The sequence below is a fragment of the Microbacterium sp. GXS0129 genome (assembly GCF_044769785.1).
Taxonomy (GTDB): Bacteria; Actinomycetota; Actinomycetes; order Actinomycetales; family Microbacteriaceae; genus Microbacterium; species Microbacterium nymphoidis.
This window is the reverse complement of sequence record NZ_JBIZVZ010000001.1, coordinates 229265-456678: the sequence shown is the minus strand read 5'-3', so window position 1 is coordinate 456678 and position 227414 is coordinate 229265. Positions and strand designations below refer to the sequence as shown.

201 protein-coding genes, 1 pseudogene and 1 riboswitch (2 of these 203 running past the window's edge) are annotated in these 227414 nt (G+C 68.9%); of the genes and pseudogenes, 78 read left to right on the top strand and 124 right to left on the bottom strand.

Going from position 1 to position 227414, the window contains the following annotated elements; translation table 11 throughout:
• Positions 1 to 1556, top strand: the 3' portion of a protein-coding gene (locus ACIQJ5_RS02015) for a Tat pathway signal sequence domain protein (RefSeq protein ID WP_402840373.1). It extends 1072 nt beyond the left edge of the window; only the last 1556 of its 2628 coding nucleotides appear in the window; its start codon lies off the left edge, out of view; its stop codon occupies positions 1554 to 1556.
• A 52-nt stretch (positions 1557 to 1608) separates the two neighbouring features.
• Positions 1609 to 2286 (top strand): rhamnogalacturonan acetylesterase, encoded by a 678-nt coding sequence (locus ACIQJ5_RS02010; protein WP_402840370.1) that lies wholly within the window; start codon positions 1609 to 1611, stop codon positions 2284 to 2286.
• A 232-nt stretch (positions 2287 to 2518) separates the two neighbouring features.
• On the opposite strand, the gene ACIQJ5_RS02005 is transcribed toward ACIQJ5_RS02010, so the two are convergent.
• Entirely contained in the window at positions 2519 to 3244 is a 726-nt protein-coding gene (locus tag ACIQJ5_RS02005; protein ID WP_402840367.1) for a hypothetical protein, read from the bottom strand.
• A gap of 24 nt (positions 3245 to 3268) precedes the next feature.
• Positions 3269 to 3583 (bottom strand): hypothetical protein, encoded by a 315-nt coding sequence (locus ACIQJ5_RS02000; RefSeq protein ID WP_402840364.1) that lies wholly within the window; start codon positions 3581 to 3583, stop codon positions 3269 to 3271.
• Positions 3584 to 3706: 123 nt separating this feature from the next.
• Between ACIQJ5_RS02000 and ACIQJ5_RS01995 the strand changes: the two genes are divergently transcribed.
• Positions 3707 to 3982 (top strand): hypothetical protein, encoded by a 276-nt coding sequence (locus tag ACIQJ5_RS01995; RefSeq protein WP_402840361.1) that lies wholly within the window; start codon positions 3707 to 3709, stop codon positions 3980 to 3982.
• A 65-nt stretch (positions 3983 to 4047) separates the two neighbouring features.
• On the opposite strand, the gene ACIQJ5_RS01990 is transcribed toward ACIQJ5_RS01995, so the two are convergent.
• The 7 genes from ACIQJ5_RS01990 to ACIQJ5_RS01960 form a co-directional block, all read right to left on the bottom strand.
• The gene (locus ACIQJ5_RS01990; RefSeq protein WP_231090702.1) at positions 4048 to 4716 is read right to left on the bottom strand and encodes a hypothetical protein; all 669 of its coding nucleotides are present in this window, start codon (positions 4714 to 4716) and stop codon (positions 4048 to 4050) included.
• Positions 4713 to 5621, bottom strand: a complete 909-nt coding sequence (locus tag ACIQJ5_RS01985) for a carbohydrate ABC transporter permease (protein ID WP_231090703.1) — start codon at positions 5619 to 5621, stop codon at positions 4713 to 4715. Before ACIQJ5_RS01985 ends, ACIQJ5_RS01990 begins: the two co-directional genes overlap by 4 nt.
• The gene (locus ACIQJ5_RS01980) at positions 5618 to 6616 is read right to left on the bottom strand and encodes a carbohydrate ABC transporter permease (RefSeq protein ID WP_231090704.1); all 999 of its coding nucleotides are present in this window, start codon (positions 6614 to 6616) and stop codon (positions 5618 to 5620) included. The genes ACIQJ5_RS01985 and ACIQJ5_RS01980 overlap by 4 nt, the downstream gene beginning before the upstream one ends.
• A gap of 14 nt (positions 6617 to 6630) precedes the next feature.
• Positions 6631 to 7923: an ABC transporter substrate-binding protein gene (locus tag ACIQJ5_RS01975; protein ID WP_402840356.1), complete on the bottom strand. Its 1293-nt coding sequence runs from the start codon at positions 7921 to 7923 to the stop codon at positions 6631 to 6633.
• A 220-nt stretch (positions 7924 to 8143) separates the two neighbouring features.
• On the bottom strand, positions 8144 to 9094 hold the full coding sequence (locus tag ACIQJ5_RS01970; RefSeq protein ID WP_231090706.1) for a hypothetical protein: 951 nt from the start codon (positions 9092 to 9094) through the stop codon (positions 8144 to 8146).
• 142 nt (positions 9095 to 9236) lie between these two features.
• Entirely contained in the window at positions 9237 to 10343 is a 1107-nt protein-coding gene (locus ACIQJ5_RS01965; RefSeq protein WP_402840352.1) for a Gfo/Idh/MocA family protein, read from the bottom strand.
• Between the two features lie 44 nt (positions 10344 to 10387).
• Positions 10388 to 11287, bottom strand: coding sequence for a PmoA family protein (locus tag ACIQJ5_RS01960; RefSeq protein WP_231090708.1), 900 nt, complete (start codon positions 11285 to 11287; stop codon positions 10388 to 10390).
• 146 nt (positions 11288 to 11433) lie between these two features.
• On the opposite strand from ACIQJ5_RS01960, the gene ACIQJ5_RS01955 reads away from it, so the two are divergent.
• From ACIQJ5_RS01955 to ACIQJ5_RS01945, 3 genes are read left to right on the top strand one after another with little or no spacing between them, the layout of a single operon-like run.
• Complete coding sequence (locus ACIQJ5_RS01955; protein WP_402840348.1) at positions 11434 to 12810, top strand: Gfo/Idh/MocA family protein; 1377 nt, start codon at positions 11434 to 11436, stop codon at positions 12808 to 12810.
• The gene (locus ACIQJ5_RS01950; protein WP_231091390.1) at positions 12810 to 13754 is read left to right on the top strand and encodes a serine hydrolase; all 945 of its coding nucleotides are present in this window, start codon (positions 12810 to 12812) and stop codon (positions 13752 to 13754) included. Before ACIQJ5_RS01955 ends, ACIQJ5_RS01950 begins: the two co-directional genes overlap by 1 nt.
• Positions 13751 to 16105: a beta-galactosidase gene (locus tag ACIQJ5_RS01945; RefSeq protein WP_402840345.1), complete on the top strand. Its 2355-nt coding sequence runs from the start codon at positions 13751 to 13753 to the stop codon at positions 16103 to 16105. Before ACIQJ5_RS01950 ends, ACIQJ5_RS01945 begins: the two co-directional genes overlap by 4 nt.
• Before the next feature lie 37 nt (positions 16106 to 16142).
• Here the strand turns inward: ACIQJ5_RS01945 and ACIQJ5_RS01940 are convergent, their stop codons facing one another.
• On the bottom strand, positions 16143 to 17117 hold the full coding sequence (locus ACIQJ5_RS01940; RefSeq protein ID WP_231090711.1) for a LacI family DNA-binding transcriptional regulator: 975 nt from the start codon (positions 17115 to 17117) through the stop codon (positions 16143 to 16145).
• Between the two features lie 100 nt (positions 17118 to 17217).
• On the opposite strand from ACIQJ5_RS01940, the gene galT reads away from it, so the two are divergent.
• Together galT and galK are read left to right on the top strand one after the other, a co-directional pair.
• Complete coding sequence (galT, locus tag ACIQJ5_RS01935) at positions 17218 to 18381, top strand: galactose-1-phosphate uridylyltransferase (protein ID WP_402840341.1); 1164 nt, start codon at positions 17218 to 17220, stop codon at positions 18379 to 18381.
• A 60-nt stretch (positions 18382 to 18441) separates the two neighbouring features.
• Entirely contained in the window at positions 18442 to 19614 is a 1173-nt protein-coding gene (galK, locus tag ACIQJ5_RS01930) for a galactokinase (protein WP_402840339.1), read from the top strand.
• A 66-nt stretch (positions 19615 to 19680) separates the two neighbouring features.
• On the opposite strand, the gene ACIQJ5_RS01925 is transcribed toward galK, so the two are convergent.
• A complete protein-coding gene (locus tag ACIQJ5_RS01925; RefSeq protein WP_402840336.1) occupies positions 19681 to 21921 on the bottom strand; it encodes a beta-glucosidase in 2241 nt (746 codons plus the stop codon).
• 97 nt (positions 21922 to 22018) lie between these two features.
• Between ACIQJ5_RS01925 and ACIQJ5_RS01920 the strand changes: the two genes are divergently transcribed.
• Together ACIQJ5_RS01920 and ACIQJ5_RS01915 are read left to right on the top strand one after the other, a co-directional pair.
• A complete protein-coding gene (locus ACIQJ5_RS01920; protein ID WP_402840333.1) occupies positions 22019 to 22690 on the top strand; it encodes a TetR/AcrR family transcriptional regulator in 672 nt (223 codons plus the stop codon).
• A 13-nt stretch (positions 22691 to 22703) separates the two neighbouring features.
• Entirely contained in the window at positions 22704 to 23225 is a 522-nt protein-coding gene (locus ACIQJ5_RS01915) for a tetratricopeptide repeat protein (protein WP_402840330.1), read from the top strand.
• A 102-nt stretch (positions 23226 to 23327) separates the two neighbouring features.
• On the opposite strand, the gene ACIQJ5_RS01910 is transcribed toward ACIQJ5_RS01915, so the two are convergent.
• Entirely contained in the window at positions 23328 to 23654 is a 327-nt protein-coding gene (locus ACIQJ5_RS01910) for a hypothetical protein (RefSeq protein ID WP_231090717.1), read from the bottom strand.
• A 48-nt stretch (positions 23655 to 23702) separates the two neighbouring features.
• Positions 23703 to 24467 carry a sugar phosphate isomerase/epimerase family protein gene (locus tag ACIQJ5_RS01905; RefSeq protein WP_402840326.1) on the bottom strand — a complete coding sequence of 255 codons (765 nt, stop codon included), beginning with the start codon at positions 24465 to 24467 and terminating at the stop codon, positions 23703 to 23705.
• Positions 24468 to 24664: 197 nt separating this feature from the next.
• On the opposite strand from ACIQJ5_RS01905, the pseudogene ACIQJ5_RS01900 reads away from it, so the two are divergent.
• A pseudogene (locus ACIQJ5_RS01900) lies at positions 24665 to 25078 on the top strand (recombinase family protein); the annotation flags it as partial.
• Between the two features lie 100 nt (positions 25079 to 25178).
• Here ACIQJ5_RS01900 and ACIQJ5_RS01895 read toward each other — a convergent pair.
• Positions 25179 to 25532, bottom strand: a complete 354-nt coding sequence (locus ACIQJ5_RS01895) for a hypothetical protein (protein ID WP_402840323.1) — start codon at positions 25530 to 25532, stop codon at positions 25179 to 25181.
• Positions 25529 to 26443 (bottom strand): protein kinase family protein, encoded by a 915-nt coding sequence (locus ACIQJ5_RS01890; RefSeq protein ID WP_402840320.1) that lies wholly within the window; start codon positions 26441 to 26443, stop codon positions 25529 to 25531. Before ACIQJ5_RS01890 ends, ACIQJ5_RS01895 begins: the two co-directional genes overlap by 4 nt.
• Positions 26444 to 27069: 626 nt before the next feature.
• On the opposite strand from ACIQJ5_RS01890, the gene ACIQJ5_RS01885 reads away from it, so the two are divergent.
• The gene (locus tag ACIQJ5_RS01885; protein WP_402840317.1) at positions 27070 to 27903 is read left to right on the top strand and encodes a DUF6602 domain-containing protein; all 834 of its coding nucleotides are present in this window, start codon (positions 27070 to 27072) and stop codon (positions 27901 to 27903) included.
• On the opposite strand, the gene ACIQJ5_RS01880 is transcribed toward ACIQJ5_RS01885, so the two are convergent.
• The 3 genes from ACIQJ5_RS01880 to ACIQJ5_RS01870 form a co-directional block, all read right to left on the bottom strand.
• Positions 27900 to 28394 carry a hypothetical protein gene (locus tag ACIQJ5_RS01880; RefSeq protein ID WP_402840314.1) on the bottom strand — a complete coding sequence of 165 codons (495 nt, stop codon included), beginning with the start codon at positions 28392 to 28394 and terminating at the stop codon, positions 27900 to 27902. The two genes, ACIQJ5_RS01885 and ACIQJ5_RS01880, sit on opposite strands and share 4 nt — an antisense overlap.
• Positions 28394 to 29557, bottom strand: coding sequence for an ImmA/IrrE family metallo-endopeptidase (locus ACIQJ5_RS01875; protein ID WP_402840311.1), 1164 nt, complete (start codon positions 29555 to 29557; stop codon positions 28394 to 28396). Before ACIQJ5_RS01875 ends, ACIQJ5_RS01880 begins: the two co-directional genes overlap by 1 nt.
• Positions 29558 to 29645: 88 nt before the next feature.
• Positions 29646 to 29855 carry a hypothetical protein gene (locus ACIQJ5_RS01870; protein WP_402840308.1) on the bottom strand — a complete coding sequence of 70 codons (210 nt, stop codon included), beginning with the start codon at positions 29853 to 29855 and terminating at the stop codon, positions 29646 to 29648.
• 121 nt (positions 29856 to 29976) lie between these two features.
• Between ACIQJ5_RS01870 and ACIQJ5_RS01865 the strand changes: the two genes are divergently transcribed.
• On the top strand, positions 29977 to 31176 hold the full coding sequence (locus ACIQJ5_RS01865) for an ROK family protein (RefSeq protein WP_402840305.1): 1200 nt from the start codon (positions 29977 to 29979) through the stop codon (positions 31174 to 31176).
• 171 nt (positions 31177 to 31347) lie between these two features.
• A complete protein-coding gene (locus ACIQJ5_RS01860; protein WP_402840302.1) occupies positions 31348 to 32829 on the top strand; it encodes a carboxylesterase/lipase family protein in 1482 nt (493 codons plus the stop codon).
• A 165-nt stretch (positions 32830 to 32994) separates the two neighbouring features.
• Here ACIQJ5_RS01860 and ACIQJ5_RS01855 read toward each other — a convergent pair whose 3' ends face one another.
• The 8 genes from ACIQJ5_RS01855 to ACIQJ5_RS01820 all read right to left on the bottom strand — a co-directional run bounded on the left by ACIQJ5_RS01855 (position 32995) and on the right by ACIQJ5_RS01820 (position 41716).
• Positions 32995 to 33981: an LLM class F420-dependent oxidoreductase gene (locus ACIQJ5_RS01855; RefSeq protein WP_402840299.1), complete on the bottom strand. Its 987-nt coding sequence runs from the start codon at positions 33979 to 33981 to the stop codon at positions 32995 to 32997.
• A gap of 110 nt (positions 33982 to 34091) precedes the next feature.
• Positions 34092 to 34988 carry a carbohydrate ABC transporter permease gene (locus ACIQJ5_RS01850; protein ID WP_402840296.1) on the bottom strand — a complete coding sequence of 299 codons (897 nt, stop codon included), beginning with the start codon at positions 34986 to 34988 and terminating at the stop codon, positions 34092 to 34094.
• Complete coding sequence (locus ACIQJ5_RS01845) at positions 34985 to 35971, bottom strand: carbohydrate ABC transporter permease (protein WP_402840293.1); 987 nt, start codon at positions 35969 to 35971, stop codon at positions 34985 to 34987. The genes ACIQJ5_RS01850 and ACIQJ5_RS01845 overlap by 4 nt, the downstream gene beginning before the upstream one ends.
• 1 nt (position 35972) lies before the next feature.
• Complete coding sequence (locus ACIQJ5_RS01840) at positions 35973 to 37301, bottom strand: ABC transporter substrate-binding protein (protein ID WP_402840291.1); 1329 nt, start codon at positions 37299 to 37301, stop codon at positions 35973 to 35975.
• 52 nt (positions 37302 to 37353) lie between these two features.
• Positions 37354 to 38535 (bottom strand): ROK family transcriptional regulator, encoded by a 1182-nt coding sequence (locus ACIQJ5_RS01835; RefSeq protein ID WP_231090725.1) that lies wholly within the window; start codon positions 38533 to 38535, stop codon positions 37354 to 37356.
• A gap of 279 nt (positions 38536 to 38814) precedes the next feature.
• Positions 38815 to 39771, bottom strand: coding sequence for a site-specific DNA-methyltransferase (locus tag ACIQJ5_RS01830; protein WP_231090726.1), 957 nt, complete (start codon positions 39769 to 39771; stop codon positions 38815 to 38817).
• Positions 39750 to 40799 (bottom strand): biotin/lipoate A/B protein ligase family protein, encoded by a 1050-nt coding sequence (locus ACIQJ5_RS01825; protein WP_231090727.1) that lies wholly within the window; start codon positions 40797 to 40799, stop codon positions 39750 to 39752. The genes ACIQJ5_RS01830 and ACIQJ5_RS01825 overlap by 22 nt, the downstream gene beginning before the upstream one ends.
• 71 nt (positions 40800 to 40870) lie before the next feature.
• Positions 40871 to 41716 carry an alpha/beta fold hydrolase gene (locus ACIQJ5_RS01820; RefSeq protein WP_231090728.1) on the bottom strand — a complete coding sequence of 282 codons (846 nt, stop codon included), beginning with the start codon at positions 41714 to 41716 and terminating at the stop codon, positions 40871 to 40873.
• A gap of 132 nt (positions 41717 to 41848) precedes the next feature.
• On the opposite strand from ACIQJ5_RS01820, the gene ACIQJ5_RS01815 reads away from it, so the two are divergent.
• Positions 41849 to 42292: a MarR family winged helix-turn-helix transcriptional regulator gene (locus ACIQJ5_RS01815; RefSeq protein ID WP_231090729.1), complete on the top strand. Its 444-nt coding sequence runs from the start codon at positions 41849 to 41851 to the stop codon at positions 42290 to 42292.
• Complete coding sequence (locus tag ACIQJ5_RS01810) at positions 42289 to 43650, top strand: MFS transporter (RefSeq protein WP_402840284.1); 1362 nt, start codon at positions 42289 to 42291, stop codon at positions 43648 to 43650. The genes ACIQJ5_RS01815 and ACIQJ5_RS01810 overlap by 4 nt, the downstream gene beginning before the upstream one ends.
• A 1-nt stretch (position 43651) precedes the next feature.
• Here ACIQJ5_RS01810 and ACIQJ5_RS01805 read toward each other — a convergent pair whose 3' ends face one another.
• The 3 genes from ACIQJ5_RS01805 to ACIQJ5_RS01795 all read right to left on the bottom strand — a co-directional run bounded on the left by ACIQJ5_RS01805 (position 43652) and on the right by ACIQJ5_RS01795 (position 46651).
• Positions 43652 to 44887 carry a D-arabinono-1,4-lactone oxidase gene (locus tag ACIQJ5_RS01805; RefSeq protein WP_402840281.1) on the bottom strand — a complete coding sequence of 412 codons (1236 nt, stop codon included), beginning with the start codon at positions 44885 to 44887 and terminating at the stop codon, positions 43652 to 43654.
• A 158-nt stretch (positions 44888 to 45045) separates the two neighbouring features.
• A complete protein-coding gene (locus ACIQJ5_RS01800; RefSeq protein ID WP_402840278.1) occupies positions 45046 to 45447 on the bottom strand; it encodes a hypothetical protein in 402 nt (133 codons plus the stop codon).
• A gap of 199 nt (positions 45448 to 45646) precedes the next feature.
• Positions 45647 to 46651 carry a LacI family DNA-binding transcriptional regulator gene (locus ACIQJ5_RS01795; protein WP_402840275.1) on the bottom strand — a complete coding sequence of 335 codons (1005 nt, stop codon included), beginning with the start codon at positions 46649 to 46651 and terminating at the stop codon, positions 45647 to 45649.
• Between the two features lie 113 nt (positions 46652 to 46764).
• Between ACIQJ5_RS01795 and ACIQJ5_RS01790 the strand changes: the two genes are divergently transcribed.
• Positions 46765 to 47121, top strand: a complete 357-nt coding sequence (locus tag ACIQJ5_RS01790) for an L-rhamnose mutarotase (RefSeq protein ID WP_231090734.1) — start codon at positions 46765 to 46767, stop codon at positions 47119 to 47121.
• Positions 47121 to 48287 (top strand): L-rhamnose isomerase, encoded by a 1167-nt coding sequence (gene rhaI / locus ACIQJ5_RS01785; RefSeq protein WP_231090735.1) that lies wholly within the window; start codon positions 47121 to 47123, stop codon positions 48285 to 48287. Before ACIQJ5_RS01790 ends, rhaI begins: the two co-directional genes overlap by 1 nt.
• 457 nt (positions 48288 to 48744) lie before the next feature.
• Here the strand turns inward: rhaI and ACIQJ5_RS01780 are convergent, their stop codons facing one another.
• From ACIQJ5_RS01780 to ACIQJ5_RS01755, 6 genes are all read right to left on the bottom strand, one after another.
• Positions 48745 to 50169, bottom strand: coding sequence for an FGGY-family carbohydrate kinase (locus ACIQJ5_RS01780; protein ID WP_231090736.1), 1425 nt, complete (start codon positions 50167 to 50169; stop codon positions 48745 to 48747).
• A gap of 1 nt (position 50170) precedes the next feature.
• Positions 50171 to 51214: an NAD(P)-dependent oxidoreductase gene (locus ACIQJ5_RS01775; protein ID WP_231090737.1), complete on the bottom strand. Its 1044-nt coding sequence runs from the start codon at positions 51212 to 51214 to the stop codon at positions 50171 to 50173.
• A gap of 123 nt (positions 51215 to 51337) precedes the next feature.
• The gene (locus ACIQJ5_RS01770) at positions 51338 to 52351 is read right to left on the bottom strand and encodes a sugar ABC transporter substrate-binding protein (RefSeq protein WP_402840270.1); all 1014 of its coding nucleotides are present in this window, start codon (positions 52349 to 52351) and stop codon (positions 51338 to 51340) included.
• Positions 52352 to 52429: 78 nt separating this feature from the next.
• Positions 52430 to 53431 (bottom strand): ABC transporter permease, encoded by a 1002-nt coding sequence (locus ACIQJ5_RS01765; protein ID WP_231090739.1) that lies wholly within the window; start codon positions 53429 to 53431, stop codon positions 52430 to 52432.
• Complete coding sequence (locus ACIQJ5_RS01760) at positions 53428 to 54927, bottom strand: sugar ABC transporter ATP-binding protein (protein WP_231090740.1); 1500 nt, start codon at positions 54925 to 54927, stop codon at positions 53428 to 53430. The genes ACIQJ5_RS01765 and ACIQJ5_RS01760 overlap by 4 nt, the downstream gene beginning before the upstream one ends.
• Before the next feature lie 315 nt (positions 54928 to 55242).
• Positions 55243 to 55992 carry a DeoR/GlpR family DNA-binding transcription regulator gene (locus tag ACIQJ5_RS01755; RefSeq protein WP_402840265.1) on the bottom strand — a complete coding sequence of 250 codons (750 nt, stop codon included), beginning with the start codon at positions 55990 to 55992 and terminating at the stop codon, positions 55243 to 55245.
• 126 nt (positions 55993 to 56118) lie between these two features.
• Between ACIQJ5_RS01755 and ACIQJ5_RS01750 the strand changes: the two genes are divergently transcribed.
• Positions 56119 to 57555, top strand: coding sequence for a rhamnulokinase family protein (locus ACIQJ5_RS01750; RefSeq protein ID WP_402840263.1), 1437 nt, complete (start codon positions 56119 to 56121; stop codon positions 57553 to 57555).
• A gap of 69 nt (positions 57556 to 57624) precedes the next feature.
• Here ACIQJ5_RS01750 and ACIQJ5_RS01745 read toward each other — a convergent pair whose 3' ends face one another.
• The 5 genes from ACIQJ5_RS01745 to ACIQJ5_RS01725 all read right to left on the bottom strand — a co-directional run bounded on the left by ACIQJ5_RS01745 (position 57625) and on the right by ACIQJ5_RS01725 (position 73512).
• The gene (locus tag ACIQJ5_RS01745; RefSeq protein ID WP_231090743.1) at positions 57625 to 58416 is read right to left on the bottom strand and encodes a GDSL-type esterase/lipase family protein; all 792 of its coding nucleotides are present in this window, start codon (positions 58414 to 58416) and stop codon (positions 57625 to 57627) included.
• A gap of 161 nt (positions 58417 to 58577) precedes the next feature.
• On the bottom strand, positions 58578 to 59789 hold the full coding sequence (rocD, locus tag ACIQJ5_RS01740; protein WP_402840258.1) for an ornithine--oxo-acid transaminase: 1212 nt from the start codon (positions 59787 to 59789) through the stop codon (positions 58578 to 58580).
• Complete coding sequence (ddaH, locus tag ACIQJ5_RS01735) at positions 59786 to 60667, bottom strand: dimethylargininase (RefSeq protein WP_231090745.1); 882 nt, start codon at positions 60665 to 60667, stop codon at positions 59786 to 59788. Before ddaH ends, rocD begins: the two co-directional genes overlap by 4 nt.
• A 180-nt stretch (positions 60668 to 60847) precedes the next feature.
• Positions 60848 to 69436: a VWA domain-containing protein gene (locus ACIQJ5_RS01730; RefSeq protein WP_402840253.1), complete on the bottom strand. Its 8589-nt coding sequence runs from the start codon at positions 69434 to 69436 to the stop codon at positions 60848 to 60850.
• Positions 69437 to 69843: 407 nt separating this feature from the next.
• Positions 69844 to 73512 carry a proline dehydrogenase family protein gene (locus tag ACIQJ5_RS01725; RefSeq protein WP_402840250.1) on the bottom strand — a complete coding sequence of 1223 codons (3669 nt, stop codon included), beginning with the start codon at positions 73510 to 73512 and terminating at the stop codon, positions 69844 to 69846.
• Between the two features lie 327 nt (positions 73513 to 73839).
• Between ACIQJ5_RS01725 and ACIQJ5_RS01720 the strand changes: the two genes are divergently transcribed.
• The 4 genes from ACIQJ5_RS01720 to ACIQJ5_RS01705 all read left to right on the top strand — a co-directional run bounded on the left by ACIQJ5_RS01720 (position 73840) and on the right by ACIQJ5_RS01705 (position 78356).
• Positions 73840 to 76395: a LuxR C-terminal-related transcriptional regulator gene (locus tag ACIQJ5_RS01720; RefSeq protein WP_402840247.1), complete on the top strand. Its 2556-nt coding sequence runs from the start codon at positions 73840 to 73842 to the stop codon at positions 76393 to 76395.
• Positions 76396 to 76456: 61 nt separating this feature from the next.
• Complete coding sequence (locus tag ACIQJ5_RS01715; protein WP_402840244.1) at positions 76457 to 77224, top strand: hypothetical protein; 768 nt, start codon at positions 76457 to 76459, stop codon at positions 77222 to 77224.
• Positions 77221 to 77793: a hypothetical protein gene (locus ACIQJ5_RS01710; protein ID WP_402840241.1), complete on the top strand. Its 573-nt coding sequence runs from the start codon at positions 77221 to 77223 to the stop codon at positions 77791 to 77793. The genes ACIQJ5_RS01715 and ACIQJ5_RS01710 overlap by 4 nt, the downstream gene beginning before the upstream one ends.
• The gene (locus ACIQJ5_RS01705) at positions 77790 to 78356 is read left to right on the top strand and encodes a hypothetical protein (protein WP_402840239.1); all 567 of its coding nucleotides are present in this window, start codon (positions 77790 to 77792) and stop codon (positions 78354 to 78356) included. Before ACIQJ5_RS01710 ends, ACIQJ5_RS01705 begins: the two co-directional genes overlap by 4 nt.
• On the opposite strand, the gene ACIQJ5_RS01700 is transcribed toward ACIQJ5_RS01705, so the two are convergent.
• Together ACIQJ5_RS01700 and ACIQJ5_RS01695 are read right to left on the bottom strand one after the other, a co-directional pair.
• On the bottom strand, positions 78243 to 79553 hold the full coding sequence (locus ACIQJ5_RS01700; RefSeq protein ID WP_402840236.1) for a hypothetical protein: 1311 nt from the start codon (positions 79551 to 79553) through the stop codon (positions 78243 to 78245). The two genes, ACIQJ5_RS01705 and ACIQJ5_RS01700, sit on opposite strands and share 114 nt — an antisense overlap.
• Before the next feature lie 24 nt (positions 79554 to 79577).
• On the bottom strand, positions 79578 to 80138 hold the full coding sequence (locus ACIQJ5_RS01695) for a thioesterase family protein (RefSeq protein WP_231090753.1): 561 nt from the start codon (positions 80136 to 80138) through the stop codon (positions 79578 to 79580).
• 109 nt (positions 80139 to 80247) lie between these two features.
• Between ACIQJ5_RS01695 and ACIQJ5_RS01690 the strand changes: the two genes are divergently transcribed.
• Positions 80248 to 80754, top strand: coding sequence for a GNAT family N-acetyltransferase (locus tag ACIQJ5_RS01690; protein WP_231090754.1), 507 nt, complete (start codon positions 80248 to 80250; stop codon positions 80752 to 80754).
• Between the two features lies 1 nt (position 80755).
• Positions 80756 to 81508 (top strand): coenzyme F420-0:L-glutamate ligase, encoded by a 753-nt coding sequence (gene cofE / locus ACIQJ5_RS01685; RefSeq protein ID WP_231090755.1) that lies wholly within the window; start codon positions 80756 to 80758, stop codon positions 81506 to 81508.
• 175 nt (positions 81509 to 81683) lie between these two features.
• On the opposite strand, the gene ACIQJ5_RS01680 is transcribed toward cofE, so the two are convergent.
• Genes ACIQJ5_RS01680 through ACIQJ5_RS01670 form a run of 3 tightly spaced genes read right to left on the bottom strand, consistent with a single transcriptional unit; the run spans position 81684 to position 85728 of the window.
• Complete coding sequence (locus ACIQJ5_RS01680) at positions 81684 to 83954, bottom strand: cytochrome b/b6 domain-containing protein (RefSeq protein WP_402840232.1); 2271 nt, start codon at positions 83952 to 83954, stop codon at positions 81684 to 81686.
• Between the two features lie 5 nt (positions 83955 to 83959).
• Complete coding sequence (locus ACIQJ5_RS01675; RefSeq protein WP_402840229.1) at positions 83960 to 84940, bottom strand: electron transfer flavoprotein subunit alpha/FixB family protein; 981 nt, start codon at positions 84938 to 84940, stop codon at positions 83960 to 83962.
• A gap of 11 nt (positions 84941 to 84951) precedes the next feature.
• Positions 84952 to 85728, bottom strand: a complete 777-nt coding sequence (locus ACIQJ5_RS01670; RefSeq protein WP_231090758.1) for an electron transfer flavoprotein subunit beta/FixA family protein — start codon at positions 85726 to 85728, stop codon at positions 84952 to 84954.
• Positions 85729 to 85906: 178 nt separating this feature from the next.
• Here ACIQJ5_RS01670 and ACIQJ5_RS01665 point away from each other — a divergent pair, with 178 nt between their 5' ends.
• The gene (locus ACIQJ5_RS01665; RefSeq protein ID WP_231090759.1) at positions 85907 to 86440 is read left to right on the top strand and encodes a MarR family winged helix-turn-helix transcriptional regulator; all 534 of its coding nucleotides are present in this window, start codon (positions 85907 to 85909) and stop codon (positions 86438 to 86440) included.
• A 94-nt stretch (positions 86441 to 86534) separates the two neighbouring features.
• Here the strand turns inward: ACIQJ5_RS01665 and ACIQJ5_RS01660 are convergent, their stop codons facing one another.
• The 9 genes from ACIQJ5_RS01660 to ACIQJ5_RS01620 all read right to left on the bottom strand — a co-directional run bounded on the left by ACIQJ5_RS01660 (position 86535) and on the right by ACIQJ5_RS01620 (position 96763).
• A complete protein-coding gene (locus ACIQJ5_RS01660) occupies positions 86535 to 87311 on the bottom strand; it encodes an enoyl-CoA hydratase-related protein (RefSeq protein WP_231090760.1) in 777 nt (258 codons plus the stop codon).
• A gap of 30 nt (positions 87312 to 87341) precedes the next feature.
• A complete protein-coding gene (gene mmsB, locus ACIQJ5_RS01655) occupies positions 87342 to 88253 on the bottom strand; it encodes a 3-hydroxyisobutyrate dehydrogenase (protein ID WP_402840223.1) in 912 nt (303 codons plus the stop codon).
• On the bottom strand, positions 88250 to 89410 hold the full coding sequence (locus ACIQJ5_RS01650) for an acyl-CoA dehydrogenase family protein (RefSeq protein WP_402840220.1): 1161 nt from the start codon (positions 89408 to 89410) through the stop codon (positions 88250 to 88252). Before ACIQJ5_RS01650 ends, mmsB begins: the two co-directional genes overlap by 4 nt.
• 11 nt (positions 89411 to 89421) lie before the next feature.
• Entirely contained in the window at positions 89422 to 90921 is a 1500-nt protein-coding gene (locus ACIQJ5_RS01645) for a CoA-acylating methylmalonate-semialdehyde dehydrogenase (RefSeq protein ID WP_402842006.1), read from the bottom strand.
• Positions 90922 to 91066: 145 nt separating this feature from the next.
• Complete coding sequence (locus tag ACIQJ5_RS01640; RefSeq protein WP_402840217.1) at positions 91067 to 92245, bottom strand: thiolase family protein; 1179 nt, start codon at positions 92243 to 92245, stop codon at positions 91067 to 91069.
• 89 nt (positions 92246 to 92334) lie between these two features.
• Positions 92335 to 93516, bottom strand: coding sequence for a bifunctional 2-methylcitrate synthase/citrate synthase (locus tag ACIQJ5_RS01635; RefSeq protein ID WP_402840214.1), 1182 nt, complete (start codon positions 93514 to 93516; stop codon positions 92335 to 92337).
• Positions 93517 to 93652: 136 nt separating this feature from the next.
• Entirely contained in the window at positions 93653 to 94552 is a 900-nt protein-coding gene (gene prpB / locus ACIQJ5_RS01630) for a methylisocitrate lyase (RefSeq protein WP_402840211.1), read from the bottom strand.
• Positions 94553 to 94601: 49 nt separating this feature from the next.
• On the bottom strand, positions 94602 to 96128 hold the full coding sequence (locus ACIQJ5_RS01625) for an MmgE/PrpD family protein (RefSeq protein WP_231090766.1): 1527 nt from the start codon (positions 96126 to 96128) through the stop codon (positions 94602 to 94604).
• Positions 96125 to 96763 (bottom strand): GntR family transcriptional regulator, encoded by a 639-nt coding sequence (locus tag ACIQJ5_RS01620; protein WP_231090767.1) that lies wholly within the window; start codon positions 96761 to 96763, stop codon positions 96125 to 96127. The genes ACIQJ5_RS01625 and ACIQJ5_RS01620 overlap by 4 nt, the downstream gene beginning before the upstream one ends.
• 214 nt (positions 96764 to 96977) lie before the next feature.
• On the opposite strand from ACIQJ5_RS01620, the gene ACIQJ5_RS01615 reads away from it, so the two are divergent.
• The 4 genes from ACIQJ5_RS01615 to ACIQJ5_RS01600 all read left to right on the top strand — a co-directional run bounded on the left by ACIQJ5_RS01615 (position 96978) and on the right by ACIQJ5_RS01600 (position 101297).
• Entirely contained in the window at positions 96978 to 98117 is a 1140-nt protein-coding gene (locus ACIQJ5_RS01615) for a polysaccharide deacetylase family protein (RefSeq protein ID WP_402840206.1), read from the top strand.
• Between the two features lie 67 nt (positions 98118 to 98184).
• Positions 98185 to 99096, top strand: coding sequence for an ABC transporter ATP-binding protein (locus tag ACIQJ5_RS01610; protein WP_231090769.1), 912 nt, complete (start codon positions 98185 to 98187; stop codon positions 99094 to 99096).
• Between the two features lies 1 nt (position 99097).
• Positions 99098 to 100747, top strand: a complete 1650-nt coding sequence (locus tag ACIQJ5_RS01605) for an ABC transporter permease (RefSeq protein WP_402840203.1) — start codon at positions 99098 to 99100, stop codon at positions 100745 to 100747.
• Between the two features lie 4 nt (positions 100748 to 100751).
• On the top strand, positions 100752 to 101297 hold the full coding sequence (locus ACIQJ5_RS01600) for a GbsR/MarR family transcriptional regulator (RefSeq protein ID WP_402840200.1): 546 nt from the start codon (positions 100752 to 100754) through the stop codon (positions 101295 to 101297).
• On the opposite strand, the gene ACIQJ5_RS01595 is transcribed toward ACIQJ5_RS01600, so the two are convergent.
• Genes ACIQJ5_RS01595 through ACIQJ5_RS01580 form a run of 4 tightly spaced genes read right to left on the bottom strand, consistent with a single transcriptional unit; the run spans position 101266 to position 105731 of the window.
• Entirely contained in the window at positions 101266 to 102489 is a 1224-nt protein-coding gene (locus ACIQJ5_RS01595) for a heparan-alpha-glucosaminide N-acetyltransferase domain-containing protein (RefSeq protein ID WP_402840197.1), read from the bottom strand. The two genes, ACIQJ5_RS01600 and ACIQJ5_RS01595, sit on opposite strands and share 32 nt — an antisense overlap.
• A 43-nt stretch (positions 102490 to 102532) precedes the next feature.
• Complete coding sequence (locus tag ACIQJ5_RS01590; RefSeq protein ID WP_231090773.1) at positions 102533 to 103462, bottom strand: carbohydrate ABC transporter permease; 930 nt, start codon at positions 103460 to 103462, stop codon at positions 102533 to 102535.
• A gap of 8 nt (positions 103463 to 103470) precedes the next feature.
• Positions 103471 to 104433, bottom strand: coding sequence for a carbohydrate ABC transporter permease (locus tag ACIQJ5_RS01585; protein WP_402840193.1), 963 nt, complete (start codon positions 104431 to 104433; stop codon positions 103471 to 103473).
• Positions 104430 to 105731: an ABC transporter substrate-binding protein gene (locus ACIQJ5_RS01580; RefSeq protein WP_402840190.1), complete on the bottom strand. Its 1302-nt coding sequence runs from the start codon at positions 105729 to 105731 to the stop codon at positions 104430 to 104432. Before ACIQJ5_RS01580 ends, ACIQJ5_RS01585 begins: the two co-directional genes overlap by 4 nt.
• A 226-nt stretch (positions 105732 to 105957) precedes the next feature.
• Between ACIQJ5_RS01580 and ACIQJ5_RS01575 the strand changes: the two genes are divergently transcribed.
• From ACIQJ5_RS01575 to ACIQJ5_RS01565, 3 genes are read left to right on the top strand one after another with little or no spacing between them, the layout of a single operon-like run.
• Positions 105958 to 107076 (top strand): LacI family DNA-binding transcriptional regulator, encoded by a 1119-nt coding sequence (locus ACIQJ5_RS01575; RefSeq protein WP_402840187.1) that lies wholly within the window; start codon positions 105958 to 105960, stop codon positions 107074 to 107076.
• A gap of 49 nt (positions 107077 to 107125) precedes the next feature.
• Positions 107126 to 108118, top strand: coding sequence for a Gfo/Idh/MocA family protein (locus ACIQJ5_RS01570; RefSeq protein ID WP_231090777.1), 993 nt, complete (start codon positions 107126 to 107128; stop codon positions 108116 to 108118).
• On the top strand, positions 108115 to 109530 hold the full coding sequence (locus tag ACIQJ5_RS01565; RefSeq protein ID WP_402840182.1) for a sulfatase: 1416 nt from the start codon (positions 108115 to 108117) through the stop codon (positions 109528 to 109530). Before ACIQJ5_RS01570 ends, ACIQJ5_RS01565 begins: the two co-directional genes overlap by 4 nt.
• A 9-nt stretch (positions 109531 to 109539) precedes the next feature.
• Here ACIQJ5_RS01565 and ACIQJ5_RS01560 read toward each other — a convergent pair whose 3' ends face one another.
• The 3 genes from ACIQJ5_RS01560 to ACIQJ5_RS01550 form a co-directional block, all read right to left on the bottom strand.
• Positions 109540 to 109989, bottom strand: a complete 450-nt coding sequence (locus ACIQJ5_RS01560) for an NUDIX domain-containing protein (protein WP_231090779.1) — start codon at positions 109987 to 109989, stop codon at positions 109540 to 109542.
• Positions 109990 to 110004: 15 nt separating this feature from the next.
• Positions 110005 to 111018, bottom strand: a complete 1014-nt coding sequence (locus ACIQJ5_RS01555; RefSeq protein ID WP_231090780.1) for an aldo/keto reductase family protein — start codon at positions 111016 to 111018, stop codon at positions 110005 to 110007.
• A 68-nt stretch (positions 111019 to 111086) separates the two neighbouring features.
• Positions 111087 to 112070: an EamA family transporter gene (locus tag ACIQJ5_RS01550; protein WP_402840177.1), complete on the bottom strand. Its 984-nt coding sequence runs from the start codon at positions 112068 to 112070 to the stop codon at positions 111087 to 111089.
• Between the two features lie 127 nt (positions 112071 to 112197).
• Here ACIQJ5_RS01550 and ACIQJ5_RS01545 point away from each other — a divergent pair, with 127 nt between their 5' ends.
• Positions 112198 to 113841, top strand: a complete 1644-nt coding sequence (locus ACIQJ5_RS01545; protein WP_402840174.1) for a Mur ligase family protein — start codon at positions 112198 to 112200, stop codon at positions 113839 to 113841.
• 43 nt (positions 113842 to 113884) lie between these two features.
• Here ACIQJ5_RS01545 and ACIQJ5_RS01540 read toward each other — a convergent pair whose 3' ends face one another.
• Complete coding sequence (locus tag ACIQJ5_RS01540) at positions 113885 to 115807, bottom strand: DUF4407 domain-containing protein (protein WP_231090783.1); 1923 nt, start codon at positions 115805 to 115807, stop codon at positions 113885 to 113887.
• 125 nt (positions 115808 to 115932) lie between these two features.
• Positions 115933 to 116517: a TetR/AcrR family transcriptional regulator gene (locus ACIQJ5_RS01535; protein ID WP_402840170.1), complete on the bottom strand. Its 585-nt coding sequence runs from the start codon at positions 116515 to 116517 to the stop codon at positions 115933 to 115935.
• Positions 116518 to 116579: 62 nt separating this feature from the next.
• On the opposite strand from ACIQJ5_RS01535, the gene ACIQJ5_RS01530 reads away from it, so the two are divergent.
• On the top strand, positions 116580 to 117164 hold the full coding sequence (locus tag ACIQJ5_RS01530) for an NAD(P)H-dependent oxidoreductase (protein WP_231090785.1): 585 nt from the start codon (positions 116580 to 116582) through the stop codon (positions 117162 to 117164).
• Between the two features lie 72 nt (positions 117165 to 117236).
• Here ACIQJ5_RS01530 and rlmN read toward each other — a convergent pair whose 3' ends face one another.
• Positions 117237 to 118487: a 23S rRNA (adenine(2503)-C(2))-methyltransferase RlmN gene (gene rlmN, locus ACIQJ5_RS01525; protein WP_231090786.1), complete on the bottom strand. Its 1251-nt coding sequence runs from the start codon at positions 118485 to 118487 to the stop codon at positions 117237 to 117239.
• A gap of 57 nt (positions 118488 to 118544) precedes the next feature.
• Between rlmN and ACIQJ5_RS01520 the strand changes: the two genes are divergently transcribed.
• Positions 118545 to 118997: an NUDIX hydrolase gene (locus tag ACIQJ5_RS01520; protein ID WP_402840166.1), complete on the top strand. Its 453-nt coding sequence runs from the start codon at positions 118545 to 118547 to the stop codon at positions 118995 to 118997.
• Between the two features lie 284 nt (positions 118998 to 119281).
• On the top strand, positions 119282 to 119965 hold the full coding sequence (locus ACIQJ5_RS01515) for an ankyrin repeat domain-containing protein (RefSeq protein ID WP_402840163.1): 684 nt from the start codon (positions 119282 to 119284) through the stop codon (positions 119963 to 119965).
• A 203-nt stretch (positions 119966 to 120168) separates the two neighbouring features.
• Here the strand turns inward: ACIQJ5_RS01515 and nadE are convergent, their stop codons facing one another.
• A complete protein-coding gene (gene nadE / locus ACIQJ5_RS01510; RefSeq protein WP_231090789.1) occupies positions 120169 to 120987 on the bottom strand; it encodes an ammonia-dependent NAD(+) synthetase in 819 nt (272 codons plus the stop codon).
• A 345-nt stretch (positions 120988 to 121332) separates the two neighbouring features.
• Between nadE and ACIQJ5_RS01505 the strand changes: the two genes are divergently transcribed.
• The 3 genes from ACIQJ5_RS01505 (at position 121333) to ACIQJ5_RS01495 (ending at position 124516) form a co-directional block, all read left to right on the top strand.
• The gene (locus tag ACIQJ5_RS01505) at positions 121333 to 122625 is read left to right on the top strand and encodes a glycine betaine/L-proline ABC transporter ATP-binding protein (protein ID WP_402840159.1); all 1293 of its coding nucleotides are present in this window, start codon (positions 121333 to 121335) and stop codon (positions 122623 to 122625) included.
• On the top strand, positions 122622 to 123518 hold the full coding sequence (locus tag ACIQJ5_RS01500; RefSeq protein WP_231090791.1) for a proline/glycine betaine ABC transporter permease: 897 nt from the start codon (positions 122622 to 122624) through the stop codon (positions 123516 to 123518). The genes ACIQJ5_RS01505 and ACIQJ5_RS01500 overlap by 4 nt, the downstream gene beginning before the upstream one ends.
• Positions 123519 to 123616: 98 nt before the next feature.
• Positions 123617 to 124516: a glycine betaine ABC transporter substrate-binding protein gene (locus tag ACIQJ5_RS01495; protein WP_402840155.1), complete on the top strand. Its 900-nt coding sequence runs from the start codon at positions 123617 to 123619 to the stop codon at positions 124514 to 124516.
• A 79-nt stretch (positions 124517 to 124595) separates the two neighbouring features.
• On the opposite strand, the gene ACIQJ5_RS01490 is transcribed toward ACIQJ5_RS01495, so the two are convergent.
• From ACIQJ5_RS01490 to ACIQJ5_RS01475, 4 genes are all read right to left on the bottom strand, one after another.
• Positions 124596 to 125027 (bottom strand): hypothetical protein, encoded by a 432-nt coding sequence (locus ACIQJ5_RS01490; protein ID WP_402840152.1) that lies wholly within the window; start codon positions 125025 to 125027, stop codon positions 124596 to 124598.
• Between the two features lie 147 nt (positions 125028 to 125174).
• Positions 125175 to 125606, bottom strand: coding sequence for a hypothetical protein (locus ACIQJ5_RS01485; protein ID WP_402840149.1), 432 nt, complete (start codon positions 125604 to 125606; stop codon positions 125175 to 125177).
• Positions 125603 to 126697: a hypothetical protein gene (locus ACIQJ5_RS01480; protein WP_402840146.1), complete on the bottom strand. Its 1095-nt coding sequence runs from the start codon at positions 126695 to 126697 to the stop codon at positions 125603 to 125605. The genes ACIQJ5_RS01485 and ACIQJ5_RS01480 overlap by 4 nt, the downstream gene beginning before the upstream one ends.
• A 46-nt stretch (positions 126698 to 126743) precedes the next feature.
• Entirely contained in the window at positions 126744 to 127040 is a 297-nt protein-coding gene (locus ACIQJ5_RS01475; protein WP_402840143.1) for a hypothetical protein, read from the bottom strand.
• Between the two features lie 363 nt (positions 127041 to 127403).
• Here ACIQJ5_RS01475 and ACIQJ5_RS01470 point away from each other — a divergent pair, with 363 nt between their 5' ends.
• Positions 127404 to 127868, top strand: a complete 465-nt coding sequence (locus ACIQJ5_RS01470) for an NUDIX domain-containing protein (protein ID WP_402840140.1) — start codon at positions 127404 to 127406, stop codon at positions 127866 to 127868.
• Between the two features lie 172 nt (positions 127869 to 128040).
• Here ACIQJ5_RS01470 and ACIQJ5_RS01465 read toward each other — a convergent pair whose 3' ends face one another.
• Genes ACIQJ5_RS01465 through ACIQJ5_RS01455 form a run of 3 tightly spaced genes read right to left on the bottom strand, consistent with a single transcriptional unit; the run spans position 128041 to position 131274 of the window.
• Positions 128041 to 129363 (bottom strand): sugar ABC transporter substrate-binding protein, encoded by a 1323-nt coding sequence (locus ACIQJ5_RS01465; protein ID WP_231090800.1) that lies wholly within the window; start codon positions 129361 to 129363, stop codon positions 128041 to 128043.
• Between the two features lie 33 nt (positions 129364 to 129396).
• Positions 129397 to 130314 carry a carbohydrate ABC transporter permease gene (locus ACIQJ5_RS01460; RefSeq protein ID WP_231090801.1) on the bottom strand — a complete coding sequence of 306 codons (918 nt, stop codon included), beginning with the start codon at positions 130312 to 130314 and terminating at the stop codon, positions 129397 to 129399.
• A gap of 12 nt (positions 130315 to 130326) precedes the next feature.
• Positions 130327 to 131274 (bottom strand): carbohydrate ABC transporter permease, encoded by a 948-nt coding sequence (locus ACIQJ5_RS01455; RefSeq protein ID WP_231090802.1) that lies wholly within the window; start codon positions 131272 to 131274, stop codon positions 130327 to 130329.
• Between the two features lie 151 nt (positions 131275 to 131425).
• On the opposite strand from ACIQJ5_RS01455, the gene ACIQJ5_RS01450 reads away from it, so the two are divergent.
• Together ACIQJ5_RS01450 and ACIQJ5_RS01445 are read left to right on the top strand one after the other, a co-directional pair.
• Complete coding sequence (locus tag ACIQJ5_RS01450) at positions 131426 to 132643, top strand: Gfo/Idh/MocA family protein (RefSeq protein ID WP_402840133.1); 1218 nt, start codon at positions 131426 to 131428, stop codon at positions 132641 to 132643.
• Between the two features lie 64 nt (positions 132644 to 132707).
• Positions 132708 to 133727 carry a LacI family DNA-binding transcriptional regulator gene (locus tag ACIQJ5_RS01445; protein WP_231090804.1) on the top strand — a complete coding sequence of 340 codons (1020 nt, stop codon included), beginning with the start codon at positions 132708 to 132710 and terminating at the stop codon, positions 133725 to 133727.
• Positions 133728 to 133784: 57 nt separating this feature from the next.
• Here the strand turns inward: ACIQJ5_RS01445 and ACIQJ5_RS01440 are convergent, their stop codons facing one another.
• A complete protein-coding gene (locus tag ACIQJ5_RS01440) occupies positions 133785 to 134561 on the bottom strand; it encodes an SDR family NAD(P)-dependent oxidoreductase (protein WP_231090805.1) in 777 nt (258 codons plus the stop codon).
• 88 nt (positions 134562 to 134649) lie between these two features.
• On the opposite strand from ACIQJ5_RS01440, the gene ACIQJ5_RS01435 reads away from it, so the two are divergent.
• The 5 genes from ACIQJ5_RS01435 to ACIQJ5_RS01415 are packed head-to-tail and all read left to right on the top strand — an operon-like array spanning position 134650 to position 140894.
• Positions 134650 to 135768 carry a FecCD family ABC transporter permease gene (locus tag ACIQJ5_RS01435; RefSeq protein ID WP_402840130.1) on the top strand — a complete coding sequence of 373 codons (1119 nt, stop codon included), beginning with the start codon at positions 134650 to 134652 and terminating at the stop codon, positions 135766 to 135768.
• Positions 135765 to 136562 (top strand): ABC transporter ATP-binding protein, encoded by a 798-nt coding sequence (locus ACIQJ5_RS01430; RefSeq protein ID WP_402840128.1) that lies wholly within the window; start codon positions 135765 to 135767, stop codon positions 136560 to 136562. The genes ACIQJ5_RS01435 and ACIQJ5_RS01430 overlap by 4 nt, the downstream gene beginning before the upstream one ends.
• A gap of 4 nt (positions 136563 to 136566) precedes the next feature.
• A complete protein-coding gene (locus ACIQJ5_RS01425; RefSeq protein WP_402840125.1) occupies positions 136567 to 137586 on the top strand; it encodes an ABC transporter substrate-binding protein in 1020 nt (339 codons plus the stop codon).
• A 3-nt stretch (positions 137587 to 137589) separates the two neighbouring features.
• On the top strand, positions 137590 to 139263 hold the full coding sequence (locus ACIQJ5_RS01420) for an ABC transporter ATP-binding protein/permease (RefSeq protein WP_402840123.1): 1674 nt from the start codon (positions 137590 to 137592) through the stop codon (positions 139261 to 139263).
• Positions 139260 to 140894 (top strand): ABC transporter ATP-binding protein, encoded by a 1635-nt coding sequence (locus ACIQJ5_RS01415; protein WP_402840120.1) that lies wholly within the window; start codon positions 139260 to 139262, stop codon positions 140892 to 140894. Before ACIQJ5_RS01420 ends, ACIQJ5_RS01415 begins: the two co-directional genes overlap by 4 nt.
• Positions 140895 to 140935: 41 nt before the next feature.
• Here the strand turns inward: ACIQJ5_RS01415 and ACIQJ5_RS01410 are convergent, their stop codons facing one another.
• The 3 genes from ACIQJ5_RS01410 to ACIQJ5_RS01400 form a co-directional block, all read right to left on the bottom strand.
• Positions 140936 to 141775 carry an NAD(P)-dependent oxidoreductase gene (locus tag ACIQJ5_RS01410; protein WP_231090811.1) on the bottom strand — a complete coding sequence of 280 codons (840 nt, stop codon included), beginning with the start codon at positions 141773 to 141775 and terminating at the stop codon, positions 140936 to 140938.
• Positions 141776 to 141841: 66 nt separating this feature from the next.
• The gene (locus ACIQJ5_RS01405; protein ID WP_402840116.1) at positions 141842 to 142636 is read right to left on the bottom strand and encodes an enoyl-CoA hydratase/isomerase family protein; all 795 of its coding nucleotides are present in this window, start codon (positions 142634 to 142636) and stop codon (positions 141842 to 141844) included.
• Between the two features lie 13 nt (positions 142637 to 142649).
• Entirely contained in the window at positions 142650 to 143411 is a 762-nt protein-coding gene (locus ACIQJ5_RS01400) for an SDR family NAD(P)-dependent oxidoreductase (protein ID WP_402840114.1), read from the bottom strand.
• A gap of 171 nt (positions 143412 to 143582) precedes the next feature.
• On the opposite strand from ACIQJ5_RS01400, the gene ACIQJ5_RS01395 reads away from it, so the two are divergent.
• Positions 143583 to 143969: a DUF488 domain-containing protein gene (locus ACIQJ5_RS01395; protein WP_231090814.1), complete on the top strand. Its 387-nt coding sequence runs from the start codon at positions 143583 to 143585 to the stop codon at positions 143967 to 143969.
• Positions 143970 to 144014: 45 nt separating this feature from the next.
• On the opposite strand, the gene ACIQJ5_RS01390 is transcribed toward ACIQJ5_RS01395, so the two are convergent.
• Positions 144015 to 144830, bottom strand: a complete 816-nt coding sequence (locus tag ACIQJ5_RS01390) for a ribokinase (RefSeq protein WP_231090815.1) — start codon at positions 144828 to 144830, stop codon at positions 144015 to 144017.
• A gap of 75 nt (positions 144831 to 144905) precedes the next feature.
• On the opposite strand from ACIQJ5_RS01390, the gene ACIQJ5_RS01385 reads away from it, so the two are divergent.
• Positions 144906 to 145631 (top strand): phosphotransferase, encoded by a 726-nt coding sequence (locus ACIQJ5_RS01385; RefSeq protein ID WP_402840110.1) that lies wholly within the window; start codon positions 144906 to 144908, stop codon positions 145629 to 145631.
• A gap of 25 nt (positions 145632 to 145656) precedes the next feature.
• Here the strand turns inward: ACIQJ5_RS01385 and ACIQJ5_RS01380 are convergent, their stop codons facing one another.
• Positions 145657 to 146451 (bottom strand): class I SAM-dependent methyltransferase, encoded by a 795-nt coding sequence (locus tag ACIQJ5_RS01380; protein WP_231090817.1) that lies wholly within the window; start codon positions 146449 to 146451, stop codon positions 145657 to 145659.
• A 112-nt stretch (positions 146452 to 146563) separates the two neighbouring features.
• Here ACIQJ5_RS01380 and ACIQJ5_RS01375 point away from each other — a divergent pair, with 112 nt between their 5' ends.
• Positions 146564 to 147328, top strand: coding sequence for a helix-turn-helix domain-containing protein (locus ACIQJ5_RS01375; protein WP_402840105.1), 765 nt, complete (start codon positions 146564 to 146566; stop codon positions 147326 to 147328).
• 27 nt (positions 147329 to 147355) lie between these two features.
• Here the strand turns inward: ACIQJ5_RS01375 and lepB are convergent, their stop codons facing one another.
• From lepB to ACIQJ5_RS01325, 10 genes are all read right to left on the bottom strand, one after another.
• Positions 147356 to 148075, bottom strand: a complete 720-nt coding sequence (gene lepB, locus ACIQJ5_RS01370; RefSeq protein WP_231090819.1) for a signal peptidase I — start codon at positions 148073 to 148075, stop codon at positions 147356 to 147358.
• 106 nt (positions 148076 to 148181) lie between these two features.
• Positions 148182 to 148916, bottom strand: a complete 735-nt coding sequence (locus tag ACIQJ5_RS01365; RefSeq protein ID WP_231090820.1) for an amino acid ABC transporter ATP-binding protein — start codon at positions 148914 to 148916, stop codon at positions 148182 to 148184.
• Positions 148913 to 149773, bottom strand: a complete 861-nt coding sequence (locus ACIQJ5_RS01360) for an amino acid ABC transporter permease (RefSeq protein WP_231090821.1) — start codon at positions 149771 to 149773, stop codon at positions 148913 to 148915. Before ACIQJ5_RS01360 ends, ACIQJ5_RS01365 begins: the two co-directional genes overlap by 4 nt.
• A gap of 56 nt (positions 149774 to 149829) precedes the next feature.
• A complete protein-coding gene (locus ACIQJ5_RS01355) occupies positions 149830 to 150705 on the bottom strand; it encodes a transporter substrate-binding domain-containing protein (RefSeq protein ID WP_231090822.1) in 876 nt (291 codons plus the stop codon).
• A 309-nt stretch (positions 150706 to 151014) separates the two neighbouring features.
• A complete protein-coding gene (locus ACIQJ5_RS01350) occupies positions 151015 to 151479 on the bottom strand; it encodes a cupin domain-containing protein (RefSeq protein WP_402840100.1) in 465 nt (154 codons plus the stop codon).
• Positions 151476 to 152786, bottom strand: coding sequence for an amidohydrolase family protein (locus ACIQJ5_RS01345; RefSeq protein WP_402840098.1), 1311 nt, complete (start codon positions 152784 to 152786; stop codon positions 151476 to 151478). Before ACIQJ5_RS01345 ends, ACIQJ5_RS01350 begins: the two co-directional genes overlap by 4 nt.
• Positions 152779 to 154392 (bottom strand): adenosylhomocysteinase, encoded by a 1614-nt coding sequence (locus ACIQJ5_RS01340; protein WP_402840095.1) that lies wholly within the window; start codon positions 154390 to 154392, stop codon positions 152779 to 152781. The genes ACIQJ5_RS01345 and ACIQJ5_RS01340 overlap by 8 nt, the downstream gene beginning before the upstream one ends.
• A gap of 24 nt (positions 154393 to 154416) precedes the next feature.
• Positions 154417 to 155220, bottom strand: coding sequence for an energy-coupling factor transporter transmembrane component T family protein (locus ACIQJ5_RS01335; RefSeq protein WP_402840092.1), 804 nt, complete (start codon positions 155218 to 155220; stop codon positions 154417 to 154419).
• Entirely contained in the window at positions 155217 to 156659 is a 1443-nt protein-coding gene (locus ACIQJ5_RS01330; protein ID WP_231090827.1) for an ABC transporter ATP-binding protein, read from the bottom strand. Before ACIQJ5_RS01330 ends, ACIQJ5_RS01335 begins: the two co-directional genes overlap by 4 nt.
• A gap of 10 nt (positions 156660 to 156669) precedes the next feature.
• Positions 156670 to 157296, bottom strand: a complete 627-nt coding sequence (locus tag ACIQJ5_RS01325; protein ID WP_402840089.1) for an ECF transporter S component — start codon at positions 157294 to 157296, stop codon at positions 156670 to 156672.
• Positions 157291 to 157399, bottom strand: a riboswitch (TPP riboswitch). (Overlaps the previous gene by 6 nt.)
• A gap of 166 nt (positions 157400 to 157565) precedes the next feature.
• Here ACIQJ5_RS01325 and ACIQJ5_RS01320 point away from each other — a divergent pair.
• Positions 157566 to 158756, top strand: coding sequence for a Fic family protein (locus ACIQJ5_RS01320; RefSeq protein ID WP_402840086.1), 1191 nt, complete (start codon positions 157566 to 157568; stop codon positions 158754 to 158756).
• 74 nt (positions 158757 to 158830) lie between these two features.
• On the opposite strand, the gene ACIQJ5_RS01315 is transcribed toward ACIQJ5_RS01320, so the two are convergent.
• Genes ACIQJ5_RS01315 through ACIQJ5_RS01305 form a run of 3 tightly spaced genes read right to left on the bottom strand, consistent with a single transcriptional unit; the run spans position 158831 to position 161966 of the window.
• A complete protein-coding gene (locus tag ACIQJ5_RS01315) occupies positions 158831 to 160135 on the bottom strand; it encodes a nitrate/nitrite transporter (protein ID WP_402840083.1) in 1305 nt (434 codons plus the stop codon).
• A 35-nt stretch (positions 160136 to 160170) separates the two neighbouring features.
• On the bottom strand, positions 160171 to 161217 hold the full coding sequence (locus ACIQJ5_RS01310; protein ID WP_231090831.1) for a lysylphosphatidylglycerol synthase transmembrane domain-containing protein: 1047 nt from the start codon (positions 161215 to 161217) through the stop codon (positions 160171 to 160173).
• Positions 161214 to 161966: a glycosyltransferase family 2 protein gene (locus ACIQJ5_RS01305; RefSeq protein WP_231090832.1), complete on the bottom strand. Its 753-nt coding sequence runs from the start codon at positions 161964 to 161966 to the stop codon at positions 161214 to 161216. Before ACIQJ5_RS01305 ends, ACIQJ5_RS01310 begins: the two co-directional genes overlap by 4 nt.
• A 134-nt stretch (positions 161967 to 162100) precedes the next feature.
• On the opposite strand from ACIQJ5_RS01305, the gene ACIQJ5_RS01300 reads away from it, so the two are divergent.
• Positions 162101 to 163516 (top strand): D-alanyl-D-alanine carboxypeptidase family protein, encoded by a 1416-nt coding sequence (locus ACIQJ5_RS01300; protein ID WP_402840078.1) that lies wholly within the window; start codon positions 162101 to 162103, stop codon positions 163514 to 163516.
• 36 nt (positions 163517 to 163552) lie between these two features.
• Here ACIQJ5_RS01300 and ACIQJ5_RS01295 read toward each other — a convergent pair whose 3' ends face one another.
• Together ACIQJ5_RS01295 and ACIQJ5_RS01290 are read right to left on the bottom strand one after the other, a co-directional pair.
• Positions 163553 to 164326: a class II aldolase/adducin family protein gene (locus ACIQJ5_RS01295; protein WP_402840075.1), complete on the bottom strand. Its 774-nt coding sequence runs from the start codon at positions 164324 to 164326 to the stop codon at positions 163553 to 163555.
• A 54-nt stretch (positions 164327 to 164380) separates the two neighbouring features.
• Positions 164381 to 165157: a DeoR/GlpR family DNA-binding transcription regulator gene (locus ACIQJ5_RS01290; protein ID WP_231090835.1), complete on the bottom strand. Its 777-nt coding sequence runs from the start codon at positions 165155 to 165157 to the stop codon at positions 164381 to 164383.
• 122 nt (positions 165158 to 165279) lie between these two features.
• Between ACIQJ5_RS01290 and ACIQJ5_RS01285 the strand changes: the two genes are divergently transcribed.
• Positions 165280 to 167316: a bifunctional aldolase/short-chain dehydrogenase gene (locus ACIQJ5_RS01285; protein WP_402840071.1), complete on the top strand. Its 2037-nt coding sequence runs from the start codon at positions 165280 to 165282 to the stop codon at positions 167314 to 167316.
• A 7-nt stretch (positions 167317 to 167323) separates the two neighbouring features.
• Positions 167324 to 168766, top strand: coding sequence for a rhamnulokinase family protein (locus tag ACIQJ5_RS01280; RefSeq protein ID WP_402840068.1), 1443 nt, complete (start codon positions 167324 to 167326; stop codon positions 168764 to 168766).
• A 461-nt stretch (positions 168767 to 169227) separates the two neighbouring features.
• Here ACIQJ5_RS01280 and ACIQJ5_RS01275 read toward each other — a convergent pair whose 3' ends face one another.
• From ACIQJ5_RS01275 to ACIQJ5_RS01235, 9 genes are all read right to left on the bottom strand, one after another.
• A complete protein-coding gene (locus ACIQJ5_RS01275; RefSeq protein WP_402840065.1) occupies positions 169228 to 169674 on the bottom strand; it encodes a hypothetical protein in 447 nt (148 codons plus the stop codon).
• A gap of 73 nt (positions 169675 to 169747) precedes the next feature.
• On the bottom strand, positions 169748 to 170809 hold the full coding sequence (locus ACIQJ5_RS01270; protein WP_402840062.1) for a hypothetical protein: 1062 nt from the start codon (positions 170807 to 170809) through the stop codon (positions 169748 to 169750).
• The gene (locus ACIQJ5_RS01265) at positions 170809 to 171090 is read right to left on the bottom strand and encodes a hypothetical protein (protein WP_231090842.1); all 282 of its coding nucleotides are present in this window, start codon (positions 171088 to 171090) and stop codon (positions 170809 to 170811) included. Before ACIQJ5_RS01265 ends, ACIQJ5_RS01270 begins: the two co-directional genes overlap by 1 nt.
• A gap of 189 nt (positions 171091 to 171279) precedes the next feature.
• Positions 171280 to 172026 (bottom strand): glutamine amidotransferase, encoded by a 747-nt coding sequence (locus ACIQJ5_RS01260; RefSeq protein ID WP_402840058.1) that lies wholly within the window; start codon positions 172024 to 172026, stop codon positions 171280 to 171282.
• 6 nt (positions 172027 to 172032) lie between these two features.
• Positions 172033 to 172596 carry an RpiB/LacA/LacB family sugar-phosphate isomerase gene (locus ACIQJ5_RS01255; protein ID WP_402840056.1) on the bottom strand — a complete coding sequence of 188 codons (564 nt, stop codon included), beginning with the start codon at positions 172594 to 172596 and terminating at the stop codon, positions 172033 to 172035.
• A complete protein-coding gene (locus ACIQJ5_RS01250; RefSeq protein ID WP_231090845.1) occupies positions 172593 to 173651 on the bottom strand; it encodes an ABC transporter permease in 1059 nt (352 codons plus the stop codon). Before ACIQJ5_RS01250 ends, ACIQJ5_RS01255 begins: the two co-directional genes overlap by 4 nt.
• A gap of 11 nt (positions 173652 to 173662) precedes the next feature.
• Positions 173663 to 174673, bottom strand: a complete 1011-nt coding sequence (locus ACIQJ5_RS01245; protein WP_402840054.1) for an ABC transporter permease — start codon at positions 174671 to 174673, stop codon at positions 173663 to 173665.
• Between the two features lies 1 nt (position 174674).
• Positions 174675 to 176195: a sugar ABC transporter ATP-binding protein gene (locus ACIQJ5_RS01240; protein WP_402840051.1), complete on the bottom strand. Its 1521-nt coding sequence runs from the start codon at positions 176193 to 176195 to the stop codon at positions 174675 to 174677.
• 93 nt (positions 176196 to 176288) lie between these two features.
• Positions 176289 to 177347 (bottom strand): autoinducer 2 ABC transporter substrate-binding protein, encoded by a 1059-nt coding sequence (locus ACIQJ5_RS01235; protein ID WP_231090848.1) that lies wholly within the window; start codon positions 177345 to 177347, stop codon positions 176289 to 176291.
• Between the two features lie 292 nt (positions 177348 to 177639).
• On the opposite strand from ACIQJ5_RS01235, the gene ACIQJ5_RS01230 reads away from it, so the two are divergent.
• Positions 177640 to 178785, top strand: a complete 1146-nt coding sequence (locus tag ACIQJ5_RS01230; RefSeq protein ID WP_402840048.1) for a LacI family DNA-binding transcriptional regulator — start codon at positions 177640 to 177642, stop codon at positions 178783 to 178785.
• Here the strand turns inward: ACIQJ5_RS01230 and ACIQJ5_RS01225 are convergent.
• Complete coding sequence (locus tag ACIQJ5_RS01225; protein ID WP_402840045.1) at positions 178740 to 180179, bottom strand: serine hydrolase domain-containing protein; 1440 nt, start codon at positions 180177 to 180179, stop codon at positions 178740 to 178742. The two genes, ACIQJ5_RS01230 and ACIQJ5_RS01225, sit on opposite strands and share 46 nt — an antisense overlap.
• 100 nt (positions 180180 to 180279) lie before the next feature.
• Here ACIQJ5_RS01225 and ACIQJ5_RS01220 point away from each other — a divergent pair, with 100 nt between their 5' ends.
• Positions 180280 to 180486: an AsnC family protein gene (locus ACIQJ5_RS01220; RefSeq protein WP_231090851.1), complete on the top strand. Its 207-nt coding sequence runs from the start codon at positions 180280 to 180282 to the stop codon at positions 180484 to 180486.
• A 108-nt stretch (positions 180487 to 180594) separates the two neighbouring features.
• Here ACIQJ5_RS01220 and ACIQJ5_RS01215 read toward each other — a convergent pair whose 3' ends face one another.
• Together ACIQJ5_RS01215 and ACIQJ5_RS01210 are read right to left on the bottom strand one after the other, a co-directional pair.
• The gene (locus tag ACIQJ5_RS01215; RefSeq protein WP_402840042.1) at positions 180595 to 182838 is read right to left on the bottom strand and encodes an ABC transporter ATP-binding protein; all 2244 of its coding nucleotides are present in this window, start codon (positions 182836 to 182838) and stop codon (positions 180595 to 180597) included.
• On the bottom strand, positions 182835 to 184562 hold the full coding sequence (locus tag ACIQJ5_RS01210; protein ID WP_231090853.1) for an ABC transporter ATP-binding protein: 1728 nt from the start codon (positions 184560 to 184562) through the stop codon (positions 182835 to 182837). The genes ACIQJ5_RS01215 and ACIQJ5_RS01210 overlap by 4 nt, the downstream gene beginning before the upstream one ends.
• Before the next feature lie 453 nt (positions 184563 to 185015).
• Here ACIQJ5_RS01210 and ACIQJ5_RS01205 point away from each other — a divergent pair, with 453 nt between their 5' ends.
• Together ACIQJ5_RS01205 and ACIQJ5_RS01200 are read left to right on the top strand one after the other, a co-directional pair.
• On the top strand, positions 185016 to 185660 hold the full coding sequence (locus ACIQJ5_RS01205; RefSeq protein WP_231090854.1) for a bifunctional 4-hydroxy-2-oxoglutarate aldolase/2-dehydro-3-deoxy-phosphogluconate aldolase: 645 nt from the start codon (positions 185016 to 185018) through the stop codon (positions 185658 to 185660).
• 91 nt (positions 185661 to 185751) lie between these two features.
• Positions 185752 to 187704, top strand: a complete 1953-nt coding sequence (locus tag ACIQJ5_RS01200) for a hypothetical protein (protein ID WP_402840039.1) — start codon at positions 185752 to 185754, stop codon at positions 187702 to 187704.
• A gap of 85 nt (positions 187705 to 187789) precedes the next feature.
• Here the strand turns inward: ACIQJ5_RS01200 and ACIQJ5_RS01195 are convergent, their stop codons facing one another.
• Positions 187790 to 188767, bottom strand: coding sequence for an aldo/keto reductase (locus tag ACIQJ5_RS01195; protein ID WP_231090856.1), 978 nt, complete (start codon positions 188765 to 188767; stop codon positions 187790 to 187792).
• Positions 188760 to 190055, bottom strand: a complete 1296-nt coding sequence (locus tag ACIQJ5_RS01190; protein ID WP_231090857.1) for an L-fuconate dehydratase — start codon at positions 190053 to 190055, stop codon at positions 188760 to 188762. Before ACIQJ5_RS01190 ends, ACIQJ5_RS01195 begins: the two co-directional genes overlap by 8 nt.
• A gap of 98 nt (positions 190056 to 190153) precedes the next feature.
• On the opposite strand from ACIQJ5_RS01190, the gene ACIQJ5_RS01185 reads away from it, so the two are divergent.
• Together ACIQJ5_RS01185 and ACIQJ5_RS01180 are read left to right on the top strand one after the other, a co-directional pair.
• On the top strand, positions 190154 to 191011 hold the full coding sequence (locus ACIQJ5_RS01185) for a fumarylacetoacetate hydrolase family protein (protein WP_402840035.1): 858 nt from the start codon (positions 190154 to 190156) through the stop codon (positions 191009 to 191011).
• Positions 191011 to 191763 carry an SDR family NAD(P)-dependent oxidoreductase gene (locus tag ACIQJ5_RS01180; protein ID WP_231090859.1) on the top strand — a complete coding sequence of 251 codons (753 nt, stop codon included), beginning with the start codon at positions 191011 to 191013 and terminating at the stop codon, positions 191761 to 191763. The genes ACIQJ5_RS01185 and ACIQJ5_RS01180 overlap by 1 nt, the downstream gene beginning before the upstream one ends.
• A gap of 292 nt (positions 191764 to 192055) precedes the next feature.
• On the opposite strand, the gene ACIQJ5_RS01175 is transcribed toward ACIQJ5_RS01180, so the two are convergent.
• Positions 192056 to 192916, bottom strand: coding sequence for an amidohydrolase family protein (locus ACIQJ5_RS01175; RefSeq protein ID WP_402840032.1), 861 nt, complete (start codon positions 192914 to 192916; stop codon positions 192056 to 192058).
• Positions 192917 to 192960: 44 nt separating this feature from the next.
• Between ACIQJ5_RS01175 and ACIQJ5_RS01170 the strand changes: the two genes are divergently transcribed.
• Positions 192961 to 193695: a FadR/GntR family transcriptional regulator gene (locus tag ACIQJ5_RS01170; protein ID WP_402840029.1), complete on the top strand. Its 735-nt coding sequence runs from the start codon at positions 192961 to 192963 to the stop codon at positions 193693 to 193695.
• Between the two features lie 40 nt (positions 193696 to 193735).
• Here ACIQJ5_RS01170 and ACIQJ5_RS01165 read toward each other — a convergent pair whose 3' ends face one another.
• Entirely contained in the window at positions 193736 to 194653 is a 918-nt protein-coding gene (locus ACIQJ5_RS01165; RefSeq protein WP_231090862.1) for a DnaJ domain-containing protein, read from the bottom strand.
• Complete coding sequence (locus tag ACIQJ5_RS01160; RefSeq protein ID WP_402840027.1) at positions 194650 to 195708, bottom strand: enoyl-CoA hydratase/isomerase family protein; 1059 nt, start codon at positions 195706 to 195708, stop codon at positions 194650 to 194652. Before ACIQJ5_RS01160 ends, ACIQJ5_RS01165 begins: the two co-directional genes overlap by 4 nt.
• Before the next feature lie 153 nt (positions 195709 to 195861).
• On the opposite strand from ACIQJ5_RS01160, the gene ACIQJ5_RS01155 reads away from it, so the two are divergent.
• From ACIQJ5_RS01155 to ACIQJ5_RS01145, 3 genes are all read left to right on the top strand, one after another.
• Positions 195862 to 201537 carry an ATP-binding cassette domain-containing protein gene (locus tag ACIQJ5_RS01155; protein ID WP_402840024.1) on the top strand — a complete coding sequence of 1892 codons (5676 nt, stop codon included), beginning with the start codon at positions 195862 to 195864 and terminating at the stop codon, positions 201535 to 201537.
• Positions 201534 to 202358, top strand: coding sequence for an ABC transporter permease (locus ACIQJ5_RS01150; RefSeq protein ID WP_402840021.1), 825 nt, complete (start codon positions 201534 to 201536; stop codon positions 202356 to 202358). The genes ACIQJ5_RS01155 and ACIQJ5_RS01150 overlap by 4 nt, the downstream gene beginning before the upstream one ends.
• A gap of 168 nt (positions 202359 to 202526) precedes the next feature.
• The gene (locus ACIQJ5_RS01145; protein WP_402840019.1) at positions 202527 to 203837 is read left to right on the top strand and encodes an MFS transporter; all 1311 of its coding nucleotides are present in this window, start codon (positions 202527 to 202529) and stop codon (positions 203835 to 203837) included.
• 71 nt (positions 203838 to 203908) lie between these two features.
• Here the strand turns inward: ACIQJ5_RS01145 and ACIQJ5_RS01140 are convergent, their stop codons facing one another.
• Complete coding sequence (locus tag ACIQJ5_RS01140; protein WP_402840016.1) at positions 203909 to 204910, bottom strand: AsnC family transcriptional regulator; 1002 nt, start codon at positions 204908 to 204910, stop codon at positions 203909 to 203911.
• An 88-nt stretch (positions 204911 to 204998) separates the two neighbouring features.
• Here ACIQJ5_RS01140 and ACIQJ5_RS01135 point away from each other — a divergent pair, with 88 nt between their 5' ends.
• Together ACIQJ5_RS01135 and ACIQJ5_RS01130 are read left to right on the top strand one after the other, a co-directional pair.
• Positions 204999 to 206420, top strand: a complete 1422-nt coding sequence (locus ACIQJ5_RS01135) for a M28 family peptidase (protein ID WP_231090868.1) — start codon at positions 204999 to 205001, stop codon at positions 206418 to 206420.
• The gene (locus ACIQJ5_RS01130) at positions 206417 to 207448 is read left to right on the top strand and encodes a lipase family protein (RefSeq protein WP_402840013.1); all 1032 of its coding nucleotides are present in this window, start codon (positions 206417 to 206419) and stop codon (positions 207446 to 207448) included. The genes ACIQJ5_RS01135 and ACIQJ5_RS01130 overlap by 4 nt, the downstream gene beginning before the upstream one ends.
• Here ACIQJ5_RS01130 and ACIQJ5_RS01125 read toward each other — a convergent pair.
• Positions 207438 to 207893 carry a hypothetical protein gene (locus ACIQJ5_RS01125; RefSeq protein ID WP_231090870.1) on the bottom strand — a complete coding sequence of 152 codons (456 nt, stop codon included), beginning with the start codon at positions 207891 to 207893 and terminating at the stop codon, positions 207438 to 207440. The two genes, ACIQJ5_RS01130 and ACIQJ5_RS01125, sit on opposite strands and share 11 nt — an antisense overlap.
• Before the next feature lie 122 nt (positions 207894 to 208015).
• Here ACIQJ5_RS01125 and fgd point away from each other — a divergent pair, with 122 nt between their 5' ends.
• Together fgd and ACIQJ5_RS01115 are read left to right on the top strand one after the other, a co-directional pair.
• A complete protein-coding gene (gene fgd / locus ACIQJ5_RS01120; RefSeq protein ID WP_231090871.1) occupies positions 208016 to 209038 on the top strand; it encodes a glucose-6-phosphate dehydrogenase (coenzyme-F420) in 1023 nt (340 codons plus the stop codon).
• Entirely contained in the window at positions 209035 to 209706 is a 672-nt protein-coding gene (locus tag ACIQJ5_RS01115) for a 2-phospho-L-lactate guanylyltransferase (protein ID WP_402840009.1), read from the top strand. Before fgd ends, ACIQJ5_RS01115 begins: the two co-directional genes overlap by 4 nt.
• A gap of 95 nt (positions 209707 to 209801) precedes the next feature.
• Here the strand turns inward: ACIQJ5_RS01115 and cofD are convergent, their stop codons facing one another.
• Together cofD and ACIQJ5_RS01105 are read right to left on the bottom strand one after the other, a co-directional pair.
• Entirely contained in the window at positions 209802 to 210782 is a 981-nt protein-coding gene (cofD, locus tag ACIQJ5_RS01110) for a 2-phospho-L-lactate transferase (RefSeq protein ID WP_402840006.1), read from the bottom strand.
• The gene (locus ACIQJ5_RS01105) at positions 210779 to 211576 is read right to left on the bottom strand and encodes a uroporphyrinogen-III synthase (protein ID WP_402840003.1); all 798 of its coding nucleotides are present in this window, start codon (positions 211574 to 211576) and stop codon (positions 210779 to 210781) included. Before ACIQJ5_RS01105 ends, cofD begins: the two co-directional genes overlap by 4 nt.
• Before the next feature lie 255 nt (positions 211577 to 211831).
• On the opposite strand from ACIQJ5_RS01105, the gene ACIQJ5_RS01100 reads away from it, so the two are divergent.
• Positions 211832 to 212839: an FUSC family protein gene (locus tag ACIQJ5_RS01100; RefSeq protein WP_402840000.1), complete on the top strand. Its 1008-nt coding sequence runs from the start codon at positions 211832 to 211834 to the stop codon at positions 212837 to 212839.
• 13 nt (positions 212840 to 212852) lie between these two features.
• On the opposite strand, the gene ACIQJ5_RS01095 is transcribed toward ACIQJ5_RS01100, so the two are convergent.
• From ACIQJ5_RS01095 to ACIQJ5_RS01080, 4 genes are all read right to left on the bottom strand, one after another.
• Positions 212853 to 213128 carry a hypothetical protein gene (locus tag ACIQJ5_RS01095; RefSeq protein ID WP_231090876.1) on the bottom strand — a complete coding sequence of 92 codons (276 nt, stop codon included), beginning with the start codon at positions 213126 to 213128 and terminating at the stop codon, positions 212853 to 212855.
• A complete protein-coding gene (locus tag ACIQJ5_RS01090) occupies positions 213118 to 213528 on the bottom strand; it encodes a phage holin family protein (protein ID WP_231090877.1) in 411 nt (136 codons plus the stop codon). The genes ACIQJ5_RS01095 and ACIQJ5_RS01090 overlap by 11 nt, the downstream gene beginning before the upstream one ends.
• 1 nt (position 213529) lies before the next feature.
• The gene (locus ACIQJ5_RS01085; RefSeq protein ID WP_402839996.1) at positions 213530 to 213919 is read right to left on the bottom strand and encodes a hypothetical protein; all 390 of its coding nucleotides are present in this window, start codon (positions 213917 to 213919) and stop codon (positions 213530 to 213532) included.
• Between the two features lie 201 nt (positions 213920 to 214120).
• A complete protein-coding gene (locus ACIQJ5_RS01080; protein WP_402839993.1) occupies positions 214121 to 215515 on the bottom strand; it encodes a protoporphyrinogen/coproporphyrinogen oxidase in 1395 nt (464 codons plus the stop codon).
• Between the two features lie 56 nt (positions 215516 to 215571).
• Here ACIQJ5_RS01080 and ACIQJ5_RS01075 point away from each other — a divergent pair, with 56 nt between their 5' ends.
• From ACIQJ5_RS01075 to ACIQJ5_RS01065, 3 genes are read left to right on the top strand one after another with little or no spacing between them, the layout of a single operon-like run.
• Positions 215572 to 216144: an HhH-GPD-type base excision DNA repair protein gene (locus tag ACIQJ5_RS01075; protein WP_402839990.1), complete on the top strand. Its 573-nt coding sequence runs from the start codon at positions 215572 to 215574 to the stop codon at positions 216142 to 216144.
• Positions 216141 to 216563: a DUF1801 domain-containing protein gene (locus tag ACIQJ5_RS01070; RefSeq protein WP_402839987.1), complete on the top strand. Its 423-nt coding sequence runs from the start codon at positions 216141 to 216143 to the stop codon at positions 216561 to 216563. The genes ACIQJ5_RS01075 and ACIQJ5_RS01070 overlap by 4 nt, the downstream gene beginning before the upstream one ends.
• Positions 216564 to 216603: 40 nt before the next feature.
• A complete protein-coding gene (locus ACIQJ5_RS01065) occupies positions 216604 to 216879 on the top strand; it encodes a hypothetical protein (protein ID WP_231090881.1) in 276 nt (91 codons plus the stop codon).
• A 58-nt stretch (positions 216880 to 216937) separates the two neighbouring features.
• On the opposite strand, the gene ACIQJ5_RS01060 is transcribed toward ACIQJ5_RS01065, so the two are convergent.
• On the bottom strand, positions 216938 to 220366 hold the full coding sequence (locus tag ACIQJ5_RS01060) for a bifunctional proline dehydrogenase/L-glutamate gamma-semialdehyde dehydrogenase (RefSeq protein WP_402839984.1): 3429 nt from the start codon (positions 220364 to 220366) through the stop codon (positions 216938 to 216940).
• Between the two features lie 123 nt (positions 220367 to 220489).
• Between ACIQJ5_RS01060 and ACIQJ5_RS01055 the strand changes: the two genes are divergently transcribed.
• The 4 genes from ACIQJ5_RS01055 (at position 220490) to ACIQJ5_RS01040 (ending at position 223278) form a co-directional block, all read left to right on the top strand.
• The gene (locus tag ACIQJ5_RS01055; RefSeq protein WP_402839982.1) at positions 220490 to 221365 is read left to right on the top strand and encodes a LysR substrate-binding domain-containing protein; all 876 of its coding nucleotides are present in this window, start codon (positions 220490 to 220492) and stop codon (positions 221363 to 221365) included.
• A 177-nt stretch (positions 221366 to 221542) separates the two neighbouring features.
• Positions 221543 to 221875: a PadR family transcriptional regulator gene (locus ACIQJ5_RS01050; RefSeq protein WP_402839979.1), complete on the top strand. Its 333-nt coding sequence runs from the start codon at positions 221543 to 221545 to the stop codon at positions 221873 to 221875.
• A complete protein-coding gene (locus ACIQJ5_RS01045; protein ID WP_402839976.1) occupies positions 221872 to 222912 on the top strand; it encodes a hypothetical protein in 1041 nt (346 codons plus the stop codon). The genes ACIQJ5_RS01050 and ACIQJ5_RS01045 overlap by 4 nt, the downstream gene beginning before the upstream one ends.
• Positions 222913 to 222921: 9 nt before the next feature.
• Entirely contained in the window at positions 222922 to 223278 is a 357-nt protein-coding gene (locus ACIQJ5_RS01040) for a hypothetical protein (protein ID WP_402839973.1), read from the top strand.
• A gap of 2 nt (positions 223279 to 223280) precedes the next feature.
• Here the strand turns inward: ACIQJ5_RS01040 and ACIQJ5_RS01035 are convergent, their stop codons facing one another.
• The gene (locus ACIQJ5_RS01035) at positions 223281 to 223877 is read right to left on the bottom strand and encodes a GNAT family N-acetyltransferase (RefSeq protein WP_402839971.1); all 597 of its coding nucleotides are present in this window, start codon (positions 223875 to 223877) and stop codon (positions 223281 to 223283) included.
• A 136-nt stretch (positions 223878 to 224013) separates the two neighbouring features.
• On the opposite strand from ACIQJ5_RS01035, the gene ACIQJ5_RS01030 reads away from it, so the two are divergent.
• Entirely contained in the window at positions 224014 to 225276 is a 1263-nt protein-coding gene (locus ACIQJ5_RS01030; protein ID WP_402839968.1) for a hypothetical protein, read from the top strand.
• Here ACIQJ5_RS01030 and ACIQJ5_RS01025 read toward each other — a convergent pair.
• The 4 genes from ACIQJ5_RS01025 to ACIQJ5_RS01010 all read right to left on the bottom strand — a co-directional run.
• A complete protein-coding gene (locus ACIQJ5_RS01025; protein WP_402839966.1) occupies positions 225160 to 225651 on the bottom strand; it encodes a hypothetical protein in 492 nt (163 codons plus the stop codon). The genes ACIQJ5_RS01030 and ACIQJ5_RS01025 overlap by 117 nt on opposite strands.
• Complete coding sequence (locus tag ACIQJ5_RS01020; RefSeq protein WP_402839964.1) at positions 225648 to 226211, bottom strand: hypothetical protein; 564 nt, start codon at positions 226209 to 226211, stop codon at positions 225648 to 225650. The genes ACIQJ5_RS01025 and ACIQJ5_RS01020 overlap by 4 nt, the downstream gene beginning before the upstream one ends.
• Complete coding sequence (locus ACIQJ5_RS01015) at positions 226208 to 226843, bottom strand: hypothetical protein (RefSeq protein ID WP_231090891.1); 636 nt, start codon at positions 226841 to 226843, stop codon at positions 226208 to 226210. Before ACIQJ5_RS01015 ends, ACIQJ5_RS01020 begins: the two co-directional genes overlap by 4 nt.
• 96 nt (positions 226844 to 226939) lie before the next feature.
• A protein-coding gene (locus ACIQJ5_RS01010) for a cysteine hydrolase family protein (protein ID WP_402839960.1) crosses the window boundary here: on the bottom strand, positions 226940 to 227414 show its 3' portion. It continues 83 nt past the right edge of the window; only the last 475 of its 558 coding nucleotides appear in the window; its start codon lies beyond the right edge, outside the window; its stop codon occupies positions 226940 to 226942.

Below are 227414 nucleotides of genomic sequence, written 5' to 3'. Positions count from 1 at the left end.
GGTCCTTCTGGCAGTCGTTCCCCGGTCGCCTGGACGTGCGGGATGCCGCAGGCAGCGCCGGCTCCGTCACGGCGTGGTTGCACGCGCCCGACGCCGAGCCGATGGACCTGCGCTTCTATCACGACGGTCTCGGCCAGGAGGATTTCGCCACCCAGCTGGAGGCGCTGGAGATCACCTACGAGGACTACGAGCCGGGCTTCGGCGACGCGCACGGCATCGCCCGCACGCACGAGCTCACTCTCTTCGTCTACGACGCCACGCCGCCCGTCGAGCAGGTGGCCGCCGAGGTGGCGGCGCTACAGAATCCGCCGCTCCTGCAGCCCACCAGCGAACACCTGCACGCGGTGGGAGTGTTCGGCGACTGGGCCCCGGTGGACCGGTCGAGGCCGCTGCGCGCGGAGATCGAGGATTCCATCGACTTCCTCCTCGATTTCTACCTGGGTCAGGTCGGCCAGCGCCGCTGGTACGGATTCTGGAACTACGGCGACGTCATGCACGCCTACGATCCGGATCGTCACGTCTGGCGCTATGACGTCGGCGGCTACGCCTGGGACAACAGCGAGCTCTCCCCCGACCTCTGGCTGTGGACGTCCTACCTCCGTACCGGCCGTGCCGATGTGTTCCGTCTCGCCGAGGCCATGACGCGGCACACCGGCGAAGTGGACGTCTATCACGCCGGCCGATGGGCCGGCCTCGGTTCCCGGCACAACGTCCAGCACTGGGGCTGCAGCGCGAAGCAGCTGCGCATCTCCAGCCCGGCCTATCGCCGCTACTTCCACTATCTGACGGCCGATGAGCGTGTCGGGGATCTGCTGGAGGAGCTGCGGCACAGCGACCGTCGATTCCTGGACACCGATCCCACGCGCAAGGTGCGCGAGGACGCTGCCACGTACCGGCCCGACCGCAACGCGCTGGCTGTGGGACTCGGAACCGACTGGGGGGCGCTTGCCGCCACCTGGCTGGCCGACTGGGAGCGCACCGGCAATGAGTGGTCGCGCGACCGGCTGCTGGGCACGATGGCCGACATCGCCGCACTCCCCCAGGGATTCCTCACCGGGGAGGCGCTGTACGACCTGGACACCGGGCGGTTCGACACGACCCGTGATCGCATCGCCGTCTCTCATCTCAGCGCCGTCTTCGGACTCGTCGAGATCGTCAGCGAGCTGATCGATCTGGTCGATGTCCCCGGCTTCCGCGAGGCCTGGCTCCGCTACTGCCGCCTCTACCTGGCGACCCCGGAGGAGCAGACGCGGGCCGTCGGCGCACCGCTGAGCGGAATCCACCTCGAACAGGCGCACAGCCGCCTCACCGCCTACGTCGCCGCTCAGGACGCCGATCCGGAGCAGGCGGCGCGGGCGTGGGCGGCCTTCGAGGGCATCGGCGAGTGGCTGGTGCACAGACGCGACTTCCGCCTGGACCGGATCGAGCCTCCCCACGTGGTGAACCCCGTGGATGAGGCGCCCTCGGTGTCCACCAACGATGCGGCGCAGTACGCTCTGGCGGCGATTCAGAACCTGGCGTTGATCGGTGATCTGCTGCCTGCGGAGGCGGAATGACGGCCTGCACGGCGCTCGGTCTCACTCGCCTCGCGGCGGCGGGGGCAGCCCGATGACCCGGTATCACCTGGCCGGGGATTCCACGGTGGCGCCCGGGAAGCCGCCGGAGCACCCGATGGCGGGGTGGGGCACGTTCCTCGCGGAGCGGCTGGGGTTCGAGGTGTGCAACCACGCCTTCGGCGGGGCCACCACGCAGAGCTTCCTCGACGTGGGCAGCTGGCAGCGCCTGCTCGACGGTGTCAGATCCGGGGACGTGGTGGTGATCCAGTTCGGCCACAACGATCAGAAGGAGGCGGAGCTCGACGCCCGTGGCGGCTTCACGGATCGCCTGCGCGCGATGATCGAGGACGTCCGCGAGCGCGACGCCCGGGCCGTGCTGTGCACGCCGGTTGAGCGCCGGTGGTTCGCGGGGAGCCGGGTGGATCCCACGCACGGCGACTACCCGAACGCGGTGCGTGAGCTCGCACGCAGCACGGGGACGCCGCTCGTCGACCTCACGGCGTTCACCACCTGGCTGTACGAGGACCTCGGAGACCGGGCGTCACGATCACTGCTGTCGCACTATGCCCCGGGTGAGTACCCGGGCTGGCCCGACGGGCTGACCGACGACACGCACTTCAGCGTGACCGGTGCGCGCCGCATCGCCGCGTTCGTCGCGCTCTCGCTGCGAGCGATCGCCGGGCTCGACGGCGATCAGCCGGCGAAGGGGCGACGCGGCATCGTCCCGTAGACGCAGGGGCTTCCGCGCCGCGGCATGACAACCTACGCCTTGGAAGCTCAGGCGACGGTCACAGCAACGCACATGGCCATCGAGTTATGGACAATCCCCGCAGAGCGGATCGCGGTTCCCCGATAGTGGCCTTGCGTCAACTCTCAGGGGTATCGCATGGGTGGCGCGTCATAGGCATGAGACTGTGGGTCGCTCCTCTTGGGGCCATAGACGAGCGACCCACAGTCACAGATCAGCAGGATGTGTAAAGGATGTCCGACATATTGCCGTTGCGCGGACCGTCCGCAGCGAGTACTTCTGCAGCGAAGTTCACGGCCGAGCCCTTGATAATTGCGCTGAAGGTGCCCTTCATGATCGTGAACAGGCATGTACGGTTTAGGCGGTATTCCAGGCGGGTGTTGATGTGTGAATACACGAACACCGAGATTCCGGTCCCGTACGAGTTCCCGTTGAGGGTGACGCTGTTGATCGTGTTCCCCGTGAAGTTGACGGTCATGTCTTGGTTCACCCACGCGACACCGATCGACGGCAGGGCGGTGAGTTGATCCGCCGTGTAGTTCTGAGTCTTGGACGCCCGAAGCGCTGCCGACGAGGAAGGCGCGAGGTTCCGTGCCTCGGTACCCGCGGAGAACTGCGCAACCGCTCCCCGAGAGGCTGCAACGTTCTGCGCCTCATCGAGAATGTACGTCGCGATCACGTCCGGGTCAGAGCTTCCAGCGGCACTCACGAGCTCAGGGCTCACATCCACTGTCACGTCGCTGATGGTAACTGTGCCGCCTGACGCGGCAGAAGCCGCCTGCAACTCTGCATTCAGAGCAGCCGACACGCTCTCATCCGAAGGCAGTCCCGATGAGGCCGAGGCGGCTGTCGGGAACGCTAGCGCGAGAGCGAGAACGGATCCCGCTGCCCCCCAGGTGATGGCACGTCGCTTCCTGCTGCCAAACATCGTGAAATTCATCTTCGAACCTTTCTCGTTGGGCTGTCAGACCGGCGTTGCAATCAGTAGAAACCCGCTCAAGCCGATGTACGCGGCGACTCCGAACGAGATGTACCGAAGAACACGCAAGCGACGCTCCTTGATGAGCAAGCAGCCCACAAGGACGAACATCGCTGCCACGAACAACAACGGCACCCCATATGTCGTGCCAAGTTGCTGTGCGATCCAACCGAGCGCATCTGCCGGTGGAAACCGAATCGTCAGGATCAAGGACGCCAGGGCGAAGATGACGATTGCAAGCCAGCGCTGCCACGCTGGCAGCTTCCAGCGATCGTTCGACGAAGCTACGGCATCTCCCATGTTGTCCTCCTCGACAGTTCGGCTACCTCGGCGGATACACCGGTCATGACAGGTATGTCCGGTCAACTCTGAAAGGTTCACGCCGATGAAGGAACTTTCCTTGATCACAGCAACGAGCCCCTGGTGTCAAGATACTTCGCGGCTGTTCGCCTGGAGCCGTTGGCACGACCGCTACCACGTTCGGTAAGAACGAATCTCGGAGACCAGGCGTCACGATCACCGCTGTCGCACTATGCCCCGGGTGAGTACCCGGGCTGGCCCGACGGGCTGACCGACGACACGCACTTCAGCGTGACCGGTGCGCGCCGCATCGCCGCGTTCGTCGCGCTCTCGCTCCGAGCGATCGCCGGGCTCGACGGCGATCAGCCGGCGAAGGGGCGACGCGGCATCGTCCCGTAGACGCAGGGTCTTCCGCGCCACGGCCCGACGAGCCCACCGGCACCGATGCGGCCGTGGGCTCGTCGTCAGCCGCGGCGCGAGGTGGCGCGACGGGGACGCTCGGGGATCGCGACGAGTGCCAGGATGAGACAGCCCAACGCGGGCAGAAGCAAGGGCACCAGCACCGTGGTGATGAACCCCGTGAAGGTGACCGCCACCGCCGTGTAAACCGCCCCGCCCGGATCGGCCGCCACCGTCGCCGGCAGCCGCCGGAACGTAGCGATCCATCCCGCTTCGGCGGAGAACGACGCGGCGGCCAGCGCGACGACCGTGCCGAGCGCGATGAGCAGCACCCAGCCGGCGACGGCCACCACGCCACCGCCGGGGACCGACGGTGCCACGAGGATGTCCAGGGTCAGGACGCCGGCCAGGACCAGCGCCGCCGCCCCGATGCCGATGCCGCCTCGGAGGGCGGCGCGGAAATCCGCGAGCAGAAGCCGCATCGACGAGCCCTCCGCCGCGATGAAGCGCCGGAGGTGGGCGGCCCCCGCGGCCACCGCCGCCGGAAGCGTCACCAGCGGGATCGAGAGGGCGAGCACCACGACGCCGACCAGCAGGACCTCCCCCAGCAGCGCGAACTTCGCCGCGGCACCCGGGAAGCGGGCGATCGTTGCACTGCCCGGCAGCGGACCGCTGCCCGAGCGCGCAGCCCGGTCGGCCGCGCGCCGGGCTCGTGTCCCGGCCGGCGCACTCATCCCTTCAGCCCCTGGGTGGCGACGCCGTCGACCAGGAAGCGCTGGAACACGATGAAGAACAGCAGCACCGGCAGCAGTGCGAGCACAGACACCGCAACGGTCGCGCCGTAGTCCGAGGAGCTGGTCTGGTCGTTGAACACGCGCAGCGCGAGCGGCAGCGGGTAGTTGTCGGGCGAGTTGAGGTACAGCAGCGGTCCGAGGAAGTCGTTCCAGCTCCAGATGAAGGCGAAGATCGACGCTGTCACCAGCGCCGGCTTGATCAGCGGGAGAATGATCGAGAAGTAGATGCGCCCGTGCCCTGCGCCGTCGATCCGCGCCGCCTCGTCCATGTCCTTCGGCAGACCGCGGATGAACTGCACCACCAGGAAGACGAAGAACGCATCCGTGGCGAGGAACTTGCCGATCAGCAGGGGGACGAACGTGTCCACCAGCCCGAGCCCGCGAAACAGCATGTACTGCGGAATGATCAGGACGTGAAACGGCAGCAGCAGCGTGCCGATCATGATGGCGAAGAACACACCGCGGCCGCGGAAGTTGATCCGCGAGAACGCGTACCCCGCCAGCGACGCCGAGAAGACCGTGCCGATCACCGCACCGACCGCCAGCAGGAGCGAGTTCAGGAAGAAGCGCCACAGCGGAACGCCGCCCACACCCTCGAACACCGTGAAGAAGTTCTGGATCGTCGGGTTCTGCGGCCAGAAGCTCTGGTTGGCGCCGAACTCGCTGGTGGGCTTGAAGGCGGCCAGCACCATCCAGGCCAGCGGGTAGAGCACCAGGGCGGTGATCGCGATCATCACGATGATCCAGATCACGCTCTGCCAGGTCTTGCGGCTGACGGGTCGCCGTGAAGCGGTCGCCCCCGGGGCGATGCCAGCGTCGCGCAGCCCGATGTTTGTCGTGGTCATCGGTCATCTCCCGCGTAGTGGACCCAGGTGTTGGAACTGCGGAACAGGATGTACGCGAGGATCGCGACGCCGATCAGCAGCACCCACGCCATGGCGGACGCGTAGCCCATCTGGCTGTTGGTGAAGGCACGCGTGTAGAGGTACACCGTGTAGAAGTTGGTGGCGCCGGCAGGTCCGCCGGTCCCGGAGCCGATGATGTAGGCCGAGGCGAACACCTGGAACGAGTTGATCATCTCCAGCAGCAGATTGAAGAAGATCACCGGCGAGAGCATCGGCATGGTCACCGAGGAGAACTTGCGGAACGGACCCGCCCCGTCCATCTCGGCTGCCTCGTAGAGCTCCTGCGGCACCTGCTTGAGACCCGCGAGGAAGATCACCATCGGCGCTCCGAACTGCCACACCGCGAGGAGGATCATCATCGGCAGCACCAGCGCGGGGATGCCCACCCAGCCCCCGATGTCGATGCCGAACAGGCTCAGCGAGCTGTCGACGGGTCCGTCGGTGGAGAACATCGCCCGCCACACGATGGCGATACTGACGCTCGCACCGATGAGCGAGGGCGCGTAGAACGCGGAGCGGAAGAAGCCGCTGCCCTTGTTGCGGAAGTTCAGCAGCATCGCCACGCCGAGCGCCGCCGCGAGCTTGATCGGTGTGCCGACGAGGACGTAGATCAGCGTGATCCGAACGGAGTTCCACCACACGTCGTCGGAGAACATCCGGGTGAAGTTGTCGAACCCGATGAAGCGCGGGGCGCTGAAGATGTCGTAGTTCGTGAACGCGAGATAGAGCGAGAACAGCATCGGCCCCGCCGTCAGGGCGAAGAAGCCGATGAGCCACGGCGACAGGAAGATGTAGCCGGCCGCCGTCTCACGGCGGCGCGCAGCCCGCCCCCGGGTGCTGCGCGTGTCCGGGGCGCTTCCCGCCCGGCCGGTGGCCGGACGGGAAGCGGGTGCGGACGGGACGCGCCGGGTGGGCGTCGAGACCGATTGCGTCATGATGCTCGGGCCTCTCAGCCCAGGGTGACCTTCGCCTCGTCGAAGAACTGCTTGACGGCCTCGTCGACGGTGATGCTGCCGAGACCCAGCGCCTTGCCGAGATCCCAGAACTTCTGCTCGAGCGCGCCGTAGCCCACCACGGCGGGCGGCGGCGCGTCGCCGATGCGGTCGGCAGCGGATTCGATGTAGTCGGCGACCTGCTTGTCGACACCCTCCAGCGTGGTGCCGGCGAGCTTCGAGGAGGAGGCGGGGAAGCCGAGGGTGGTGCCGAAGATCTCTCCCGCTTCGGGGCTGTTCACCACGAAGTTCAGGAAGGCCGCGGCTGCGGCGGGGTGCTTGGTCTTGGCCGAGATCGCCATCTGCAGACCGCCCTGGCGGTAGAGGTCCTTCGATCCGACCTTGTAGGTGGGCGGGGCGACGAGCTCGATCGACGACGCTCCGGAGTCGGCGAGGTAGCCGCCGAGGAAGTTGCTCCAGCTCATCTCGCTGGCGGTGAGTCCGGCACCGAACCCGGACTTCGGGTTGATCTCCTCGAGCTTGCTCTGCGGGATCGTGATGCCGTCGCGCAGCGCGTCTCCGGAGCTCCAGAACTCCTTCAGCTCGTCCTCGTCGAAGCCGAGCTGACCGTCGTCGGTGTAGAGGTTCTTGCCCTCGCTGCGCAGCTTCAGCTCGAACTGCTGGATGCGCTGCGTGTAGTCGGTGCCGCCGTAGACGGCGCCGCCGGTCTTGTCGGTGACGCTCTTCATCCACGTGTCGAAGTCGGCGAACGTGGCGTTCTCGGCCGGAGGCGTGAGGTCGTGAGCCGTCAGCAGGTCGGTGTTGATGAAGTTCGCCCAGAGGCTGTAGCCGGTGGGAAGGGAGTACTGCTTGTCACCGAGCTTGCCGGTGCCCTTGAGAGAGTCCTCGAACGTGGACATGTCGACCACGTCGCTGACCGTGTTGAGATCCAGCAGGTAGCCTGCCTGCCCGTACTGGCGGAGGTACGAGTCGGAGAACTGCCACACGTCCGGCAGGCCGCCACCGGCCGCCTCGGTCTGGCGCTTCTCCCAGTACGACGGGAAGTCGGTGAAGGTGCCGTTGATCGTGATATTGGGGTATTCCTCGTTGAACTTCTCGATCAGCTGGTTGTACCGATCGGCCCGGTCGTCGTTGCCCCACCACGTGAACGTGAGCGTGACCTTCTCGTTGGGATCGAGGGTCGCCGCCCCGCCCGCGGATCCGGCGTCGGCACCGCCTCCGCAGCCGGCGAGCGTGAGTGCGGCGCCGGTGATCGCGGCGACGGCCGCGATGCGCTTCTTGCTGAACATCCTTGTCCTCTCTGTGGCGCCCGCGTGTTCGCGAACGTCGGTGTCCGTGCTGTGCTGTGTGGCGGGTGCCCGGCGCCGGGGACCTCGCCCATCGACCGCGCGGGAAAGCGCTTGCCAGGACAATACCACCGATTGAAACGACTCACAATGCTCCCGAACGACATCGTTGAGACCGGTCACATCCTACCGATGCGCGGTCACGCGCACAGGCTGGATCACCTCATCGCACGCAGATCAGGATGTCGTCGGCCACGCGCACGTCGGCACGGAAGACAGCACTGCGGCGCAGCTCGACAGCGTCCGCATCGGCGATCTCCACGCCGTCCCACGCCGGATGGGTGAAGAAGAACAGTACCCCGGCATCGCCCCGCACGAGCACCATGCCGTGCCGGCCGACCTGCACCCGCGCCCCCTCGTCACTCTCACCGAGGATCACCTCGTCGGCGCCCCCCTGCCTGCGCCAGTGAACAGCATCCCGGCTCCGATAGACGGCCATCCCCCGCCATTCGTCGACGATCATCCAGTACCACCCGCCCAGCGGGAAGACGTGCGGCCCCTCGTGAGGACGACCCCCGATCGCGATGCCGTCCTGCCGCCAGGACTCCAGATCATCCGACACCGCGGCACGGGTCACCGAACCGGCGGCCTCGTCCTTGAACCACATCCGCCAGCGATCACCGACACGGGCCACGGCGGCGTCGATGACCCGATCACTGCCGAGATCGACCGGCCCACGGCGCCGGAACCGGCGGAGATCGTCGGAGCGGTACTCGACGATCCGGCGCTCGTGCCCCTCCCACCGATCGGGGATCCCGTCGATCTCGGTCAGATACATCCGCCAGCCGTCGTCGGCACGGACCAGCTCGGGCGCCCAGTGCGTGCGATCCACCCGGCCCGGCTGCGGAGCGGAGGCGAGCTCCAGTCCATCGGCGGTGGGCTCCAGAGTGCCGACGTAGGTCCAGGCGAAGCCGTCGTCCGAGCGGGCGACGCCCACGCGCGAGCCGTGCACCCACGCCACTCCGGGCCCGGGATCGGGATGATCGGCACGGCGCTGGGTGTAGAGCATCCACCAGGTGCCCTCATCGTCGACCACCACTGTGGGGTCCGCCGCGCCATCGTAGACGGGGTCACGGTAGAGCGGCGTGGCGGGAGTGCGAACAGCTCCGGTCACGACGGATCTCGATGCCCGCACACGATGGGGCGATCGTGACCGCACGGGCACAGTGGCCGCGAGGACACGAGCGCCGTCACGAGAGCGTCCGAGCCGCGCGACCCTCGCATCGCGGGCAGCCGCGCGGTAATCGAGAGGATCGTCACGAGATCGGTCGGCGCTCGATCACGGTGCTCGCGAAGCCATCGCGATGCGTGGGATGCGCGGCGAGATCGGCCGGCGTGACGACCGCGCCGTCCGCCGCCGCGGAGGCGTAGATCGCCGCGACGATCTCGAACGAGCGAGCTGGATGATCGGCCGTGTCCGGCAGCTCCGCTCCCGAGCGCAGCGCATCGAACACGTCACGCAGCAGAGGCGCGTGCGAGCTCGCCTCCTCGTGATCCGGGAATGCCCAGCCTGCGGCCTCATCCTCGAAGCCGGGCGCCGGCGTGATCCTCCAGTGCTCGTGACCGTGCCCGTACAGATGATCGACCGTGATCGTCGCGCGCTGGGTGTCGATGCGGATGGAACTCGTCTCGCGGGGCGACACCGCACTGGTGGTCACCTGCGCCACCGCGCCGTTCTCGAAGGCCACGGTCGCCGTGGACATGTCCTCGGTCTCGGTCTCGCGATCCAGCCGCCAGAGCCGGCCCTGCACACTGGACCAGTCGCCGAGCAGGTGAGCGAGCAGATCGAGCTGGTGGATTCCGTGCCCGAGGGTGGTGCCCCCGCCTTCCGTCGCCCACTTCCCCCGCCACGGAACAGCGAAGTAATCGGCGTCACGGAACCACAGCGTGTTGCACACCGCCACCAGCGGACGACCGAGCGCGCCGGCGGCCAGCAGGCCCTTCACGTGGGCCGCCGCCGTGCCGGTGCGCTGCTGGAACACGACGGCCAGCCGACGGTCGGCGGTGCGTGCTGCGCGGCGCATCTCGTCCAGCTCGGCGAGCGACGATGCCGGCGGCTTCTCCACCACCACGTGGGCACCGGCTTCCAGCGCCTCGATCACCTGACCGCGATGGGCACCGGGAGGCGTGCACACCAGGACCACGTCCGGATGCTCGGCGGCGAGCAGCCGCGTCAGATCGGGGTAGCTCGCAGGAACGCCCCACGTCGCGGCAAAGGCGGCAGCACTGTCGGGCTGGAGGTCGGTCACGGCGATGATCTCGGCGTGCGGATAGGCCGCGACGGCCTCGGCGTGGAGGCGAGAGACGCCTCCGGTTCCGACCAGGGCGACACGGAGGTCGTGGGTGATGGGCGGCGGAGTCATGCAGCGCTCATTTCGTAGAGGGAGGATCGGTGCGAGTGGCTGGGTCAGACCGAGATGAGAGCGGAGGGACGCACCCGTGCAACGCGCTCGGCACCGGCGGTGGCCGCCAGCTCATGCACATCGGGGCCGCCGATCACGAGCACGGCGGCCAGGGTGAGCGTGCCTCCGGGCTCGAGCACCGTCTCGTCATGGAAGAAGGGCGCGGGGCTGAGACCGGCGTACTCCTCCGACCGTGCGAACCAGGGCTCCTCGGCGGACGCGGCGTCCGCGTTCAGCATCAGCACCCCGGCGGAACGGTCGGGCGCCGCATACGACAGCCACGGCACCCGGCGTCCGCGTGCCTCGTCACCGGCGGGGCCGTCGGGTGCGGTGATCACACCGCCACGGAAGCTCTCGGGACCGCGCCAGAAGATGCCGGCGTATCCGGCGTTCTCCCGGCCTTTCGATGTGGGTGAGCCGAAGGCCAGAGGGGCATCGGTCGAGTTGCGCAGCTCGCTCTCCCAGCTCAGCGCCCACGTCTGATCGTCCACGACGTCCGCGGTGATCCGTCGCCGCTCCGCGAGCACGGGGTCCCCCGCCTGCGAGCGCCAGCTCAGGGCGGCGGTGATGCGTGCAGGTTCGTCGTCGTGCCCCTCGGCGCGAAGTCCGCGGTGCTCCTGCGTGCCGTTGTTGGCCAGCTGCACGTAGCCCTGGCCGTGCACGTACGTCGGGCCACCCCAGAAGTTGTGCGGGCCGACCACGGGAAGGGCAAGGGAGAGACCCTTGTGCCAGACGTGGTCGGCGGGGCGGTGCGCCGTCACGTCGACTCCCGCACGGGTGCGCAACGTCAGGTACGGACGCGGGGACTCGATCTGCGGATCGGCGGGCCGGAAGACGTACTCGGCGATGATCCGCCCCGCGTCGCGCAGGGCGACGCGGTCGATACCGGCGGCGATGAACTGCATGAGTTCTCCTCGAAGATGGGGTGCGTCCACGATAGGACGGATTGCGGGAAAGCGCTATCCGTCCTATCGTGGCTCGGTATCGAGGACGGTTCTGCGACGACTGGTCGCCCCGGCCCCGCACTTCCCTCACCGGCGAGAGACGATTCATGACCTCCACCCGCTACGCCCTCATCGGGGCGGGCCATCGATCACAGATGTACGTCGACGCGATCGCCACCAGCTACGCCGATCGGGCGGAGCTGGTTGCGGTGTGCGAGCCGAATCCCGCTCGGGCCGCATACGCGGTGGCGCGCGCCGCAGCCGCAGGAGCCGCACCGCCCGTCGTGCATCCGCCGGCAGAGCTGGAGCGGATGATCAGTGAGCGGCGCATCGATCGTGTCATCATCTGCGCGCGCGACGACCTGCACGCCGACCTCATCGTGCGCTCCCTCGACGCCGGTGCCGATGTCGTCGTGGAGAAGCCGCTCACCATCGATGCGGAATCCGCCCACCGGATCGAAGAAGCCGCCGCTCGCACCGGGCGCGGCATCGTGATGACGTTCAACTACCGGTATTCACCCCGGAACTCTGCTCTGCGGCGGATCCTTCAGGACGGCGAGATCGGCGAGATCACCAGCATCGACTTCTCCTGGATGCTGGACACACAGCACGGAGCGGACTACTTCCGCCGCTGGCACCGCGAGAAGGCGAACTCGGGCGGTCTGCTGGTGCACAAGGCCAGCCATCACTTCGATCTGGTCAACTGGTGGCTGCGCGATGATCCGGTGCGGGTGTACGCCTCCGGGGGACTGCGCTTCTACGGCCAGGCCAATGCGGCCAGGCGCGGACTCGGGGAGCGTCCCGCGCGCGGCACCCACGACGGTACGCACGACCCGTTCGAGCTGGATCTCCGCGACGACGAGCGTCTGGCAGCCCTGTACCTCTATGCCGAGAAGCACGACGGCTACCTGCGCGATCGCGACGTGTTCGGCCCGGGCATCACCATCGAGGACAACCTCGCACTCGTCGTCGACTACGCCGGCGGGGCGACCCTCAGCTACTCCCTCAACGCGCATTCGCCGTGGGAGGGCTACCGTGTCGCTGTGAACGGCACCCTCGGCCGGGCCGAGCTCGACGTGGTGGAACGCGGCGCGGTGCTCGCCGGCGCGGGTGTGCACCCCGTGCTGGACCCCTCCGCAACACCGTTCGCCGACACCGGTTCGCTACGCCCGCAGGGCGAACGCCTCCGGGTGCAGCGGCACTGGGAACATCCCCGCGAGGTTCCCCTCGACAGTGGGGGCGCGGCGCATGGCGGCGGGGATGAGCTCCTGCTGCGCGATGTGTTCGACGGCCCCGGGCCCGATCCGCTTCAGCGCCCCGCGGACTGGACCGACGGACTGCGCTCGATCGCGGTCGGTATCGCGGGCAACCGTTCTCTCGAGAGCGGGCAGCCCGTGCGTGTCGTGGACCTCGGTATCGACGCACTCATTCGCCCGGAGGCCGCCAGCGGCGGTCCGTCCGGTCAGCAGAGGGGCACCGTGTGATGTCCGTCATCGACATCGTTCGCGACCACGTCACCTCCGGCCGTCTCCCCTCCGCCGTGCTCGGCATCGCGGATGCCGCGGGTGTGCAGGAGCTCGTCGCCGTCGGCGCCCGGACGGACGATCGCTATCCGCTGTTCTCCATCACCAAGCCGATCGTCGCTGTGACAGCGGCCCGGCTGATCGAGCAGGGGCTCCTGAGCGCAGACACCACCCTCGCGACCGCCCTCCCCGGCTTCGCGAACAAGTCCACCACGCTGGCGCATCTCGCCTCGCACACTTCGGGTCTGGACGAGCCCGCGCTGGACACAGCCGTGCCGCTGCGGCGGGAGCTGCTCACCCGCGGCCAGATCTTCTCCCCCGGTAGCGCGGTGCAGTACTCGACGCTCGCTTACACGGGCATCGCCGCACTCATCGAGAACGCCGGCGGTCGAGGCTGGGAAGCGGAGGTCGACGATCTGTTCGCATCGCTCGGTTCACCTCACGCGGTATCGACCGACCTCGCCGACGCCCTCCCTGTCGCCGATGCCGCTGCCGCCGGACACGACATGGCGGTGTTCGCCGCGCAACGCAATCCGGGCGCCGGACTGGCCGGACGAGCGGAGGATCTGCTGCGGCTGGGGTCGGCGCTGCTGCGGATCGCGGCCGGCGGCCGGCGGGAGTTCCTCACCCCCGCTGCTCTCGATGCCATGCGCACGCCGCGGACGACCGGCCTCCCCCGCGCTGATCCGGGGTCGCCCACAGCCGATCGCGAGTGGGGACTCGGCTGGCACGTCGCCCCGGCCGGATTCGGTGACGCCACCGTCTTCGGTCACGGCGGGTGGGCGGGCACGGAGTTCTGGGTCCACCCCGCCGTGGGTCGTGCATGGGTGCTCCTCACCAACCGCGCCGTGCGCGAGGGCGTTGACCCCGCGACCATCGGCCGCGCGGTCGGAGCCGGCCGATGACGGATGTCAGCGCCACCGTGCAGCCGTGGTCGGGTCCCGCCGAGCGTGCGAGCTTGCCTGCTCCGGGCGAGGAGGCGCTGGGAATCGAGGTGACGAATCGTGCCGTGCTGCGCCACGGCCGCGGCGTCGTCCCGGTGTCGGGCGAGCTGCACTACTCCCGTGTCCCACGAGCGCGCTGGCGGGAGCGGCTCGAGCGGATGCGCGCGAACGGGATCACGCTGGTGTCGACGTATGTGATCTGGGCGCACCACGTGCTGGCTGGCGGTGCCACGGACTTCACCGGTGACCGCGACGTCGCGGCGTTCATCGACGAGGCTCATCGTTGCGGTCTGGGTGTGGTGCTGCGCATCGGTCCCTGGGCGCACGGCGAGGTGCGCAACGGCGGCTTCCCCGACACGGTGCAGGACCTGCCGGTGACACACCGCACGAATGATCCCGGATACCTGGCCGTGGTGCGCCCCTGGTTCGCACGAATCGGCGAAGAAGTCGCACGGTCGGTGCACGCTCCGGATGCGATCTGGGCGATCCAGGTGGAGAACGAGCTGTACGACCAGCCGGCCCACCTCACCATGCTGCAGCAGCTGGCTCGCGAGGCGGGTCTGCGCGCGCCGCTGTGGACCGCAACGGCGTGGGGCGGCGCCGAACTGCCGCCGACCGGCATCATGCCGTTGTTCGGCGGCTACGCGGACGGGTTCTGGGTGGATCCGCAGGAGGGGTGGCACCCCAGCTTCCGCCAGCACTTCGTGGCATCCCACGAGTGGGACGACCCGGGTACGGGCGCCGACGTCCGAGCCGCGCTCGGCACGGGGGAAACCGCGTCGGGCACGCGCCTGCTGGGCTTCCCGCCGGCCACGTGTGAGCTCGGCGGCGGGATGGCCACGGCGTATCACCGTCGCCCGGTACCCAGCGGCACCGACATCGCCGCCGTCGCCCACGCCAAGATCGGCGACGGGTCCGCTTGGCAGGGCTACTACATGTTCGCCGGCGGGCGGAACCCGCGACCGGGGCTCGGTGAGTCCCACGCCACCGGCTATCCCAATGACGTCCCGGACCTCAGCTACGACTTCCACGCTCCACTCGGGCAGGCCGGCACGGTGGGCCCCGCGCTGGCGCCGCTGCGGGTGCAGCACGCTTTCCTCCAGGCCTTCGGGGACCAGCTCGCCGAGATGCGCTCCATCCTGCCCGATTCCGGCCCTCCCCATCCCGATGATCGCGAGAGCCTGCGCTGGGCGGCTCGTCTGTCCGGCGATCCCGCCCCCCGCGGGTTCGTGGTGGTGACGCACCACCGCGCGCACGAGCAGGTGGGACCCGTCGCAGACGTGCGCTTCACACTTCACGGCGACACGGATCTCGCCTTCCCCGATATCCCGGCCACGATCCCTCCGGCGACGCTGGCGCGCTTCCCGGTGAACCTCTCCTGGGGCGACGCACGACTCTCCTGGGCGACCGCCTCCGCGGTGACGATGCTCGAAGCGGATATCCCCACGCTCGTGCTCGTCGCGGTGGAGGGCGTACCGGCCCGCGCCGAGGTCGCGGGAGCGGCGGGGCCGTTGTCCGTCGGCACCACATCCGTCACCGAGTCCGCGCGCATGCTGCTGCTGCCCGCACAGGCCCAAGACCAGATCTGGGTCATCGAGCGGGGCGGCCACCGCACGCTGTTCCTCAGCGACGGCGAGCTGCGCTGCGACGGGTCGGGAACGATCTTCGTGCGCGGCGCATCTTTCGTGGAGGTCTACGACCCCGTGGTTGCGGGCTTCGTGGCGGCGCACCCGGGCGGGAATGGCGCCGCCGCGGCGTGGCCGGAGGCGGTTCGCGCACTCTCCGGCGCAGATCGGACGCCGCGATCCTGCCCATCCGCGGAGCGAACGGCCCGGAGCGCGATCGCAGCGGTTCGTCCACCCACGACACCGGTCGTGGTTCGCCTGATCCGAGCTGCGGGTGATCCGCCCGCCGACTATGGCTTCCGCGACGCACGGCACAGCGCTCCAGCCGAGCAGCACTACCAGGACCTCGCCGCGCGATTCGTCCTCGAACTGCCGCCCGTGCTCGATGCTGCAGACCCCGTGCTGTGCATCGAGTGGGAGGGCGATGCCGCCCGCCTGTGCTGCGACGGCGACGTCGTCGACGACCGATTCTGGGACGGCACCCCCTGGTACGTGTCCCTGACTGATCTCGGCCCCGGGGCGCGGGAGCTACTGCTGGAGGTACTCCCCCTCTCCCCGCTTTCCACGATCGGCCTGGCGGGGCCGGCTGCCCGCGCGCAACGCACGTCCCCGGTCCCCCTGGTCGGTGTCCGCCGGGTCGGGATCGAGGATCCCGGCCCGTGGCTCCCGCTCATCCGGCCGTCGTGATCGATCGGCCACGCCCGCAACCGCCCCGGGCGCGGGATCACTCCTCCGCGACGGTGCTCGCGCGCGCGACGATGCGGGCGGGGATCACACGGTGCACATCGGTGTCGGCGAGGGCCAGGCCGATCGCGGCGGCGGCGAGGCCGGAGAAGTCCTGCTCCACCGTGGTGAGCGCGGGCCAGAAGCTCGCGGCATCGGAGATCCCGTCGAATCCGGCGACGGCGACGTCGGCGGGGATCCTCCGCCCGGCGGCGTGCAGCGCGTTCATCGCGCCGAGCGCCATCTGGTCGTTGGCGCAGAAGACGGCTCGCACGTCCGCATCGGCGGCGAGCTCGGCGCCCAGCAGCCGCCCGGACTCGGCTGTCCAGTCGCCCCGCAGAGGCTGGGGGGCATGGCGACCCGCCGCCTCGTGCGCATCGCGCCACCCCTGTTCACGCGCCTGTGCCGCGAACGAATCCGCGGGACCCGCGATGTGATGCACCGGGAACCCGCGCGTCAGCAGGTGCGAGGTGAGTTCGAACGCCGCGCGCTCATGGTCGGAACGGACGGTCGGATACGGGACGTCTGCGGGCGCATCCACGAGCACCAGGCGAAGGGCAGCATTCTCCAGTTCCGGGATGTACCGCGTGGCCTCGTTGACGATCACGGCGGCATCGACGCCCTGCTCGGCGAGCCGGTCCACCGCATCCGCGAGCGCGACGTTCTCCCCCAGTGTGACCAGCGCGATCGAATACCCCTCGCGTTCCGCCGCCGCGGCGACCGCCTGCAGCATCAGGGAGTTTCCGACCGTCTCCAGGGTGGCGACCACGACTCCGAGCACCTCGGAGCGTCCCGTCCGCAGCGCGCGGGCGGCACGGTGCGGGCGATAGCCGAGCTCGGCGAGTGCGCTCTCCACCCGCGCACGGGTCTCTGGGCTGACGTTGTCGTGCCCGTTGATGACGCGGGAGACGGTCTGTCCGGAGACACCGGCCAGAGCGGCGACGTCGCTCATGGCGGGACGGCGGGCGGAGGTCATGCCTCACATGCTGTCACATCGCGGCACGGACAGGCATGTTGACGTAAACATGGGCGCTGATTATGCTGGCGCTCGGGCCAGATCCGGAAAGGAACGTGTGATGGACGCCGAGCAGCAGGTGAGCGCACTGGGCGCCGGGGTGATCAAGCGGGCGACACGCCTGGCCGACGGCCGTGAACTCATGTACTTCGACGACGCGGACACCATGCTCTCCCCCGAACGCGCGGTCGACGCACGCGCGCTGGATGCCCGCCCCGCCACCGCCACCATGCGCCAGGACGTCCTCACCGGGGAATGGGTGTCCATCGCCGCGGCACGACAGAACCGCGCGATGATGCCGCCGGCCGAGCTCGACCCGCTCGCACCCCAGTCACCCACGAATCCCTCCGAGGTGCCGTCGCGCTACAACGTCGCGGTGTTCGAGAACAAGTCGCCGTCCTTCGGCCCGGAACTCGCCGAGGCGATCGGCACCGCCCCTGCCGCGGCCGACGCACCGCGCGGGCTGGACGATCTCGCCCAGCTCGGGCTCGGTCGTACGCGAACGTCGGTGGGACGCTGCGAGGTGGTCTGCTTCAGCCCGGAGCACGCCGGGTCCTTCGGTTCCCAGACGCCCTCACGCGCACGGACGATCATCGAGGCCTGGGCCGATCGCACGGCCGCCCTGTCCGCGCTGCCGGGCGTGGAACAGGTCTTCGTGTTCGAGAACCGGGGAGCGGCCATCGGGGTCACTCTCCCCCATCCGCACGGCCAGATCTACTCCTACCCGTACATCACGCCGCGCACCACGCGGCTGCTGGAGTCGATCGAGCAGGTGGGTGACGATCTCTTCGACCGCATTCTGGAATTCGAGCAGGCGGGTCCGCGTGTGGTCCTGCAGGGCGAGCACTGGACGGCGTTCGTGCCGTTCGCCGCGCGCTGGCCCATCGAGATCCACATGATCCCGCACCGCCATGTCGCGGACTTCGCCGAGACCGACGAGGCGCAGCGCGCCGAGCTGTCCCACCTCTACCTCCGCCTGCTGCGCGGTGTGGACGCGATCTACGAGGACCCGACGCCCTACATCGCCGCCTGGCATGCCGCGCCGGTCAATCGCGCGCGCACGAGCGCGCGCCTGCACCTGCAGCTGACCAGTCCCCGCCGCGGCGCCGACAAGCTCAAGTTCCTCGCCGGCAGCGAGGCCGCGATGGGCGCATGGATCGGTGACGTGCCGCCGGAGGCCGCCGCCGAGCGCATCCGCGCCGCCATCGCGTCCGTCTCGGTCTGAACGACGACCGCCCACCCACCAGCCCGCGGCGACGCCGCCGCCCCGCACCGAGAGAGACCCGTGAGCGACACCACTGCCCGCGACCTGTTCCGCACCGCGTATGACGCCGAGCCCACCGCCGTGTACTCGGCCCCCGGTCGCGCCAACCTCATCGGCGAGCACACCGACTACAACGACGGCTTCGTGCTGCCCTTCGCGATCCCCGCGCGCACGTTCGCCGCGGTGGCACCGCGAGAGGACGCGCGGATCCGCGTGATCTCGTCCTTCTCGCCGGAGCCCGTCGAGGTCGCGCTGGGCGACCTCGACACGCTGTTCCCGAGTGACGGCGAGCCGGCCGTTCCCACCTGGGCCGCATATCCCCTCGGCGTCGCCTGGGCACTGCGCGCGGCCTTCCCCGATGCTCCTGCCACCGGGCTCGACTTCGCCTTCGACTCGGACGTCCCGGTGGGCGCCGGCCTGTCGTCGTCCGCGGCACTGGAGGGCGCCGCCGCCACCGCGATGAACGAGATCTGGGGCCTCGGAGCAGACGCCACGACCCTGGCTGTGGCCGGGCGCAGGGCCGAGAACGAAGCCGTGGGAGCTCCCACCGGCATCATGGACCAAATGTCGGTGATGCACGGGCGTGCGGACGCCGCCACGTTCCTCGACTGCCGCACGCTGGATGTCCAGTCGGTGCCGGTGGGCTTCCAGGCAGCGGGTCTGGAGATCCTCGTGATCGACACCCGCACCTCGCACGAGCACGCCACCGGCGGCTACCGGGCGCGTCGTGAGTCGTGCGAGCGCGGTGCGCGGGAGATGGGTGTTCCGGCGCTCCGCGACCTCGCCGTCGCCGACCTCGCCGCGGCGGAGGAGAAGCTCGACGACGTCACGTTCCGCCGCGTGCGCCACATCGTCACCGAGAACCAGCGCGTGCTGGACACCGTTCGCACCGTCCGTGAGCAGGGGCCCGGTGCCATCGGCGACCTGCTTGTCGCCTCCCACGTCTCCATGCGCGACGACTTCGAGATCTCCACCCCCGAGCTGGACCTCGCGGTGGATGCCGCCCTTGCCGCGGGAGCGATCGGTGCCCGCATGACGGGCGGTGGCTTCGGCGGGGCGGCCATCGCGCTGGTACGCATCGACGACGCCGCGGCGGTGGAGTCCGCCGTGCGTGCCGCCTTCACCGAGGCGGGCTTCGCCGAGCCCGCGATCTTCCCGATCGTCCCGTCCGAGGGGCCTCGCCGCGACGCCTGACCAGACAGCCTGAAGGGCCGCGATCCGGAGAGATCGCGGCCCTTCAGGCTGCTGGGACGCCGGCCGTCAGGCGTTCGCGGCCGCGATCAGCTGGTGCATCGCCTCGGGTGTCATCGGAGAGCCCGGGAAGGCGACCATCCGCGCGAGCGGAAGCGACTGCAGCATCGCCAGCATCCCCTCGTCGAGCTCGGTGGGCGCATCGGAACCCGCACCGAGGAACCCGGAGATCGCCTGCTGCACCATGGGCCCCACGACCGGGTGCGCCAGGACCTCACCCAGCGAGGAGTCGGCCGTGATCGGGATGGTCACCTCGTCGGCTGTCACGCTCACCGTCGCGGACCCGCGCAGGTCGCGGCTGGATTCGCCGACCGAGACGGTGTACTCGCCGCCCTCCACCACCCAGCGGTCCACACGCACGTCCCAGTACGCCAGATCGGCGCGCGGGATCCGCAGTTCGACAGTCGTCGTGGCACCGGCAGCGATGGCCACCGACTGGAACGCCTTCAGCTCGCGCGGCGCCCGCTGCACGACGGAGGCACCGATCGAGGCATAGGCCTGCACGACCGTGCGACCGTCACGCTCGCCGGTGTTGGTGACGTCGACGCGAACCGTGATCCCGTCGTCGTCCGCCGCGGCGGAGACGTCGCCGTACGCGAACGAGGTGTACGACAGACCGTGTCCGAAGGGGTAGGCCACCTCCAGCTCCCGCGCGTCGTACCAGCGGTAGCCCACCAGGATCCCCTCGCCGTAGCGGACGTGGCCGAACTCACCGGGGAAGTTCCCGAAGGACGGGTTGTCCTCCAGCTTCAGCGGGATCGTCTCGGTGAGGCGCCCGGACGGGTTGACGGCGCCGAACAGCACCTGGGCGGCGGCATGACCCCCACCCTGCCCACCGAGCCAGGCCTCCACGATCGCGGGGACCTCGTCACGGAACGGCAACGCCACCACCCCACCGTTGGAGAGCACGACCACGATGTTCGGGTTCGCCGCACGCAGCTCCGCCACCAGCGCGAGCTGGTCGGCGGGCAGGTCGATGTCGGTGCGGTCGTAGCCCTCGGACTCCGCCGCAGCGGGAAGGCCGAGGAAGGCCACGACCACATCGGCCTCCGCCGCAACGGACACGGCTTCGGCGCGCAGCGCGGCCGCGTCTCCGGATCCATCGAGCGAGAAGCCGGCCGCGTAGGTCGCATCCGGCGCGATCGCGCGGATCTCCTCCAGCGCGCGATCCAGCCGAGTGGGGTTGATCAGCGAGGAGCCGGCGCCCTGATAGCGCGGCTGGTCGGCGAAGGCACCGACCACGGCGATGCGCTGCTGCGGGTTCAGCGGGAGGATGTCGCCGTCGTTGCGCAGCAGCACGATGGACCGCGCCGCAGCCTCCCGGGCAAGATCGTGGTGCGCCTCGACGTCCAGCGCCCCCGCGGGCTTGACCACGGCACTCGTCCGGCGGATGAGCTCCAGCATGCGCTCGGCAGCCAGGTCGAGCACCGACTCGTCGATGCGCCCCGACTCGATCGCATCGACGATCTGGGCGTCGGTGCGTCCGCCGCTCGCGGGCATCTCCAGATCGAGCCCGGCCACCAGCGCGGCGACGCGATCGTTGACGGCTCCCCAGTCGGAGACGACGAGACCGGTGTATCCCCACTCGTCGCGCAGCACGCTGGTCAGCAGCCACGGGTCCTCGGAGGCGTAGACGCCGTTGATGCGGTTGTACGAGCACATGACGGTCCAGGGCTGAGCCTCGGTGACCACCCGCTGGAAGCCGCGCAGGTAGATCTCCCGCAGCGGGCGAGCGTCCACGTCGCTGGAGGCCCGCATACGATCGGTTTCCTGGTTGTTGGCGGCGAAGTGCTTCAGCGACGACCCGACGCCCTGGGACTGGATGCCGCGCACCAGCGCCGCACCCATCACACCGCCGATCAGCGGATCCTCGGAGAAGTACTCGAAGTTCCGGCCGCACAGTGGCGACCGCTTGATGTTGACGCCCGGGCCGAGGATCACGGCGACGTCTTCGATGGCCGATTCCACGCCCAGCGCCACACCGACCCGCTCCGCCAGGTCGGGGTCCCACGACGAGCCGAGTCCCACCGCGGGCGGGAAGCAGGTAGCGGGCACGCTGTCGCCGAGGCCCAGGTGGTCCCCTCCGGTGTTCTGCTTGCGCAGTCCGTGCGGCCCGTCGGTGAGCATGAGCGCCGGGACTCCTGCGCGCTCCACCGACTTCGTGGTCCAGAAGTCCGCGCCGCTGGTGAGCGATGCCTTCTCGGCGGTGGTGAGGTCGGAGACCTCGGGAAGCTGTCCGGAGCCGGTCATGGGGATCCTCTCATCGATGAGCGTGCGGGCCGTGGCGAAAACTTTACGTCATTCGGTTTGTGATGGCAATGGTCCCGTCACCTGGCAGACTCGGCACATGGCAAAACGGGGTTCGTACGCGAAGGGCATCGCCAAACGCGAGGAGATCCTGGAGCGCGCGCTCGAGGTGATCGCCCGTTCCGGCATGCGCGGAGCGTCGGTCAAAGAGATCGCGGATGCCGCAGGCCTCACACCTCCGGGGCTTCTTCACTACTTCGACAGCAAGGAGGAGCTGTTCACGGCGATCCTGCGCAAGCGCGACGAAGTGGACGGGCTCACCTTCATCCTCCCGGACCTCGACACCAGCGACACCACGGCCGTGTGGGAGCAGGCGACGCAGGCCTACCTCGCCGTCATCCGCCACAACGCCTCGGTCCCCGGGCTCGTCGAGCTGTTCTCCCGCCTCGCGGTCGACGCCGCGGACGCCGAGCACCCGGCCCATGACTACTTCCTGGAGCGCAGCGAGCAGCTCCACGCGCGATTCGCGCGCATCGCGGCTGCCGCCCAGCGCGCCGGGATCATCACCGACGCGATACCGGCCGACTCCTTCGCGCGCATCCTGCACGCCACTTCCGACGGGCTGCAGCTGCAGTGGCTCACCGACCCGGGAATCGACATGGCGGGCGCGGTCCGCGACCTGTTCGCGGCCTTCGCGCCCGCAGACGATCCCGATGCGGCGCGACCGGGTCGAACCGCGGTCGGCGACGCCGGTGCGGGACCAGCAGACTGAAGGGGGAAAGAGCATGACCACCGACGACGCTCTCCGCGCACGGCTGGACGAGATCTTCGCCGCACGCGATCGCGCGCACATGGCACCCACCATCGCGGCGTTCCGCGAGATCCTTGCGGAGCATCCGGACGACCCCGCCGTCCTGTACGAGGTCGGCGGTGCGTACGACACCGACGGTCAGGAGGAAACCGCGCTGGACTACTACCGCCGGGCGATGGCAGCAGGTTTGGAGGGGCACTGGCTTCGGCAGTGCTATCTGCAATACGGCAGTACGCTGCGCAACCTCGGTCGCGTCGATGAGAGCCTCGCCGTCTTCGACGAGGCTCTCACCCGGTTTCCGGAGTCGGAGTCTCTCGGCATCTTCCGCGCGCTCACGCTGCACGCGGCGGGCCGCCCCAGCGCGGCGCTGGGAAGCGTTCTCGCGGTGATCGCAGACCGCTTCTCCACCCCCGAAGTGCAGCGATACGAGGCCGCGCTCCGCGGCAATGCCGCCTATCTGCTCTCGCTGGACGACGACCAAGCGTCACCCGCGTAGGCGCGCAGCGGGCCTGACGGGCCGGCACGTGCGCGGGTCCGCCCGCTGTTCGATGCCTGCTCGACACCGGCGTGGCGCGTGCCGAATCGTCGTCGGGGATTCCTAGCCGAACTGTCCGTCGGCGCTCTGGATGATCTGCCGCATCAGCTCCGCCGAGATCTCCTCAACGACACCATCGGTCCATTCGTGCACGGTGTAGCGGACTCCGAGTTCGTCGAGCAGCGCCGCGGTGCGCTCCAGGCGCGGAACCACATGGATGTGGTCATTGCCGAACAACGATGCCGAGTACACGGGCGCGCCCGCGAGGATCGCGTCTCGCAGCTCCACGCTTGACCGGCCGGTGATCCGATAGAGACGCTTGAGCGCGTCGACGGTGATCGCCGACGGATCGACGACGGTGAGCGAGAGGGCGTTCTCGGGAACGGGCATATGCATATCCCACCACGCACACCCGGAGAGTGCCCGGGCATGCGTTCATCAGCGGCTTGTGACCCAGCCCCGCAGCGTCGCGGCTTCGCCTGCGAGGAGTGCCGGATCATCGTCGGGCACGAACTCGATGAGCGCATCGCGCGGCTCCGTCGCCGTCTGGAACAGTGCGTTCCACAGGCTCGCCCGTTCCGCCAGCCGCAGGCGCTCCGCCGCCGGCCACCAGGAGAAGACGTGCACGGCGGCGACGGCATCGCGCAGCTGATCGTACTCGTGCAGGGCCGCGTCGTCGGACGCCCCCACCGTCGGCTGCCAGTAGGTGCGCAGCGCGGGGACGTCGTCGAGCAGCCTTCGAACCGCCCCCGGCGTGTCGGCGATGGTGCCGGAGTGGTATTCGAGCGCGAGCGTGATCCCCCGTTCGCGCGCCGAGGCACATGCGTCGGCGATCGCCTCGGTGATCGCGCTCCGGTCCGCCTCGCTCGCCTCCGCGGATCCGATCCGCCCGGCCCAGATCCGGATGCGGTCCGCGCCGAGCGCCGCCGCAGAGTCCAGCACCGGCGAGATGTCCTCCTCCGCGCGCCAGTACGACCCGTACGATGCGACGGCGAGGCCGGCATCGGCGGTGCGCTGCGCAACGATCTCCGCCCGCGCCGGGTCGCCTGCCGGAACGTGGATGTCCGCACCCCACTCGATGCTCTCCAGCCCCGCCCCGGCGGCGGCGGTGATGACCTGCTCCGCCGCGAGCTGGCGGAACGTCACCGAGCACAGTCCGATGCGCGGGCGCCGGCCCACGTGCCCGTCGTCGATCCGATGCATCGCTTCTCCCGTCCTCGCCGCAACCCTCTCAGCCAAGCCGACGCCCGTCGGCCGCGCAACCGGCTCATGGCCCGGCGCACTCTGGTGAGACGCGGGTCCGAATTGAGGAGCGTGCACCCAGAGGAGGACGACAGCGGATGCGCGCGGATCTCGGCCTCTGAGCAGGACGAGACGTACCAGCGCGCCAAGCTGACCAACGCCGGGGGGGGCAGGTACGCGACATCTATGTCGATCACGGCGTAAGCGGTACGAAGACAAGCCGCCCCGCGTGGGATCGCACGTTCGATGAGGAGCGAGGGCTTCAGCCCGGCGACACCCTGGTCGTGTGGAAGCTCGACCGCATGGGCCGCGACTCCGGTGACGTCATCATGACGATTGAAGCTCTCGTGAATCACGGCATCCATGTGCGCACCTCCGACGGCATCGATACCACAACCGCGACCGGCAAGGCGATGCTTGGCATGTTCGCTGTGTTCGCACAAATGGAACATGACTTAGCTCTGAGCGCACTCGCGCGGCCCTCGATCACAAGTGCGCAGGGCATCACGGGAGGACGTCCCCGATCCGTGGATGCCAAGCAGGCGAAGCTGATTCAGCGCATGCACGACTAGGGCGAAAAGGTGCCTGATTTCATGCGGACGTTGGAGATCAGCCGCGCGACGCTCTATCGCTACCTCGCAGCAAAAGTGAATCTCTCGCCGCGGCACGGATCTACGACGGCGTCTCGTTTCTCGCTGCCTTACTCACGAAGCCGACGACTTCCCGCGCGGATTGCACAGGGCCACCCGTTCGCGGCGACTGGCCCTCGGGCCGAGGTGTTTCGAGCGCTTCTACGTCAGCGATCAGCTCCATGACGGACTGGTAGCGTTGCGCGGTGCGAGAATCGACGCACTTCTGCACGATCTTCTCCACATCTTCATCAATGCCTCGACCAATATTCTTCCGCCCCGTGAAGATGTACAGCAGGACGAATCCAGCGGCGAAGATGTCGTGCACCGCACGAAATTCCTTGAACGATCCCAGGGATGGGTCGAGCTTGGTCCCCTTCAGTTCGGTCTCCGTCACGGTGAACTCGGACCCCTTCCGCTTAGCGAGCCCAAAGTCTGACAGTTTACGAGTACCGCCGAACCCCCGAACGTACGCAGGAGAACGTTCCGTGTGCTCAGGTCGCGGTGATAGTGGCCCTTCGAGTGGATGAAATTGAGTCCGTAGAGAAACTGAAGCGCGATCCGCTTGCGAGTCGTGAAGCCGAAGGCAGCTTGGTTGTTGTGGCGCGCGACGTACTGCTCCAGGGACGCGTCGCAGTGTTCCATCGTGTACGACCAGTCGCCTTCCCGGAACTGGTAGACCTCCAGGACGTAGGGGAACTGGAGTTCTTTCATCAACTCGAACTCGCGTTTGAATCGCGCCTTTTCGCGGTCGTCCGCCGTTGGCTTCAGCTTCTTACGAGCGAGCGTGAGCCCGTAGTTAGGGTCCGTGAACCGATGCACGACGGCGAAGGCTCCTTCCCCGATTGGCGTGAGCTTCACCGTGTGCGAACCCGACAGCGTGATCGCCTGATCTGCAAGGCTGAAAACTTGGGCATAACTCTCGACTTCAACGGGAGTGAATCCCTCTGGGATCGGACTACCTCCGCTGTCCGAGAGCCAAGCTGGAGCATTCTCGACTACCCGTTGGTACTCGGCACTCATCAGTAGCTCGTGCCCGGCCTTGCTGAGCACCGTTCGCGCCTCGTTGAGCCGGTCGATGAGACGGAGCAGGTTCCGCGAGTTGTCGGCGTTGAAATGACCGCTCGTCCCGTTTCGTGCCTTGTAGTTCATCCATTTGAACTCCGCGTCAAGACCGGCGTGGATGTAGGCGAAGGCCCTCGGAGCAACCTGCTCGCGCCGGTACAGCTCCAAGTAGGTCGAATCAATTTCGACGTCGTAGAACGTCCGCTCGAAGCGCTCTACCCGCTCCCGCTCCATGGTCTTCATAGCCTCAGGCTACCCATGAGCACCGAGGCGCTTCGAAGCCGTGACCCTGGCGTGCGAATCCGCCATGAGCACCGCCGAGCAAGAGACCCGAGGGGCGAGACCTCGATCTTGGCCACGCTCGATGAATGCGCGACGGCTGAGGACTGGATCGTCGGCTTGCAGACAGATCCCACGGCGGGCTCGTTCACCTCGTACACAAGGGACGAAGCCATCGACTTTTCTCGACCTCGCGTGCATCCGGCGCATTGACGCCGTCGTGTGCATCGACGCTGCGGGGCAGGAATATCTCGCCCTTGAGCTGGACGACCCGCGCCTGCCAGAGCTTCAAGTGCCCCGTTCCTGACGACACTTCAGAGACCCCTGGAGCCACGAAGGCTCTTGACCCTACGACTCGTCCGACACCGGTAACTCAATGGCTACGTGCCCCGCCTCATAGCGTCGCTTCCAGCGATTCAGCGTCGCACGTAGCCACTCGGCCTCCTCGGGTGGCGTCGCGAAGGAACTCCGCGTCTCCTGCGCCAGCCTTTTTAGGGAGATCCCCGCCGACTGGTCCGGGTGGGGACCTAACTCCCCAGCGCAGCCCCTCTCATGCTCCGGTAGGGTCGTATCGACCTTCGGGGGGCCTCATGAATCACGTTGGACCGTACTGGAACGGCGTGATGCAGCGCCTCCAAGCCGAAGTCGAGCAGATGAATCAGCTGATCGCTCACCAGGGAGCGAAGGGCACCGAGAACGAGTTGTCGCTCGCGCGGTTGGTTGAGAACTTGATTCCTGCCCGCTTCGGTGTGGGCTCGGGACTCCTTGTGGACTCCACCGGGAAGTCATCCAAGCAGATAGACCTCATCGTCTACGAGCGAGGAAACGAACCCGGCATCTTTGCGCAGACCAATCAGGTGATGTTTCCGGTGGAAAACGTTCGGCTCTGTATCGAGGTGAAGACCACACTCACCAAGTCCGCCCTGGAGGATGGGCGAGCAAAGAAGGCCAGCATTGAGGCCCTCTATTCGTCTACGGGCGACCACCCACCACTGGCCCTGTTCGGGTACCGTGCCGACATCACGGCGGCGACCATCGCCGGACATCTCGACGTGGTCACGGACACCCATGGGCCGCGTCCGGACATGACGGTCTCGGTGCTGCTCGCGCTGCTCGTAGGCGAGCTCCCAGGGCGGAAAGGGTGGACGCGAGCAGTCGCAGGGCTCCAGCAGCGCGACGCAGCCGGGAATATCATCCCCGGTAGTGAAGAGCAGCCCAACGAAGACGAATCCACGAGTGCAGTAAGGTACGGAACGCTCTACCCACTTACGCCCGTGAGCTCCAAGAAGTGGGTGATCGCCGAACCGTCTCGTAGCTTGTTGCTGCTCGCGGAGTGGATAGTGACTGTGCTCAACGAGAGCGACGATGGCCCTGTGCTATCGGCCTACATCGACGCAACGGCGCGCGAGCTGATCCCCGTCTAAATCGGCAGTGAGAGGTGCGTCACACAGTCCTGAGGCGAGATGGTTTTCCACCCCGCGGACGCGCATATCTGATCCATCGTGGGGCTGAGAGGACCACTGCCGAAGTCCGTCGTCAACACGTAGAACTCCACGCCTTGCGCCTGGAGGTCGAAGCACATCCGGGCGACGAACGCGATGGACGGGTCCTGCCCATCTAGTGAGTCGAAGCCCTCTGCATATCCGAGTCCGGACACGAGTGTCATGACCTGTCGAAGATAGACAATCTCCGAGGTCCACAGGTCTTTGAATGAGCCGAGTCCAGACGCCCATGCTGCTGTGTATTCAGCTCGGTTGATCACTCGAAGTTCGTCCACGACCTCCCGAGGAAAGCGCAAGCTTCCCGCTTCGAGCCGATCTGTAAGCGCCTCGTACAGGTCGTAATACCGCGAAGGTGTGGCCAGGCGGTGTATCCCTAGCAGGCCCGTCGCATCGGCGATGATGATCGGCGGCATCAGGCGCTGAGCCTCGACGCGGCGAGGTCACGCGCTTTCTTCCATTCCGTCTCAGACAAACGCAGCAGGGTCGCTGCTTGCACGTCTCGGAGGACACCCGCCTTCACGCCCGACTCGACCGTACGTATGAATCCCGAGCCGTACTCGTCTACTCGAACGATGTCCTTGGTTCGCCCGCCACCGCCACCGCCGCCCTTGCCTTTGGATTCGGCAACCTTGTTGACGTGGTCGTAGAGCCCGGACACGCCGAGTCCCAGGTTTTCCGCACGAATGGCGGCGGCGCGCAGACTCACCTTGAACCTCGCCCGCACCGCAGATACGTCATCGATAGTCGCAAGCTTGGCGGAACCCATCTTCGCGATCACGTGTGCCCGGAACTCCTTCTTGGGCATCAGCAGGGCAGCGGCGACTCGATTACAGAAGCTCTCCAGGCCGTCAGACGACTCGTGCACGTCGCATACCGAGGTGGAGCCCGTAGCGATGTGTACCAGCTCGTGCGCATAGGAGAACAGGCGTGCGCGGTACGGATCTTTCGTGTTCGCCGCGATGACCGGCGCAGACTTGCTGGCCAGGCTGAAACCGCGTGTCAGGCCTTCTTCCAGGGAGAGGTGCATCACGACGATTCCGCGATCCTCCAGCGCGGCGCGGAAGGCCTTCGTCACGGCAGCATCTGAGTTGGCGCTCATCATCTGCCACGCTGTGGACCACCTCATCCACTTCCGCAGCGTATCGGCGGCCTCCTCAGCTGGTTGCGACTTCACGAGGTGCGGCACTTTCACGGGACCGAGCTGTGCCTCTTCACGAACCCACGCCGTCGTCTTCTGGATGCGTCCGGCGAGGCGGATGCCGTCCAGCGTCTCCTGGCCCGGCTTCTTGGTCGTCCCAGCAAATCGGCGAAACTCCACCGGCACCGCCGCAAGGTTGGGCGGCTGCGCGAGGAAGAAGAAGGATGAGGGGCGACCCAGGCGCTTAGCAAGAAGGGTCAACTGACCTTGATTGGGCTGCTCGGCCTCCGTCATCCACGCAGTGATGGAGCCGTCAGGGAACCCCAACTGCATCTCCACCTTGTGGGGCTTGATTCCTGCATCTTCAAGCGCCCAGCGGAGCACCGTTCCGGTGATCGGCTGCAACTTTGCCACTGACTCCCCCTTGCGCTCGAACATAGCGGACACTGTCGCTGACGTTCGCCGGATCGCCGTGGCGACTGAATCAATCGATGCTACGCCGCCGCTGGGACATCCGTCGCGCAGCTCATTCCAGAGCGGCGGCGTCGTGCTCCGCCTTCCGCGCGGCTCGTGCAGCCACACCGAGAGCACTGGCCTTCCGGACGCGCTTGCTGTGGGCGGCGCTATCCCGCTCGAACTCGACCACTCGATGCACCTCCTCGGCCAGCTCGATGACGAGGCCGACGTCCGAGCGGAAGGTTGCCCCAGCCTCCGCCCAGACTCTGCACCAGTGCATGGTCAGACCTCGCCCTTCGGAGTGCCCAGGAGCCTATCCAGAGCCTCCTCATTTCGCGACATGCTCCTCGTTTCGCGACGTGCTGACGCGTCGGGCGCGCGCTCTGCGAGAGAATCGAGGGGTGCCCTCCCCTGACTCCTCGCGCGGTTCGCTCACCTCGGAGGACGTGCGTCGCCACAATCTGGGGCTGGTGGCACTGGCTCTGACGTCGGGCCCGCTCTCCCGCAGCGAGCTCGCCCTGGAGACCGGCCTCACCCGCGGGGCGATCACGTCGCTGTCCGCGGAGCTCATCGAGCACGAGATCGTGCGCGAATCCGATCGCATCGCCCCCGAGGGACGGGGCCGCCCGAAGACGCTGCTGGAACTGTCGGCCACCGACGTGGCTCTCATCATCGCCACCCTGGATGCGGACCGGGTGGAGGCGGTGGTGTCCACGCTGGACGGCCAGCGCCTGGCCCGGTTCTCGCGGCGCCACGGACGTCCGATCGGAGATCCCGGCCCCGTCGTCGACGCTCTGGCCCAGGTCGTGTCGGAAGCTCTCGCCCATGCCGCCTCGGTCGGCAGACCCCTGGCGGATCTGTCCGTGGTGGTGTGGGCGCCGGTCGGCGGCAGTCCCGCGGTCGTGCTCGCCGACACGGATCTCGGCTGGGAGCGCGTCGATCTCATCGGCCTTCTCCAGCAGCGCCTGCCGCGACTCCGCGCAGCGCAGATCCCGCTCATCGCCGACACGTCGGTCGCAGCGCTGGAAGAACACGCCGATGCCGGGTCGCCGCCGCACCTGGTGTATCTGAAGAGCGATTCGGGCATCGGAGGCGCGGTCTTCGCGGACGGCCGTGCCCTGACCGGCGCTGCGGGATGGGCGGGCATGCTCGGCCATCTGCCGGTGATCGCGGACGGTGCGCTCTGCGAGTGCGGACAGCACGGATGCCTGGTCACCGTCGCCGGCCCGGACGCCCTTCTCGCAAACGCCGGTCTCACCGACGTGGCGGACACGGACGGACTCGACGCCGCCCTGGAGCGGTTCGTCACGGGGGTCCGGGATGGGCGTCGCGGATTCGTGGACGCGTGGGCCGCGGCTCTCCCCCACGTCGCCCGGACTCTGCAGATCGCCCTGCTCACCGTAGGCGCCGATCATGTCGTGCTGGGCGGATACCTGGCAGCCTTCGCCGAGGACATCGCCGACGAGCTTGCCCGGATCGCCGTCAGAGCCGGCGGCGCCACGCCCCCGCAGGTCACCGCCAGCCGGCTCGGCGCCGAAGCCGCACTGCTCGGCGCCGAACGGGCGGCACGACTGCGGATGATCGACACGCTTCTCGGCTGACGCGGCGGAGCCGCAGGGCCACCGCCCTGCGCATCACGCCCGATTGGCCCGGCCGCGTAAAACCGAACGGCGATTGCTTTTCACCACCGCATCGCCTAACTTATTTCACGGAATGAACTTAAGGGCTCCTCGCTACGCTGATGAGCATCGCCCTCGTGATCCGGAGACGCCATGACTGAATCCCCCGCCTATGTCGAAGTTCAGACACGAGCCGGTCGCGTGCGCGGCCTCTGGCGCGACGTCGCCGGATCATCCGTGCGAAGCGCGTCCTTTCTCGGAATTCCGTTCGCGCAGGCTCCGGTCGGGGAGCTGCGCTTCGCCGCCCCGCGCGCCGTCGAACCCTGGCCGGATGTGCGTGACGCACTGGAGCAGGGAGCCACGGCCCAGCGCGGTGACCCGGGAATCACGCTGATCCCCGAGCCGTCGGTCGCCGGCGACAGCACCCTCAACGTCAACGTGTTCACGCCTGCGCCCGGTGACACCACGGCGAAGCTGCCCGTGCTGGTGTGGATCCATGGGGGCGGGTACGTCGCCGGCTCGCCCGCCAGCCCCTGGTACGACGGCCGCGCCTTCAATCGTGACGGCGTCGTCACGGTCTCGATCGGCTATCGCCTCGGCTTCGACGGCTTCGGCCACATCGACGGCGCCCCCTCCAACCGCGGCGTACGCGACTGGCTGGCCGGGCTGGAATGGGTGCAGCAAAACATCACCGCGTTCGGCGGAGACCCCTCCCGCGTGACCATCGCCGGGCAATCGGCGGGAGGCGGAGCGGTGCTCACCCTGCTCGGCATGCCCGCAGCCCAGCACCTCTTCCACGGCGTGTATGCGCTGTCGGGTGCGCTCGCCGATGTCGCCCCGGAACGCGCCCGCGCGTTCAGCGCGAAGATGGCGCGCGAACTCGGAGTCCCCGCAACGCGCGACGGATTCTCCTCGGTCTCGGAGGAGGACGTGCTTGCCGCTCAGCGAAAGCTCAGCCAGCTCGACCTCAGCTCGATGGGCGAGACGGTCGATGAAGGCCTCGGGCTCGGCCCCGCCGTCGACGGTGATCTCGTCACTCGTCCCACCGCACAGTCCCTGGCGCAGGGAGTCGGCGCGGACAAGCCCCTGGTTCTCGGCGCCACGGACGATGAGTTCTCGATGGCGGTGCAGGATCAGGCCAGCAAGCTGCGCTGGATCCCCCTTGCTCTGCTGCTGCGTCCCTTCAAGCTGACCTCAGCCGTCCGACGGGGCTACCTGGCCGCGAACCGGCCCGTGGTCGCGCGCGGACACGCCGCCGTACTCGGACGCCTGATCACCGACAAGATGTTCCGCACCGGAGTCGTGAGAACGGCCCGCGCGCGGGGCGCGGCCCCCACCTGGGTGTACCGCATCGCGTTCCGCTCCTCGAAGTTCGACGCCGCCGTGCACTGCATCGACGTGCCGTTCTTCTTCGACTGCCTCGACGGCCCCGTGGTCGATGCCCTCACCGGCCCTCACCCGCCGCAGGCTCTGGCCGACGCGATCCATGCGGCGGCCGTGGCATTCGTGAAGACGGGCGACCCCGGCTGGACCGCGTGGTCCGCGGTGCCCGACTCCGGCGTGGTGTTCAGTGCTCCCCCCGCCACGCAGACGGAGGAGACCGGCGGCTTCGCGTCGGTCGAAGCCCTGCTGTAGCGGCACGCCGGCGAGGCCACGGGAGCGCGCCGGATCCGTCTGCCGAACATCGAGCCGACCGCGCCTGCGCCGGACCCCGCGGTGCCGGAACCGGGAGCGCCCCGGGATCCGTCCGCGAACCCCTGATCGGCGACGCGACGCCCGAGTGCGCTGACTCGTCCCGCGTCAGCGCAGAGCGGGGATCACCTCGCTCGCGAAGAGCTCCAGTCCGGAACGGTCGTACGCCGCCTCCGGGAAGTAGTGGATCGCATAGCCGAGGCCGTGCTCGGCACGCTCCGCCAGCTTGGCGACGATCTGCGTCGGCGTTCCGAATGCGTCCGAGGCGCGGTACTCGGCCTCGATGCGCGCGGCCCGCTCATCGCCGACATGCGGCCGCAGCCGCTCGATCACACCCGCGAGCCGCTGCTCGGCTTCCGCCTCTGTGGCAGCGACGATCGTGTTGAAGTTGGACGATCGGGTGATCTCCGAGTCGTCGCGCCCGAGGGCACGGCAGTGCTCGATGAGCACGGCGTTCTTGTGATCGAACTCGTCGAGCGAGCCGGTGAAATTGGTGTACGACGCCACCTGTGCCGCGAGCTTGAGGGTGACCTTCTCACCCCCACCGGCGATCCAGAGCGGAATTCCGCCGTCCTGCAGCGGCTGAGGCTGGACGATGGCGCCGTCCACCTGGTAGTACCGGCCGTTCAGCGTCGCAGTGCCGGTGCGCCATGCCTGGCTCATGATGTCGACGCCCTCGCGCAGCATGCGCAGGCGATCGGGGATGTCCGGAAAACCGTAGCCGTAGGCCCGCCACTCGTGCTCGTACCAGCCACCGCCGATGCCCATCTCGGCACGACCTCCGGAGACGATGTCGACCGTGGCCGCGACTTTCGCGAGATATGCGGGGTTGCGATACCCCATGCACGTGCACATCTGCCCGAGCCGCACGCGCGAGGTCGACGCTGCGAACGCGGCCATCAGCGTCCACGCCTCGTGCGTGGCCTCGCCGCTGGGCACCGGGGTGGTGTGGAAGTGGTCGTACACCCACAGCGATTCCCACGGCCCGTCGTCGAGCTGGGCCGCGACGCCGTGCATCCTCGCCCATTGCTCGGCGGGGTCGATACCCACCAGATCGAATCGCCAGCCCTGGGGAATGAACGCGCCGAATCTCATGCGGCCAGCCTAGATCCGCCGGCGCCCGTCCGCGAGACCCCCGTCGGTGGGCGACAACCGCCGCGTGGCGCGGCTTCTCGCCCGCAGACGGAGGTCTCGCGGGGGCGGGATCAGCCCTTCACACCGGAGAACTTGATGCCCTCCACGAACTGCTTCTGCGCCGCGAAGAACAGGATGGCCACCGGGATCATCACCAGCACCGTGGCCGCCATCGTCAGGTTCCACTGCACGTGGTGCTGCGACTGGAACGAGGCCAGCGCAAGCGACAGCGTCCACTCATCCTGGTTCTCGCCCGCATAAAGCAGCGGTCCGAAGTAGTCGTTCCACGCGTTGAGGAAACTGAACAGGGCCGCGGCCGCGATCCCTGGCCGCGCCATCGGGATCACCACCCGCCACAGCACTCCGAATTCGCTGGCGCCGTCGATTCGCGCCGCGTCGATGTAGGACTGCGGGATGGTGACGAGGAACTGGCGCAACAGGAAGATGCTGAAGGCGTCGCCGAACAGGTTCGGCAGGATCAGCGGCCAGAGCGATCCGGTGAGCCCGAGGTGCGCCCAGACCACGTACATCGGGATGGCCGTGACCTGGGTCGGCAGCAGCATCGCGATGATCACGAAATAGAAGGCGGCGGTGGAACCCTTCCACTTCATCCGCGCGAGGGCGTACGAGACCGGGATGCTGGAGAGCAGCATGAACAGCGTGGCTAGGCACGCGTACAGCAGCGTGTTGCCGAGGTAGCGCAGCAGCGGGACGCGATTGAAGACCTCGACGAAGTTCTCGGGATGCCACGTGGTGGGCCACAGGTTGCTGGTGAGCGCCTGCTGATCGCTCATGAACGCGGTGAGCACCACGAACACCAGTGGGGCGACGAACATGATCACCAGCGCGATCGCGACGGCGTGCACCGCGACCCAGGTGAGGAAGTTCTGCCGCTTGGCGCTGCGCGGGGCGCGGACGCGGGTGCGTCCTCCGCGCGGGGGAACGGTGAGAGCCTGCGTCGCCATCATTCGTCCTCTCCGACGCCCGCGAACCGCATCCGGCGCACGAGCACGATGGTGAAGATCCCCGACAGCACGAACAGCACGATGGCCATCGCGGAGGCATAGCCCATGTGGTACTGGCGGAAGGCCTGCTCGTACAGCCACATGGGGAAGGTCAGGGTGGAGTTGTCGGGATAGCCGAGCGACGGGGTCGGGCTTCCGGACGCGGTCTGCCCCGCCACAATCGCCTCGGTGAAGTACTGCAACCCAACGATGATCGAGTTGACCACCGTGAACAGCAGCACGGGGGTGATGGCCGGCAGAGTCACGTGCCAGAACTGTGTGAACTCGCCCGCCCCGTCCAGGGAGGCCGCCTCGTACAGCTCCGTCGGAACGTCCAGCAGGGCCGCGAGCAGGATCACCATCGCCGAGCCGCTCATCCAGAGGGCGATCGTGGTGAGACCGGGCTTTGACCAGGCGGGGTCGTTGAACCACAGCGGAGCATCGATGCCGATCCAGCGCAGGAACTGGTTCACGGGTCCGGAGCCCGGGCTCAGCAGGAAGACGAACGACAGCACCGCGGCGACCGGCGGAGTGAGCGACGGCAGGTAGAACAGCGTCCGGAACACTCCGGCGCCGCGACGGATCCGCACGAGCACCAGGGCGACGAACAGGCCGAAGCCCACGCGGCCGATGGTCACGGCGATCGTCAGCCACACGGTGTTGCTGAGCGCCTTCCAGACCAGGGGGTCCTTGAAGAGCAGGTGGATGTAGTTGCTGAATCCCGCGAAGGTGGGGTCGTTGATCAGGTCGAAGTTCGTGAAGGAGTAGAACAGCGTGGCGATCAGCGGGTAGACGAAGAACGCCAGCGCACCGATGATCCACGGCGACATGAACAGCAGCACCGTGAGCTTGCGTCGTCTCCGGCTGCGGGCGGGACGCGTCACGGGCGGTGCCGGCGCCCCCGCGGGGGCGGCCGGAGCCACCCCCGCGGTCGTGACAGCACTCATCTCACTGCCCCAGGGCGTTGGCGTCGTTGATCTGCTGGTCGACGTCCTTCAGCCCGGCCGCAAGGTCCGTCTTCGATCCGCCCACGAACGCCGTCTCGAAGTCCTGCGCGATCTTGGTGTACGCATTGCCGTTCTTCGTCGCCGGGTTGGTCTGCACCTTGCCGCTGTCGAACATGTCCAGGAACGTCTGGAACTGCTCCGGAAGCTCCAGGTCGGGGGACTTCAGCGCATCGGTGGATGTGGGGACGTTGCCGAGCGCGTTGGCGAGCGTGACGAGCGCGTCTGTGTCGGTGGTGAGGTACTTGATGACCTCCCACGCCGCTCCGGCGTTCTGCGCGCCCTTCGGCATGCCGATCACCGTTCCGGTGGTGTACCCGGTGCCGTACAGTTCGGGGTGGTCGTCGGCCACCGGCATCGGCGCGGTCGCGTAGTCGAGATCCGGCGCGCCGTCCTTGATGAACGCGGTGCGGTACTCGCCGTCGAAGGCCATCGCGATGCGGCCGGTCTGGAAGTCCTGTTCCGCCGAGTACTGCTGTCCGGCCTCCGCCGTGAAGCGCGTGATGTTGTCGAGCCCGTAGAAGTCGGTGATCTCCTTCTGCCACTCGAACATCTCGGTCCAGGCGGGATCGGCAGCGAGGTTGGACTGTCCGTCCTTCGTCTGCCATGTCGCGCCCCACTGCGGCGCGAGCATCTCGATCGCGTTGGCGTAGTACCCCGGCGTCGGCACGTATCCCGCCACCTTGATGGACCCGTCAGCGTTGAACTGCGTGAGCTTCTTGATGTCCTCGGTGAACTCGGTCATCGTCTTCGGCGGCGCGGTGATGCCCGCGTCGGCGAACATCTTCTTGTTGTAGTAGAGGCCGTAGACGTCCGCCAGCAGCGGCATCGTGCAGCGAACGCCGTCGTACTGGGTGTAGTCCAGCGTCGCCTGCGGGATCTTGGTGAGATCCACCTTGTCCCGGTCGATGTAGTCGGTGAGGTCCTGGAACGTTCCCGACGAGCAGAACTGGCCGACGGCGTTGCTGGAGAACGAGATCGCCACATCCGGCGACTTCCCGCCGCGGATCGCCTGTGTGATCTTGTCGTCGGTCTGGCTGCCGACGTTCTTGATGGTGATGTTGGGGTGCTGCTCGTGGAAAGTCGCGAGGATGCCGTCGAGGGCGGCGAGCTCACGGTCGGAGAAGGCGCTCCACACGGTGACGGTGACCTTCTCGTCGTCACCCGGTGCCGCGGCCGGCGCACCACCGGTGCCGCCGCCGGTGCCGGAGCAACCGGTGAGGGCGAGAGCGCTGGTGGCCAGGAGGCCGGCCAGGGCGATGGACTTCTTCATTGATGTCTCCGATCGTGCTGTGGTGGGGAGGTGCCGGCGGTGCAGCGGGGGATCAGTTGTCGAGGGAGCCGCGCGCGAACACGCGATGCTGCAGGCGGGCGACGGCCAGCTGCCCGGCGCCGGTGAGGATCGCGTCGTCGCGGTGTGCCTGCCGCGCCCACGAGAGGTGCCCGGTGCGGTCGCGGGTGAGCAGTCGGTCCACCTCATCGCGGACGCGGGTCAGCAGGAGGTCACCGCCGGCGTCGATGTAGCTTCCGCCGAGGATCACCAGCTGCGGATCGATCACCGTGATCAGCACCACGGCGCCGCGGGCGATGCGCGCCGCGGTCTCCTGGATCACGGCACGCGCGGAGTCCTTCTCGCGGTACTCGGCCGCACACGCGGCGATCAGGTCGCGCGCGCTTCGTTCCTGGCGCCCGTACCGTGCGCCCACCCCGAGGATCGTGACGGGATCGAGCGCGCCGCCGAGGTCCGATGCCCCGCCGTGGTCGACGGGACCGGCGAGGTCGGGCGTCGGAAGGTAGTCGATCTCACCGGCACCGCCGGAGTTTCCCCGGTGCAGGTGTCCCTGGAGGACCACCGCGGAACCGAGACCCACGGTGTCGACCCACAGGAACACGGCGGAGGTGATGCCCTGTTCGACGCGTTCGTCGTTCTCCGCGAGAGCCAGGAGATTGACGTCGTTCTCGATGTCCACGGGGAAGCCGAGACGGGTGGACAGCAGCTCGACGACGTTCACGCCCGTCCACTCCAGGAACCGCGGGGTGTAGAGCAGGTGCCCGGTGGCCGGGTCGATCGCGCCGGGAACGCCGACGACCGCCTCCGAGATGTCGCTGTGCGCGATGCCGCTCTGAGTGCACGCGTCCTCGAGCGCGGCGATGACGGTGTCCAACGTGTCGGAGCTGTGGTGCTCGCGGCGGGCGCGGACGCGCTCACGGCCTGCGGCGTCGTAGAGCGCGACGTCGACGAGGTCGTGCCGCAGATCGATGGCGGCGGTCGCGCCGGCGTCGCCGCGGATGCCCCACAGCTGGGCGCGCGGACCCGGACCACTCGCGCGGAGCCCGCTCGGCTCGATGAGACCGGCACGCTCCAGCCGGGCGAGGAGGTCGGTGACCGCGGGCTTGGAGAGGCCGATCAGGTCCTGGAGTTCGGAGCGCGCGATCGGTCCGTTGTCGGCGATGAGCCGCAGCGCCGCCTGGTCGTTGCGCAAGCGCATCTGCGCGGGTGCCGACATCGTGGTCTCCTCCTCGAGAATCGACTGGAAACTTACCAGTCGATTCGGAAGACTACGACGGCCCTCGCGGCTCCGTCAACCCCCGAATCTCGTTCAAAGCGCGCGAATGGCTCCAAAACCGTCGGAATTGGAGCCATTCGCGCGCTTTGAACCGTCCCTCCACCGACTCACGCCGGCCGGGGCACGGGGGCACCGGGCATCGAGGCACCAAGATGGTTCATCGTGCGCACTTGGCTCCAAAACCCGCGGGATTGGATCCAAGTGCGCGCTATGAAACCGTCAGTCGGTGAGTTGCTCGTACTCGGAGTGGTCGGCGTCGTCGGGGGCGACGAAGCGGGCCCGAGGCAGGCGGCTGCGCATCACGACGGCGGCGGTCCGATTGTCATCCACGAGCACCGCGTGCCGGCCCAGCTCGTCCGCGACCACGCCCGTGGTTCCGGACCCCGCGAACATGTCCAGCACCATGTCACCGGGACGCGAGGACGCCTGCACGATACGACGCAGGATTCCCTCCGGCTTCTGGGTGGGGTAGCCGGTCTTCTCCTTGCCCGACGTCGGCACGATGGTGTGCCACCACACGTCGGTGGGTAGCTTTCCCCGCGCGGCCTTCTCGGCGGTGACCAGGCCCGGAGCCATGTAGGGCTCACGGTCCACCTCGTCGGAGTTGAACACGTACTTGTCCGGGTTCTTCACGTACACGAGGATCGTCTCGTGCTTGGTGGGCCAGCGCTTGCGGGTCTTGCCGCCGTAGTCGTAGGCCCAGATGATCTCGTTCAGGAAGTTGTCGCGGCCGAAGATGGCATCCAGCATCACCTTGGCGTAGTGCGCCTCGCGGTAGTCGAGATGCAGGTACAGCGTGCCGTCGTCGGCGAGAAGCCGCCAGGCCTCCCACAGCCGCGGCTCCAGGAACTCCCAGTAATCGTCGAATCGGTCATCGAAGCTGTGCAGAGCCCCGCGAATCCGCTCGTAGGCGCGGCCGTGGAAGCCGCGGCGGATGACCGCCTCGGTGATCTCGTCGCTCTCGGTGGCCCGTTCGGCGGGGTCGAGCCCGAGGCTCTCGTCGGTCACCTCCTGCGGAATCGACCGCGTGGTCTCGATCGCCTTCTCCCGCGTGCGACCGGTGTTGAACGGCGGATCGAGGTAGACCAGGGTGAAGGAGGCGTCGGGATAGGGGCGCAGGACGTCGAGGTTGTCGCCCTCGAAGATGGTGACCGTCACGGGACGCGGTGCAGCCACGCGTCGGTGGCGAACTTGGTCTCGACCAGACGCTCGGCGTCGGCGTACTCGTCGGCGGAGATCGTGCCGTCCACGGCGCCCGTGAGCTGGCGGAACGTGCCGATGAAAGCCTGGATCACGTCGTCGCGCGACAGGCCGGTCTGCGAGCGCAGCGGATCGACCCGCTTCGCCGCGGACGTCGTGCCCTTGTCGGACAGCTTCTCGCGGCCGATGCGCAGCACCTCGGTCATCATCTGCCCGTCGATGTCGTAGCTCATGGTGGCGTGGTGCAGCACGCCACCGTTGGCGAGGCGCTTCTGCGCGGCACCGCCGATCTTGCCGGTGGGGCTGGCGATGTCGTTCAGGGGCTGATACGTGGCGTCGATACCGAGCGAGCGCAGCGCCTGCAGCACCCAGTCGTCTAGGTAGGCGTACGAGTCGGCGAAGGTCATCCCAGCGACCATCTCGGCGGGAACGTAGAGCGAGTAGGTGATGATCTGCCCGGCGGCCATCATCATCGCCCCGCCGCCGGAGATGCGACGCACCACCTGGAAGCCGTGGCGTGCGGCTCCCTCCGGATCGACCTCGTTGCGATACGACTGGAACGAGCCGATCACCACGGCCGACTGATCCCACTCCCAGATGCGCAGGGTGGGCTTTCGCCGCCCCTCCCCCACGCGCGTGGTGAGGACCTCATCCAGGGCCAGGTTCATGTGGGGCGACACGGCGGGGTCCCGGACGATCTCCCACTCGAAGTCCTTCCACCCGGGCGCTGTCACCAGCGCGCGACGGACGGCGGTGCCGACCGACTCCGGTGTGAGGCCGAGCAGTTGCGCGCCCTCCGGAAGCGCCGCTCGCACGGCAGCGGCGATCGTGGCGACATCGGCGGTCTCAGGCAGCCCCTCCACGCTCGCGTTGATGTCGTCCAGAGCCGAATCAGGCTCGAGGAAGAAGTCACCCGCCAGGTGGAAATCGCTGATCCGTCCGCCGTCGACCGCGAAGTCGACGACGACGAGCTTTCCCCCGGGAACCTTGTACTCGCCGTGCATCCTCCCAGCCTAGTTCGCACGGGCCGAGGGAGCATCCGCGCGGCCGACGACGCGGCCGCGCGGCAGTGCGTTCATCTCCGCGGGAAGTGGGCGTCCAGCCAGCCCAGCACATCCGCGCGGACCTTCTCCTGATCGGTCTCGTTGAAGATCTCGTGCCGGTCACCCGGATACACGTACACCGTGACGTCGGTCAGCTTCGAACGGGTGCGGTAGTCGTCGGCCAGCTTGTGCACGCTGCGCGGGCCGCCGACCGGGTCCTCGGATCCGACGATGAGGAGCATCGGCAGATCCTTGGCCATCGCGCCCGCCCGGCCGCGGATGCGCAGGGTGTCGATGACGCCGAACAGCTTCGGCAGGGGCGTCTCGGTGGTCAGCGGATCGTTGCGGAACCCGTCCTGCACCTCGCGCACCGAGCACAGCCACTCCAGCCCGTGGGCACCCGGGCCGTCCCACCGCTTGTTCAGCGGCTGCGCGTTCAGCCCGGAGAATGTGCGCTGCGCGCTGCCGGACAGGATCACGGCGTCGTAGCGCTCGGCGTGCTGCGCGATCAGTTCCTGCGACATCAGCGATCCCCAGGAGTGGCCGAGCAGCACGAGAGGCAGCGCCGGATTCTCGGCGCGGATCAGCTCGGTGAACTGCGCGAGCGCCGCGATCGTGGCACGCAGCCCTCCGGGCCCAAGGCGTCCGAGCTTGCTCGCGTCCCCTCCCCACTGCTTCATGCCCGTGCGGCCGTGCCCGCGATGATCGTCGGCGTAGACGATCCAGCCCTCGCCCTGCAGCGCGGCGATGAGAAGCGCGTACCGGCCGGCGTGCTCGCCGACTCCGTGGGCCAGCTGTACCACCCCCCGCGCTTCGCCGATCGCGTCATAGCGGTCGTAGACGATCGTGATGCCATGCGCGTCGATGTATTCGGGCATGCCGCGAGTCTATGTCGGGGAGCTTTCCTCCCGCGAGAAACCCCTACGAGTCCGCCGCACCCCGAGACGCCGGGTTCTCGGACGCGATCGCCATTTACTTAGCAAGAGTAATTAGCTATGCTAAGTAAATACATGAGTGGCACGAGTGACAATCCCCTGACCAATCCGACCGACGGCGCATCGCTGCGCATGGCGACGTTCCGCCTGGCGCGGCGCCTGCGAACCCATCGGGCAATCGATTCCATGTCCGACGCGCAGTTCGCGGTCCTGGGGGTGCTGCACAAGCACGGGCCGTCCACGCTCGGCCAGCTCGCCACGCACGAACGAGTGTCGGCTCCCTCCATGAACCGCACCGTCAACAGCCTCGAAGAAGCCGGGTACGTGGTGCGCTCCGCCGACACGGCCGATGGCCGGAAGGTGATCATCACCATCACCGACCCGGGAACCGCCGTGGTGGAGGCCACGATCGCCAAGCGCGACACCTGGCTGAACCAGGCGCTGGACGAGCTGGACGACGAGGAGCACGCCATCCTCGTGAGAGCAGCCGAGATCATGCGGAAGGTGGCTGACCGATGAGCGGCGGCGGTGCGACCTTCCGTTCGCTGCGGGTCTTCAACTACCGCGTCTGGTTCATCGGCGCGCTGATCTCCAACGTGGGCGCATGGATGCAGTCGACGGCGCTGCAGTGGGTGGTGCTCACCCAGCTCACCGACAACGACGCGGGCGCGATGGGCATCACGATGGGCCTGCAGTTCGCCCCGCCACTGCTGCTCGTCAGCATCACGGGGCTCGTCGCCGACCGCTTCGACCGTCGCAAGCTGCTCATGATCACGCAGTCCGTGATGCTGCTGCTCGGCGCCGTGATGGGGGTGCTGCTGCTGTCGGACGTGATGACGCTGCCGATGATGTACGGCTTCGCGTTCTCGCTCGGCCTCGTGCAGGCCTTCGACAACCCCGCGCGCCAGGCCTTCGTATCCGACATGGTGTCGCGGGAGAACGCCTCGAACGCGGTGGCCCTCAACGCCGCGTCGTTCAACATGGCCCGCATGCTCGGACCCGCCGCGGCCGGCATCGTCGTGGTGGCCATCGGCACCGGCTGGGTGTTCTTCGCGAACTCCATCACGTTCATCGCGATGCTCATCGCACTGGCGATCATGCGCCCGTCGGAGCTGGTCCCCCGCGTGCGGCAGAAGGGCCCCGAGCGCCTCGCCGACGGCTTCCGCTACGTCACCCGCCGCCCCGATCTCATCGTCACCTTCATCATGGTGTTCCTGCTGAGCGCGTTCGGCATGAACCTGCCGATCTTCACCTCGACGATGGCGGTGGAGTTCGGTCGCGACGCCGACGGCTTCGGAATGCTGAGCTCGGTGGTGGCGATCGGCTCGCTCGCCGGAGCGCTCCTCGCCGCCCGACGCGACCGCCCGCGTCTCAGCGTCGCGATCGGCGGACTGGCGATGTTCGCGGTCGCCTCCACGATCTCCGCCTTCATGCAGAGCTACTGGCTCTACGCGATCATGCTGGTGTTCGTCGGATTCTCGACGGTGACGGTCATGACCACGGCGAACGGGCACGTGCAGACCACCACCGATCCGTCACTGCGCGGACGCGTGATGGCGCTCTACCTCGCGGTGCTCATGGGCGGCACACCGATCGGCGCCCCGATCGTGGGCTGGGTGGCTCATGCCTACGGCCCCCGCTGGGCGATCATCCTCGGCGCGGTCGCCGGTCTCATCGCGTTCGCGGTGGGTGCGATCTGGGTGCTGCGCTCCGGCCGCATCCACCGATCGACGAGCCGCCGCTTCGCTCTGACGCTGGATCGCACCGCGGCGATCCCGCTGATCCCCGAAGTCGAGCCGGAGGAGTTCAGCGACGAGGTCGCCTCCACCACCCCGATTCGCATCGCGCCGGAGGACAAGGACCGCCCGGGGCGTTGACTCAGCGCGCTTCGCGCAGCCCCACACGAACCAGGTGGTTATTGACGAAGCGTCCGTCGGGGTCGATGCGCTCGTAGACCGCACGGGCTTCCGCGAGTCGCGGCACGACGGCTTCGAGTCGCTCGCGATCGAACAGGTGCAGCTTGCCCCAATGCGGGCGGGCGTCGAAGGGGGCGAGCGCGGCTTCGATGCCCACCAGCGCCTCCCGCACCTGATCCGGGTGGTTCAGCCACGTGAAGTGGATGATGAAAGATTCGCGCTGGTACGCGCCGCTCAGCCACAGGTCATCCGCGGCTGCGGTGCGCAATTCGGTGACGTTGAGATGTTCGCGGAATCCATCGGCGATCGCCCGGATCGCGGCCAGGGCGGCAGCGGCGTGGGTACGGTCGATGAAGTACTCGCTCTGGATCTCATCGCCATAGGAGGGCTCGCGGTCGGCGCGGAAATGCGGCAGCCGCTGGTACCAGACACCCGGCACGCCCAGCGGCGTGACGTTGTCGCCCGTGCCGAGCGGCGACAGCTCGTGGTCGGCCAGCACGCCGTCCAGCAGGGTGCCGACCGGCTGTTCCGCATCGTCGGCGACGCGCTTCTTGATCCAGACGATGCTGTTGTCGTCCCAGCGGGTGAACACCGACACGCTGTCGCCCGCTGTCGTCACGGCGTCGACGTCGTCGAGGATGGCGCCCCAGCTCACCCCGGCGTAGATGTCCTGGCGCACCCGGTAGGTCGGCTGCGTCTCCAGTTCCAGCTCCGTGACGACGCCGAACGCCCCGACTCCCACTGCGAGCGCCGCGAAGTCGGCGTCCTCTCGGCGCACCGTGTGGAACGTACCCGCGGCATCGGCGAAGGTGAGGGCGCGCACCGCCGTGGTCAGCACGCCGTTGCGGTCTCCGGAACCGTGCGTTCCCGTCGCCGTCGCTCCGCCCACGTTGATGTGTGGCAGCGAACCGGTGTTGTGCAGGGCACGACCCGCGTCCTCCAGCTGTGCCGCGAGCACGGCGTACCGGGTCCCGGCGCCGACGCGCACCGTATCGCCCTCGATGACGACGGGCGGAACCCAGGTCGACATCTCGATGAGCGTGCCGTCGGTGTCGGGAAGATCGGTGAAGGAGTGGCGTGTGCCCAGCGCGTGGACACGTCCGGGCGTCGCGAGCGCCGCCACCAGGTCGTCCCGGCTTCGCACGGACACGATCCGCGCGGCTTCGTAGGTGTGGCTGCCTGCCCAGTTCTGCGGCATCTCGGTCCTTCGGCTCATCATCATCGAATGGATCCGACCATACCGGCTCGGTGGTAAACCGGTTAGCTTTGTGACCCCGACACGACACAGAGCAGGTCACGCCCGGTCAACAGACGGGGATCGGACACCGATGCGGCAGCGCAGATCAGCCGCAGGAATCAGTCGTCCTCGTCCTCGCCGTCCTCGTCGTCCTCGTCTTCGTCGTCCTCGTCTTCACCGTCGAGGCGCGCCTCCAACGCAGCGATCTCCGCGCGCACGGCTGCGACGACCTCCAGATCATCGTCGTAGAGATCGCGGAAGTCCGACTCCGGCTCGACCATCTGGGTGAGGAGGTCGATCCCTCGCTGCAGATGGTCATCGAGCCGGTCCAGGTCTCCCGGCCAGACGTAGGACCGCCCGAGCACGGCGAGCAGGTACGAGGCGGCACGGATCTGGTCGTAGTCATCGTCCGTGGCGAAAGCGGCATCGATCCGGGCATCGACATCGATGCCCTCGAAGAAGCTGCTGAACCAGTCCGCGGCTCCATCGCTGTCCCACGGCTTGCTTCCCCACGCACCCATCAGGTCTCCTCACAACGAACACGACATCGTGCCAACGTGTCGATGCGATCGACGCTACCAGGGCGACGAGGCCACGGGGCGGCCCCGTCGGCACCCCTCAGGCTGGCATGACGCTGGCTGCAGACCGGCGATGCGTCGGACGCCCTCCGTCATCCCGGCAGCGTCAGCCCACCCGGCAGCGTCAGCCCACTCGGCAGCGTCAGCCGCGCGTGGACGCCCGCACGACCAGTTCGGGACGGAACCGGACCCGACGCGGTGGCTCACCCGGCGACGCAACCGCTTCCAGCAGCAGGTCCACGGCCACCGCACCCATCTCGTGCGCGGGCTGGCGCACCGAGGACAGCGGCACCACGGTCGACTGGGCGAAGTCGATGTCGTCGTAGCCGATGAGGGCGAGGTCGGCAGGGATCCGGATATCACCGAGGAGCGCGGCACCCTGCATCACGCCGACGGCGAGCAGATCGTTCGCGCAGAACACGGCATCCGGGCGCTCGCTCGCCGGGCGCCGGGCGATTGCCTCCCCTGCTGCGCGACCGGCGAGCACGGTCATAGCATCCTGCCCGATCACCTCGAGCGAGGCGTCGGGGTGCTCCTCGAGCGCGCGGCGCGCTCCCGCCAGACGATCCGAGACCTGGCGGATCGAGAGCGGCCCGCCCACGAACGCCAGGCGCCGGCGGCCGAGGGACAGCAGGTGCGACGCGGCGAGATGCCCGCCCTCGAGATCGTCCACCGACACGGAAGGCACGGGAGTGCCGGGGAGTTCGGCGTCGACGAGCACCAGCGGGATGCTCGCCTCGGCGAGGCGGCTCACGGCTGCCGCATCGTCCGCTGTGGGCGTGAGCAGCACGCCGTTCACGCGCTGTTCCCGAAACAGGTCGATGTAGGCGGCCTCCCGGAGCGCACTCTGATCGCTGTTGCCGAGGAGCACCGCCATTCCCTCCGCGGCGGCGCGCTCCTCGGCGCCACGGGCGACCTGTGCGAAGAACGGGTTCGCGCTGTCGAGCACGACGAGTCCGATGGAACGGCTGCGGCCTGCGCGCAGCTGACGCGCCGCGTCGTTCCGCACAAAACCGAGCTCCTCGATGGCAGCCTGAACCCGCTCGACGGTGGCTGCGGAGACCTTGTGCGGACGATTGAGCACATTCGAGACGGTGCCCACCGACACGGACGCCGCCTGGGCGACATCCTTCACACTGACCGTCACGCGATCGATCCTCCTCGCGGGCGCTTGACGGCCCCGGACACTCAGACTATCGTCATGAAACGATTCAGATTTGTCCAGCACCCGTGATTCCGCGACTCTCACAAAGGAGTGTCATGTCCCGCTACGCATTCACCCTGCAGGTGCGGCCCGAAATGCTCGACGAGTACATCGCCCGTCACAGCCCGGTGTGGCCCGAGATGCTGGCCGAGATCGCCGCCTCGGGACGCCGGAACTACTCGATCTTCCTCGACCGCGAGCGCAGTGCGCTGTTCGGCAGCTACGAGTGCGACGACGACGAGGCGGCGCGCGCGTATCTGGCGGCCTCCGAGGTCGCAAGCCGATGGGAGGCGGAGATGGCGCCGTTCTTCATCGACCTTGCCGGGCGGGCGGATCAGGCAGCAACCTCCCTCACCGAGATCTTCAATCTGGAGGCTCAGCTCCAGGCCGTTCCCACCGAAAGCGAGAACTGATGTCGTCCCTCACCCCCGAAACCCTCTCCACGCTGGAGCAGCAGTCGATCGAGCTGCCGTCCTGGGCGTTCGGAAACTCCGGCACCCGCTTCAAGGTGTTCGGCACGGCCGGCACCCCGCGTGACCCGTTCGAGAAGATCGCCGACGCCGCCGAGGTCAACCGTCTCACCGCTCTCGCCCCCTCCGTGGCGCTGCACATCCCGTGGGACGTCGTCGACGACTTCTCCGCGCTGCGCCGGCACGCGGAGGATCTGGGCGTGAGGCTGGGCACGATCAACTCCAACACCTTCCAGGACGACGACTACAAGTTCGGCGCCCTCACGCACGAGGACCCCCGCATCCGGCAGAAGGCCATCGACCACCACTTCGAGTGCATCGACGTGATGGATGCCACCGGCTCCCGCGACCTCAAGATCTGGCTGGCCGAAGGCTCCAACTACCCGGGGCAGGCCGATCTGCGGGGTCGTCAGGACCGGCTTCACGAGTCGCTGCAGAGGATCTACGATCGCCTCACCGGCGAGCAGCGCCTGGTCCTGGAGTACAAGTTCTTCGAGCCCGCGTTCTACCACACCGACGTTCCGGACTGGGGGACCTCCTACGCGCAGGTGGCAGCTCTCGGCGATCGCGCCATGGTGTGCCTCGACACCGGCCACCACGCACCGGGCACCAACATCGAGTTCATCGTGATGCAGCTGGTGCGTCTCGGAAAGCTCGGCTCGTTCGACTTCAACTCGCGCTTCTACGCCGACGACGACCTCATCGTGGGTGCCGCCGACCCGTTCCAGCTGTTCCGCATCCTGTTCGAGGTGATCCGCGGCGGTGCGCTGAACAACCCCGACGTCGCGTTCATGCTCGACCAGTGCCACAACGTGGAGAACAAGATCGCCGGTCAGATCCGCTCGGTGCTGAACGTGCAGGAGATGACCGCCCGCGCGCTCTCCGTCGACACGGATGCGCTGCGCTCGGCCCAGGTCGCCGGTGACGTGCTGGCGGCCAACGCCGTGTTCATGGACGCTTTCTACACCGATGTCCGACCCGCCCTCGCCGACTGGCGCGAGGCACGCGGTCTCCCCCGCGACCCGATGTCCGCCTTCGCCGCCTCGGGGTACCAGGAGAAGATCGAGGCGGAGCGCGTCGGCGGCCAGCAGGCCGGCTGGGGCGCGTAAGCCCGCACGCAGGGCGGGGGGGCCAGCGTTGGCCTCCGCCCTGCGTCGTTCCCGCCCCCGACGTCGACCCCTCCCGACGTCATCCCCTGCCTCTGCCGTCGACCCCGACCCCGTCCGACGGCCGGGCGACTGGTCTCACAAGATGTCGACCGCGGCGTCCGCCGCGACCCCAACTGAGGCCACCGCCACCCCCGGTCTCAGAAGATGCTGTCGGCGATGCCCACCCCGACACCTTCTGCGACCACCGCCCAGATCTCAGAAGATGTCGAAGCACGGAGCCGGCGGTCACGCGCCAGGGGGATCAGATTCGGAAGACGGGCAGCCTCAGTCCGGGTTCGTCCAGCGCGTCGTTCAACGTCCGTCGTCACCGCGCGTCGTTCAACGTCCGTCACTCAATGCGACGCTCAACGCCCGTCGCGCAACGCCCTCGCCACCGCGGGTCGCTCAGCGCACGTCGTCAGCGCCCGTCGTTCAACGACGCCGCGGCGGCGAAGCGCTCCGCGGCGGCACGGTACAGCTCGTGCCGGTGGCCATCGGGATGGAACTCCGCCTCCACACCACCGGCCAGAGCTCGCAGATCCTCCACCTCGCCGAACTCCCCGATGGCACGGGCGGCGAGATACGCCGCACCCTGCGCTGCGCCGTGGCCGGCCGCCGGCCGGATCACCGGGATTCCCAGCACGTCCGCCTTGATCTGCAGCCAGGCGTCGGAGGAGGCTCCCCCGCCCGTGGACAGCAGATGATCGACCGCGAAGCCGGCGTCGCGCATCGCATCCAGGTCACGCGCGAGGGCGAAGGAGTTGCCCTCCATGACCGCCAGCATCAGGTCGGTGACATCCGTGGCGAGGTCGATCCCGCTGATCACACCGCGCGCGGAGGCGTTCCACGTGGGGGTGCGTTCCCCCGCCAGGCTCGGAACCATCGTCACGCGCCCCGGACGGGGCCTGCTGAGGATCCTGTCGGCATCGCGATAGTCGCGCGAGGGATCCAGCCCGTTCACCCAGTCGATGGCGGCACCGGCGGAGACCTGCGCCGTGATGAGGAGGTCGGTGCCGGGGAGACAGTGGCGCGAGTGGATGAAGCCGGGCACGGCGGTTCCCCGCGGAACAGCCAGCATCGTCACGCTGCTGAAGCCCGTCATCTCCACCAGCGGATCGCCGGGGGCCAGGGCACCCGCCTCCAGCGCCGACCCGATGGCGTCGATGCCTCCGGCCACGACGGGGATTCCCGGCGAGATGCCGAGCTGCGCGGCAGGACCCGCGAGCAGTTCCCCCACCACGTGATCGGCAGGCATGATCGGGGCGAGCAGCTGGAGGCCCGGAACGGCCGCGCGCAGCGCCGGCGGGAAGTCCCCGAGCGCCTCGTCGAAGCCCTGCATGAGGGATGCCGTGGTGTCGTCGAGGACGGCGACACCCGTGAGGCGGCGGACGATCGCGCCGTTCGTCGACACGATCGCTGCTGCGCGCTCCAGCACCTCGGGACGGTGCTCTGCCCACCAGAGGAGCTTCGCCGTTCCGAAGAAGGCGTCCGCACCGTTGCGCGAGTGCGGCGCGATCGCGGCGATGCGCTGCGCTTCGGCCGTGGCGCGGCGATCCAGCCACGTCAGCGCGGGGCCGGTGGGGTTCCCGTCCGCATCGATGGCCACCAGCGTGGGCGCCTGGGACGTGACCGCGATCGCGCGAATGTCCAGTCCTGCCGTCACCCTGCGGGCGGATGCCACCACCGCTTCCCACCACTGGCGGGCGTCCTGCTCGGCCGCGGCCTCGTCGACATGCGTCGGATAGGGCGTCGAGGCATCGGCGATGCGACGACCGTCGCGGCCGACGGCCACAACCTTCGCCGAGCTCGTGCCGACATCCAGCCCCAGGAAGGCGATCGTCACGTCAGCGCTCGCCGTCGACAAGCGGGTGGAGGGCGGGCTCGCCCGCGAGAAAGCGGCGCACCTCTTCGGCGACGCCGTGAGCGGCGCGCTCGGCGGTCTGGCGGCTGGCACCGGCGATGTGCGGGGTCACAACCACATCCTTGCCCTCAGCAGCCTGTGCGAACAACCGGTGGGAGAAGTCGACGGGCTCATCGGGGTAGACGTCGAAGGCCGCACCTCCGAGGTGGCCGGCGTCGATGGCGCGGGCGACCGCGTCGTAGTCCACCAGACCACCGCGCGCGGCGTTGACCAGCAGCGCGCCAGGCTTCATCCGCGCAATGGCCTCGGTGCCGACGATGTGCCGGGTTTCGGGGGTGAGCCGGGCGTGCACCGAGACCAGGTCGGCCCGCTCGAAGAGCTCGTCGGCGGTTTCGACGCGTTCGATGACGCCGTCCAGCACACCGGCGGGAAGATAGGGGTCGAACACCAGCACATGCGCACCCATCGCGGCCAGGACGCGAGCGACATGGCCGCCCACCGCGCCCGCGCCGAGCAGACCGATCACGGCGCCGGACACCTCACCGCCGACCGCGTCCGAGCGATACAGATCACCACGCCATTCATGACGCAGCATGCTGGCCTGGGCGAGCGGGATGCGGCGCAGCAGCGCGAGGCTGAGGCCGATGGTCATCTCCGCCGTCGCGATCCCGTTGCGACCCGGGACGTTCGCGACCCGGATGCCGTGGCGGCGCGCGGCGTCGAGGTTGACGTTGGTGGGACCGCCGCGTGACACCGCGATCAGACGGAGGTCGGGGCTGGCAGCCATCACGCGCTCGGTCATCGGGGCGAGCTGCGTGACGATGGCGGCGGCACCGTCCAGAGCTGTGATGAGCTGTTCCTCGTCGCCGGAGGCCTCATCGACCTCGGCCACCCGTCCGAACGGCTCGTCCGGCCACGCGAACTCGAGTTCACGAATCTCGACGGGCTCGGGCACCGCCGCCGCGACGGCGTCGCGGAACAGGGAGGCGCGGATGAAGCGGTCGCCGGCGGCCAACACGCGAGTCATGGGAATGTCCTTTCAACCGGGTCCGATGACTCGTCCCGATGCAGCTGTCGATGCTCGGCATCGCGGCGCACGCGCGCGGTGCCGTAGCCGGTCCCACGGCGGTGCCGCGGGACCGGCGCTTCGTCACTTCTTGCCGAAGACCTCGGCGTAGTACTCCTCGGCGTTCGACTTGTCGACCACCGTGATCGGCATGTACTGGTCCTTCTCGACGGTCTTGCCGGCCAGGAGGTCGGCCGTGATGTCGATCAGCGCGTCGCCGTGGGCCTTGCCACCACCGAGGCTGATAGTCGACTTCTCGGGGTCGCCGTTGATGATGTTCTGGATCTCGTTCTCGGTCGCGTCGATTCCGAACAGACCGAACTTGCTGAAGTCCGTGACGCCCGCGGACTTGACGCCCTCGTTGCCGCCGACGGCTCCGCCTCCGCCGATGGTGGCGATGACCTTCATGTTGGGGTTCGCCTGCAGGAAGTTCTCGGCGTTGGCCACACCGTCTTCGGCGGTGAGAGCGGGGGCGGTGGCGACGAGCTTCGCGTTTGGCGCCAGCTCGGCGATGGCCTCCTTGATGCCGTTGGCGCGATCGATGATCTCGGGGAAGCGCGGCAGGTCCATCAGGCCCCACTCCACCGTCTCGGACTTGTCGAAGTTCGCGTTGATCCACTTCGCCGCAGCCTCGCCGTTGGCGTAGCCGGTGTTGTAGGCGTCGACGAGGTACTGGGCGTCGTAGTTGGTGAGCACCTGCGTGTACCCGACCACCTTGATGCCGGCGTCCTGCGCCTTCTTCGTGACATCGGCGAGCGCGTTGGACTCGACCGCGCAGATGATGACGGCGTCGACACCCTGCTGGATGAAGTTCTCGATCTGGCTGACCTGCTTGGCTGCGTCGTTGGCGGCGTCGACGTAGGTCACCGTCATGTCCTTGGTGGCACCGTAGGTCTGCGCCTCCTGGACGAGCTCGGCCCACACCGGGTTGCTGAGGTCGGAGAAGGTGACACCGACGGTGTACGCGCCGTCCTTGGCCGCGTCGCTGCCGCCAGAGCTGGAAGTGCCGGAGCCGCTGGTCTCACCGGGCATCGAGCACCCGGAGAGCGTCAGCGCGAGGGCGACCGCAGAAGCTGCGAGGATCGCGATTTTCTTCACGAGGGGTCCTTTCGTTGTGACGACGGTGACGCGTCATCGCGTCGTCGATGTGATTGCGGGAGGAAGGGAAGGAGGAGATCAGGCCGCGGCTTTCGCGCCCTGACGGAAGATGGAGACGCCACCGATCTGCTTGCGGCGGCCCTTGCTGTTCTTCGAGGTGGCGTCGTAGATCACCGCGGTGAGCAGGATGACGCCCTTGATGACGAGCTGGACGTACTCGCTGACGTTCAGCAGCACGAGCCCGTTGTCGAGCACACCCACGATGAGCACACCGATGAAGGCACCGAACAGGCTGCCGCGTCCGCCCATCACGCTGATGCCGCCGAGCACGCAGGCGGTCAGCACGCTGAACTCGAAGCCGGCTCCGGTGGCGGACTGTGCCGAGTTGAGTCGCGAGAGCAGCAGGATGGCCCCGATGGCGGTGAACAGACCGCACAGCGCGTAGACCGTGATGAGGGTGGCACGGGTGGGCACGCCGGAGAGGCGAGCCGCCTCGACGTTGTTGCCGATGGCGTAGAAGTACCGGCCGAGCGGCGTCTTGTTCAGGACGAACAGGCCGATGGCCCACACCACGATGAGCACGAGCAGCGAGACCGGGATGCCGGCCACAGCGCCCTGGCCGAGGAAGGAGAACTCCCGCGGGAAGCCGAACACCGGAAGGCCCTTGGACACCAGGTAGCTGATGCCGTTGAGGATCATCATCATCGACAGCGTGACGATCAGCGGAGCCACCCCGGTGAAGGTGACGATGAGGCCGTTGATGGTCCCGATCAGCACGCCCAGCACGAGGGACAGGATCACGGCGAGGTACCACGGCACCCCGAGCTGGCTCATGAGCATGCCTGTGACCACCACGTTGACGGAGATCTGATAGCCCACCGACAGATCGATGCCTCCGGTGATGAGCACGAACGAGAAGCCCACGGCGACGATGCCGAGCGTGGCGATCTGGCGCGTGATGTTGAAGATGTTCGACGGATCGAGGAAGTTCGGGCTCAGAATGCTGAACGCGATGATGAGGACCACGAGGACGAGCAGGATGCCCAGGTCCTTCATCCGGCCCATGAGCATGGACTTCATACGATCTCTCCTTCAGCAGCCAGGGCCATGACCGACTCCTGGGTGATCTCTTCTTTGGCGAGGACTCCCTGCTGGATGCCCTCGCGCAGCACGATGATGCGATCGGACATGCCGATCAGTTCCTCCATGTCGGAGGAGATCATGAGGATGGTGCGGCCCTCGTCGGCCAGCGCGTTCATGATCCGGTAGATCTCGGCGCGGGCGCCGACGTCGATGCCGCGGGTGGGCTCATCGAAGATCAGCACCTCGGGAGCCGTGGACAGCCACTTCGCGAGCACGACCTTCTGCTGATTTCCACCGCTGAGGTTTCCGACGATCTCCGCAGGGCTCGGCGCCTTGATGCGCAGATCCGCCATGTACTTGTCGGCCAGGGCGCGCTCGGCCTTGCGGTCGACGACCCCCGCCTTCGCGAACTCGGCGACGTGCGGCAGCGTGATGTTGTCCTGGATCGAGAACTCCAGCACGAGGCCGTGGCGCTTGCGGTCCTCCGGAGCGAGGGCGATGCGATGTCCGATGGCGGCACGCGGCGAGCGCGCCACCACGGAGCGCCCGTGCAGCGTGACCTCGCCGGATTCCAGCGGCTTGGCGCCGAAGAGCAGTTCGGCAAGTTCCGTACGGCCTGCGCCGATGAGCCCGCCGAACCCGAGGATCTCCCCCGCCCGCGCCTCGAACCCGATGTCCTGAACGCCGTTGCCCGTGAGTCCGCTCACCCGCAGCGACACCTCGCCGGGCTCCGATTCGCGCTGCGGGTATCCGTCGGACAGTTCGCGGCCGACCATGAGGTTGATGAGCTCGCGCCGCGTCGTCTCCGTGATGCCGCGGGTGGTGACGTACTGGCCGTCGCGGAGCACCGAGACACGATCCGCGAGACGGAAGATCTCGTCCATGCGGTGCGAGATGTAGACGATCGTCATCCCCTCCGCCTTGAGCGCGTCCACCACGCCGTACATCGCCTCCACCTCGGCGGCGGTGAGGGGTGCGGAGGGCTCGTCCATGATGAGCAGGCGCGCGTTGCGGGACAGGGCCTTCGCGATCTCGACGATCTGCTGATATCCGGTGGTGAGCTCCCCCACCTGCACACGCGGGTCGATGCGGACGCCGAGACGGGCGAACTGCTCGGCCGCGATGCGGTCCATGCTCTTGCGGTCCAGCACGGCGCCGCGCTTGAGGAAATGTCCGAGGAACACGTTCTCGGCCGCGGTGAGGCTGGGCACGAGTGTGAACTCCTGATAGATCACCGCGATTCCGAGGCTCTGCGCGAGAGCCGGAGTGAGCTTGGTGAACTCCTGTCCGTCCACGGTGATGGAGCCGGACGTGGCAGGGACGGCGCCGGCGAGCACCTTGATCAGCGTGGACTTGCCCGCACCGTTCTCGCCGACGATGGCATGCACCTCACCAGCGCGCAGTTCCAGGGAGACGCCGCCGAGGGCGACCACCCCGGGGTACTCCTTCGTGATGCCACTGAGGCGGACATCGATTCCGCCCGGCGCGCTCATGCGCCGTGCCGTTCGTCGTCCGTGCCGCGGCCGCCGGGCAGTGCGGTCACCGTCATGCTCCACTCCTTTGTGTCAAGGTGAGACTCAGCATGTTATATCGTGTCAGCTTTTGTCAACTCCTGTGAGGTAACTTTTCCGCCGCACCCTTCCCTGCGAGAAACGCCAGTGCGTCCACAACCCCGATTGCAGCGGCTCCGGACGCACACCGGATCTCTCGCAGGGGAGACGACCGCGACCAGAGGCGACAGGCGACGACAGGGGCACGACGCCGGCGAACGACAACGACGGTCGATAGACCGCGGGCGAGCGGGTGGCTCAGAGAACGGCGGTGACGAGCTTCGCGTACGGGGCGATCGTGGGGTCCGTCGGGGCCAGCTCCGTGGCGAGCACCGAGATGTTCTCCAGCTGCACTGCGGCGGCGGTGGCGTGATCATCCAGCTTCGCCGCGTGGGCACCGATCAGCACCCGGGCCGAGGAGCGGACGAAAGCACGCTTGATCTCGGCTTCTTCCAGAGTGTCCTCATAACAGCCGTTCGCATCGATCGCGGCGGCGGAGGCGAAGAAGCGAGCGAAGCGCATGCTCTCGAGAAAGGCGGTGGCCACCGGCCCGACGAGCGAGTCCGAACGCCGGTCCTTCGCACCCCCGGTGAGGATCGCGGTGACCCCGGGCTTGTCCTGGAGGGCCTGGAACGTGCTGAGTCCATTGGTGACGACGGTGAGGTCGTCCATGGCGCCGATGGCCTGCGCCAGGCGGTGCATCGTGGTGGACGAATCCATCGCGATCACCCCCGACCGCGGCACGCGTGGCAGCAGCTTCTCGGCGATGACCGCCTTCTCCGTGGCGAACGAGCGCTCGCGCCCACTGAAGCTGACCGGCCCGGTGTACACCGCTCCGCCCCGCACGCGACGTGCGATTCCCTCCGCCTCCATGGCGGAGAAGTCGCGGCGGACGGTCATCTCACTGACGCCGAGCGCATCCGCCGCCTCGCTCAGGGAAACCGCCTTGGATTCCTTCAGCTGCGACAGCAACCAGCCCCAGCGTTCTTCGGCGGCAAGTGATCCCACGAGAGGGAGTCTAGCCATAGGTCACCCCGAATCTCACAGAATCTCACATTCGGACGCGGACCCGTCGGGACCGCCCCGCGTAATGTATCGTTTCAATACCCCAGTCATCCGTCGCTCCGAGGGAACATGAACGCAGTCGAGACCTCCCGTGCCGTCGCCGTCGCCGCCGTCGATCTGGGCGCCACCAGCGGTCGTGTGATCGTGGGCCGCATCGGCGCGGACACGCTCGAGATGACAGCCGTCGCCCGCTTCCCGAACGGCCCGGTCCCCCTGGCCTCCGGCCTGCACTGGGACTTCACGGCCCTGCTCGCTCACGTCCTGGCGGGTCTGCGCGCGGCACTGGGCGAGGCCCCGGAGATCGCCTCGATTGGCATCGACTCCTGGGCGGTGGACTACGCGCTGCTGCGCGGCGAGCGCATGCTCGGCGAGCCGTTCCACTACCGCGACCCCCGCACAGCGGACGGCGTCGATCGCGTCCATGAGCGCATGCCCCACGACGAGCTCTTCCTCCGCAACGGCTTGCAGTTCCTCCCGTTCACCACGCTGTATCAGCTCGCCACGGAGGATCCGGCCGTTCTGGCGATCGTGGACCACCTGCTCCTCATCCCGGATCTGCTCGCTTTCCAGCTCACCGGCCAGCGCGTGAGCGAGCGCACGAACGCGTCGACCACGGGTCTGCTCAACGCGACGACGGGCGACTGGGACGAAGAGGTGCTCGCCGCTCTCGGCCTGGACCGTTCGCTGCTGGCACCGCTCATCTCCCCCGATGAGACCATCGGCGCGCTACGCGAGGATGTGGCGTCGACCATCGGTGCGACAGCACGAGTGCACGTCACCGCTGTCGGCTCGCACGACACCGCCTCCGCCGTGGTCGCCGTCCCGATGGATCCGTCCACGGCTGCATACATCTCCTGCGGCACGTGGGGTCTGGTCGGCGTCGAGGTCGATTCCCCCGTGCTCACGGCTGAGGTGCGCGACGCGCGGTTCACGAACGAGGGCGGTGTGGACGGACGCATTCGTCTGCTGCACAACGTGATGGGCCTCTGGCTGCTCAGCGAGACCGTACGCGCATGGGAGCGGGACGGTGCTGACATCGAGCTGCCCGCGCTCCTCGCCGAGGCCGCCGCCGTGACGGAGGACGTACCGGTGTTCGACGTGGACGATCCGCGGTTCCTGGCCCCGGGGGACATGCCGGCCCGCATCACAGCCTGGTTCGAGGAACGGGGCATCGCGGCACCGGACGACCGCGCGGCCCTCGCGCGGAGCATCATCGAATCCCTCGCGCAGGCCTTCGCCGACACAGCTCGCACCGCGGCCCGGCTCGGCGGCGTGGACCTGCAGACCATCCACCTGGTCGGGGGCGGGACGCTGAACGAGCTGCTCTGCCAGCGCACGGCCGATCGTTCCGGCCTGCCCGTGCTGGCGGGGCCCGTGGAGGCGACCGCGCTGGGGAACATCCTCATTCAGGGACGTGCGCTCGGCGCCATCTCCGGCGACCTGCAGGCACTGCGCGACTTCGTGGCCCGCACGCACCCGCCGCGCCGCTACGACCCGGCGTCCTGACCCGTTTCATTGCGCGCGATTGGCGCCTATCCGGCGGGATTTCGAACCATTCGCGCGCGATGAAACCGGTTAGACGCAGGGGATGTCGTCCCACCCGTCGGCAAGCAGCCGCTCACGGATCACCTTCGAGAAGATCTTGTAGCCGTCATCGTTCAGGTGGATCCCGTCCGGACGGAACAGCGCGGCGTTCGGGGCACTCCCGCCCCCGAGCAACGGAGTCTCCGTATCGATGTACCGCAGCGTCCCGTCCGCCGAAGCGAGGGAAGCGATCGACGCGCTCACGGCGTTGAAGTCCTTCGCGTTGCGAGCACGAGCGGGCACGTCGTTGATCGAGACGAAGTAGATGACCACACCCGGCAGGCGCTGGCTCGCCTCGGCGACGAACGCCTGCACATCCGCGACCACATCCGCCGGCTTGCCGCCGATGGCGACATCGTTCGCGCCCGAGTACAGCACGATGACCTGCGGCTTCACGGTGGGGATGATCCGGCGGATGTACTGCAGCTGGTCCTTCATCGTGGTGGCCCCGATGCCGATGTTCTCCGTGCGCAGCGGTTTCAGGTCCGTATCGGAGCTCTTCCACTCGTCCACCGTGGAGCTGCCGGTGAGCAGGATCAGCGGCTTCTCCTGCGGAGTGCACAGAGCCGTGACCGGCTTCGGAGACGGGGTGCCGATGGCACGCGGGCGGGGCGGCTCGGCACGCGTGACGGCCACATCGGGAAGTCGCGACCACCAGCCGACGCCTGCGCCGATTCCCAGCAGCAACGCGGCCGTGAGCACCGAGCCGAGGAGTATGCGCAGCACGCGCCAGATCTGCCGCGGAGGACGCGCGTGAGCGGCATGAGCCAGTCGTGCGCCCATCAACCCCTCCTCACCGTTCCACCCTAAATGTCGGCAGGCACCCGGAACGTCTCACGGCACGGGCGCCGCAGCACAATCAAGGGAAAACTCAGGGTCGTCCCACCCGGAAAAGAAGGATCCGCGGCCCCGGAGCACCGGAGCCGCGGATCACGACCGCTGTCTCAGTCGCCGAGCACGAGGTGCAGCTGCTCCACCGCCCAGTCGAGCTCGGTGGCCCGCACGACGATCGGCGGTGCGATGCGCACCGTCTGACCGTGGGTGTCCTTCACCAGGACGCCGCGTTCGAGCAGCTTCTCGGCGACCTCACGCCCGGTGCCGCGGGCCGGGTCGATGTCGACGCCGGCCCAGAGGCCCGCCACGCGGACGGCGGTGACACCGTGGCCGACCAGCGCATGCAGCTTCTCGGACAGGTGCTCCCCCAGCGTGCGAGCGCGTTCCTGGAACTCGCCCGTGGCCAGCATCGACACCACCTGCAGGCCCACGGCTGCCGCCAGCGGGTTGCCGCCGAAGGTCGAGCCGTGCTCACCGGGGCGGATGACCCCGAGCACATCGGCGTTCGCCGCGACCGCGGACACCGGCAGCACGCCACCGCCGAGCGCCTTGCCCAGCAGGTACATGTCGGGAACGACACCCTCGCGGTCGCACGCGAAGGTGGTGCCGACGCGCGCCAGACCGGACTGGATCTCATCGGCGATGAACAGCACGTTGCGCTCCGCGGTGATCGCGCGGATCTCCCGCAGGTAGCCGTCGGGCGGGATGATCACGCCGGCCTCACCCTGGATCGGCTCGACGAGCACCGCCACGGTGTCGTCATCGATCGCGGCACGGATCGCCTCGGAATCACCGAACGGCACACGGACGAAGCCCGGTGTGAAGGGGCCGAAGCCCTCGCGGGCGGTCGGGTCGTCGCTGAAGCTGACGATCGTGGTGGTGCGGCCGTGGAAGTTGCCGTCGGCCACGATGATCTTGGCGCGACCCTCGGCGACGCCCTTGACCCGGTAGCCCCATGCGCGTGCCACCTTGATGCCGGTCTCCACGGCCTCGGCCCCGGTGTTCATCGGCAACACCATGTCCTTGCCGCAGAGCGACGCCAGCGCCTCGGCGAACGGACCGAGCTGATCGTTGTGGAACGCCCGGCTGGTCAGGGTGAGGCGGTCCAGCTGACGGTGAGCCGCTGCGAGGATCGCCGGGTGCCCGTGCCCGAAGTTCAGCGCGGAGTACGCCGAGAGCAGGTCTAGGTAGCGCTTGCCCTCGACATCGGTCACCCACGCACCCTCGCCGTGCGACACGGAGACGGGAAGCGGGTGGTAGTTGTGAGCGAGGTGGTCCTCACCGGGGAAGACGACCTCGGCGGCGACAGCGGTGTCGGTCATGATCCGGCCCCGCGCAGCTCCAGGGTGCAGCACTTGATGCCGCCGCCGCCGAGCAGCAGCTCGGACAGGTCGACCAGGTGCGGCACGTACCCGCGCTCGCGCAGCTGCTTCTCGAAGCCGGTGGCGCGCGGGGAGATGATGACGTTGCGTCCGTCGCTGGCGGAGTTCAGCCCGAACACCGCGCCGTCCTCATCGGAGACCAGGATCGCGTTCGGGAAGCGCTCGGCAAGGATCGCCCGGCTGCGCTCGTCGAAGGCGTGCGGCAAGTAGGCGACGCCCACCTCGGCGCCGGGCTCGACGACCGGGTCGAGGATCGCGAGTGCGGTGTCCAGGTGGTAGAAGCGCGGGTCGACCAGCGTGAGCGAGACCACCTCGCGACCGAAGATCTCGCGCAGCTCGTCCTGGCTAGCATCGCTGGAGCGGAAGCCCACTCCGGCGAGGATCACGTCACCGGCGAGCAGGAAGTCACCCTCGCCCTCGTTGGTCTCGCGCGGCTCACGGGTGTCGTACCCCTGTGCGCGGAACCACTCGATGAACGCCGGCCCCTCACCCTGGCGCTCGACGTAGCGGAACTTCGGCCCGTAGGCGATGCCGTCGATCAGGAAGCCGCCGTTGGCCGTGTAGACCATGTCAGGGTAGCCGGGAAGAGGATCGATCAGCTCGACCTCATGACCGAGCTCCAGATACAGGTCGTACAGCTTCTGCCACTGGGCCACGGCCTTGGCCGTATCGGTGGGCTGCGCGGGGTCCATCCACGGGTTGATCGTGTAGTCCACGGTGAAGTGCTCGGGCCGGCACATCAGGTAGCGACGGTGCTGAGCCACCCGCTCGGGGGCGAGTTCGACCGTGGCGGACGGGGCGGTTTCCTGCGTCGACATATGTCTCCTCATGAGAGTGCGGCGGACGCTGTCCAGGGGCTCGGCGGAGCTGTGTGAAGCCGGCGATCCGAGCACGCCGACTCCATTATCCCCAACCGACCGCCATCGCGGAAGCCGCAACCCCATCGAAAACGGCGGAGCGCTGCGCGGAAGGACCCGCGCAGCGCTCCGCCTCTCGTTTCAGGAACGTCCGGTGCTGCGACGCCGATGACGCAGCACCAGCAGCACGCCCAGGCCCATGATCGCGATGGCCACCAGCAGCGCTGTTCCCAGCCCCTGGCTTCCGGTGACCGCCAGGAGCGTGACACCGACGTTCGCCTCGGAGGACGCCCGTCCCGCATCGGAGGGATCACCGAAGGTGTGGTAGTCGACCACCGCCGTGTTGCTGATCCGGCTGAACTTCACCTGCGGGTCCACGACCGTGGAGATCTTCACCGTCGGCGCCTGCGACACGCCCTCGTCGCCCTGCGGCTGGAGTGGACCGAACAGGGTGCAGGTGAGGGTCCCGCCATACCCGCGTGCGCTCGCCCCGCTCACGGTGCAGTCCTTCCAGTTCGGGAAGACGCTGGTGTCGCCCTTGCCCTGCCAGGTCACCCCGGTCACCTTCAGGGTGTCGGGGATCTCGTCGGTGAGGACGACTCCCTCCGCCGCCGAGTCGTCGGAGACGTTGCGGATCGCGATCGACCAGTCCACGGCCCCGCCGCCCGTGGTCATCGAACGATCAGCGATCTTGTCGATGGCGAGTTTCGTGTGCCGCGGCACGGCGCACGACGGGGTCGCCGGCGGATACCCGGTGGTGAAGGTGAGCGTGGGGTTCACCGAGAAGGTGATCGTGGTCTCACCGCGCCACGCGTAGTCCAGCTCGCTGTCGTCGAGGATGAGTCCGTTGTACACGTGGCTGGCCACCTGCTCGGGAGTCATCACGGTGGTCGTTCCCGGGATGTAGTAGCCCCGGCCGTCCGGCGTGTAGTCCGATGCCCGCAGCATCCGCCAGCCCGGATAGTCGATGCTGACCCCACTGGGGGTGAACTCCGCTCCCGGCCACGCGATCAGGTCGCTCCACTCGCTGGTGCCGCCCGGCGCCGTCAGCACCACGTCCGGCGGGCGGGTGGTGGATGTCCCGGTGTCGGGCGTCCAGCGGAACTCGATCGGCTCGTCGGTGAGTGTGGACGACTTGCGGATCGTCCATCCCAGCATCGGGGCGTCACCGTCACAGGTGGTGAACACCACGGCCGCGATGTCGCGGATGGGAACGGTGGCCGTGTCGCAGTTGTTGCTCGCGACCTCGTCCCCGGCGATCGACACGCAGGCCGTATTGTCGAGCTTCTCGACGGGGGCCGGCGCCTCGGGAGTGGAACCCGGGGGAAGGACCGCCTGGCCGGCCGCGGCGACGAAGGTGACGTGGATGATGATCTGCGCGGACGCACCCGGAGCGAGGCCGCTCAGCACGAGGTTCACACCCGATTCGTCAAAGCCCGGCTCCGGACCCCAGGTGACGCCGTCGCCGACCACCTGGACCGCGTCGATCCGCACCCGCTCCGGGATGTCGGTGTCGGTCACACTCACGTCGTTCGCGGTGCGGGTGCCGTTGTTGGTCACGGTCAGCACGTAGGAGAACGCGTCACCTGGCTCCACAGAGGTCTCGCCCTCGGCAAGCTGCGCCGTCTTCGTCAGAGAGACGTCGATGACCTCCACCACGGCGCAGGCGCGGGATTCCTCGGTCACCGCTCCGCTGGTCAGCGTCGCGCCATTCCACACGACCGCTCCCGACCCGTCGTCGCAGGGCTCCACGACGACCGGCGCATCGGTGCGCTTCACGGTGGCACTGATGATCCAGCTGTGCGCAGCACTCGCGGTGGTGAGCACACCATCCGAGATGAGCGTCCAGGACCCCGTGCCGTCCCACTCCGGGGCCGATGGCGCGGGGCTTCCGGGCTCGGCCACGGCGCTCCAGTCGCCGACCAGCGCGAGGCTCGCGGGAAGTTCCGGCATGTCAGTGACGGAGTAGTGCACGCTCGTGCCAGCGGGGATCGGTGTGGGGCTGGCGACATCCACGCGGTACGAGATCGTCCACGTCCCGTCGCCGGCGCGAGCCGAGGAGATCGCCGACTTCTGGATCGTCGGGATGATCGGTTCCGCGCAGGCCTCGGCCTCGTGCTCGCCCAGGCGGTCCGAGGTGAGCACGACGGTGTTCAGGAAGCCGCCAGAATCTCCCTCGCCGCCGCCGTAACAGGCGATGGTGGCGTCATTGACGGCCGCCGGGGTCACCGTGGCGATGGCGGTGACGGTGTAGACCTCGGTCGTGCCGGCAGCCACCGACGCATCGGACGCGAGCTGTGCCGAGTGATCGTCTCCAAAGGCCCCACTGCGTCCGGCGCCGCTCCACGTGGCCTCGTCGACCGTGATGCCGTCACCGAAGTCGAGGGTGTCCACGAGGTCGTAGGTGTAGGCGATGCGCCCGGTGTTGGCCACCCGCACCTCGTACACCACGCTCCAGGTTCCGTCGGCGTTCTGCGTGTTCGACAGCACCGTCTTGGTGACCGCCCCGTCGGCGGGGATCGCGGTGTTCACGATCCGGCAGGTGACGTCTGTGCCGTCGGGCAGCGTGACAGAGCCGTCGGTCACGGCGATCTCGCCGTCCCCGGCCCGGCACTGCCAGGTGCCGGAGTCGTAGTCGGAGGGTCCGGACTCGTGCAGCCGGTAGGCCACACCGCTCTGCACCGAGCCGCTGATGCTCGCCTCGCCGTCCTCGCCCAGGGCTCCGGTTCCGTTGATCGCGAATCCGGCATCGGTCGACGCGGACAGCGTCCACTCGTCGGCCGAACGCGTGCCACCCGCGGCGTTGTCGACGCTCTTCACGAGCGTGAGGGTGACGGGCTGGGCCGTGTTGGTGAACGTGCATGTGGCAGATTCACCCTCGTGGAGCACGAGGTGGGGAGCATCGACCGATACCTCCCGCGTCGTGCAGGAGAGATCGGTGAGCGCGTATCCCACGGGTCCCGCCAGCTCGCTCAGTGTGTATTCCCCCGCGGGAACCGCGCGCGTCTCACCGCTGTCGAAGGCGAAGTCGTCCGACCCCGTGGACGCGACCAGACGCTGGTTCCAGTCGGCCGGCACCGCGGTGCCGCCCGCGTTCGCGGTGAGCTTCTTCACCAGGGTGAGGGAAGCGGGCTGATCCACATTGCGGAAGGTGCAGGTGACGTCCTCTCCGATGGCGAGCACGAGCTGCGGGTCATCGGCGGAGACGGAGCGCTCGCCCGTGCACGACAGGTCCTCCAGCGAGTACCCGCCCGGCCCCGATTCGGAGAGCGTGTAGGTCGCGCCGGCCTTCGCATCCCGCGTGCCGGAGCCGATGACCAGCACGTTCGGGCCACCCGGTGTGCGAGCCTCCAGCGTCCAGTCGTCCGCCGTGGCGGTGCCGCCGTTGCGGTGCTCCATGGTCTTCACCAGGGTGAGCCGCGGGGCCACGTCGTCGTTCGTGAAGGTGCAAACCACATGCTGGCCGACACCGATCATCACGGTCGGGTTCTGCGGCGAGACGTCGCCGGTATCGCAGGACAGCCCGGTGAGCGTGTACCCCGCAGGACCAGCGAGCTCGGCCAGGCCGTATGAGCCGGCCGGAACGCTCTGTGTCTCACCGCTGTCGAACAGCACCGCCGCGGCGTCACCCGACCGTGCGGTCAGCAGCTGGTTCCAATCGGACGGCACAGCCGAGCCACCGTCGTCATTCACCACCGACTTCACGAGCGTCAGCGAACCGGGCGCGTCCGTGTTCGTGAACGTGCACGTCACGTTCTCGCCCGTGCCGAGTGTGATGGTGGTCTCGTCGATGCTCGTCTCGTGTGCGCCTGTGCAGGCGAGGCCGGTCAGCGTGTAGCCGCTCGGCCCTCCGGACTCGGACAGCGTGTACTCCGTGTTCGCCCGTACCGTGCCACTCGCGGGCGTGGTGCCGCCGACGGCGACCGTTCCGTCCGCCGCGGCGGACAGTGACCACTCACCAGCGGTGGCCGTACCGCCATTGGCGTTCACGACCTCCTTCACCAGTGTGAGCGTCGGCGCGACGTCGTCGTTCGTGAACGTGCACGTCACGAGGCCGCCGAGTCCGACACTCACCGTCGGGTTCGCCAGGGAGGTGTTCTGCCCGTCACAGCTCAGCGCCGTGAGCGCGTAGCCTGCGGGCCCGGCCCCCTCGGAAAGCTCGAACACCCCCGGACCGACCTCGATGGTCTCCCCGGAGTCGAAGGCCGTCGTGTCCGGGCCGTTCGCAGCGGTGAGCAGCTGGTCCCAGTCCGCGGCCACGGCATCGCCGCCGTCATCGGTGATCACGCTCTTCACGAGCCGGAGCCTCGCCGGCTGATCGGCGTTCGTGAACGCACAGGTGACGTCGTCACCGGGCAGCAGCGTCACCGTCGGGTCAGCGGGAGATCCGTCTCCGTTGGTGCAGGAGATGTCACTGAGCTCGTAGCCGGGCGCATCGCCCTGCTCCTCCAGCGTGTAGGGGACGTTCGCGGTGACCTCGCCGGAGACCCCGCTCGTTCCGCTGAGAACGGGCAGGTCCGCTGCCGTGGCCGACAGCTCCCAGGCCGAGGCGTCGGCGGTGCCGCCGTGGCGGTTGTCGACGGTCTTCATGAGCGTCAGCTTCGGGGCGATGTCGTCGTTCGTGAACGTGCAGGTCACGTTCTGCCCGGGCTGCAGTGTGATCACCGCGTCGTCGAGCGGGGCGGCCGACCCGACGCAGCTGAGGTCCGTCTGGGCATAGCCCGACAGCTGCTGCTCGGACAGCGCGTAATCGCCCGCAGCGACGGAGCGCGTCTGGTTGTGCAGATAGGTGACCGTCTCACCGTCGGCGGTCGCCGACAGCAGGCCCGACCAGTCGCCCGGCTGGCGCGTGCCGCCGTTGTCGTTGATCACGTCCTTGCGCAGCGTCAGCGTGGGGGCGATGTCGTCGTTCGTGAACGTACAGGTGACGTGCTCGCCGAGTGCGAGGGTGAGGGTGCGGGAGTCGACGGAGACGGCGTGCCCGTTGTCGCAGCTCAGCGCCGTCAGCGCGTATCCCGACGGTCCGTTCTCCGCCAGCACGTAGGGCACACCGGCACGGGCGGGAGATGCGGCACCACTCGCCAGCGAGATGGCGGGAGCACCTGAACCCGTTGCCGTCAGCGTCCAGTCCGACGCCGCAGCGGTTCCGCCGTCGTCGTTCACGACCTGCTTGATGAGGGTGAGGCTGGCCGCCTCGTCGTCGTTGACGAACCGGTAGGCGTCGGACCCGAGGGCGTCGACGACCACCTCCCACTCGCCGTCCCCGTTCACCCGCGGATAGACGCCCGGCTGCCCGGAGTCGGCGACATCCACCCAGTCCCCATCGACCAGCCGCTGCAGCCCGGTGTTCTGATACCCGGGCATCGACGATTCGGTCAGGGTGTAGACGTGACCGGGACGCACCGGGAACGTGTTCGCGGTGGCGGGCGTTTCGGCCCCCGTCACCGTCGTAGCGGTCAGACCCGCCAGCGGCTCCGGGGTTGCGGTCAGGGAGAAGTCGGCTGCCACGGCCGTGCCGCCGTCGTCGTTCGTGACCGTCTTGCCCACCGACAGCGACGCCCCGCGGTTGACGGCGGTGCACGCGAGGCGGGTGCCGAGCGCAACGGTGGCCTGCGTCGTGTTCTGCGGCTGCCCCAGCGGCGCGCCGTTCGCATCCACCGCCACACAGCTCCAGGTGGCGAGCACGTACAGCGCGGATCCGCCGCTCTCCGAGAGCGTGTAGACCGTATCGGGTGTCACCGGGTGCGTGACACCGCTCGTTCCCGGCTCGAAGGCGATCGAGCCCTGCGGCCCGGTCGCGGCCAGCGTCCAGCCGCTCGGGTCAGCGGTGCCACCCTCCACCTGCTTCACCAGGGTGAGGCTGGCGCCGCAGGTGAGGGTGTTCACCACCGTGTAGGCGTTCTTCGACGCGTCGGCGACCAGGACCGGGCTGAACGGCAGCGCAGTGGCCACCGTGGCGCCCGCGGCGTCGCGGACGATCACACCCGACGACGTGCACTGATCGAGGTTCGGCGGGATGGTGACGGTCTCCGCAATGGCGATCGCGTTGCCCGGCGTGACTCCGTCGCGGGCGCTCCCCCATGCCTGATCGGTGCCGTCGAGCTGCAGGGATGCGGACACCCCGGCGAGCGGGAGCTGATCGTTGGCAACCTCGGCACCGCCGTTGATCACCCAGTGCTTGTCGACCGTGACGGAGGTGTCGGTCACGGGCGCCCGGTTGAACACGGTGCAACTGACCGCCGCCTGCTGCGGCACGTCGACGGCGAAGCCCGGATGGGCGGCATCGACGATGTTCGTCACCGGGAGGTTCACCGACGATCCGTCCAGCTGCTTGGCGGTGCACACCGCGGTGAAGCCGGACTGCGTGACGACCGCGTAGCCGCTCTGCTGCGCCTCGGTGACGCGAATGGTTCCGGAGGAGGTCCCGGAGTAGGTGAGCGGGAAGGTCGCGACGCCGGTGTCCGCCGCGGTCGTCTGGGTGGGGGAGGTGACGCTGACTCCCGCGGTCTGCGAGGTCGCGGTGAAGTCCCAGCCCCCGGCGGGTGCGGCCCCGGTGGTGTCCTCCCCGGTGGTAGTGCTCGGTGCGACCTGCTTCACCACCGAGAGCGAGCCGAGGCAGTCCCCCAGCGCGAACTGGCGGATGACGCTCTTCGCGGCGGTGAAGTCCGCGGTCTGGAAGTAGTCGCTGCCGGCGGAGGGGCCGGAGATGGCGCGCAGGTTGTCGGCCGGCCCGCCGACACCGTCGCCCACGCCGAGCGCGATCACCCGGGTGCCGGCGGCCTTCAGGCGGTTGGCGGAGAAGACGCCGTTCTCCGTCTCCCGGAAGCGCGTGAAGTTGCCCGGTCCTGTGGCCGGTGAGCCGAAGTAGGTGGGGTTTCCATCTGTGACGACGATGACCGCCTCATAGGTTCCGGTCGGGATCTGCGCGAGCCCCGCGTCCCAGTTGGTGCCACCGCTCGGCGTCGTGAAGGAGTCGATGTGACTGCGCACGGCATCCGCGCCCGCCGTGGTGGCCACCTGCGTGGCCGCGAGGTTTCCACCGGACGAGGACGGTGCGCTCTGGGCGAAGGTGTAGACGCCCACCTTCGAGTCGGTACCCTGCAGGGCATCGACGACCGACTTGGCGGCGGACTTCACGTTCGCCAGCTGCCCGGCCAGAGATCCTGACAGGTCCACGAGCACTGCCACGTCGACGCCACACGCCGAGCCGAGCGGCGCGTTGGCGCGCGAGACCGACCAGATGCCGCCCGATGCGGCGGGGGCGGAGTTGTCGCTGCTGATCATCCAGGCCTGCGAGGTGGAGGTGGAGGACAGGGTGGCCCCCGAGGTGATCGCCGGCGTGCGGAAGGTGTAGGCGAGGGAGCTCTGCCCCGAGCTGCCCGTGGCAAGCGTCTGGTTCAGTACCCATCCCGAGGGCGCGGACTCGGCCACAATCCAGAACTGACGGTCCTTGTTGCCTCCGGTCTGAGCGCTCGATCCGCCGGTGCCCATGGCGGTTCCCGTCGCGGGGACGGTGAACGTGCAGCTTCCGTCTGCCTGCGAGGTGCAGGTGGCCCAGCCGGCGGCGAACGCGCTGCCCGGTCCGGAGCTGCCGCCGGAGTACAGCCGCAGCACGACGCCGGCGAGGTCGGTCACGCCGTTGCTGCCGGTGCGATCGCCGCCCACCTTCACGGTGATCGTTCCCGTGCTGTAGGCGTAGGCGAAGGTGCAGGCGGCCGAACGGCGACCGTCGTTGGTTGTGGACTGACCGCTGTACGTCAGCGTCTGCGTGGCCGCGTTCCAGGTGACGAGATTGCCGACGGTACAGCTGACCGTCAGGTCGTAGAGCGCGGCCTGTGCGGTATCGGACGGCGTGGATGCCAGCACATAGGACGCCGGGCGGGCGACGTTCGCGGTCACCCCGGAGGTGAGGTCATAGGTCCCCGCCGAGCTCGTCGCGGTGAGGGCGAAGTCCGAAGCGGTGAGCGGACCGCCGGCACCGACGGTCACGGTGGCCGTGAGGCGGCCGCACGCCGAGGCGGACGATCCGCAGTCGGCCAGCGCGGCCATGGCGGTGAGGGTGCGGGCGGACCGCGTGGGCGGAGTCTGCGTCGGTGTGGGAGTGGGCGTCGCGGAAGCGCTGACCGCCGGTGCGGATGTGGCCGGAGGCTGCTCGACGGGCTCCGTCTTCGTGGGGACGGGCTCCGTGTCCGCGGGGGCGGGCTCCGTCTTCGTGGGGACGGGCTCCGTCTTCGTCGGGGCGGGCTCCGTCTTCGTGGGGACGGGCTCCGTGTCCGCGGGGGCGGGTGCTGGCTCCGTCGGGGCCGCATCGGTCGGGGCGAGGGTCTCCGACGTCTGCGACGGTGCAGAGGGAGCCGGCGACTCCGTCGGAGCTGCCTCGGTCGGGCCCTCTTGCGTGGGCTCCGCCTGCGTCGGGGCCGCGTCCGTCGGGGTCTCGGTCTGCGGTGCTGCCGCATCTGGGCCGTTGTCCGCGGGATCCGGTTCAGCGGTACCCGGCTCGGCGTCCCCGAGGGTCGCGGTGTCGACCTCGACCGCGGGCTGCGTCTCCACGCCGGAGCCGGCATCGGAAGCTCCCTCGGACGTCCCCGCGTCCGAGGGAGTGCCTGTGGGGGTGGGGGAAGGAGAGGGAGATGACGTGGCTGACTCCGGCGTGGGGGTCCCGGCTGCATCGGGGGAAGCCGCACCCACGAGCAGTCCTGTGATGAGTGCGGCCGCAGCCAGCACGCTCACCACGCTCCTGCCTGGCCCTCGTCCGCGAGCCCGACGGCGCGCGTGCACGGAGTGAGGCACGAGCTCGCTGAGTCGGGGCTGGCGGGCGGGACGGGAATTCGTGGACATGACGGTGCCAATCGCGAGAATCGACCGCCGGAGGCTGCGGTCGCGGTATCCACGCAGTCGGGATTTCGCGTGGACGTTGGCGACCACGCTCGCCGCCTCATCGCACCGTGGCAACGCTCATCGCCGCGGTTCCGTACGGAGCGGGAAACGGCATCGCCCACCGCACGGCAACACGCGTATTCGCGCGGAGAGAGCCGTAGTGTCGGTGCGCGCCGCTACGTAATCCGCGCGTCGCACCGCCGTAGGGGCTACCGTGCGCGCACCGTATTCCGCGTCCCTGCCGGGCCGCGCGGTCGTGTCTAGATCACGGCGGCGGAGAAGGCGTCCACGCGTCCAGCGCGATGGGCGGTGATGGAGACCGCCTGCTCCCGGAGATAGGGCAGCAGCTCGAGCCGGCCGGCCGTCGTGACTTCGTCGGCGAACACCGTGACCGGCGCGTCAGAGGTGGTCTCCCGCAGCAGCCCGAGCGTCTCGGGGTCGAGCATGCCGATCGCACGGACACGGCGCACGCCCGTGTGGCGAACGCGCTCGATCCACTGCGCGTCATCCTCCACGAACACGGGGATTCCCTGTTCGGCCAGCGCATGACGGACGCCGGCGGGGAGCCCGACCGGACGGGACAGCGTCACCGCGCTGCCGGTGCGGACCGCGGCGACGAGGCTGCGCACGATGTCCCCCACCGCTGCGTCCGCCGCGGCGCGAACCGCGACCTCCGTGCGGCGGTAACGCAGCAGATGGCGCTCGAAACGGAGACCGGATGCGTCCTTCACGCGTGCGAACTCACGGTCCCAGGCGACGGCGTCCGAGAGCGCACCGCGACGCACGGCATCGAACGAGGCGTAGTCCAGATCGGGCTGGGCTGCTTCGATGATCGCGACGACACGGGCGTCGAGACCGCGCAGGTGCAGCGTCGAGGAGGAGGCTCCACCGCCGCTCGCGCGCCACGTGCCGAACCCGACGAGGTGGTGCGGTCCGCCGCTCGCCGCGATCGTGCCGACCTCGGTCCAGGAATGCACCGGACGCCGCTGCGCACGCGCACCGGTGGTGGGGCGATTGACCACGAGGGCTGCGGCGCGGGCGGCATCGAGCCAGTGTGCGAGGTCGGCAGGGTCCTGGGTGTGGAGTCCTGCGACACGCGCCGTGGGCATCGCATTCTGCAGCTCGACGGCCTCGGCGAGCGTGGCGACCGCGGAGACCGCGAGCACGGGGGCGGCCACCGCACGGGTGTGCAGCAGCGACCCGGCCCGCACCCCGCCGAGAATGCCGGGGGTCCACAGCCGATCATCGACACGGCGCGGCTCCAGCCACCAGGACTCGCCGTCTGCGGGCTGTGTCAGCGCGGCCAGCTCGTCGCCCTCCGGAGCGCTGACCAGTGGCCCCACCACGGCGCGCGGATCCTCCGGATGCCCGACCGCCAGCGTGCGTGCGCCATCCACCAGGGCGTCGATGAACCGCCGGGAGCGTCCCACCGGACCGACCAGGATGACCGCGGCCGTCGCATCCAGCCCCTGCCCCGCGCGGGAGAAGGCCCCGATGACGACGTCGGCGGCTGCACGCTCCAGATCGGCAGAGGGTGCAACGATCACGGCGTTGACGCCGGGTTCGCGGTCCGCCACGGTCACGGCGGTGCCAGCCAGCGGCTCACGCGCACCGACACGAACCAGCAAGTCGACTCCGGCGGGCGCGACCGCTTCGTCGTCTGTCAGATCGGTCACCGCGAGGAGGTGATCGGGCAGCTCTGCCTCGGCGAGGACCTGCTGGATGAGGACGAACTGCTCGCGCACGGCCCGCGGGGCGATGACGATCACGCCGGACCCGGCCGCCAGAGCGGCGAACACCTCGCCGGCGGCGTCCGCCGTGCTCGTTGCGGCATGCACCGATACCGCGGTGACCCGCGCCGGGATGAACACCGCACCGCTCACGGCATCGAGCTCCCGGGCCAGCGATGCGGCATGCGCTGCGGCATCGATGACGTCGGTGGCGTCCGCATCCGCATCGGCGAACAGCGTCGCGCCGGCGCGGGCGATGAACTCCCCCCGACGCGCGTCGAACAGCAGCGCGAAGCGGCGCAACACGGCCGAGCGCTCCATCGCCGGGCGGGCACCCCACGCCGGGGCGGCAGCGGCCACGGCGCTCATCGTCGCGTCGAGATCGCCGGACTCGATGTCGGCGTCCTCGCCCACCCCGCCCGCGTCGACCATCCGCGCGATGATCCCCCGCGCCCATTCCCGGTTCGCGGCCGTGCTCGGATCGCTCGCGGGTGCGTTGCGAAACCCCGGTACGCCGAGGGCGCCACCGGGATTCTCCCGCGCCGCGAACACGGCTGTCTCGACGAAGGGGGCCCCGCCGAACAACAGTCCCTCAGCGGGCGCGATCGGGCTGGTGTCGGTGGCGGCGGAAGCGCGCGCGATGCCGATCACCTCCTGCGTGAGCCCGGACTCGTCCGCCGGTGCGGGCGCCCGGAGCAGGCGGGTGTCGATGGCCGCCTCCGGATGCGCCCGGTCCTGCACCCGGCGCGGCCCGGTGACGATGGCGTGCGTGCGCGCGCGATCGGCCGCGGCGCGAAGAGCGCGCGCCCCTTCCGCCCGTGCGTCGTTGTCCTCGATGAGAGGGAGCACGGCGCTCAGCGCACCGTCTTCCTCGCGCTCGTCGAGCAGCGCCGACAGCATCGCTGCGGCGTCGAGGCCGGAGCCGGGAAGCAGGACCGGAGCGGAGAGCACCACGCCGGGCACATCGGCGAGGATCGCGCGTTGCAGTGCCGGAAGCACACCCGGGTGGAGGTGGAGTGCGACCGTGCGCTCGGCGCGTGCCGCGAGCACGCGCGCGTAGGCGAGCAGATACGGATCGGAAGTGTCGAGGGCGATGCTCACCGCGCCGTCCGCGTCCGGGCCGAGCACTTCGTCCAGGAGTGCGATGGCGTTGGCCCGTGCATCCTCGCTCGTGTCGTACACCGCCAGCGGCCACCCCCCGACCGCGGCGTCCGCGCGCTCACGGGGATCGATGCCGGTGCCGATCCGCACGGCCAGCGGCGCCAAGTCTGCGATGCTGCGGCTGCGAGCCCATGCGGCCAGCTGCTGCAGGGCCGGAAGCGCGTCCGGCAGGGCCGCCGAGAAGGCGATGCCCAGCGGAGCATGCACGTAGGCGGGATCTTCCAGGGCCTGGATGAGCACGGCGACCGCGAGATCCAGCTCGGAGGCGAGCTCGACCTCGACGGTGAGCGCGGTGCCTGTGGCGAGGGCGGCTTCGACGAGCGGTCGCAACCTCGCGACCGTGGCGTCGACCTGGTCGTCGAATGCCCAGGGCAGCTCCGGGCCGCGCACGAGGGCCAGCGGCACCGCGATGGCGTCGGGCTCGTGGCGGCGGACGATCTCGATCACCTGCTCCAGGCGCGCGGTCAGGCGCGCCGCACCCGTCAACGCGACGCTCGGCACACGGAGCTCGACGGGACGCTCGGCACCGTATCGCCCGTGCAGTGCCGCGACCCCCGGCTCGATGCGACGACCGTCGATGCTGAGCGGAGCCATGCGCTCGCGCAGCAGCCGACGAGACAGCGGCACGACGGGCGTCGGAAGCACCGGGGCAACCGCAGCTCCCACCCGCACTGCACCGCGCAGATGCCAGGGGAGAGCGGCGGGGATGTCGGCGCCCAGCCGGTGCAGGTTGCCCGCGGCCGCCGAGAGGCTCTCCGGCCGCAGCACCCCGTCGATGAAGGCGCGCGCGAAGGCCACGCCATCGGGGTCGGCGAGCAGGTCAGCGATACGCGGCTCATCCGTTGCGGCGGCAGCGGAGAGCCAGGCGTTGGCCATGCTGATGGCTTCGTCGACCGGATCCTGGACCAGCGCGTTCACCGCCATCTCGCGGGCCGACGCGACCGCGTGCTCCCCCGGCGCGGACGCGCTCGCGTCGTCCGCGTCGCGGTTCTCGCGCGCATGCTCGCGATCGCTGTCGGGGACGACGTTCTCGGCCATGGGACCAGCCTACGAGCGGCGGATTCAGGGCCCGGGAGCCGCGGGCGTGTCGATGCTTCGCATCCGCCGAGTACGAGGCGGCCGAAAGTACGCAGAGGCATGCGGCCGACTACGCAGGAGGGCGAGCGCAAGCACCGGAAATCGTCCGTTTGCCACCCCGCCCGTAGCGTAAGCGATCCACATTCACTACTGTCCTGCTCAGATGAACTGCAGCACACTGCAGCAGACTTTCCCGTCGAGTCCCGCTCGAGCCGCGAAGGGCCCCCCGAAGCCCCTCCTGGTCCCCCTCCCCCTTCCCCGTCGATGCCCCCCGAGAATCGACCGATCATGCTCGTTCACGATCATTCCTCTGCTGCACCCGGTCCACGCCGCTCCCCGGTTCCGGCGCAACCGCACCACCCGATCCCGTCCGCGACGACGATGTCGCCCTCCGGCGGCCGCCTCAACGAGCTCGAGACCGCCCTCGCCCTGATGACTGACGGCCGCGATGTCATCTGCGAGGGAGAGGCCGGCATGGGCGCCCACACGATGCGACGCGCCGTGGCCGAGCGCGCCCGGGCCCTCGGCCGGTTCGTTGCCACGGCGGCGACGGTGACAACCTCCCCGGATCTGCCCCGGACGGTCATCGTCGACGACCTGGACCAGCTGTCGGTCTCCGAGGTCGATGCCGTGCGTGCGGCTCGTGCGCAGGGTGCGCGGCTCATCGCGAGCCGCCGCCCTCCGCGTCCGTTCTCCCATCACCAGGGCCGCGAAGCCGAAGATCTCGTGCGCGACGCCGTGGTCATCACCCTGGCTCCGCTCACGCAGGAGCAGAACCAGATGCTGCTGGACGAACTGCGCCGCAGCGGGACGCTCACGCGATCGCTGTGCACGGCGGAGTGCGACTGGATCTGGGTCACGAGCGGTGGTATCCCCTCACTCGCCACGGCGCTGGCACGGGACCTCCAGGAGGCGCCGATCGCCGAGGGTGTGCTCAGCCGGCTCTCCCGGCGCACGGTCATCGCAGCCGCAGACATCATCGCGTCCCTTCCTCTCCCCCTGCAGCGCCTTGCCGCGCAGCTCGTTCCGCTCGTCGGGGTGGACATGGACCGGCTCGCCCGCACCTTCAACCCCACCGAGCTCGGGCTTCTGCTGGAGACCGGCGTGATCTCGGAGCACAGCGGTCTGCTGTGTGTTCCGCCACCGCTGCGGGCGGCGCTGCAGTTGCTCGACGGTGCCGAGGTGCAGCCGCTGACACGGAGCGTGATCGCCGACATCTGCACGTCCGTCCGGATCTCCGCGAAGTGTCTGGAGACGGAGCTCGATCTCGCGGCCAGTGCGCTGGCCGCGGACCCGGTGCTTCGTGCCGCGGTGCCCGAGAGCGCCCATCGCGCGGTGCTGCGCGTGGCGATGTGGCTGGCGCGCCGCCGCGGCGACATCGATGAGGCGGCCGCCCTCGGACGCCGTCTGCTCGCGCTGCTCGGTGATGCGCCGGACGCAGGCGCGCTCATCGTCGCCCAGGGCGTTCCCGATGCGCTGGCCTCATATGCCGCCCACTTCGTCGATGACCCGGATCTCAGCGATGGTCTGACCGGGAGCTGGAACTGGGCGTGGCTGCAGTGTCTGCAGCTGCCGCTCACCGGATCCGTCCCGGGCGCCGAGGACGTGTGCCTGCGGGTGGCCGACGTGCTGGCGGCACCCGAGAGCGCCTACGCCCGGGCGCTCGCGCGTACCGTCCACGCCGCAGCCCTGCTGGATGAGGGCAACCTCGACGAGGCCGCCGCTGAAGCCGCAGAGGTGCTGGCGGACGAGAAGGCCGGGCACATCGCCGCGCTGCGTGCCCATCTCGTGCTTGTGGCCGTCGGCGCCGCCCGGCTGGAGCCGGACCTGGTCGAGGCGCGGTGCCGGCGTCTGGCAGCCGCCGCACACGCCGCGACCGCCCTGCCGGGGCTGGGCGGCGATCTCGCCCGGCGCCAGGCGGTGGACGCGCTGCTGACCGCGACCCTGGCCTGTGCGTCCGTGGGCATCCAGCCGCCGGACGACGTGGACACCGCGATCGAGATGCTCGCGCTTCGCGCTCTTCGGCTCTCCGACGCGGCCGCCGTGGTCCGCACCACGGTCGCCCAGTTCGTCTCCGCGATCACGCGGCGCGACGAGGAGGAGATGTCCGGCCTGCTTCGCCATCTCCGTCAGGAGCGCCACACCGATCTGACGGCGTGGGTGCTGGCGGAGATCGAGGACAACGAGCTGCCCCCGCTCGGAATCGCCAGCGGCCGGTTCGTGCGCTCGGGCATTGCATTGATGTGGATGCAGTCCCGTGCCATGCAGGAGGGCATCGAGGAACTCCGCCTCACACTGCTCAAGCGCGGGGTGGCCGACACCGCTCTGGGCGGGCTGCTGGTCACCTTCCTCGCCTGCGTCGACGGCACTGCCGACGCCGAGCAGGTGCGCATCGCCGCGACCCATGAACTCCGCGAGGGCACCGGGCCGCGCGCGCTGCAGCTCGCCATCGCTGGGCTGTCCGCCACCGATCCCGTGGTGCTGACCACGGCGGCACAGGCGTTCCTGGATCAGGGTGCGCCCGACCTGGCTCAGCGCATGCTCGATGCCCTGGCCCCCCTCGTCGCCGGCGACGTGGCGCGGGAGCGTGAGTTGCGGGCGGTGCAGCGGGCGACTCGCACGTCCCTGCGCGTCCAGGAGGACGCCACCGAACCGCTGACCCTCCGCGAGCGCGAGATCGCGCGGCTCGCAGCCGAGGGTCTGCGTAATCGCGAGATCGCGCGGCGTCTGTTCGTGTCGGTACGCACGGTGGAATCGCACCTGTACCGCGCGATGCGCAAGCTCAACGTGACCCGAGTCGAGCTGCGGCGGCTGGCCGATCGCGGCGATTCCTTGCTCGAGTGAGCCGCCCGCGCACACCGAGCACGGCCCGTCCTGCATCTCCCCTCGCCCCTAGGCTGTTGTCGTGACCGTCCCGCCCGTCCCCGCGCCCGCCACCCGGAGCGCTGAGCGAGGGCGCGCATGGGTGCGGAGCGCGGCCGAGAAGGTCCCCACCACGTGGCTCACCACGGCCGGCGCCGCGATCGTCCTGCTGGCCACGGCGGCCTTCGGCGGGCTGGCGGACGCGCCGGATCCCACCCCGGTGGCCGCCCTGGGCGAGGTCATCGAGACCCCCGGGCTCACGCTCACCCCTATCGACGCGGAGATCCTGCCCCGGAGCGATCCGGATCTGACCCCCGATCGCACGTCCGTGCAGCTGACCTTCGATGTGACCGTCACCGGAGCTCTCCCGCTTCGCACCACGCGGACCAATCTGCCCGAGGTCGTCTCCGCCATCTTCGGGGCCCGCTCACGCGCGGCCGCAGACCTCGACTCGGCCGTCGACGTGCTCGTCCGTCCCGGGGAGAGCGGATCCACCGAGGCCGCGCCGATCGAGGACTCCGACCGTGAGTGGGACAATCCCCTCTTCTCCGCGAGCGCCGTGGCCGCCGAGGTGCACTACGACGGCGCGGTCCGGCCGATGACAACCCTCCAGCCGGGCATCCCGTACCGCGTCGTGGTCCAGTACTCCTTCACCGACGTCTTCACCGTCGGCACCGCCGAGATCGTGGTGTGGAACCGGGAGTTGCGTCCCGGCATGGGCGTGACCGAGAGCCGCGCCGAGAAAATCGCGGTACGAACGACGCCGGCCGCGTGGCTGTCCGTTCCGCTGCACGTGGGCGAGGCACCATGAACGCCGCAGTGCGGTGGGCGCTGGGCGTCGGGCTCGCGGTGATCGCGTGGGCGGTCATCACGATCACCCCTGACCACCGCGAGCACACGGCGGATCCGATCCCGGTGCATGCCGTACTCGGGCAGACCGTCGATGTCAGCGGTATGTCGCTCACCGTGACGGACGTTCATCTGAGCGACGGCGTCATTCCCCCGAACGGACGGGTGATCGCCGGGTGCTGGGTCGTGGTCGACCTCTCCATCCTGTCCCGGGACAGCGACCTGGCCGCCCCACTCGGCGGCGTCGCTCTCACGCTGAACGACACCGTCGTCACGTCATCGGACCTGACCTATGGGCAAGTCCGGCTCGACGGCGCGCAGCTGCGCACCGGACTCGTGGTGAGCGGATCGGTCCTCTTCCAGATACCGCAGGAGGCGCCGCTGGGCGAGGCGACGCTGCTCCTGTCTCGCCGCGACGATCGCGCTCCCGGGGTGTGGTCGGACGATCAGGCGCAGCTCACCATCGATCTCGGCACCCTCCCGCGCGAGTCGGATCTGGCATTCGATGCCCCCACGGTGCGTGCGCCGTGAACGCGGCGGGTTCGCGGGAGTGGTGGCGCCGCAACCGCCGCGCCGCAGGCGCGCTGCTGCTCGGGCTGATCGCGGCCTGCGGCTTGTTCGCCGCGGTCGATGTCCTCCCCCAGGTCCTGGCGGACGACTCGGTGGAGATCCAGACCGCGGACTCCCCGAAGGACCAGCTCACTCTCGGGTCCTCCACCATCGGTCCCGTCACCAGTCAGTTCTTCCCCGATGACGTGGTCGCGTTCTCCGACCCTCCGCCGGGTTCGACGGCCCTGTGGGTGAAGGTCATGTTCGAAGACGCACCCGATCAGTGTGTGCTGCGGTTGACCGAAGTCGGCGGGCAGGGACGGACGTGGGTGGATGCCACGCCCATCCTGAACTGGGATGCGCCCGACGACGGGCCTGCGCTGTGCATCGGACACGGGGGCGAGGAGTTCGGTCTTCTCAACGCCTTCGCGCTACCGCCCGACGCTCCCGGTCCCTTCCTCCTCGAGGTGGTTGTGCGCAACTTCGACGACCAGCTCATCCGCGTCGCGCGTTTCGAGATCGCTCCGACGCTGGCGGAGGGCTGACAGCGCGGTGTCGTAGCCTGCGCTCACCAGGGCGATGCGCACCGGCTCGCACAGAACGGGCGCGATGAACAGGATGGCCGCGCCGAACATGGCCCAGTAGAGCTGATCGTGGCCCCCGAACAGCCGCGGGACCGCGATCTGCAGCCACTCGCTGCCCCAGCGCCACAGCGCGTACGCGAGAACGAAGGTGCCCACGAACACGGGGCCGGCTCGCAGCATCATCACCAGCGCCGACCAGATCGGGGTGACCTTCGAGGTGATGGGTTCGAAGAGGTCGGCGATGCGACGGCGGACAGGCGCTTTCACACGCTCGAGTGCACGACGCGCACGCACGTACGCCTTCAACCGCACCTCCGGCGACTCGGCCTCGATCGCCTGCCCGTAGATCACACCCGCGATCGTGAGCCATGACACCGGCAGCAGCACGACGTCCGCCACCTGCGAGGTGAATGCCCCGATGCCCTCCCACGCGACGGCGACGAAGGAGAGATGCACAGCGAACCAGTCGCCGATGGCCTGCGCCCACACCGCCGCGACGCGGCCGTTCACCCAGCCCATGATCTCGTCGATGAGCACGCCAATCACCACGACCAGCCCGATGACCCACACCGCTTCGACATACACACCCGCCGGAGTCAGCCACCGCGGAACGCGCTGTGCATGACGCTTCCACAGCAGCCGGAGCACGTAGGCGAGCAGCACAGCCGCGAGAGTCAGCGGATTGACGAACGCGATGTCCCCGGATCCGGCGACGATCTGCGTGATGTTGTCGGCGCCCTGTTCGATGAGCACGTCGATGCGTCCCCGCTTGACCTCCTCGGCCACTTGGAGGAAGGCGATCATGTCGGCGTTGAGGAAGCGCGCGGTGGCGTAGAACGCGAAGTACGGGAGCATGCCGGCGAACAGCGCATCCCGAAACGAACGACGCCGCTCGGCCGGATCGGTCGGCTGAGGTGCCACCGAGGTGAGCGTCGGAAGCGCATCGCGCACCACGAGGAACATGCCGACGAAACCCACGAGGTTCGCGATCATGGCCACGGGCATCATCGCGTAGCCCGCGATGGTGTTGTAGCCACCCACCCATCCGGCGAACTGGATCCAGCCGTCGTGCACCACGCGGCCGCCGACGTACCAGGCCATCATCATCGGCCAGTGCTGCCACAGCACCCGTCCGAAGACGCCGGCGAAAGACCTCATACCCGCGAGGCTACCGGTGCCTGATCACGACCAGGTACTGGGTGCCGGCCGCCGGGTCGACGGTAGCCGGGACTCACGCATCCAGTCCTCGATCCACGCGGCGATGTCAGGCAGACCCTCCGGACGCCCGATGGCATCGAACAGCTCCTCGTGGGAGACGGTGCCTCCGGCGCGGCGCACCATGCGGGCGCCCACGATGGCACGGGCGTAGATCTCGCCCGCCACCACGACGCGGTGCTCGAGGAAGATCGCGCGGTCGTCGTGACCGAGCAGCCGCGACTCGATGTCGAAGCGCTGACCGAGCGTCAGCGACTTGCGGAACGTGATCGTCTCCGCCGACACGACGGCGTACCAGCCGTGCTGCTTCATCGCATCCATGAGCCCCGTCCGCACCAGCAGATCCCACCGGCCGAGGTCCATCAGGGAGAGATAGCGGCCGTTGTTCATGTGGCGCAGCAAGTCCAGATCCGTCGGCAGTGTGGTCGCCCGGACCGTGGACACATCACGGGGACCGAGCGCGTTTCCGCGGCGCAGCGACAGCCGGGCACGGAGCATGGTGAGGAGGGTCCGCCAGATGAGGTTCACGATCGGCGATGCTACCCGTCCGCGCTGGGCGCCGGCTCGTCCGAGGCGGCGGATGCATGCGCATGACACCGGATTTCGCCCCGGCGCGGTTGCGGGTTAGAGTCTCGCCATGGCAGCTGAGCTCCACACCGACACCGTTGTCCGTCCGGTTCGCGTAAGCGATGCCGAAACCCTCGGCCGCGTCCACGCCACCTGCTGGCACGAGACCTACGACCACCTGATCAGCGCGGCCACGCTCGAGAACATCTCGACCAAGCGCCTCGCCGAACTCTGGACCGGCTGGGCAGCCCAGGGTCCCGAATTCCGCTGCTTCGTCGCCCTCGACGGCAGCGACATCGTTGGCTTCGCCGGATCCGGCCCGGCCCGCGACGCACAGGCCCCCGCCGAGCGCGAGCTCATCTTCATCTACCTCCTCGCCGCATACCAGGGCACCGGCACCGGCCAGAAACTGTTCGATGCCGTCGTGGAGAAGGACGAGTCGGTCTATCTCTGGGTGGCAGAGGACAACCCCCGCGCGCATCGCTTCTACCAGCGCAACGGGCTCGCCCTCGATGGCGCCTCGCAGGAGGAGCCCTTCCTCGGCGAGACGATCACCGAGGTCCGCTTCGTCCGCTGACGTGCTCCAGGCGTGGGCGCCCGACGGGATCGGTGAGATCACCGCGGGCACGGATCTCGTGGAGACCATTCACGCGGCCGTCGGGGATCAGCTCCGTGACGGCGACATCGTGGTGGTGACGTCGAAGATCGTCTCCAAGGCGGAGAACCGCTTCGTCCGTGCCGATGATCGCGAAGAGGCGATCACGGCGGAGACGGTTCGCGTGGTCGCCTCGCGCACCTCACCCACCGGACACACCACGCGGATCGTGGAGAATCGCCTCGGCATCGTGTCGGCCGCAGCGGGTGTGGACGCCTCCAACACCCCGCACGGGACGGTGCTGCTGCTGCCCGAGGATCCGGACCGTTCGGCTCGGCAGATCGCTGCGGGCCTGCGGGAGCGCACGGGCATGCGGGTGGGTGTCCTCGTGTCTGACACGCTGGGGCGCGCCTGGCGTGAGGGACAGACCGATCATGCCATCGGTGCCGGAGGGGTGCGGGTCTTCGAGGATCTCCGCGGCGGCGTCGACGCCGAGGGCCGTCCGCTGGTGGTCACCATGCCCTGCGTGGCGGATGAGCTCTGCGCAACCGCGGACCTGGTGAAGGGGAAAGCCGGCAGACGCCCCGTGGCCGTCGTACGCGGACGCGCGGATCTCGTCGGCGACCTGGATCTGCCCGGCGCCCGCAGCATCGTGCGCCCCGCGGAACGCGACATGTTCTACCTCGGCTCCGCCGAGGCCTACGCCGCCGGCCTCGCCGCCCGTCCCGGCGCCTGAGCCTTCGCCCCCCGGCTTCCCGCTAGCCCTGTGATCTCACATTCTGCGGATCATCGTCCACACCACCACAGTTTCTGAGACCACCGACGCTACTGCTCTAAAGAAACTGCTCACCGCCCGCGACGCATCAACCGGAGATGAGACCAGCGCGCGGGGTGGGGAGGGGAGATCCGCCTCAGCGCTGGGTGACCGTGCCGAACAGCTTCGCGATGGGCGCGAGCACGATCGTCCGCGATGCCGCCACGGCGCCGGCGATCACCACCATGCCGGCGAAGAAGATCCAGAACCCGTTCCAGTTCACCTCGTCCGTGCCGCCGAACATGTGGTTCAGGTTCCGCAGCGCACCGGTGGCGAACACCAGCACCACGTGGATGATGATGAAGATCACGAAGTAGAGCATCACCGGGAAGTGAAGCGCTCGGGCGATCTCCACCGGGTAGGCCTTGTTGAGGGCCTTCGCGTTCTTCGGCCAGATGCCGCTCATGCGCACCCCGGTGATCGCCGCCAGCGGCGCGGCCACGAACACGGTGAGGAAGTACATGATCTGCTGCAGGCTGTTGTAGTTCACCCAGCCGTGCTCCGTCGGCCAGTCCAGCGACACGTACTGGATCGCGGCGGACAGCGCGTTGGGGAACACCTCCCAGCTGGTCGGCACGATGCGCATCCAGTGTCCGGAGGCGAACAGCAGCACGACGAAGATCAGGCCGTTGAGCAGCCACAGGATGTCCAGCGACTGGTGGAACCAGAGGGTCAGACTGATCTTCTGCTTCGAGTCCTTCGCCCAGCGGGCCCGCCAGAAGGCATCGGGGCGGCGCTCGCGACGAACGCCGAGACCGGAGCGGATGATCAGCACCATCAGGAAGATGTTGAAGAAGTGCTGCCATTGGGCCCAGGCCGGGAAGCCCGGTGTCGCACCCTCGGGCAGGTCGTACTCGCCCGGATACGTGCGAAGGAAGTCGGCGATCGGGTCCAGCGACACGAGGAAGCGCGTGAAGAACACCGCGAAGAAGGCGAGCGCCAGCAGTGCGCCGCCTCCCACGATCACGATTCCCGCCCACTGCAGACGCGTGAACGCCCCGATGCGACGGGGTTCGGGCTGTGCCGGGTGCACGAATGCATATCGACCCGGACGCACGGTACGCGGGAACGGCAGCGGCGGACGGATCTCCGCCACGGCGGCGCCCGTAGCGGAGGGCGACGATGCGGCGGGGGCGGCAGGCGACACTGCAGCAGGCGACGATGCGGCGGGATCGGCGGGCGACGATGCGGTGGTGGCGGGAGCCTCAGACGCAACGGGCGCGGCGATGCCGGCATCCGGCATCGCCGGGGCCGTCGCAATCGGGACCGATGCGGGAGCCGGGGCCACGACCACACCGGCCGGCGGCCAGGGCTCGCCGTCCGGCACACGCGGCATTCCGCGACGCAGCTCCTGCCCGCTGAAGGCGGAGGCAACGGACGATGTACCGGCGGACGCGGCGTGCGCGGGTGCGGCAGCAACCGGCGCGGCAGGAGTCGCCGGAGTCGCGGGAGTCGCCGGAGTCGCCGATGCGGCGGCATCCGCGGCAACCCGACGCTGCGACGGTGCGACAGCGGTAGCGACCTCCGGCCACGGCGCAGCACCCGGGGTGCGGGGCAGTCCGCGACGAACCGCGATGACCGGTGCCTGTGCTTGCGCCGGTCCCTCGTCGCGGATGCTCGCGGAATCACTGTGCGCGGCGGCACCCGCGGGTGCTCCCGCCAAGCCGGAGCCCGCCTCCGCGCTTCCCGCAGACTCACTCGCGGCGCGAACAGACGAGGTGGCGGCAGCAGCGGCGACCGTCTCCGCGCTTCCCGCAGATCCGCTCGCCGCACGAGCAGACGAGGCTGCGGCAGCAGCAGCGACAGCGGCAACCGCGTCGGCGAGCGGCCAGGGCTCGCCCGCGGGCGTGCGCGGGAGCCCCTGCCGCAGCCGTGCGGGGACCAGGGGTCGCGTCCCGACGTCACCGTCGATGGCACCGGACTCCGAGGGACCCACCGGTGCGGTGGGCATTCCGGGAAGCTCCGGGGAGACGGCACCGGTCGCGTCCGACGAGATGGACGTCACCGCAGATGACGAATCCGCGATAGCGGACGTCGAGGGTGCAGGCGACGACTCCGCGGCGGTGGATACGGAGGCGGCCGCAGCAGAAGACGAGGGGGCGGCAGCGCGTGTCGAGGAAGCGACAGCCGAAGACGAATCTGCAGTGTCGGACGTCGAGGTGGCGGGCGACGAGGTCGCCGCAGCGGGGGTGGTCGCACCGCCGCCACTCCCGGTTGCGCCGTCCACGACAGCGACACCATCCGCGCCGGCGCCCGGCGCGAGAGCGGCATCGAGGATCCCGTCCGCGACCGTCGTCTGCGCGGGCCAGGCATCGCCACCCGCTCGCCGCGGGAGTCCGCGGCGTACCGTCGTGCCGTACGTCGCCATGCGTCCTACTTCCGTGCTTCGAGAGCCTCGATCAGCTGCGGGACCACCGTGAAGAGGTCGCCGACCACGCCGAAGTCCGCGATGTCGAAGATCGGAGCGTCGGCGTCCTTGTTGATCGCGACGATGGTCTTGGCCGTCTGCATGCCGGCACGGTGCTGGATCGCACCCGAGATGCCGAGAGCGACATACAGCTGCGGAGAGACCGAGACGCCGGTCTGTCCCACCTGGTGCGCATAGGGGATGTAGCCGGCGTCGACGGCCGCGCGCGAGGCACCGACCGCGGCGCCGAGGGCATCGGCGAGACGGTCGACCAGGGCGAAGTTCTCCTCCGAGCCCAGTCCGCGACCGCCCGAGACGACACGCGCCGCTCCGCGGAGATCGGGACGCGACGACGTGGCGGTCTCCTCCTCGAAGGCCGTGATCGTCCCCGCGGGGCGACCGGAGGGAACGACCTCGAGCTTCTCGGCGGAAAGCGGCTGGGCCGCCAGGCGCGCATCGACAGAACCGGCGCGCAGCGTGACGACGAGGGGTCCAAACGTCGCCGCGGAGACCGCGTTGAACGCACCGCCGTACACAGAGTGATCGGCGACAACGCCTTCCTCGTCACGACGCACGCCCACCGCGTCGGCGGCGAGCACGGCGCCAGTGCGGATGGCGAAGCGAGCGGCGAGGTCGCGGCCGTCCGCGGAGTTGTTGACCAGCACCGCGTCCGGACGCACCAGCGCGGCCGCAGCCACCAGGGCGTCGGCTGCGGGAACGCCGAGTGCACTCGTGTCGGCGAGCTCGGCGATCAGCACGCGCGTGGCGCCGGCTTCCGCGGCGGCCGCGGCAGCGGCGTCCCCGGTCCCGGGTGCGGCGATCACCAGGGCCACCGGGGTGCCTGCCTGGGCCGCTGCACCGAGGAGGCCGGGGGCGGCCGGCCCCAGATCACCGGCGGGCGTGGTCTCGATGACGACGAGGATGGAATCTGCAGCGAAGTCGGTCATGATCCTGCCCCTCACACCAAACGGTTCTGAACGAGGAACTCGGCGAGCTTCGTGCCCGCGTCGCCCTCATCGACGATCTTGATGCCCGCCTCGCGGGCGGGCTTCTCCGCCACCGACACCATGATCGAGCGGGCCTGAGACGCCGGGTCGACGGTGATTCCGAGATCGGCGAGCGAGAGCGTTTCGAACGGCTTCTTCTTGGCGGCCATGATGCCCTTGAAGTTGGGCATGCGTGCGTCGGGAAGCGCTTCGGTGATGGAGATGACCGCCGGCAGTGGCGCGGTCACCTGCTGCACGCCGCCGTCGACACCGCGGGTTCCGGAAACGGTTCCCCCTTCGATGTTCACGGAGGCCAGTCCGGTGAGCGTGGGAACCTCGAGCAGTTCCCCGACCATCACGGGGACCATGCCACCCGTGCCGTCAGTGGACAGGTTGCCGGCGATCACGAGGTCGAACCCGGCGCGACGGATGGCGGCCGCGAGCACCTCGGCCGTGAGCGTGAGGTCTGCGCCGACCAGCTCGTCATCGACCACGTGGACCGCGTCGGTCGCTCCCATCTGCAGACCCTTACGCACCGTGGCGGCAGCGCTCTCGGGCCCCATCGACAGCACCGTGACGGTGGTGTCCGCGGCGGAGTCAGCGTGCCTCAGGGCCACCTCGACGGCGCGTTCGCCGATCTCGTCGAGAACCACATCGCCCGCGCCACGATCGGCGAGGCCCGTCTGCAGGCTCAGCTTGCGATCCCCGTACGTGTCGGGCACTTCCTTCACCAGGACGATGATCTTCATCGACGCTCCTCCCGTTCTCCGTCGAGTCTATGTCGAATAGCCGGTATGTACCCATTCGGGCGGGTGAATTCCCCGGGGGCATTCCGGCGCGGACGCAATGTATACATACGCCCGACTCCGGGTGGCGATGCCCCGAGCGCCATATACAGACGGGTAGCGTGGAACGGCAGGAGGGACCATGGCCAACAACCGACCGCTCGCGGTGGATCCGATCGCCGAGGCGAAGCGCCAGTGGCTCGCGCACGGTTGGACGGATGCCGCTGCAGGAATGACCGCAGTGACCAGCCTGATGCGCGCGCAGCAGCTCATGCTCGCACGCGTGGAGGCAGCGCTGAAGCCGTTCGACCTGTCGTTCGCGCGGTACGAGATGCTCCGGCTTCTGGCATTCACGCGCGAGGGCCGGATGCCGATGGCCAGCGCCACCGCGCGTCTGCAGGTGCACCCCACGAGTGTCACGAACACGGTCGACCGCCTGGCCAAGGCCGGCCTCCTCCGTCGCCTGCCACACCCGATCGACGGCCGCGCCGCCGTGCTCGAACTCACCGATCCCGGACGCGACCTGGTGGATGAGGCCACCGTCGCACTCAACGCGGTGTTCGAGAACATCGGGCTGGACGACGCCGACGTCACGGAGCTCGTGAGCATCGTCGCGCGCCTGCGCAAATCGGCGGGCGACTTCCGCGATCCCGCCCCGGTTCCCGATCCGCTCTGATCCGCCTCCCCGACTCGTCACCCTCCGCCCGGGCTCTGTCACCGTCCCCCTCCGTCTCAGTCTCAGGAAAAGGTGACCTGCCGCCGACCGGCGGTTACCGGTTCTCGAAGCGCGGGGCGCGCTTCTCGCGGAAGGCGGCCATGCCCTCCTTCTGATCCGCGGTGTCGAACAGCGCTGTGAACTGCGCGGTCTCGAACGCGAGCCCCTGGCTGAGCGGTGTCTCCTGCACGGCACGCAGGGCCTGCTTCGCGGCGATCACCGACGGCAGCGACTTCGAGGCGATGGTCTCGCCGATCTGCTGCGCCACATCCGCCAGCTCGGCGGCGGGGACCACGCGCGAAACCAGACCTGCACGTTCGGCTTCGGAAGCATCCATGTTGCGCCCGGTGAGCACGAGGTCCGCTGCCTTGTATGCGCCGATCGCACGGGTGAGCCGCTGGGTCCCGCCCATGCCGGGGATCACCCCCAGATTGATCTCCGGCTGACCGAAGACGGCGGTGTCAGCGGCCAGGATGATGTCGCACATCATCGCCAGTTCGCATCCGCCCCCGAAGGCGAACCCGTTCACGGCAGCGATCACGGGCTTGCGCACCGCGGTGAGCCGGGACCACTCACCGAAGAAGCGACCCAGGCGCATGTCCAGTCCGCTGCGGTCCTCCATCTCCTTGATGTCGGCACCGGCGGCGAACGCACGACCGGCACCGGTGATGACGATGGCGCCGATCTCCGGATCCGCATCGAACTCCTCCGCGACGATGACCACCTCGTGCATCAGCTGCGTGTTCAGGGCGTTCAGCGCCTGCGGGCGGTTGAGGGTGATCCATCCGACGCTGCCACGGGTGTCGGCGATGATGGTCTCGAAGTCGGTCATGGCTGCCTCTCGTCTACTCGCGCGAGCGTGTCACTCGGCGCGCTGCGCCGCGGCGCTGGCGGATCGGATGGTCTCGATGATGCCCGAGAAGTCGCGTGCCGCGCCAGGGCCCTCGGCGTACCGGGCGTAGATCTCCTCCGCGTGCAGCCCCAGGGCGGCGCCGACGCCGGTCTCCTCGATCGCGTGGCGTGCGAGCCCGAGATCCTTCGCCATCAACGTCCCTGCGAAGCCGGGCTGGTAGTCGCGGTTCGCGGGGCTGGTGGGAACGGGTCCGGGCACCGGGCAGTTCGTCGTCAGCGCCCAGCACTGACCGGACGCGTGAGACGCCACCTCGAACAGCGCATCGTGCGTGAGTCCGAGCTGCTCACCCAGGACGAAGGCCTCGGCCACCGCGATCTGCGTGATGCCGAGGATCATGTTGTTGCAGACCTTCGCCGCCTGCCCGAGCCCCGGCCCGCCGCAGTGGACGATGCGCGCGCCCATCGCCTCCAGCAGCGGGTGCGCGGCCGCGAAGTCCTCGTCGCTGCCACCCACCATGAAGGTGAGCGTGCCGTTCTCCGCGCCGACCACCCCACCGGACACCGGAGCATCGACGTTGCGCTGCCCCGCCGCGAGCGCGAGGTCGTGCGCCTCGCGCGCCTCGCTCACCGCGATGGTGGAGCACTCGATGAACAGCGAGCCCGCCGGCGCCGCTGCCAGCAGCCCGTCGTCACCCGAGAACGCGTCGATCACATGGCGTCCGCTCGGGAACATCGTGATGACCACCTCCGCGCCGCGCGCAGCGTCGGCACCCGATGCCGCCACCGTGATTCCGGCTGCCCGCGCCGCGTCGACCGCCGCCGGAACCACGTCGAACCCGACGAGCTCGTGTCCTGCCGCGACGAGGTTCTTCGCCATCGGCAGGCCCATGTGCCCGAGTCCCAGAAAAGCGATGCGCGTCATCGCCGGCCTCCCATCACCTCTCGGCCGACGATCACCCGCATGATCTCGTTGGTCCCCTCGAGGATCTGATGCACACGCAGGTCGCGCACGACCTTCTCGATTCCGTAGTCCTGCAGATAGCCGTAGCCGCCATGCAGCTGGAGCGCCTCGTTGGCGATGCGGAAGCCCGCATCGGTGGCGAATCGCTTGGCCATGGCGCAGCGCATGGCCACGTCCTCGGCCTCGTCGTCGATGGCGCGCGCCGCATCCTGCACCATCAGGCGCGCGGCGCGCAGCTCGGTCGCCATGTCCGCCACCGCGAACTGCACCGTGGGCTGGTCCGCGAGCGCCGCGCCGAACGTGAACCGCTCGTGCACGTACTGCACGGCGCGATCCAGCGCCCAGCGGGCGCCGCCGAGCGAGCAGGAGGCGATGTTCACGCGGCCACCGTTGAGGGCCTTCATCGCGATCCGGAAGCCGCCACCCTCCTCCCCCAGCAGGTTCTCGGCGGGAACGCGCACGGCGTCCAGCACCACCTGGCGGGTGGGCTGCGCCTTCCAGCCCATCTTCTTCTCGTTCGCGCCGAAGCTCAGCCCGGGGGCGTCCGCCGGCACGATGAAGGCGGAGATGCCACGGGACCCGAGGTCGCCCGTCCGCGCCATCACGATGTAGACGCCGGCGGCGCCGGCGCCGGAGATGAACTGCTTCACCCCGGTGAGCACCCAGTGATCGCCGTCGCGCACCGCACCGGTCGCGATGGCTGCGGCGTCGGATCCCGCGCCCGGCTCGGTGAGGCAGTACGCCCCGAAGATCTCCATGCCCGTCAGCCGTGGCAGCCACTGCTGACGCTGCTCCTCGGTCCCGTAGGAGTCGATCATCCAGCCGACCATGTTGTGGATGGAGATGTACGCGGCGATGGTGGGGTCGGCGTAGGCGAGCTCCTCGAAGATCGCGGCCGCGTCCTCGCGGGAGAACCCGGCACCTCCGACGTCGTCGCCGATGTAGATCCCGCCGAGGCCCAGCTCTCCGCCGCGGTGCAGCGACTCGACGGGGAACTCGCCCGTGGAGTCCCGTTCCAGGGCGAACGGCGCGAGCTCGTGCTGGGCGTACTCGCGCACGGCATCGATGATCGCGGCGCGGTCTTCGGCGGTCGTCGTGGTGGTGGTGACGGTGCTCATCGGCAGGCCTCTCAACTCATGGTCGGGATGACGAAGCTGGCTCCCTCGCGGATGCCCGAGGGCCAGCGGCTGGTGACGGTCTTGGTCTTCGTGTAGAAGCGGAAGGAGTCCGGGCCGTGCTGGTTCAGGTCGCCGAACATCGACTTCTTCCAGCCACCGAACGTGTGGTACGCGATGGGCACCGGGATCGGGACGTTCACGCCGACCATGCCCACCTGCACCCGCGACGTGAAGTCGCGAGCGGTGTCGCCATCGCGCGTGAAGATCGAGACCCCGTTTCCGTACTCGTGATCGGAGGCCATCGCCAGCGCCGTCTCGTAGTCGTCGGCGCGAGCGATGATCAGCACGGGGCCGAAGACCTCCTCGCGGTAGATGGTCATGTCGGTGTTCACGCGGTCGAAGAGCGTGGGGCCGAGGTAGAAGCCGCTCTCGTATCCGGGCACCACGAGACCACGGCCATCCAGCAGGAGCTCCGCCCCCTCCTCGACCGCCTGCGCGATGTACCCGCTCACCCGGGCGACGGCATCCGCCGTGATCAGCGGCCCGTAGTCCATGCCCGGCTCCAGCGCGGGGCCGACGGTGAGTGCGCGGGCACGCTCGGTGAGCTTGACGGCGAGCGCGTCCGCGGTCTCCTGCCCGACCGGCACGGCGACCGAGATCGCCATGCAACGCTCCCCCGCCGATCCGTATCCGGCACCGATGAGGGCGTCCGCCACCTGGTCCAGGTCGGCGTCCGGCATCACGATCATGTGGTTCTTGGCGCCGCCGAAGCACTGCGAGCGCTTGCCCTGGTCGGCGGCGGTGGTGTGGATGTAGTGGGCGATGGGAGTGGACCCCACGAAGCCGACCGCCTGGATGCGGTCGTCGAACAGCAGCGCGTCGACCGCCTCCTTGTCGCCGTTGACCACGCTGAACACGCCATCGGGAAGACCCGCCTCCGTGAACAGCTCCGCCAGTCGCAGCGGAACGGACGGGTCGCGCTCGCTGGGCTTGAGCACGAAGGCGTTGCCGCAGGCGAGGGCGGGCCCGGCCTGCCACAGCGGGATCATCGCGGGGAAGTTGAACGGGGTGATGCCGGCGACCACCCCCAGGGGCTGACGCATCGAGTAGACGTCGATACCCCGCCCGGCGCCCGAGGTGTACTCGCCCTTCAGCAGGTGCGGCGCTCCGACGGCGAACTCCACGACCTCCACACCGCGCTGGATGTCGCCCTTCGCGTCATCGAGCGTCTTGCCGTGCTCGCTGGAGAGGAGCCGGGCGAGGTCGTCCCGGTCGCGTTCCACGAGGGCCAGGAATCGGGTGAGCACGCGGGCGCGGGCCTGGGGGTTCATCTCGCCCCAGATGCGCTGGCCGGCGACGGCGGCGTCGATCGCGGCGCGCACCTCGTCGCCGCTGGCGAGCGGCACCCGCGCCTGGACCTCGCCGGTGGAGGGATCGAACACGTCGCCGAACCGTCCCGATCGGCCCGCGGTGAGCTTTCCGCCCACGAAGTGCGACAGTTCCCTGACCATGATGACCACCACTTCCGGCGCCACCCTTGGCACCATGATCAGAATACCTGGATGTCCAAGTAAATCAATGGGCGTCCAACCGTTTCAAAGCGCGCACTTGGCTCCTATCCACCGCGGATAGGAGCCAAGTGCGCGCTATGAAGGGTTAAAGCCGCTCGATGATCGTGGCGTTGGCCATCCCGCCGCCCTCACACATGGTCTGCAGACCGTAGCGTCCGCCGGTGTGTTCGAGGTGCTCGACGAGCGTGCTGAGCAGGCGAGTCCCGCTCGAGCCCAGCGCGTGGCCCAGGGCGATGGCCCCGCCCCACGGGTTGAGCTTCGCCGGGTCGGCCCCCACAGCCTCCGCCCACGCGAGCGGGACGGAAGCGAAGGCCTCATTGACCTCGTACGCATCGATGTCGTCGATCCCCAGTCCGCAGCGCTCGAGGATGCGACGCGTGGCGGGGATCGGCCCGGTCAGCATCATCAGCGGGTCATCGCCCACCACGCTGAACGCGTGGAAACGTGCCCGGGGACGCAGTCCGAGTTCCTCTGCGCGCTGCGCGCTCATGATGAGCGCCGCGGAGGCGCCGTCGGTGAGCGGCGAGGAGTTGCCCGCCGTGATGTTCCAGCCGATCTCGGGGAAGCGGGCGGCCAGCGACTCCGTGTGGAAGGCGGGGCTGAGGTTCGCGAGACCCTCGGACGTGGTCCCCGCACGGATGGTCTCATCGCGGGAGACGGTCCCGGCATCGGTGTGCACCGGCAGCAGATCGGCGTCGAACAGACCGGCGTCCGCCGCGGCTGCCGCCCGCTCGTGCGACCGTGCGGCGTAGGCGTCGAGGTCACCACGCCCGAGGCCCCACTTCGCGGCGATCAGCTCGGCCGACACACCCTGGTTCACCAGGCCCTCCGGGTAGCGCTCCTGGATCAGGGCCGCCTCTCCGCCCACGCCGGCCAGCGAGGATCCGAGCGGCACACGGCTCATCGACTCGACGCCGCCGGCGATCACGATGTCATAGGCCCCCGCGATCACCCCCTGAGCGGCGAAGTGCACCGCCTGCTGGCTCGATCCACACTGCCGGTCGATGGTGGCCGCCGGGACCGTCTCATCGAAGCCCGCAGCGAGCACAGACCGGCGGGCGATGTTGTAGGCCTGCTCCCCGACCTGGCTGACGCAGCCCAGCAGAACGTCGTCCACCTGCCGCGATTCCAGCCCGTTGCGTGTCAGCACCGTCTGCAGCACGGGTGCCATGAGGTCCACCGGGTGGATTCCGCTGAGCGCGCCGCCGGGCTTTCCGCGTCCGACCGGGGTGCGCACCACATCGACGATGACCGCTTCGTTCATGATCTCCCTCTCCTCGCGCGAGACTTCCCTGTGCGGGCGAGAATCGTCGCATTGGGGTGATTCTCGCCCACGTCCGGACGTCTCGCGGACTACTCGGCTTCGGCGGGGCGGTCCGCTGCGGCCATCTCGGCGTCGGTCGCGGTGTAGCCCGGGATGTGACGTTCCGGCTCGCCGACGTACTCGGACAGCGGGCGGATGAGGGCGTTGGATCCCAGTTGCTCCATGATGTGAGCCGTCCAGCCCGTGACCCGCGCCGCCACGAACAGCGGCGTGAAGGTGAGGGTGTCGAAACCGATCAGGTCGTAGGCCGGTCCCGACGGGTAGTCGAGGTTCGGATAGATGCCCTTGCGGCTGACGAACTCCTCCTCCAGCCGGTCGTAGAGCGCGGCCACGTCGGGGCGGTCGTAGTGCTCGACCAGGGTGTCCAGCGCTGCCTTCATCGTGGGCACGCGCGAGTCGCCGCGCTTGTAGACGCGGTGCCCGAAACCCATGATCTTGCGCTTAGCTGCAAGCGCCTCATCGAGCCACGGGCCGACATTGTCCGCGGAGCCGATCTCCGTGAAGATGTGCAGCACGGCTTCGTTCGCACCGCCGTGCAGCGGCCCCTTGAGCGCACCGATCGCGCCCACCACGGCCGAATACAGATCCGACAGCGTCGAGGCGATCACCCGCGCGGTGAAGGTCGAGGCGTTGAAGGAGTGCTCCGCGTACAGCGTCATGGAGCGGTTGAACGCGTCCACCACCACCGGGTGCGCCTCCTCCCCGAAGGTCATCCAGAGGAAGTTGGCCGCGTAGTCGAGGTCGTTGCGCGGCGGGATGATCTCCTGACCGCGACGACGACGCTGCCCGTAGGCCACGATCGCCGGCAGCGCCGCGTACAGGCGCACCGCCCGCCGGAGGTTCTCCTCCGGTGTCCCGGCCGCGTTCATCACGTCACCGGTGGCATCGAGCGCACCGATCACGGAGACCGCGGTGCGCACCTCGTCCATCGGATGTGCGTCGGTGGGGAGCAGATCGATGGCCGCGCGGACTTCGGGCGACAGCGGGCGATGCGCTCGCTCGGTCGCCTGGAACTCGGCCAGCTGCTGCGCCGTGGGCAGCTCCCCGTGCCACAGCAGATACGCGACGGCCTCGAACGGCTGCGTGGCGGCCAGTTCCTGCACCGGATAGCCGCGGTAGAGCAGGCTGTTCGTCTCGGGGTTGACCTTGGAGATGCTCGTGACGTCTACCACGACGCCGGCGAGCCCCTTCTTGATGTCGATCTCGCTCATGTCGTCTCGCTCCCTTGCGTGAATCTCAGTCTGCCTTGCCCGCCGTCCCCCGCGAAACACCCCTGCACGTCCGAGACACCCCGCAACGCAGGGTTCCCGGCCGCGCGCGGGCGTCTCGCATGACGACGGAGGGAGGTCAGCGGGTCACCGTGAAGGTGAACACCGAGTTGTCGAAGTGGTTGTATGCCTCGTAGTCGATGAGGTCGTAGAGGTCGGCCCGGTGCTGCATCTCGCCGAGCTTGTCACGGAGATGCCCCTTCTGCTCGATCTCATCCAGCGCCCGCTCGGTGGCGCCCATCGCGATGCGCAGCATCGATACCGGCCAGATCACGATGTTCATGCCGACCGACGCCAGCTGATCCACGGAGAACAGCTCACTCTTGCCGAACTCCGTCATGTTGGCCAGCAGCGGGACGTCGACGGCACGTCGCACGGCCTCGAACTCCTCGAGCGTGCGCATCGCTTCGGGGAAGATCGCATCCGCGCCGGCGTCCACCAGCTTCTTCGCGCGATCCACGGCCGCATCGAGACCCTCGACGGCGCGGATGTCGGTGCGCGCCATGATGAGGAAGTTCGGGTCGCGACGGGCATCCACCGCCGCCCGGATGCGTCGCAGGGCCGTGGACTCGTCCACCACGGACTTGCCATCCAGGTGACCGCAGCGCTTCGGGTTGACCTGGTCCTCGATGTGCAGGCCGGACAGGCCCGCATCCTCCATCTCCTGGACGGTGCGCGCCACGTTCATCGGCTCGCCGAATCCGGTGTCGGCGTCGATGATCGCGGGGAGGTCGGTCATCCGCGCGATCTGCTTGCCCCGACCGGCCACCTCGGTGAGGGTGGTGAGGCCGATGTCGGGAAGGCCGAGATCGGCCGAGAGCACCGCGCCGGAGATGTAGACCCCCTCGAAGCCCTTCTGCTCGATCAGACGCGCCGAGAGCGGATTGAAGGCGCCGGGGAAGCGGAGCAGCTCACTACTGGCGAGTCGCTCACGGAACAGGCGGCGCTTGTCGGCCGCAGATGTCTGCGAATAGAGCATGAGTCCTCCGAGATGGGCGCCCCGCCGGCCGGAGCCGGCGGGGCGAGGTTCAGAACAGGCCGCGGGGCGAGGGCGCCGCGTCCAGCACGCCCGGCTTCGCGACGATCGACAGCTGCAGCACCTCATCGGCGCTCAGCTCGGGGAGGCGCTGAGCGAGATCGAGGAAGCGCTCGATCTCATCGGCGTCGAGCACGGGCTCGGCGAGGAGGCGGAACTTGCGCACGTAGTCCGCGCGCGCGAAGGGCCGGGCGCCGAGAGGGTGGGCATCTGCGACGGCGATCTCGTCAACGATCGTCGAGCCGTCCGTGAGCGTGATCTCCACCCGCCCGCCGAAAGCCTTCTCGTTGGGGTCCTCCGAGTGGTAACGACGCGTCCATTCGGCGTCCTCGGCCGTGGTCACCTTGTTCCACAGGGCCACGGTGTCGGGCCGGGCGGCACGCTCGGGGGCGTAGGAGTCCACGTGGTGCCAGGCGCCGTCCTGCAGCGCCACCGTGAAGATGTACGGGATCGAGTGATCCAGGGTCTCCCGGCTGGCCGTCGGGTCGTACTTCTGCGGGTCGTTCGCCCCCGACCCGATCACGTAGTGGGTGTGGTGGCTGGTGTGCAGCACGACGCTCGCGATGTTCGCCGGATCGCGCAGCGAAGGATTCTCGTTTCCGAGCTTGCGGGCGAGGTCGATCCACGCCTGTGCCTGATACTCGGCAGAGTGCTCCTTGGTGTAGGTGTCGAGGATGCCGCGCTTGGGCTCGCCCGGCGCGGGAAGCGGGACGTCGTACGCCGCGTCCGGCCCGTCCAGCAGCCACGCGATGACACCGTCCTCGCCCTCGTAGATGGGCGACGGACTGGTCTCGCCGCGCAGCGCGCGATCCACCGCTTCGACGGCCATCTTCCCCGCGAACGCCGGAGCGTGCGCCTTCCAGGTGGAGATCTCCCCCTTGCGCGACTGGCGGGTGGCCGTGGTGGTGTGCAGCGCCTGCCCCACCGCCTGATAGATGGTCTCGGTGGGCAGTCCGAGGAGCGTCCCGATCCCGGCGGCGGCCGACGGGCCGAGGTGGGCGACGTGGTCGATCTTGTGCTTGTGCAGGCTGATGGCGCGCACGAGGTCGACCTGGATCTCGTAACCCGTGGCGAGCCCCCGGATGAGGGCGGCACCATCCTTGCCGGCGTGCTGGGCGACGGCGAGGATCGGCGGGATGTTGTCGCCGGGGTGCGAGTACTCGGCTGCAAGGAAGGTGTCGTGGTAGTCGAGCTCGCGCACCGCGACGCCGTTGGCCCACGCCGCCCACTCCGGGCTGGTGCGGTCCTGCAGCACGCACCCGAACACGGTGGCGCCTTCGCCGCCGCGGGAGACCGGGTGATCCATCGCCTGGGCGCGTGCGGCCGAGACCGGACGGCGGGTGAGTGACGCGGCCGCGACGGCGGCATTGTCGATGATGCGGTTGATGATCATGTCGACGACCGCGGGCTCCACCTCCACCGGATCGGTCGCGACCTCCGCGATCTTCCAGGCCAGCTGCTGGTCGCGCGGCAGATCCTCCGCGCTCTTGTAGACGCGGACGTGATGCGTGACGGTCATGAGTGTCCTTCCGGGAGTGAGGCGAGGATGTTGGTGAGCGCATTGTGCAGGTGCACGTGCGTGGCGTGGGCTGCGAGGTCCCCGTCACCGGCGGCGATCGCGCTGGCGATCAGGCGGTGTTCGGTGACGGAGGCGGCCAGGCGAGTGGTGTTCTCCCGGGAGAGCCGGCGCACGCGCACGAGATGAGTGCGGATGGTGCGTAGCGCCGCGGTGAGGTAGTCGTTCGCGACCGCGAGGTCCAGCGCGGCGTCGAAGCGCGCGATCAGGACGCTGTACGCCTCCCGCCCCGCGTCCGCGTCCAGGTTCACGGCGCCGAGCTCGTCCGCGAGCTCGGCGAACACCCGGCGGTCCCCGCGCTCCGCCGCAAGTCGTGCCGCCGTCTCCTCCAGCGCCCGCCGAACCTCGAACAGCTCACGGATGTCGTCACGATCAATGTCGGTGACCACGGTCACGCGCGGCGACACCTGCGCCACCAGACCGTCGGCGTTGAGCCGCCCGATGGCCTCGCGCAACGGCGTACGGCTGACCCCGAGACGGGCCGCCTGCTCAACCTCGCCCAGTACCGACCCGGGAGCCAGTCGTCCGGACTGGATCTCCTCGAGGAGCGTCCCGTAAGCGCGATCACTCGCTCGCATGGCACCTCCTCGTGATCGAACGATACCCCTTAGTGTATACACAAATCCTCATCTATGGGCGTGGAGCGAGCTAACGACCGGCTTTCGTATACATACCGAGACGCGCGCCAGCGTCCAGCGGGTCACGCTCGCGTCCAGCCGATACGATCGTCACGGCATCCGGCGACCCGCTCCGACCGACGAGTGCGCCCGCTGCCCGCGAAACAGGGGGATCATGACCACGCACGCCAAACCGCGCCGGGGCCGGCGAGCCCTCATCATCACGGGTGCCGTGATCGCCGCCGCAGCCGTGTTCTCGGGCGGCGTCGCACTCGGTGCGGCGCAGTCCGGAAGCGCACCCGCCGCCACGGCGCCGACCGGCAGCCACACCAGTGCGGCAACCGCCACCCCCACACCGACTCCCCTCACCGCCACCCAGCAGCTCCTCCAGGACAGCGGCGATCCGAACGCGTGCGCGGTGTCGTTCCGTGGCGAGGGCATCACCGAGGCGCCGGTCGTCGAATCTGCCGGCGCCCGCTACGCCCACCTGCCGATCCCGGCGCAGGACGGACGAGTGTTCGCCGGCTGGTACGCCACCCCCGAAGCCGCGGCCACCCGCGACACCGCATCGCGCATCAACGGCGCCGACGCGGTGGGGTGCGGACCGGAGCGCGAGGTGACGCTCCACGGTGCGTGGACCACGGCCGAGGATCTGGCCGCAACGGGAACCCGCGTGCCGATCCTGATGTACCACCAGTTCACCGACAAGCCGGAGGGCGAGGAGGGGTGGCTCCGCAACAACTTCTACGGCGTCACGGACTGGCAGAACGATCTGGCCTACATCCGCGACGGCGGCTTCTACCTCCCCACCTGGGACGAGCTCTCGGCTTTCATCGACGGCCGGCTCTTCCTCCCACCCCGCTCGGTGATCATCACCGATGACGACGCGGATTCCACCTGGCTGAACTGGGCGGTGCCCGTGGTCGATCAGGACCAGCTCCTCACCACCTCCTTCGTCATCACCAGCGCCCGCCAGGACCCCACCCCGTCGATCTGGGTGCAGCAGCGCTCGCACACCCACGCGATGCATGAGGCGGGCGAGAACGGGAAGGGCCGGATGGTCAACTGGTCAGAGGCGGACATCGCCGCCGACCTGCAGACGTCCGCGCAGATCCTCGGTGCCACGGAGGTGATCGCCTACCCGTACGGTCACTACAACGACACGGCGAAAGCCGGGGTCGCCGCCGCCGGCTTCGAGATGGCGGTGACCACCGAGTGGGGCTACGTCACCGTCGGCTCCGACAAACTCGCCCTGCCTCGCGTCCGGATGAACTGGGGCATGACGGTGGACGACCTCGCGGGCATGATCGGCTGAGGTCCTCACGAAACCCTCACGGTTCACATTCTTCACAAAATCGTGAAACGGGCGTAGCGTCCCCGGCATGAACACGGTCATCAGCACGGAGGGCCTGCGCAAGACGTACGGCCGCGTGCATGCGCTGGATGGGCTCGATCTCTCGGTCTCGGCGGGACAGGTGCACGGTTTCCTGGGTCCGAACGGCGCCGGAAAGTCCACCACGATCCGGATCCTGCTGGGCCTGGCTCGCTCCTCAGGCGGCACCGCACGGCTACTTGGCGCCGATCCGTGGCACGATGCGGCAGCACTTCATCGACGGATCGCGTACGTTCCCGGGGACGTCAGTGTCTGGCCGAACCTCACCGGTGGCGAGGCCGTGGATCTCCTGGTGCGCCTGCGCGGCGGCGATACCCGCACGGCCGAGTACCGTGCCGAACGAGAGCGGCTGTCCACCGCGTTCCAGTTCGATCCACGTACCCGAGGGCGCGCGTACTCGAAGGGGAACCGGCAGAAGATCTCCCTGATCGCCGCCTTCGCGCTCCCCGCCGAGCTGTACATCCTGGATGAGCCCACGAGCGGGCTGGACCCGCTGATGGAGATCGTGTTCCAGCAGGAGGTGTCGCGCGTGAGCGCTGCCGGGGCCACGGTGCTGCTGTCGAGCCACATCCTCAGCGAGGTGGAGCGTCTGTGCGATCACGTCTCGATCATCCGTGCGGGCCGCATCGTCGAGACCGGAACCCTTGCCGACCTGCGCCACCTCACCCGGACCGAGGTGTCCTTCGACGATGACGGGACCGTCCCCGCGGGGGCGCAGGACGTAGTCCGGGAGGGAGGACGAATCCGTTTCACGGTCGACCCCGCCGACATGCCCACAACCCTGGCGACCCTGGCGGATGCGAAAGTGCAGGGGTTGCGCGTGAATCCGCCCTCCTTGGAGGAGCTGTTCCTGCGTCACTATGGAGACGACGCCACGACGCGCCGTGGATCGGCGGCGTGAGATGAGCACTCTCGTCGCGCATCGAACGAGCCACGCCGGCGCGGTCCGCTCGCTGTGGGCGCTGCAGACGCGCCGGGACCGCCTGCAGCTACCGCTGTGGATCCTCGGGAACGCCGCGATGGCCGCGCTCGCCGTCACCGGCGTCACGCAGTCGTACGGCACGGACGCCGAGCGGAGCACGCTGCTCGCCACGGCGATCGCGAACCCCGTGATCCTCACTTTCCGCGGCCTGCCGTCCGGCTCCGCCACCCCCGCGTTCACCGGATTCCTCATCGTTCCCTTCCTCGTGATGATCGCGGCGTTCATGAGCTCCTTCCTCGCGGTGCGGCACACCCGCGCGGAAGAGGAGAGCGGGAGAGCCGAGCTGATCGGTGCCACCGCCGCTTCGCGCCGCGCCGTGATCTGGGCGACGATCCTGCATGGCATCACGGCCAACCTCGTCACGGCGGTCGCCATCGCCGTTGCCTTCCTCGCCAGCGGCCTGCCCTGGGGTGGCAGCGTCATGGCCGGGCTGGCGACGGGGGCCGCCGGCCTCGTCTTCCTCGGAATCGCGCTGATCGGCGCGCAACTGTTCGCCACCGCGCGAGGCGCGAACGCACTCGGGGTGATCGCCATTCTCGCCGGCTTCCTCCTCAGCGGCGTGGGTAACGCTCTCGGTACTCCCAACGCCGACCTGACCCGGATGGAGAGTTCCCCGCTCACCTGGTTCAGCCCGTTCGGCTGGGCGGAGAACGTCCGCCCGTTCGCCGATGACGCGGCCGGCCCCCTCGTTCTGCTCCTCGGCGCTGCCGCCGCGGCCGTGCTGCTGGCATACCTCCTGCAGGGCCGGCGCGACCTGGGCGGGTCCCTGGTAGCTCCCCGACGCGGTCCCGCGACGGCGGACTGGGCCCTGCGCGGGCCGGTGACGCTGGTGGGCCGGCTCACGCGCGGCACGATCCTCGCCTGGGCGGTCGGGGCGTTCCTCACCGGCGCTCTGGCGACGTCACTCGCGGCGGTCGTGCAGGAGATGGGCGGCAGCAATCCGGCTGTCGCGGCAATCCTGGAGGCGATGTCGGAGAACGACGACCTGCAGGCGGGAACGGTCGTGATCTTCTTCACGGTGGTCGGCATCCTGGCCTCCTGCTGCGCCGTGCAGATCATCGCCCGGGCACGCCAGGAGGAGACCCACGGGACGGTGGAGCCGGTCTGGGCGGCGAGTGTCGGCCGGCGGACCTGGCTGACGTCGTATCTGGTCGCCGCCGCGGTGGCCATCTGCGCCGTGGACGGGGCCGCCGCGCTCGGCGCGTTCGCGGGCCTCAGCCGCACCAGCGCCGATCTCGCCGCCGACGTGTGGGTGGGAGCAGCGGGCCAGGCCGCGGTGGCGGCGGTGTTCCTCGCGATCACGGCACTGGTGCTGGTGGTGCTCCCCCGGTGGACGACCGGCGTCGGCTGGTCGATCGTGGTGCTCGCGACGATCATCGGTCTGTTCGGGCCCCTGTTCGGGCTGCCGGACCAACTCACGCGGCTCTCGCCCTTCGCTCAGACGCCCATCCTCACCGCCGGCGGCGGCGTGGACGGGCGTGGCGTGGGCGGCATCATCGTCACGGCCGCGGTGGTCCTCGCACTGTCGGTGTGGCTGGTTCGTCGTCGGCCGCTGGTCACGGCAGGCTGAGGTCATGTCCGCTGCTGACTCGCCCGCCCCCTCCCGCACTACGCCGGGCCCGTCCGCCGAGGACGCTGGCCGCGCCGAGGACGCTGACCGAGCCGTGGACGAGCACCGGGCCGTGGAGGCTGCCGAACAGGCGGCCGCCGTGATGACCGCGGCCGGGATGGCCCGCATGCCGGCGCGGGTGCTGATGGCCCTCGTAGCGGCTCCGGCCGACGGCTACACCGCAGCCCAGCTGGCCGAGCGGCTGGGCGTGAGCGCCGCAGCGATCTCCGGAGCCGTCACCTATCTGCACCGCCTGCACTTCATCGAGCGCCTCTCCCGGCCGGGCACCCGCGTCGTTCAGTACGCCGTGGTGCGGGAGACCTTCTACGGCTCGATCACCTCCAACGCACCGATCTACGCCCGGATGGCCGCCTTCATCGACGAGATCGCCGCGGCGCACTCCGGGGATGCGGCAGCGTCCGCGCGCGCGACGGAGATGGCCGACTTCTTCCGCTTCCTCGCGGAGCGCTTCCCTCAGCTCATCGACGAGTGGCGGCAGCGACAGGGCTGACGGCCCGCCGTCGCGGCACGAGCAGCAGCGCGCCACGCACGCTCACCGCGATCAACGCCTCGAGCGGGCCCTTGCGCCGCAGTGCCAGCAGAATCGCGCCGATCACCAGAGCGCCCGCCACGTTCATCGCCCACAGCTCGAAGCCCGCACCCCGCGGTCCCATCGACATCGCGATCGGGATGGAGGCCAGACAGTGCGCCACGTAGATGGTGAGCGGCGCGGCGCCGGTCGTGGCGATGAGGCGAACGGGATAGGCCAGCCGACGCCGATCGGCGGTCAGCGCCGTCATGAGCCCGATGACCGAGACGGCCACCGCGCCGGTGCGGAGGATGTCCATCGGCGTTCCCGAATGCGGCGCCGCAATGAGCTGCATCCACCAGGTTCCGGTGGGCATGGCCCCGTACGAGCCCCCGCTCTGCGCGATGATCGCCTGCTGCAGTTCGCCAGAGTTCGGGGCCATCGCGCCCACGGCAGCGAGCGTCACCGAGCTGACGATGATCGCCAGTGCTGCGAACGCCCCGCCGCCGACCGCGGCGATCCACCCCCACCCACGAAGTCCGCCACGCTCAGCGGTGACGATCATCCCGCGAGCGACGAGGATGCCGAGCAGCAGATACACAAGCCAGGTGATCACCGGGTAAACCCCGGTGATCAGGAGGGCCCGCAGGGCGGTGACCGGATCGGCGAAATCACCCAGAGGCAGGCTCTCCCCCTCCAGGAAGATCCCCAGATCCACGCGCAGGGCGGCGTTGAAGCCGCCCCCGAACAGGGCCAGGAGACCGCCCACGAGCACGATCAGCCAGGACGGGGCGAGCAGGAAGGGCCCCGCGACGATCATGGCAGCCCCGAAGTAGACCAGCACCACGACCATCACCACCGGCGGCTCGGCGAGAAGCGTGCCGATGAACATCACGATGAGCCCCCGCACCAGCACGGCGATCAGCACTCCCCTCGCGCCCCGTTCCTCGCGCACCCGTCTGGTCGCCAGCACCAGCGACATGCCGCCGAGCACGGCGAAGAGCGTGGATGCCGTCCCTTCGCTCAGCTGGAACGCCGTAGTCGCGGCGATGGCGCGAAGCGGATCATTGGAGGCGCGATCGTTGAGCCACAGGTGCGCGGCGAACATCCCGATGAGCGCGACGAATCGCGCGAGGTCGAGACCCGCGAAACGCGTGGGGAGGGAGGACGGCACGCCCCCATCATCGCAGTCCGTGATGGGGGCGTGATCCGCCGGCCTACTTCCCCATTCCGAGCGTGAGGCCCTCCGTGAGACGCCGGCCCAGCCAGAGGTAGATCGCGAGCATCGGCAGCACCACGATGCACAGGCCCGCGAACAGCCCGCCCCAGTCGGCGCCGGAGTACGTCTGCTGCTGGATGAATGAGATGAGTGCCACGGGCAGGGTGTACCTGTCTGTGGACTGCAGCAGCGTCAGCGCGAGCAGTGTCTCGTTCCAGTGCGAGATGACCTGGAGGACGAACGCCGTGAGGATGCCGCCCTTCGCCAGAGGCAGGGTGATCCGCCAGAACGTCCCGAACGCGGTCGTGCCGTCCAGAGCCGCTGCCTCCTCGAGCTCCTGAGGCAGCGAGCGGAAGAAGGCGATGAGAAGGAACACGGTGAAGGGCATCGAGACCCCCACATAGACGATGTTGAGCCCGATCAGGCTGTCGGTGAGGTAGACCTCGTTGAGCATCACGAACAACGGGATCAGGATCACCTGCACCGGGATTCCGAGGCCGAGCACGAAGTACATCGTGAGGGCGTTCGTGAACCGGTTCTCCACGCGGCCGAGGTAGTACGCGGCGGGTGCTGCGATGGCGACGGTGACGAAGGAGGAGACCAGCGTGGTGCTGACGCTGTTCAGTGTCGCCGTGGCGAAGTCGCCGGCGGTCCAGGCCGTCACGAAGTTCACGGGATCCAGCGAGGTGGGAAGGCCCCACGGGTCGCTCAGGATCGAGCGGGTGTCGCGGAAGGCCTGGATCACCATCCACACCATCCACGCGATGTTCAGGGCGACGAATGCCCACAGCAGCACCAGCCCGACACCGCGGAGCACGCTGCGCTCTCGGCCGATCGCGGCCCCACGGCGACGACGGGGCGGTTCCGCCGTGCCCGTGACGATCGCGCGGGTGCTGGGCTGCTGCCGGATCTCTTCGATAGCGGTCATCACGACTCCTAGAACTCGATCGCGTCGCGCTTCATCACGCGGCGCAGCAGGACGACGAGCACGGACACGAGGGCGAGCGACAGGATCGCGCTGGCGCTGGCCATGCCGTAGGCCGGAATGGACTCTCCGGAGAACGCCGTCACATAGGTGTAGACGGCCGTGCTCCACGTCCGGGTGGGCGGGATCCCCTGGCCCGTGGAACCGCCGAAGATCCAGATGATCTCGAAGATCTTCACCGAGGAGATGGTCCACAGCACCGCGCAGGTGCCGAACACATCCCAGGTCAGCGGGAGGATCACATAGCGCAGCCGCTGGAACGCGTTGGCGCCGGCCAGCGCGCAGTCCTCGTAGTAGTACGGCGGGATGCGGTCGACACCGGCCATCAGGATCGTCGTGTAGTAGCCGGTGGTGATCCAGGTGAGCATCACCATGATCAGCGGGAACAGGTTCTCCGTCGCCAGCCAGGCCGGCGGGTCGGCAACCCCCGCCCACCCCAGGAGCGTGTTCACCAGCCCGCCCGGGTTCAGCACGAACCCGGCGAGTACGCCGAAGATCATGGCGTTGACGAGGTGCGGGAAGAAGATCACGGAACGGGCGATCTTTCGTCCGGCCATGTCGCGCAGCACCAGGGTGAGACCGAACGACACCGCGAACACGGCGATACCCACCACGAACAGCAGCAGCAGCGTGTTGCTGAACGACTGGAGGAACAGCTTGTCGCCGAAGAGCTTGACGTAGTTGCCGATGCCCACGAACTCCATCGGACCCGATCCGGGCCATTTGTGGAAGCTGATCCAGATCGCGTACACGGACGGGGCGACGAACAGCACCGAATAGAACAGCAGCGCCGGCCCGACGAACGGGACGAAGAGCTTCTTGCGCGCCGTGTCGATGGCATTGCCGCGGCCGCGGGATGCACGTCGCGCCCCGCGGCCGACGGACACGTCGGGGATCACAGCCGTCTGGGTCATGAGTTCTGTTTCCAGTAGTCGGCTTGCCCGGAGGCCATCGCCGCGATGAAGTCCGCCGCGGAGAGCTTGCCCTGCACGAGCTGATCGATCGTGGGATAGAGCAGCTTCTCGGCGTACCCCGGCAGCGTGATGCCGTCGTTCTGCACGTAGAACGCGTCGGCCTCCTCCAGCGCTCTCTTCACCGAGGCGACCTCGGGGCTGGTGGCGGCATCGGCGCGGACCGGCAGGATCTTCGCGTCCGTGCCCAGCGCGTCCTGGTACTTCTTGCCGAGGAAGAACGAGGCGAATCGCTGGGCGTTCTCGGCGTTCTTGGCCTTGACCGGCACGGCGAACCCGATGAAGTCGGCGCGGGAGAACTGCTTGTCGCCATCGATCGTCGGGAACGGGAAGGACGAGTACTGGAAGTCGCTCGCGGCGTAGGACGCCGTCTCCGTCGGAATCCAGGTGCCGTTGTACAGCAGCGCCGCCTGGTTGTCGGCCCAGGCCTGCTGCTGCGCGGGCCACTTGCTGGCGTTGTATCCGGAGATGAAGTACCCGCCGTCGACCAGCTGCTGCACCGCCTCGGCGGCCTTCACCGCATCGGCGCCTTCCCAGGCCTTGCCGCTGTGATCATCGGCGATCTTCTTCATCGCCCCGGGGCCGGCGATGTGAACGAGCGCCGCCGTGTACCAGTAGGCGTTGTAGCCGGACACGTCGCCGTCGATCGCGAGCGGGACCTCGTTCGCAGCTTTGAGCGTGTCGAGCTCGGCGAGGAATGCATTCCAGTCCTTCGGCGGCGCGCTCTCCAGCTCGGGGTGGGTGGCAGCGTTGAACCAGATCGCGTCGCTGGTGAGCGTGTACGGCAGCATCCAGGGAACCTCCTCACCCTCGCGGGTGATGTCGGTGTCGGCGAGATAGGCATCCGGGATGAGGTCGGAGATCTTCTCGCCGTCCACATCGGGGGCGTATGCCTCCGTCAGTTCTCTGGCCTGACCGCTCGTCGCCAGAACCGGGGCGAGCTTGGCGAACGAGCTGTCGATGAGATCGGGGACGTTGTTGGTGTTGAGCGTCGGGACGACCTTCTTGACGCTGTCACGTCCCTGCCACTGGACGTCGACCGTGATGCCGGTCTCCGCCGTGAAGTCGGCGATCGCAGCGGCAAGCACCTTCTGCTGCGCCTCCCCCTCCTTCCACATCGACCAGTACGTGAGCGTGCCGCCCGAATCCTGGCCGCCGTCGGCGCCAGCTGCGCATCCCGTGGCCGAGAGGGCGAGCGCGCTGATCAGAGCGAGGGCTGAGAGCTTGCGGATCTTCGCCATCGAGTTTCCTTCCCTAAGAGAGGCTTCATCGCCTGCGTCGGTCGACTCTCGCGCCCGGGGAAGTGAGCATTCAAGGAGTAATCAGAGATTCATCTTTTCGAATACGACGCGGTGTGCAGCTGAGACTCGTAATGCACCTGTCGTTGCCGAGAGGAATCGGAGAATACGTCTTTATTCCTCCCTCCCGTCGCCACAGAATCGGAGAAGACACGACGGAGGGAACGGGATGGCGAGAAAGCACACGGCACCGGTGCGTGATGCGGAATCGCGGGGACTCAAGTTCGAGATCCTCGCCGATCAACTGCGCCGCGGCATCCTCGCCGGCACCTGGACCACGGGGCAGAAACTCCCCACCGAGCAGGAGCTCTCCAAGGAGAGCGGGCTGTCTCTGACCACCGTGCGCCGCGCGTTCGATGAACTGGTGGCCGAACGCATCGTGGTGCGGCGCCAGGGCGCGGGCAGCTTCGTCGCTCCGGTGCGCCCCCGCGACGAGCGCGTGCGCCGCAACATCGGCGTGCTGCTGCCCGACACCCAGCTCTACTACCCCCGGGTTCTGCAGGGCATCGATGAGTCTCTCGCGGCGGCGGGTGCCGCGCTTCAGCTGGCCACCTACCGGACACAGCCCGAGCGGGGAGACGATTCCCTCGGGGCGCTGCTCGACAGCGGTGTCGATGGCCTCCTCATCGCTCCGACGCCCGCATGGATCGCGGACTCGGCCGCCCGTGTCCGCCAGCTCGAGGAGCTGCCCGTCCCCGTGGTGCTCCTGGAGCGCAGCCCCCTGAATCTGGGCTCGGCCGACACCACGGAGCACGTCTGTGCGGATCACCGCGGGGGCGCGTACGACGCGGTGCGACATCTCGCCAGCCTGGGACACACGCGCATCGCGCTCCTCACGCGCCAGCAGCATCCTGCCGAATCGAGCGTAGAGACCGGATACCGGCAGGCTGTCGCCGACCTGGCGCTGGCGCCGTCACTGGAGTACTCCCCGTCCGAGGGCACCTGGGACTCCGCTTCCGCCGATTCCGCCTTCGAGCGGCTGCGGGAGTTCGAGGCGACCGCGGCCCTCGTCTTCGGAGATCGGGAGGCGACGCTGCTGGAGGGCGCCATTCAGCGCGGCGGCCTGGGCGTGCCCCGCGACATCGCGCTGGTGTCCTACGACGACGAGGTGGCCGACCTCGCCCCGGTTCCGCTCACCGCCGTGGCGCCACCGAAGTACCGGATGGGCCGCATGGCCGCGGACGTCCTGCTGCGGCGGCTCCGCGAGGGCGACGACTGCCCGCTGCACCAGATCCGGCTCCGCCCCCGGATCGTCGTGCGTCACTCGTGCGGCGCACGCGAGAGCTGATGGCCATCGACGAGTGCCGCGAGGTCACCACCCACCACAGAGGAGAGTCATGCGCATCGGATTGATCGGAGCGGGCGCCGTGGCGCCGTTCCATGTCACCGCGGCCGCCGTACTGGACGGCGTCACACTCGCCGCCATCTGCGATATCGATGAGGGGGCCGGCCGGCGCGCCGCATCCGGAACCGGTGCCCGGGTGTTCGCCGATCACCGGGAGTTGCTCGCGGCCGGCGCTGTCGATGCCGTCATCGTGAACACCCCCCATGCATTCCACCTGCCGATCGTCGAGGACGCGGCCGCGGCCGGCGTGCATGTGCTCGTGGAGAAGCCGATGGCCATCACCGTCTCGGAGTGTGACCGGATGATCGCCCTCTGCGCTCAGGCAGGCATCGCCCTCGCGGTCGGTCACATCCAGCACTTCCTTCCGGCCATGCTCGCCGCCGAACGCGCTCTGGCCGCCGGAGATGCAGGTCCGGTACGGATGATCCGGGACAACCGCAGCACCGACTACCGTCCCGGTTCCCGCTCCCCGTGGTTCTTCTCCCCGGAGATCGCCGGCGGAGGTGCACTGCTGAACATCGGCGGCCATTGCATCGACCGCTCGCTCTGGCTCGGCGGAGGCCGCGCTGTCACGGTGCTCGCCAGCACCGCACATCGCTTCGGCTCGCCAGTGGAGACCGATGGCGGGATGCAGCTGCATCTCGACAACGGGGTGGGCGTCACGATCTGCGTCGTGAGCGACCCGGCGACGCGCGCGGACGTCCTCTCGATCGTCTGCGAGCGAGGGGTGATCGAAGTGAACCCGCGCATCGGCACGACCGTGCACATCGACGGACGATCTCGCGTGGTGCACGAGAGCGCCGACGATGACATCCAGCGGGCCTTCACGGCTCAGCTGGCGGACTTCGTCGCGGTCATCGGCCGAGCCGCTCCCGCCGTTCCCCTCGCTCACGCGCGCCATGTGGTCGAGCTGGTCCACGCCGCCTACCGCTCGGCCGCCACCGGCGCCGCCGTCGCCCTCGCCGCCGCGGAGACCACCGCATGAGCACACCTCAGCCCAACATCATCCTCATCGTGAGCGATGATCAAGGTCCCTGGGCGCTCGGCGCAGCGGGCAACCATGAGATCCGCACTCCTGTCCTCGACGATCTCGCACGCCGCGGAACTCGACTGGATCACTTCTTCTGCGCGTCCCCCGTGTGCTCCCCGGCGCGTGCGAGCCTGCTCACCGGGCAGATCCCGTCATCCCACGGGGTGCACGACTATCTCAGCGGCGCCTCGGTGGGGCCGGACAGCCGCGACTACCTGCACGGACTGCCCACCCTCACCGACGCGCTCGCCGACGCCGGGTACCGCCTCGGCCTCTCGGGCAAATGGCACCTCGGAGCCAACGACGTGCCCCGACGCGGCTTCGTGCACTGGTATGCGCTGCAAGGCGGCGGCAGTCCCTATCACGATGCGGTGATGTACCGGGACGGGGTGGCCGAGCACGTCACGGACTACCTCACCGATGTGATCGCCGATGATGCGATCGCCTTCATCGACGCCGAGCAGGGCCAGGACGCGCCCTTCTTCCTCGCGGTCAACTTCACCGCACCGCACCGCCCGTTCGCCGGCGAGCACCCCGATGAGTTCACGGCCCTGTACCGCGACTGCTCGTTCGAGACCTGCCCGCAGGAAGAACCGCACCCCTGGCTGCAGACACAGGACGGCGCCCCGATCGGCGGCGAGCCCGACACCCGCGAGGCGCTGATCGGCTACTTCGCCTCGGTGACCGCGATGGACGCCGCCATCGGACGCGTGCTCGACCGGCTGCGCGCGCATGGGATTCACGAAGACACGATCGTGGTCTTCCTCAGCGACAACGGATTCAGCTGTGGTCAGCACGGGTTCTGGGGCAAGGGCAACGGCACCTTCCCGATGAACCTGTACGACGAGTCGGTCATGGTGCCCTTCATCATCTCGGCGCCGGGACGCCTGCCGGAAGGAAGCGTGCACGACCACCTGCTCAGCGCCTACGACCTGCCCGCCACGTTGCTCGAGCTCATCGGTGAGGATCCTGCCGCCTTCGAGCAGGGACCGGGTCGCAGCTTCGCCGAGCTGCTCCGGGTGGGTGGCACCGGCAGACCCGAACGCCCCGTCGTGGTGCACAGCGAATACGGGCCGGCCCGGATGATCCGCACCCGCGAGCGCAAGTACGTCCATCGAGCCCCCTACGGCCCGCACGAGCTCTACGACCTCGTCAGCGATCCGAAAGAGCGCGTCAACCTCGTCGACGATCCAGCGTGGGCCGAGGAGGTGGCCGCGCTTCGGCGCCTGCTGCGCGAGTGGTTCGCCGCCCACAGCACGGGGGCGGCTGACGGGGCTGCCCTGCCCGTCATGGGCTCCGGACAGGTGCGCACGCTCGATGACGACCCGCAGGGGGCGTTCGGCCCGCCCGGCTGGGACGGCGCCTGATCACGGCGGTCAGATCAGATCGAGGAGCCGTCGCTGCCCGGTCACCAGACGCGTGCGGGCGAGGACGATGCTGCTCCAGAGCACGCGATCCATCTCGGGAAATCGCTGAACCCTCCCGGAGCGCGGGGGCCACTCCAGCTCGAACTCACCGAAGACGGCGGCCGTGACATCGAGATCCGCCGCCACCCGGAACACGGTCAGCTGCTTGCTGGAGGTGACACGGAACACCCCCAGCTCCGTGGTGGGTCCCTCGGGGACCGCCAGCCCCAGTTCTTCTTCGAACTCCCGGCGCGCGGCCTCCCAGGCGTGCTCCGCCTCGGGGTCGTACTCCCCCTTCGGAATGCTCCAGGCTCCCTCGTCCTTGCGAGCCCAGAACGGACCGCCCATGTGACCGATGAGGACTTCCCGAGACGCACCGTGGCCGCGCACGAGCAGGATTCCTGCGCTGTGCACGGCCACGTCGTGTGCGTCCGCTCAGACCAGGCGTGACTTCGGCGAAACCGAGTACGTGTCTTCGGGGTCGCTGTTGACCACCGATCCGAGCGCAGCGTCGATGGCGGCCATCGTGTCCGAGTCCAGCTTCACGCCAGAGGCCTTCACGGTGTCGGCCAGCTGCTCCGGGCGAGAAGCACCCACGAGCGCCGCCGCGATGTTGGGGTTCTGAAGGACCCACGCGATGGCCAGCTGCGGCATGGTCAGGCCGTTGTCGGCCGCGATCGGCTTGAGGTTCTGCACGGCGGTCAGCACGTCGTCGGTCAGGAAGCGCTTGATGAAATCGGCGCCGCTCTTCTCGTCGGTGGCACGCGAACCGGCTGGGACCGGCTGTCCGGGGAGGTACTTTCCGCTCAGCACGCCCTGCGCCATGGGCGACCAGACGATCTGCGAGATGCCGAGCTCCTCGGATGCCGGAACGACCTTGCCCTCGATGACGCGCCAGAGCATCGAGTACTGCGGCTGGTTGGAGATGAGCTGGATGCCGAGTTGCTTGGCCAGCGCGTGGCCTTCACGAAGCTGTTCCGCCGTCCACTCCGAGACTCCGATGTAGAGGACCTTGCCCTGACGGACCAGGTCGGCGAATGCCTGGAACGTCTCTTCCAGCGGGGTCTCGTAGTCGAACCGGTGGGCCTGGTAGAGGTCGACGTAGTCGGTCCCGAGGCGCTTGAGGGAGCCGTGCAGCGACTCGAAGATGTGCTTGCGGCTGAGACCGGTGTCGTTGGGCCCCTTCGGACCGGTGGGGAAGTAGACCTTCGTGAAGATCTCCAGGCTCTCGCGGCGCTGGTCCGCCAGCGCCTTGCCCAGCACCACTTCGGCGGCCGTGTTGGCGTACGTGTCGGCGGTGTCGAAGGTGGTGATACCCGCATCAAGGGCGGCATGGACGGTGGCGATGGCGGCGGAGTCGTCGACCTGCGAGGCATGGGTGACCCAGTTGCCGTAGGTGATCTCCGAGACCTTGAGCCCGCTGTTTCCGAGGTAGCGATATTCGACCATGCCACCACGCTAGTGCGTGTGCAGGACATCGGCTCCGGATCGGCTGAATCGTGTCAGATGTGACGCCATCACACCGGCTCGACCGCCACCGATTCCACCTCGTCAGGCTCCCCGAGACGCACGGCGATGACACCGGCGAGGATCAGCACGCCGCCCAGCACCTGCCAGACATCGGGGTTCTGCCCCAGTAGCGCCCATCCGAACAGCGCCGCGGCCACCACCTCGCTCAACGCCACGAAGGCGGCGAGACGGGAGCCGAGCATACGGGTCGAGACGATACCCAGCGCATAGGCGAGGGCTCCGGCGATGACCCCGATGCCCACCACCGGAATCCACCACGACACGCTCCCGGTGAGGAAGGTGACCTCGTCCGTGCTCCACCGCCACGGCAGGATCCCCACCAGACTCGCGATGGTCAGCCCCACCGCGCCCGTGAGCAGGCCGAAGCCGGCGAGGGCGATGGGCGGCAGCGCCTCGTCGCCCTGGCGCGCGGAGATGATGAAGTACGCCGCGCTTCCCACCATCGCCCCCAGCGCCCAGAGCACGCCCGCGGTGCTCACGGCGGTGCCGGAGAACACGTCCAGCACGAGCACCAGGCCGGCGATGGCCACGATCGCCCCGATGATCGTGCGTCCCGTGGGCCGTTCGCCGCGGCGCATCCACAGCCACAGCATCACCGCGACCGGCGACATGTACTCGATGAGCAGTGCCACCCCGACGTCCATCACGGCCACGGCCTGGAAGTAGAACAACTGGGTGGCGCCCACCGCGAAGGCACCGTACAGCAGCAGGGTCACGACGTTGCTGCGCAGGAGACCCCATCGCCCGCGCATCGCGAGCAGTGCCGGAACGAGGAGGATGATCGCGGCGACCCAGACGCGAGCGGTGACCGCCGCTCCCGGACTCCAGCCGGCATCGATCAGCCCGCGGGCGAGAGCGCCGGAGGATCCGAAACACACGGCGGTCGCGAGGGCGAGCAGCAGACCGAGGCGCGCCCGCCGCACGGCGGCCCCCGGAACGGGGCGCGCCGAGCGGCGCGGAGTGGAGGACATCGAGACATTCTCGCGCACGCCGGCCCCGTGGGGTGAACGCCCGCACACGCCACGCCCGCTATGGGCTTTCTCTGTGACAGTGCTGGATCTCCTATGTGCGCGAGCGTCCAGCAGGAAGGATGGAGGGATGCCGACACCGATGGATGCCGACACTGCCCGAACCCCTGCTCGCGATGGCGCAGCAGATCGCCGCGAGGCCGAAGACCTCGAACAGGCGCTGCGCCCGGCCGATCCGCGGGCGGTTCCGTTGCGCACTGTGGCCGACGCCGTGCGCCCCCTGCGCGTGAGCGCCGACCTCAGCGACATCACGGTCACCGGGGCATCGATCGACTCCCGCACCGTCCGCGCCGGTGATGTCTATGTCGCGGCTCCCGGCGCTCGTGTGCACGGTGCGCGGTTCACCCGGGACGCGGCGGCGCGCGGCGCCGTGGCCGTCGTCACCGATGAGGCAGGCGCCGACATCGCCGCGGGCCACGGCCTCCCCGTGCTGGTCGTGGAGGAGGTGCGATCCGTGATCGGTGACGCCGCCGCCGCGGCGTACGGCACGGCGGAGCGGGCACCCCGGCTGTTCGGCGTGACCGGAACCAACGGCAAGACCACCACCACCTACCTTCTGCGGTCGCTGCTGGAGGCGCTCGAGCACCCCACCGGACTAGTGGGCACGGTGGAGATCGACGCCGGCAACGGCCCGGTGCCCTCGGTCCGCACGACGCCCGAAGCCACCGCCCTGCACGGCATCCTCGCGCGCATGACAGAGGAGAACCTGCACAGTGCGTCGGTGGAGGTGTCCTCCCACGCACTGTCGTACCGACGCGTGGACGCGCTGCGATTCGCGGTGGCGGGGTTCTCCAACCTCACCCCCGATCACCTCGACGTGCACGGCGACATGGCCGGCTACTTCCAGGCGAAGGCGCGCCTGTTCTCCCCCGCGCTGGCCGAACGCGGCGTGGTCTGCGTCGACGATCGCTGGGGACGCCATCTCGCCCGCACCGCGGAGATTCCGGTCGTCACGCTGCAGACGCGCGAGATCGCCGACGATCCGCGCGACGACGACCACCTGATCCCCGCGGACGAGATCGACGCCGACTACACGGTGACCGACGTCGTGCGCATCGGCATCGGCCACGGTTTCGTGCTGCGCCGCGACGGCGAGCCGCTGCTGCGCGCGACCACCGCTCTTCCCGGCGCGTTCAACGTCTCCAATGCCGCGCTCGCGCTGGTCATGGTGCTGGAGAGCGGAGTGCCGGCCGCGCGCGTGCAGGAGGCCGTCGATCGTCCGCAGACCCTCTCCCCCGTCGTACCCGGACGCATGCAGGTGATCACCACCGAGCCGACCACGGTGGTGGATTTCGCCCACAATGCTGCGGCACTGCAAGCCGCGCTGATGTCGGTGAACGGCACCGCCGGGCGCACGATCGTCGTGTTCGGCGCCCCGGGCGAACGCGACACCGCGAAGCGCGCAATGATGGGCGCGATGGGCGCCCGCTACGCCGATGTGGCGATCATCACCGACGACGATCCACACGGTGAGGACGCCGCCTCGATCCGCGCACAGGTGCTGTCGGGCGCCCGCATGGCCGAGCAGCCGGGCTCACTCGTGGTGGAGATCCCCTCGCGCACCGACGCGATCGCGGCCGCGGTGGCCATGGCGCGCCCCGAGGACATCGTCCTCGTCGCGGGACGCGGCCACGAGACGGTGCAGGAGGTCGACGGCGCGCAGATTCCGCTGGACGACGCCGAAGAGCTCCGCCGCGCGGTGGCCCGACGCTGATCGCATTAGGGCGCCCTCCCCGAGCGGGAAGAGCGCCCTGATGTCAGCGGATGACCGCGAGCTCCTCGGTGACGGAGGCGGGAAGATCCTGCCCGCTGCGCCGGGCGCGATCTCTCACCACGGATCGGGAGTCGCGCACCTTCTCGGCGATCGCTCGGCGGGCGATCTCGGAGTCGGCACGCACGCCGTCGAGTTTCACCCGGGTCACCACACGCTCCACCTCCTCGTAGATGGACGGGTTGCCCCAGCTGGTGAGCACCTTCACGAGCACCGGCAGCAGCTCGATCATGAAGAACAGACCGGCGATCAGCCAATGCGCCCAGGCCAGCGTCGGCTCGCGCTCGCCCAGACGGTTGAGCGCGCTGATCTGGCTGAGGAGGCCTTCGGCATCGGCGTTGCCGTTCGCCACGGCGGCGGCGCGCGCGTTGTATGCGGCCAGCGCCGTATCGTAGGTCGCCTGTGCCGCGGGCAGTGCGGCGTTGGCCTCGTCGCGGTTCATCTTCTCCGTGGTGGCGGCCTCGGTCGCCCCCGCGGTCTGCGCGGCGGACAGGGCGGCGTTCGCCTCCTGGAGCTGAGCGGACAGGGCGTCGTAGCTCGCCTGTGCCTGCTCCAGCTGTGACTTGGCGGCGTCGGAGGACGAGCCCTGGCCGGGAAGGCCGGTGCATCCGGTGACGGAGTCCGCTCCGGCGCCCGTCAGCTCGCACTGGTAGATGGCGCGCGCCTGGTCGATGACGGTCTGCGCGGCGGCCATCTGGGCCGTGAGCGTGTCCACCGTGGACTGCGCTGCGGCGACGGAGGCGGGTTGGTTGGAGGTTCCCGCGACGATGCCGGTGGCCGCCTGGTTCTGCAGGTCCGCGAGTGCCTGTTTGGCGGCGTCGAGAGCCTGCTTCTCGGGGCCGTTCGCGAGCTGGTCCTGATCGGTCTGCGCCTGCGCCAGGTTGGTGGTGGTCACCTCACGCTGGATGTCGTTGTGGAAGATCTGCAGCACCATCGGCTCGGCCACCACGATGCCGATGAGAGCCGCCATGATCACCCGGGGGAAGGCCAGACCGAACAGCTTCCAGCCGTTGCGGGTGGACTTCATGCTCGCGGTGAGGAACCGGTCGAGGTTGAAGATGATGAGGGCCCAGATGATGGCGAGCGGCACCGCTCCCCAGGCCCAGATGTGCACGCCCGTGATCAGCGCGAACAGCATCGAGATACCGGAGATGAGGGCGGTTCCCGCGAGCACGAAGAACATCTGCACGAAGCGCGGGGTCTCGGTGGGTACGTGATCCAGCACGGCACCGTCGGCCCCGCCGAGGACGGCGAGCCGGCGGAGGATCGGGGTACGGCGTCGCTCCTCTTCCGCAGAACCCGCCCCCGCTGCGGGGGGCATCGGGGGCTCCTCGCCTGCGGCCGGCTCGTCGCGGAAGTCGTCGGCGCGGAAGTCGTCATCGCGGAAGGCTTCATCGCGGACGTCCGTGATGTCCGGGGCACCGGTGCGGGTCTCGTGCTCGTCCTGGCCGCGCGCGAACCGTCCGAGGGCCGCGGATGCGGCCGCAGCGTGCGCACGCTGCTCCGCTTCCGCATCTGCCTGGAGCGCACTGTCATCCTGGAGCGCACCGTCATCCTGGAGCGCACGAAGCTCGTCGAGCACGGTGGTCTCGGCTTCGGGCTGCGGCGGACGCCGCGCATCGATCAGCACCCCCGGGGTGTCATCGTCGATGTTCGGCGGAACATCGGACAGCACCTCGGTGACGGCCTCGCTGTCCGAGACCCTGGCGCCGTCGTCGGATGCCAGCACCTCGGTGGGCGTCTCATCGGGGCCGTCAGGGTACGGCTGCTGCTCGCTGCCGGTGGCGTCGGGCTGGAAGGGCCTCTGCACCTCGAGAGGCTCCTCGGCATCGACACGATCGACGGCCGCATCGAACTGGATCCGGCCCTGCGAATCCATGCGTCCGGGGCGATGAGCGGAAAACGACATTCGTTCAGGTTAGGCCGACGTGCTGGAAGACCGATGAGCGCGCCCTGTGGTGGCTCCGTGAGCGTAAAGAGGTTTCATTGCGCGCGAAACGCTCGTATCCAGCCGGATTTCGAGCGTTTTGCGCGCTATGAAGCGAGTGATACGCCGGCAAGCAGCCGGTCCACGGAGTTCTCGAGAGCGGCCAGCGCGGCGGGAAGCGAAAAGTGCCCGGCGGCGCTCAGGACGCCGAGCCCGTGAATCACGCCCCACACCGACACGGCGTCAACCGGCTCCGTGAGACCGACCGCCGCCGTGATCTCGTTCAGGACGGCTTCGAGCCGGTCGATGAGAACAGCCATGGTGGGCGTCGGCGCCCCGGGCACACACACGGTCGGATCGTAGATCGCAGCGAAGGCGTGCGGCCTCTCGACCGCGAATCGCACATAGGCCGCGCCACCGCCCCGGAACGCCGCACGAGGATCGGCAGCGGCGTCGACTGCGGTGATGACCGCGTCCACGAGGTCCGACATGCTGCGCTCGGCAATGGCTTTGAGCAGCCCGTTGCGATCGGCGAAGTGGTGGTAGGGCGCGTTGTGGCTCACGTTCGCCGCGCGTGCGACCTCGCGCAGGCTGATCTCCTGCGCCGGCCGATCCACGAGCAACTGCATCGCTGCGCACTCCAGCGCGTGCGCGAGGTCACCGTGATGGTAGCCGCCTCGGGAACTTGACACGAGCAACATTGTTTCCTATCTTGACACTGCCCACCAAGTAGACACTGTCAAGATAGGACCCCATGCCCGGCGCACTCATCCTCGACGCACACCCCGACGGGCGCTCGCTCACCGCTGCCATCGCGCGCCGCTATGCCGACGCCCATCAGGATGCCCGCGTGATCGCGCTGCGGGATCTGGACTTCGATCCGATTCTGCGTTTCGGCTACCGCGAGCGCATGACCATCGAGCCCGACCTCGCCGATGCACGTCGCGCCCTCCACGATGCGCAGACCATCGTCATCGCCACCCCGCTCTGGTGGGGCTCGGTTCCGGCGCTGCTGAAGGGCTTCTTCGATCGCGCACTGCTGCCCCGGCACGAGTATCGGTACCGCCCGTCGGGGCTTCCTGAGGGGCTGCTTCCCGCACGCAACGGGAGACTGCTGCTCCTGGCGGACACTCCCGCGATGTTCACGCCATTCACCGGGCTGCCCGCGCAACGCCAGGTGACTCGCAACACCCTGCGATTCTGCGGTGTGCGTTCGGTCCGTGCCACACGGATGCTCGGCGTACGCCAGGCATCTCCCGCGCGCCGAGAGGCATGGCTGGATCGCGCCGCACGGCTGGGATCACGGGATGGCCGCCGGGACGCGCAGTCGGCCAGGTGAGCGGAAGTTCATTGCGCGCGGATCGCTTGTATCCGGCCGGATTTCGAGCGACTTGCGCGCTATGAAACGGAGTTAGACGGCGGCCGCAGCCGCAGCCTTGTCGTCCTCGGTCGCGACCAGCTGACCGCACGCACCGTCGATGTCCTTGCCTCGGGTGTCGCGGATGGTCGTGGGGACTCCCGCATCGTTCAGACGACGGACGAACTCGTTCTGCACCGCGGGCTCCGACGACGTCCACACCGATTCCGGCGTGGGGTTCAGCGGAATCGGGTTGACATGGACCCACCCACGGCCGCGCTCGTTCAGCTTCTTCGCCAGCAGATCGGCACGCCAGGCGTGATCGTTCATGTCCTTGATCAGCGCGTACTCGATCGAGACGCGACGACCGGTCTTCTCGTAGTACTCCCGCGCGGCATCGAGCGCCTCGTCGACCTTCCAGCGCGAGTTCACGGGGATGAGCTCGTCTCGCAGTTCGTCATCGGGCGCGTGCAGCGAGAGCGCGAAGGTCACGGGGATATCCTCGGCAGCCAGCTTTTTGATGGCGGGCACGAGGCCCACGGTGGAGACCGTGATCCCGCGGGCCGACATACCGAGCCCGTCGGGCTGGGGCGCGACCATGGTGCGGACGGCGTGCATCACGCGGCTGTAGTTGGCCAGCGGCTCGCCCATTCCCATGAACACGATGTTGGACACCCGCTCCATGGAGTGGTCGTCCTTCTTCTTGCCACCTAGCTCCCCGGCCGCGATCGCACGGTTGGCGCGCACGACCTGCTCAATGATCTCCGCGGCAGACATGTTCCGGGTGAGCCCCGCCTGACCCGTGGCGCAGAACGGGCAGTTCATGCCGCAGCCGGCCTGACTGGACACGCACAGCGTGATCCGGCCCGGGTAGCGCATGAGCACGGACTCGACCAGGGCGCCGTCGTGCAGACGCCAGAGGAACTTGATGGTGTCGCCACGGTCGGTGGCCAGGCGCCGCACCTCGGTGAGCAGGTTCGGCATCAGACCGCCGACCAGTTCTTCACGCCCCTCCTTGGGGAGGTCGGTCATCTCGGCCGGGTCGGAGGTGTAGTGGGTGAAGTAGTGCGTGGAGAGCTGCTTCGCGCGGAACCCGGGAAAGCCGAGCTCCTTGAGCTTCGCCACGCGCTCGTCGGGGGTGAAGTCGGCAAGGTGCACGGGCGGCTTGCCACGCTTCGGGCTGGCGAACTGCAGCGCCGGGCGACCCTCCGAGTCCAGCTTCTGCTGCCATCCCTCGGTACGCGGCCGCACCTGCACGTTGCCGTTGCTGCCGGTCTTGCGCACCGGGGTCATGTCAGAAGTCATACCTTCCAGGATACGGCCCGCGGCCTGGGGAACCTATGGGGATGGGATGCTGTCGGCATGACTACCTCCGCCGACCGCACGCAGCGCGTGATCCGACGGATCGAGGGCGCGTCCTGGCTTCCGAACGGACGCGCGGAGATCGTGCTGTCGAACCTCCCGCCTGAGCCGGCCGAGCTGGTGCGGGTTTTGTTGCGGCGTGATCATGAGATTTTCTGCGTTGCCCGCGATGACGGTAGGCAGGACATCCCCACCCGTCGTGTCCACGGCGACGACCCGCACGGTTCGGCGACGGTCAGAGCTCTGGCGCTGGATCTCGGCATCAACCCCGAATCGATGGCCCCTCTCGGCTTCGTCCGCAATGTCGTCTCTCCTCCGGCACCGGGATATCCGTGGCCGATGCCGCTGGCTCACTTCTCCGTGTGGACATCGGATGAGCTTCCGACCGCTCCCGGCCGATGGGTACCCGCGTCAGAGCTCCGGGATCGGCACTGGCACCCGCTGCTGGGTTGAACACGTTTCCACCGATGTGTCTTCGCCGGGCTTCCGCGGAACCACCACTCCGGCCCCGGTAGGGCACCCACCCGGCTTGCGCCCGTTTCAAGAGTGTCGCCAATCGAGGAGATTTGCTCCGATAGAGGACCGGCGACCGGGCGATCACCCTCGATTCGCGACATCATCCTCGTTTCGGGACAACTCCAGCGTGCCGCGACGCTGTTGTTTCGGGCTCGCGCGGCCCCTTCAGCAAATACGGAAGAGCCAGCCCGGACCTTTTGGTATCCCATTAAGCTCGAGCCATGCGCCGAAGCCTGATCGCATCCTTCATCACTGCGGCTGCCGCCCTCGTGCTCACCGCCTGCACCGCTCCGGCGGCGCAGGCGCGCTCGGCCGACGCCCGTCTCCTCGACGCCGTCCGCGACGGTGATGCCTCAGCGGTGAGTGCGGCGCTCGGCGACGGTGCCGATCCGGATGCGCGCGGCGAGATGGACCGGCCGGCCGTACTGATAGCTGCCCGTGCCGGAGATGTCGACATCGTCCGCCTCCTCCTGACGGACGGGGCTGACCCCAACACCGCCGATGCCATCCAGGACAGCGCCTATCTGTACGCCGGGGCCGAGGGTCTCACGGACATCCTCGCGCTCACGCTCGAACACGGTGCCGATGTGACGAGCACCAACCGCTACGGCGGGACAGCCCTGATCCCAGCCAGTGAACACGGTCACGTCGCCAATGTGCGGCTGCTGATCGACGCGGGCGTCGACGTCGATCACGTGAACAACCTGCAGTGGACCGCGCTACTGGAGGCGATCATCCTCGGCACCGGATCGGCGGATCATATCGAGACGGTGCGAATGTTGCTCGATGCCGGCGCGGATCCCGAACTCGCGGACGGCGACGGCGTCACTCCGCGCGCCCACGCGGTGTCGCGCGGATTCACGGAGATCGTCGCGCTGCTCGACGCCGCCGGCGCGCAGCGCTGACGCCGGTCCGCGGGACGCGTCAGCACGACTCACCCGTGTTCAAAGCACGCAAATGAACCGAATCCACGGTCCAGGGGCGCGATTCGCGCGCTATGAAGGGGAGGGCTCGCAGCCGCACGACTCCCGCGGACGCTTCGCTCCGCTTGGGTTGGGTTCGGCTCGCTGCGGCTCAGAGCACGCGCAACGAGATGAGTGCCCCGGCCTCAGCGCCACCAGGTGTCGAAGGGTGCCACCGGCAGATGGCGCTTGTGCTCGGTGGCGAGGTACTTCGACTCCAGGATCCCGGCCGCCGCGGCATCGATGACCTTCCCCTCCAGGAAGTCATCGATCTGCTCGTAGGTGAGCCCCAGCTCGTCCTCGTCGGTACGTCCGGGCTTGTCGTCGAGGAGGTCGGCGGTGGGCACCTTGGTGGCCAGGTGCTCGGGGGCGCCCAGAACGCGCAGCAGCGCACGGCCCTGGCGCTTGTTCAGCCCGGCGAGCGGGGTGAGATCGGCCGCACCGTCGCCGAACTTCGTGAAGAACCCGGTCACCGCCTCGGCGGCGTGGTCGGTGCCGATCACGAGCAGACGGTGCTGTGCGGCGACGGTGAACTGCGCGATCATGCGGGTGCGCGCCTTGATGTTGCCCCGGTTGAAATCGCTGATCTCGTCACCAGCGGTCTCGATGGCGTTCTCCATGCCCTGCACCGCATCGGCGATGTTGACCGTGAGTTCGCGATCGGCACCGATGAACGACATCGCTGCCTGGGCGTCGGCCTCGTCGTGCTGCACCTTGTACGGCAGACGCATCGCCACGAACATCGCCTCGTGGCCTTCCGCACGCAGGCGCTCCACTGCGAGCTGAGCGAGCCGGCCGGCGAGGGTGGAGTCCTGGCCGCCGGAGATTCCCAGCACGTAGCCGCGCGCTCCCGTGGTGCGCAGGTACTCCATCAGGAACCCGATTCGCCGCTCCACCTCCGCGGTGGGGTCGATCGTCGGCTTCACGCCGAGGGCATCGATGATCTCCTGCTGCAGCGCTGTCATGCCTCCAGTATGCGACCGCGGTGTGTCCGGCGTGTTACGCGCGCCCACACCCACGGCAGAGGCCTGCGCTCCGCCTTCGCTCAGACGCGCGGATTTGCCACCATCACGGAGCCTGGTTAGCGTGGAAGGGCGGTCGAGAGGCCGTAAAGACCAGTCCGCGACCGTGTCTTTCTTCGAATTTTTGTGCTTACTGGTGTGAGATGCGGGCGTATGGTCGGTGATCTCTGCCCGGATCCGACATCCGGTGCCCGAGCCGCCAGCACGACGCCGTCGAACGGCCTTGCGATCACCACCCGGGCGTAACCGAAGTAGGCTCACCCTCCCGAGGGGAGCCGCGAGGGAAACGTGACCGAAACCGCTCTTGAAGCGCGCCATCTGTTCAAAGTGTTCGGCAGGAATCCGGGCCAGGCTGTTCGCCGCCTGAAACACGGCGAATCACGGACCGACGTGTCCGATGCCGGAACAGCAGCGGTGATCGATGCCAGCTTCACGGTGAACCGCGGAGAGATCTTCGTCATCATGGGCCTGTCGGGCTCCGGTAAATCGACCATCATCCGCATGCTCAACGGCCTGCTCGCCCCCACCGATGGCGAGGTGGTCGTTCAGGGCCGCAGCGTCACCGGCGCGTCTGCGAAGGAGCTGCGGAGCATCCGGCGTTCGGACGTGTCGATGGTGTTCCAGCACTTCGCGCTACTCCCGCATCGCACCGTGCTCGATAACGCCGCCTACGCGCTGGAGATCCAGGGCGTCGCGAAGAGCGAGCGGCTTGCTCGCGCACGGGAGATCCTCACCAAGGTGGGCCTGGACGGATGGGCCGACCATTATCCCGACGAGCTTTCCGGCGGCATGCGCCAGCGTGTGGGTCTGGCTCGCGCTCTCACCGCCGGCACCGACATCATGCTCATGGACGAGGCCTTCTCCGCCCTGGATCCGCTGATTCGCCGCGAGATGCAGGAGCAACTGGTGGAGCTGCAGCGCGAGCTCGGCCGCACCATCATCTTCATCACGCACGACCTGAACGAGGCGATGTTCCTCGGCGACCGCATCGCCGTCATGCGCGACGGACGGATCGTGCAGCAGGGCACTCCCGAGGAGATCCTCACCGATCCGGCGAATGACTACGTCGCGCAGTTCGTGCAGGATGTGGACCGCACTCGGGTGCTCACGGCAAGCGCGGTGATGGAGCCACCGCACCTCACCGTTCCGCTCACGGCGGGCGTGCGCGGAGCGCTGCGGGTGCTCCGCGAAGAGCAAGTGAGCACCATCTTCGCCGTCGAGAACCGGCGACTGGTCGGCGCCGTCACCGACCGCGCCGTCATCCGTGCCGTCAAGGCGGGCACCTTCGATCTCCGCCGGATCGTGGACGCCGCCGTGCTCACGGTCGGGCCGGACGATCTCCTCACCGACATCGTCGAGCGGGCCGTCGAGTCCCCGATGCCGCTCGCGGTGATCGACGACACCCGCCGCCTCATCGGCGTGATCCCGCGCGTGACGCTGCTGGCCGCGCTCGGCAACGTGCCGCCCACCACCCGCGAGATGCCCATCATTCAGACCCCGATCGATATGGTCGCGGAGTTCACGCCGCTGGTGGACCAGCTCGCCGAATCCGCCGTCGCGACGGAAGGAGGCGCACGATGATCGACTGGATCACCGACGGCGCCCGCATCCCCCTCGGCACCTGGGTCAAGGAGCTCATCAACTTCCTCAAGGAGTACCTCGGCTGGCTGTTCGATGCCATCTCGATGGTGCTCACCGGCGTCTACGACGTGGCGGTGTGGGTGTTCACAGCGCCACCGGCGTGGGCGCTGATCATCGTGCTCGCCGGTATCGCCTATCTCGCGAAGGGCTGGAAGCTGGCGGTGGGAACCGTCCTCGGCCTCCTGCTGATCATCACGGTGAACCAGTGGCAGAACGCGATGCTCACCCTCGCGCTCACGATCGTCGCGGTGCTGATCGCCACGCTGATCGCGATTCCGCTGGGCATCTGGGCCGCGCGGTCGCAGGCCGTGTCCAACGTGGTGCGCCCGATCCTCGACTTCCTGCAGACCATGCCGGCATTCGTGTATCTGCTGCCGGCCATCTTCCTGTTCAGCGTCGGTGTGGTCCCGGGAATCGTCGCGACGATCCTGTTCGCCATCGCGCCGGGTGTGAGGCTCACTGAGCTCGGTATCCGCGGTGTCGACCGCGAGGTGGTCGAGGCGGGCAACGCCTTCGGAGCGACCCCCGGACGCATCCTCCGCCAGATCCAGCTGCCGCTGGCGATGCCGTCGATCATGGCGGGCGTCAACCAGGTGATCATGCTGTCCCTGTCGATGTCCGTGATCGCCAGCATGGTCGGCGCTCCGGGGCTCGGCAAGCCCATCGTGCAGGCGCTGTCGTCGGTGAACATCCCGCTCGGCTTCGAGGCGGGCGCAGCGGTCGTCGTGATCGCCATGATCCTGGACCGCGTGACCGGCGGATTCGGCCAGTCCCGTCGTGCCCGCCGTCGCACGGCACCGGCCGGCGCACCCGCACCGGCCGCCGCCGTCTGACATCCCCTTAATCCGACGCACGCGAGACGTGCGACGACCGCGGATTCCGCGGACATCCCCAACGCCCGCGACACAGCACGCGGGAGGAAAGGAACACCATGAACAAGCGCAAGCTTCTCAGCACCCTGGCCGTCGGATCGGCGGCCGCGCTCGCCCTTGCCGGGTGCTCGGCATCCGGCTCGTCGGGCGGCGGCGACACTGCCGAGTCGAAGGACCTCGTGATCGGCGTCTTCAACGGCTGGCCGGAGGGCGAGGCCGCCTCCTACATCTGGAAGTCGGTGCTCGAGGACAAGGGCTACAACGTCACCCTCGAATACGCGGACGCGGGCCCCGTGTTCCAGGGCGTGGCGGGTGGCGACTACGACATCGCCCTCGACGGCTGGCTGCCGTTCACGCATCAGTCGTACTTCGACGAGTTCGGCGACGACATCGTCGACCTCGGCGCGTGGAACGAGGACGCGAAGCTGACGATCGCGGTGAACGCGGACGCGCCCGTCGACTCGCTCGAGGACCTGGCCGCGAATGCGGACAAGTTCGGCAATCGCCTCATCGGAATCGAGCCCGGCGCCGGCCTCACCCGCGCCACCGAGGAGAACGTCATCCCGGACTACGGTCTGGACAAGATGGACTTCATCACCTCGTCCACTCCCGCGATGCTCGCCGAACTGCAGTCCAAGCTCGACGCAGGAGAGAACGTCGCCGTGACGCTCTGGCGCCCGCACTGGGCCTACGACGCCTTCGACATCAAGGACCTCGCAGACCCGAAGGAATCCCTCGGTGCCGCAGAGTCCATCCACACCATCGCGTCGACCGACCTCGAGAAGAAGGCCCCCGAGGTGTTCGCATGGCTGTCCGACTTCACGATGGACTCCGACGTCCTGTTCTCCCTTGAGAACGCGATGTACAACTCCGGCCAGGAAGACGTGTCCGACTACACCGACATCGTCAACACCTGGATCGGCGAGAACCAGGCCTGGGTCGACGGCCTCACGTCCTGACTCATGCCCGTGCGCCGTCGGTTTTCCGGCGGCGCACGGGCATGTGCAGGCCCGCTACATGATCACCTGATGCATGTGATCAACTCGACGGCGGCGAGTACACAAAGGTCACGCCCGTGGTGTCTTCACCATCGCGGAACGTGATCGTGCCCTGCCGATACTCTCGCACCCGGCCCCCATTCTCACTCTGCGCGCGTCCCTGCTCTGACGCCCGCACGATGAAGAGATAGACCTTCGGCGACGAGGGAGACAACTGCCACGTGCCTTCCGCGTCATACTCACCGATCGCATCACGATCCATCGAAATGTTGAACGATGAGCCGGTGATCGTGAACGCCCCATCCCGAAGCACCTCCAACGTGCCCGTCGCCGGCGGCGCTGCACGCCACGTCCCCACCGGCGAATCCAGATCAAGCACCGGATACGACGGACCACACGCCGCAAGGGCGATCAGCAACGCCCCGATGAACACGGCCCCAGCCACGCGCATATGACGAAGAACACGCTTCACGAATAGACCCGTTCACTCCACACGACCAACCCGGCGCTCCACCCGATCAGTTCGGCACGGAATCTGGGCACGGGTTTGATTCGATGCGCCAGCCCTTATGCGCACCGAAACCGTCAACGTTCACCACTACCATTTCGTGACCCCACATCAACTAGACAGCGGGGAGTACACAAAGGTCACACTCGTCGTTTCCTCGCCATCACCGAAGGTGATCGCGCCCCGCTTGTATTCTGTCGATCGTCCACCGTTCTCCACTTGTGCGCGTCCCTGATCTGTCGCCTGCACGATGATCAGATAGACCTTCGATGACGAGGAGGACACCTTCCAGGTGCCTTCCGCGTCATACTCGCCATGCGCATCACGAGCCGTCGAGAGGTTGAACGAGGAGCCCGTGATCGTGAACGTGCCATCCGGAAGGATGTCCAGTGTGCCCGTCCCGGGCGGCGCCGCACGCCATGTCCCCACCGGCGAATCCAGATCAAGCACCGGATACGACGGACCACACCCCACCAGGGCGATCACCAACGCCCCCACCGACAATGCACTCACCGCACGCAAACAACGAGAAACAAGCCTCATGGGTAGATCCGTTCACTCCACACGATCATCTGCTGCTGGGTGCGAAAGCTCCCATTCGCCTCACCGAGCTCCGTCAACACGTCATAGACGATCGGAACGTGCTGCCCGCCGGTGAGCGGGATCCGCGTCCCCGAATCCACACTGGTCTCATTGGTCACGACGTACGTGATCGTCACGCTCCCGTCCGGTGCCGGATCATCCGCGTAATAGCGAACTTCGTAAGAGCCCAGCATGCTCTCGGAGAGATTCTCAAACCCCGGGTGCAGATCACGTTGCGGATCGTGGAGAAGTGCGGTCCCCACCGCCGCTCCGTCCTTGAGCAAAACTCCAACGTCATTGCTGATCAGGCGACGCACCCAGTCACTCGGTTCCCGTACGCCTGATCCTGATCTATCGATGAACCCGGTCGAAAGCGTTCCATCCTGGAAGTCTCTCCTCACGTTCTCCCGCAGCTCGCGAATGAACGCGCTCCGACGGAACCGATCAACGAACGGATCCTCCTGCCCCAGGACGAACGCGGTCTCGTCCCCGGAAGCCCAATGGCCGAGCAGGCTCCACACCTGCGCGTTGGCATGCTGACGATCAAACTGTTCGGTAACGCCGGACGGCAGCGGCACCGTGAGACTCCATGCCTCCGAAGCCTCAACCACAAGGGTCCGAGCCAGCACTGCGTCAGCCTCGGCGCGTCGCTCCGCGAGATCAACCAGTGCCGCCGTCGTCGTCTCGATCACGCGGTTCGCGTCGAGCACCGCCTGAAACTGCGCCTGCCACTCCTCCTCAGACCGAAACGTCACTGCACCCCCGTTCACGACGCCCTGCGCAACGCTGAGAGCCTCCCGCAGCGGCACCGCCTCCCGCGCGATCTGGTCGACCGTGTCGGCATATCCGGTGTACGCCTTGGATGCCACGTGCAATGTCTCACGAGAATCACTCGCACGCGCGCGCAGGCTCGACACCGCGCGAGCGAACTCATCCGCGGCCTCACCCGCCCATCCATCACTCACGCCCGTCAGGATCGAACCCGTGGCGCTCTCGATCGCCTCGAGAGCGATGATCTGCCCGTCACACCACGTCGCGGCCGCGCGCGCCACCGCCATATCCCCCGCACCAGGGTCCACCGCAGTCCACCTCACCGCGTCATTCCTCCAGCGCCTGCACCAGCGCGGACACCGACGAGATCGCGTCCCGCTCGGTGGCCGTGAAATCACGCACCGTCGCAACAAGCCCGGCGGCCATCCGCTCTCCATCCGTCACCACCGCTGTCAGCACCCGCTCCCACTCGCCCACGAAGAACGACGAAGCGCTCGACACCAGATCGCTGCCCACTCCCGTCGCATCAGGAACCGAGATCGCCGCGCAGGGCTCCAACACCTCGACGAGCTGAGCCCGCAACGATCCCAAAGCCCCGGTGTCCGCCATGATCGTACGCTGCACGAATCGCCCCCAGCCAAAGCCGCCCACGCCCCTCCCACAGAGACGCGCTCACACCGTACACACAAACCAACCGCACCGAGCGGGCTTCTCCCCAGCCCCCGCAGAACCCGATTCGTTGCGCACACATCGCGCGAGCCAGGCCCGAACAGCGACGATTCGCGCGCTATTGAGCGGGAAGACGACGCATCACTACGAGAGGCAGCGATAGTCCGCCAGGGCGATAGTCCGCCAGGATGCGAGCCACGATCTCTGCTCTCACCGTGGTGTACTCGACGACCCCACAGACGGCGCGGTTCGGGTGGCGGAGCCAGGCGTGGTCACCTCAAGGTCGTACCCCCGTCACGCAAGACCTACGCTGGAACGATGGCACGCCACGACTTCGCCGTGATCCCGGCATCGTACGTCTACCTGCGCCGGGGCGGCGAGGTCCTGCTGCAGCAGCGGCAGAACACCGGCTACATGGACGGGCACTGGGTGGCGGGCGCCGCGGGCCATGTCGAGGCGCACGAGACGGCTCGCGCGGCCGCCGTCCGCGAAGCGCGAGAGGAGCTCGGCATCGACATCGCGCCCGAGCACCTCACCCTTGTCACGGTGATGCAGCGCACCGACGGCTCCAGCGACCCCCGGGAGCAGCGGGTGGACTGGTTCTGGACCGCCACCCGGTGGGAGGGAACGCCCCATGTCGTCGAGCCGGAGAAGGCCACCCGGATCGCCTGGCACTCGCTCTCATCCCTTCCAGCACCGATCCCGGCATACGAGCGCTCGGTGCTGGTCGGACTCCGCGACGGAGACCTCGCGCTCGACACCGCCGTCGGATTCTCCGTCTGAGTGCTCGTCGCGCCAGTGCCGGAAAGCCCCGCCGCCGGGTCACGGGCCGGATCGAGCGCTGAGTCCTCGTCCGTGATCGCCGGTCACCTCCGCACATGCTCCCCTGTCACGACAGGCGACGAACTCACGTGCGCCGCGGACCCCGAGGTCCGCGGCGCACGTGAGTATCGGCTCACTCGAACAGGGCGTTCACCTGATCGTTCGCCGCGGTGAGAGACGACGCCGGGGCCTGACCGGAGAGAACCGCGTCCATCGCGGGCTTCATGATGCCGTCGATCTTGGCGGCGTTGTCGGTGATCGGGAAGAGGAACGTCGTGCCGTTGGTGACGTGCTGGAGGAAGGGCTCGACGTCCACGCCCTTCGCGGCGAACGCCTCCTTCGCCTTCTCCGCGGCGGACCCGATCGCCGGGAAGACCACGGCGTGCTCACCGACCACGTCCTGACACGCGGCGGAGCCGAGGTACTCGACCCAGGAGATCGCCGCCTCCTTGTTCTTGGTTCCTGCCCAGATCGAGTCCGCGAGGCCGTTGAACATCGACGCGTTCTTGCCGGAGGGGCCTACCGGGGTCGGTGCGATGCCCACCTCGATCCCCTCGTAGCCGGTGTACTGACCGATCATCCACGACCCGTGGGCGTTGATCGCCGACTTCCCGGCGCCGAACGTGTCGGCCATGTTCGCACCCACGGTGGTCTCGAGCTTCGGCATGTAGCCCTTCTCGATGAGCCCGGCCCACCACGCGATCGTGTCCTGGAAGCGCTCGTCGTCGTAGTTGTAGTGGGTCCCCCACGGGTTCTTGTCGGTGTGGGTCCAGCCAGTCGTGCCCGTGAGGTAGCTCCACTCCGCCTGGCCGTTTCCGCCGCCCGAGTTGGCGAGGCCGAGACCGTAGACCGCCACGTTCTTCTTGTCGAACCCGGCTTCGTCGCCCCGTTTGCCGTTCTCGTCCACGGTGAGATGCGCGATGACCTTCTCGTACGTGCCGCCGTCGTCGGGGTTCCACGTGAGATTCGCCATGTCCGCATCGGTGAGCCCCGCATCGGCAAGCATCTCCTTGTTGTAGAACAGCGCGATGGTGTCCCAGTCCTTCGGCACGCCGTACCGGGTACCGTCCTGACCCACCCACAGGTCGGCGAGACCGTCGGCATAGTCGCCCATCTTGACATCGTCGAGCGGGACGAGCTGCTTGGTCTTCAGGAAGTCCGGGTACTTGGCCAGGTGGTCCGTGAAGACATCCGGCGCATTACCGGCCGCCATCGCGTTGGTCAGCTTGCTCCAGTAGTCGTCCCAGCCGAGCTGGGTGATTTTCACCGTGAGGTCGGGGTTCGCCGTGTGGAAGTCGTCGGCGCACTGCTGATAGGCGGGGAGCTGGTTCGAATCCCACAGCCAGTAGGTGATGGTGCCGGCCGAATCTGCACCATCACCGCCACCGGAACAGCCGGCGAGCGCGAGGGAGGTGGCGGAGAGAGCAACTGCGCCCATCAGGAACTTCTTCTTCATCGAGGGGTCCTTTCGAAGGTGATGCAGGGGTGATTACTTCATGCCGGAGAAGCCGATCGAGTTGACGATCCGCTTCCCGAACGCGAGGAAGATGATGAGGACGGGCAGCGCCGAGACGAGGGTGGCGGCCATCAGACCGGACCAGTCCGGGGCGCCCTGCGGGGACTGGGACTTGAAGACACCGAGCCCCACCGTGAGCACGCGGGTGCTCTCGTCCGAGACCAGCAACGGCCAGAAGTACTCGTTCCATTGGCCGATGAAGGTCAGCAGTGCGAGCGTGGCGAGCGGAGCAGCCGCGTTGGGGAGCACGATCTGGAAGAAGATGCGCCAGTGCCGAGCGCCGTCGAGCATGGCCGCCTCCTCGACCTCCCGCGACATGTTCAGGAAGAACTGACGCATGAAGAAGATCGCGAAGGGAGTCATGAACAGGTACGGCAGCACCAGTCCGAGCATCGTGCCGAGGAGTCCGAGGTTTCGCACCAGGAGGAAGTTCGGCAGGGCAGTGAAGATCGGCGGCACGAGAACGGTGGCCAGGAACAGGCCGAACACCTTGTCTCGGTGCCGCCACTGCAGGCGGGAGAAGGCGTAGGCGGCCATGGAGCTGAAGAACACCGCGCACACCGTGGTGATACCGGCGAACAGGAACGAATTGCCCAGGTACTGCCAGAAGTTGATGGAAGCGCCCGACCCGCCCTGCGCGATCGCCTCCGCGGGACTCTGCAGCCCGAACACCCGCTCATAGGCGCCGAAGTTGAACCCCACCGGCAGCAGGTCGGCGGACCCTGCCGCCAGCTTCGAGTTCAGCGAGAGGGAGGTACGCAACACCCAATAGAACGGCAGCAGGCTGACCGCCATCGCTACGGCGATGACGATCCAGGCGATGATGGAGCGCCCATCGCGCGGGCGGCGGCGGGCACGCCCCGGAACGACGATGTTCATGGTCTCGGTCATGGTGCTCTCCACTCAGTCCAGATCCGACTCGTTGCCGCGCAGGAACTTCATCTGCAGCGCGGCCACGATGGCGAGGATGACGAACAGGATCGCGGCGAGAGCGGATCCGTAGCCGAAGTCCTGCTCGTTGAACGCGCGCTGGAAGATGTAGTACTGCAGCACGCGACTCGCATTGACGGGGCCGCCCGCGGTGGTGACGGCCACGGTGTCGAACACCTGGAACGATCCGGTCACGGTCACCACAAGGACGAGCGCGAGGACGGGACGCAGCAGCGGCAGCGTGATGCGTGAGAAGGTGCGCCAGGGCCCTGCGCCGTCGATGGCCGCGGCCTCGTAGACGGTGCTGGGGATGGCCTGCAGGCCGGCGAAGATCAGCAGCGCTGTGTAGCCGACATGACGCCAGGTGTTGATGAGCGCCTGCGTCGGAATCGCCCACTCCTGATTGCCGAAGAACGCGATCCGCGGTAGCCCGATCCAGTCGATCACCTGGTTGACGATGCCGATCTGGTAGTCGAGCATCCAGAACCACAGCAGCGCGGCGATCACGTTGGCCATGAGGTACGGCATCAGCAGCGTGCCGCGCACGAACGTGGACTTGGCCACTCGCTGCATCAGCACCGCCAGCAGCAGCGCGATCGAGGTCTGCAGGACGATGTTGATGACGACGTACTCGATGGTCACCACCAGCGCGTTCCAGAACAGCGGGTCCTGGGCGATGCGCTCGTAATTGCGGGTGCCGATCCATTCCGGCTCGCCCAGGATGCTGTACTCCGTGAAGCTCAGGTAGAGCCCGCGCGCGGTGGGGACCACGTAGAACAGCAGGAGGCCGATGAGGGCCGGTGCGATGAAGAGGAGGGCGATCCGCACATCGCTGCGCGAACGCCTTCTGCCCGATCCGCCGGCCCTGCTCCGAGCCGCCTGCTGAGCCGTGGCGGCTCGTAGCGTCTGTGTGTTCGTCATCCGTACTCCGTTGTCAGTTGAACGACCTCTCGGGCAAGCTACACGCGTAACCAGCATGAGCGCAAGGGTCAGTTTTGCCCGTAATTTCAAGCGCGTCGACTGCGTAAATTGGTTCTTGACTCGTGTAACCGACGAGTGCCAGACTCACCGCATGACCACACCCCGCCCCTTCTCGCTCGGCATCGTCGGTGCCGGGCAGTTCTCCGGCCAGTTCTCCAAGCTCTGGCACGCCCACCCCCTCGTGACGGACATCTTCGTGACGGACCTGCTCCCCGAGCGCGCCGAAGCGCTCGTGGAACGACAGAGCCTCGCCGGCACGTTCGCAACGTTCGACGAGATGCTCGCCAGCGATGTCGATGCCGTCGCGATCTTCACCCAGCGCTGGACCCACGGCCCGCTCGTGGTGCAGGCGCTGCGTGCCGGCAAGCACGTGTACTCGGCCGTGCCGATGGCGTTCACCGTCGAGGAGGTCTCTGACATCATCGACGCCGTTCGCGAGACCGGCCTGACGTACATGATGGGCGAGACCAGCTACTACAACCCGGCCACGGTGTACGGCCGCAAGCAGCGCGAATCCGGCGCCTTCGGACGCATCTTCTACGCCGAGGGCGACTACGTCCACGACATGGACCTCGGCTTCTACGCCGCTTACGAGTACAGCGGCGGCGAGGCGTGGAAGAGCACGGCCAGCTATCCGCCCATGCACTACCCGACGCACGCGATCGGCGGCGTCCTCGGCGCCACCGGCGGTCATGCCGTCAGCGTGAGCTGCATCGGCGTGCGCGATGACCGCGGCGACGGCGTCTTCGACAAGGACATCAGCATGTTCGACAACGACTTCTCCAACGCCACCGCGCTCTTCGAGATGGCCGATGGCGGATCGATGCGCATCAACGAGTTCCGTCGCGTCGGGTACCCGTCGCACCTTCGCGAGAGCCGCTTCCGCATCTTCGGCACCGAGGGCAGCTTCGAGCAGCTCGTGGCGACCTCGGTCTGGCAGAACAAGGAGGGGTGGACCGACATCACCGCCGACCTGGAGTCACGCCCGAGCATGAGCCTCGACGACCCGTCGCTGGCGGATGTCGACCCGGCGCTGCGGGACGCGTTCGTCTCGGGACTCGCCCCGGTGCACGACGCCGGCCGCCTTCCCGCCGAACTGCAGGGGCTGCCCAACGGCCACGAGGGCAGCCACCACTTCCTCGTCGACGACTTCGCCCGCGCCGTGGCCTACGGGACGATCCCGACCGTCAATGCGTGGGAAGCCGCCCGCTACACGGTGCCGGGCATCATCGCTCACCAGTCCGCGCTGCGCGGCGGCGAGCGACTGCCGGTTCCGGACTTCGGCGACGCTCCGGAGTCACTGTCCTGATGCTCGCCCGGCGGCGCGGTGCCCACGCGTCGCGCCGCCGGGCAGCGGACCTAGACTGATCGACGTGTCGCCCCGAGACCAGCAGAACGCGCGTGCGCGAGCCACGCGAGACGACGTCGCGCGGCTGGCCGGGGTCAGCAGCGCCGTCGTCAGCTACGTGGTGAACGAGACCAAGCACGTCTCCCCTGCCACGGCGGCGCGTGTGCGCGATGCGATCGAGATGCTCGGCTACCAGCCGAATCCCGCCGCGCGAGCTTTGCGCCTCGGCTCGACCGAGGCCATCGGCCTGGTGCTGCCGAGTCTCGCCAACCCCCTGTTCGCGGGATTGGCCGAGGAGGTGGAGCGGGAGGCCACACGGCATGGCCTGGACGTGCTCATCGCCACGACCGACATCACCGGCGACGACGGCATGAGCCACATCCGCCACTTCGCCCGGCGACGCGTCGACGGCGTGCTCCTCTGCACCCCCATGTCCGATGCCGCGCTGGCGCCCCTGCGTCAGGCGGGCGTGCCGATCGTCTTCCTCAATGCGTCGATGGTTCACGGGATCGACGCGATCGGCGTCGACCTGGAGGCCGGCGCCCGGCTGGCCGTGGACCACCTCGCCGATCACGGACACCGCCGCATCGGACTGGTGATCGGCACCTACCGTGACGGCACCCGGGATGCCCGCGAGGACGGCTGGCGCGCGGCGCTGGACGAACGCGGGCTCGAAGCCGGCCCCGTGCTCCGTGTGGAGTTCGGCATGGCCGACGGGTACCGCGCCGGGCACGAGTTCGCCGACATGTCCGACCGGCCGCCTGCGGTCTTCCTCAGCGCGGACCAGCAGGCCATCGGCTTCCTGCGCGCACTGGCGGAGCGCGGCGTTCGCGTTCCCCAGGACATCGCCGTCGCCTCGTTCGACGGCAGCCCGCTCGGACGGTACACGTGGCCGTCGCTCACCTCGGTGAGCCAGCCGATCCAGGAGATGGCGCGCGCCGCCGTGAACGCCATCGTCCATCACGACGAGCACACCGCATACACCGGCTTCACCCCCACGCTCGTCACGCGCGAGTCGTGCGGCTGCGAACCCTCCGCTTCATAGCGCGCGAATGGACGCTATTGGGCGGGAATTCGGTCACATTGCGCGCAATGAAAGCAATCAGTGGACCGAGAACCCGCCATCCACCGCGATCGCCTGGCCGGTGACATAGGCCGAGCCCGCACCGGCGAGGAAGACCGCAGCGGCGGCGAAGTCCTCCGGCCGTCCATTGCGACCCACCGTGGTGCGGGCCGCGAGCGCGGCGACGGTCGCCGGGTTCGACGACAACCGGGTGTTAAGCGGGGTGGGAACGAAGCCCGGGATCAGTGCGTTCGAGGTGACGCCGTGCGACGACCACGCCTCGGACTGCACCCGCGCCAGTCCCTCGACCGCAGCCTTCGATACCCCGTACGCGCCGCTGTTGGCGAAGGGTCGCTGCGCCTGCTGTGAGCTGACGTGGATGAGTCGCCCGTAACCCCGCTCGATCATCGCGGGCGCGAAGCGCTGACCCAGGAGGAAGGGCGCATCGAGGTTGACCGCCATCGTGGCGTCCCACACAGCCTCGTCGATCTCGCTCATCGGTGGCCGGAGATTGATGCCCGCCGCCGTCACAAGGATGTCGGGCCCGCCGAACCGCTCGGTCACCTCGTCGGCGATCGCCGTCACGCCATCACGCGTCGCGACGTCGCCGACGACTGTGGCCGCATCGAATCCCGCCGCACGAATGCGCTCGGCGGCCTCCGCCAGCACGTCGGCGCGCCGGGCGACGAGGATCGTCCGTGCGCCGGCCCCGGCCAGGGCGTGTGCGATCCCCTCGCCGATTCCGGAGCTTCCGCCCGTGACCACGGCGGTGCGCCCGGCAAGGGAGAACAGACCGGCGAGGTACGCATCACTCATACGTCGAGGCTATGCCACCGTCGGAGCCGCCTCGTCCCGTGATTCTGTTCGAATTGATTTTGATAATCATTATCAATACGCTCAACGGGTGCCCCTCACCGTCCTCCGCAGCCGACGCTCTCCTTCCCGCCCCGCCGCGAAAGAGAGCGCACGACGGCGAGCACAGCGGCGGACCACGGTCATCTGCACACTGCTCGTGGCGGCGATCTGCGCGCTCGTCGTGGTCTCGGGCGCCGTCGGCTCGGTCCACGTCGATCCGGGGCAGGCCGCCCGTATCGTGATCGGTCACCTGGCCCCGGGCATGCCCTGGATGTCCGACGGATCGCTGACCGCCCTGCAGGACCAGGCGGTGTGGCAGTTCCGGCTTCCCCGTGCGCTTCTGGCGGGCCTGTCCGGCGCGGGGCTCGCCCTCGCCGGCGCCCTCATGCAGGTGACGGTGCGAAACCCGCTGGCGGAGCCCTACATCCTCGGCGTCTCCTCGGGAGCCAGCGTCGGTGCCGTCGGCGTGATCGTCTTCGGATCCGCCGCCCTCGGCGGTGTGTCGGTGAACGTCGCGGCGTTCGCGGGCGCTCTGGCGGCGTGCGCGTGCGTGGCCACGCTGGCGCGCAGAGACGGCACGCTCTCCCCCACCCGCATGATCCTCGCCGGGGTGGCGCTGGGCACCCTGCTCAGCGCCGTGACCAGCTACCTGACGATCTCCACCAATGCCCAGAATGTCGTGAGCGTGCTGTTCTTCCTTCTCGGAAGCGTGTCGGCGGCCACGATGAGCAGCCTCGTCGGGCCGGCCATCGCCCTCGCGGTCGCCTGCGTCTTCGCGGCGGTGCTGTCGCGGTCCCTGAACGCCCTGATGACCGGTGACGAGTCGGCCGTCTCGCTCGGGGTGAACGCAACGCGCCTGCGCGGCCTCCTGCTGGTCGTCGCGTCGCTGCTGACGGGAACGGTGGTCTCGGTCGCCGGAGGAATCGGCTTCGTCGGCCTGGTCGTCCCCCACATCGCCCGCATCCTCGTGGGCGCCGATCATCGGCGGACGATCCCGGTCACCGTGCTTGCGGGGGCGGTGTTCCTCATGATCACCGACCTGCTCGCTCGCACCGTCGCGCAGCCGACGGAGATTCCGCTCGGAATCCTCACCGCCTTCGTCGGAGCGCCGTTCTTCCTCTGGCTGATGCGGCGCGGTGGCGCCGAGAAGGCGGGGTTCGGGCGATGAGAGTCGACATCGACGCCGTGGCGGTCCGCCTGGGCGGACGCGACGTGGTGCGTGACGTGAGCGCATCGATCCCTTCGGGCCATGTCGTCGGCGTCGTCGGCGCCAACGGGTCAGGAAAGTCCACGCTGCTTCGCACGATCTACCGCGCGATCACCCCCGCCGCGGGGCGCGTGCTGGTGGACGGCACCGACGTGCGCTCGCTGAGCAGCCGCCGCGCCGCCTGCACGGTCTCGGTCATGCTGCAGGATGCGCCCACGGATTTCGACCTCTCGGTCGAGGAGACGGTCATGCTCGGGCGGGGTCCGCACCACGCGAGCTTCGGGCGCGACAGTCCCGAGGACCTCCGCATCGTGGCGGAGGCCATGATCCGCACCGACGTGGCCGGACTGGCGGACCGGATGGTCGCCACCCTCTCGGGCGGGCAGCGCCAGCGCGTCATGCTGGCGCGTGCGCTGGCCCAGCAGACGCCCGTGATGGTGCTCGACGAACCCAGCAACCATCTCGACATCAGTCACCAGCACGAGCTCATGAGCACGGTGCGCAATCTCGGCTGCACCGTGATTGCGGCGCTGCACGACCTCAACCTCGCCGCCCAATACTGCGACGCGGTGCTCGTGCTCTCCGGCGGTGAGCTCATCGTCAGCGGCCCGCCCGCCGAGGTCCTCACGCCTGCCCTGATCCGCCGGGTGTTCGGTGTGGACGCGCGCCTTCTCGGCGATGATGCCGGGCCCGTGTTCGCCTTCCGGCGACTGACCCCCGACGCCACTCGCCCCGATGCCCCGAAAGAAAGCTGAGACCATGCCTCACTCCGCCCGACCGCTCGCCCGCCGGCGCCGAATCGCAGCCGCCGCGCTCCTCGCCGGCGCCCTCGCCCTCACCGCTTGCGGCACCGCGGTCACTCCTGCTGCGTCCGGTGCCACTGCCTCGCACGCGGTCTCTCTCACGAACTGTGCACGCGAGATCACGATCGGGGAGGTCCCCGATCACGTCGTCGGCATGCACCCGGCGCAAACGGAGCTGCTGCTCCGGCTCGGCCTCGCCGATCGCCTCGCCGGTCAGGCGCAGGCGACCGCCCAGCAGTTGCCGGAGGACGTGGCGGCGCTGGCAGCCGACGTCCCCGTGATCGGAGGGATGATGCCCCCGAGCCGTGAGGATCTCCTGGCGACGGCACCCGACTTCGTCTACTCACCCACCACATACGAGTTCTCCGCGGAGAAGGGCTTCGCGAGCATCGAGCAGCTGAACGCCGCGGGAGCTGCCGTGTACGTCGCCACCGGCGGCTGCCAGGACCGCCGCATGACCGGTGAAGTCGTCGACCTGTTCACCGACCTCGGCAACCTCGGCCAGATCTTCGGGCAGCAGGAGCGCGCACAGGATCTCATCGCCGAGAACCAGGCCGTCCTGGATCGCGTCGCCACCGCAACGGCCGGCGTCACGCCGCTGCGGGTGGCCGAGGTGTACGTCGAGGGATCGGCCCTGCAGGTGATCGGAGCGGGAGTCGAGCACGACATCCTGGTCCGCGCCGGTGCCGAGCCGATCTACACACCGGATCAGGCGCTGTTCTCCGACTTCTTCGCCGCCACGGTCACCGCCGAGTCACTGGCGGCAGAGGCTCCCGATGCGCTGGTGATCGCCCCCTACGATGCCGAGAACGAAGCGATGATGCGTGACTACCTCGCCCGCACCTTCCCCGACATGCCGGCGGTCCGCGATAGGAGGATCATCGCCGTCCCCTCCTCGGACATGTTCCCGGGCACCCTCGGCAACATCACGGCCGTGCAGACCATCGCCGAAGCGCTCTACCCGGACGCCTTCTGAGCGATGATCCACCGTCGACTGCTCGAACTGGCGGGCGCGGTCCCCGCTGCCGTGCTCGGGCTCGCCGCGTTCGGGCTGTTCGTCAGCGCGCTGCACATCGCCTTCGCGTTCGTGCTCGCGGTCGCCGTCGCCGCTCTGATCCGCGACGACGGTGAGCCGTGGCCACCGCTCGCAGCGCTGGCTGCCATCACCGCCATCCGTGCCGTGGCGGTCTGGGGACGTGAGGTGCTGGCGGCCCGAGTCGGCGCCTCGGTTCGCGTACGCCTTCGTCGCCGCCTCCTGCGCCGGCTGGCGGACGTGCCGGCGGCCGAGCGAGACTCCGCAGTGCTGGCGACCACGGTGCTCGACGGCGTGGAGGGGCTGGACCCCTACTACACGCGCTACCTGCCTCAGCTCATCGTGGTCATGATCGTGCCGGCGGGCGTGGTCGCCGTCGTGTGGGCGCAGTCGCCCCCGGCCGGGGCGGTCCTCGCCCTGGCGGCAGCGGTGTCAGTGCTGGCGCCCCGGGTGTGGGACGCCCGGCTGCTGCGAGTCGGCCGGACCCGGTGGGATCGGCTGGCGCGGTTGTCATCGGGGTACGTCGAAGCGCTGCAGAACATCCCCCTGCTGCGTACCTTCGGGGCCACCGACCGGTTCGCCCGGGAGTTCGCTCGCGACGCGGAGGACCTGCGGGATGCGACCATGCGCCAGCTGAGGGTGTCGCTGGTGGAGAGCGCGCTCAGCGCACTGTCCATGCAGTTGGGCACGGTGCTCGCCATCGCCGCAGTGCTCGCCGGCATCATCACCGGTGACGCAGCCCCGGCATCCGCCGTCGCCGTTCTGCTCCTGGCCCGCGAGTGCTTCCGCCCGGTACAGGAGCTCGGCGCGGCCTGGCACGCCGGTTATCTCGGCTTGAGCGCGGTTGACGGCCTCGATCGCCTCCTCACCCTCCGCCCGGCCCCCGCAGGAGGTCATGACAGCCCCGCGCAAGCAGGGTGGATCGAGTTCCGCACCGTGTCCTTCTCCCATCCCGGCACGGGCGCCGGCGTATCCGACGTCACGCTGCGGGTGTCGCCCGGCGAGACCGTCGCCATCGTCGGTGCCTCGGGCTCAGGCAAGAGCACGCTCGCCCGGCTCGTGGAGGGCGACGTGGTGCCCCAGCACGGCCGCGTGCTCATCGATGGTGTGGACGTGGCGGACTACACGCGAGCGGCGCGGAGCCGCAGCGTCGTGGTGGTCCCGCAGGATCCCGTCCTGTTCGCCTGGACGGTGCGGGAGAACCTGCGTCTGTACCGTCCCGGCGCCAGCGACGCGGACGTGGAGCACGCCGCGCGGACAGCGCAGATCCACGACGTGGTCCGTGCCCTTCCGCACGGCTACGACACCGTGCTCTCGGAGAACGGCGACCAGCTCTCCGGCGGCCAGCGCCAGCGACTGGCCATCGCGCGCGCCCTGGTCGCCGCGGCGCCGATCCTGGTGCTCGACGAGGTGACATCCGCGCTCGATGCGGACACCGAACGTGCCGTGGTCGACGCGGTCGCGGCGGACACCACGGGACGCACGCTGATCCTCATCGCTCATCGCGAATCCGCCTGTACGCACGCGACCCGGTGGGTCTCACTCGCCGCGGGCCGTGTCATCGCGGAGGGAACCGGGGCCCCGGCGGCCGACGCGTTCGCCGGCGGGAGCAGCAGATGAGGACGATTCTGACCCTGCTGCCACTGATCGCCACCCGGCGCCGCCTGTTCGCCGAAACCGTCCTGCTGAGCGTCGTCAACCATGCGGCGCTGCTCGGGATCTCCCTCGGCCTGGCCGGTGTGGTCGGGCGGGCCATGACCGGTGGGGAGCTCGCGCTCGCCGCTGCCACCGCCGTGCTCAGCCTCGCGGCACTCATCGTGGCGCTCGCCACCTGGCGGGAGTCGTGGGTATCCCACGATCTCGCCTACCGGTTGCTCGCCACCCTCCGAGGACGCGTGTTCGACGCGCTGCGCACGTCTCTCCCGTCACGCACCGGCGCACGACGAAGCGGAGACCTCGCCACCGCGGTCGTGGCGGACATCGAGACCCTGGAGTGGCTCTACGCCCACACGGCGGCGCAGACGCTGAGCGCGGCGCTCGTGCTCCTCATCAGCGGGGCGGTGTCGGTCTCCATCACCCCCGTGCTCCTGGCGGTGTGGGTCCCGCTGCTGGTCGCTCTGGTCATCGTGCACGCGGCGACAGCGGCGCGGGCTCGACGCGACGGCGAGAGCCTCGCCCGCGGAGCCGCTGATCTGCGCTCCGAGACTCTCGACACGGTACGAGGAATGCGTGAGCTGGTCGGTTCCGCGGCTCTGGATCGACAGCTGGACCGCCTCGCCCGCGACACACACTGCCTCGCTCGGCTGCAGTCCCGCGAGGCGTCCCGGCTCGGCGGCGAACGGGCGATCACGGATGCGCTGATGGCGCTCGCCGCACTCGGCACCATGCTGGTTGTCGCGCTGGATCGTTCGCGAATCACCCCCGAGAACATCCCCCTCGCGCTCGCCGTCGCTGTCGCCGGTCTCGGTCCCGCTGTCCAGATCGCCGATCTGCTGCGAAGTGCGGGCACCCTGCGGGCGTCCGCCGAGCGCATCGCTGATGTCCTGGAGCAGCCGCCCGCGGTGCGCGTGACGGCGGATCCCGCACCGCGAACACTCACCGACGAGAGAGGGCTCGTCTTCGACGACGTGGACTTCGGCTACGGGGACCAGTCCCCGACTCTGCGCGGCTTCCGGGCGCACGTCCGCCCGGGGGAGATCGTCGCTCTGGTCGGGCCGTCGGGTGCCGGAAAGACCACCGCGGCCCGGCTCGCGCTGCGGCTGTGGGACCCCGACTCCGGCAGCATTCGCGTGGACGGCATCGACCTGCGCGCGCTGCCGGATCCGCAGTTGCGTCGTCTCGTGGCGGCAGTGCCGCAGTCCTCACCGCTGCTGCGCGGGACGATCCGTTCCAATCTGACGCTGGGTTCTCCCGGCGCACCGGAGAGCGCCATACGCGCGGCGGCCGCGGGGGCAGGTCTGCTGGATCCCGGTGTGGGTCTGCCGCACGGCATCGACACCGTCGTCGGTGAGCACGGTGCCGGGCTCTCGGGAGGTCAGCGGGCACGCGTCGCCATCGCCCGCGCGCTGCTCCGCGATCCTCGCGTGCTGATCCTCGACGAGCCCACCGCGTCCCTCGATGCGGGCGCCGACGCCGCCATCATGGACTTCCTCGGGCGGGCGGGCCATCGAGCGATCCTGCTGATCGCCCATCGCCCCGCCACCATCGCGTGCGCCCACCGGACGATCACCCTCGGATCCGGGAACGGGTGAGGCGCTGATCCCCGCCGCGGGGATCAGCGCCTCACCGACACTCAGCCGAGGAAGATGTCGGGGAAGAGCCGGTCGTCAGGGGTGCCGGGAACGGCGGCGTAGCCGGAGAAGTCCGTAACGCCCTCCTCCTCCAGCACGTCCTCCACGATGTACGTGTTGCCCGTGTTCTCCCGGGCATCGCGGGTGAGCACGGCGTACGCGGCGTCGGCGTAGATGGCGGGAGTACGCGATGCTGCCATCACCTGGTCCCCACCCAGCAGGTTCTGCACCGCGGCGGTAGCGATGGTCGTGCGCGGCCACAGCGTGTTGGCGGCGATGCCGTCGGCCGCGAACTCGGCGGCGATGCCGAGCGTCGCCATCGTCATGCCGAACTTCGCCAGCGTGTAGCCGGTGTGGGCGCCCAGCCATCGGGGCGTGATGTTCAGCGGCGGCGACAGCGACAGGATGTGCGGGTTGCCGGCTTCGCGGAGGATCGGCACGGCGGCGCGGCTGAGCATGAAGGTTCCGCGCACGTTGACGTCCTGCATCAGGTCGTACTTCTTCGCAGCCAGATCCAGCGAGCGGGACAGGTCGATGACGCTGGCGTTGTTGACCACGATGTCGATGCCACCGAACTCGCCCTGCGCCTTGAGCACGGCTTCCGTCACGTCATCGTCGTTGCGCACGTCACCGACGATGGGGAGCACCCGCCCGCCGGCGGCGCGGATCTGCTCGGCTGCGGTGTGGATCGTGCCCTCGAGCTTGGGGTGCGGGGTGTCGGTCTTCGCCAGCAGCGCCACGTTGGCGCCGTCGGCCGCGGCCTTCAGCGCGATCGCGAGGCCGATGCCGCGGCTGCCGCCGGACATCAGAATGGTCTTTCCCGCGAGATTGCGTTCGGTCATGAGGTTCCCTTCGATACGGCATCGGCGCCGCGACCGGCTGCCCGCCGGGCCCGGCGGGCAGCGTGCTTACTTCGTCTTGGCGGCGGACTTGGCCGCGAACGCCTGAATGCGCGCCTGCGCCTCGTCGGTGCCGTAGGCCTCCCCGATGGTGCGCGCCTCTTCGGCGAGCTGCTCGACGGCGGTGCGCGTGGGGCGGGAGCGGATGAGCCGCTTCGCCTGTCCGTACGCCCGCGCCGCGCCGGAGATCCAGCCGCGCGCGATCTCCTCGGCGCGCGCCTTCACCTCGGCGTCCGCGACGACCTCGGCGACGAGACCCCAGTCGAGGGCGTGCGCCGATGTAAGGAGGCGATCGGTGAGCACCAGCTGCAGCGCGCGGCGCTCTCCGATGGCACGTGACAGCGCCTCGGTCACCGACAGGTCAGGGGTGAGACCCATGTTCGCGTAGATGCTGCCGATCCTGGATCCCTCGCCCGCGACCACGTAGTCGCCCGTGAGCAGGATGCCGAGCCCGCCGCCAGCCGTGGTGCCGTGTGCCGCCACCACCACGGGGATCGACGACTCGGTGAGGCTGCGGATCCCCGCGTTGATCACGTGTGCGAGGGCCTCGATCCCGCCGGCACCGAACCCGCTGCCGGTGGCCATCGCCGCGACGTCGCCACCCGCGCAGAAGGCGGGCCCGTTGGCGTCGAGCAGGATCGCGAGCACGTCGTCACGCGCCACGACCTCCGCCGTCACCGCCTCCCAGCGGCGGGCCAGCGCCTCATCGAACGCGTTGAGGCGCGTGGGCCGGTTGAGGGTGATCCGCGCGAGGCCGTCCTCGACACTGACCAGGAGCACGTCGTCTGTCATGTTGTCGCTCATCTCTGTTCGCCGATCACTTCGGTGCCATGCGGATCGCGCCGTCCAGGCGGATCGTCTCGCCGTTGAGGTACCCGTTGTCCACGATCGACATGACCAGTCGCGCATACTCGTCGGGCCGGCCGAGGCGCTGCGGGTAGGGGACCTGCTCACCCAGTGAGGCCTGCGCCGCCTCCGGCAGACCGGCCAGCATCGGGGTCTCCATGATGCCGGGCGCGATGGTGCACACGCGGATGCCGTAGCGGGCGAGCTCGCGTGCGATCGGCAGCGTCATGGCGTGCACGCCGCCCTTCGATGCGGAGTAGGCCGGCTGACCGATCTGGCCGTCGAAAGCGGCCACGGAGGCGGTGTTCACGATGACGCCGCGATCGCCGCCCTCGGTGGGCTCGGTCTTCGCGATGACGGCCGAGGCCTGCGCGATCACGTTGTACGTGCCGATCAGGTTGATCTGGATGATCTTCGCGAAGGCGTCGAGCGGCGAGGGGTTGCCCTCCCGGTCCAGAACCTTGGCGGGCGGCGCGATCCCCGCGCAGTTGACGACCACGCGCAACGGTGCCGCCGCATTCGCCTCGGCCACCGCATCCGCGACCTGCGCCGCGTCGGTCACATCCGCTGCGACGAACGTCCCGCCGATCTCAGCTGCGGCCTCCGCGCCGCGCGAAGACGGCAGGTCGATGATCGTGACGTGTGCGCCCGCCGCCGCGAGTCGCTTCGCGGTGGCATTGCCCAGCCCGCTCGCCCCACCGGTGACCAGAGCTCCGGCCCCACTGATATCCATGTGTTCTCCTTCGAACCGAGGTCCTCAGCACCCCGCCGCTCACGCGGTCCGCAACCGGCCCGCTTGACATCGTGTGTCAGCCTACGCGGGACTGAGTGCCACGTCACCCCCGTGTGCCGCTCTCATTCTCCTGATGCCCGTCGGCTGCCGTCCAGGGGTAGCGTGAGGATCATGGAGATCCGGCTCAAGCGGGTGTACGACAGGCCGAGCGCCGACGACGGCTATCGCGTGCTCGTCGATCGGCTCTGGCCGCGCGGGCTCACGAAGGAGCGCGCCGCCGTCGATCTGTGGGCGAAGGACGTCGCCCCCTCGCCGGAGCTGCGCAAGGCCTGGCACGCCGCCGACGACGAGCACTGGGGCGATTTCGTCGACCCGTACCGGGCGGAGCTGGCGGGTCCGACGGCGGCGAGCCTCACCGCGCTCGTCCAGGAGCTGCGGCCGCACCCGACGGTGACCATCGTGTACGGCGCGCGCGACTCCATGCACAATCACGCGGGTGTGCTCGCGATGGAGCTCGGGGAGCGCCTCGGAGTGCCGGTGGAGAACACGGACGCCTGACCCGAAGGCACCGGCCCGTGCCCGGGGCCGACGCGAAGCGCCATCTCAGACGCCGGGTGCCCATCGCTGGGCACCGGGCTCCAGGCAGGCTTCGCTCGCGGCGGTGACGGCTGCACTCAGCGCGGCTGCGCGATCGAGCCCCTGCGCCAGGGAGGCGGCGAGGGTTCCGGTGAACGCGTCACCAGCTCCCGTGGTGTCGACGGCCTCGATCTTCGGAGCGGAGACCCGCACGTCTCCCCAGCGGGCGCCGTCGGCGCCGAGGGTGCGGACCACGCGGTCGTCGTCGAGGCCGAGCTGCGCGGCCTCCGCCTCGTTCACGACCACGATGTCGGCGAGATCGATCAGGTCGGCGATGTCCTCGCGCCACGGCGACGGGTTCAGCATGCCGACGGCCCCGCGACGGCGCGCGAGCTCGAGGGCGGCGCGCACGACGTCGACGGGCACCTCCAGCTGCAGCGAGACGATGTCCCCGGCCTGCACCACGTCCTCGAGGGCCGTCACCGCAGACACATCCAGCGCCGCGTTCGCTCCGGGGACCACGATGATCGTGTTCTCGCCCCGGTCGTCCACCACGATGCTCGCCTGCCCGGTGGGACCGGGGACGACGCCGAGCTGCGAGTCGTCGACGCCACGGGCCACCAGGTGACGGCGGTAGCGGTCCGCCAGCGGGTCATCGCCCACGCGCGTGACGAACACGGTGCTGCCCCCGGCCAGAGCACACGCGGCCGCCTGATTGGCCCCCTTGCCGCCCGGGCGCACCGAGACGCCGGTGGCGGTCAGGGTCTCCCCCACCTCCGGGTGGCGGTGGACGGTCAGCACGGTGTCGACGTTGGTCGAGCCGATGACGAAAACGCTGCTCACGGGTGCTCCCTCATCTCTGCGGCCCACGATGGCCGCATTCGACGCTACCGGAATCCGATCGGTGAGGATGGACGCATGAGCATTCCCGCCGCCGATCTTCCGGTTCCCGAGAAGGTGCTTCGTCTGGCTGCGGGAGCCACGCTGACTCCCGTGTGGCTGAACAGCCTGGACACGGCCACGTTCGCGACCGATGACGGACGATACATCAAGTACGGTCCGATCGATCCCGAGTCCTCCCGTGCCGAGGAAGCGGAGCGGCTGGTGTGGGCCGGTCGCTACACACGCGTCCCCGAGGTCATCGAGCACGGTGAGGAAGACGGCAGCGAGTGGCTGGTGACCCGCGCGATCCCGGGTCGCAGCGCCGTCGATCCGCACTGGATCGCGCGACCCGACACCGCGGTACGGGCCGTGGGCCGGGGGCTCCGGCTCCTGCACGATGCGCTGCCGGTAGCCGGCTGCCCGTTCGACTGGTCGGTGCCGTCGCGCATCGCCGGCGCCGCGGATCGCGGGATCGCGGTCCCCGAGCGGCTGCATTCCGCGCCAGCCGTGGACTTCCTCGTCGTCTGCCACGGCGACGCGTGCGTCCCCAACACGCTGCTCGACGAGAACGGATCACCCCTGGCCCACGTCGACCTCGGCGCGCTCGGCACGGCGGATCGCTGGGCCGATATCGCGGTCGCGTCGATGTCCACGGAGTGGAACTACGGCCCCGGATTCGAAGATATTCTCATCGAGGCATATCGCGTCGCGCCCGACCGCGAACGCCTCGCCTACTACCGCGATCTCTGGAACGCCACGTAGCCGCAGGGGACCCCGTCGCCGCGGATCAGGGAACCCGGCAGAGGATCTCACCGTGCAGGATCGAGAACCAGCCGTCGGGATGCGCGGCCCAGCGCAGCCAGGCCTCGCGGATCTCGCGCAGATCGCCGGGCGTCGCCGCGCCGGAGTCGACGAGCTGACGTGCAATTCCGGAATCGACGATGCGGTCCGCCCACATCCCACCCCACCACGACCGATCCGCTTCATCGGCGAAGCACCAGGTGCTGGAGCCAGCCGCGACCTGGTCGAGACCAGCCGCGTGGGCCCAGCCGAGCAGCCGACGCCCGGCATCGGGTTCGCCACCGTTGGCCCTCGCCGCATCCAGGTAGAGCCGCAACCACTCCTCGAGCTGGGGAGACGCCGGCCACCAGGTGAACGCGCTGTAGTCGCTGTCACGGACGGCGATGATCCCTCCCGGGCGCGTCACCCGCGCCATCTCGCGCAGCGCCTGCACCGGATCGGCCACGTGCTGCAGGACCTGGTGCGCATGCGTCACGTCGAAGGTGTCGTCGTCGAAGGGAAGGCGGTGCACATCGGCGACGCGGAAGTCGACGTTGCCGATGCCGCGATCGGTGATGGTGGCGCGCGTGAGGTCGAGCTCCGCCTCACCGATCTCGGTGGCCGTCACGTGGGCGACGCGCTGCGCGAGATCGGCGGTGATGGTGCCGGGCCCCGCGCCCACGTCCAGCAGATGCGCCCCGGCATCGAGATGGGGCATGAGGTAGGCCGCGGAGTTCTCCGCCGTGCGCCAGCGATGCGAGCGCAGCACCGATTCGGCGTGTCCGTGCGTGTAGGCGGCCATGATGATCCTTCCCTCGTGCGTTGCTCCCAGCCTGCCCGCGCAGCCGGGCGCCAGGAAGACCGTATTCTTCCTAGGAGTACCGCACCCCCGTGGCGGGAAAGGAGGAGGCGCTGTGTCCCGTGAGCTGGGCGACTTCCTTCGTGCGCGGCGAACCGACCCCGCTCTCAGCCCGGTGACGACGGACGCCCGCCGGCGGATCACCGGGCTCCGGCGCGAAGAGGTGGCCAGCGCCGCCGGAATCAGCGCTGACTATTACACGCGGCTGGAGCAAGGTCGCGAACACCACCCCAGCGACGCGGTGCTGGATGCTCTCGCCCGCGTACTGAGCCTCACGCCCGATGCACGCTCGCACGTCGCACGCCTGCGGGAACCCCGGCCCACGATCGAGGCCGAACCCGCCGCCACCGACGCACTCGGGCCGCGTCTGGCGGCTCTCGTCGCCGCCGTGCGCCCCAACCCCGCATACGTACTGGACCGGCTGAGCACCATGGTGGCGGCGAACCCGGAAGGGCTGCAGCTCTTCGACGGCTTCGCCGATGCCGCCCCCACAGAGCGCAACACGTGCCGGTATCTGCTGCTCGATCCGCGCGCACGTCTGGTGTTCGCCGAGTGGGAGGACCTCGCTCGCGGTGCCGTCGCGCAACTCCGCGCCGCCAACGCCGATGACCTGCGTTCACCCGCGCTGGCGGACTTCGTCGCGGAACTCAGCGAGGCCAGCGATCAGTTCGCGCTGTGGTGGGGCGAGCACCTCGTCGAGCGGCGGCGGGCATCCACCACGCACGTGCGCAGCGACGGCAAGCTGCAGGCCCGCCGGTACGAGGTGCTTCACCTGCCGGAGGACGGCCTGCGGATGACTCTCTGGCTCCCGGCGGCCTGACACGACGCGATCTCCGCCCCACCGACGTCACTTCGTGGCCACCGGCGTCGTGGACGGCACCTCGCCGAATGCCTGGGTCTCGCCCAGGGTGCGCCAGTCACGGATCGGCCAGGTGACGGCGATGGCGGTGCCGACCACGTCGGAGATCGGCACGAACCCCCGTCCCGGCTGGCCCTGATGGCGGCGTGAATCCGACGAGTTCTGCCGGTTGTCGCCCATCACCCACACCGCCCCCTCCGGGACCACCACGTCGAACGGCAGCCCGAAGGACGAGCCCAGCTGCGGATCTCGGAGGTAGGGCTCGGTGATCGGCACCCCGTTCACCGACACCCGCAACTGCGCGTCGCAGCACACGACGTGGTCCCCGGGGAGCCCGACCACCCGCTTGATCACGTACTGCTCTTCCGGTGCATCGACGATCCTGAGCGTCTCAAGCACAGATTCAACCGGATTCTTCGGCGCCGCGGGGACGTCGGGGACCCAGTCCTGGCTATCGCGGAAGACCACCACATCGCCGCGGGAGAAGCTCCCCTCCCCGGCTTGCAGCTGGTTGACCATCACCCGGTCACCGATCTGGAGCGTGGCCGACATGGAGGCGGACGGGATCGAGAACACCCGGATGAAGAAGACCTTCGACACCCATGCCAGCAGCAACAGCACCAGGGTGATGACCATGACGTCGCGCACGAAACGCCAGAACCGGCGTGACCTCGACGCCGCCGGCAGGTCCTCATCGACCGCACTCACGCGCATTCCCTTCGCCCGAACGCGCCCTTCAGCACGGATCGGGTAGATGCATCATGCACCTTCCGAGAAGGTTATGCGAGGGGCACGCCGTGGAGGCGCTGCCAGCTCAGAGCACGCGGGAGAGGAACTCCGCCGTCTCGGGACGCTCGGGAGCGTCGAAGATCTGCTCGGGCGGGCCCTGCTCGATGAGGACACCGTCCTTGAGGAAGACGACCTGATCCGCCGCACTGCGGGCGAAAGCCATCTCATGAGTGGCCATCAGAATGGTGGCCCCCGCGTCCTTGAGTTCGCGCACCACATCCAGCACCTCGCCCACCAGCTGCGGGTCGAGAGCGCTCGTGATCTCATCGAGCAGCAGAACCTGCGGATCCGTCATCACGGCCCGGGCGATGGCGACGCGCTGCTGCTGTCCGCCGGAGAGACGGTCGGGGTAGGAGCCGGCCTTGTCGCCGAGGCCCATGCGCTGCAGCAGTTCACGGCCCCGCGCCTCGGCCTGCGCCCGTGGCATCTTGAACACCTTGCGCGCGGCGAGGGTGACATTGTCGAGCACGCTCATATGCGGGAAGAGGTTGAAGTGCTGGAACACCACCCCGATCCGGGCGCGCACGAGGTCCGCGTTGACCCGCGGATCGGTGATGTCGTGCCCCTCCAGGAAGATCTGACCGTCATCGATCTGCTCGATGAGGTTGATGGTCTTCAGCAGCGTCGATTTCCCGGAGCCGGACGCACCGATCAGCACGATGACCTCGTGCCGGTGCACGGCGAGGTCGATGCCGCGCAGCACCGGATTGTCGCCGAAGTTCTTCCTCACACCACGGATGTCGAGAACCAGCTCGGTCACACCAGACCCCCCTGCTGTTCGCGCTTCTGAGCCCGCGCCGAGTACCAGTCGGTGAGACGGATCATGGGGAAGCTGATGAGGACGAAGAGGAGCCCCGCCACCACGTAGGGCGTGTAGTTGTAGGTGAGGGCGTTCTGGATCTGCGCCGCGCGCACCGCATCCACGGCGCCCAGCACGGAGATGAGGCCGACGTCCTTCTGCAGCGAGATGAAGTCGTTCATCAGTGCGGGCGTGACCTTGCGCACGCCCTGCGGCATGACCACCATCCGGAGGGTCTGCGCATGGGTGAGGCCGAGGGATCGCGCGGCCGTGCGCTGCGAGGGGTGTACGGCCTCCATCCCCGCACGCAGCACCTCGGACACGTAGGCCGAGTAGGTGATGATGAGCGCGATCGTGCCCCATACGGCCATGTCGACCTTCGGGAAGATCTTCAGCGTCGGGATGCCGAAGCCCACGAGATACAGCACGATGAGCACGGGGATCCCGCGGAACAGGTCCACGTAGATCGTGGCGGCGGCGCGCAGCGGGAAGAACACCGGGCCGCGGAGGCTGCGCACCACGGCCAGCAGGGTGGCGAAGATCGCGACGCCGATGGTGGCGAAGAACAGCACGCGGATGTTCAGCCAGAGGCCCTGCAGGATCTTCGGGAACACCTCGATGCCGTAGCCGACATCGAAGAATGTCTGCTGCACGCTGGACCAGCCGGGCGTGTTCACGAGGATCAGCCAGATCACGATCGCGAAGATCAGCGTGGAGGCGAGGCTCAGCAGAACGGAACGGCGGGAACGCCGCGCCCGGAAGGCACGGCGTTCCCGTTCGATCTCGCTGATCTCGGTGGGCGGGCCACCAGCTGTCATGGGAGGACTCCTGTCCGCATGGTCTCAGCGCAGCGTACGCGGTGAGACACGCGTCCTTACTTGAGGACCGGAACCGCGGCCTCGGTGGAGAGCCACTTGGTGGTGATCTCCTCGAGCTTGCCGGAGTCGCGCAGAGCGTCGACCGCGGCCGTCACGTCGGCGGTGAGCTTGGAGTCCTTGGGCAGCACGAAGGCGAGCTCGTCGCCACCGGTGGTGTCGGCGAACTGACCCACGATGGCCGAGCCCTCCACCTGTGCACCCGTGACGTAGAACGCGGTGGGCAGGTCGGTGACAATGGCATCGATCTGGCCGGACTGCAGGGCCGCGACGAGGTCTGCGTTGGTGTTGAACACCTGCGGCTCCACCCCGGTCGCGTCCACGAGCGTGGTGTAGCTGGTGGTGCCGACCATCACGCCGACCGAGGCCTTCTTCAGGGCGTCGATCGAGCCGAGGGTCTTCGCGGTGGCGTCGTCCTTCGCCACGACCACCTGGGAGGTGGTGTAGTACGGCGACGAGAAGTCGACGGCCTTCGCACGGTCCTCGCTGATGGAGTACTGCTGGATGTTGAGGTCCCAGTCCTTCTCGCCGGGCGTGATCGCCGCATCGAAGGTGGTGCGCACCCAGGTGATGTCGTCGGCGGTGAAGCCGAGCTGCTCGGCGACGGCGCACGCGACGGCGGCCTCGAAGCCCTCGCACGATGCGGGGTCGTCGTTCTTCACCCACGGCTCGTATGCGGGCTCACCGGTGGCGATCGTGAGCGTGCCCTCGGCAACCGTGGGCAGCGACGACTCGGCACCCGCGATCGGGGTGCCCTCGGCGGTGGGCTCTGCGTCGGCCGTGGATCCGGCGGAGCAGGCGGAGAGGGCGAGCAGGCCGGCAGCGACACCGGCGACGACCAGCCCGTGACGGACGGAGCGGAGGATGGAAGGCATGGCGGACCTCAGGATTCGGGAGTGCGCTCGGGAGCGGACTCGTTTTCGCGGCGGCGCATGAGCACGATCACGGACGCACGCGTGTGCTCGGGTTGGTTCCAGGGTAGGCGGCGAGGTGCCGCGACGCCGAACAAGGTGACGCACTGTTGCGGAACCGGTACCTGACGACGCGCAGCTCCCCGGGCGAAAGATGGAAAACCCTGCGACCCGGCACGGCGATGGGGCACCGGCACCGGCACCGGCACCGGCACCGGCACCGGCACCGGCACCGGCACCGGCTCAGGCTCAGGCTCAGGCTCAGGCTCAGGCTCAGGCGAGGGTGAAGTCGGCGAAGCTGAAGCCGGGCGACACCATGCACGACACCAGCGCCTCCTCGTCCGCCGGGATCGTGCGCTGCCACGTCCCCGCGGGAACCAGCACCTGGGGATTGCCGGCGTCGAGAACGTGGGTCGCACCGTCCTCGGGGTTTTCGCCTTCGCCGCCGAACTGCACGCGAACGGTGCCCGGACCGTGCCACAGCCAGATCTCGTCGCTGGTCACCACGTGCCAGGCGGACGCCTCGCCCACGGGAAGCAGGAAGAGGATCATCGTGGCCGCGGGGCGCACGCCGCCGTGCGCGGCGACCTCCACCGGCGCCGTCCAGGTGCGCCGGTACCACCCGCCCTCCGGATGCGGCTCCAGCTCGAGCTCGGCCGCGCGCTGCGGTACGGCAACCCACTCGATGAGCTCACCGTCGGGTGTGCGCCGGGCCATCCGGGCTTCGTTCTCAGTCATTCGTCCTCCTTCGCGGCCGACGTCTCGCCGGCGATCACGGTGCGGATCGCGCGCCCGGCCCCGTCCTCCGCGAGCGCGGCCAGCCCATCGGCGACTCCCGCCTCCTGGCCGAGATCCACGTCGTCGAGCCGGAAACAGGCGAGGTCCGCGCGAGCGCCCACGGCGAGGTAGCCGGTGCGATCCGGCCCGACGTCGATGCCCATCGCGTGAGCGCCGCCGAGGGTGGCGGCCGACAGCAGCCGCTCGTGCAGATCGCGGTCGGCGTATCCCTGTGCGCGGGCGATGCGCACGAGAGCCGACACATCGGCCATCAGATCCAGCGACGGACTCGACGAGAGCGAGTCGGTGCCCACCGCGACGGCACTCCCCTCCCGCAGATAGGCCGCCACGGGGGGCGCATCCAGACCGATGACGTCGTTGGAGCGCGGGCACAGCGCCACCGACGTCCCGCGGGCGCGCAGCAGCGCGCGGTCCGCAGCTGTCATGTACACCCCGTGCGCCACGTGACAGTCGGGGCCGAGGACGCCGAGCTGATCGACGAACTCCGTGGCGCTGGCACCGAAGCCGGCGGCACGCAGCGACTGGAAGCTCTCCAGCTTGGCGAAACGCCACGGATCCCCGGGGGCGGTGCCGGGGCGCTCCCCCTCGAACGCGCTCTCCCCGAGGTGCAGGTGCGTGCGCAGCCCGCGGGCGCGAACGATGTCGGGGATCTCCAGCAGCGGTTCGGTGTCCAGCGAGTAGGGGGCGTGCGGCGACAGACCTGCGCCCGGCACGGGCGGGATCCGGTCGAGCTCGGCGATGATCAGCTCGCGGCCGCGGGCCGCCCAGTCCTCGTTGGTCCAGCTCATCACCTCCCAGTAGGTGATGCCGCCGAGGCCCGTCTCGCCGAGCACGGGCAGCGCCTCGGCATCCGTCACGATGTCCGCCACTGAGGTGATGCCGGCGCGAATCATCTGCTGTGCACCGGCCACGGCATCGGCGTGCCAGTCGTGTGGGCGCTCATACACCGCGTCGAACGCGTCGGCCCAGTCGTCGAAGCCGGCATAGCGCCCCTGACCGACCTCGGCCATGCCGGAGTACTGCAGGTGGGAGTGCGCGTTGACGAGGCCGGGCAGGAGCGCACCCTCGATGCGGATCTCCTCGAAGCGCTCGCCCCGGTCGGCGAGCATGTCCCGCACCCAGGCCCGTTCGCCGACATGGAGGATGCGTCCGTGTCGCACCGCGACGGCGCCGTCCCTCATCGCGGGTGCCGTCATGGGCACCACGAGACGGGCGGAGTACAGGGTGATGTCGCTGACGTCAGTCATCGCTCTCTCGGGTTGGGGCCGGGGTGGGACGGGCGTCGGGGAAGCGCGCCGGGAGCCAGTCGACGGCGGTGGGCACGGACGACGATGGGGCGGGGACGGGACGATCCAGCAGCCCGGCGGCGATGGCCTCGTCCTCGGACGGAGGGAGGGGAAACACGCCAGGCAGCGGGAACGCCCCCTCGGCGAGCAGCCGCGCGGCGGCGAGCTGCGCGGCGAAGGAGTAGTCCATGATCTGCACGGGGTTGCCCTCGGCTGCCGTGATGTTGATGCAGCCGCCACGGTCGAGCACGACGACGGCGTGCGAAGCGTCCAGCCGCAGACGCTCCACCTTCGGGGCGAGCTCGGGTTCCCAGCGGGCTCCGGCGCTGAGCGCCGACGACAGGTCGATCTCATCGATGACCCCGCCGGCCACCGCGAACACGGTATCGGAGGGTGCCGCGCGCAGCAGGTCCACCGGGACGGTGCGGGCCATGCCGGTGGCGGAGATGACGACGCCGCCGCGTGCAAGCGCCGATGCGGCCGGACCGGTCACGTAGCCGGCAGAGCGCGCCTCGAGCTCGCGCACCGGGTCGGTCTCCACGACGGTGACATCGCCTCCCAGCGCGCGCACGTGCTGCGCGACTCCCTCGCCGACCGGGCCGTAGCCGATCACCGTGACCGGGGAACCGCCGAAACCGCGGCCGATCCCGTCCAGCAGATCGGCGATCGCGAAGACGCAGGACTGACCGGTGCCGTAGCGGTTGTCGAAGCGTGTCTTCATGCGCGCATCGTTGACCGCCACGACGGGAACGGTCAACGCGTCACCCATCGCCCGCAGCGGACGAAGGCCGCTCGTGGTCTCCTCCGCTGCGCCACGGAGGGGCACGCCGTCCAGCAGCGCCAGCCGGATGAGGTGGGCACCGTCGTCCAGCAGGAAATCCAGGCCCTCCGCGAGGAAGGCGCGGGCATTGGCCAGCTGGCGCGATTCGTGGGTGGAGGCGTGAACGGTGAAGCCGCGGCGCCGCAGCGCTTCGGCGATGGCCGGATCCGTCTCGTCCGCGTGCGCGTAGAGCACCACGCGCGCACCGGCTTCGCGCAAGAAGAGGGCGAGGTTCGCGGTCTTGGGCTCCAGCACCATGCTGATGCCGAAGGTCGTGCCCGTGAGCATCCCGCCGAGCCGCTGGGTCTGCACCGCACACGCGCTCATGAAGTCGTGCGCCCATTGCAGGCGGGCATCCGCGTCGGAGATGTCGGCGACCGGCGTCCGCACCGCCCTCGCCGGCAGCACGCGGACCAGCCGCCCGGCCTCACGGAACGCACGGAACGGATCGCGAGTGGGCTCGCTCTGCGCCTGCCCTCCGGCCTCGAACGCGGGCTCGTCGCCGCACTCGATGACCACCGCACCGTCGACGAGCTCGTCGCCCCGGAGGCGGACACCGGTGTCACCGTCCGCGTAGACGTAGGCCGCGTCGCCGAGCCCGCAGATCACGGCGCCGAGGCGGCGCAGCAGGTCTCGCAGCGCCGCGGTCCTGTCGTCATCCGGCACCACGGCGGTGGGCTGTCCGGAGACGACGAGGTTTCCCGCCGCAGCGAATCGGCGGACGATTCGTTCGGGCGCCTCGTGCACCCCTCCAGCGTACCGACGCGGGGCTCACGCCGGAGCGAGGACGAAGCTGAACGATCCGGTGACGATGGATGCCGACAGTGCGACGGCCGAGACCACCGCTGCGGCCGCCATGAGGGCCGCGTCCCGACCGTCGAAGGGCGACGGGCGCGACCAGCTGCGCGCGTTCGAGGAGCCGAAGCCGCGCGCTTCCATGGCGGTCGCGAGCTTGGTGCCGCGGCGGATCGCGAGCACGAACAGGGCGAACGCCATGCCCAGCACGCGGCGGACGCGCCCCTGGTCGGCGACACCGCGTGCGCGGCGGGCCAGCCCGAGGGAGCGCACGTCGTCGGTCAGCAGTCCCAGCAGGCGCATGCCGGCGAGTGCCCCGAGAACGAACCGGCTGGGCAGACGCAGGCGCTGCGAGAGCGCGTCTGCGAGGTCGGTCGGATCGATCGAGGCGAACAGCGCGATCGAGGGCAGCCCAATGGCGAACAGCCGGATCGTGGTGGCGAGCGCCAGCTCCAGCGAGCCTTCGCTGACGCGGATCGCACCCCACTCGAACAGCACGGCCCCGGACGTGCGTCCGTACAGACCGATGCCGATCGCGGCCGCGGGGGCGCCGACCCAGACGGGGATGGTCCGGAAGAAGAACTCCTTCGGGCGCAGACCCGACGCGAACACGAAACCGAGTCCGAGCACGAGAGCGACCGATGCCGAGACGACGTCGAGCGTGAGGACCAGCGGCAGGGCGAGCAGCAGCGAGGCCCCGAGCTTGGCCAGGGGTGAGCGCGGCGCGATGGGACCGCCCCGCTGACGAGTGGTGGTGCCCACCGGGATCGCGAGCGTCACGCGGCCTCCCCCACCCGGACGGTGCGGGCATGCAGCGCGGCGAGCACCTCGGTGTCGTGCGTCACGGCCACGATGGCGCGGCCTTCATCGCGCAACTCGGCCATCAGGGCAACAAGCTCCGCCCAGGTCACCGCATCCTGACCGAAGGTGGGCTCATCCAGCGCGATCACCCGGGGACCGGTGGCGAGCACGGCCGCCACGGTCAGCCGCCGCTGCTCGCCTCCCGACAGCGTGTAGGGATTGGCGTCGGCGAGACGATCCAGCCGCAGGCGCGCGAGCAGCTCATCGGTGCGGGCTCGCACCTCCGCCTCCGATCTCTTCAGCGCGCGCAGCCCCACCTCCAGTTCGCCCCGCACGGTGGTGGACAGCAGCTGGTGCTCGGGTTCCTGAAAGACCATCCCGATCCGCGTCAGGAGATCACGCGAGCGCCAGCGGTACGGATCGGCGCGCAGCCCCGCGGCCAGCTCCGGGGCGGCGGCAACGACCCCGGCGGCCGGCGCGATGAGACCGGCCACGGTGAGCGCCAGCGTCGACTTCCCTGCTCCGTTTCGTCCCACGATGCCGAGCGCCTCACCGGCTCGCACATCGACGTTCAGCGGACCGGCAACGGGGTGGCCGGCCACCCGCGCGACGGCGAGCTCGGTACCCCGCAACAGGGTGGCTCCGGGAGCGGTCGCCGCAGCGGCGGGGCGCTGGGGCGGATGCTCCGGCACCCAGACCCCCGCGGCGGCGAGTTCGGCACCGCGATCTCCCAGCACCCGTTCCACCGGACCGTCAGCGATCACACCGCCCTCGCCCAGCACGATGATCCGGTCGATCACGGGCAGCCAGGCCTCGATGCGGTGCTCCACCACCAGCAGGGTGGCACCGGTCGATTCCAGCGCGCGGCGGACGGCGCCCTGCACCTCGGCCACGCCCTCCGGGTCGAGGTTCGCGGTGGGTTCGTCCAGGATGAGAGCGCCCGGCTGCATCGCCAGCACACCGGCCAGCGCGAGACGCTGCTTCTGGCCGCCGGAGAGCGCGGACGTGGATCGGTCCAGGGCGACGTCGAGTCCAACCTCGTCCAGTGCCCGCCGCACCCGCGCGGGGATCTCCTGCGCAGGAACGCCCAGGTTCTCCGGACCGAAGGCGACGTCATCGCCCACCCGCGACAGCACGGCCTGGGTGTCCGGATCTTGTAGCACCAGTCCGACTCGCCCGCGGACGGCGGTGGCCGGGGATCCGTCGACGAGGAGCTCACCACGGGCTTCCCCCTCATCGTCGCCGCCGAGCACGCCCCCGAAGGCGTGCAGAACGGTCGACTTCCCGGATCCCGAGGCGCCCAGCAGCAGCACGCGCTCCCCGGGCTCGACCCGGAAGGTCACGTCCGCCACCGCCCAGGCCCGGCGTGTGGCGTATCGCCACCCCCAGTCCCGCGCCTCCAGCGCCACCGCCGTCATCGCGGCCGGTTCAGACGCGCGCGGTGGCGTGACGACCCGAGGCGAAGCGCGACAGCGCGCCCGTCTTCGCCAGCGCCTTCGTGATCAGCCAGCTGCCGACACCCGCGATCACCGCGCCGGAGATGGTCGTGCTGATGATGTAGACGGTCGTGAACAGCGCATCCGCTCCCGAGTACCAGAGGATGCGGTCGTTGATGCCGCAGGCCAGACCGGCAGCGGCACCCGCGAGGACAGCCACCGGCAGGTTCCACACGCGGTACAGGAACAGCAGGAAGATGAGCTCGGCACCCAGACCCTGCACCGCGCCGGAGACGATGGTGAGCCCCGTCCACTGCGAGCCGAGGAGCGCGGAGATCGACGCGGCCACCAGCTCGGCGTAGATCGCGGCGCCGGGCTTTCGGACGATGAATCCGGCCAGCACACCGGCCAGCAGCCAGGGTCCGGCAAGCAGGCCCTGCACGCCGGGAAGCAGCGGCTTGAGAAGCGCCGACGGGCCCTCGTAGGCGACGTTCCAGATCAGGAACAGGGCGGCGCAGGCCACCGCGATGACGCTCGCCACGACGATGTCGACCACCCGCCAGCGGGTGTCGATGCGGCGGGCCGCCGCGTGCAGCTGTGGAGACGTGGATGAATGCACGAAAATATTCCCTTCCTTCGCCGGCATGACCCGGATCAGGTTCGACGGTCGAAGCGCGATCGCTTCCTCTCAGCCCTCGACGAGGACTCCCGTGGTGTCCCCCGAGTATAGCGATCCGCGAGCGCAGCGGTCCGGCTGCCCGACTCGATCGTGATGACCTCCGCGCCTAGTGCCGGTTTGTGCTAATCACAGCCCTGCCACGCTGGGCATAAATGACGGTAGGCTTTTTATGAGTAACCGAGTTACTCATAAAGAGCGAGGAGGTGATTATGAGTAACGACCGCAATGAGTGGCCGGCCATTCGGTACGAGACGGTCGACTGGCACCCCGCGGTCCCCATTTCAGACAGCATCAGCGTCGTACCACACCGCTATCGGGCGGCAATTCCGGCGCCAATCGCCGGCCTGATGCCAGCACTCGACCCCGCCGTCGTTGCGGCGGCGGAGAACGCCACGGCTGAACTCACGCGCTTCGACGCCGAGCTCGGTCATCGGGTCGCGGCATTCGCTCCCGTTCTGCTGCGCTCCGAGGCAGCGTCATCGTCGCAGATCGAGAACCTCACGGCGAGCGCCCGCGCGATTTTCAGCGCCGAACTCGGCGCCCGGGGAAGTCGCAACGCTGAACTCATCGCTGCCAACACGCGCGCCATGTCCGCTGCCATCTCACTTGCCGAGAATCTGAGCCCGGACATGATCCGAGAGCTCCATCGCGTGCTCATGGCCGAGCAGCCGCGGCATACTCCCGGCCAGTGGCGAACCGAGGCCGTGTGGATCGGGACTCACAGCGACTCCCCCATCGGCGCGGACTTCGTCGCGCCTGTGCACGAGAGAATCCCGGCCCTCATCGACGACCTCGTCGCATTCGCGGGCCGCCGAGACGTTCCCGCTCTGGTCTCGACGGCGATCACGCACGCTCAGTTCGAGACCATCCACCCGTTTACCGACGGCAACGGACGAACCGGCCGCGCTCTGGCCCAGGCACTGCTGCGAAATCGCGGCGTCACGCGAAACGTGGCGGTGCCCGTATCGGCAGGCCTCCTCGCCAACGTCGAGGGCTATCACGATGCGCTCACCGCTTACCGGGCAGGTGATCCTGCGCCTATCGTGATGTCGTTCGCGTCCGCGGCTGGTCGTGCCGTCGCGAACGCGCGGCTTCTGGTCGCAGAAGTCGATGACATCAGGAAGTCGTGGGACTCACGCCTAACGGCGCGACGTTCGAGCAACGCGTGGAGGTTGCTGGATGTCATCGCACGACAACCCGTTCTCAACTCCGCCGCCGCGGCAGAGGCCCTGGACGTGAAGCAGCCGAACGTCTATCCCCCACTTCAGGCGCTCGTCGATGCCGGCATCCTGAAGTCCAAGGCTGAACACAAGCTCGGGCCGTTCTGGCGCAGCGAAGAAGTGCTCACCGCGATCGACCGATTCGCTGCGCGAGCGGGACGCCGCGAAAAGGCCCGGTGACGCATGTTGTAAGAGATTTCCTCGCTCGTTCGCGGCCGACTGCGGAGTGTGGGAGAGAACACATGCAGAGCGTGTCAGCGGGGGCGCGAGAGCCCGATCATCCGCCGCACGAGGCGGCGTTCGCGGAGGATCATTGCGGCGCCCAGCAGCCAGAGCGGAACCTGGGTCAGCATGGCGACGCGGAACGCGTCCAGGCTGTAGTGCGACGGATCGCCCGCGCCCTGCAGGTCCATCGCCAGCCCGATGAACAAGATCGCCAGCAGACCGGCGAGGAACCCGCCGCCGTTGACGATGCCGGTGGCGGTCGAGAGCCGATGCTCCGGGTTGTACGTCCGCGCGTGATCGAACGCGATCATCGACGCCGGCCCGCCGGTGGCCAGCGCGAGCGCCAGCAGGATGAGCAGCCACAGTGGTGCGGGACCGGGCCACACCAGCACGACCACCCACATCAGCAGCTGCAGACCCACGGTCGGCAGCACCAACATGTGGGAGCGGCGCAGCGGATGACGGCTGGAGAGCGCACCGAGGAGCGGCCCCACCGCCATGCCGAAGACCACGTACAGGTTGGTCACGACGGAGGCGGCCGACGTGCTCAGCCCCTCCCCCTCGGTGAGGAAGGGAACGCCCCACAGCATGATGAACGCGGTTCCGGCGAAGGGGGTGGTGAAGTGCGACCAGAATCCGAGGCGCGTACCGGGGTGTGCCCACGCGTCCGCGACGCTCTGGCGCAGGTCGATCGAGGAGCGCACCACGCGGATCGCGCCGGTGTCGGTGTTGACCGAGACGTCCTCCTGACGCTCCGGCGGACGGTTTCTGATCACGGCGAACACGAGGATCGCGAACAGCACACCGAGCCCGGCCAGCGACCCGAACGCGATGGACCACGTCGTCGCGTGCAGCAGCGCCGCGAGCGGCACGAGGGCGAGCAGCTGCCCCGCCTGACCCACGATGCCGGTGAGCTGGACGAGCAGCGGAGCACGCTGAGCCGGGAACCACGTGGCGACGACGCGGAGCACGCTCGGGAAGACGGCGGCGTCACCGGCGCCCAGCAGCATCCGCGCGAGGATCGCGATGCCGACGTTCGGTGCGAGCGCCATCACGAGCTGGCCTGCGGCCATGAGGATCATGCCGGCCGTGATGATCGGCCGAGCACCCCACCGGTCGAGCATGAGGCCCACCGGGATCTGCGCGAGGCCGTAGACGGCGAGCTGGAGGACGGCGAACATCGCCAGCGTGGATGCGTCAGCCCCGAAGTGGTGCGCCGCATCGACCCCGACCGCGCCCAGGGATGTGCGATTCGCGACCGAGAGCACATACGCGGCGACACCGGTAATCCAGATGGCCCAGATCCGCCCGGAGGCCCCGGTTGTCTCGGTCATGATCGCACCCGCATTCCTCCAGGATACTCCTGTGGTCAGACCACAGGGGTATCGATCCGCGACCTCGTGACGCTGTGCTGGTAGAACGCCCATCCGAACACGATCGTGCCGAGGAGCAGGATCGCACGCGTCAGGGTGATCGCCGCCACCACCGTGGCGCCCGGAAGCCCCCCCGACACCAGCAGACCGATCATGACCACCTCGTAGCCGCCGATGCCGTTGGGCGTGGCCACCACCATACTCACCACCGTGGCCATGCCGTAGGCCACGAACACGAGCGCCGGATCGGGCCAGAGCCCGAACGACGCGAGTCCCACCCAGAACAGCCCCGCATCACACGCGTGCACGAGGAATGTCCACAGGAAAGGAGCCAGCAGCGCGCGCGGCTGCTCCATCACCGCGCGAAGCTCACGGTGCAGTCCGTCGAAGAATCGCACCAGCACGATCGGTGCCACCAGCTGTGGGCGCCCCACCCGCCTGCCGATCGCATTCACCACCGCAGCGAGCCGCCCGGCGAAGCGATGCACCGGTCGACGACGACGCAGCAGCAGCACCCCGCCCACCGTCACCACCAGGGCCAGCGCTCCGACGCCGGCGGCCACCCAGAGCAGCAGCGGTGTGCCCCGCCCGCTCGCGATCAGCCAGGCCGAGCAGACCACGAGCACGATGGTGAACGACACGAACGTGACACCGAACCGGGCGAGCTGAGCAAGCGTGCCCTTCGCGGGCGCGACGCCGAGGGTCGCGAGTTTCCAGCTCGTGTAGGTGATGCCCGCGGCACCGCCCGACGGCAGCATGTGGTTGGCGAAGTTGAACTCCAGCGACATCCGCATCGCCGCCAGCGGATGCAGTCCCCGCAGCTCACCGCGAGCGCGCAGGTAGGAGAAGAGCGCCTCCCCCGTGACGGCGAAGCTCGCCAGCTGTACCGGGATCAGCAACGCCATCACCCACGGATTCACCAGCGGCAGGCTGTGAAACGCCGCCACCACCGTCGGCCAGGCACCGATGACGATCGCGACCACCAGCGCCGCGGTGATCGCGCTGACCCAGAACCGGGGCGATCGGTACCACCGCCGAGTCACGACATGGGCTCTTCCACCCGCGCCCACCTCTTGCGGTTGCCGAACCGATGGCGCGCGAGGGTCATGCTGTCGGTGGCGTAGTAGCGCGCGAGCTTCTCGCGGTCGATGGAGCGGAACAACCGCGCCTTCACCATCATGTTCGGGGAGAACCGCAGGACGTGCCCGGTGCGCAGGAGGGCGATCGTCACGTCCACGTCCTCACTCACCCGGTCATCCCCCATACTCACCAGCCGGCGCGCGGCCAGCCACGCCTCGCGCCGCAGCGCACTGTTGAAACCGTAGAGCATCGGCTGCACGCCGATGCTGCGCTGATGCCAGAAGCGGAACCCGCGGTACCACCACGAGAACCAGAAGCGGCGCCCCGGCGACAGCTCGGCGATGGCGGCACCACCACCCTGCGCATCCACGCGCGGTGAGCAGAAGTCCGCGCGGATCTGCTCGATCCAGTCCGAGCGCACCAGGGTGTCCGCATCGATGCGGGCGATGACATCGCACCGTGCGGCGTCGAAGCCCGTCTGCCGGGCATACGTGATGCCCTGTCGCTCTTCCCGCAACACCCGCACCCGGGCGAAGCGACTCGCAATGCGGGCGGTGTCGTCAGTGCTGGCGTTGTCGACGACGATGATCTCGTCCGGCAGATCCGTCTGCAATAGGAGGGCCGTGAGGCATCGCGCGATGATCGGCGCCTCGTTGTAGACCGGGATCACGACCGAGATGCTGGGCGGCCGGGACGTCTCTGTCGCAGTCATCCCGCCATTCAAGCCGGGCGCACGACGAATTGCAGTATCGCTCAGGGGCGATTCGGGGTGGAGCTCAGGGGACCTCTCAGGGTGGACTCCGCTCCACCGGCTGCCACTCGGCAACGTCACGGTACGTTAGGCGAGTGCACTCTGCCCCGCTCCCCGGAACCGCTCCCCGAGGGTCCGCCGATACCGCCGCGCCCGATGCTGCGTCCGGCACACCCGATGACGAGCCCGTGCCCGCATCCGCGCCCAGCGGGCCGACGACTCGTGCGCTGGAGTGGGTGAACCCCGATTCCATCGCCACCGAGCCCGCCGGCGCCACCCTGGTGGCCCCCGACCTCCTCACCGGCGTCGGGATGCCGCGCACGCGCAGCGGGTGGATTCCCGGGGGCATCCTGCTCGCGATCGCCGGCGGATACGTCGCCGCGACGCTTCTGTGGCCGCTCGCATCCCTTCCCCCTACCGTCTCGCCGATCACGGTGGAACCCGCAGCGGCCACCACTCAGCTGCCGGTGTGGCCCGGGATCGGCTCCGCCGCGATCGGCTACGAGGGAGGCCCCACTTACGCCTCCACCGCCGAGCGGACGCAGATGGCCAGCATCACCAAGATCGTCACCGTGATGACCGTGCTGGACACGGAGCCTCTGGAGATCGGCCAGAGCGGCCGGGAGTTCTCCTTCACGCAGTCCGACAGCGATGCGTACTGGGACTACCTGCGCTCCGACGAGTCAGCTCTCGACGTCCCCGTCGACGGTGTCCTCACGGAGTACCAGATGCTTGAGGGCATCATCCTGGGCTCCGCGGGCAACTACACCGACCGCCTGTCGGAGGCCTTCTGGCCCACCGATGCCGACTACGTGGCAGCCGCGAACGCATGGCTGGCGAAGGTGGGGCTCACCGACATCACCGTCGTGGAACCCACGGGCATCGACTACGGCAACACGGCCACCCCGGAGGCGCTGATCCGGCTGGCGGAGATCGCCCTGCAGAACCCGGTGGTCGCGGAGATCGCCGCGAAGCAGACCGTCGAGCTGCCCGGTGCCGGTCTCGTCACCAACACCAACGGCATCATCGGCGACCCGGGAGTCGTCGGGCTCAAGACCGGCACCCTGGAGGGGTACAACCTGCTCTCGGCGAAAGATCTCGACGTCGCGGGCACGCGGGTGCGGGCCTACGCCGTGACGCTGAACCAGGAGAGCGCCGACGAGCGCGACGCGGCATCGCGATCGCTGTACGACCAGCTGGCCACGCTGCTGGCGCCGTCCACCGCCGTGCCCGCCGGCACCGAGGTGGCGACGGTGACGACGATGTGGGGAGCCTCGACGACGGTTCGCACGGCAACCGACGCGAACGTGAGTCTCTGGCAAAAGCTGCCGACCGTGACGCGTGAGCTGAAGCTCGACGACGACACCTCTGCGGGAGCGAAGGCCGGGACCCTCACGGTCACCGGTGCGCTGGGTGCCGCCACGGTGGATCTGGAGCTGACCGACGAACTGCCCGGGCCCGATGCCTGGTGGCGGCTGACCCACCCCGTCGAGCTGTTCGGCCTCAACTGAGCCCGCGACGCACGCTCGGCCCGGACGGCGCCCGCTTCAGGAACGGCGGCCGGAGAGGTGCGCGCTGCGCTCGATGAAGTCCGGACGCTGGAAGTAGTGCGCCACGCGCTCCGGATCGATCGGTGCGATACCGCCAGCGGAGAGCGCACCGACCCGCACCCGCGCGCTCTTCACGGCCATCGTCGACACCGCCTCGATGCCCGCCGCCGTGTCCGAGGCCGCGATGATGCCGTGGTTGCCCAGCAGCACGAGCGAGGGCACCCTGGCGTGCTGGGCCACGTAGTCCGCCATCGCCTCCAGCACCACACGGCCCAGTTCGATGCCGGGCTCGGCGTAGGGGACGTAGAGCGGAACGCCCAGCGTCAGCAGCTCCTCCGTGTAGACCGGTCCCGCGAAGGCGACGGGTGCATGCACGCTTGCGAGGAGCGACACCACGGCCGTCGGGTGGGTGTGCGCCACGAAGCGGACGTCGCTGAACGCCCGAAAGGCCACGTGCACCAGCGTCTCGATCGAGGCTTTGCGCACCACGCCATCCGCGCGGGCCGTCAGGGCGGCGCTCAGCTCATCCTGCGTCGATGACGGATCCCGCATGATCGCAATCAGGGGATCGACGTCGACGACCACGAAGTCGTCCGGCCCGGCGGCGCTCATCGCCGATCCTGAGGCCTTGACGGCGATCGTGCCGGAGGCGACGAGCTCGCTGGTGTTGCCCTCGGCCATGATCACGAGGTCACGATGCGGTTCCCCCAGAGAGCGGGTCAGCTCGACGAGGGTGTCGGAGATGGCGGACGGGTCGATGCGTGCGGTCATGCGGAACTCCTTCGGTGCGCGTGGCGCGGTTGATACTCGATCGGGGACGGACGATCACCCGGTGGGAGAGGACGAGATCGGCTCTACCCGGACACCGATGCGCTGCCAGTCCTCCCGCAGGTGCGGCGGCGCATGGTCGGTGATGATGCGACCGATGCGATCCGCGGCGATCACCGGGTGCATGCCGAACCCGCTGAACTTGCTGGCGTCGGCGAGGACGACCACCTGATCCGCGATGGCGGCCATTGCCCGCTTCGTCTCCGCTTCCGCCACGGAGGCCTCCAGCAATCCGCGCTCCAGCGACAGGCCGGCGGCGCCGAAGAATGCCGTGCGGATGCGGCCGTAGCCCAGCAGCGCGCTCGGGTCGGCACCGGTGGTCGACTCACTCGCCCGCCGCACAGCGCCGCCGAGTAGCACGATGTCCGCATCGGACTGTGACGAGAGGAGACCGGCGATGCGCAGCGAGTTGGTGATCACGGTGAGCTCTCGGCGGGCGAGCAGTTCCAGTGCGAAGAAGTACGAGGTGGTGGAGGCATCGACGGCGATCGCCGCTCCGTCCGGCACGAGCGCGGCCGCGGCTGCCGCGATCCCCTGTTTCGCGCGCACGCCCTGCGCGAGGCGGTCGCCGAAGGCGCCTTCGACTCCGGCGCGCAGCGAACGAACGCCGCCTCGGGTGCGCTCCGCCAAGGCGCGTCGTTCCAGGCTCTCGACGTCCTTGCGCACCGTGACGGCGGACACGCCGAGGACGGAGACCAGGTCGAGCACGGTGACCTCTTCACGCTCCTCGAGGATCTCCAGGATCCGCAGTCCGCGATCGTCCGCTTCAGACATGGTCACCACCTTCCTCGGCCAGTCTGCCACGAATGTTGAGTTTCATACGAAACTATTTTTGTTGACGAACGAAACTCGGAGCGCTAGCGTGGCATCACACCGTCGCGCTGAGAAGGAGTCTCATGACCAACCCCGCCGTCACCGATCTGCTGACTCGCAGCAACCGCCTGGGCGCCGATCCGCGCATCACGAACTACGCCGGCGGCAACACGTCCGCGAAGGGGACCGAGACGGACCCGGTCACCGGCGAGCCCGTCGAGCTGCTCTGGGTCAAGGGGTCCGGCGGCGACCTCGGCACGCTGACGGAACCCGGTCTCGCGGTGCTGCGACTGGACCGGTTCCGCAAGCTCGTCGACGTCTACCCGGGCGTGGAGCGCGAGGACGAGATGGTCGCCGCGTTCGATTACTGCCTGCACGGCAAGGGCGGCGCGGCTCCGTCCATCGACACCGCGATGCACGGCCTCGTGGACGCGGCACACGTGGACCACCTGCACCCGGATGCCGGCATCGCGATCGCCACGGCAGCCGACGGTGAGCAGCTCACCCGCACGATCTTCGGCGACAAGGTCGTCTGGGTGCCCTGGCGCCGTCCCGGTTTCCAGCTCGGACTGGACATCGCTGCCATCAAGGAACAGAACCCGCAGGCCATCGGCACCATCCTCGGCGGACACGGCATCACCGCCTGGGGCGATTCGTCGGAGGAAGCGGAGACCAACAGCCGCTGGATCATCGACACCGCTACGGCGTACATCGCCGAGCACGGCGACCCGTCCCCGTTCGGCGGCGTGGTCGCCGGGTTCGAGGCGCTGCCGGAGAGCGACCGTCGCGAGCGCGCAGCCGCCCTCGCCCCCACGCTGCGCGCGATCGCCTCGCACGACAAGCCGATGATCGGTCACTTCACTGACAGCGACGCCGTCCTGGACTTCCTCGCGTCCGAGAAGCTGGCGCCCCTGGCCGCACTCGGCACGTCGTGCCCCGATCACTTCCTGCGCACCAAGGTCAAGCCGCTGGTGCTGGATCTTCCCACCACCGCCACCATCGACGAGGCGAAGGCACGCCTGGCGGAGCTGCACGAGCAGTACCGGGCCGACTACGCGGCCTACTATGACGCACACGCCACCGCCGAGTCACCCGCCATGCGCGGAGCGGACCCGCTCATCATCCTCATTCCCGGTGTCGGCATGTTCTCCTACGGCAAGGACAAGCAGACGGCGCGCGTCGCGGGCGAGTTCTACGTCAACGCGATCAACGTCATGCGCGGGGCCGAAGCACTGTCCACCTACTCCCCCATCTCCGACGCGGAGAAGTTCCGCATCGAGTACTGGGCCCTGGAGGAGGCGAAGCTCCAGCGGATGCCCCGGCCGAAGTCTCACGCAGGCCGCATCGCGTTCGTCACGGGTGCCGCCTCAGGAATCGGCAAGGCCATCGCTACGCGCCTCGCCGCCGAAGGCGCGTGCGTGGTCGTTGCAGACCTCGACCTCGAAAAGGCCCAAGCCGCCGCCGCGGAGCTCGGCACCGCCGACGTCGCGATCGGAGTGGCCGCCAACGTCGCGGACGCAACCGCCGTTCAGGCCGCGCTCGACGACGCCGTGCTGGCGTTCGGCGGGGTAGACCTTGTAGTCAACAACGCCGGCCTCTCGCTGTCCAAGCCGTTGCTGGAGACCACCGAGGCTGACTGGAACCTGCAGCACGACGTCATGGCCAAGGGCTCGTTCCTGGTGTCCAAGGCCGCAGCCAAGATCCTCATCGAGCAGAAGCTCGGCGGCGACATCATCTACATCTCGTCGAAGAACAGTGTGTTCGCCGGCCCCAACAACATCGCCTACTCCGCCACCAAGGCCGACCAGGCCCACCAGGTTCGTCTGCTCGCGGTCGAGCTCGGCGAGCACGGTGTGCGCGTCAACGGCATCAACCCCGATGGCGTGGTGCGCGGTTCCGGTATCTTCGCCTCGGGCTGGGGTGCCAACCGCGCCGCGACCTACGGTGTGAAGGAAGAGGACCTCGGTCAGTACTACGCCAACCGCACCATCCTCAAGCGCGAGGTCGTGCCCGAGAACGTGGCCGACGCCGTGTTCGTCCTCACGGGCCCCGAGCTCACCCGTACCACCGGCCTGCACATCCCGGTGGACTCGGGAGTCGCGGCGGCTTTCCTGCGATGATCGAGCGATGACCGTCCACGCAGCGATCGATCTCGGCGCATCCAGCGGGCGGGTGATCACGGCCGAGGTCACCCCGCGAGGGTTCCGGCTGGAGGCTCCCGCACGGTTCGAGAACCCGGTCGTCCGGGAGCAGGGCTCGCTGCGCTGGGACATCACGCGCACGTGGGCCTCGGCGCTGACCCGCCTCGCCGAGGCCCACGGGCGGACGCCGATCGACTCGGTCGGCGTCGACACGTGGGGCGTGGACTACGGCATCGTCCGTGACGGCCTGCTCACGGCGAATCCGCACCACTACCGGGAGGAGCGCACCGCGGAAGCTGTGGCCGCCGTCGCCGCGCGCGTCGATCCGGCCGAGCAGTTCCGCATCTCCGGTGTGGAGCCCATGCCGATCAACACCATCTACCAGTTGGCCGATGATGTGACCCATGAGCGCGTCCAGCCCGGTGACCGCGCGCTGCTGACCGCGGATCTGTTCTCCTTCTGGCTCTCGGGCGTGGAGATCGCCGAGCGGACCCTCGCATCGACCAGCGGGATGATCGGCGTCGGCTCTCGAGAGTGGGACTCCCGCCTCGTTGATGCTGCACGAATCCCGCCGGGCGTGCTGGCGAAGCTCGTGGACGCGGGCACGGTGCTGGGCGGCCTCGCCATCCAGACTCCCGTCGCGACGACGGCGTCGGACCTCTCCCGTGCAGCGACCGCCTTCACGGGCAGAGTGCCGCAGGTCATCGCCGTCGCCGCCCATGACACCGCATCCGCGGTCGTCGCGACGCCGCTGGCGGGTGCCGGTTCGGCCTACATCTCCTGCGGAACGTGGGGGCTCGTGGGGATCGAGACGAACGCCCCGGTCCTGTCCGACGCTGCTCGACAGGGCGGATTCACCAATGAGCTCGGCGCGGACGGTCGGGTGCTGCTGCAGCGCAACTCGATGGGCACGTTCATCCTCACGGAGTCGCTGCGGACCTGGCGGGACGCCGGTCACGACCTGGACCTCACCTCCCTGCTGGAGGCGGCGACCGCATCCGGACCGGCCGCCGCGGTGTTCGACGTCAACGATCCGCGATTCTCACCCCCGGGCGACATGCCGTCCCGGATCGCCGCCTGGTACCGCGAGCGGGGCCTCCCCGCCCCGTCGACGCCGGCGGAGGTGTGCCGCGCCATCGTCGAATCTCTCGCCCACGCGTTCGCGGACGCAGCACACGCGGCCGCCGACCTCGCCGGGACGCCACTGCGCACGATCCACGTCGTCGGCGGGGGAAGCCAGAACGTCCTGCTGTGCCGTCTGCTCGCGCAGCGCGCCGGGGTGGCGGTGGAAGCCGGGCCCGTGGAAGCCACCGCCATCGGCAACCTTCTGATCCAGGCGCGGGCGATCGGAACGCTCAGCGGAGACGTCGATGCCCTGCGAGCACTGATCCGCACCGCGGTGTCCCCCCTCCGGTACGAACCGCGCTGATTTCGCGGGAACGCGACTCAGCGCACAGACCCGCTCGGCGTGGGCGAAGCGGAAGGGTCATACACAAACGCGATACTCAGATCCTCCGACTCGAACAGGATCCTGCCATCCATGAACTCCCGGGAATGCCCTCCGGCGCCGCCCGCCGCGTGATCACCCCGGTAGGCGTGATGAATGATGAGATTCACCTCACGCAACTCGATCGACGATCTCCACTCCCCCTCAGCGCGATACTTCCTCGACGCCGTATCCCCTGAGCTGATATCGAAAGACGAGTCCGAAATCGTGAACGTACAATCCTCGTTGATCTGCAGAACACCCGTCTGCGGTGGCGCGGCACGCCACACTCCCACCAGTGGCGTGAGATGAACCTGGGGCCCGCACCCCGCGGTACCGACACCCGCGACAACGAGCGCTGTCAGAACAGCGATGAACCTCACCCACCGATCTCGGAACACGGCTCAGTCCACAGACCCGCTCGGCGTGGGCGAAGCGGAAGGGTCATACACAAACGTGATGCTCAGATCCTCCGACTCGAAGACGATCCTGCCATCAGCGAACTCGCGAGAATGCCCCCCGGCACCGCCCGCCGCACGGTCGCCGACATAGTCGTAATTGGTGTAGAGGTATACCCACTCTGCATCGCTGGCGAGATTCCAGTCCCCCTCGGCACGATAATTCCTAGGCGCTTTTCCTCCGTAGCCGATGTCGAAAGACGAGTCGGTGATCGTGAAAGTACCGTCCTCGAAGATCTGCAAAACACCCGTCTCCGGCGGCGCCGCACGCCACACCCCTACCGGTGACTCGAGATGAACCTGCGATCCACACCCCGCCGTACCGACGGCGAGGGCAAAGAGCGCTACGAGCGCGGCGAAGATCGGGATCGTACGCTGTCGTAGCGCGTTCATAGATAGACCCTCTCCGTCCACACGATCAGTTGACGCTCAGTCTCGAATCCGGCGCCGACCTCATTCTCATGGGTCATCCAGTGGTAGACACCGGGCCATGTCCACCCAAGACGGGGATGCGCGTCGCGGAATCGATGGTGGTGTCGTTTTCCACAATGTAGGTGATCAAAACACTCCCGTCGACCCCCGGCTCTTCAACAAAGAAGTTCAGAAGATATGAGCCCAAGAACGTGTCCGGGAGGTTCTCGAATCGGATCGGGACGTCGGCGCGATCCGAGGTACCGACCACCCCCAACACAGTTCCCACATCGGTGATCAGTCTCAGCGGATCGTTGCTCACGCCGTGCCAGATGGCATCGCTCGGATCACGCAGCCCGTCTCCGTTCCTGTCTATGTATCCGGCGCTCAGCCTTCCTTGCCGAAGGTCGTCAAGAATGCGCTCGCGCTGTTCACGGATGTAGTCGCTTTGCTGAATACGCTGCGTGAACGCGTCTTGCTGACCGAGGACGTAAGCCTGCTTGTCGCCCGCGATCCAACTGCCCAGCAATTGCCAGGTGTCTTCGTTCGCGCGCTTGCGCTGCAGCCACGCCGGGACCTCCGGCGATGACGCGGGGGTGTGCGCGATGGAACTCCAAGACTCAGAAGCGCCGAGAAGAAGCGAACGCGCGAGGGCCCGGTCCGCCTTGTCCCGCCGAGTGGCAAGGGCTGCAAGACCCGCGTTGGCGTTCTCGATCGTCTGGTAGGCCCTGCGCACTTCGGCCTGGTAGTCGGCGAAGCGTCGAGCCGCGATGCGCCCGCCGGTGAACGATGCCTGGGCGCTCGCCAGGGCAGCGCGGAACGGCGGGGCCTCCAACGCGATCTCGTCGACGAGGTCGGCGTAGACCTTCAGCGCCTTCGATGCGGCGTACAGCGTTTCCCGGGAGTCGTCGGCGCGGGTGCGAAGACGACTCAGCGCAGCGGAGAACTCGTCGGCGGCGCAGCCCCGCCAGAAGTCGTCTCGGGTGTCCAGCACACCGGCGGCGACGGTATCGATCCCTTCCACGTCGACGATCTGCTGGTCGCACCACGCCGCGGCAGCGCGGACCGCTGACATGTCGCCGGAATCCGGATAGTGCGCGCTCCAGTTGGCGCCCATCAACGCTCCAGCTCACCGATGAGCGCTGTCACCTGTGCGACGCCGTCTCGCTCGGTCTGCGTGAAGTCGGCTCCTGCCTCGGTGAGGCCCCGCGTGAGCGTTGCGCCGTCCGCTGTCATCGCGGTGAGCACCCGTTCGAACTCCCGGCCGAAGAAGTCGACCGCGGCGGTGACGATATCGCTGTTCCCCGGTGACACATCCGGTACGACGACCGCAGCACGGGGTTCGAAAGCGGCTCCCAGGCGCGAACGTGCCGCTGCCATCGCCGGTGCATCGATCATCACCTGTCTGTACATTCACGTCCCCACTCGCAGGTGAAGGATGCCGCCCCCGGAATCCTCCGGCGGTCACAGTAGCCGGTCCCGCACTCTGCGCGACGGCGCCTGTAAACAACCCGCGGCACGTGACCGAACCGGTGACGTCAGAAACGGGAGCCCGGAATCCCGGGCCCCCGTTTCTGTCGGGCGGTGTCAGCTCTCGCGTGCCAGCCAGCGCACGAGCCGATCCCAGATCGTCGTGAAGCCGTCCCAGGCGCGGAACTCGTCCGGGAGCCAGTGCGGACCCATGTCGCTGGCGAACACGGCGGTTCGCCCCGCGCCCGCCTCGCCCACGACGACGAAGGGCGAGCCGTCGACGGCGACGAGTTCCGCCGCCTCCGTTCGTGCCTGCAGGCGGTGATATCCCAGCACGACGGGCCACTCTTCGCGCATGCCCGCCGTGATCGCGTGCTCGGCGATCACGCGGGGAGCGGCGCCCTGCGGCGTCTCCTCCCGGTCATCTCCGACCTCCATCTCGATCGGCAGGATCTCGGCGATCGGGGTGGCCCGGTAGTTCGCCTTGGCTTCGATCCCCTGAAAGCTCAGGTAACCGCCGACCATCAGCAGCGATCCGCCGGCGCGAACCCAGTCGGCCAGTACCTGCAGACGATTCGGCCGCACCTGACCTCGGGCGAAGACGTCGTTCGGCAGCAGCAGGGTGTTCGCCCCGATGTCGCTCAGCACGACGACGTCGAACGCCGCCAGTTCCTCGGCCGACCAGGGGAAGTGATCGGCCGCGACGTGATTGGGCTGGAAGGTCACCTCATGACCGGCCTCGCGCAGCGCGGCGATGAACTCCGTGCCGCCCTCGGCGTATGCGGAGGTGATGAACGAGTCGAACCCCTTGGTATGGATCGACGTGGTGGACCAGGACTCTCCGGCGAGAAGGACGCGTGCCATGATCGCTCAGAACGCCAGACCGCGCGGCTCCGGCCCGAGTGCGGGAACACTCGGGTCCGCCACCTGGAAGCCGTTGGCCTTGTACGCCTCGTAGTCGAAGTCCTCGCACTCCTGGTACCCCACGCGGTGGTACTCGTAGAACCCGTCCCAGTCCTCGTAGCCCTCGCCGAGGCGTCCCTCCAGGAAGGCATCGGCCATCGCCATGCCGAGCGCCGGCCCGGTGAAGAACCCGCCCATCGCCAGCACGTTGCAGTTGTTGGCGGTGGCGGCGCGGCGAGCGGCGGCCACGGACTCCACGACGGCGGAATGCACGTGCGGCACCTTGCTCGCGGCAACGTGGATGCCCATGCCGCTGCCGCAGAACAGCAGCGCCTTCTCATACTCCCGCTCCGCGATGCGCGAGCCCACGAGGAACCCGACGCGGTGGTACATCGGCGCGGCATCGCGATCGGGCGTGAGATCCGCCACCGTCCAGCCCCGCTCCTCCAGGTGCGCCTTCACCGCCTCCTTCAGATCGAATCCGGCAAAGTCGGCTCCCAGGACGACGTGTCGGTCCTTGGTCGTCTTCATGACGCGCTCCTCTTCTGGAAGAACCGGGACAGACCTCCCGGCTTGTACCACTGGTTGATGACGATGACGAGCAGCAGCACCCCGCCCCAGATGAGCGGGCGGTAGAAGTTGCTGATGTTCGGGAAGGTGTTCAGGAAGCTGGAGAGCACCTGCAGCACCACGATGCCGAGCACGACACCGCTGAGCTTGCCCGAGCCGCCGTTGGGGTTCACACCGCCGAGCACCACGATGAGCACCGCGAGCAGGGTGTAGGTCGATCCGTAGTCGGCCTTCGCCGAGTTGTAGTTCGCCAGCATCACGAGCCCCGCGGCCGAGGCCAGCATCCCGGAGGTCATGTAGGTGCGGATGGTGAGGCTGGTCGTCTTCAATCCGCTGAACGCCGCCGCCTTCTCGTTCGAGCCGAGCATGTAGAGCTTCGCGCCGAACGGCGTCCGGTTCATCAGCACCGCCACGATCACGACCGCGAGGGCGAAGATGATGAGCGGTACCGGAATGCCGGCGACCCGGGCGGCGAACACCTCGCTGTACTGCGAGGGAAGCCCGCTGAGTGGCTTGCCTGCCGTCATCACGATCGCGATGCCGGTGAACAGCTCGAACGTTCCGAGCGTCACCAGGATCGCCGGGATCCGGATCTTCGCCACGAGGAAGCCGTTGAAGGCGCCGGCGATCGCGCCGATCACGAGGCACAGCGGAACAGCGAGGAAGGCGGCGAGGTAGCCGGTGCCGGCGTCGGAGCCCTTGGGCGCGAGGGCGAGCATCATCACGGCGCTGGCGATGGATGCCAGATTCGCAATGGCCACGACGGACAGATCGATGCCGCCGATGATCATCGTGAGCATCACGCCGAGAGCCATCAGGCCGTACTCGGGGAACTGCACCGCCATGGACTGCCACGTCGCCACGTTGCCGAAGTTCCTCGGCTTCATCACGGCGAACACCACGAGCAGGAGCACGAGCACGATGGCGAGGCGGGTCACGTGCGGGTCGGCGCTCGCCCAGGAGCGCAGCCGCGCGATGACACCAGCGGGCGCCTTCTCGATCGTCGAATTGTTCATGACGACCCCTTTCACGCCGGAATCCGACTGCGGCGGTGCTGGCGGGCCAGCTGCAGCGCAGAGATTCCGGTGCCGATGATGATGAGCGCGCCGAGGGCGATGCTCTGCCAGTAGGTGGGGATGCCGACGAGGATCATGCTGTTCTGCACGATCACGATCAGCAGCGTGCCGAGCATCGTGCCGGTGAGCGTGCCGGTTCCGCCGGTGATGGCCGCGCCACCGAGAACGACGGCGGCGATGACCATCAGCTCGCTGCCGAGCAGGTTGGTCGGATGCATCTGGTCCATCATGCTCGTGCGGACGAGTCCCGCCAGCGAGGCGATCACGCCCACGGCGACGTAGAGCCAGAACTTGATCGCTCGTACCTTGAATCCGGCGCGTACCGCCGAGCTCTCGTCTCCGCCCACCGCGTAGAGGCCCCGCCCGAAAGTCGTGAACCGCATGACGAAGAAGGCGACGACGACCACCACGACCAGGAGGAGGAAGGAGAGCGGGAGCTTCGAGGTCAGCCCGGAGTCCGGGTTGGTCACCGTGAGGATCGATGCTCGTCCGAACTCGCTCATGCTGGGCGGGAGCGTCGGGATCTGCACCGAGCTGAGCGCGCCCTGCATGATGCCGGAGAACACATTCGCGGTGCCGAGGGTGATGATCAGCACCGGAATGGCGATGCGCGAGATGAGCAGTCCGTTGAAAGCGCCGAGAACCCCGCCCAGCAGCACCACCAGCAGGACCGGCAGCCACAGGGCTCCGTCGTACCCGGCGTCGACCAGCATGCGCGTGGTTGCGTACACCGACAGCGACGCGAGCGCGGGGAACGAGACATCGATGCCGCCCGAGACCAGCACCATGAAGGTGGCGACGCCGAACAGGCCGGGCACGACCATCGCGTTCGCGATGTCGACGATGTTGTTGATGGTGAAGAACTGCCCGCTGCGGAACTGGATCACCAGGCTGAGGGCGATGATCACGAGCAGGACGTAGAACTCGTTGGAACTGCGCGCGCGGCGCCAGAGCTTCGTCATCTCAGACCTCCTTCTCGTTGATCGCGTGGATGGTGTCGTCACTCATCAGGGCGGTGATGTCGGATTCGGCGACATCCGCCGTCTCGAAGCGTCCGCTGATGCGCCCGCCGTTCATGACGAGCACGCGGTTGCAGTTCTCCAGCACCTCGGGGATGTCGTCGGAGATGATGATGACCGCGAGACCCTCGCCGGCAAGACGCCGGAGGATCTCATGGATGTCGTGCTTGGAACCGATGTCCACCCCGACGGTGGGTCCGTTGAGGATGAGTACACGCGGCTTCGTGGCGAGCCACTTGGCCAGCACGATGCGCTGCTGGTTCCCGCCGGAGAGGGTGCTGGCCGCGTTGTCGGGGTCCGGCGTGGCGATACGCAGTTCGTCGACCCAGGCACGCTGTTCAGCACGCAGCGCCCTACGGTCGAGCAGGCCGAGCCGGGAGACGAAACGATCGATCTCGCTGATGGTGATGTTGGCACCGATCGACCGCTCCAGCGCGAGCCCCTCGGTCAGGCGGTCCTCGGGCACGTATCCGATGCCGGCCCGGATCGCATCGCGCACGTTACGGAATCGCTGCGCTCGACCGTCCAGACGGATCTCCCCCGAGTCCACGCCGAGCGCGCCGAACAGCGCGAGGGCCAGCTCGGTACGACCGGAACCCAGCAGACCCGTGATGCCCAGGATCTCGCCGGAGCGCAGGGTGAGGGACACATCGGCAAAGGCGCCGTCGATGCTCAGCGCGTCGACTTCCAGGGCCACCGGGGCGTTCGCCTGCGGACCGGAGAAGGTCGACTCCTCGAAGTCACGTCCGGTCATGTACTGGGAGAACGAGCGGCGGTCGAGCTCCTCTGGAAGGCACGTGATGACCGTGCGACCGTTGCGGATGATGGTGAACTTCTCACTGATCTCGAACACCTCGTCCAGCTTGTGGCTGACGAACAGGGTTGCGATCCCGCGCGCCTTGAGGTCGAGGATGATGCGGAACAGGGCGTCGACCTCTCGCTTGGTGAGAGCGGTGGTCGGCTCATCCATGATGATGAGCTTCGCCTCGGTCATCAGCGCGCGAGAGATCGCGACCAGCTGCTTCTGCGCGACCGACAGGCTCCCCACCTTCGCGTCGAGATCGATGTCGACGTTGATCTTCGCGATGGCCGCCTCGGCCTTGGCTCGCATGCGTCGCCAGTTGATGACCTTGCGCCCCTCGGAGATCTCCGAGGGAAGGGCGAGGTTTTCGAGGACGGTGAGGTTGGGGAACACGGAGAAGTCCTGGTAGATGACCTGGACGCCGTTCTCGATCGCGACCACGGGCGTGAGGCGCGACTGCTCCTCGCCGTTCATCTCGACGGTTCCGGAGTCCGGGGCGTGAACGCCCGAGATCACCTTGATGAGGGTGGACTTGCCGCTGCCGTTCTCACCGGCAAGACAGTGGATCTCGCCAGGGGCGATCTCCAGCGACACGTCGCTCAGCGCGTGAACGCCGGCGAACGCCTTGCTGATGCCCCGGACTGCCAGCACGGGTGCCGTCATTTCTCTCCTTAACGAGACGGGTGGGTGCGGACCCGGCGACGGTTCGCCGGGTCCGCGGATCGGGGTCCGCGCGACGGCGCGGACCCCGGCGGCTCAGAAGCCGAAATCGTCCACGTTGTCCTTGTTGATGACGACCCAGCCGTTGCCCTCGAGGACCTTGTCGCTGCCCGGGGAGAACTTCATGTCCTCGTAGCCCTTGACGCCCAGGTCGATGCCGTCCTCGATCTTCTCGCCGTCGAGGATCTTGGTGGCCAGCGCGGCGAGCGCGTATCCCGAGTCGGCCGGGTCCCACAGGGTCAGGCTCTTCACCAGACCGTCATCGAGGATCTGCTTGTTGGCCGCGGGCAGGCCGGTGCCGGTGACGAACACCTTGTCCTTGAGCCCGAGCTCCTCGATGGCACGAGCAACACCCGGCGCGTCGAACGAGCTGGTGCCCACGAAGCCGGTGACCTCGGGGTACTTCTTCAGGACCTCCTTGGCCGTCTGGTAGGCAACCTCACCGTCGTCCTGCGACTCGACGCGGGGCTCGGCCTCCAGGAGGGTCATGTTCGGGTAGGCCTCCTTCTGGTGCGCGACCGCGCCGTCGGCCCACTCGTTGTGCGAGGCGTTGGTGACGTGTCCGACCATCGTCGTGTAGGTGCCCTTCTCCCCCATCGCCTCGGCGAGGTTGTCCATGATGAACGCGCCGTAGTCGCTGTTGTTGAAGGCCTCGATGTCGTACTGGGTGTTCTCCTGCGTCGCACCCTCGTGGGTGACGACGACGATGCCGGCGTCCATCGCCTGCTTGAGAACGGGCTCCAGGGCGCCCGGGTCGACGGGGACGACGCCGATCGCGTCGACGCCCTGCGCGATGAGGTCCTGGATCACCTGGGCCTGCATGGTGGCGTCGGTCTCAGCCGGGCCCTTCTGGTAGACGTTGAGGCCGGAGTCGGCCGCGTACTTCTTGACGCCCTCCTCCATGCGGACGAACCACGGGTTCGTCGAGTCCTTGGGAACGATGACGATCGTGTAGTCGCCGCCCTCGGCGTTGTCGCCACCCCCGGCGTTGTCGCCGCCCCCGGCGGTTCCGCCGGCGGTGCAGCCGGTCAAGCTCAGGGCGACCGAAACGGTCAGGCCCAGCAGCGCTGCGGCGAAGCGTCCCTGCTTCTTCATGTGCGTCTCCTCGTGTGTGGGTGTCTCTGGTGCATATGCCGGCAGAACGCCCCGCACTGTCGCTGCACACCCGTCGCGGCTCTGCAGTCGACACACGGTGTTATCGGCGTCGTTGCTCGATTTGAAGCGCTTCATTCTTGAAGCGCTTCAAACGTAGCGGGAGAATCACTAGGATTCAACAGGTGATGCAGAGCTGTGACATCCCGAACCTGCGGCTCGCCCCACTGATCGATGCTGATCCAGGAGGTTTCATGGTTTCTCCCCCCATCGCCAGACGCGCGCGGGAGCGCGGATGACGCCCGCGCGTCGGCGCGTTGATACGTCGGGCGACGCCACCCCGTCACGCCCCGCGGGTTCGGGCGAGCCGGATGCGACGCCCTCACTCGCGCCGGTGCGGATCCGTGAAGTCGCCGAGCACGCCGGTGTGTCCGTCGGCACGGTCTCCAACACCATCAACCATCCGGAGCGTGTCCGCCCCGCCCTACGCGAGCGTGTCCTGCAGGCGATCACCACGCTCGGCTTCGTTCCGAACCAGCATGCTCGAGTCCTGACGGGAGCGACCAGCAACGTGATCGGGCTGGTCGTGCTCGACATCGCCAGCCCGTTCTACATGGGCGTCGCCCACGCCGTCGAGCAGGCGGCGCGCCGCAGCGGACAGGTCGTGCTGCTGTGCGACTCCGAAGGCGACCCCCGTCGCGAACAGGAGCTGCTCACCATGCTGTCCGCCCAGCGGGTGCGCGGTGTCATCCTCGCACCGGCGCGCGGCGCCTCGGCCGCTGCCCACTACCGTGCGGTGCACGCCGAACTTCCCATGGTGCTGCTGGACTACCCGGGGAGCTCCGGATTGTGCACCATCACGGTGGATCACGAGCAGGGCGGCAGGCTTGCGGCCACCATGCTCCTCGAACGCGGCCACGAACGCATCGGCTACATCGCGGGGCCGCGACGTCTCCGGCAGTTCGAACAGCGGGCGCGGGGCGCGCGGGCGGTTCTCGCCGAGGCCGGCCTGGACCCAGACCGGGCGTTCATCCCCGTGCACACCCGAGGCATCGGCATCAGCGACGGCGAGAGCGCAGCCCGCCGTCTCCTCGCCGCCACGGAACCCGACGACTGGCCCACCGCGATCTTCTGCGGGAACGACATGCTGGCGTTCGGGGCGTACCGTGCGCTCATCGCCGCGGGCGCTTCGGTGCCCGGCGACATCGCGCTGGTCGGCTACGACGACATCGAGTTCGCGAAGGACTGGGTGGTGCCACTGAGCACCGTCCGCCAGCCCATCGCCGAGCTCGGCATCGCCGCCGCGCACATGCTCGACCAGCAGACGGGTGCCGCACACGCCCACGACCACGTCGAGCTGGTCCTCACGCCCGAGGTGGTCCCGCGATCGTCATCTCACCCCGCATCGGGGGCGAGCATGGCCGCTTCGCGATCGAGGTAGACGTCGGGGCGGTAGTGCGTGACACCCGTGATGGTGACCGCCGTCACGGTACTGGATCCGTCACGCCGGAGGTCCGCGACCTCACCCGCGTCCCCGAAGCCGTCCTCGGCCTCCGCACGAAGCGCTCCGTGATCGTCGTGCATCACCACCGCTCCCGCCGCGGGGTCGAGCGCGGTATCGGACAGCTGCAGCACGACGCCGGGAAGCGACACGAGGTTGACGTCGCCCCACAGCGACAGGTACCGCCCGGCGGCACCCGGTTCGAGGAGCTCGTCGGTCTTCTCGTCGGCTTCTTCGACGGCGAGGTCGATGAGGGAGATGATGCCCGCCGCCAGGGCGCTGGCCGGCCCGTCGATGCGATTGGTCAGGACGCTGACGGCGAAGCCGGTCTTCGGGTCGGCCCACGACTGGGTGATGTGGCCGGGGAACCCGCCGGAGTGCCCGATCACCCGGCGATCACCGACCTTCCGGATGATCCACCCGAGACCGTACCAGCGGGTGGTCCCACCCGTCGAGATCTTCGACTCGTCGCGCTGCATCAGCCGCTTGGTGTCGTCCGCGAGGAACAGCCCGGTTCCGAAGGCATGAGCGGCCGCCCACGCAGACGCCGTCTCGGCATTGGCCCAGAAGCCCGTCGCCGCCGACTCAGCGCCTGTGTCCACCGGCGGGATCACGGGCGCAGTCCGATCGCCATCGGCGCCGGTCATGCGCTCGGCCCGCGGGATGCCGTGACCGGAGGCTCGGCGAGCAGGGAGGCCGAATCCGCCGTCCACGTCCAGTTCGGGCCCGATCCGCACCTGCTCACTCATCGCCTCGGACATCGGACGCAGGGTGTCGCGGATCACGGTGGCGTATGAGGTGCCGGTCACGGCCTCCAGAACGAGCCCGAGCAGCGAGTAGGCGAGGTTGGAGTAGTGGAAGTGGGTATTGGCGGGGAAGACCCGATCGTGACGCAGCTGCGCAATGAGGCCGTCTCTGTCGACGAACGGCGCTTCACGCTGCCAGAAGTCCGCCGCGCGACCGTCGCGCTCCGCTCCGGACTGGTGCCCCAGCAGCTCCCGGATGCTGGATGATCCGATCGGAGCGTCGGCCAGCTCTGGGACGTGCTGGGCGACGGTGTCGTCCAGACGCAGCCGGCCGGCTTCCACCTGCTGCATAACGGCGGTGGCCGTGAACGTCTTCGAATGCGATGCGATCCGGAACACGTGCTCGGTGCCCAGCCCCTCTCCCGTCGACGTATCCGCGAGGCCGAACGCGCGCGAGTAGAGCAGATCGGTGCCCACGCGCACCGCCACCTGAATGCCGGGCACGGCGTGGATCACCCGCTGCCGCTCGATCCACTCGTCGAGAAATGCGGTGAGATGCGGAACCAGGCGGACAAGATCAGCAGTCATGGACCCATGTTTTCATGCAGACGCGCGGGAACGCCGGAGCCATCGTCAATGTATGTTGACATCCAGCGCAGGTCAACATACATTGACGATGGAGGTGCACATGACCATTCAGACATCCATCGAGGCAGAAGACTCCGGCGAGCCGATGGCTGAGCTTCACCGGCTCACAGGGCTCCGCCAGCAGCTCGCCCGGGCCGAGGAGGCCCAGGTGCGCCGAGCCCGAAACCTCGGCTACTCGTGGCAGGCGATCGCGAGCGCGCTGGGGGTGAGCAAGCAGGCTGCTCACCGCCGCTTCGGGCGGCAGTGACCGTCCCCGCACCCACGAGCCACTGCGCCCGACGCCGTTGACCCGGTGCCGCTTACGCCGATGGGCCCGGCCCCGCGTGAGCGGGACCGGGCCCATCGGGCATCGCCGTCAGGCGTCGGTGGAACGAGTCCGCGGATCGCCGGTGGACTCGGCGTCGTCCGCCTCGCTTGCGGCGGCAGCGGGGGTCTCACCCGGAACCGGAGCACCCTCCGCCACGGTGAGGGCGTCGACCGCGATCGTCTCGGCACCCGCGGCCACAGCGACGGATCCCGTGGCCACGGGGATCGCCCCCGTGAGCACCGGGATCGTTCCCGTGGCGGGCGCATCCTCGACATCGCTCACCGCGTGCTCGAACTGCGACTGGTACAGGTTCCAGTACGCGCCCTTCTTCGCGATGAGTTCCTCGTGATTGCCCTGCTCCACGATGTCGCCGTGCTCCATCACCAGGATGAGGTCGGCGTCGCGGATGGTGGACAGGCGGTGCGCGATGACGAACGACGTACGTCCCTCACGAAGCGCGGCCATGGCGTGCTGCAGCAGCACCTCGGTGCGGGTGTCGACGGAGCTCGTGGCCTCGTCGAGGATGAGCACCGACGGCTGGGCCACGAACGCGCGCGCGATCGTGATGAGCTGGCGCTCACCTGCCGAGACGTTGGATGCGTCTTCGTCGAGAACCGTGTCGTAGCCGTCCGGCAGCGAACGCACGAAGTTGTCCACACGGGTGGCGACGGCGGCCGCGACGATCTCTTCGTCGGTGGCGCTTTCGCGTCCGTAACGGATGTTCTCGCGGATCGTGCCGGCGAACAGCCAGGGATCCTGCAGCACCATGCCGGTGCGCGAGCGCACGTCGTGGCGCGTCAGCTGGCCGATGTCCTGTCCGTCCAGCAGGATCCGGCCGCCGTCCAGCTCATAGAAGCGCATGATCAGGTTGACCAGCGTGGTCTTTCCGGCACCGGTCGGACCGACGATTGCCACCGTCTGGCCGGGCTCCACGCGGAAGGACAGTCCGGTGATCAGGGGCTTCTCGGGCGAGTAGGCGAACTTCACGTCCTGGAATTCGATGACACCAGGGCCGGCCACCAGCGCGGGGGCGTCGGCCGCATCCGGCTCCTGCTCCTGCTCGTCCAGCAGCTCGAACACACGCTCAGCGGAGGCCGTTCCCGACTGCACCACCGCGGCCATGCCACCGAGCTGCGACAGCGGCTGGGTGAACTGCTGCGAGTACTGCAGGAAGGCCTGCACATCGCCGAGGCGAAGCGTGCCGCCGGCCACCATGAGGGCGCCGACCACAGCGATTCCGACGTACACCACGGAGCCGATGAACATCATCGCCGGCATCATGATGTTGGAGAGGAACTGCGCCTTGAACGAGGCCTTGTACAGCTCCTCGTTCTCGACCGCGAACGCCTCGGCAGAGGCCTTCTCGCGTCCGAACACCTTCACGAGCGCGTGACCGGAGAAGGACTCCTCCACCCGCGCGTTGAGCTTGCCGACCTGAGCCCACTGGACCTTGAAGGCGGCCTGCGAGCGCGGGCCGATCACGCCGAAGATGACGCCCATCAGCGGCAGGGAGACCAGTGCGATCAGCGCCAGGATCCAGTTGATCGAGAACATCATGATGAGCACGCCCAGCACGGTGAGCACCGAGGTGACGGCACCGGAGAGGGACTGCTGCATCGTCTGGGTGATGTTGTCGATGTCGTTGGTCACGCGGGAGATCAGCTGACCACGCTGCACCCTGTCGAAGTACGCGAGCGGCAGGCGGTTGATCTTCGCCTCGACCTCCTCGCGCAGCGACCACATGGCACGCACCATGATCACGTTGACCACGTATCCCTGGATCCAGTTCAGCAGTGCGGAGGCGACGTAGATCGCCAGGACCGCGAGGATCACGAGGCGCAGCGCGTCGAAGTTCACGCCGGCGCCGAGCTCGAAGTCCTTCAGCCCGTTGATGACGTTCGCGAAGTCGTTCTGCCCCATCTGCCGAAGCGCCTCGACCACGGCGGCCTGGTCCATGCCGACGATCGCGTCGGCACCGAGCACCGAGGTGAGCAGCGCCGCGGCTGCGGTCAACATGGCCCCTTCGAACACGAGGTTCGTCGCCTCGCCGAGCACCTTCGGCGCAGCCACCGCAAGCACCACACTGATGGCGCCGAGGATGGACACCCCGATGAAGGCCACCGCGTATGGGCGGAGCAGACCGATCATGCGCTTGAAGCTGGGCCAGAAGTTCTTGGCCTTTCCTCCCTGCGCCCACTCGCCCGCCTCCATGGCCTGCGCCATGGCCTGGGCCTGTTCGAGCTCTTCCTGGACAGCGGCGTCGTCGGCCGTCTTGTTCTGCGTCTCGCTCATGCGTCCACCCCCAGCTGCGACTCGACGATCTCACGGTAGGTCTCGCTGCTGGCGAGCAGCTCCTCGTGCGTACCGATCCCGGCGACCGTGCCGTCCTCCAGCACGATGATGCGATCGGCCTCGGTGATGGTGGACACGCGCTGGGCGACCACGATCTTCGTCACATCCGGCAGTTCGCGCCACAGCGCCTCCCGGAGGCGGGCGTCCGTGGTGAGATCGAGCGCCGAGAACGAGTCATCGAAGATGAGGATCTCCGGCTGACGCACGATCGCGCGCGCGATGGCAAGACGCTGGCGCTGACCGCCGGACACGTTCGTGCCGCCCTGCGCGATGGTGGATTCCAGTCCGTCCGGCATCTCGCGGACAAAATCGGCCCCCTGCGCGATCTCCAGCGCGTGCCAGAGCTCCTCGTCGGTCGCGCTCTCCCGGCCGAAGCGCAGATTCGAGGCGATCGTGCCGCTGAAGAGGAACGCCTTCTGGGGCACCAGCCCCAGCCGCGACCACAGCGACTCCGCGTCCGCCTCGCGCACGTCGACGCCGTCGACGAGGACCGAACCGGTGGTGGTGTCGAACAGACGCGGAATGAGGGAGACCAGCGTGGTCTTTCCCGCACCCGTCGAGCCCACGATGGCCACGGTCTCGCCCTTGTCGGCGCGGAAGGTGACAGCGGACAACACAGGCGCATCGGCACCCGGGTACTGGAACGAGACGTCGTTGAAGGCGACCGTTCCGGTCTCGGGGAAGGACGCCACCGGGCGCTCGGGAGCCGTCAGCGTGGACGGGGTCTCCAGCACCTCGCTGATGCGGTCGGCGGACACGGCGGCGCGCGGGATCATGATCGTCATGAAGCTCGCCATGAGGACGCCCATCAGGATCTGCATGACGTACTGCATGAACGCGAACAGGGTGCCGACCTGCACGTGACCGGCATCGACCTGGATGCCGCCGAACCAGATGACGCCCACGATGGTGACGTCGAGGATCAGCATGGCGACGGGGAACAGCACCACGAACAGGGACCCGACCTTGCGGCCGACGATGCGGATGTCGGTGTTCGCCTCGCGGAAGCGGCCCTCCTCGATGGGCTCACGCACGAAGGCGCGGACCACGCGCACGCCGGTGAGCTGCTCGCGCATCACCCGGTTCACGGCGTCGAGCTTGCTCTGGTACGAGCGGAACAGCGGCACCATGCGGCTGATGATGGCCACCGCCACGATGAGCAGCAGCGGGATGGCCACGGCCAGCAGCCAGGACAGGCCGACATCCTGCAGCAGGGCCATGATGATGCCGCCGATGGCCAGCAGCGGCGCGGTGACGAGCATGGTGGAGCCCATCATCGCGAGCATCTGCACCTGCTGCACATCGTTGGTGTTGCGGGTGATGAGGGATCCGGGACCGAACTGCGAGACCTCGCGCTCGGAGAATCCGGAGACCTTGCCGAACACGTCGGCTCGGATGTCGCGGCCCGCCGACATCGAGGCGCGGGCGGCGAAATACGTGGCAATGAGCGATGCGGCGATCTGCCCGAGGGAGATGAGCAGCATCCACCCACCGGTGGACAGGATGTAGCCGGTGTCGCCGGTCGCGACGCCGGTGTTGATGATGTCTGCGTTCAGGTGCGGCAGGTACAAGGAGGCGAGGGCGGACGCGAACTGAAACACCACGACGGCGATCAGCCACGGCCAATATCGACCCAGGTACCGGACGAGAATTCTTCCGAGCACGTTCTCTCCGATGCAGGATTTCCTCGCGCGGGTGCGCGCGAGGCGACGGACTACGCTACGCGCTCTGCGTCTGCTGGGCAACGTCACGGCGTCCGCTCTCAGCGAAGCACGAACCTCCGACATTGGCCGGCGGCGCGGCAGCCATCACGATGACGGCGGGCAGACCACCGCGAGGCGACTCCGCTGTCGGCAGTAAGGGCCGTCGGCAGTAAGGGCCGTCGGCAGTAAGGGCTGTAGATATGAGGGCCGTCGACCGTGAGGTACGGGTCAGGCTGTCCCGGGATGGCCCCACGTGCCGGCGTCCGCGATGCCGCCCGGCGCGGATCGGGAGATCCCGGGACTATCCACCCGCCGGCTGGCCTCCGCGGCACCGTTCGATGCGGGAGCCAGAGCCGAGGCGGGTAGGCTCGCACCGGTGCCCTCCCCCTCTCCCGCGCCAGTGAGGTAAATGACATGACGACCGACGTCCTCGCCCCCGTCCGCGCCACCGGAGTGCTCGCCGTGCTCCGCGCCCCGTCGCCCGAGCACGCGATGCGGGCGATCGACGCCCTGATCAGCGGTGGAATCCGCGGCATCGAGGTCACCTACTCCACTCCCGACGCGGCCGCGGTGATCGCGCGCGCCATCGCCACCTATGGCGCCTCGGCATACGTGGGAGCGGGAACCGTGACCACCGAAGCTCAGGCACGTGAGGCCGCAGACGCGGGCGCCGCCTTCCTGGTGAGCCCGGGCACGCGTCCGGAGCTGACGCAGGCGATGAAGGCGACGGGAGCGGTCACCATGACCGGCGCGCTGACTCCCACCGAGGTGATGTCCGCCGTCGAGCTGGGCTCCGACGTCGTGAAGATCTTCCCCGCATCGCTGGGCGGCCCGAGCTTCCTGGGTGCGCTGCGCGGCCCGTTCCCGAACGTCCCGCTGATGCCCACCGGCGGTGTTACCCCGGACAACCTCGCAACCTGGTTCGCCGCTGGTGCGATCGCAGCGGGTGCGGGTGGCGATCTGGTTCCCGGAGCCGCCCTGGCCGCGGAGGACTACGAGGAGATCACGCGGCGGGCGCGCCTCTTCGCCGACGCGCTGCGCGCCGTCCGCGAGGCCTGAACTCCCGCGGCGGACATCGCCCACGTAGCATGTGGGTGATGGACGCGTCCTTCGCAGCGGTCGTGTCCTGAACACGACGAAGGGGGCGTCCATGAGTGACGAGCGTCAGGATCCGCAGCACCAGAACGGATCGGAAAGCGATCCGCCACAGACACCGGAGGCGGCATTCCCGCCGGCGACGGACGCCTCGGGCGAATCCGCGCAGGAACCGGATGAAGCGGCGGATTCGGTCGCGCCGGGGCCGGCGATCCCGGATGCCGACGGGCAGACCTCGGGCGATACCGGAGAGCCGACGGCCGACCCGTCTGACGGACCGCCCCCACCGCAGTCCGCGCCACACGGGCAGCCGCCGGCCTCGCTCTCCGGTCAGCCGGCGCCCACCCACCCGTACGGGCAGCCGCCGGCCCCGCCGTACGGGCAGCCGCCGGTCCCGCCCTCCGGTCAGCCGGCACCCACCCACCCGTACGGTCCGTCGGCACCCACTCAGCCTTACGGCGGCGCAGGTGCCCACGCGAACGACGCACCGGCCCAGACCTACGGGCAGACCTCCCCGACCCAGCCGTACGGCGACGCAGGCGCGGGGGCCTACGGGCACAACGCACCGACGCTGCCGTATGGGCAGTCGGAGCTGCCCCAGCCGTACGGCAACACGGACACGGGCGGCTACGGGCAGGACGCACCCACGCAGCCCTACAGCCAAACGGCACCCACACAGCCCTCCGGCAACGCGGGCACGGGAGCCCTTGGACAAGACGCACCAACCCAGCCCTACAGCCAAACAGCACCCACCCAGCCCTACGGCAACGCGGGCACGGGAGCCCATGGGCAGGACGCACCAACCCAGCCCTACAGCCAAACAGCACCCACCCAGCCCTACGGCAACGCGGGCACGGGAGCCCATGGACAAGACGCACCAACCCAGCCCTACAGCCAAACAGCACCCACACAGCCCTACGGCAACGCGGGCACGGGAGCCCATGGGCAGGACGCGGCGACCCAGCCTTACGGGCAGGCAGCGCCCACCGAGCAGCACGGCCAGGGCACACCGACCCAGCCGTCTGGCCAGACAACACCCACCCAGCCGTACGGGCAAGACACACCGACCCAGCCGTACGGGCAAGGCGCGCCGACCCAGCCCTACGGCCAGATTCCCCCCGCCCAGCCGTACGGCGCCGCGGGCCCGGCCGGATACGGGCACTCTCCCGCGGGTCAGCCGGCATACGGATCTCCGGCCTACGGCCAAGCGCCGACGCCCGCCCCGTACGGCGCCCCGCCCGCACCGTACGGCGCCCCACCCACGCCGTATGGCACCCCGCCCTTGGGCGGCGGCACACCGACGCAGCCCGGACACCCCGCCGCCTCACAGATGACCGGCACGGTGGTCCCGTCCGGACGTAAGAAGTGGGTGCTTCCCACGCTGATCGGCGTCGGTGTTCTCGCCCTGCTGGCGATCATCGCGATCGTCGTCGGCATCGCTCTGCAGAGCTCCGGCACGTCCACGGAGCCCACGCCGGCGCCCGCGCCCACCACCAGCTCCGCCGATCCGAAGCCCTCCGCGACGCCGAAGCAGAGCGCGACTCCGAAGGCGTCACCGACGCCCAAGGGAACGGCGACACCGAAGCCCAGCGGCACGGCTAAGCCCACCCCGCAGCCGACGGCATCCGCCGAGCCGACGCCGAAGTCGACCGGCACCGCCGGAGGCGAGGAGGGGCTGCCCGGCACCGGCACCACCGAAGCGAAGCTCCAGGCACTCATCGATCACTACAAGACCGCCCGAGACGACGGCTCGCTGTGGAAGGAGATCCCCGACACCGAGTTCAATCGCACCGCGGTGCAGGCGTTCCTTTTCATCATCACCGATCTGAAGGGCGGCACGGTGTTCGGCGTCGACGAGAAGACCGCCAAGGAATACGAGGCGAAGGCGAAGCAGGCCGAGGAGCATCTCCTGGCGCAGGAGCCCCTCGGCATCGACATCCACATCGACACCGGCAAGCGCGAGTTCGTCTATGACGGCGACACCGGCGAGGGCGGATACGTGGACTGACCGCGAACCCCCTGAGAGATAGAAATCGCACCTCCGAGACGTCTCGGAGGTGCGATTCTCATCTTTCACGACGACGCTGTGCGCGTCAGGCCGGAATCAGCCCCTCGGCGCGAAGCTCATCCCACAGTGCGGCGGGGATCGGCGCCGTCACGAGGTCGAGGTTCTGGCGGATCTGGTCGGCACGCGCCGTTCCGACGATGACGGACGCGGTGGCCGAGTCCTGGAACGGGAACTGCAGCGCGGCGGCGGGAAGGGGCACCCCATGCCGGTCGCACATCGCGGCGATCCGGGTCACACGCTCCCAGATGTCGTCGGGAACGGCGCCGTATTCGTACCGGCTGTCGCGAGACGGCACGGCCGTGGCCAGCAGACCCGAGTTGAACACGGAGGCGGCGACAACGGCAGTGTCGCGAGCATGGCAGGCGGGAAGCACCTCACTCGCCGCGGGTTGTTCGAGCAGCGTGTACCGTCCGGCGATCATGATCACGTCCAGATCGGCCTCCCGCACCGAGCGGGCAAGAGCATCCGACACCATGGAGCCGATACCCACGGCGCTGACGAGCCCCTCGGCGCGCAGTTCCTGCATCGCCGGATAAGCCTCCGCGATGGCCTGGTCCAGGTGACCCGAGCGCTCCGGGTCGTGCAGGTACAGCACGTCGATGCGGTCCAGCCCCATCCGCTCCAGGGACTCCGCGAGCGAGGCGCGCACGCCATCGCCGTCGTAGGCGAGTTCGCGGCGCACGTCGGTGCGGACATGGAAGGCGTTGTCGAGGTCGAGTCCGCCGTCGTCATCGGGGTTCGGCCGGATCAGCCGCCCGGCCTTGGTGGAGACGATGAACTCGTCTCGGGGCTTGGTCTGCAGGAAAGCCCCGAGACGTCGCTCCGACAGCCCGAGACCGTAGTGCGGCGCGGTGTCGAAGTAGCGCACGCCGCCCTCCCAGGCGGCTTCGAGCACCTCCCAGGCCTCGTCGTCCGACACCTCGCGGAACATGTTGCCGAGGTTGGCGGCTCCGTAGCCGAGCCGCACCGGCAGCTCTGCCAGGCCCGACACGGTGTCACGCATTCGCGTGCGCTCCGCTCCACGTGTACCGCTCGCGAGACTCCGCCTTCATCTCCATGCCCGTGCCCGGTGCCGTCGGAGCCATGTAGTTCCCGCCCTGGATGTCTGTCGGGATGACGAAGTGCTCGTGCAGATGGTCGACGAACTCGATCAGTCGCCCCTCCTTCGAACCCGAGACAGCCACGAAGTCGAACATCGACAGATGCTGCACCGCCTCGCACAGCCCGACACCACCGGCGTGCGGGCACACCGGAACTCCGAACTTGGCGGCCAGCAGCAGGTTGGCGATGTTCTCGTTCACCCCGCCGACGCGGGCAGCGTCGATCTGCATCACGGAGATCGCCTCGGCCTGCAGCAGCTGCTTGAAGATCATGCGGTTCTGCGCGTGCTCCCCGGTGGCCACCCGGATCGGTGCGACACCGCGCGCGATCTCCGCGTGGCCGAGGATGTCGTCGGGGCTGGTGGGCTCCTCGATCCATGCCGGCTGGAACTCGGCGAGCGCGTTCACCCACTCGATGGCCTCGCTCACCTCCCAGCGCTGGTTGGCGTCGATGGCGATCGGGAAGTCGGGACCGCACACCTCGCGTGCCTTGCGGAAGCGACGGATGTCGTCCTGCAGATCGGCGCCCACCTTCAGCTTGATCTGCGTGAAGCCATCTGCCATCGCCTCGCGCGCCAGGCGCTCCAGCTTCTCGTCGGAGTACCCGAGCCATCCGGGGCTGGTGGTGTAGCCCGGGTAGCCCTCCGCGAGCAGGCGCTCGGTGCGCTCGGCGCGGCCCGCCTCCGCGTCGCGCAGGATCTGCAGCGCATCCTCGGGCGTGAGGGCGTTGGTGAGGTAGCGGAAGTCGACGAGGGAGACGATCTCCTCCGGGCTGAGCTGGGACAGCAGCTGCCACAACGGCAGACCGGCACGCTTGGCCTTGATGTCCCACAGGGCGTTGATCACGGCACCGATCGCCATGTGCATGACGCCCTTTTCAGGGCCGAGCCAGCGCAGCTGCGAGTCGCCGTTGATCTCCTTCCAGGTGCCGCCCATGTCATCGAGCAGCGGCTCGATCTCACGACCCACCAGATGACCGGCCAGGGTGTCGATGGCGGCGACCTGGACGTCGTTGCCGCGACCGATGGTGAACACGAACGCGTGCCCCGAGATGTCGTCGTCGGCGTCGGTGACGATCCGCACGTATGCGGCCGAGTAGTCGGGGTCCGGGTTCATCGCGTCGGAGCCGTCGAGGCTGAGCGAGGTGGGGAAGCGGATGTCTGTCGTTTCGAGGGCGACGATACGGCTCACGTGAGATCTCCTTGGATCGGGCTCTCACAGATTAAACATCGGATGTCTATACTGTCAATTGACGCCGCCTGACGCGGCCACACGGAAACGGAGCATCGATGAAGTTCGCACGTCTGGGTCCCGTCGGCGAGGAGATCCCCGTCGTCATCACTGCTGACGCCACGCTGGACCTGCGTGGCGTCACCGCCGACATCGACGGAGCCTTCCTGGAGAACGATCCGATCTCCCGCACGCAGGCGGCGATCGACGCCGGCCGGCTGCCGGTGCTGGCGGGTGCGGACGAGCTGCGCATCGGCGCGGCGATCGCCCGCCCGAGCGCCGTCATCTGCATCGGGCAGAACTACGCTGCGCATGCGCGGGAGTCCGGTGCGGAGCCGCCGACGATTCCGATCATGTTCCTCAAGACGCCGAACACCGTCGTGGGTCCGAATGATGCCGTCACGATCCCCCGCGGGAGCGAGAAGACCGACTGGGAGGTCGAGCTCGGCGTCGTCATCGGCGCCCGTGCCGCCTACCTCGACTCACCGGAGGAGGCCGCTGCGCACATCGCCGGGTTCGTGATCTGCGACGACGTCTCCGAGCGGGCGTTCCAGATGGAGGTCTCCGGGGGACAGTGGTCGAAGGGCAAGATCGCCTTCGGCTTCAACCCCACCGGCCCGTGGCTGGTCACGCCGGATGAGATCGATCCGCGCAACGTCGGACTGCGCAGCTTCGTCAACGGGGAGCCGCGTCAGGACTCCAACACCAACGACATGATCTTCGATGTCACCCACATCGTCTGGCACCTGTCGCAGTACGTCACCCTCGAACCCGGTGACCTGATCCTCACCGGCACCCCGCAGGGTGTGGCCTTCGGCGGCAAGTTCCCCTACCTGAAGGCCGGGGACGTCGTGGAGGTCGAGATCGACGGACTGGGGCGTCAGCGCCACGAATTCATCGCATGGGAGAAGAACTGATGGGAAGCATGGACGGACTCGTCGCCGTCGTCACGGGCGGCGCACAGGGAATCGGCGCGGCCATCGGCCGGCGCCTGCATGAGGAGGGCGCCACCATCGCGGTGCTGGATCTCAACCCCGACATCGCCGATGCCGCCTTCTCCGCGTACCGGGCGGACATCTCGGATCGCGCCAGCGTCACCGCGGCCGTCGAACAGGTCGCGGCGGACCACGGCCGCATCGACATCCTCATCAACAACGCCGGCATCGGCGCACAGGGCGACATCGCGGCCAACGACGACGACGAGTGGGCGCGCGTTCTGTCGATCAACGTCACCGGGATCGCGCGGGTGACCAGCGCTGCCCTGCCGTGGCTGCGCCAGTCGCCCTCCGCAGCAATTTGCAACACCTCGTCCATCGCGGCGACGACGGGCCTTCCGCAGCGCGCGCTGTACTCCGCGACCAAGGGCGCCGTCCTCTCCCTCACGCGTGCCATGGCCGCCGATCACCTCCACGAGGGCATCCGCGTCAACGCCGTCAACCCGGGTACCGCCGACACGCCGTGGATCGGCCGGCTCCTGGAGAAGGAGACCGACCCCGAGGCGGAGCGCGCCGCGCTCCAGGCGCGCCAGCCGCACGGTCGCCTGGTCTCCCCGGATGAGGTTGCCGACGCGGTCGCCTATCTCGTGAGCCCGCGGTCGGGTTCGACCACCGGAACGTTCATCGAGGTCGACGGCGGCATGGCGCAACTGCGTCCGCGTCCGCGCTCCTGATGCTCGTGCCGGGTGCGCCCGCCGAGCGGACGAGTTTTTTCCGCAATGCGGGTGAAAGTTCGCCCGCGGGCATCTGAGACGCGCTACGCTGGAAGCGACTTGAGAGATCGAGTCACATTCTTCTGATGATCATTGCCCGAAACTGAACATCAGACCTCAGCGGACTGCCGCATTGTGTCAGTCCAAGCGGCGCCCAGCCACCCCCCTTGGCTGGGCGCCGTTTATCGTCTGTGGCAGGAAGTCGGCGCCATCGCCCATCCCCCCAGGCCCGTGACCACCCATCACCGCCGTCTCAGGTCGCGTCGAGTCCGTAGACCCGCTCGGCGTTCGTCCGCAGCACGGCGTCGGCGTCGATGCCGCGAGAAGCGATCCACTCGCGAACGATCCGCTCCCACGCGCCGTATCCTGCCACGGCGTCACCCGGGAAGGAGGCGGGCCAGTCGCTGGCGTAGAGGAGGCGCTCCGCACCGAACGCCTCCAGCGCCACATCCAGGAACGGCTCGAACTGAGCGGCGGAGAAGGCGCCGTCGCTCTCGCCCGGCAAGCCCGACACCTTGCACACCAGGTTCGGGCGCTCGGCAAGGTCACGGATCGATCGCGACCAGCCGCCCGCGGACGGGTCGGCCGGCGCCTCCGCCGAACCCACGACCGGCTTGCCGAGGTGGTCCAGCACGATGCTCAGCTGCGGGAGCTCGTCCGCGAGCGCCGCGACATCGCGGAGCTGGGCCTCGCCGCGCACGCAGGCATCGAACACCAGTCCGTGCACGGCGGCGAGTTCCGCCCCGCGGAGGAAGTCGGGGGTGAGCGCGAAGCCCGGCGCCTCCCCCTGGAGCAGCCGACGCACTCCGACCACGCCGGGTCGCGAGGACAGGGCGGCCAGATGCTCCGCGACCGCGTCGCCCTGTTCCAGCGCGGCGAAGGCGATGAATCCCCGCACTGGCAACGGCAGCGAGGCCACCCAGTCCACCTCGGCGAGCGCCTGGTCGGGGCGCGCATCGGCCTGCATGAAGATGAACGCACGGTCATCGGACATCCCGGCCAGTGCGTGTTCGAGCTCCCGCGGGCCGAACGTTCGGTCCAGGTCACCACTCAGCCAGCCGTAGTCGAGAACAGCGGGGTCCCAGAGGTGGAGATGCGCGTCGAGGATGTGCATGCGTCTATCCTGCCGGACATCCGATGTCTCGCTATCATGACCCCATGGCGGTGACTGACGAGGCGATCCAGAAGATCAAGGCGATGATCGTGCGCGGCGAGCTGGGCCCGGGCGATCGGCTGCCCCCGGAGAAGGAACTCGCTGAACGGCTGGGCCTGTCCCGCAACTCGATGCGGGAGGCGGTCAAGGCGCTGGAGGTCATCCGGGTGCTCGATGTGCGCCGCGGCGATGGAACGTACGTCACCAGCCTGGAACCGCACCTTTTGCTGGAGGCCATCTCGTTCGTCGTCGACATGCACGACGACGAGTCGCTGCTCGAAATCTTCACCGTTCGACGCGTCCTCGAATCACACGCCACCGCGGCGGCCGCGCTCAAGGCGAGCGATGAGGACGTCGCCTCTCTCGAAGCGGAGATGGATCAGGCCCTCGGTCTCACCGACATCGCCGAGCTCGTCGCCCACGATCTGCGCTTCCACGGCGCGATCACCAGGATGGGCGGGAACAACTACCTCTCGAGCCTGCTCGACAGCCTCAGCAGCCAGACCGTGCGCGCACGGCTCTGGCGCGGTCTCACCCAGGACGGCGCGGTCGAGCGCACACTCAGCGAGCACCAGGCGATCGCGGAGGCCATCGCCGCACACGACCCCGAGCTCGCATCCTCGCTCGCATCCGTACACGTCTCCGGAATCGAGCGGTGGCTGCGCAAAGCCGCGGCCGCCTCTGCCACAGCGGATGACTCACGGGATGCGGACCACCCCGTCCCCATCCCCGCCGACTGAGATAGGCGACGGCAGCCTTCGCACGGACAGGCCGGCGGGCTCAGACGAAGCGGATGGCCGCCTGCAGGCGCGTGCGGACGTCGAAGATCTCCGTGCCGCCGAGATCGCGCACACCGGTGATCCCCCGACGCAGCACGGTCGTGAGCGCACCGCGGCCCACGACCACCGCCGCGAGCGAGCGGACCCGCCCGAGTTCGGTGATCTGCTCCGGGACATCGGCGTCGGGCAGCACCACGATCACGCCGCCGAAGCGGACCCCGGCAGCCTTGCCCAGCGCACGCGCCGCCGCCACGGTCGCCCCCACCGGTGCCGCGTCCACACCCTCGCCGATCACCTCGCCACGACGGAACTTGACCGGTGCGGCGTAGTCGTCGCTCGCGACCGCGAACAGGCCGCTCGGACCGAGGACGACGTGATCGAGCTTTCCGCCGATGCGCGGCACGGCGACGTCATGCCAGATCGTGTAGCCCATGCCCAGGTCGGAGAGCGAGCGGGCGGTGTTCTCCTCCGCGAGCGCGTCGGCGAGCAGGCGCCGGAGCTCCCGGGGTGCGGAGCGCACCAGCGCCGGGTCGTAGGGATCGGGGAGCGCGACGCCGCGCCCGGCCCACTCGCGAATGCCCACGAGATACCGCTCGCGGTTGTAGCCGCCGGGCTGTCCGTGACTGCGCGGACCCGGCCGGGTGTCGCTGGGGCGGCTGCGCACGGTGGGTTCCGGGGCGAACGTCGGGTGGGAGACGGAGGCACCCCCGCGTCCGCGGTCGTACGCGGCTCGCGCGGCGGGGGTGCCCACCAGTTCCCATGCAGCCTGCACGCGAACGAAGAGCGCGGCGTCGCCGCCCGTGTCGGGGTGCGCCTCCCGCAGCCGGAGTCGATACGCCCGACGAAGTTCTTCGTCGCTCGCATCAGCCGCCACGCGCAGAATCTCATAGGCGGACGCGGCCAGCGGCGACCCGCTCACGAAAAGAGCGCCGTCGGTGCGCGGAACGCGAGAGCTTCCTCTCCGAGACCGTCGGGCAAGTCGGCGATGGTCGCCGGCGACCATGCGGGCGACCGGTCCTTGTCCACGAGCTGAGCACGGATGCCTTCGGCCATGTCGGGGCGCGCGGACAGGAACGCTCCCACGTGGAACTCCTGCTCCAGCACGGCCCGCAGATCGTCCGCCTCGCGGGCGGCGCGAATCGAGGAGAGCGTGACCGCCAGCGAACTGGGCGACAATTCCCCCAGCAGATCGGCGGTGGTGGCTGCCTCTCCTCCGATCTCCCGCAGGCGCTGCACGATGTCACCGACCGTGTCCCGTGAGAAGGCATCGTCGATCCATTCGCGAGCGTCTTCCAAACGCGAGCGTCCGGGCGTCTCATCGAACAGCATGAGCAGCTCCATCGGCGTTCCCGGGTCGGCCCGGTGGCGCAGAGCGTCCAGTGCGGAAGGCAGCCGATCCGACGGAACGAACTGATCGGCGAAACCCGCCCAGATCGCGTCCGCGGCGTTCATCGAGACGCCGGTGAGGCCGAGGTACTCCCCCACGCGGCCCGGGGCGCGTGCAAGCAGCAGGCTGCCGCCGACGTCCGGGGTGAATCCGATGCGCGTCTCCGGCATCGCGAGCTGCGAGCGTTCGGTGACCACGCGTACCGCGGCGTGCCCGGCGAGCCCGATGCCACCACCCATCGTGATCCCATCGGCGAACACCACGACCGGTTTGGGGTACTCGTGGATCAGCAGATCCAGTGCATACTCCTCACGGAAGAAGTGCAGGGCTTCGTCGGGCCGTCCACCGATCAGCGACTCACGAACGGCGCGGACATCGCCGCCCGCGCACAGGCCGCGGTCGCCGGCGGCATCGATCAGCACCGCCGACACGTCCGGATCCGATATCCAGCCGCGCAGGGCCACCAGCATGATCTCAATCATGTCGATGCTCAGGGCGTTGAGGGTGCGCGGCCGGTTCAGCGTCAGCTGTCCCAGGCCCCCCGTCATCTGGACGATCACCGAGGCGTCCGACTGTGGCGTGCTCACCCGGCCTAGGTTACCCTCGCGACAGGGACCATCGGTCACCGCAGCGGGCACAGCGGTGGCAGACGCGCCTCCGGAATCGCCGATGATCCACCGGAGAAACGCTGAATCGGCCACAATGAGATGACCTGATTCGCGACGAAGAGAGGCTGGCACATGCCCGAAGGACACGTGTTGGAGTTCCGGAGCCTCACGAAGCGCTACGGTGCGGTGACCGCCGTCGACGGCCTCACCGCCCGCGTCGAGCCCGGTGTGGTGACCGGCTTCCTCGGTCCGAATGGTGCCGGCAAGACGACGACGTTGCGAATGCTGCTGGGTCTCGTCACCCCCACGTCCGGTTCTGCGCTGATCGACGGCGCACCCTACGGGCGCCTCGCTCACCCGGCACGAACCGTCGGGGCGGTGCTCGAAGCAACGTCCTTCCACCCGGGGCGCACCGCCTCCGATCACCTCAAGGTCTACGCACGTGCCGCGGGCATCGCGCTCTCTCGCGTTCCCGAGGTTCTGGAACTCGTCGGGCTGAGTGGCGCCGCAGGACGCAAGGTGGGCGGCTACTCCCTGGGCATGCGGCAGCGCCTCGCGCTCGCAACGGCGCTGCTGGGCGACCCCGGCGTTCTCGTGCTGGATGAGCCGACGAACGGACTCGATCCCGAGGGCATCACCTGGATCCGCGGCTTCCTTCGCGCGCTCGCTGCCGAAGGTCGCACCGTGCTGGTCTCCTCGCACATGCTCGCGGAGGTCCAGCAGACGGCAGACGCGCTGATCATGATCTCGGGCGGTCGGCTGGTCTTCCACGGAGGGTTCGGCGACCTCCTCACCGACGAGGAGTCGGCCACGGTGGTCGACGGTCCCGACCGAGGCGCGCTGGCCGCCGCGCTGCGTGAAGCCGGTCTCACCGCCGAGCTCCTGCGCTCAGGTCTCACCGTCCGCGGCGCGACCACCGCCGAGGTGGGCGCGGCCGCAGCGGACGCCGGCGTGGCGCTCTCACTGCTGCAGCGCAAGGGCCCCTCGCTGGAAGAGGTGTTCTTCGAGCTCACCAACGGCACGCGGGTACACCCGTCCGCTTCGGGCCCCGCGCTGGGCGATGCAGACGCGGGCGCTGCAGCCGGCGGAGGGTCTGCGATCACGTCCGCGGCAACGGTCGCGACCGGTGCCGGACCCGCCGCTGCCGGTGCGGGATCCGTGGCCGGACCCGCCGCTGCCGGTGCGGGATCCGTGGCCGCCGGCGCGGTGGCCGGAGGAGCCTTCGCCACGGCCGCAGCGAGTGCGGCAACGGACCGTGACGAGCCGGACACGTCCTCGGCCGGCGCCGCTGAGCAGATGCTCCTGGGCGAACCCGCTGTCACGCAGGACTCCGACGTGAGTGCGGACGCCGCTACGGACGCGCCGAGTGGGGTGGACGGTTCCGTCGGGGAGGGCGGCGATACCGCGGATGCCACGCCGACGAACGGCGAAGAATCGAGCGAGGACCGCCGTCTCCTCCCTGTGGCCCCCGCCGACGCCGAGCCTTCCGAGTCGAACGTTCCGGCAGCCGAGTTCGGCTCGCGCGCCGAGGGCCGCGGAGCTCTCGAAGAGGGAGGCCCGGACGCAGCCGCCGAGTCTGACGCCGACCGTGACGACATTCACGGAGCCGGCACCGACGGTGGCATCTATGACGGCACCGACACCGAAACTGGCGCCGACACCGAAACTGACGCTGACGCTGACGCTGCAGTTCCGCACGCGGAGCGCGCTGACGTTGAGAGCCCCGATGACGCCGACGAGGCGACCCGCGACGACATCCACGGAGCCGACGCTGACGGGAACGGCTTTGCCAGTGCCCACGCTCCCGCGAGCCCGCACGATGACGCGTATGGCTCCGACGGAGCCGCGTTCGCCTCGGAGGCCGATGCGAGCGGCCCCATCACAGGCCCCGATGACGCCGCCGGCAGGTCCTCGGACGATGAAGCTGACCACTCCGCCGACGATGCGGCACCGGATATCGTGAGCTTCGCCGGTGCGTCCGATGCCGGCGAATCCGCTCGTGATCTTTCCGACGAAGAGCCGGGCGACGGCACCACGCCGCCGACTGAGGACACTGCGCTGTCGAGCGACACCGCGCTGTCCGGCGATGCCGCGACGTCCGCCGAGGATGCTGACGGCTGGGGCGCTTCCGAGACAAGCGGCGAGGAAGCGCCTTCGCAAGAACCCCCCACGGCAGAGGCGTTCGACTCCGCGCAGCCGGTCCCTGAGTCCGGCGACAGGCAGGACGTGAGTTCGGACGATCGTGGACCGGCGGGGCTCGGTACCGCATGGTGGATGCCTGCCGAGATTCGCGTTCCCACCGGGACCGCGTCGCTGGTGGATGCGCCGGACGAGGACGCCGGAGACGGTTCTGCGGCGAGCACCGAGCCGGTCGCCGAGACGGGCGAGACGCTCGCCGAAGACGGGACGAATCACCAGGCCGACGCAGACGCCGCAGGTCCGCCCGAGGACTCCCCCGGCCTCGAAGACGAGCGAGGCGGCACGAGCGTCGGCGGTCACCTCGACGCGGACACGAACACCGAGCCGGAAGCAGCCGCAGTCGGCGGTGCTGAAGAGTTCTCCTCGGGCGCTCACACAGACGTCGCCGCCGACGCTGATGCCGACGCCGATGCAGACGCGGGTGCAGGCGCAGAGCCCGCCGGTGGTCCGGACGCATACACGGGTGCAGAAGCCACCGCGGCGAACGATCGTGGCGCCGACGGCGACGCATATGGCGTCTCGACGGCGTTCGAAAACATCACGGATGCCGGACTCCCCGAGACAGGCGATGGTGGCACGAAGGACGCATCGCCGGTGGAGACCGCCCCCGGCTCTGCGGACACTGTGCCTCCCACCAGCGTGGAACTTCCCCTGGGAGGGAACGAGGGCTCGGTCTCGAAGGACGCTCCCGCGGGCCAGGCTGACGAAGCTGCACCTCGTGCCTGGTGGATGCCTGCGTCGATGAAGTACCCGTTCGGCGATGATCCTGCTCTCGACTCTGACAGCAGACCAGCTGACCACGCAGCTGCGGGCCCCGCCGCCGACGCCACTGGCCGCTCCGACGACCGGGGTGCTGGCACGGCCTCCTCGGTGCCGGACAGTTCGTACCTGCCAGAGTCGGCGAGCGCCACGGGCGACGGCGAGATCGATCTCGCCGCAGAATCTGCCTTCCCGGCAGAAACAGACCACGCGCACGACAGCACCGACAGCACCGACAGCACCGACAGCACCGACAGCACCGACAGCACCGACAGATCTTTTCGTCTGCCCGCGGCGGACTCGGACGAGGACGGCCTCGGCGACGAGATCACGCCGGACTGGGCGATGCCGCTGTCGGCAGCCACCGCCACGACCGCCCCCGCTGAGCCGCAGATCATCCACGAGCCCGAGGGCACAGACGAGCCTCAGAGCACAGATGAGCCCCAGAGCACAGACGAGCCCGGCTCGGTGAGTGCTTCTGCCGCGCCGCAGCGACCCGAGCGTCGCCCGTGGTGGCGTCTCTCACGTCGACGCTCCGCTGAGGCGACCGAGAACGCCGCCGCGTCGTCGGACGCCGCGCCGCCGGTGGTCACAGACGCCATCGGCACGCTCGATGAGCTCTTCAACAACGCCGAGGCAACCGAGGACGCCGCTGTTGCGGAGTCCGGGGCGTTCACGGGAGACGATGCCACGGGATTGCAGGGTGCGGTTCCTGCCGAGCAGGCATCGCCTGCAGAGGCCACGTCCGAGGACGATCCCGCGGGAGACTGGAACCTGCCCACCGAGTTGATCTCCGTGGTCCCGGCAGCGGGAGACGAGTCGACACTCACCACCGATGCTGCCCTGGCGAGCACGCCTCGCATCTCGGAGAACTCGGCGGGCACTGATCAGTCCGCCGGGGCGAGGCCGGAGGCCTCCGCGCAGGGTGAGGCCGATGTGCCGCCCACGGCCGCCCATGATGCCGCCGTGCTGGAGTCTCCTCTCCCCGACACGTCCGCGGAGCGCAGCGAACCGGAAGCTTCCCTCACCGACGCCAGCCCCGAACCCGATGCGGGCACCAGCACAACGAGCGCGTTCGCAGACGCGGATGACAGCGGGCAGACAAGCGTCACGACTCAGTCCGACCCGGCGCTATCCGGCGAGACACCCTCGTTCCACGAATCCGACTCCAACGCGACGCCGACCGACGCGACACCGACCGACGGGCCGACCGACGGGAACGCAACGCCGACCGACGGCAACGCGACGCCGACCGACGGGAACGCGACGCCGACCAACGGGAACGCGACGCCCAACGACCATGAGGCGGCCGACGGCTACGCAACCTTTGCGGACAACACAGCACCCGGTGGTACGGCTCCGTCCGATGACGTCACCACGCCGAGCGAGCACGCGCCCTCGTCCGACACCTGGTCACCGAACGCCGAGGCACCGGCACCGGCGAGCGAGAGCGACATCCCTGAGCACGACGGGTCCGCCTTCGACATTCCTGTCTTCGAGGCCACGGATGCACCGGAGCCCGCTCCGGCCCCCGCCACCCCGCCGCTGTTCCGCGCCCCTGCCACGGCCACCACTTCTTTCACGGCGACGCCGTCAGCGGAAGACCCCGCCCCGGAACAGCCGGATGACTCCGCGTGGGCTCCAAGGCAGGACAGCGGACCCGGCGAAGGGTGGACCCCGCCGCAGCCGCCGCGCACCAATGCTGACGCCAGCACCGCCTCTGACAACACCGTGTTCGAGGTGGCGCCCACCGGTGAGATCGGCGTCATCCGGGCCGAGGACATCGCCGCCGAGACCCGGTACGAGGTGGCGGCGACGGGCGAGATCGGCATTATCCGCACCGGTACGATTCCGGTGGTCACGGCGGAATCCATCCACTCGACCGACGCCAGCTCCGCTCACACGTCGGACCACGATGGTACTGAGCACGCCGGCGATGGAGTGGAGCCCGCGGATGCGGCGGTCGCCGACACGCACCACACCGGAGAAGTCCGCTCGGACGACAACCTCTCGTCCGAGCCGAGCCACGACGGCCCTCTCGACGACGCTCCCCGCGCCGAAACCGCCGAGAATCCATCCGGCGAGAACCCATTCGGCGAGAACACGGACGACGCGAACACGGACGACGCGAACACGTCCAGCGAGAGCACCTCCGACGAGAACCCACACGACGCGAACACGCACGACGAGAACGCATACGACGCGAACACGCAGGACGAGAACACCTCCGACACGAACACGCACGACGAGAACACCTCCGACGAGAACACCTCCGACCAGAACACCTCCGACGCGAACACGTACGACGACAGCGCCGCGACGTCCGCGGAACACGGCACGCCCTCCCCCGGCACAACGTCCGGTGACCCCGATGCGTCCACCGGCGAGGACGCTCCCGACGTCCCCGACGTCCCCGCGCCCACCGTGCTCACGTACGAGGCGAATCCCGTCACCGGCGAGCTGTCGTTCGATGACCTGCTCCTCGGCTCCCGCACCAGCGCAGACCCCGACGGCGACGAGCTGATGCGCGACGGATCCGTCGATCCCACGCACGACACCGGAACCGCCCCGTACGCGGCCGATGCCGTCACGTCGGCGCTGCACGGCGATGTTCCGGCGGAGGATCTGTCGACCCGCGTGATCGAGATCCCGCTCGCGCAGTTCACCGAAGACACGGACGACGACTCGCTCGAGGAAGAGGACCCGGTTCCGCGCGACGCGTGGGAGCGGCGAGATGACCGCACCGAGTCCGATGACGCCGCCGACGCGTTCTTCCGCCGTTTCGGCGACGAGCACGCCGCCGAAACAGACCACACGGACGCCAACGACCACGGAGGTGAGGGCCGATGAGCCTCGGCAACGCGACCCGTTCCGAGTTCACCAAGCAGTTCACCACGGTGGGCTGGTGGGTGATCGGCGTCATCCTGGTGGCCTACTTGCTCATGTTCGCCGTGGGCATGGGTGCGGCGGTCGGCGCGAGCGCGTCGGGGAGCATTCCTGGCGGACAGCCGATTCCGCTGCCCGCAGACCAGGTCGCGCCCTGGATCTACTCGCTGGCCGCGAGCAGCGGCTACGTGCTGCCCCTGCTCTTCGGCACGCTTATGGTCACCAGCGAGTTCCGTCACAAGCTCATCGTGCCGACGCTGCTGGCCAATCCGCGTCGCGGCGTCGTGCTCAGCTCGAAGCTGATCGTCGGCGTGATCATGGGGGCGATCTACGGCGTGGTCGCCATCGCCTCCACCATCGGCGGTGGCGCCGGAATGCTCGCCGTGTTCGGCCAGGAGACCGCCCTCGACAGCACCGGCACCTGGGCCATGGCAGGACGCGTTGTGCTGGCCCTGATACTCTGGACGCTGGTCGGCATCGGCGTCGGCAGCGTCATCCGCAACCAGGTGGCAGCCATCGTGGTGGTGCTGGCGTTCACGCAGTTCGTGGAGCCGGTGATCCGGATGGCCGGCATGTTCGTCGACCAGCTGCGCGAGCCGCTGCAGTATCTGCCCGGCGCAGCATCGGACGCCCTCGTCGGTCAGAGCCTGCTGGCGATCGCGGGCACCGGCGACGCAGCGTCGGGCACTCCCGCATGGTGGGTGGGTGCGCTGGTTCTGGCCGGCTACGCCGTCCTGCTGACCGTGATCGGCACCTTCACCACGTGGCGACGCGACATCGACTGACCCGCTGACGCATCACAGCACGCAGCCCGCCGATTTCCAGAATACCGCCCCACTGAGCGACACCGACAGGCGCAATCCGCTGACGGATCAAGGGAAACCTGCGCCCGCCCGTGACGGATCGGAGGCATGGAGCGAAACGAGATGCACCGTTCGCCATAACATCGCCCCATGACTGCGCTGTCGCGCCGCATTCGAGCAGGCTACGCCCTCGGCGGCATCTCCTCGGGAACCTACGGGACCGTCCCGGGTCTCATCCTGATGCCCTATCTGACCGATCTGCTCGGCGTGGAGGCAGCGATCGCAGGGATGATCGTGTTCGCGCCGAAGGCGTGGGACTTCTTCCTGAACCCCGTTGCGGGGCGGCTCAGCGACCGTTCCCGTAACCCGCGTGGACGACGTCGTCCCTTCATCCTCCGCGCCGGGATCCTGCTCTCCCTCGCCTTCACCGCGATGTTCTTCGGTCCGACGGCGCCGCCCGTGGCGGCCGCGCTCTGGGTGCTGATCGCCTTCCTCGCCTCAGCGACCGTTTACGCGTTCTTCCAGGTGCCCTATCTCGCGATGTCCGCGGAGATCACCGACGACTACGACGAGCGCACGCGGATGATCACCTGGCGGGTGATCGTGTTCACGCTGGCGATCCTGGTGGCGGGGGCCGCGGCGCCCGCTCTCGTCGAGACTTTCGGGGGAATCGCCGGCTACCGCGTGATGGCCGTGGCGATGGCGGCGCTCATCCTCATCGGGACGATCGGGGTGTGGTGGGGCACGCGTTCGGTGCCGCTCACGCGCACCGAGCAGGCCGGCGGCCGGTTGTTCGACCAACTGACCATCGTGCTGCGTCAGGCCGACGCGCGCGTACTCATCGCCGCGTTCGTGCTGCAGGCCGTCGGCATCGGCATGGTGCTGGGCGGCGTGGTGTACGTGGCGCGGCATGTGCTCCACGATCCCTCAGCGGCCACGATCGCGTTCGTCTGCTTCGTCGGCCCCGCCGTCGTGCTGACGCCCGCATGGTCCCGGCTCTCCGCTCGCATCGGCAAGCGGAGCGGGTATGCCGTGGCGACCGTCGTGATGACGGTGGGGCTACTGGCCCTGCTCACCGCGCGCACCGGTCATGCGCTGCCGATGTTCATCGCCGCCGCGGTGGTGGGCACAGGCTACGCGGGCGCGCAGCTGTTCCCGCTCGCGATGCTTCCCGACCTCGCCGCCGATGACGCGCAGCGCAACGGCGTCAACCGCATCGGGATGATTGCCGGCGTGTGGTCCGGCTTCGAGCTGCTGGGGCTGGCCCTGGGGCCCGCGCTGCTCGGACTGGTGCTGTCGATCGGCGGATACGCGGCCTCGACGGGTGACGCCGCCCCGCAGAGCGCGAGCGCGCAGTGGGCGATCGTGGTGGGCGTCTCCGTGATCCCGGCCGCCCTGTGCGCCCTCAGCCTCATCCCGCTGCTGCGCTACCGCCTCGACGATCGTCTGCGGTCGGCCTGATCACGCGTTCATCGTGCGCAAAACGCTCTCAACCGGGCCGGATTCGGACGATGTGCGCGCGATGAAACCGATCACCACGACGGAGCGACCCGGGCGACCGATCGCCCCTCGGCGTCCAGCACGTGTCCGTTGCGCTTCATGCCACGAAGCACCGCCCAGCGGTCGCTGATCTCCACATCGCCGCCCCAGGCCCGCTCCACGGCGGGAAGGGACGTGAGAGACCGAGACCGCAGGCACACGAACAGCGGGGCCGCGCCCACGAGGATGCCCGCCCGATGCACCTCCGGCAGGCGAGCGGCACGGACGGCGGCCCCCTCCGGATCTTCGCTGCGCCCCCACAGCACCACGCCCCGCCGGAAGCCGGCCGCGGGCATCGCGAGGTCGCACCCGAATCGCAGGAGCCCTGCCGCCGTGGCCCGTTCCAGGTTCCGTCGCGCCGTCGCCTCGGACACGCCGAGCCGCAGGGCGAGCGTCGCTGCGGGCATGCGCGGATCCTCGTCCAGAGCGGCCGCGATCTCCGCGAGCGTGGTGGCTGCTATCGGCCGGGAACCCACCGCTTCGCTCGGCGCGCCGGCGCGCAGCGAACGCTGCTGCGCGTTCGAGAGCACCGCCAGGCGCCAGGTGGAGTCCTCCGCCACGATCGATGCGGCCACATCCATCCGCAGCACCCGAGCCCCGTCGTCGGCGAGCTCCCGCGCGCGATCCCCCAGCCGGGCAAGGCCCGCCGAAGTGGCCAGCAACGCGAGGAAGCCGGCGGATGTTTCGTCCACGCTCAGCACCCAGGGTCGGCGCACCACCGCCGCGAGAGCATCCGCCGGGGTACGCGAATCCAGCAGGGCCACCCCCAGGTCGGTGGTGGCCGACCATCGCTGGGGGGTGGGCCAGGCCGTCAGCCAGGCCAGTCCGTCGGCGCGCAGGGCGCTCCAGTGCCGGACCACCGTCGCCGCGTCGACGCCGATGACGGCAGCGATGCGGGCCCAGGGCGCCCGGGCGTCGATCTGCAGTGCGTGCAGCACCGCCAGATCGATCTCATCCAGGGAGCGGGCGACGGTGGCGTCGTCGACATCTTCCATGTGACGAATCCTAGACTCCGTGACGCTCCAGTCTGACGGAACCGGCGCATCCGTCCGACCTACGCATATGGATTCCTAACCTGGAGTGATGACACTGACCGCTCCCGCGATGATGGCGACCATCGAGGATCTGATCGCGCTCTCCCCGCGGGCCACCGGGAGTCCGGGTGGGGCTGCCGCGGCCGGCTATGTGCAGCGCCGCTTCGCGCAGGCCGGGCTCGACACCCAGATCATGGAGGTGGCATCGTACGCATGGCGTGCTCGCGAGCACGGGCTGACGGTGGGCGACACCCGGATCGACTGCTCACCCATCCTGCACTCGGGCCTGGCGGGCCACACCTGGACGGGCGTTGCCGAACACCGTGTGGATGCACCTGTCGTGGATATCGGCGCAGGCCGCGTGCGCAGCCACGACGTCCGCGGAGCGATCGTGCTGTTCGATCTCACCTTCGACATGACGCTCGCGCACACCCTGCCTCTGACGCTGTTCATCCACGATCCGGGGCGCCGCGTCCTGCGGCGAGACGTACTGCGCAGCCGGAACCCGTACGTCACGTCGCTCGCGCGCACCATGCGCGAGGCGGCAGCCGCGGGCGCGATCGGGGTGATCGGCGTCCTCCGCGACTATCCCGATTCCCTCGGCTACCACAACGAGTACTATCGCCGGACGCTGTTTCCCCTGCCGGGTGTCTGGGTCACACGGGCCGGAGGCGAGCGGCTGCGCTCAGCCCTCGCGAAGCGCGCGAGCGCCGCTCTGACCCTCGACATCACGCGTGAGGAGGTGATCTCACGCACCGTGATCGGGGTGCTCGCCGGTGCCAGTGACGACGCCATCATGATCCAGTCGCACCACGACTCCGTCGGCGCGGGCGCGGTGGAGGATGCTTCGGGCACGGCGGAGGTGATCGCGCTGGCGGAGCACTACGGCCGGGCGGCGGCGGGCGGCGCGCGGCGCGACAAGACCCTGCTGTTCGTCACGTTCGACACGCACTTCACGGGATATCAGGCACACCAGGAGTTCGCCCGTCGCTACGTGCTGTCGCGCAACTCGCCCTGGAACATCGTGCTGAACACCACGATCGAGCACATCGGCCTGCGAGCCGTGGAGGGCGCAGACGGCGGATTCCGCTCCACCGGTGAGACCGAACCCCGGGGCATCTTCCTCAACGTGAATCCTGCGTTCACCGCCCGCATCGCCCGCGCGGTGCGCCGCAACGCGCTGCATTCGACCACCCTGATGGGCGCCGCCCCGCTGGAGTTCTTTGCCGGAGGGATCCCGACCGACGCCTCGTTCACGCTGGTGTCCGGCGTGCCCACGGTGAGCCTCATCTCCGGTCCGCTGTATCTGTACGACGACGTCGACACGATCGATCGCATCGACGTCGACCAGCTCGCCCCGGTCGCACGGTTCTTCACCGACGTGATCGATGACGCCGAACGACGACGCGGCTCCCTGCTGGGCACGATGCCGGCGGCCCTGCGCCGGCTGCTTCCGCGGGGGCGCTGGTGACCGGTCTCGTCCACGGCACCACCCGCGCGGTCGCCTTCGATGCGGATGGCACCGTCGAGACGGGGCTCGTCCACGTGCCGCACGCCCCCGCCCCGAGCACCGGCTTTCCCGTGGTGGTGTTCGGGCACATGACCACCGGGGCATCTCGTCGCTCGGCGCCCAGCACCGGTTCGCCCGAGCATCCCGAGTGGCGGCGGATGTCCCAGGGCGACGCGCTCTGCGACGCCCTCCTCTCCCGCGGAATCGCGGTCCTGCGTCCCGATTACCCCGGTATCGGCAGCGCGGGAGAGCACCCCTACCTGATCGGACGGCCGCTGGGCGCGTCCCTGTGCGCCATGGTGCGTGCCCGCAGCACCATCGATGACCGGCTCGGCGATGACTGGCTCGCCGCAGGGCACTCGGAGGGCGCCGTCGCCGCGCTCTTCGCATCGGTGGCCCCGGAGCCCGACTCCCGCTCTCGACTGCGCGGCACGGCCGCATTCACGCCCGTCACCCGCATGGACCTCAGCATCCGCCTCGCCCGAGCGCTCCCCGCCGCTGTGCCGGGCTCTGGCGTGGTCTCCGCACTCATCGCTCTCATGCTGCGCGGGGCGAGCACCGAGGACGAGCGTCTGCGGGAGCTGATCGCCACCGACGGACTCAGCGACCGGGCGCGTGCACGCTGGGGCGACCTGGATCGGCTCTGCCTCACGGAGCTGTCCGCCCCCGGCTCCTGGGGAGACATCGCACCTGCGCGGATCGGCGGACGATCCGGCGACGAGCTCTTCCGGCTCCTGTACCGCTCCTTCCGAGCCAACGACGTGGCCGCCCTGCGCGGATTCCGCTCGCCGGTACGGATCGATGCGGCGCGGTTCGACGAGGTCGCTCCCGCGATCTCCACGGCGGCGCTCATGCAGACGTATCGACGTTCGGGAGCGGAGCTCACCGGGCGCTGGTGGCCCTCCCACCACTCCGGCACGATGCGCGCCCGTTACGCCCCGTCCGAGGCCGCGGACTGGATCGCGGCGCAGCTCGACGTCACGCCGTAGCGGGGCGGGCGGCACCCTTCGGGCTGCGCTTGCGCGGCGCCTTCGGCTCGGCGTGCGCCACCATCTCCGATACCTCTTCCGGCTGCTCGGACGCGTCCAGTCTCAGTGCGTTCACCAGAGCGAGCCCGTGACGGGTGGTCAGCAGCAACCGCTGGTAGGGCGCATCCTCCGTGAGCTCGATGACGACGCCCTCGCGGTGACCGCGCACGACGACGAAGTCGGTGCCGGCGATGGAGTTCCATGTGCCCGCAGCGATCACACCGGGAATCTGCGTACCCGGCTTGCGGACGCCGCGCAGCCACGTCCACGGGTCATCGGTCAGCTGCACCCGCGTGATGTCCGAGCGGGAGACACGGATCGTGCTGCTGGGTGCGAAGGCGGCGGCACGCTCGGTGACGGACAACGAGATCTCGAGATTCGCAGAGTCCAGCAGCAGCGTCACCATGCCCTCAGTCTGCCAGCGTCCACCGACAGGCGGCAGGGAGAATCGCTACGAAGCCCTAACGATCGGGGACGCCCCGCTGTCGGTCGCGGGTGGAAGGATGGCGGGAGAGGAAGGGAGTCGTGATGAGCGTTCCGCTGCGGCTGGGCTATAAGGCGTCTTCGGAGCAGTTCGGTCCGCGCGAGCTGGTCGATTTCGGTCGTATCGCCGAGCAGGTGGGTTTCGACTCCGTGTTCGTGAGCGATCACCTCCAGCCCTGGCGGCACCGAGGCGGTCACGCACCGGCCGCGATCCCGCTCCTGGGAGCCCTCGGCGAGCGCACCGAGCGCGTCCTGCTCGGAACCTCTGTGCTCACCCCGACGCTGAGGTATCACCCCGGGGTCATCGCTCAGGCGTTCGGCACACTCGGCGTGATGAACCCGGGCCGCATCATCCTGGGCGTGGGCACCGGGGAGGCACTGAACGAGGTGACGCTGGGACAGCCCTGGCCCGATTCGCCCGAGCGCTTCCAGCGCCTGAAAGAGGCCATCACGCTGATCCGCCGGCTGTGGAGCGAAGAGCGTGTCACGTTCGACGGCACCTACTACACCACCCACGACGCCACGATCTACGACCGCCCGGACCAGCGCGTGCCCATATACATCGGCGCCGCGGGACCGGCGGCCACACGCCTGGCCGGCCGGATCGCGGACGGGTTCATCACGACGAGCGGCAAGGACGACACGCTCTACACGGATACTCTCCTCCCCGCGCTCGACGAGGGGCTCGGCAAGCAGGGGCGCACGAGGGACGACATCGACACGCTGATCGAGGTCAAGGTCTCCCTGGCGCCGACCATCGCGCAAGCCCAGGAGAAAACGCGGTTCTGGGCGAACCTGGCGCTGTCTCCCGAAGAGAAGACGAGCGTTCACGATCCGGTGGAGATGGAACGGCTCGCCGATGCGCTGCCCATCGAGCGCGCCGCCTCGAGGTTCATCGTGTCCGACGATGTCGACCAGCACGTCGCCGCCATCGAGCACTACCGCGACCTCGGATTCCGCCACCTGGTCTTCCATGACCCCGGCGAGGACCAGGAGGCCTTCCTGCGTCTCTACGGCGAAGAAGTGCTGCCCCGCCTCCGCGCACGCGAGGCCGCTGCGCGCCGGTGAGCGCTGCGGCACCCGCGGGGTGGACGGTGGTCGTCCCCGTCAAACACACCTCGCACGGCAAATCACGCCTGCGGGCGGATGCGCAGCTCGCGCGGGCGATCGCGCTCGACACCCTGGAGCGCATCGCCGCCGCCCGGCGGGTGGAGCGGATCGTGCTGGTGACATCCGACGCCGCGCTCGCGGATGCGGCTCGGGAGCAGATCACGAGCGCAGCGGTGGACGTCGTCGCCGAAGAGACCGCAGCGCCGGAATCGGTGAGAACCGCTCGCGCGGACCGGGCGGATGCGGTCGAGCATGCGCTCAACGACGCCGTCCGTGCCGGACTGAACAGCGTCGGTGGCGGGTTCGTCGCGGTGATCCACGCCGACCTTCCCGCTCTGCATCCGGATGATCTGGACGCTGTCCTGCTCCTCGCCGCCGACATACCGTACGGCGCGGTGTCTGACAGCGAGGGAGTGGGCACCGTCATGCTCACCGCGCAGCATCCGCGTGCTCTGCAGCCCTCGTTCGGCCATGACTCCTTCGCCCGGCACCTGGCTGCGGGTGCAACACCGCTGGCGGCCGCCCCGTCGCTGCGCCGCGATGTGGACACCCCGGTGCAGCTGAACGCCGCTCGCGACGCACCAGAGCTCACCCTGGGCCCGCGCACTCGCGCCCTGACCGGCTGAAGAACGGGCCCGGCGACACGGGGCTGAGCTGCCCGCGGGGCGGGGAGGAGGCGCCACCAGGTGCGCCGGTCCCCGATCGGCACCGTCGGCAGGCTTCAGCCCGCGAAGCCCTCGTCGTCGCGGACCGACAGCGCGGCGTCCCCGAGCGCAGCGGAGGTGTCGGCGTCCCGCATCCACAGCGGCACCACCGACACGTCGATGCCTCCGGCCGCCACACCCGGTGCGAGCGCCACGTCCTCCTCGGCCATCAACCAGGCATCCAGCAGGCCGCCGCGATCACGTGCACCGTAGAGTCCCGCGATCGCGGCCGCCGACGTCTCGACCCCGATGGTGGGCAGACACACATCCGCCATGCCTCGCACCACGGCGCCGCCGATCACCGGCGATACACCCACAACGGGGGCCGGAGCGAGCGCAAGCGCCTCGCGGATGCCGGGCACGGCGAGGATCGGCCCGAGGGAGACCACCGGGTTGGATGGCGCGATGAGAACATCCGTGGCCTCGGCGAGCGCCTCGAGCACACCGGGCGCCGGATGAGCCTGCTCGATTCCCGGGTTCACGAACCGCTCCGGGGCACGAGCGGCGCGGTGACGCGTCCACCACTCCTGGAAGTGCATGCGGGATCCGTCGCGAAGGTGGACGATGGTGTCCACCTCGGCATCGGTCATCGGGAGGATTCGCGCACCGAGGTCCCACCGTCCGTTGAGACGGGCCACCACCTCGGACACTGTGGCGCCGTCGCGGAGCCATCCGGTTCGGGCGAGGTGGGTGCCGAGATCGAGGTCGCCGAGAGTGAACCACGGCCATCCGCCGCCCCACGCCTGCAGCTCCGCGTTGACGCGTTCCGTGTCCCCGGCCCGGCCCCACCCGCGCTCGGTGTCGTTCACACCGGCCAGCGCATACAGCAGCGAATCGATGTCGGGTTGCAGCCGCACGCCGCTCAGCCACAGATCGTCGCCGGTGTTGGCGATGACCGTGATCTGGTGCGCCTCACCACGGCGGCGAAGCGCTTCTCGCACCCCGAGGGTGAATCGTGACCCGCCGACGCCGCCGGCCAGGATCACGACCCGCCTCATCGGGCGAACTCGTCCGCGGCGTGCGGCAGCGGGAACTTGGAGACCGCGGCGATGAGCGCATCGACGGTCTGCTGGTCGGCGATGATGTCCACGTTGAGTCCGAGACCACGCGCGTCCTTGGCGGTACGAGGACCAATCGCCGCGATGATCGTCTCCTCCGGAATCACCGCGAACTGCTCGCGCACCTGGGCCGCGACCGAACCCGACGTGACGAGGATCGCGTTGATGCGCCCGTTGGCGACGTCGCGGGCGATGCGCTCCGTCACCGGCACGCCCACCGTGCGATATGCCACCACCTGATGCACGTGGTGCCCGGCACCCAGCAGCGCTTCGGTGAGGACCGGCTTCGCCTGCTCACTTCGCAGCGTGAGGAACTTCTTCGGCTCCGTCTCCAGCGCGATCAGATCAGCCGCCATGCCCGCCGAGGAGTTGTCCTCCGCCGGCACGAGGTCCACCGTATAGCCCGCCGCCTGGAGCGCCGCAGCCGTGGTCTCGCCGACGGCCGCGATCCGCGTCTTCGCGGGAACGACGGTGCGCTGGGCGTAGAGGACGTCGACCGTTGTGGCGCTGGTGACGGTGAGCCAGTCGAACTCGCCGTCCTGCAGCCGGCGCAGCGCGTCATCGAGGGCTGCGGCATCCGTCGTCGCAGCGAAGTTGATGAGAGGGGCGACCACGGGGATGGCTCCCTGGTCGCGCAGGCTGGCGGCGACGCCGTCGCCCCAGGGACCACCGCGGGGAACGAGAACGCGCCAGCCGGTCAGCGGCTTCTCGTGATGTTCGTTGGCTGTAGTCATGACAACTCTCTCAGGGGCGTGGATCGCCGGGAGGATGACGATCTCAGGGAGAGTGGCGGACCCGGGCGAAAGATGCGCATGGGCGCACGCCACCGGCAGTGTCCGCACCATTGCAACTGCCTGTTTCCCTTGAATATACCCCCGATCCGGCGTTTCGTTTCCCCCCTGCCCGGTTCCGCTCGTGGTTCCGGGTCGCATTCGCTCGTGATCCGGGATTTCCATGATGCATTCAGACGCATGAGAGACAATGGAACGATGACCGATCGGCATCCGCTCATCCAGGGGTTGCTCGGCTTCGGTCCGCACTCCGGTGCGCACCGCGTGGCCCTGCGCGCCGGGCTCTCCATCGCGGTGCCACTGCTCGTTCTGTTCAGCATCGACCACGTGGAGTGGTCGATCTATGCGGCCTTCGGTGCGTTCACTTCGCTGTATGGCCGTTCGTCGGACTACGCCGGCCGCCTGCGCATGCAGTCCGTGGCCGGAGGCGTGCTGGTCGCCTCCGTCATCGGAGGGGTGCTCGTGGGGCTGTCACCGGCGCGATCATGGCTGGTGATCCCTCTGGCCGCCCTCCTCGCCGCAGGTTCTGCCGCGCTCAGTGATCGTCAGCGCTGGCATCCCCCGGGGGCGCTGTTCCCGATCTTCGCCTTCACTGCCTGTGCATCGATCCCCGCGACACCCGCCCTGCTCGTTCCCGCCACCGTGGTGAGCGTCTCCGTCGCGGCGTTCTCGATCCTGCTGGGCGCAACGGGGGCCCTGCGGCGCGGGCGCTCGCTCACCGGGGCTCGGCCCGAGGCGCATCCGATCGAGCTGCGCCACGTGATCCGTGCCGCAGCGGGAGTGCTGATCGCGGGAACCATCGCCACGTCGATCGGCATCGGCCACCCCTACTGGGCGATGGTATCGGCGGTGGTGCCGCTGGCGTCACGTGAGTTCGTGCCGCAGCTCGTGCGCGGCGTGCAGCGGATCGTGGGAACCGTGATCGGCCTGGCCCTCGCGGCGCTCCTGCTGTGGTGGAGCCCTCCCACACTGGTGGCGCTGGTCATCGTCATCGTGCTGCAGTTCGCCGTGGAGCTCCTCGTGGGGCGCAACTACGTCCTGGCACTGCTGTTCATCACACCGCTGGCCCTGCTCATGGTGCACCTGGCTTCACCCGCTCCGACAGCCGGGCTCATCCTGGATCGCGGGATCGAGACGATCATCGGCGTGGTGGTGGGCGTCGGGATCGGCTATCTGACCCGTCCGGGCACCTTCCGCCGGCGCTGAGCGACCGCGAAACTCAGCCGCGAGGGTCGGTGACCGAACGCACCACAGACCAGACGATGCCGCCGACCGCGACCGCGACTCCGACAGCGACCAGGGCCGCCTTGAGAGGCTCACGACGGGCGAACAGCTGAGCCTTCACGGTGGCCTTCTGCGCCTGCTTGGGCACGTTGACCTTCTCTTCGATGGCGCTCAGCGCAGCCTTGAGCTCGGCGCGTGCGGCCTCGACGGGGTCGTTGATCCCCAGCGGAACGGCGGTGCGCGGAACAGCGGCGGAACGATCAGAGCTCATCAGCGATATCCTTCACGATCTTCACATCGGTCTGTGCGGCCTGCACCGGATTCTCGTCGGCAGCGATCTTCTTCATGCGGAAGACTCCGAGCACGGCGAGCACGGCGGCGATCAGCAGCATGATCACGAAGACGATGAGCGCCGACAGCCAGACCGGCATCCACGACGCCAGGCCCGCGATGAAGAACGTGCCCAGCGCCGGAATGGACCAGAACAGGAAGAAGAGGGCGGCCAGGAACCACGCCACACCGATGCCGGCGTGCTTGGCCGTGCGCGTGACCCACGCCTTGGCGGCGTTGAACTCGGCGATGACCAGATTGCGAACAAGCTCCGGGACCTCCCCGAGCAGGGTGAGCAGGCCGTCGTCCGCGCGATCGCGGAATCCGCGTGGAGTCGTCATGTCAGCCCTTCTTCGTGCGGGGCTTCTTGAGCTTCTCCGCGACCTCATCGGCGGCCTCGACCACCTCGTCGATCGACTCGGCGGCGGCGCGCTTCACCGTGGGTGCCTCAGCGCGCGCCGTGGCGGTGGCTCGATCCAGCTTCTGCCCGGTGGTGCCGGAGCCGGCGGCCGCCTGGGCCACCTTGACGCCGGTGTTCAAGAGCGTGCGCGGCAGCGCGAGCGCCGCGGACTTCGCCAGATCTTCGACCTTGGCGACCTGGGTCTGCACCTGCGGCAGGTTCCAGACCTTGCCCGCGGCTTCCTTGATCTGCTCGTACCGCTCTCGCCCGGCGCGTGTTCCGAGTACGTATCCGATGCCGATGCCGACGACCAGTCCGATCTTGCCCTTCATGGGTCCTCCCCCGCAGCGTCTGCTGGTGTGCGAGACCAGCGTAACCCTATATTCCGATTCCGGCATCCACTGCTCTGTCAGCCAGCGCAGCGCAGCGGACCGGCGGGGATTGCACGGTGGGAGATGGAGAACGCACCGCCGATCGACTCCCCCGGGTGTGCTTTTCCATCCGCCATCGAACACGGACTGGCCGAGCGGAGCTCAGGAGAACAGCGCGCCTCGCCGAAGCCGCTCCGCCGTACTCTGTGCGTCCGCGACCACGAGGTCCAGTCCGGCACCGGCGAGCCAGGCCCCGGTGGCACCCAGGCCCGCGGGCCAGAGATTCGGATCGTGCAGACGTGCGGCTGCGGCGGCGAACCCGCGCTGTTCGCGATGCGGGGCGACATCGAAATCGGCCATCACCGCGTCGCGGACCGAGACTCCCAGCACGCCTTCCAGCTGCGCGGTGGCCTCCGCCGGGGTGTGGACCCCGGCGAGGCGGGCACGCACGACCCGGGCACCCGCATCAGCACCGACGTCCCACTGCGCGGTGAGGTCGTCGATGCTGACGATGTCCGAGTCAGCCGGCTGGGGGTACACCCCTGCTCCCCACGCGGGTGCCCCATCGACGATCGCGGTGAGGGTGGTCAGCCGCGACCGGGGGGTGAACTCCGCGGGAAGCTCGACGATTCCGTGCAACAGCGGTCGCGCCGCATGTTCCTCGGCTGCCAGGACGACCACGGCGGCGGTGAACTCCTCCGGCACGGCGGCGTCGCCCTCGGGATCCTCGGAGTGGTCGGCGGTGTGACGGCCGGTCACGCGGTAGGTGTCACCGGTGCGAACGATCGACTCGGCAGCCGTCGCGAGCAGGACTCGCCCGCCGAGTTCGGCGATGCGGCGCTCCAGCGCGGTGACGAGCGTCTCCATCCCGTTCGCGAGCGTGAGCCGGGGCCGGGCGGACGCGTCGCCAAGCATCTCCGCGACCGCGCCGGAGAGCGATCCCTGACGGGTGAGCGCGGGGTTGAGCTCAGGGGCAGCGACGGAGACGTCGACCTCGTCGGGTGCGAGGCCCAGCGATCCACGGGTGACCGGGGCGACCAGGCGGTGCTCGATCTTCGCGCCCATGCGCTTGCGCACCAGCACGCCCAGGCGGTTCTCGTGCCCGATCGTCAGCGGTGGGCGCAACCGGTCCAGGTAGCCGCGCCAGGCGCCACCCCAGCCGATGATGCGCACCGCGTCCGTGAGGAACGGGTTGGCCGGAATGCCCAGCACGCCGTCGGGAAGCGGCACCAGCCCGCGTGCGCTCGTCGTCGAACGGACACCGGTGCGCTGCGCGACGCGCCCGCCGTCCAGCCCGAGTTCGGCCAGCCCGAGAGCGTCGATGAGCCGGTCGACCGCCCCGTCCGCGGCGAAGGACACGGCTCCAGCGTCCGCGCGCACCCCTCCGACGTCCACGGTGCGAACGGATCCGCCCAGACGCTCAGAAGCTTCGAGGAGCGTCACGGGCATGCCGACCTTAGCGCACTCATACGCGGCGACCAGCCCGCCGATCCCACCCCCGATCACCACGACGGGTGTGTGCTGGGCGGCTGCTACGAGATCGGAGACGTCGGACACTCCACCATCCTCCCATCCGCCTTCCCGTGCCGGAGCGCCGATGCAACACTGGGCGTATGGCACTGCACATCACGGACGACACCGCGGCGGACGAACTGCTCACCGAGAACCCGCTCGCACTGCTCATCGGCATGCTGCTGGATCAGCAGGTCGCCATGGAGACGGCGTTCTCCGGCCCGCTGAAGATCCAGCAGCGCGTGGGGACGATGGATGCGGCGACGATCGCCGGGTACGATCCCGAGGCTTTCACGGAAGCGTTCAAGCAGACGCCCGCCGTGCATCGTTATCCGGGGTCGATGGCCGGACGGGTCCAGGCCCTGTGTGAAGTCATCGCGACGGAGTGGGACGACGACGCGTCGCAGATCTGGACGAAGGACTCCCCCGACGGCGCGACCGTGCTCAAGCGGCTCAAGGCGCTGCCCGGATTCGGCGACCAGAAGGCGCGCATCTTCCTGGCACTCCTGGGCAAGCAGTACGGGTTCACCGGCGCGGGGTGGCGTGAGGCCGCGGGCTCGTACGGCGACGAGGGGTCGTTCCGCTCCGTTGCCGACATCACCTCTCCCGAATCCCTGGTGAAGGTGCGCGAGTTCAAGAAGTCCGTGAAGGCTGCGGCCAAGGCGCCCCGGTGAGGCCCACCGGCGGGGATGTGGCCGGGTTCATCGCGGCGGTCACGCCTGACAGGCGACGCCGGGATGCGGGGACGCTCGTTGCCATGCTCGGAGAGGTGACCGGCCACGAGCCGGCACTCTGGGGAACCATCGTGGGCTTCGGCGCCTGCCACTACCGCTATCCCACCGGTGCCGAAGGCGATATGCCTCTGGCTGCGTTCGCTCCGCGAAAAGCCGCCAGCACGATCTACCTCCTGGAGGGTGCAGACCCGCACGCGGACGACCTGGGCGAACTCGGTCCGCATACGTTCACGAAGGGCTGCCTGTACCTGAAGGATCTCGCCGCCGTCGACCTCGCCGTGCTCCGTCGCATTCTGGAGCGGTCCCACGCCATCGCTCTCTCGGACGGGATCCCTGGAATGACCCTCGAGGTCCGCTGACCCGATTGCCCGGCCGGCGGAGGCGTCCTACCCTCAAGACATGAAGGACATCCTGGGGTGGTTCACAGTGGCGCTGCCGCTGCTGGTGCTCGTCTCCCTCGTGGTGGGGTTCTTCTTCAACCGCGGACGGCGCGGATCGACCTCGGGCGCGACCATCGGCATGTTCGACGAGGTGTGGGCGCCATCCGCCGCCCAGGCACGCGCCATCTGGGACGCCGAGCAGGAGCTTCCGATCGAGGTACCCAGCCCGGATGGCGGCAACCCCACGGAGGATGCCCTCACGCGGGGCCGCATCACCATCACACCGCGTTCATAGCGCGCGATTGGCTCCAAAACCCGAGGTTTGGAGCCAATCGCGCGCTATGAAACGAAGGTTAGAGGAGGCCGTCGGACAGCGTCGTGGGGTTGCCGAAGCGGTGGTTCGTGATGGACACCGCCTGCTCGTGCAGGAACGGCAGCATCTCCACACGCCCGGCGCTGGTGACGGGGTGCGACCACACGGCGACGTCGATGGAGCCCTGCAGCGCGGCGGCGACGTCGGCCGCCGATCCGCCCACGAGACGGATGCGCCCGGTGGATGAGCCCTTCTTCGCGAGCGTCTTCAGCCAGGCGGCGTCCTTGTCGACGGAGACCTGGACGCCGGCAGCAGCGAGCGCCGCGGCGACCTTCTTCGACGGAGCGGTGGCGAACGACGCCGTGACGTCAGATCCGGCGCGCACGCCCGCGAGCACAGCACGCACACCCTGGATCTCCGAGGCGTCCCCGGCCACGCGGACCGTCACCGGCGTCGGCAGGTAACGGAACACGTTGCGCTCCACTCCGAGGGCGGACACATCGCGTGCCACGCCGAACTCGTCCTGCCAGGCCCGCTCGTCGGTGGCGACAGCGGCACGGAGCCAGGCGTCGTCCGCAGCGGAGACGACCGCTTCGATGGCCGTGGTGAGGGTCACCGGACGCGACTCGGGAGCAGCGTCTCGCCAGTCGACCAGGCCGTGCAGGTAGTTCGGCCCGCCGGCCTTCCCGCCCGCGCCCACAGCGGAGCGCTTCCAGCCGCCGAACGGCTGGCGCTGGACGATCGCGCCGGTGATACCGCGGTTGACGTACAGGTTTCCCGCCTGGACCTTACCGAGCCAGGTGGCCACCTCATCGCGGTCGAGCGAGTGCAGACCGGCGGTGAGGCCGTAGTCCACCGCGTTCTGCATCGCGATGGCCTCCTCGAGGTTCGCCGCCTCCATGATGCCGAGGATCGGGCCGAAGTACTCGGTGAGGTGGTACTCGGAGCCGTTCTTCACACCGGTGCGAACACCGGGCGACCACAGCTTGCCGGTGTCGTCGAGCTGCTTCGGCTCGATGAGCCACTTCTCGCCCTTGCCGAGCGTAGTCAGACCCGAGAGCAACTTGCCCTTGGCCTCCTCCACGATGGGGCCCATGACCGTCGTGGGGTCGGTGGGGTAGCCGACGCGGAGCGAGCGCACGGAATCGACCAGCTGACGGCGGAACCGCTCGGAGGTGGCGACGGAGCCCACCAGGATCACGAGCGATGCGGCCGAGCACTTCTGGCCCGCGTGACCGAAGGCGCTCTTGACCACATCGGCGGCGGCCAGATCGAGATCGGCGGAGGGCGTGACGATGATCGAGTTCTTTCCGCTGGTCTCCGCGAGCAGCGGCAGGTCCGGGCGGAAGGAGCGGAACAGCTCCGCGGTCTCGGACGAGCCGGTGAGGATCACGCGATCCACCCGCTCGTCGGCGACGAGCTGTGAGCCCAGTTCCCCCGAGGCGAGCTCGACCAGACGGAGCACATCGCGCGGCACACCGCCCTGCCAGAGCGCATCGACCATCACAGCACCGGTGCGCTTGGTGAGTCGTGCCGGCTTGATGATGACAGCCGAGCCCGCTGCGAGAGCGGCGAGCACTCCACCGGCGGGAATGGCGGTGGGGAAGTTCCACGGCGGCACGACGACCGTGAGACGCGACGGAACCGCGGTGGCGCCGTCGATGTGGTCGAGGCCGCGCGCAAGCTCGGCGTAGTAGTGGGCGAAGTCGATGGCCTCACTGACTTCCACATCCGCTTCGGCGATGGTCTTGCCCGCCTCCGAGGCCATGACCTCGATCAGCCGGCCGCGGTTGGCAGCCAGCGAGCGGCCGGCGCCGTGCAGGATCTCGGCCCGCTCGTCACCGGACAACGCGCCCCAGCCGGCCCCGGCGTCGTGGGCGCCGGCGATGACGCTCTCCAGCGCCGCGGCCGTGGGCACGTGCGCATCGGCGATGATTGCCACGCCCTCCTCGCTCGTCTTGGCACGCTCGAGGATCGCGCGCCCCCAGGCGCGGTTCGCCGCGATGGCGGGATCGGTGTCGGGCTCGTTGCGGAAGCCGCTGGACGGGGCATCCGGCGTTTCGTCCTGACGGTTCTGCACCCGGTTCGGCGTGGGGACCTCGTCGCGGGTCCGCAGGAACTCCGCCAGCGACGCCTCGTACCGTGCCTGCTCACGGGCGAACAGCGATGCATCGGAGTCGAGCTCGAACACCGCGGACATGAAGTTGTCCTGCGACGCGTTCTCCTCCAGACGACGGATCAGGTACGCGATCGCCACGTCGAACTCGCTCGGGTTGACGACCGGCGTGTAGAGCAGGAGCTGGCCGACGTCGCCGCGCACCGCCTCCGCCTGACCGGTGGCCATGCCGAGCAGCATCTCGAACTCGACGCCGGCCTGCACGCCCCGCGCCTTCGAGAGCAGCCACGCGTGCGCGACGTCGAAGAGGTTGTGCCCCGCCACGCCGAGTCGGAGGTTGGCGATGCGCTCCGGGGTCATGGCCCAGTCGAGGACGCGCTTGTAGTTGGTGTCCGCGTCCTGCTTGCTGGCGACGGTGGCGACGGGCCAGCCGTGCACCGCAGCGTCCACGTGCTCCATCGCCAGGTTCGCGCCCTTCACGACGCGCACCTTGATGGGGGCGCCGCCGGCGGCGACGCGCTGCGCCGACCACTCCTGCAGGTGCTGCATGGCACCCAGCGCATCGGGCAGATAGGTCTGCAGGACGATGCCCGCCTCGAGGTCCTTCAGTTGCGGCTGGTCGAGCAGCTTCGTGAAGACCGCGATGGTGAGGTCGAGGTCGCGGTACTCCTCCATGTCGAGGTTGATGAACTTCGCCTTGCCGGCCTTCTCCGCCGCCGCAGCCGTCTCGTAGAGCGGGGTGAGCTTCTCGACCACCTTGGTGACGGCCTCGTCGAACGACCACATCGACAGCTGGCTGACCACGGCGGAGACCTTGATGGACACGTAGTCCACGTCATCGCGCGCGAGGAACTCGTGCGTGCCCTTCAGCCGGTGCGCTGCCTCGTTCTCGCCGAGCACCGCCTCGCCGAGGAGATTCAGGTTCAGGCGGTTGCCCCCCTGGCGCAGCTTCGCGATCGCAGGACCCAGCTTCGCCGGCGTCGCGTCCAGGACGAGGTGGCCGACCATGCCGCGCAGCACACGCCGCGCCGTCGGGATGACGATGCCCGGCACGATCGGGGCGAACGCCGCGCCGAGGCCAATCGCTCCGCGCAGGTAGGCGGGCAGGAAAGACGGAGTGAGGCCGCGCAGTTCCTTCAGCTTCGCGGCGGCGACGTCCAGATCCTCCGGGCGCATGACGCCGTCGACGAATCCCACGGTGAAGTCCAGCCCGTGCTCATCCTTGAGCACGCCGGCCAGACGCTCCGCGGCGGGGTCGACGGGGTGCTTGGCTGCCTCGTCGAGCCAGCGGCGAACGGTCGCGACCACATCGGATGTGCGGACCTCGTCGGTGGTGGTGATGCTCTCGGACACGGTGCCTCCTGGGCGGATGTCAGGGGTGGGGATGATCTCAGTGTGGTGCCACAGGGTATGTTCGGTACAGCGAATGATTTCGATGAATACCGTTCGCCTTTCCCGATGATTCCAAGGAGTCACATGCTCGATCTGAGACGGCTGCGCCTGCTGGTGGAGCTGAGCCGCAGAGGCACGCTCGCTGCCGTAGCCGAGGCGCTCAGCTACAGCCCGTCGTCGGTGTCCGAGCAGCTCAAGGTCCTGGAGAGCGAGGCCGGAGTCCCCCTCCTGGAGCAGTCGGGCAGGCGCGTGCGGCTGACACCGCAGGCATGGGTGCTGGTGGAGCATGCGGAGGCGATCCTGGACCGGCTCGCCGAGGCGCAGGACGACCTCACCCGCCCGGTGTCCGGAGTGGGCGGAACCGTGCGCATCGCCGTGTTCCAGTCGGCGGCGCACGCCGTGCTGCCCACCGCACTCACGTGGCTGGCGGAGGCCCATCCGGACCTGCGCGTGGAGGTGAGCGAGCGAGCCCCGGAGGAGGGGCTGTTCGAGGTGGCGGCTCGCGGCTTCGACCTCGCGATCGCCGAGGAGTATCCCGGGTACCTGCGCCCGCGTCTGCCCGACCTCGATCACGTCGCGTTCGCGCACGACACCATCCGCGCAGCGCTCGGGCCGGACGATCCCGCCCGCACCCTCGCCGAGCTGGCGGACCGTCCCTGGGTGCTGGAGCCGGCCGACACGGCATCGCGCCAGTGGGCACTGCAAGTGTGCCGAGCCGCGGGGTTCGAGCCCGACGTGCGTTTCGAGACCGCCGATCTGATGGCGCACATCCGGCTCATCCGATCGGGGCATGCGGTGGGTCTGCTCCCGGATCTGGTGTGGGCGGGTGAGCAACCGTCCGTCCAGCTTCGCGATCTTCCCGGTGCACCCGAACGCGTCGTCTTCTCCGCCGCCCGCCGTGCCGCCGCGCAGCGTCCGGCCGTCCGCGCCGTGCGCGAGGCGCTCGCCGCCGCCATCTGAGCCGGCGCTGATGATGCGGCGAGTCCAGGACCATGCACCCAGACAATGACCCATCCGCGAGAAGTCTCATGAATCCGGCACATGCTCCTGAACTCACGGCACGAGAACACTGGAGCCGCCTAGCACCGGGCGCTACCCGGGTTGCGGACTCTTGCATCACAAGGTAGCTTGCGATGCATGACACCTGACATCGGAGCGCAGCTGCGCAAGGGCGTGGTGGAGCACTGCATCCTCGGCCTCCTCGCGCGCGAGCCGATGTACGGCTGGCAACTCGCGGAGGAACTGACAGGTCCCGGGCTGATCGCCAGCATCGGCACGCTCTACCCCGTGCTCTCGCGCCTGCGCGAGCGCGGCGTGGTGGCCACCTACGAGCAGGCGTCCGACGCCGGCCCTGTTCGCAAGTACTACCGACTCACCGACGCCGGGCGGCAGGAGCTCGACGCCTTCCGTGCGCAGTGGGGTCCCTTCACCCGTGCGGTGGGGAACATGATCGATGGGAGCACACGATGACCGAAGCACAGCTGACGCCACCGGCGCGCGACTACCTGCGAGAGCTGGATCAGGCCCTCGCCGGTGTGGATCCTGCCACGGCGGCGGAACTCCGCGACGGCATCGCGGAGTCGCTGCAGGGTCTGGATGATGCCGCCGCACGTGCGCACATCACCGAGCTCGGCGACCCCGCGTTCGTCGCCGCGTCCGCGCGCGGCGCGCTCGCCGACGTGGCGGCCGTGGGTCCAGCTCCCCTCCCCCGCACGGGCACCTCCTCCCTCGCCTATCTCCTGTCCGCCCTCGCGGTGTTTGCCCTGGCCGGGTTCGTGATCCCGGTGATCGGGTGGATCGGCGGGGTCGTGATGCTGTGGGTCTCGCCGATCTGGCGCCGCAGCGAGAAGTGGGCTGCCACGCTGATCCCCCTCGCCGTATGCACCATCGTGCTCGGGTTCGGCCTGTCCGCCGCCGTCGGCGCCGCGACCGGCATCCCTCATCGCTATGCGACCTATACCGAAGAACCAAACCCGCTTTTCCCGGCCGCCTACGACATTTTCTGGAGCGCGGTCGTCTCAGCTTGGATCGTGCTGCCGCTCGCCGCGTCGGGAATGGCGATCTGGTTGCTCGTCCGGGGACTCATGCGCATCGGAAGGCTCGAGCCCGCATCGACCGGCTTCGCAACGGCATCCGCCCTCGTGCTCGCCCTCGGCGGTTTCGTGCTCCCGGTGATCGGGTGGTTCGCCGGGGTCGCGATGGTCTGTGCATCTGGGGTGTGGCGACGATGGCAGAAGGTGCTTGCCGTCATCGTCCCGATCTCAGCGGCCACCGCCGCGATCGTCGCGAGCGCTGTCGTCGCGACGCAGGCGCCGGGGATCGTCGACGATCCCACCGGCAGCTTCCAGGTCCCGAACCCGATGCTCGACCAGCCGCTGCTGCTGCAGTGGAACGTTCCTCTGGCGCTGTGGCCAGTCCTGCCCGCCGCCGCAACACTGGTCGCCGCCTGGCTGCTCATCGAGATCCAGCGCAGCCGCCGTGCACAGCAGGCCCCGGTTCGAGCATGATGGGTGATCATGACAGCTGAGAAGCCGGTGCCCTCGGGCCGCCTCTACGGACGCGACAGCCTCGCGACGCCGTCGATGGTCATCGCCATCGGGCTCGCGATCGCCGTCGGCAGCTATCTCGTGCCGGTCCTCGGCTGGGTGGCGGGTGTCATCATGATGTGGCTGTCGCCGGTGTGGACCCGGACGCAGAAGCTCATCGTCACGCTGGCCCCCGCCGCCGCCGCGGTGATCGCCGCGCTCATTCCCGTGCTCAGCGGACAGAACCTGGTGGCCTGGCATGCGCTGCTCGTGTTCGCCATCGTGTCGCCGCTGCCCATCGGCATCTGGCTGCTGGTGGTCGGTCTGCGCCGACTCCGGGGAAACTGAGTTCAGCGACGCACGAACGTCGCCGCCGGCATGGTGTCGTGCCAGCCGAGAGCGGAGTACAGGGCCCGGCCGTCGGGCGACGCCAGCAGCACGCCGTGACGCGCGCCGCGCTCGTGAGCCCAGGCCTGAAGCGCTTCGACGATGAGCCGGCCCCGTCCCTGACGCCGGTGGTCGGGGTGAGTCTCGATGCGATCCAGCACCGCCACCTCCCCGGCGAGCGCGACCTGCCCGCGTGCAGTGACGACGCCGTCGAGCATGATCGCCGCATGGGCGACCTCGTCCAAGACCTCGATGGTGACGTCCGCGGGCAGTGTGCCCGCCCGCAGCGACGCGTCCATCAGCGTCTCCACCCGTGACTGCACCTCCCAGCCCTCGATGGCCCCCTCGTGCACCCCGAGGACCGTGAGCCAGATACGCGGACCGGTGACCAGTGTGCGCGTCCGCTCGATCTGTGCCGGCGACGGTTCGATCAGCACGTACTCCTCATCGCGCGTCGTCGCATGCACCGCGACGTGCCACGCGTCTCCCTCGCGGCGGACTGCGGCGCCCCGCGACGTGGCCCACCCCCGAACCCATGCCTGCGCCAGCTCCTGCGTCATGCGCCGATCCTCCCACGGCCCTCGGACACCCCTCGGCATGATGAAAAGGGCTCCGCAGCTCGCCGTTCGCGAGCGTTTTCGATCTCTCGTCCGCCCCCACCACCGTCAGCGGGACCGAAACGCTACCGTGAGAGGCATGAAGCAGGCCTTCCGCACGTTCGGGCGCGTCGTGGCGGCGCACTGGCCCGCCCTGATGGCCTGGTACCTCAGCGGCGAGGTCGTGCACCGTCTGCTGCTGCAACTGGCAGGCACGGTCGGCGGGTACACGACCCTCGGCGGACTGCTGATCCTCCCGCTCGCCGTCGCGGCGCGCATGGTGTCGTACGTCGCGATGTACCTCGCCGTGCGGCCCTCCCTGCCGCACGCGGCATCGGATGGCCTCAGCCGGCGCGACTTCGCCCACGCCGTGCTCGTCTCGATCCTGCCGTTCTTCGCTTTCTACGAGGCCTGGGGCATGCTCGACGCCGACCGGGACGCTTTCCTCCGCATCGCCAACGCCATCGCGTTCGCCGAGTCCGGCTACGGCACGGAGGCGCTCGGCGATCGTGGAGGGATGATCGCGGCCGGCCCGCTTCCGGTCACCGTGCTCGTCATCGCCCTCGTTCTTCGCATCGTGCTCGCCCGCCATGAAGCCCGGCTCGGGACCGGGCTGCGTCTGGTCGCCGTGTACGCCGAGGTGCTGTGGACCTTCATGCTGTTCACCCTGGTGGCCCAGTGGTGGGGTGGCGTGCGCGAATGGCTGTCGCATCGCACCGGTGCTGATTGGCTACGCGGCATCGGGGACTGGTTCGCCGCGCACCTGCCACCGATCGCCGGCCTGTGGGAGGGCGCCAGCTGGGCACTGGGCATCGTGATCGCGGCGATCGTCGTGCCCGCCGCCTGGCTCATCGTCGTCGGCGTGATCTACGGCACATCGTTCGAGACCGAGACGAAGCTCGGCCGTTGGAGCGGGCGGACGATGCGCGGCACCCTGCGATCCATCGCACGGCCCGTCATCATGCGCCTGGAGAGTCTGTGGGCTGCGGCAGCCGTCATCTGGCGGGGCGGACCCGCGCTCTTCGGGGCGACCGCGCTCGCGTACGCGCTGTGGATCCTGCTGGATCGTGTGGGAGGACGAGCCGTGCTGGAGCTGATCGGCGGACAGGACGAGACGTTCTGGGAGGCGTATCTGCCCGTCATCCTGGTGGGTGTCGCTGCCATCGCCGAGCCACTGCGGGTGGCGCTGCTGGCAACCTGCTACGACGTGGTGATCGCCCGCCCCTCGGCCGGCCTCGACTCGGGATCAGGGTTCGATGAGGAACCGCGCGACGCGGTGGTCCTCGCCGGCGATGTCGAGGTAGAACGGCCCGTCGGCATCGGCGGGGAGGGCGAACACGGAGACGATGTCGTACGGGGCTGACTCCGAAATGCAGTACGGCTCCCCGTCCTCAGAGGGAATGTCGATCAGATCGTCGGCATCGAGCCATGTGCGCTCTCCATGCTGCTCGGACAGGGTGACGGTGCCGCAGATGGCGGCGTCCGGCCCCCCGGAGGACCGCATCCGGATGCTCAGCGATCGCGAGCCCGCGGGTGCCGGGAACTCATTCCAGCGGACCTCGCCCAGGACGAGTTCCTGGCCCGCGACCGCAGCCGCTCCGTCGGACGCGGTGACGATCGTCTCGTCACCGGCCTCGGCGACCGGCAGCACGTCCAGCCAGAGGTAGACGCCGGCGGTGGCGAGCGCGCTGCACAGCAGGGCGATCAGCGCGACGCGTTGGGTGCGCACCCAGCTCATGGCACCTCCGGTGTGGTCGGCTCGACGATGTCGATGACGCCCTCCCGCGGTGCTCGGCCGAGGTCGAGAGGCACCACGATCACGTCGTCCAGATGCGGGGTGCTGTACGGCAGCGACAACCTCAGCTCCGCCGTCTCCGCGGCAAGGTCCGCGGGCAGCTCGAAGGCCACCATCCCCCGGGTCTCCAGCCCGACACGCAGATCGGCGCCGACCAGCGAGGTCGATGGCCGCTCGCTCGCGATGAAGTCCCGGCCGTCGACGATCAGCTTGATCAGGCGTATGGTGGCGTCGACCTCCGTCCGCGTCGCGGCAGCCGACAGGTCCACCACCAGCCAGTTCCCCTCGGCCGTCCAGTCGTCATCCTCGGAGACCGTGATCCGATCGGCGAAGCGCACATCCTCGACCCGGACGGTGAGGTTCCGCGAGCCGATCGTCTCGTGCACCGCCCCGTGGACGAGGAAGGCATCGACCTGCGCATCGGGGTCGGGGGTGACCACGGTGACGACGCCGGCCGCGATGACGAGCGCCGCGCCGGTGATCCAGACGAGGGCCGTTCTCATCCGCCGAGCCCCAGATCGATGCGGGCGACGTGCTCGCCCCGTCTCCAGGTCACCACGTCCGAGGAGAGGATGATCTTCCCGGTGCGCACCTTCGCGTCGTACACGTCGAGAGCGATGTCTTCCGCGTCGAGAGCCGCGGTAGGAATCCGCCAGGCGAGCGTGATGTCGGCCGGGACATCGGGTTGCAGCAACGGCGAACGCACCGACGTCTCGTCGTGCCAGATTCGTGCGCTCTCGAGATCGTCGACCCCGGACAGCGCCAGCAGTGCCTGGGTCGCGTTCACCAGCCGGGAGGTGATGCGATCCGCCGTCGTACCGACCCCGACCGCCCGATCCGTGAGGTTCTCGAGCCGCACCGTCACCAGCAGGAGCGTCTCACCGGGGTCGGCCTCGACGTGCTGGTCTTCGACGGCGTCGGCCAGTTCGACGTCGCGCACGGACACCGTATAGGTCGACAGGCGCACCTCGTCGCCCACCGTCAGACGCTCCGGCTCGTGCACGGCCGTGGTGAAGGCGCCGGTCGCGGCGAGCACGGCGCCCACGACGAGCAGGATGCCCGCCGCGACCCACGCCGGAGCCGCGCGACGGGCGGCATCGAGCGCTCGTCGTCCAGCTCCGCGTGCGTCGATCACGCACTCACCCTATTCCGAGGGTTCAAGCCCGAGCGAGCAGAGATGGAAAACGCTCCGCAGACCATCGTCCGCGGAGCGTTTTTCATCTCCCATCGATCAGGCACCGAGAATCGTCGGGGTATCGGTCAGCGACACCTGCGGCGGGTACAGCGACATGACCGCGAGCGCGGCGGCACCGTTCTCGGCCGTGGACGCGGCGCACGCGTCGACGGCGATCGTGACCCAGGCTCCGGCGTCGGCGGCCGCGAGCGCCGTGGACACGACGCAGCAGTCCGTCGACACGCCCGCCAGCACCAGCCGGGGTGCCACACCGGTGATCGCCTCCAGCTCGGGCCCATACTTGCCGAACGTCGGCAGATCCAGCGTCGGTAGCGCGGTCAGCCCCTCCGCTTCGGGCACCAGCGCGAACAGCGGGTCCGAGGCGGGCTGGTCGGCGAACGGCCACGCCTGGAAGTAGGCACCCCAGGAGGACGCGCGATCGGCCGTGGGCAGCCAGCGGGTGACGATGGTCCGCTCGGGACCGAAGGCGTCGGCCAGCTCCCGGATCCGGGGCATCGCCGCCGCGAAGAAC

Excerpts from the sequence above, each read along its gene's own strand:
- ACIQJ5_RS02010 (WP_402840370.1), top strand. The coding sequence starts at position 1,609 with ATGACCCGGTATCACCTGGCCGGGGATTCCACGGTGGCGCCCGGGAAG.
- ACIQJ5_RS02005 (WP_402840367.1), bottom strand. The coding sequence starts at position 3,244 with ATGAATTTCACGATGTTTGGCAGCAGGAAGCGACGTGCCATCACCTGG.
- ACIQJ5_RS02000 (WP_402840364.1), bottom strand. The coding sequence starts at position 3,583 with ATGGGAGATGCCGTAGCTTCGTCGAACGATCGCTGGAAGCTGCCAGCG.
- ACIQJ5_RS01990 (WP_231090702.1), bottom strand. The coding sequence starts at position 4,716 with ATGAGTGCGCCGGCCGGGACACGAGCCCGGCGCGCGGCCGACCGGGCT.
- ACIQJ5_RS01985 (WP_231090703.1), bottom strand. The coding sequence starts at position 5,621 with ATGACCACGACAAACATCGGGCTGCGCGACGCTGGCATCGCCCCGGGG.
- ACIQJ5_RS01980 (WP_231090704.1), bottom strand. The coding sequence starts at position 6,616 with ATGACGCAATCGGTCTCGACGCCCACCCGGCGCGTCCCGTCCGCACCC.
- ACIQJ5_RS01975 (WP_402840356.1), bottom strand. The coding sequence starts at position 7,923 with ATGTTCAGCAAGAAGCGCATCGCGGCCGTCGCCGCGATCACCGGCGCC.
- ACIQJ5_RS01965 (WP_402840352.1), bottom strand. The coding sequence starts at position 10,343 with ATGACTCCGCCGCCCATCACCCACGACCTCCGTGTCGCCCTGGTCGGA.
- ACIQJ5_RS01960 (WP_231090708.1), bottom strand. The coding sequence starts at position 11,287 with ATGCAGTTCATCGCCGCCGGTATCGACCGCGTCGCCCTGCGCGACGCG.
- ACIQJ5_RS01955 (WP_402840348.1), top strand. The coding sequence starts at position 11,434 with ATGACCTCCACCCGCTACGCCCTCATCGGGGCGGGCCATCGATCACAG.
- ACIQJ5_RS01950 (WP_231091390.1), top strand. The coding sequence starts at position 12,810 with ATGTCCGTCATCGACATCGTTCGCGACCACGTCACCTCCGGCCGTCTC.
- ACIQJ5_RS01945 (WP_402840345.1), top strand. The coding sequence starts at position 13,751 with ATGACGGATGTCAGCGCCACCGTGCAGCCGTGGTCGGGTCCCGCCGAG.
- ACIQJ5_RS01940 (WP_231090711.1), bottom strand. The coding sequence starts at position 17,117 with ATGACCTCCGCCCGCCGTCCCGCCATGAGCGACGTCGCCGCTCTGGCC.
- galT (WP_402840341.1), top strand. The coding sequence starts at position 17,218 with ATGGACGCCGAGCAGCAGGTGAGCGCACTGGGCGCCGGGGTGATCAAG.
- ACIQJ5_RS01925 (WP_402840336.1), bottom strand. The coding sequence starts at position 21,921 with ATGACCGGCTCCGGACAGCTTCCCGAGGTCTCCGACCTCACCACCGCC.
- ACIQJ5_RS01920 (WP_402840333.1), top strand. The coding sequence starts at position 22,019 with ATGGCAAAACGGGGTTCGTACGCGAAGGGCATCGCCAAACGCGAGGAG.
- ACIQJ5_RS01915 (WP_402840330.1), top strand. The coding sequence starts at position 22,704 with ATGACCACCGACGACGCTCTCCGCGCACGGCTGGACGAGATCTTCGCC.
- ACIQJ5_RS01910 (WP_231090717.1), bottom strand. The coding sequence starts at position 23,654 with ATGCCCGTTCCCGAGAACGCCCTCTCGCTCACCGTCGTCGATCCGTCG.
- ACIQJ5_RS01905 (WP_402840326.1), bottom strand. The coding sequence starts at position 24,467 with ATGCATCGGATCGACGACGGGCACGTGGGCCGGCGCCCGCGCATCGGA.
- ACIQJ5_RS01890 (WP_402840320.1), bottom strand. The coding sequence starts at position 26,443 with ATGAAGACCATGGAGCGGGAGCGGGTAGAGCGCTTCGAGCGGACGTTC.
- ACIQJ5_RS01885 (WP_402840317.1), top strand. The coding sequence starts at position 27,070 with ATGAATCACGTTGGACCGTACTGGAACGGCGTGATGCAGCGCCTCCAA.
- ACIQJ5_RS01880 (WP_402840314.1), bottom strand. The coding sequence starts at position 28,394 with ATGCCGCCGATCATCATCGCCGATGCGACGGGCCTGCTAGGGATACAC.
- ACIQJ5_RS01875 (WP_402840311.1), bottom strand. The coding sequence starts at position 29,557 with ATGTTCGAGCGCAAGGGGGAGTCAGTGGCAAAGTTGCAGCCGATCACC.
- ACIQJ5_RS01870 (WP_402840308.1), bottom strand. The coding sequence starts at position 29,855 with ATGCACTGGTGCAGAGTCTGGGCGGAGGCTGGGGCAACCTTCCGCTCG.
- ACIQJ5_RS01860 (WP_402840302.1), top strand. The coding sequence starts at position 31,348 with ATGACTGAATCCCCCGCCTATGTCGAAGTTCAGACACGAGCCGGTCGC.
- ACIQJ5_RS01855 (WP_402840299.1), bottom strand. The coding sequence starts at position 33,981 with ATGAGATTCGGCGCGTTCATTCCCCAGGGCTGGCGATTCGATCTGGTG.
- ACIQJ5_RS01850 (WP_402840296.1), bottom strand. The coding sequence starts at position 34,988 with ATGATGGCGACGCAGGCTCTCACCGTTCCCCCGCGCGGAGGACGCACC.
- ACIQJ5_RS01845 (WP_402840293.1), bottom strand. The coding sequence starts at position 35,971 with ATGAGTGCTGTCACGACCGCGGGGGTGGCTCCGGCCGCCCCCGCGGGG.
- ACIQJ5_RS01840 (WP_402840291.1), bottom strand. The coding sequence starts at position 37,301 with ATGAAGAAGTCCATCGCCCTGGCCGGCCTCCTGGCCACCAGCGCTCTC.
- ACIQJ5_RS01835 (WP_231090725.1), bottom strand. The coding sequence starts at position 38,535 with ATGTCGGCACCCGCGCAGATGCGCTTGCGCAACGACCAGGCGGCGCTG.
- ACIQJ5_RS01825 (WP_231090727.1), bottom strand. The coding sequence starts at position 40,799 with ATGCACGGCGAGTACAAGGTTCCCGGGGGAAAGCTCGTCGTCGTCGAC.
- ACIQJ5_RS01820 (WP_231090728.1), bottom strand. The coding sequence starts at position 41,716 with ATGCCCGAATACATCGACGCGCATGGCATCACGATCGTCTACGACCGC.
- ACIQJ5_RS01815 (WP_231090729.1), top strand. The coding sequence starts at position 41,849 with ATGAGTGGCACGAGTGACAATCCCCTGACCAATCCGACCGACGGCGCA.
- ACIQJ5_RS01810 (WP_402840284.1), top strand. The coding sequence starts at position 42,289 with ATGAGCGGCGGCGGTGCGACCTTCCGTTCGCTGCGGGTCTTCAACTAC.
- ACIQJ5_RS01805 (WP_402840281.1), bottom strand. The coding sequence starts at position 44,887 with ATGCCGCAGAACTGGGCAGGCAGCCACACCTACGAAGCCGCGCGGATC.
- ACIQJ5_RS01800 (WP_402840278.1), bottom strand. The coding sequence starts at position 45,447 with ATGGGTGCGTGGGGAAGCAAGCCGTGGGACAGCGATGGAGCCGCGGAC.
- ACIQJ5_RS01790 (WP_231090734.1), top strand. The coding sequence starts at position 46,765 with ATGTCCCGCTACGCATTCACCCTGCAGGTGCGGCCCGAAATGCTCGAC.
- rhaI (WP_231090735.1), top strand. The coding sequence starts at position 47,121 with ATGTCGTCCCTCACCCCCGAAACCCTCTCCACGCTGGAGCAGCAGTCG.
- ACIQJ5_RS01775 (WP_231090737.1), bottom strand. The coding sequence starts at position 51,214 with ATGACTCGCGTGTTGGCCGCCGGCGACCGCTTCATCCGCGCCTCCCTG.
- ACIQJ5_RS01765 (WP_231090739.1), bottom strand. The coding sequence starts at position 53,431 with ATGAAGTCCATGCTCATGGGCCGGATGAAGGACCTGGGCATCCTGCTC.
- ACIQJ5_RS01760 (WP_231090740.1), bottom strand. The coding sequence starts at position 54,927 with ATGAGCGCGCCGGGCGGAATCGATGTCCGCCTCAGTGGCATCACGAAG.
- ACIQJ5_RS01750 (WP_402840263.1), top strand. The coding sequence starts at position 56,119 with ATGAACGCAGTCGAGACCTCCCGTGCCGTCGCCGTCGCCGCCGTCGAT.
- ACIQJ5_RS01745 (WP_231090743.1), bottom strand. The coding sequence starts at position 58,416 with ATGGGCGCACGACTGGCTCATGCCGCTCACGCGCGTCCTCCGCGGCAG.
- rocD (WP_402840258.1), bottom strand. The coding sequence starts at position 59,789 with ATGACCGACACCGCTGTCGCCGCCGAGGTCGTCTTCCCCGGTGAGGAC.
- ddaH (WP_231090745.1), bottom strand. The coding sequence starts at position 60,667 with ATGTCGACGCAGGAAACCGCCCCGTCCGCCACGGTCGAACTCGCCCCC.
- ACIQJ5_RS01725 (WP_402840250.1), bottom strand. The coding sequence starts at position 73,512 with ATGGCCGAGAACGTCGTCCCCGACAGCGATCGCGAGCATGCGCGCGAG.
- ACIQJ5_RS01720 (WP_402840247.1), top strand. The coding sequence starts at position 73,840 with ATGCTCGTTCACGATCATTCCTCTGCTGCACCCGGTCCACGCCGCTCC.
- ACIQJ5_RS01710 (WP_402840241.1), top strand. The coding sequence starts at position 77,221 with ATGAACGCCGCAGTGCGGTGGGCGCTGGGCGTCGGGCTCGCGGTGATC.
- ACIQJ5_RS01700 (WP_402840236.1), bottom strand. The coding sequence starts at position 79,553 with ATGAGGTCTTTCGCCGGCGTCTTCGGACGGGTGCTGTGGCAGCACTGG.
- ACIQJ5_RS01690 (WP_231090754.1), top strand. The coding sequence starts at position 80,248 with ATGGCAGCTGAGCTCCACACCGACACCGTTGTCCGTCCGGTTCGCGTA.
- ACIQJ5_RS01680 (WP_402840232.1), bottom strand. The coding sequence starts at position 83,954 with ATGGCGACGTACGGCACGACGGTACGCCGCGGACTCCCGCGGCGAGCG.
- ACIQJ5_RS01675 (WP_402840229.1), bottom strand. The coding sequence starts at position 84,940 with ATGACCGACTTCGCTGCAGATTCCATCCTCGTCGTCATCGAGACCACG.
- ACIQJ5_RS01670 (WP_231090758.1), bottom strand. The coding sequence starts at position 85,728 with ATGAAGATCATCGTCCTGGTGAAGGAAGTGCCCGACACGTACGGGGAT.
- ACIQJ5_RS01665 (WP_231090759.1), top strand. The coding sequence starts at position 85,907 with ATGGCCAACAACCGACCGCTCGCGGTGGATCCGATCGCCGAGGCGAAG.
- ACIQJ5_RS01660 (WP_231090760.1), bottom strand. The coding sequence starts at position 87,311 with ATGACCGACTTCGAGACCATCATCGCCGACACCCGTGGCAGCGTCGGA.
- mmsB (WP_402840223.1), bottom strand. The coding sequence starts at position 88,253 with ATGACGCGCATCGCTTTTCTGGGACTCGGGCACATGGGCCTGCCGATG.
- ACIQJ5_RS01650 (WP_402840220.1), bottom strand. The coding sequence starts at position 89,410 with ATGAGCACCGTCACCACCACCACGACGACCGCCGAAGACCGCGCCGCG.
- ACIQJ5_RS01645 (WP_402842006.1), bottom strand. The coding sequence starts at position 90,921 with ATGGTCAGGGAACTGTCGCACTTCGTGGGCGGAAAGCTCACCGCGGGC.
- ACIQJ5_RS01640 (WP_402840217.1), bottom strand. The coding sequence starts at position 92,245 with ATGAACGAAGCGGTCATCGTCGATGTGGTGCGCACCCCGGTCGGACGC.
- ACIQJ5_RS01635 (WP_402840214.1), bottom strand. The coding sequence starts at position 93,516 with ATGAGCGAGATCGACATCAAGAAGGGGCTCGCCGGCGTCGTGGTAGAC.
- prpB (WP_402840211.1), bottom strand. The coding sequence starts at position 94,552 with ATGCTCTATTCGCAGACATCTGCGGCCGACAAGCGCCGCCTGTTCCGT.
- ACIQJ5_RS01625 (WP_231090766.1), bottom strand. The coding sequence starts at position 96,128 with ATGACCGTCACGCATCACGTCCGCGTCTACAAGAGCGCGGAGGATCTG.
- ACIQJ5_RS01620 (WP_231090767.1), bottom strand. The coding sequence starts at position 96,763 with ATGCGAGCGAGTGATCGCGCTTACGGGACGCTCCTCGAGGAGATCCAG.
- ACIQJ5_RS01615 (WP_402840206.1), top strand. The coding sequence starts at position 96,978 with ATGACCACGCACGCCAAACCGCGCCGGGGCCGGCGAGCCCTCATCATC.
- ACIQJ5_RS01610 (WP_231090769.1), top strand. The coding sequence starts at position 98,185 with ATGAACACGGTCATCAGCACGGAGGGCCTGCGCAAGACGTACGGCCGC.
- ACIQJ5_RS01605 (WP_402840203.1), top strand. The coding sequence starts at position 99,098 with ATGAGCACTCTCGTCGCGCATCGAACGAGCCACGCCGGCGCGGTCCGC.
- ACIQJ5_RS01600 (WP_402840200.1), top strand. The coding sequence starts at position 100,752 with ATGTCCGCTGCTGACTCGCCCGCCCCCTCCCGCACTACGCCGGGCCCG.
- ACIQJ5_RS01590 (WP_231090773.1), bottom strand. The coding sequence starts at position 103,462 with ATGACCGCTATCGAAGAGATCCGGCAGCAGCCCAGCACCCGCGCGATC.
- ACIQJ5_RS01585 (WP_402840193.1), bottom strand. The coding sequence starts at position 104,433 with ATGACCCAGACGGCTGTGATCCCCGACGTGTCCGTCGGCCGCGGGGCG.
- ACIQJ5_RS01580 (WP_402840190.1), bottom strand. The coding sequence starts at position 105,731 with ATGGCGAAGATCCGCAAGCTCTCAGCCCTCGCTCTGATCAGCGCGCTC.
- ACIQJ5_RS01575 (WP_402840187.1), top strand. The coding sequence starts at position 105,958 with ATGGCGAGAAAGCACACGGCACCGGTGCGTGATGCGGAATCGCGGGGA.
- ACIQJ5_RS01570 (WP_231090777.1), top strand. The coding sequence starts at position 107,126 with ATGCGCATCGGATTGATCGGAGCGGGCGCCGTGGCGCCGTTCCATGTC.
- ACIQJ5_RS01565 (WP_402840182.1), top strand. The coding sequence starts at position 108,115 with ATGAGCACACCTCAGCCCAACATCATCCTCATCGTGAGCGATGATCAA.
- ACIQJ5_RS01555 (WP_231090780.1), bottom strand. The coding sequence starts at position 111,018 with ATGGTCGAATATCGCTACCTCGGAAACAGCGGGCTCAAGGTCTCGGAG.
- ACIQJ5_RS01550 (WP_402840177.1), bottom strand. The coding sequence starts at position 112,070 with ATGTCCTCCACTCCGCGCCGCTCGGCGCGCCCCGTTCCGGGGGCCGCC.
- ACIQJ5_RS01545 (WP_402840174.1), top strand. The coding sequence starts at position 112,198 with ATGCCGACACCGATGGATGCCGACACTGCCCGAACCCCTGCTCGCGAT.
- ACIQJ5_RS01540 (WP_231090783.1), bottom strand. The coding sequence starts at position 115,807 with ATGTCGTTTTCCGCTCATCGCCCCGGACGCATGGATTCGCAGGGCCGG.
- ACIQJ5_RS01530 (WP_231090785.1), top strand. The coding sequence starts at position 116,580 with ATGCCCGGCGCACTCATCCTCGACGCACACCCCGACGGGCGCTCGCTC.
- rlmN (WP_231090786.1), bottom strand. The coding sequence starts at position 118,487 with ATGACTTCTGACATGACCCCGGTGCGCAAGACCGGCAGCAACGGCAAC.
- ACIQJ5_RS01520 (WP_402840166.1), top strand. The coding sequence starts at position 118,545 with ATGACTACCTCCGCCGACCGCACGCAGCGCGTGATCCGACGGATCGAG.
- ACIQJ5_RS01515 (WP_402840163.1), top strand. The coding sequence starts at position 119,282 with ATGCGCCGAAGCCTGATCGCATCCTTCATCACTGCGGCTGCCGCCCTC.
- nadE (WP_231090789.1), bottom strand. The coding sequence starts at position 120,987 with ATGACAGCGCTGCAGCAGGAGATCATCGATGCCCTCGGCGTGAAGCCG.
- ACIQJ5_RS01500 (WP_231090791.1), top strand. The coding sequence starts at position 122,622 with ATGATCGACTGGATCACCGACGGCGCCCGCATCCCCCTCGGCACCTGG.
- ACIQJ5_RS01495 (WP_402840155.1), top strand. The coding sequence starts at position 123,617 with ATGAACAAGCGCAAGCTTCTCAGCACCCTGGCCGTCGGATCGGCGGCC.
- ACIQJ5_RS01485 (WP_402840149.1), bottom strand. The coding sequence starts at position 125,606 with ATGAGGCTTGTTTCTCGTTGTTTGCGTGCGGTGAGTGCATTGTCGGTG.
- ACIQJ5_RS01470 (WP_402840140.1), top strand. The coding sequence starts at position 127,404 with ATGGCACGCCACGACTTCGCCGTGATCCCGGCATCGTACGTCTACCTG.
- ACIQJ5_RS01465 (WP_231090800.1), bottom strand. The coding sequence starts at position 129,363 with ATGAAGAAGAAGTTCCTGATGGGCGCAGTTGCTCTCTCCGCCACCTCC.
- ACIQJ5_RS01460 (WP_231090801.1), bottom strand. The coding sequence starts at position 130,314 with ATGACCGAGACCATGAACATCGTCGTTCCGGGGCGTGCCCGCCGCCGC.
- ACIQJ5_RS01455 (WP_231090802.1), bottom strand. The coding sequence starts at position 131,274 with ATGACGAACACACAGACGCTACGAGCCGCCACGGCTCAGCAGGCGGCT.
- ACIQJ5_RS01450 (WP_402840133.1), top strand. The coding sequence starts at position 131,426 with ATGACCACACCCCGCCCCTTCTCGCTCGGCATCGTCGGTGCCGGGCAG.
- ACIQJ5_RS01440 (WP_231090805.1), bottom strand. The coding sequence starts at position 134,561 with ATGAGTGATGCGTACCTCGCCGGTCTGTTCTCCCTTGCCGGGCGCACC.
- ACIQJ5_RS01430 (WP_402840128.1), top strand. The coding sequence starts at position 135,765 with ATGAGAGTCGACATCGACGCCGTGGCGGTCCGCCTGGGCGGACGCGAC.
- ACIQJ5_RS01425 (WP_402840125.1), top strand. The coding sequence starts at position 136,567 with ATGCCTCACTCCGCCCGACCGCTCGCCCGCCGGCGCCGAATCGCAGCC.
- ACIQJ5_RS01420 (WP_402840123.1), top strand. The coding sequence starts at position 137,590 with ATGATCCACCGTCGACTGCTCGAACTGGCGGGCGCGGTCCCCGCTGCC.
- ACIQJ5_RS01415 (WP_402840120.1), top strand. The coding sequence starts at position 139,260 with ATGAGGACGATTCTGACCCTGCTGCCACTGATCGCCACCCGGCGCCGC.
- ACIQJ5_RS01410 (WP_231090811.1), bottom strand. The coding sequence starts at position 141,775 with ATGACCGAACGCAATCTCGCGGGAAAGACCATTCTGATGTCCGGCGGC.
- ACIQJ5_RS01405 (WP_402840116.1), bottom strand. The coding sequence starts at position 142,636 with ATGAGCGACAACATGACAGACGACGTGCTCCTGGTCAGTGTCGAGGAC.
- ACIQJ5_RS01400 (WP_402840114.1), bottom strand. The coding sequence starts at position 143,411 with ATGGATATCAGTGGGGCCGGAGCTCTGGTCACCGGTGGGGCGAGCGGG.
- ACIQJ5_RS01395 (WP_231090814.1), top strand. The coding sequence starts at position 143,583 with ATGGAGATCCGGCTCAAGCGGGTGTACGACAGGCCGAGCGCCGACGAC.
- ACIQJ5_RS01385 (WP_402840110.1), top strand. The coding sequence starts at position 144,906 with ATGAGCATTCCCGCCGCCGATCTTCCGGTTCCCGAGAAGGTGCTTCGT.
- ACIQJ5_RS01380 (WP_231090817.1), bottom strand. The coding sequence starts at position 146,451 with ATGGCCGCCTACACGCACGGACACGCCGAATCGGTGCTGCGCTCGCAT.
- ACIQJ5_RS01360 (WP_231090821.1), bottom strand. The coding sequence starts at position 149,773 with ATGACAGCTGGTGGCCCGCCCACCGAGATCAGCGAGATCGAACGGGAA.
- ACIQJ5_RS01355 (WP_231090822.1), bottom strand. The coding sequence starts at position 150,705 with ATGCCTTCCATCCTCCGCTCCGTCCGTCACGGGCTGGTCGTCGCCGGT.
- ACIQJ5_RS01350 (WP_402840100.1), bottom strand. The coding sequence starts at position 151,479 with ATGACTGAGAACGAAGCCCGGATGGCCCGGCGCACACCCGACGGTGAG.
- ACIQJ5_RS01345 (WP_402840098.1), bottom strand. The coding sequence starts at position 152,786 with ATGACTGACGTCAGCGACATCACCCTGTACTCCGCCCGTCTCGTGGTG.
- ACIQJ5_RS01330 (WP_231090827.1), bottom strand. The coding sequence starts at position 156,659 with ATGACGGCGGTGGCGCTGGAGGCGCGGGACTGGGGGTGGCGATACGCC.
- ACIQJ5_RS01320 (WP_402840086.1), top strand. The coding sequence starts at position 157,566 with ATGAGTAACGACCGCAATGAGTGGCCGGCCATTCGGTACGAGACGGTC.
- ACIQJ5_RS01315 (WP_402840083.1), bottom strand. The coding sequence starts at position 160,135 with ATGACCGAGACAACCGGGGCCTCCGGGCGGATCTGGGCCATCTGGATT.
- ACIQJ5_RS01305 (WP_231090832.1), bottom strand. The coding sequence starts at position 161,966 with ATGACTGCGACAGAGACGTCCCGGCCGCCCAGCATCTCGGTCGTGATC.
- ACIQJ5_RS01295 (WP_402840075.1), bottom strand. The coding sequence starts at position 164,326 with ATGACCGCACGCATCGACCCGTCCGCCATCTCCGACACCCTCGTCGAG.
- ACIQJ5_RS01290 (WP_231090835.1), bottom strand. The coding sequence starts at position 165,157 with ATGTCTGAAGCGGACGATCGCGGACTGCGGATCCTGGAGATCCTCGAG.
- ACIQJ5_RS01285 (WP_402840071.1), top strand. The coding sequence starts at position 165,280 with ATGACCAACCCCGCCGTCACCGATCTGCTGACTCGCAGCAACCGCCTG.
- ACIQJ5_RS01280 (WP_402840068.1), top strand. The coding sequence starts at position 167,324 with ATGACCGTCCACGCAGCGATCGATCTCGGCGCATCCAGCGGGCGGGTG.
- ACIQJ5_RS01275 (WP_402840065.1), bottom strand. The coding sequence starts at position 169,674 with ATGAACGCGCTACGACAGCGTACGATCCCGATCTTCGCCGCGCTCGTA.
- ACIQJ5_RS01270 (WP_402840062.1), bottom strand. The coding sequence starts at position 170,809 with ATGGGCGCCAACTGGAGCGCGCACTATCCGGATTCCGGCGACATGTCA.
- ACIQJ5_RS01265 (WP_231090842.1), bottom strand. The coding sequence starts at position 171,090 with ATGATCGATGCACCGGCGATGGCAGCGGCACGTTCGCGCCTGGGAGCC.
- ACIQJ5_RS01260 (WP_402840058.1), bottom strand. The coding sequence starts at position 172,026 with ATGGCACGCGTCCTTCTCGCCGGAGAGTCCTGGTCCACCACGTCGATC.
- ACIQJ5_RS01255 (WP_402840056.1), bottom strand. The coding sequence starts at position 172,596 with ATGAAGACGACCAAGGACCGACACGTCGTCCTGGGAGCCGACTTTGCC.
- ACIQJ5_RS01250 (WP_231090845.1), bottom strand. The coding sequence starts at position 173,651 with ATGAACAATTCGACGATCGAGAAGGCGCCCGCTGGTGTCATCGCGCGG.
- ACIQJ5_RS01245 (WP_402840054.1), bottom strand. The coding sequence starts at position 174,673 with ATGACGAAGCTCTGGCGCCGCGCGCGCAGTTCCAACGAGTTCTACGTC.
- ACIQJ5_RS01240 (WP_402840051.1), bottom strand. The coding sequence starts at position 176,195 with ATGACGGCACCCGTGCTGGCAGTCCGGGGCATCAGCAAGGCGTTCGCC.
- ACIQJ5_RS01235 (WP_231090848.1), bottom strand. The coding sequence starts at position 177,347 with ATGAAGAAGCAGGGACGCTTCGCCGCAGCGCTGCTGGGCCTGACCGTT.
- ACIQJ5_RS01230 (WP_402840048.1), top strand. The coding sequence starts at position 177,640 with ATGACGCCCGCGCGTCGGCGCGTTGATACGTCGGGCGACGCCACCCCG.
- ACIQJ5_RS01225 (WP_402840045.1), bottom strand. The coding sequence starts at position 180,179 with ATGACTGCTGATCTTGTCCGCCTGGTTCCGCATCTCACCGCATTTCTC.
- ACIQJ5_RS01220 (WP_231090851.1), top strand. The coding sequence starts at position 180,280 with ATGACCATTCAGACATCCATCGAGGCAGAAGACTCCGGCGAGCCGATG.
- ACIQJ5_RS01215 (WP_402840042.1), bottom strand. The coding sequence starts at position 182,838 with ATGAGCGAGACGCAGAACAAGACGGCCGACGACGCCGCTGTCCAGGAA.
- ACIQJ5_RS01205 (WP_231090854.1), top strand. The coding sequence starts at position 185,016 with ATGACGACCGACGTCCTCGCCCCCGTCCGCGCCACCGGAGTGCTCGCC.
- ACIQJ5_RS01200 (WP_402840039.1), top strand. The coding sequence starts at position 185,752 with ATGAGTGACGAGCGTCAGGATCCGCAGCACCAGAACGGATCGGAAAGC.
- ACIQJ5_RS01195 (WP_231090856.1), bottom strand. The coding sequence starts at position 188,767 with ATGCGTGACACCGTGTCGGGCCTGGCAGAGCTGCCGGTGCGGCTCGGC.
- ACIQJ5_RS01185 (WP_402840035.1), top strand. The coding sequence starts at position 190,154 with ATGAAGTTCGCACGTCTGGGTCCCGTCGGCGAGGAGATCCCCGTCGTC.
- ACIQJ5_RS01180 (WP_231090859.1), top strand. The coding sequence starts at position 191,011 with ATGGGAAGCATGGACGGACTCGTCGCCGTCGTCACGGGCGGCGCACAG.
- ACIQJ5_RS01175 (WP_402840032.1), bottom strand. The coding sequence starts at position 192,916 with ATGCACATCCTCGACGCGCATCTCCACCTCTGGGACCCCGCTGTTCTC.
- ACIQJ5_RS01170 (WP_402840029.1), top strand. The coding sequence starts at position 192,961 with ATGGCGGTGACTGACGAGGCGATCCAGAAGATCAAGGCGATGATCGTG.
- ACIQJ5_RS01155 (WP_402840024.1), top strand. The coding sequence starts at position 195,862 with ATGCCCGAAGGACACGTGTTGGAGTTCCGGAGCCTCACGAAGCGCTAC.
- ACIQJ5_RS01150 (WP_402840021.1), top strand. The coding sequence starts at position 201,534 with ATGAGCCTCGGCAACGCGACCCGTTCCGAGTTCACCAAGCAGTTCACC.
- ACIQJ5_RS01145 (WP_402840019.1), top strand. The coding sequence starts at position 202,527 with ATGACTGCGCTGTCGCGCCGCATTCGAGCAGGCTACGCCCTCGGCGGC.
- ACIQJ5_RS01140 (WP_402840016.1), bottom strand. The coding sequence starts at position 204,910 with ATGGAAGATGTCGACGACGCCACCGTCGCCCGCTCCCTGGATGAGATC.
- ACIQJ5_RS01135 (WP_231090868.1), top strand. The coding sequence starts at position 204,999 with ATGACACTGACCGCTCCCGCGATGATGGCGACCATCGAGGATCTGATC.
- ACIQJ5_RS01125 (WP_231090870.1), bottom strand. The coding sequence starts at position 207,893 with ATGGTGACGCTGCTGCTGGACTCTGCGAATCTCGAGATCTCGTTGTCC.
- fgd (WP_231090871.1), top strand. The coding sequence starts at position 208,016 with ATGAGCGTTCCGCTGCGGCTGGGCTATAAGGCGTCTTCGGAGCAGTTC.
- cofD (WP_402840006.1), bottom strand. The coding sequence starts at position 210,782 with ATGAGGCGGGTCGTGATCCTGGCCGGCGGCGTCGGCGGGTCACGATTC.
- ACIQJ5_RS01105 (WP_402840003.1), bottom strand. The coding sequence starts at position 211,576 with ATGACTACAGCCAACGAACATCACGAGAAGCCGCTGACCGGCTGGCGC.
- ACIQJ5_RS01100 (WP_402840000.1), top strand. The coding sequence starts at position 211,832 with ATGACCGATCGGCATCCGCTCATCCAGGGGTTGCTCGGCTTCGGTCCG.
- ACIQJ5_RS01095 (WP_231090876.1), bottom strand. The coding sequence starts at position 213,128 with ATGAGCTCTGATCGTTCCGCCGCTGTTCCGCGCACCGCCGTTCCGCTG.
- ACIQJ5_RS01090 (WP_231090877.1), bottom strand. The coding sequence starts at position 213,528 with ATGACGACTCCACGCGGATTCCGCGATCGCGCGGACGACGGCCTGCTC.
- ACIQJ5_RS01085 (WP_402839996.1), bottom strand. The coding sequence starts at position 213,919 with ATGAAGGGCAAGATCGGACTGGTCGTCGGCATCGGCATCGGATACGTA.
- ACIQJ5_RS01075 (WP_402839990.1), top strand. The coding sequence starts at position 215,572 with ATGGCACTGCACATCACGGACGACACCGCGGCGGACGAACTGCTCACC.
- ACIQJ5_RS01065 (WP_231090881.1), top strand. The coding sequence starts at position 216,604 with ATGAAGGACATCCTGGGGTGGTTCACAGTGGCGCTGCCGCTGCTGGTG.
- ACIQJ5_RS01055 (WP_402839982.1), top strand. The coding sequence starts at position 220,490 with ATGCTCGATCTGAGACGGCTGCGCCTGCTGGTGGAGCTGAGCCGCAGA.
- ACIQJ5_RS01050 (WP_402839979.1), top strand. The coding sequence starts at position 221,543 with ATGACACCTGACATCGGAGCGCAGCTGCGCAAGGGCGTGGTGGAGCAC.
- ACIQJ5_RS01045 (WP_402839976.1), top strand. The coding sequence starts at position 221,872 with ATGACCGAAGCACAGCTGACGCCACCGGCGCGCGACTACCTGCGAGAG.
- ACIQJ5_RS01040 (WP_402839973.1), top strand. The coding sequence starts at position 222,922 with ATGACAGCTGAGAAGCCGGTGCCCTCGGGCCGCCTCTACGGACGCGAC.
- ACIQJ5_RS01035 (WP_402839971.1), bottom strand. The coding sequence starts at position 223,877 with ATGACGCAGGAGCTGGCGCAGGCATGGGTTCGGGGGTGGGCCACGTCG.
- ACIQJ5_RS01030 (WP_402839968.1), top strand. The coding sequence starts at position 224,014 with ATGAAGCAGGCCTTCCGCACGTTCGGGCGCGTCGTGGCGGCGCACTGG.
- ACIQJ5_RS01025 (WP_402839966.1), bottom strand. The coding sequence starts at position 225,651 with ATGAGCTGGGTGCGCACCCAACGCGTCGCGCTGATCGCCCTGCTGTGC.
- ACIQJ5_RS01020 (WP_402839964.1), bottom strand. The coding sequence starts at position 226,211 with ATGAGAACGGCCCTCGTCTGGATCACCGGCGCGGCGCTCGTCATCGCG.